Below are 230,686 nucleotides of genomic sequence, written 5' to 3' on the forward strand. Positions count from 1 at the left end.
AGGGAGCTTGACTGCGAGAGAGACATTTCGAGCAGGTAGGAAACTAGGCCTTAGTGATCCGACGGCGCTGAGTGGAAGGGCCGTCGCTCAACGGATAAAAGTTACTCTAGGGATAACAGGCTGATCTCCCCCAAGAGTCCACATCGACGGGGAGGTTTGGCACCTCGATGTCGGCTCATCGCAACCTGGGGCGGAAGTACGTCCCAAGGGTTGGGCTGTTCGCCCATTAAAGCGGTACGTGAGCTGGGTTCAGAACGTCGTGAGACAGTTCGGTCCATATCCGGTGCAGGCGCAAGAGCATTGAGAGGAGCCTTCCTTAGTACGAGAGGACCGGGAAGGACGCACCGCTGGTGTACCTGTTGTCGTGCCAACGGCAAACGCAGGGTAGCTATGTGCGGAGCGGATAACCGCTGAAAGCATCTAAGTGGGAAGCCCACCTCAAGATGAGTGCTCTGTTTGGGTTAACCAAGTAAGGTCACGGGCAGAACACCCGTTACATAGGCGTTCGGTGGAAGTCCTGCAAGGGATGAAGCCAAGGCGTACTAACAGACCGAGGGCTTGACCTCTTTCTTCTATGCAGTCTTGAGGGGATTCTCCCCCGGCTTGGTGAGTTTAGCCTAGCGGTCCCACTCCGATCCCTTCCCGAACTCGGTTGTGAAACGCTAGCGCGGCTACGATACTTTGAGGGTTGCCTCCTGGGACAATCGCTCCTTGCCAGGCCTAAATATTCTCCACAACGCTCTACTGCTTTTTCAGTGGGGCGTTTTGGTTTTGATGTGCAGATTAATATTGTTTATTGTTTTAAGTTAAGTACAGATAATTTTTTGACCATAACGCCGAAATTCATCATCTAAATGGTACAGAGAATTGCGGATATATTGCCTTAACTCTACCGCAGGTTTTAAGCAGTGTTCTTGATATTCTGTTGGGGTTAACTCAAGATGGGGATATAGGAGTTTTAGAAGCCCCGATGCTGATTTAATGATAGACTTTTCATCCCGAACATTAACCGTTTTTGAGTCAAAGTTTGTATGTTGTTTAGCATAAGCTTCAAAACGAGGATCCGAACGTAAGGCTAATAAAGCCTCTCCGAAAAAATCCATCTTTAGTCCGACTTGAGAGGCAATCATGGCTTGCTGAAATTTAGGAATCTTCCACCCCGGAATAATCCCACAAATGCGATCGAGTAAAGCTGTTTCTGAGAAGAATCGAGGTAAATTAGCCACTAAATGGTTAGGATTACGGGGTTGTAATTGTGAGGTTAACTCAATATTGGCTAACATTACTAGAGAACAATCACTGGTAATCGGTTGGTCGCTAAAGGATGATACATTGTAACTCCCATTGGCTAAATAGGTTTTGAGGGGGCCAATAAACTCATCTGGGTTATCGATGGTTAGACTTTGTACTTCATCTAGAACTAATACATCATGACGACCTAATGCACCAATTTCCTTGGTTCTCCCGTTAATAAATAATTGAGCGCGGGTTACTTTTCCCCCACTCAGAACAGCGACTTTGCTATTAATATTTTCAAACACAAAACTTTTGCCTGTGCCTTTGGGTGCTAATTCCATCACATGGTAATTTCTCTCAACTAAGGGAATTAATCGAGCTAACATCCAAGTTTTGGCTTCCGGGGTATAACTGGGATGTTCAGGATTGTATCCCATAGAACAGAACAGGAGGTCTTTCCATTCTTCAACGTTGGAAAATTGAGCGCGAAAATTGGCGTAAGCGTTGCGGTCTAAGAGGGAACATTGAAAGGGGTCAAAATCAAAGACTTCAATCTTATTATTTGACGGTATACTGAGGGTGATTTTCCCCCAAATACCTTGACGAAGCAACATTCTATTCTCGTTGATTAAGTCGGTGGAAATCATGCAAGAGTCAAACCCTAATGTAGGAATTCTGGCAAAAGGTTCAGTAATTTCTTCCCCTCCTTTGCCGAATTTAACCCGAACTTGCATCAAAGCAATTATGGTTTTTGTTTGACCCGTCTTCAGATCAAATTTAATTTCTTCCCGGTCATCCTTGCGAGGGAAGGCTTTTTGGACAAATCGATTTACTTTCTCATGTTCTTGTGGGGTTAGTTCTCCTTCGCCCGGAACAATTTTATCGAGTAGCCATTCTGCCACAAAGCTAGGCACTCCAATGGAGGTTAGTCCACTAGAAGGTAAGCGTCTTTTGTCGATGCTCAGTTCTCCAAAAATGTCGCGAATTTTTTGATTGTTGTAAGGTCTTTCAGGGCTAATATTGTTCATAGTTTTTGCTTTTTGTCAAGATTATTGTTCAAGCAACTCATCAATATCAAAGCCATCCACGAAAATTGAATGAGTTGTATGTTGGGGGGGAGGGGGAGGAACGGGTGGTTCTGTGGGTGGGGTAGGATGGGGTGGGGTAGGATGGGGTCGGGGTGCGATCATCGCATCTTGCCAATCCCAAACGCGCAACCACTCTGTCGTCCAGTCACACAGACGTTTCCCTCTCACCCAATACTTCCCCTCTGTTACAAAAAAATCCCGAATCCAATCCATTTCTGTACTAATTACAATACAGTCATCGGGAATCGGATATTGTTTGGTTGGATCTAGAAATACCGTTTTCCCATGAATCTGTGAACAGGGATAAGATAATTGAGAATCATTTCCCCTACTCGTTTCTGGAATATTAACCATTAGAATTTTCTCGCTCCAAATATTGTGCTAACTCTTCATAAAGGTTTCGACGCTGTAAGACAGGTAACTCTTGAAATAAGGTAATAATTTGATGAGATTTATTTTTGTAAAGCTGTTCCTGACACAGATTTTGAATTCTAATTAAAGATTGCTGATGTGTCTTGTTCAAATATTGATAATATTGGGATTTGTTTTGTCTAATTTCTTGCAGAATTTGTTGAGCAAATTTTAACTTATCACGCTCATCAATTGCTGGAGAAACAACCTCATCAGTGGCTCGCTTACCCAAATTTTTTAACCATTCTTTTGCGGACTCTTGCTGTTGATTATATAAGGTTATACCCATTTCCCTAATTTCACTATAAACCTGATTGAACCGTTGGTCTACTACAGGGTTTAACGGTGAAACCTTTTCCTGCCATTGTTTCAATTCAGCAATTATTTTTTTACAATCCTCTAGGGTATTTCTGGGCGAATTACCAATCCGTAATAATTCCCCTAATAAAGACAAGTCATTTTTAATTCTTTCATACTGTACCGAAAGAGCAGAATCAGCATATAATCCCCCTTGTTGTAAGAGATTCTCCTGAAGTTTTTGCCATTCTGCTACCTGACTAACAACCTGCATCTCTTGCTCAAAATGACTTAACTGCTGCTCGTACTCTTGCCATTTTTCCTGTACTCTGTTTTGGAATAATTCGAGTCTCGTCGCCAATTGTTCTGGGTGATTCAGTTGCACCTGTTGAGACTCTAGGCGCTGGATGATTCGATGTAGATTAGAAGCAGAACTATCTTGTATCAACCATTGCTCTAGTTCCTCAATTTTTTGTATATCCCCTTGATAAGACTCTAAGACAGCTTGAAACCGTTGATATTGTTCAAACTGGTCTGAATCTTTAAAAATTAAATGCAGCTTATCATATTCTGCTTTAATCTCTAGAATTTGTTCTAACGTCTTAGCTTGTAGAATTTGTTGAGACAATTCCTCTAGTGTCTCACAATACCGATTAGATTGGTTTTGTAACTCTTGGAGGATAGCGTTAACCTCCGCTTCGATGTCTTCTGGGTAGTTAATCTGTGCTAAACGTCTTTGAATAGTTTCTATACTCGATTGACACTGTAAAATCGTTTGATTTTGAGGTCTGAGTTGTCGAATTTCCTTTAAAATAGCCTGATCTTGTTGTTGTTTAGATTCAATCTCCTGTTGATTTTGATACCCTTGATAAGCATTCTCCAAGTCTTGCAGGGAATTCTCTAGAACTCCTTGGGTTTCTCTAAACTCGCTGAAGTTCCCTAAAAGCTGAATATATTGTTCAAGGCGATTTTTACCCCCTTGATAGTTTTCAATTTCCCTTTGAGTCTGTTGAGCAAATACTTGTAATTGATCCCGAATAACTTGTTGACCTTGCTCCTTTATTTGGTTGATTGCTTGAATCTTGGAGCCATACTGTTCAACTAACGATGAATCTGTCTCAATTGATAAATGACTGTCCCAGAGTTTCTGATAAATTGCCAAAGCTTCAGCGAGTCTGGAGACGGCTAAATCTTCAATCCGTTGGAGATCCTGTTGTGCGGTTAACAGTTCTGTCTCAATTGAATTTTCTATCTGGTCTTGCGCTTTAACTTTCAGCAATTCTTGCTCTAATCTGACCTCAATCTGCGTGATTTGATTCTGTTGATCTATGTCAGTAAAATAGCGTTTTTTATTGGCAATCTCCTTAATTAACTCTAGGATCTTGTTTTTCGACGTGACGGTTTGGGACTGTTCTTCCCATCTCTCAACTTGTTGACATAGTTCTTGGTAACGACGATTGAGATTGTCTAAGGTTTGTTGAACTGTGGTTTGGTGGGAATCGGGGAGGTTCTGTGCAAGGGTTTCAATTTGTTGGCGAATCTGAATATAATCACTTTGCAGGGAGTCTTCATTTAAACTCTCGTACAATTGCTGAATCTGATTAACAGTTATTTCAATATTGTGTTGCTGCTGAATTGCTGCTTTTCTGCGTTCTACAACTTTTAAAGCATAGTTGAGACGATCTATATAATGGGGGGGGAGTTCAGCAATAGCATCTACTTGTTTAATATATTGGTGGGTGTTTTGTTCGTAGAGGGTACAATCTTCTACCGTTGACAAGGTTTCTGCTTGTTCAGTGTAGGTATCCATCCATAATTCTAGGCGATCGCGCATCTTTTGTTGTGCTTCGGTCATGCGATCGCGTTGTTGCTGAGAGGGAATCATAGATAGTACATTAGACCGTAAATCCCAACTGGGGGGAGATTGGTACAACGGAGAATAAAGTGCTAATAATTCCGGTAGATTGGCAGACTCCGATAGAGTCTCCATCTCCTCCACAGATTTAAACCACATCTCGATCTGTTTTACTAACTCCTCCACCTGCGCTTTTTCTTGCTCCACTTCTGCCACTTCTCCCCCATCCAATTCGGCAGAATTAAGATAAGCTGCCAAGTTTCCAATATATTGTTTAGCTTGGTCATAACTCAGAGGAGAAGGAGGAACTTCCGGTCGTGACATTCGGTATTTGCGAATCAATTCTGCACGGGGATGAGTGACCCAGCTATTGACAAATTCTCTCGGTTTTTTCAGGATATCTGCTGTCGCCCAACTTTTCAAAGATTGCACTTGAACCGTCACAGACTTATGAGTTTTAGGAATTGTGACAGGTCCTTTCAAAGATATCTCTTGACGATGATAGACCATCCAAGCCACCCATAAAACCAGAAAGACATATTCACTGCAACCGAAAGGGGGTTTCGCTAAACATTCCCATAATTTATTCGTTGGAAATCTTTTTTCTGGGCTTCCCTTTAAGTCCATCAACTCTGAAATTTTATCCCAAGCAGCGCGCACATTGGGTTCTAAAGGTTCTTGGATTACATACCTCTCATTTGTCCTGTGAAATAATTTCCAAGACCCGACAAAAACTTGCTTAATCAGGGTTTCATAGGCTGTATTGGGAAGTAAAGTAGACACGCTACTTTGCTCTAAAAGCTGCGTTACTACATAGCGAATAATTTGTGTCCCTGTTGCATTACTGGGACGCATTTTATCCTGAGATTCAATCGGGATCACACAGGGGTAAAGACGCTTTAATAAAGCACTAATCAGAACCTGTGGATTATTTCTCCGGCTAACCTCAAGACCTTCACTTACAATGGAATGACAAGTACAGTCAACAAACATTTGTTTGAGTCGGCCATCCAATTCACTTCGCCAACGTTCCATTAATTGTTTATAAGCGAGTCCCCACAGTCTTTTTTCACTACTATCTTTCTTTTCCAGAAGATTTATTTTCTCTAGTAATATGGCTAATTCTTCTGCGGATTCGGAAGCAATGGCTATCACAATGCTATCTTGAATAGCAGATTTTTTTAAGTAAGCATCAATAGATTTTTGTAGTTTTTGTAACTCAGTCCTACTGCTGCCTATAACATAAGCAAAGATACCACGTTCCGAGGTTGGTAATGATGAATTTTTGGGATTTAATTGGCTTAATAAATGGGCTGGATCATAGACTTTTCTTTGAAATTGCCAGTCTGACTCACTTTGTTTATACTGCTTGACAAAATCTTTAGCAGCAATCACCGGATATGTGAAATACTTGTCATTACAATAATTCACTAAATAGTTCAACGAGACAGGTAGACTTTTTTTAACATCTTCCTCAATTTGATTTTGCAAATCAGAAGGGTTAAAGCCTTCATAAAATTGATATAGCTTGATATCAGATTTATAGTAAATTAAATCCCGTTTCTGGGTCAAAATGTCTAAAGCCTTTTTGACCTCGGATTGTTTTAATCCAGTTAATTCACTTAAAACCACTTCATGATCTTCTCGATCTATCTTGACAATCTTCCCATTGGAAGCGTGATATAAAAACAAAGCTTTCAAAACAATACTTTCCTGCACATTGTCCGAAGCAATGACTAAAGCTTGCGCTTTTTGGTAAGCGGTGTAAATGGAAGCGTTGGAGAAATTTTCAATAAAACTATCGACTAAATCAAGGGGATAGATATAATTTAATGCGCCATTTTCTGTTTCAGTATTTTGACTTTCAATAAATTTTGTGGTATGGCCTTTAATGAACTGAATCGCTGTCCGGTCTTGAACAAAATCTAAGTTACAGAGTAAATAAGCAGTCATTGGATGGAGGGGAAAAACTCCTTTGCCTAATGTTTGAAAAAATGTTTCTAAAGACCAACCCTTTTGTTCCTTATAGAGTTTAATCCGAGATTCATAGGCAATTCTGGCTTTCTCTAATAGAGTATTGCGCCAACGTTCATAAAAGGCTGTCCACGGCTTGCTATTTTCCTGTTGAATCAAGAGATTATGAATCACTAACTCTAAACTAGAAGCAGGATTATAGGTAGTATCTTGAGGAGCAAGACGACTGGCAACTTTTTTATAACTCTCTTCAATAATAGCACTAATCCCCAAGGCTTTTAAGGGAGAAATCTGGGTGAAACTCAGCAGCGTAATTTTCCCTTTATACCGTTCACAAATATTGGTAATATTTTGAACGGCTAATCCTCCTGCTTTGATTTGATCTGCCCCCCAAGCGGTTAAATAGGCATTGAGTTCATCAAATAAAATTAAAATCCCCGCGAACTTTTGATTCTGTCCACTACATAGATTTTTGATTAAGTCTTCTAACAGTATTTCTAGGTCAATCTCGCTTTTAAAATCGGGGGTAAATCCGGTGATATGACGGGCGAGTTCTTTCACCCTCAGAATAACTTGTAAACCAGAAGTGTTGAATGTTAGTAAAAAACTTGACAAAAAGCCCCTATTGTTTTAAAATAGGGGCTTACTTTTTTAAAAAAACTAATCCCTTGATTCTATCCAACTTTCCTCAAATTGTCAAACAATGCCTCGGTCATTTGCCTCAAGATGACTATCCCGTCTTAAATACTTTTAAATTCGTTTCCATTTGGCTTGAATTTGTTCTTGACCAGAGTCAAACCAGTATGAGAAGTCTCTTCAAGAGGCTTAATATTATGGGGGAGTCTGTTGATATTTCCACCTTTTCTAAAGCCAGTAAGTATCGCGATCCTCAAATTTTTTATCAATTGTGGGTTCATCTAACACAACAGTTTCTTAAACAGAATAAGATTCCATCCAATCAGCTACAACTTTTTCCCTTAGATTCAACCATTGTCACTCTCACCAGTAAGTTACTCTGGCATCAAGAAGTTCACCAAGTCAAGCTTTTTGCGGGTCTAAATCTCTTCACCGGAATTCCAGGCGGACTCTTCCTTCATTTTGGTCAAGGTCATGACTATAAATATGGCGATACAACCCTAGAATCAATTCCAGCTAATGGCGTTGGAATAATGGATAGAGGCTTTTTTAGCCTAATTCAAATTGCCCTGTTACAAAAGTTGAAGGATCGCTACTTCGTTCTGAGAATTAGGAACAATGTTCACTTAACTTTCCTAGATAATGGCAATTGTTTACTAGGCCAAGGTCGCGAACAAATTGAAGCTAGAGTCGTGAGTTTTAGCGACTTAGAGAAAAAGACTGAGTTTCGATTAGTAACGAACTTACCCGAGACGGGAGAAGGAGGAGTTAGCTCAGAAGAAATTGCCGAGTTTTATCGTTTGCGTTGGTCAATTGAGTTGCTTTGGAAATTTTTAAAGATGCACCTCAAATTAGATCGCCTCATCCCTAAAAATATCAACGGAATTGAAATCCAGATTTATAGTTGTCTGATTGCCTATTTACTTCTAAATATGCTCAAGATACCGACAGAGTTCGGTAAATCTTTATTGGATAAATTGCGATATTTACAGGCGTTTATGTGTCAAAAAATTAGCTATGTACACTGGTTTAGAGAGCTAGTGCCACCTGGTTAAATTTACCCCTTAACAGGGTTAGTGTGTCCATTTGTACTTAGTTCATAAGTACCGATTCAACACTTCTGCTTGTAAACAATGTTCTTCTAAGAGTTGAATTAACTGTTTAATATCTCCTTCGGGACAGTCAATTTCGGCTAAATAATCATCTCCTGTTTTGCGTTCTTCTGGGCTTAAACTGTTAAGATAGCGTAGAGGTTCACTACATAGCTGTTGGGCGATAGTTTCAGTCACGCCCTCTTGTTCGAGAACTTGTAAAAGACTCGCTAAAAACTGCTCCCGTAAGTCTCCGGGATGATCCCCACTTAAACAAATCACTAAATGTCGATACTTTTGGTTTTGTTTGTAGTTTTTGATTCGCTGTGCTACCGGATTAGATGTTCCCGCAGCAACGGCTACTTGTGTTACAATTCCCTGCACTTCTGGGGTATCAAAGCCTTTTTGAAAAAAGTTAGCTACGGTCACGGCAAAATGAGATTTTCCCTTGCCGTAGTCTTGAACAATCAGGTGAATATTCGGCAAGGTTCGGCTTTGATAAGTGCCACACAAGCGGTCTAAAATTCCAATGGTTGAGTTTTCAGGTTTATGGGAATTGTAGTTAAAAATAAAGCCCTTACAGAGTCTTAGATTCGCTTCAGAATCTTGAAGATGACCGAAATTAACAGAACTGGCAACAATGCCTTCTTGATTAATTTTAACGAGTTGATTAAGGTGCATAGGACAATCTGCTTAAGAGGAGTGAGTCAGGGGAAAATAGGTCAATCGGTCACGAATAGTGTTAGAATGAATCAATGGAGTATAGGCGATTTTTAGGCCAATCAGGGGGTTTTAAACGGGAGGGTAATAAAATCCAGAGTAAGGTTTCGAGATTGCGTAGTTGTTTTAAATAATGCCAAAATAAGGGCATTGAACTTTCAGGTTGGGTATGTAGGTAGGTGATCAAACAGTCTAATCCTTCTAGTAAAATCATGGATTTTTGACTGTTTTTACAAATACTTTTTAAGGCTTCTAGCTCTCGCTCTAAATAAAGATGTAAGGTTAAAAACCGGGTGTTTTTAGGGAGGCGTTGTTGCAAGTTCTGACGATAATTAACCCGTTCGGCGTTGTTGTAAAAAACTAAATGCTCTAACTGTGGCTCAAGGGGTCGATCCCATAGTAACAGATGAATTTGATTATCGGGTCTGGCGTTGCGTAGGAGGAGATTAGGAGTCGCTGGCATAGGCTTTTTCTAGGAGGGTGAGGGGGTCAGACCAACGGGCGATTATTTGGTAGGGGGGAACTGTCCGTCGTTGTTCAATGAGGCCATAGGCTTCTAGGGTGTTCAGTTGAGTTTGTAAGGCTTCTGGGGTAATGCCTAAAATGGGGGCTAATCCCATGTATTGGGTCAGAATCGATTCTGTGAGGACTGAACCTTCTCTAGAAAAGTCTCGCTGCCAAAGTTGGGCTAAAAAGTAACCGATTAAGTAGGGGTTAGGAAGCAGAGAATTTCCCTTAGAATATTGATGGCTTTTTTGGGTTAGGAATTGACAACTCACTAGGGCATCGGGTTCAGTATAGGCTTTTACAATAAAGTCTACTTTTTTAGAAGCGGCTGCGCCTTTTTGCTCAAAAATCTTTATATAATGATTCCTTAATTCTTCGAGGGTAAATTGAGGATATTGGGGTAAAAAACTAAAGACAAAGTAACACCATCCGCCCCAGTCTTCTGGTGTTTGGGGAGGGGGTTTGATACCCTGATCGCCAAAACTGAGATAGAAGTGCATAAACCAATCGGTTAGGGGAGATTCTAGATAGGGGTCCCGTTGGTGGATGAGGCGACCTGCTGAACTTAGGGTTTTGCCGTCTAGGAATCCTGTACGAGTTGCCCAAGCTTTGACTCGTCCGACTTTGGCGTTGCCGAGGTTGGTTTTTGCCATTAAATCTTGTGTAGAACCTTCTAAGCCGGAATCTTCTGCGGCTACGTCTAAGATTCTGCGTAATTCTTCTTTTTTCAGCGAAAATGTACCAAAAAAACCGAGTTGGTGTTCTGCCATGAATCGTGATCAGAAATAGACCGAAAAATGCTCTGACCTCAATTATATTATGGGAGAGGGTTGGGGTGCGATTCCGGGCGTAGCATCTCAAAGCGATCGCCTAAAATCCATCTGGACTACAACCGACAAGGTTTGAAGGATAAGCGATGGTAGGGAGATGGCCCATACTGTTGTAGGGCTAGCAGATGCTTTTGGGTGCCATATCCCTTATTGGCGATGAGATCATATTGGGGATATTCTGCCGCGAGTTCTATAATCTGTTGATCCCGCCAGACTTTAGCGACAATACTAGCTGAGGCAATGACGACAGATTTCTGATCCCCCTTGATGATATTTTGCTGGGGTGGGGTTAAATGGGGGATGGGGAATTTTCCATCTACAAAACAGATGGAGGGGACTGGATTCAAGGCTTCCACTGCACGACCCATCGCTAACAAAGAGGCCTGAAAGATGTTGATTTGATCAATTTCTTGGTGGGTCGCGTGACTAATTTGGACATCAAGGGCGATCGCACGAATTTGTTCCGCGAGTGTCATTCGTCGTTTAGCAGACAAGCGCTTACTATCCCGCACCCCCGCTTTCACCAATTCTGAACAGGCCTCTGGAGACAACACAACGGCCGCCGCTACCACCGCCCCAAACAATGCACCCCGCCCCACCTCATCCACCCCGGCAACGGTTTCATAGGGTGCTGCAAGTTCAGGTAAATCACGTTCTACGAAATAGAATCTCATCAATCCGTTCTCAATTTCATCCGGTGTTGCTAGTTTATAGCAATCATGTTCCCTCCAATCCTAGTTCCTTTTTTGCACGACTCAGATCGGTTGGCTATAATTGCGTTATTCTGACAAAAAACTAATATAAAAGTAAACAATATGCAAGTCACTTTTGAACAATTAGTCATTCCCCCCGGTCGGCAACTTTTAATGAAAGATATTAGTTGGCAGATGTACGAAGACTTGCTAGAAGATTTGGGAGAAAAACGCGGGTTTCGGATTAATTACAGTCAAGGAATATTGGAAATTATGGTGCCATTACCGGAACACGAAGACGATAAAGTCATTATTGGTAATCTCGTGGAAATTCTGCTAGAAGAACTTGATATTGAGTTCAGAAACTTGGCTTCAACCACCTTTAAAAGTCAAACCATGAGACAAGGACTTGAAGCCGACCAATGTTTCTATATCGAAAATGAGGCAGAGGTTCGTGGTCAAAAGCGAATTGATTTAAGTATAGACCCGCCCCCAGATTTAGCCATTGAAATTGATCTTACATCGCGGACTCAGTTTAACAATTATGAAGTCTTAGGAGTTGGGGAACTTTGGCGCTTTAACGGTACAATTTTAGAAATTAATGTGCTACAAGATGGTGTTTATATTCAATCTAATGAAAGCCCTCATTTTCCCGGATTTCCTTTAAGGAAAATTATTCCTGAATATCTGGAACGGAGTAAAGTTGAAGGCAGGAATAAAACCATGAAAGCGTTTCGGGCTTGGGTTAGGGAGCAAATTTAGAAGTCAAGGGAACAGGGGAGGGGGAGGGAGGGGGGAGAGGGGGAGCAGGGGAGCAGGGGAGAATTGATAATTATTACCTATCACCTATTCCCTATTCCCTATTACCTATTCCCGACACCCGACACCCGATTCCCGACTCCCGACTCCTGACTCCCCGTTCCCTAGCCCAGTTATTCAGCAGATCCTACATTAGCGAGCAGAAGAGCGACGACGACGGCGACGGATGACAGGACGATCCTCCTCATCCTCTGCATCAGAGTCATTAGACTTCAACCCTGTATCCTCACTCGCGGACTGCACAGACTCCATAGACTCCATAGACTCCACAGATTGAACAAACTCCTCAGACTCCTCAGAGAACACCGGACTATTTTCCTCAAATTCCTCCTCGTCCGGCTGACTAGCCAACTCACTAACCATGCTAGGAGACTCAACGGCATTATTCAGAATTGGTTTGGCGGGTTTTTCCCGTTCCTCTTCTACCTCTTCGTCAGTCCCTACAGGACGAACAGAGACAATGACGGCTTTAGGATCTTTTAACTCACGATTGGCACGAATCAGGGGAGAAATGCCCATCATGGCGTAAATATCCTGTTCAACCGGGGTCATTTCTACGGAGACTTTTTCCGGGATAATGGTTTCCCGAATCCGAGAACCGCGACTGGGACTGTATTTTTCACTGGTATCCCGTTCTCGACTTCCAGAAGAATCCCGCAGAATCCCGTAAGACTCGTTACTGCTGCTGTAATCGTTCTCTGTCTCCAGTTTTTGGCCATTGGTACCCGAAGGACGGGGTTTGCTCTTGTTCCCCAGTTCTAGCTCAGTCAAACGCCGCCGCCGTCTGCGTTTGTTGTTGCCGCCCGGTTCTTGGTAGCTGGGATGATGGAGTAAATCTAAATCCACACTGCTCTCATCTCCTCCCGCGTCAAACAGAGGTTCAATTTCCTCCTCCCGTTTTTCGGGAGTTCTCACCAAGGTTGGAGTGGTGGAAACGACCCGTTCGGGCAGTTCTTCGCCACTTTCGCCGGGGAGTTGGACTAAATGACCTAAGCCGCCACAATGGGGGCATTCTTTGCCAAAGAGTTCATAGAGGTTTTGGCCTTGGCGTTTGCGGGTCAGTTCAACCAGTCCCAGTTCCGAGAGTTGGGCAATTTGGGGGCGGGCTTTGTCGGCGCGCAGGGCTTTATTAAAGTGTTCTAATAAGGCCAATTGATCCCGCCGGGAGTCCATATCAATAAAGTCCACCACAATCACGCCGCCCATGTTGCGTAAGCGCATTTGACGGGCGATTTCGGTAGCGGCTTCGTAGTTCGTCCAGAGGACGGTTTCCCGTGCCGTGGCGGAACGAGTAAAGGAGCCGGAGTTCACATCAATGACGGTGAGGGCTTCGGTGGGTTCGATGATGATATACCCGCCGGAGGGTAAATCTACTCTGGGTTTGAGGGCTTCTCGGATGGCGGCATTCACCCGGAAGTATTCGAGAATGGGCAGGCGATCGCGGTGATGGTCAATTAACACCCCTTCCGGCGACCGTCCGCCACTCCAGTTCATTAATTGTTGTTTCACCCGCTTAACCCCAGCGGCCGAATCCACCACAATCCGGTTCACGTCCGCGCTGTAAATATCCCGTAGAATCCGTTGGATAAAGTCTTCATCCCGATTCAACAGCGCCGGAGGTTTGCTCATGTTGGCCTGTTGTTGGATAGACTCCCATTGTCGTTGGAGGTATTCTAAATCCTCCATAATGGCATCTTCGCCTTTTCCTTCGGCTTCCGTCCGCACTAATAAACCCATCCCGGCGGGTTTAATCAGAATCGCTAAGGCGCGTAAACGACTGCGTTCGGCTTCGTTTTTGATGCGACGGGACAGATTCACCCCGCGTCCGTAGGGCATTAAGACTAAATAACGTCCGGGGAGGGTAATATTTCCCGTGAGTCGAGGCCCTTTGTTCCCCGTAGGTTCTTTCATGACTTGAACCAGAACCGTTTGTTGGGGAGTTAAAAGTTCCGTAATCGCTCCGGCACTTTTGCGCAAGCGTAAAGGGCCTAGGTCTGTGACGTGCATAAAGCCATTGCGTTCGGCATCGCCAATGTTCACAAAAGCAGCATCAATGCCTTGAATCACATTTTCTACGGTGCCGAGGTAAATATCGCTAACTTGTTGATTACCAGTAGAGACAACAAGTTCTTGAATCTGATCTTCTGCAAAAACGGCTGCGATTTTATGCTGTTCAGCAATAATAATTTGCTTTGGCATCCAATTTCCTCAAAAAATAATTAGGTTAAGCATCTGTGCGTGATCAAAGTTTTTTTCAGCCAGTACCTTGAACGAGAATCAAACGGAGTCAAACTAGATTGCCGGAAAGTGGAGGAGGACTTAAGCGATCCCATCTGGTTTAAGTTTTGATTGTTCACCCCTTGGATTATCAAGCCAGTGGGATAATGTTGAGGCAGTGTCGCTTAAAACTGCGCTGCACTGGGGGTGATGTACTGTTCAAGTGTGAGTTTTTAGCTTGGGATTTTCCCTTAATCAATTGAATTTGACTTTGATCGCGTCACAAAAACGCAACTGTACAATTCAAGCCAGATGACTCACCCCCCTAAACTCTGCTCTCATTACAGAACAGGGGATAAGTTGAACGGGACAACCACCATGAACTGAGGTGATGGGTGACACCATCGGATAAGCCTGATCTGATCCACACAATCTAAATCTGTACTCTCTCATTAATACTGCCCCATAATCTGTTTCAGTTAGGGGACAGGTGGCTGTCCAACAATCCTAGGTTAATGTTCTCCTAATCTGTGCTGTCCTAAGTGCTAGGGTCTAGCTTACGAACTGTATTGAGGGATTACGCCATGAAGCCCACTTTACAGTATTCACGAATCCAGACTCACTCAGGGAAGAAAAGGAAAATTCTCAAGGGGAAATTTTGACTTCGGAGTTTTTAGGATTCGGTGTTTTCTGTTCATCTTGCGTGACATCCTCCCGACACCGACCCTACGGGTACGGTGCGGGCTTCCCCATATTACTATGAGGCTTTCCTGCTTCTACGGGAGGCTCTAGATGTCTTTTTAGGGACATCCCCGATCACCTCTTCCTCTACAGGCAGCTTGACCCCCAGTCCAAGGGCTGCAAGTTCACGTTGCTCAACAACCATCGCCGCAGCAACGTCCCTATCCGTTACCAACCCACAATGAGAACATTCATGCACTCGTTGAGACAAGTCTTTCTTACCAGTCACTACACCACAACTCGGACAAATTTGGCTAGTGAAATTAGCATCAACTTTCTCAAAATAAACATCTCGTTTCCAAGCCCCGTGCTTTAAGACCTCTAGAAACCCCCCAAAACCAGCATCAATGGTAGGTTTACACAACATCCCTCTAGACATGGCTTTGACGTTTAAATCTTCGGCAAAAATGATATTGGCTTGGTCACAAAGATGATGAGCGACTTGATAATGAAAGTTCTTGCGAGTCTTTTGCCTGCTCCTTCACTGGCTCAAGCGAGATCCGGATTCCGTCGGTTAGTGGTCGGAGATATGTCAATCATATCATATTTGGCTTTTACCCCGAATATTCACCCTGTTGGGCAGGGTGCGGGATGTCTCGCCGAGTGAGTTAAGAGAGCGACCCCCCTATTTTAGCACAAAGGGCTAACGGCGAGATGGCTTTGTTTTGGGGTTGGCTTGGCGCAGGGCTTGAACGGTGGAAATGATGGCGGGGGCGACTTGCTCGATTTCTGCGGGGGTGTTGAAACGCCCTAGGCCGAAGCGCAGGGAGGCGTAGGCGAGGGGTTCGGGGCGACCCAGGGCGGTGAGGACGTGGGAGGGGGCGATGTGGGTGGAGGAACAGGCGGAACCGGAGGAGAGGGCGACGATGGACTGGAGTCCGAGGAGGAGGGCGTTTCCATCGACTCCTTCTATACTGATGTTGAGGTTGCCGGGGAGTCGCTGGGTGGGGTGTCCGTTGAGGATTACGCCGTCTAGGGTTTGGAGTTGGCTCCAGAGGCGATCGCGCATTTCCCCCAATCTCTCCCCTTCGCTGGCCTCACTGAGTCCCAATTCAATGGCTTTGCCCAGTCCCACGATTTGGGGGGTATAAAGGGTTCCTGAACGCAAGTCTCGTTCCTGTCCGCCCCCGTGAATTTGGGCGGCTAATTTGACTCTAGGGTTACGTCGTCGAACATATAACGCGCCAATTCCTTTGGGGCCATACACTTTATGGGCGGTAATGGACATTAGATCAATCTGCATGGCTTCCACATCTAGGGGAATTTTGGCGATCGCCTGAGCCGCATCCGTATGGAACAAAACCCCCTTTTCATGGCACATTGCGCCAATTTCCGCTAAGGGTTGTAACACCCCAATTTCATTATTAGCCGCCATCACAGAGACTAAAATAGTATCGGGGCGGATGGCTTGGCTTAACACCTCTAAATCCACCAGCCCATCGGATTGAACCGGAAGTTTAGTCACTTCAAACCCCAAGGAAGCCAAATAATCATAGGGATCTAAAACCGCCCGGTGTTCGGTGGCGAGGGTAATAATATGTCGGCCTTGTTGAAAATAGGACTCAGCCACCCCTTTAATGGCTAAATTATTGGCCTCTGTAGCCCCACTGGTAAAAATCACCTCATCGGGGCTACAGTGAATCGCCTCGGCGATAATTTGGCGGCTTTTTTTGACCGCCGCTTCTGCTTCCCAACCATAGGCATGGGTAATGCTGGAGGGGTTGCCAAAATGCTCGGTAAAAAAGGGTAACATGGCCTCGACGACTCGCGGATCTACCGGAGTTGTGGCATGGCCATCCATGTAAATGGGACGTTGGGACATAAGGGAATTGGGAATCGGGGAACAGGGAACAGGGAACAGGGAACGGGGAATCGGGAGTCGGGAATCGGGAGTCGGGAGTCGGGAGTCGGTGTAGGGGCGCAATGCTTGCGCCCTAGGGAGTCGGGAGTTGATTAGTATTCCCCATTACCTATTACCTATTACCTCTCCCCTGCTCCCCCTCTCCCCCTCCCCCCTGTTCCCTGTTCCCTTGAAGTGAAGTCTAGGGATCAATCAGTAGACCATAATTCACGCCCAAAGCGGCATCCGAGGGGATTTCTTCCCCTCTAGCCCAGTGGTGATAATCGGCGATGAGATGGGAGAGTAGACGCTGTTTAATGCGGGAGAGAACCCCGCGCATTAACCCTTTCCCCGTGGTTTCCAACAGAGATAAAGGCGTGAATAACAACAACGGCGGGAGTTCTACACTCACCTCTACATTAGCCTGACCTTCTAGATAGGTCATCCCATCCCGAATGATTGGGGAGAGGATGCCACGGACTCTGAGACTAAAACGGTCATTAATATAATCAATCCCGCGAATTTCGCAGGATTCCGAGTTGAGGTAGACATTTCCCTTACCATCAGACCAAACCCGCAGGACAACCGTAGGCTGGAAATGGTAGATATCCAGTAGGTTGAGAGGGTGCATTTTCAAACGATAGCGATCGCCTCCTAAACACTCCATCAGGGAAGAATCGGCAATAGCATGAACCAAGCGTTGGGGTTGGCGCAAATAATGGTTAATCGGAATGGTTTCCGCTTCGACTGCCATGGCAACTGTTTCCGCAGCCGCTAAACAAAGTTTCATAAAAATAGAGAAAAAATGAGAAAAATAACCCGTTCGTTTAATCTTACTTTACACAATTGCCGATTAACGCCCCTCAATTGTGAATTTTCTCAACAGTTCTCAATCCTGCCCGTTCTAAATCACAAGATCATCCTCTATGCCATCCTCCCTGAGATAGAGTAACCACTGGCGTTGAGCTTGGTACGGATCAACGGCTTCCTGTATCTGTTCTAAATTCATCCCAAACTGTTGAACAAGAACCAGTGGATTATCGGAAAAATTAGCAAAATCCACCCCATTTTTAGAGATTAAGCGTAAATTTTTCTCATCTACGTTTTGATTCAGTCGATGCGCCATTTTTAGGGACTCTACTACTACAAAATGGCTTGAATCTTGCCCCGAATTCTTCACCACAACCCCCGCCCCTAATTCAGGAGAATTTTGCACTGTAATCTGACCCTCTAAAGCGTGAAAGGGGAGATTTTGAGGAAGGACTGCAACCGTTTGGGGTTGTTGGCGAGAAAGCTTAATCGGTTGTCGTGTTATGGCAAAGGAGGGAGGATTAGGGCGATGACGAGGGGGAGATTTGGCTAAATGACCCCGGTTCTCTACCACCCCAGACGGGATGCTATGCTGAACCAGCACGGGAGAAGAAGTTTCCACCCTGCGCTGAATAGGTGTTTGCTGATAGGCTGGGATAGCTAAATTTTGGGGTTTTGTCGCCACCGGACGCAACGGCAGAGGTTCAGGACGAGCAAAACGGATGGGAGAAGCTGGAGGCGGAAGGGATTGTAAACGCTCTCTTAACAGACTACGACCATCTAGGATGGGAGCAGGAAGGGGGAGTCTCGCACTTAACAAGGCTTTTTGAGTCTCAGCCTTTTGGATTGCTTTTTCCACCTCGGGCAAATCCGGGATAATGCTCCTTTGAGTTTCCGGCAATCCTTCGGGAATGGCTGCCGTAACTTGCCATTCCGCAGAGGGGAGAGACTGCGGCGGAAGGGATTGACTTTCCCCTCCTCCACTCACGATTGCCCAAGTGATCACAGTTCCTAAACCCGCCAAAGCAAATAAACCGGAACTTTGCCACCAACTGTGATTTAACCCAGACTGCAACGAATAGGAAAGGTGAATTGATTTCTTGCTCATGAGTTTCGGGGCGATTGGGTCAGAGTTACTGATGTTAAGGGCAGTATACCTACAATTAGGTGATAGGTTATAGGGAAAATGTGGTTGTGTTGCCGAAGTTATTAGGTCTGACGCAGCCTACGACGAGAATTAGTCATCAGCACCCACTAATGTAGACATCCCCCAAAAGAAATTTTAGGGGATGTCTATTGATTCTGAATCCCCCCCTGCCCCATTGAGCATTGAGGATTAATGACCAAGAATGGACTAAGGGGCGTTTTCCCATTCAGGATTTAAAGCCCGAAAATCGTACTCATTGGCGCGATAATGGCAACTCACACAAGTTCGGGAGGTGGGGGGTTGAGGAAACTCTACTTTTGGGTGTAGGGCGGCAAAAAAACGAGACTCCGTGACCCGAAAGGGAACTGTTTCCCCAGCCTGATGGGGGCGGGAAAAAGCGCTGAGATATTGCCACATTAAATAAATCTCTGGCCGGAAGATATTGGGCAGGCGCACCCCATAATGTTGATTGGGGTTTTGTAATAAATCTCGCCAAGTTTCTGTGGGGAAAACTTCCGGGGGCAGGGCTAAATGACAACTACTGCAATTGTCTAAATAGACTTCCGCCGCTAGTCGCAGTTCAGAGGGAATCGGATCAACAGACTTGGAGAAGGAGGCGGGGGAGTCTTTAGGACTCATGGCTTGAGCCATACCTGTTCCTAATAGTAAACTCCAACCGATCACTAACAAAAAGAGAATCCAAGGGGATTTCCGTTGTTTTTTGGGGGGGGTCTTGTGATCCGATTTAACTTGATTCATGTCTGGTAAAGGTTCAGTTATTCCACGGGGATGGTGCGTAATAATCGTTCTACGATAGTACGGCCTTGTTTGCCACCTGCGGGAATCAGACGATGGGCAAGGACATGAGGTGCCAAGAATTTCACATCGTCGGGGGTGGCGTAGTCTCGTTGATTGAGTAACGCATAAGCTTGGGTGGCTTTTTGTAGGGCAACACTGCCACGAGGACTCACACCAAGCACAATTTCTTCATCACTCCTGGAGGCGCGAACGAGGTTGAGAATATATTGTTGGAGTTCTGGGGCGACGCGCACTTGTTGGGCTTGTTTTTGTAGGCTTAAGACTTCTTCAAGGGAAATACAGGGTTCAAGGGAGTCTACGCTGATGTTCTCTTGCTGACGCTGTAACATCAGTAATTCCTCGCTTTCGGAAGGATAGCCCAAGGTGAGGGAGAGGGTAAAGCGATCCATTTGGGCTTCGGGGAGGGGGAAGGTGCCTTGGTATTCAATGGGATTCTGGGTGGCAATGACGAAGAAGGGCTGGGGAACTTTGCGCGCTTGTCCGTCTACGGTGACTTGGTGTTCTTCCATGACTTCGAGTAGGGCGGACTGGGTGCGGGGGGTGGCGCGGTTGATTTCGTCGGCGAGGAGGACGTTGGCAAAGGCGGGGCCGGGGAGAAATTCAAATTCTCGACTGCTGGGATTCCAGATGTTGGTTCCGGTGATGTCGGTGGGCAGGAGATCGGGGGTGCATTGAATGCGCTGGAATTTGCCGTTCACGGAACGGGCGAGGGATTTGGCGAGGAGGGTTTTTCCGACTCCGGGGACATCTTCGAGGAGGGCGTGTCCGCCACTAATGAGGGCGACGAGAACAAGGCGTATGGCGCTGTCTTTGCCTACAATGGTCCGTGCGAGGTTGTCGGTGAGTTTGGAGATGCGATCGCTCATAAAGTCTAATGACAGGGGGTTCACGAGGGAGGTAGACATACAAATCAAGGGGTAGATGCTAATTTTCCTGTAGCTACAGCCCAATCTTAGCGGTTTCCTTACATTTCGTGCAGGGATTGGGGATTTAACAAAAATGTTGCGGAATTCCCCTTCCTCGCTTGCAGGGACCGGATGGACTTGACCACTAACTCCCAAAGCGAAAACCAAGCTAAAAAGGGCTGTGTTGCAAGAGAAAATTTGGGTCTTAGGAACTAGGACTTCTGCCTGGGGAGGGAAGATAAGACTCGCTATACTTCGGTATGGAAAGCACTTCCCATTGAATCAGGAAGCTCCATCCTCGCGCCTAGGCAGGGTGGGGTAGTTCACCAGTTGTCTTGTGGTTAAACAATCTTGGGCAATTTGTTGTTTTAATTCATCGAGGGAGGCGAATTTCTGTTCCGGTCGCAGAAATTGTTCTAGGGTGATGGTCAGGGTTTGACCGTAGAGATCCCCAGACCAGTCTAGGAGATGAATTTCTAGGGTGGTTTGGGGGGTATTATCAACGGTGGGACGACAGCCTAGGTTCATTACGCCAATTTGGGGGGAGGTGGCGGGTAGGGTGTCGTTGTTGGTCCACACACGGACGCTATAGACTCCATGACGGGGGAGGAGTTTGTCGTCGCTCACTTCTAAGTTGGCGGTGGGGAAGCCAATAGTACGCCCCAGTTGTTGCCCGGTGACGACGGTTCCGGTGATGCTGTAGGAACGCCCTAGGAGGGTATTGGCGCGGGAGATGTCGCCGTTAATTAAAGCTTGACGAATTTGGGAACTACTAATGCGTTCGGTTTCCAGACGATGGAGGGGGGTGATTCGGACTTCACAACCGAATTTTTGCGCGATCGCCTTTAAATCCTCCACCGTTCCCGCCCGCTTATGACCAAAGCGGAAATCAGCCCCCACAGAAATCCGGGTGGCTTGCAGTTGATCAATCAACAAATGCTCTACAAACTCTTGGGGACTCAGGGCGGCTAAGTTCTGATCAAAGGGCAATAAGACCAGTTGCTCAACCCCTAACCGTTCCAAAATTTGGGCTTTTTCCGGTAAGGGAGTTAACAGTTGGCGTTTTTGGCCACTAAAAAATTCTTGGGGGTGGGGTTTAAATGTGACCACCGTGGGGTAAATATGGGCGCTGGATCGTTCTTGTCCCGTGAGCAGGTGGGAACGAACAATCACCCGATCTGAGTCAAAAACCGGGTCTAAAATTGGGCGCACAACCTTCTGATGCCCTCGGTGAATGCCGTCAAAGTTGCCGAGCGCGATCGCAGTTGGGGTTAAAACAGTAGTCGGAGATGATGTAATCCACACGCTTTACATTTTGACACAATTCGACCCACTCGGGGGTTCAATTTTGTGATGACCGACGGCCATTAAATCAATGGACTGTTTTTCCTTCGCCACAAAAGCCCCCGGATAGGCCGCGCTCACCTGCTCATGGACTTGATCCAAAAAGTCATCATTGTGTAGGGGATCATGATGGAAAATCGCCAATTGCTTGACCTTAGCCGCTTTAGCCACCTTAACCGCTTCTTGCCAAGTCGAATGACCCCAACTCACCTTACTGCTAGTTTTGGAGTGATATTCCTCATCCGTATAGGTGGCATCGTAAATCAACAAATCCGCGTTGTGGGCGAGGTGTAAGACATTTTCATCTAAATGATCGGGAAAATGCTCTGTATCCGTCACATAGGCCGCGCTAAACCCTTGCCAACTGACCCGATACCCCACCGCTTCGCCGGGGTGGTTCAGTTTAGCATTCTCAATGGTCACATCATCTAGCTGCAACACTTCCCCCACTTCCAAATCATAAAACTGTAAATTCGCCTGCATAATTTGCAAGGGAACAGGAAAATTAGGGTGCAGCATTTGGTCATTGTGCCGTTGCCGAATCGTCGCCCCATTGGGAGCAACAGTGCCGTAAATATGGAATTGATTCCCCGGAATAAAGGCCGGGGTAAAAAAGGGAAACCCTTGAATATGATCCCAGTGCGTATGGGTGAAGAACATATAAGCTTCAATGGGCATCTGAGATAGCAGGGACTGTCCCAACACTCTTAACCCTGTTCCCCCGTCAAAAATCAGGTTTTTGTCCCCCACTTCCATGGCGATACAAGGGGTATTTCCCCCATAGCGTACTGTTTCCGCACCGGGACAGGGAATGCTTCCCCGCACGCCCCAAAATGTAATCTTAAACTGTTGGTTTGGTTTAGACATCGGCATTTACAAAACAAGATAGGCGTTGCTCACTCATCCCCTGATGGAAAAGCAAGCGGGTGTTTTTAGCTTGCCTGAGCGCGATCGCGAAGCGTCTCGTCTTGCGATTCCCGCGAAGCGTCCCGCCTTGCGAGAATCGCGCAAACAATCACTGATTCTATTTCCCTCTTTTCTAGCAACTCAACAGGAATAAAGCGCATCGGGAAGAATTTTCAGCCGTTTAACCATCCTCAACCAACATTAGCGACTCTGGAAGGCTTGACATTTCTAGATTAACAAAGGACAGGGGGGATTTTAGCGAATGGATTCAAGACAGACGGTGACGTTAATCACATTCAATGGGGAAGAGTTCAGCTAACCGCTCTTCTAGTAAGGGTAACAAAGACTCCGGCTCTTGGTTTACTTGCTCGAAACACAGAGGAGGAGCAGGGTCAGGGGCAAAGTAAATCAGTTTGATTTGCCCGCGACCAATCCCGAGCATCAGCACCTCAGCATCGGGTTTATACCCGTCGATTAATCCCAGAATTTCTTGTAAATGGTTGCCCACTTTTTCGTTGAGGGTGACGAGGGCGCTTTTCGTAAAGGAAACAAAGTGGGGGCGAGGGCGTAAGTCAATGCCAAAAATCGTTTCGGGATCTTGATGTTCTTGCCACAGCCCCCAAGCGAGTGCAGCTAGTTCTCTTTGGTGGGTTTCAGCGAAATAGTCTAACTGTTGTCGCCATGCCTGTTCTTCTGGAGGGGTTTGAGGGGTGCCAAAGTTAAACATTTGGGGTTGAGGTAGGGTGTTCTCAATCCATTATCGGGTATCGGGGAAAACTTGGCACGGCGGGGGATCTCCTGTAGCCACGCTTCGGGTTTGAGCTTAAAATGAGAGCAAGACAAGCTACTACCCACGAGGTCAACCGTTAGCAATTATGCGTAAAATACAAGCTTTTTTAACAATTCTTTGCACCGTCTTATTAGTTTGGGGAACAACGGCCTGTGGGGGGTCTGTAGAGGCGATCGCACCCCAAGCCCCTACACCCATCCCATCCGAGTTAGGCATTGAACAAATCCTAGACAATCCAGCCCCAGCAGAAGTTACCAGTCCCGTTGAAGCCCTCAGCGAAGAAATCGCCCCCAGTGAAGAGCTAGAAGCAACCGAACAACCCACCCCAGAAGAAACCCTCGAAGAAATCGCCCCCAGTGAAGAGCTAGAAGCAACCGAACAACCCACCCCAGAAGAAACCCTCGAAGAAATCGCCCCCAGTGAAGAGCTAGAAGCAACCGAACAACCCACCCCAGAGGAACCCCTCGAAGAAATCGCCCCCAGTGAAGAGCTAGAAGCAACCGAACAACCCACCCCAGAGGAAATCCTCAGCCCCGAGGTAGAAAGTTCCGAACCTTCCACCCCAGAAGAGTGAGACAATCCCGAGCCGATCAAATCGGGTTTAAGAATTACCCCTATAACCCGATTTGATCTCAACCCGAAAACCTACGCCGTCACTAACTCAGGCGCATTGGCCGGACGCTTGCTATTGCGAATCCCCTCAATTGCTGCGGCATAGTCAGGCGCACCGAAGACCGCAGAACCCGCTACAATCGCATTAGCTCCCGCCTCAATCACCTGCCAACTATTGCTAGGTTTTAGACCCCCATCCACTTCAATCCAAGGATCTAACCCCCGTTCGTCACACATTTGACGCAGTTTTTGAATTTTGGGGACAACATTGGGAATAAAGCTTTGACCGCCAAAACCGGGGTTAACACTCATAATCAAAATGAGGTCACACACCTCTAAAACGTACTCAATCAACTCCAAAGGAGTAGAGGGATTGAGAACGACCCCCGCCTGTTTGCCCAGTTCACGGATTTGGCCGAGGGTGCGGTGGAGGTGAGGAGAAGCGTTGTGTTCAGCGTGAACCGAGATAATATCCGCCCCGGCCTTGGCAAAGTCTTCAACATACTTCTCCGGTTCCACAATCATTAAATGGACATCAAGGGGCTTGTCGGTAATGGGACGAATGGCCTTAACGATCAGAGGCCCAATGGTGATGTTGGGGACGAAGCGACCATCCATGACATCAACATGAATCCAGTCTGCTCCAGCTTGGTCAACAGCTTTGATGTCTTCTCCAAGACGGCTAAAATCGGCGGACAAAATGGAAGGGGCGATAACAATGGGTTTGTTGCTCATGGTGTGGTGGTTCTCCGTACCTATATGGGATATGCGGTTTTTGAGTAATCTTTAGTGACATCCTCCCGACACCGACCCTACGGGTACGGTGCGGGCTTCCCCATATCACTATGAGGCTTTCCTGCTTCTACGGGAGGCTCTAGACGTCTTTTTAGGGACATCCCCGATCACCTCTTCCTCTACAGGCAGCTTGACCCCCAGTCCGAGGGCTGCAAGTCCACGCTGCTCGACTATCATCGCCGCAGCAACTTCCCTATCCGTTACAAACCCACATAGTTGAGGTTTAACACGAATAGTAGCTTATTGACCTGAACCTATTCTACAATATGTAGGGCTTGCTGAATAAGTCCGAGAGTTGGGGAATCGGGAGTCGGGAATAGGCAATCGTGCCAGTTTTAGATGATTTGTTCCCTGTTAAGAGTTCCCTGTTCCCTTGTTGAGCCTAGCATAGGCGTGTTATTCAGCAGACCCTATGTAGGGATAAATCGTCACTCGCTAGTAAATGATTGTTTGTTAATTTTCGGGGCATCGAACCCCTCAATTAACCGTCTTTCATCCCGACACTGACATTTGCTACGCGAAGCGTCACGAAGTGAACGCGAACGTACAGTGCGGGGCTTCCCGACGATTAGCTAAAAACTTAACATTTTCTGTCCCCATTCTCGGGGAATTTGGGATTCTCCTCCGTTAAGTTAACACCAATGGCAAGCATTGCGCCCCTACACCGATTCCCGACTCCCGACTCCCGACTCCCGACTCCCGACTCCCGATTCCCTATTCCCTATTCCCCGTTCCCTATTCCCCGTTTGAGTTTTCGCTAAACTCACTAAAATAATCCCCGACAAAAAAGACCAACTCATACACCCCGCGCTTTAACGCTTCATCCTCTAACAAGGGGCTGTCTGTCCGTCCATCGGTGTTGGTGAGGACGGTTTTCAGGTGTTTTTTAGCTCCCTTCTCTTCCAGTCGCCATACTTCAATCTTCATGCCCTCCGCAGGTAAACCATGAGCAATGTCTAAGACGTGGGTTGTCAGTTTGCCAACCATGATCAATCCTTCCCCTCCGAATTACCGGATTTCCTTCCTCTTCCATAGCTTACAATCTTGTACGGTTTCCACCTTTGCAACAAACTGTTACATTAATTAAAACAATTCTAGATTTGATGGTCTCAAGCCCATGACTGAATCCCCTTCCTCTCCGGCTACTGCTGAACCCCAAGCGAGTTACGTTAAACTGGCCATGCGCAATATGGTTAAGAAGCGCGGCACGTCTTTAAAGCACTTTTTCCTCTCTACGGTTGGTCTTTTAGCGTTGTTGGTGGGTTTAGCCTATCTCACGCGCTAGGGGGAAATCATGGCGGAAATGGAATCTTTGCCTGTGGTGACACTGTACCTTGAAGATCATTTTTTTGGCGATTCAAACCCGAGTCCTATTGAGTCCCAACGGTGGCAAAGTTGGTTTGCGCGTTGGTTAAAAGATTTGGGGGGTAAACTCCCGGAGGCTGTGGGGTATGAGTTAAGTTTGCGTTTAACGGGCGATCGCGCTATCCAAACCTTTAACGCCCAATATCGCCAAAAAGACCAACCGACAGACGTTCTCGCCTTTGCCGCCCTCGAAAGTGAATTCCCCTACTCCTCCCCCCTAGACTCAGAACCCCTGTATCTGGGGGATCTGATCATCTCTGTAGAAACCGCCCAACGCCAAGCCCAACAACAATCCCATCCCCTGACCACTGAACTGGTCTGGTTAGCCAGTCATGGGTTTCTGCATTTGCTGGGCTGGGATCATCCTGATGAAGAGAGTCTACTGAGAATGTTATCTCAACAAAAAAAATGCTTAGAAAAGGTCGGTTTTGTCATCACTGATCTATAAAGTAAGCAAAGCAGTGTTAGAACTATGGTAACTCAACCACAGAAAACTAGCTTTCTCCACTCCAACCTACTCCCCGATCAAGTTACCATTCCCGCTTGTATCCTGCTTAAGCTTCTTCCCCGACTTTCTACTGGACTTAGTGACCATGAAAATTGACCAACATCTAACAGCCCCAAGTGACGTTTCTCCCTCTCTGCCCTCCCTCTTTGGTTCAAACTCTCCCTTACTGGTGAAGAACTCCTCAAAACCTAATCGCGGACTCGCTTGGCAAGTTGCGCCCAACCTCTGGCTGAGTTTCCGCTATGCTTGGGCTGGAGTGCGTTATGCTTACACCACCCAGCGCAATTTTCGGATTCATACCGTCATTGGTGCATTAGCCGTTAGTTTAGGCATTGGACTGCGTGTGACCAACGTAGAAATGGCTGTGGTGGGCTTAACTTGTGCCTTAGTCTTGGTCTTAGAACTCCTCAACACCGCTTTAGAATCTGTAGTTGACCTAACGGTACAGAAGTCGTACCATGAACTGGCGAAAATTGCCAAAGATTGCGCGGCGGGTGCAGTCTTGATTTCTGCTTTAACGGCGGTTTTTGTGGCCAGTTGGATTCTGTTACCCCCCTTACTGACCCTGATTCGTTCGCTCTAAGGAGTCCTTTCATTGCTGCTCGTTATTGATAACTACGATAGTTTTACCTATAATTTGGTGCAATACCTCGGGGAATTAGCCTCAGAATTTCCCGTTGCCCAAAAAATTCAAGTCTACCGCAACGACCAAATTGATTTAGACCAGATTCGGCAACTCGATCCCGATGGCATTGTTATTTCCCCGGGTCCGGGTCGTCCAGAAGATGCAGGGATTTCTCAGGCTATTATTGAGGAATTGGGGGTCAGTACCCCCATTCTCGGGGTTTGTTTAGGCCATCAGAGTATTGGTCAGGTCTTTGGCGGTCAAGTGGTTTTAGCTCCGATTTTAATGCACGGTAAAACTTCGGCAATTCAACATGATAATCTAGGGGTGTTCCAAGGGCTACCAAATCCCTTTGAAGCCACTCGCTACCATAGTTTAGTAGTGGACAAATCCAGCCTTCCCAAGGTCTTGGAAGTAACGGCATGGGTGGAAGATGGAACGATTATGGGACTCCGGCATCGGGATTATCCCCATATTCAGGGGGTGCAATTCCATCCTGAAAGTATTCTAACCACCGAGGGGAAACAACTGCTCCGTAATTTTTTAAAAGACTTGGGTTAAAAACAGGAAATCCGGTTCTTGTGGAACAATTGCTCAATAGAGTGCGACAGTATAGCCCATATTTTTCTTCGCCTCTCTTTTTCCATTGGCGCATATAAACTTAGCAGAACAAACAAGCGAAATAATGATGAAACGGCGACAGTTGATCCGTTATGCTGGGGCCAGTGTTTTAACGGCGGCCAGTATAATTGGAATGTCCTCACGGCATGGCGTACAAGCCCAAAGTAACAATCCCACCCCTAATAATCTAACGGTGCGATGGTTCGGTCACACCTGTTTTCTGTTTACGGGGGAAGGTCTGCGGATTTTAGTCAATCCCTTTCGGTCGATTGGCTGCACGGCTGGGTATCCTCCCCCGGCTGTTCCAGCGGATTTAGTGTTAATTAGTAGCCAACTGTTTGATGAGGGGGCGGCGGAAATTGTTCCCAATAATCCTTTAGTGTTTTTTGAAGCGGGATCGTTTCAGTTTCGAGGACGCAATATTCAGGGAATTGCGATCGCCCATGATCGAGAAGGTGGCCGACGTTTCGGGACAAATGTCACCTGGAGTTGGACGCAAGGAGGTATTAGAATCCTCCATTTAGGCGGGGCAGCGGCTCCCATTGAGATTGAACAACAGATTCTCATGGGTCGTCCAGATTTGCTCCTCGTCCCCGTGGGAGGCGGACCCAAAGCCTACAATGCTCAAGAAGCCTTACGCGCTATCCAGACTTTACAGCCTAAACTGGTCATTCCCACCCATTACCGCACCAGCGCGGCCGATGAAAGCACCTGTGACATTAGTCCTTTGAGTGAGTTCCTCCAAGTCGCCAGTGCCTACCCCGTGTCTCAAGTGGGAAGCAATACCCTACAATTATCTCCCAGCAATCTACCCGCCTCGGGGACAGCTATCCGGGTCATGAGTAGTTAGGGTTTGTTGAGAAGGTCTGGTGGTGGGAGTAGGGAATAGGGGGAGTTGGGAGTCGGGAATCGGGCAACCTTAACAAGTTAAGCTTGTGTGCATTTTGTCGAGTCGTAGGGTGCGTCACAAGGAATAACTTGGGTAACAACCGAATCACTAAAGTCCTGACGCACCATCTTTCACTGGGAAAACACTATTGATGGGGTATCCAATTTTTGGACACAACCGCATTTTCCCTATTACCTATTCCCTATTCCCTCTCCCCTGCCCCCCTGTTCCCTGTTCCCTATTTTAAACTTTAGGGAAAAAAACGAAAATTTGTCAACAAAAACACTAGAATGGAGTAAGTCTCAAATCCTTAACCCTTATTAGACCTTTAAACCTGATCTGAGCTAACGCATCTTAGACCGTAACACCAAAGAAATGAGTCCTCAAAATCCGAATCTGCCGCCATTTTCCTTAACAACACCCCTTTATTATGTGAATGATGTTCCCCATATTGGGAGTGCTTATACTACGATGGTGGCCGATGCAGTGGCTCGTTTTTATCGTCTGCGGGGCTATTCGGTTCTGATGATTACCGGAACGGATGAGCATGGTCAAAAGATCCAACGCACGGCAGAAGAAAAGGGCGTTCCTCCTCAAAAACATTGTGATGACATTGTTCAAAGTTTTACTGAACTTTGGCAAAAACTGAATATCCACCATGACCGCTTTAGTCGGACAACAGCCGACAAACATGAAAAAATTGTTAAGGAATTTTTTACCCGAGTTTGGGACAATGGCGATATTTATTTAGCTCAACAAAAGGGCTGGTATTGTGTCTCCTGTGAAGAATTTAAGGAAGAACGGGAACTCTTAGAGGGGGGGTATTGTGCCATCCACCCCAATAAAAAGGCAGAATGGCGGGATGAGGAGAATTATTTTTTCCGCCTCTCGAAGTATCAGGAAAAGTTAGAAACGCTGTATCAGGAGCAACCGGACTTTATTCAACCGATGAGTCGTCGGAATGAGGTTTTGAGCTTTGTGCAACAGGGTTTACAGGATTTCTCGATTTCCCGGATTAACGTAGAGTGGGGGTTTCGGGTTCCCACGGACCCCAAACATACGATTTATGTATGGTTTGATGCCTTACTGGGCTATATGACAGCCCTGCTTGATCCGGATGATGAACCCACGGTAGAGAATGCTTTAAAAAATTGGTGGCCGATTAATTTACATCTGATTGGCAAAGATATTTTGCGGTTTCATGCAGTCTATTGGCCGGCGATGTTGATGGCGGCCGGGGTGACTCCCCCGAAACAGGTATTCGGTCATGGGTTTTTGACGAAAGATGGGCGAAAAATGGGAAAAAGTTTGGGGAATACCCTTGATCCCATTGACCTCATAGACCGTTATGGTGCAGATGCTGTTCGTTATTATTTCCTTAAGGAAATTGAGTTAGGGCAGGATGGGGACTTTAATGAAACTCGCTTTGTCAATATTTTGAATGCGGATCTGGCCAATGATTTGGGGAATTTACTCAATCGAACGCTGGGGATGGTCAAGAAATATTGTCAGGGACAAGTTCCTAATCTGGATCTGGCTGGATTGCCCGCCGATTGGAGTTTGAAGCAGGTGGGAGAAGATTTAGGCGATCGCGTTGTAGTCGCTTACGAGGCCTTAAACTTTAGCCAAGTGTGTGAACTGGTGTTATCCCTCATCCGTGCTGGGAATAAATTCATTGATGAACAAGCCCCTTGGAGCTTATACAAACAAAAAAAACAGACTGAAGTTGAACAAGTTTTGTATGCTGTCCTAGAATCAGTTAGACTTTCTGCTTACTTGCTCACTCCCATTATTCCAAAATTAAGTAGCAAGGTATACAAACAACTCGGTTTTGATCTTGATTTAGATACCCAAAGCAAAACAACCCATGATCACAATTCAGAACGGTTTGCCGACCATAGTCAATGGGGTTATCTACCACCCGGTCAAATGTTAAGTCAAGCCCAGCCCATTTTTGCTAAATTGGAACTTCCGAGTGAGTGAATGTCGTCAAAATAGGCAGACTTCCCAACCCAAGTAGGGGATAAGATAGACCCAATTTGTCCCGCAGGAGTGCGATCGCCTGCTCCCTTTTTCCTGATAAGAAAAACCAATCGAACCTATTTTCAAAACTTTTTAATAAACACAAGGAATCAAAAATGATGTTAGGAGATAACTTTGGAGATGACCCGGTTTTCCCACCTGAACAGGTCTTAGAAAACCGAGGGCGAGTTGCTATTTTTATTGATGGCTCAAACTTGTTCTATGCTGCCCTACAATTGGGCCTAGAAATCGACTATACCAAACTGCTTTACCGTTTAACCGCCGGATCTCGTTTGTTGCGAGCCTTCTTTTATACCGGGGTAGATCGCACCAACGAGAAGCAACAAGGGTTTTTACTCTGGATGCGGCGCAATGGCTACCGGGTGATTGCCAAGGACTTAGTGCAATTACCCGACGGCTCGAAAAAAGCCAACTTAGATGTAGAAATAGCCGTCGATATGATGGCACTGGTTCACTCCTACGATACAGCCGTATTAGTGAGTGGGGATGGAGACTTAGCCTATGCCGTCGATGCGGTGAGTTATCGGGGAGCGCGGGTGGAAGTGGTGAGCTTACGTTCCATGACCAGTGATAGCTTAATCAATGTAGCAGACCGTTATATTGATTTAGACCAAATCAAGGAGGACATTCAAAAAAACCCAAAACATGAGAGCAACTACCGAGGCTTTTCTGGAATTCGCATTTTAAACGATGAATAAGCATCCTTCTTGGTGGACTCGTCAAGGGGTATTGTGGGGGCTACTCCTCCTCACCGCTTGTCAACCTGCCTCAAACTCAGCAGATGCCCCCCCCACGGACACCCCACCCCCGGCCGTGGTGGAGGAACGCCTAGTCTTGCGTAATGTCACCTTAGAAAATTCGAGCGATGAGGGCGAGGCAATTTGGAAAATTAACGCTCAAGAGGCAATTTATACCCAAGACCAGAAAAACGCTCAACTCAAGGATATTACGGGGAATTTCTTCCAAGATGGCGAGGTTATTATTCAAATGAGCGCCGAAGCGGGAGAAATTCGCCTAGAGGAAGATGGGGAGAAAATCTTTTTACGGGGCAAAATTGTAGCGACAGATCCTCGGAATGGGTTAATTATGCGGGCGAAAGAATTAGACTGGTTTCCCCAAGAGGATCGCTTGTTCGTCCGGGAGGAGTTAACGGGGAGTCATCCTGAACTAGAGATGTCGGGCAGGGAAGGGGTGTATTTTAGTCGAGAACAACGGATTGAGGTGACGGGGGAGGTGATTGCGACGGGAACCAATAATCCGTTTCAATTACGCACTGAGCAGGTGAAGTGGGATATTGAAAAGCAGCTACTCACCAGCGAAACTCCTTTAGAGGTGGATCGTTACGACGAGAGCAAAAAAAATGTGACCGATCGGGTGGTGGCCGAGCGGGGTAAATTTGACTTGAAACAGCAACTGGTGACACTGGAGCAGAATATTGAGTTAAATTCTGTAGATCCTCCGGTGCAGATTGCTAGTAATTCGGCGGTGTGGAATTTGATTTTGCGCACGGTGCTGAGTGATCAACCGTTGCGTTTAATTCATCATGCCGAACAGGTGACAGTTACGGCGAATCAGGGTTTTGTCAATTTGGAGGAAAATTATTCTCGTTTGGAAGGGGGGGTGAGAGCGAGGAGTGAGAAACAAAAATCGGATCTTTTTGCCGATCGGGTGCGTTGGGATGTGGTGACGCAGGAGGTACAAGGTCAAGGAAATGTCACCTATAAGCAGGAGGCCGATCCCCCCTTACATCTGACGGGATCCAGTGCTTTGGGGAAACTCAATGAGCAGAATGTGGTGATTAATAGCGATCGCTCTTCTCGCGTTGTTACCACGATTATTCCCCCCAACTAGGGGATCGGCGGGGTTTGAAACTGTAACGTAATTGTTGGACAGAGTTACCCATTGCTCCTCAAAAATGGGTAGCTTTTGTTTTGCCGTCAGATTTGGAGACATCACTTAAGTAGTCGGACATTTTGGCAGGGGGACTAATTTTCGTAAACATACTAGAAGCCCTTGTGGCACAATAATAACTGGATAGCTGTTCGGGGCGCTCGCCCTCGCCCTGATCTACGTTTTGGTTGATTAGAAATTTTTAACCAGCCGGATTGACCCGTTTAATTATACTCATATATTAGGGTCAAAGTGAAACATTTGAGAGGTCGAGTCAAATGCAGTTAGTTGAGAAGCATATAATTAACCGACAGCATAAATTTTGGCAGGAATGCGACTATTTAGCATGGCAATCCAAAAATCTTTATAACTCGGCTAATTATGTCCAGCGTCAATACTTCTTTGCAACTAGAAAGTACTATAACTCGATTGATATTTACCACCAGACGAAGAACTTAGAAGCTTATGGCTACCTACCAACGAAGGTTAGTAAACAGATTGTCCGTCGAGTGGCAGAAGCTTGGAAAGCGTGGTGGAGAGCGTTAAAAGATTGGTCTAGGCATCCTGAAAAATATTTAGGTAAGCCGAAAATCCCAGGATACAAGCATAAAGAACGTGGTAGAAATGTGGTGATTTATCCCAAGGATGCGCTCTCCTCTCCACTGCTATATCAAGGGATTGTCAAGCTATCTCAGACTAATATTGAGTTGACCACCGAGGCGAATAATATAAACCAAGTACGAATAGTTCCTAAACTTGACCACTATGTAATTGAGATTGTTTACACGGTTAGCGAGCCAGATAAATTGGATGGTAAATATCTAGCTGGTGTAGACTTGGGTTTAAACAATTTGGTGGCTATAACATCCAATCATCCCGGTATTAGACCGCTGTTGATTAATGGTAGACCCTTGAAAAGTATTAACCAATTCTTCAATAAAAGAGTAGCAAAAGCCCAATCAATCAAGGCTTATCGTCAGGTAAAAAAGCTAAACAGCAAGCGAGATAGAAGGATTGACAACTACCTTCATACTGTGAGTCGGCGTGTTATTGATTGGTGCCAATTAAATGAGATTGGTCAATTAATCATCGGGAAAAATCAACGATGGAAACAATCTCTGAATATTGGGAAAAAGAATAATCAAGAATTTACCAATATTCCTCATGCCAAACTGATTAACTTATTGACCTACAAAGCAAAATTAGCGGGGATTGAAGTCGTTTTAACTGAAGAAAGCTACACATCTAAAGCCAGTGCTTTAAATGGCGATTATTTGCCGAATATCCAGGCTAAAACAGAAGCGAAAGTTGTGTTTAATGGTAAGCGTGTTAAACGTGGTTTGTACTTGACTTCCACTGGTAGAATCATCAACGCTGATATCAATGGAAGCATGAATATAGCAAGAAAAGTAATTCCCGATGCTTTTGAGGGAATAGAGGGATTGCCGTTTATTCCTGTAGTTTTAGACCTTTGGACTAAAATTACCAACGTAGCTGTCTAACATTGTCTACCTTTGGGTAACTTTGTCCAGATTTTTACGAGCGGTTAACCATCAAGTCACTAACTCCAATCCTGTATATCTTCCCCACTCTTAGTTCTGCGGTAAATTTGCCCCTGTTGGTGAATGGCACGGGTGAGGGTGAATAATTCCTCGACTGTCAGATTCCATTGGGCGAGAATATCTTGTAAATCCCGTTGAATTTGTCGAGCGCCGGGGAAGTTCTCATAACGAATACACAGACGGGCTAGCTCCACTAGATTGTAGTCGCTGCGTCCTTCTTGGGCGATAGTTTCTAAAATGGCGCGATCGCGATTTTCTTGGGGATGTTGTTGATCAAGACCTTGAGTCATGGTTTCGGGGGGATCACATTCTGGAGTTCGTCCTGAGTAGGTAGTGCCTCATCCTCATAGGGCAGTAACAAAGGAGTCCTCACCGGGGGAGGAGTGGAGGGTGTGGGGGGAGGTTCAGGGGGTAGAGCCACCGTCCACACCTTAATTAACTTATCATAGCCCCCCGTAGCTAACTGACGGCCATCCCGACTAAAGGCAATCGTTCCCACCCAGTCCCGATGTCCCACCAAATGATTGACCAACTCCCCCGTCTCCAAATCCCAAAGCCGCACCCCATCAAGGCTAGAACTCGCGGCTAGGGTGCCTTCGGGGTGAATGGCGATCGCAGAAATTCCCCCTTGATGACCCGGCAAACTATGCAATAAATTCCCCGTCGTCACATCCCACACCCGCACCATCTGATCCTGTCCCCCCGTCACCAACTTAGATCCATCAGATGTAAACCCCAAACTCGTCACCTGTGCCGTATGAGCCGGAAAGCTTCCCATCTGTTCCCCCGTGCGTAAATTCCAGAACCGCACCTCCCCCTGTCCCCCACCACTGGCCAAAATATAACCATTGGGATGGACTTGTAGCGCATAGGCCGCCTGAAAGCGCACCAACGTATAAAGCGGGCGTTTCGTCATCAAATCCCAGACCCGAATTCCATCAAGTCCCCCACTAACTAACACCCGACTATCGGGAGTTACCGCCAAAGCAAGAACATTAGTCCTATGGTCTAACACAATCCGCTCATAGTCCCCCCGTCGTTCATCCCACTGCCAGAAATTAATCCCCGAATCATCCCCCCCACTGATTAAATACTGACCATTAGGACTAAAAACCAAACTTAAAACCCGCATTCGTTGAGCGCGCACATCATCCACTTGTCGTTCCCTCGGGAGCCACCACACCCGAATATGGGAATCATTCAAACTTCCCCCACTAATCAACATCTGACCATCCAGATTAAAAGTCAGGGAAGAAACCGGGGCATTGTGACCCCTTAAAACCCTTGTCACTTCCGCATTCTGCCAGAGCATGACCGCCGAGGACTGGTCAGCGCGAGCATTTTCCCGGACGACGGAGCGAGTTTGTGCGAGAGTTTCGGGGACATGACCACCCAGATTGACAAAAAATAGGGTGAGGGGAATCAACGCAAGGGCAAATCTCATGGGTTCTCAAGATTAGGGCAAATCGTTTGTTCAAGGTGAGGGTGAGGAGGTTGGTCTTGCCAACCTAAGAGAATCCCCTGAAGTTCTGTTTTCAGCAATTCTAGGGCGGCTATTTGCTGATTAATGCTGTCTAGTTTAGCCAACAAACGATCCTTAACGACACCACAGGGTAATTTTCCTTGATCATGAACGTCCAGAATCTCCCGAATGGAGCCTAAGCTTAACCCCAAGGACTTGGCTCGTCGAATGAAAGCGAGGCGATTAAAAATGGTGGGATAGAACAAGCGATAGCCATTTTTAGACCGTTGGACGACTGGGGTTAAAAGGCCTTGGTCTTCATAGTAGCGAATCGTTTTCACCGATAAACCACTTTTTTGGGCAACTTGACCAATTTTTAGTAAGGTTTTGGTCGATGTTCGGGAACGTTGCTGGCTTTGAAGGTTGCTCATTTTTCAGCCGGCCCCAAATAGTCCACCACCTTCTGAGCAATAGTTTCCGTGCCATTCGTGGCTAAAGGGGTTGAACTTTTCGGGGGAATTAACGGTTGGCGGAGAAAGTCCCAAGTCCGTTGGAAAAACTCATCAGAATCAATAATTTGATGAAAAGCATATTTTTGTAAACCTTCCATTAATAACTGAGACTCCGCAAATCCGGTGCGGGTAATGGTAGCGATCGGTGTTCCCACACATAAGGCCTCAGAAAAGGTACTATAACCGGGTTTGGATACCACCCGCCCACACAGGGGCATAAAATCCACCGGACGGTATTGATGATCTGTCACCTTAACAATATTGTCCCAATCCGGGGCCTTTTCATCAAAGGTGATAAATTGCCAGTCGGGAAAGTCTTGTAAGTTGGGGTAGGGAATGGCTTGTAGCCCTAGCCCACCAAAAGAGAGTAGAATAGTGCGATCGCGAGGTTGAACCAAGTGGAAAATCTCGCGAATGGTTTCGGGGGTGTAGCGGGTTTTGCCTCCCGTGAGGCCGACATCCGTGATGTGACTAAAGGCCGACATAGATTCATGGAACGGGAGACGAAAAAGGCGATCGCATTGACTGTAACAATCCCGCATCCAATCCGCAATCTGCTTAAACTCTCCCCCCCAATCCCGATAAATATAATCCCAGCCGAAATTACTCATCATCCAACAAGGCACCCCCGCCATCTTAGCAATAGGAGCCGCCAAAGGGGGAACATCTGCCAACACCAACCCCACCCGATTAGTACGGATAAAATCCACCTCCCCAGCAATAATCCGGTGTTGGGAGTCCTGAATTTCCCGCAGTTTCGCTAACGTCGCCTCCCGATCCATGGTCAAACTATCCGACTGAATCACCCCCACATCCAAACCCCGTACACGCTGGATAAAATCCCCGTGAATATAGGACGCAAGAAGCCAATGGGGAGCCGTCGTCACCAAAATCAGCAAAATATCCCGATTCAGCCGTTGAATCGCCCCTGCCACAGAAGCGGCACGCACCGCATGACCAAAACCGTGATTCGTGATTGCAATATAAAGAGTAGGTCGCGTCATTCCAATATGATTTGCTAAGACTATTTAGGCCGCTTAAAATAAAACACCTGTGAGTTTTTCTCCAACCCGGTTGAGACAGAGACTAACTCCCAACCGTGTTCTCCCAAATAGTTTAAAGTTTGTACGACAGATTTTCCCTGTAAAACTTTCACTAACTCCTGATCCTCAGCTTCCACCGTAATCCTCAGAGGAGTCAAGGGAAAGATAGTTTCTTGAATGACCAGATATTCCCATTTTTGCATTGGATTTCCGCTCAAAATTGAGTAGCGCAGTTGACCCACACCTGTCCGATCATCAATTATCAACGATTTGCCGCAACCGGATCAATGGTTTTTGCGGGGTGTCAAAAGCTGCTATAGAATGGGATGCGCAACCCTTACCCTAGCCGCCCTATGTCCCTTGCTCTGTTCTGGATTGAAGTACAGAAACTCCTGAAACGCCGTCTGTTCCTGATTTTATTGGGTTTAATCTTGGGGCTAGAGTTGCTGCTCTTTTTCGGTGGGGCGTTACTGTTTAATGTCTTAGGAGATCCCCCCCTGCAAGAGATGCTCAAAGCCAGTTTAACCTTCCCCAGTGGCTTATCCCTTGGTCTTGCCCTTTCTAGCAATTTAGGGGGCTTATTTCTCCTCATCCTAGGGGCCGACGTGGTGAATTCAGAATATCAATGGCGCACCGTACACCTCTATCTCAGTCAGGGGATTAGTCGGCTCATGCTGGTCAGCATCCGGCTTTTGGCCTTAATTGTCCCGGCGCTGTTGTTTGTCTTTGCCCCTCTCCTGTTGGCGGTTGTCTCTACGCTGATTTTAACGCCCCTTTTGGGCGGATCTTTTGATCTCGCCGCGATTCAGTGGGGGAGTTTCTGGGTGAATGTTGCCCGCACCGTCCTTTATTTGGTGCCGTTTAGTACCTTGGCTTTTATGCTAGGGGTTCTGACTCGTTCTATGGCGGTGACGATTATTCTCTGCTTGCTCTATGTGTTTATCACAGAACCTGTCCTTAAGAGTATGGGGGATTTTTTCGGTCAGAATTTAGGAGCCATTACCCCCTATTTACCCTTTCAGTTAACCAATGCGCTGTTAAGCCAAGGGGGAGAAGGTGTCACGATGGCTCCTGATGGGAGTATTATCCCAGTGATGGCACTCGATCCCAATATTGCAGGCTTTGGGGTGTTGGTCTGGATTGGGGTTTTTTGGCTGATCTCCCTTGTGGTGTTGCTGCGGCAGGATTTAACGACTTAACCAACATTCTAGGGATAATTCTAAGCTGCTTGTCATTTAAACGACATTGCTAGAAACCGTGAAAACCGCTTTCTGTTAAAGTCTTGGTCATGGAGAACATCTCTTTTAAATGCTGAACAGCTTAGGAAATATCTAATCATTCACAGCTTAATATCGTTGGTCAATGGGTATTGCTCTAACTTGAACAATATATTCAATCAGTTGTTTCGCCTTTTCCTGAAACACAACAGAATCCAGTTCACTCAGTTGCCAAAACTCTAAATAGTGTTGAGGATCTTCTTGAAGTTGTGCTAAAAAATCCTCAATTCCAAACAAGTAGGCATCTTCATCTGAGAACTGGATGGCTAGCGCACATAGATTGAGACGCAATTGCGGTGTGATGTCTCCCGCCCTTTCGATGATTACATGGGCTTTTTCCGTCAAATCGTTTGTGTCCATTCTTTCAATTTACTATTTCACTAGCTGGGGTCTGCTGAATGTTGTTCTAACCGTTTCTAACTGTGAATTCTCGGTTCTGGGTGTAGGGTGGCTAGAATTTGGCTTTCTGCCTCCGCTAACTCTTCTAAACGAGCCATCACGACGGGGCGTTCAAAGTAATGATCGGCTAAAACCCAGTAAATGCCATAATGACGGGCTTCGGAAGCCATGAGGCCGTGATAAAAACGCGCCAGTTCAGGATCGGGACAATGTTGGGCGAGGAGTCCTAAACGCTCGTGAGAACGGGCTTCAATGAGGCTAGAGAGCAGGAGAAGGTCTAAACAGCGTTGGGGTTCATTATGTCGCGCTAGGGCTTTGAGGGCGGCACCGTAGGGGGGAGCGTTAAGGGGGGCTAGGGGGATGCCTCGCCGATCTAACCATTGATTGACCAGTTCAAAGTGTTCTAGTTCTTCTTGGGCGATCGCGGTCAGTTGACGAACTAACTTAGCATAGGAGGGATAGCGGAACATTAAATTTAAGGCCGCAGAGGCCGCTTTCCGCTCACAGTGGGAATGATCGAGGAGAATGATATCTAAATTCGCGATCGCCTGTTCAATCCATGCCTCTTGGGTAGGCCGTTGCAGGATCTTTATTTTCGGCACACCTGTTTCTAACATATAGCAATTATTACTGATCAGTTCTCAGTCCTTGATTCTCAATACTCTAAACCCGACCTTGACAGGAGGACAAAGTGCTTGACGGGTCAACCCTACCCTATACCTGTTATTCTCCCAAAAATTCCGGATTCCCAGAACCCAAAAACAAGTTAGATTAGAGAAATACAGTTAAAATTAACCCAAAACACGACCGGAAAATTACGGAGCGGGTTTGTTGTTAAAACTAATCTGCATCACGAAAGTGGGCTACCGGGTGATCCGGTTTCAACTTTGCTCAGTTGACCTCCCTCATGGTTGACCTCCCTCATGGTTGACCTCCCTCATGGTTGACCTCATTGAGACGAACACCCATTAAACAAATTCGCGAAAACTCAAAGAGGGAATTAAAGGGTAGAGTGCAGATTCTCCGAGATCATCTAAGTTGCTCTCCCAGTTTACAAAGCGAATACTGTCGGGCGGACAGAAATTCAAGCCCTCGGACAGACTACCCACTGTCTATTAGGTGAAAGCCTCCTAGATAAGGTAACTGGATGAACAGGGAATCCCTCGCTTTTAGTGATGGGAGCGTCAATCGTTAATTCTACTTGTCATTGTCCACTTGCCAACGGTTTTACAGAAGATTAATTATGCCACGTCGAATTTTTATTGGGGATGTTCATGGTCATTTCGATGCGTTGATGATGTTGTTTGAGGCGATCGCACCAGGAGAGAGGGATCAAGTCTATTTTGTCGGAGACTTAGTGGATCGCGGCCCCAAAAGCGCTCAAGTGGTTGACTTTGTGATGAATAGCCCCCATCAATCCATCCTAGGCAATCATGAACTGATGTTACTCGAAGCCGTCACCAATAGTCGAGCGCCTGAACATTTTCGCCAAGCGTGGCTATACAGTGGGGGACATTCCACCATCCAAAGTTATGGCAATAATGGCATCCCTTGGACTCATTTGGAGTGGATGCAAAGCTTACCCACTCATTTAGACCTGGGCGATATTTGGTTAGTCCATGCGGGAGTGGATCCGAAACTGCCCATCGAAAAACACACCTCGGAACAATTTTGCTGGATTCGTGAAGATTTCCACGGCATGGTTGAACCCTATTTTCCCGATAAATTAATCATTAGCGGTCATACCATTACTTTTACTATTCCCGGTGTGATGCCCGGTCGTTTAGCCCAAGGAGAAGGCTGGTTAGATATTGATACCGGGGCTTATCACCGTCAAAGTGGTTGGTTAACGGCTGTGGATATGACCGAGCGTAAAGTGTATCAGGTAAATACCAGACAGAAACGCCTCCGCATTTCCACTTTAGATGAACTCATTACTAATGTAAATCCGCAAAGGATTGCATCACGGCGAATGATGATGTCTTGATTCTGAACTATTACTCATCATGTTTCCTCTGAATAAAATTCGCAATATTGGGATTTCTGCTCATATTGACTCGGGAAAAACAACCATTAGTGAGCGGATTCTCTTCTATACAGGCAAAATCCATAAAATGGGGGAGGTGAAAGGACACGGCGATACGTCGGCCACCATGGACTATATGCCCCTAGAAATTAGTAAGGGAATTACAATTAATTCCGCCGCCACCAGTTGCTTCTGGCAAGACCATCAAATTAATTTAATTGATACTCCCGGTCATGTGGATTTTACCATTGAAGTTGAACGCGCTTTGCGGGTTCTCGATGGGGGGATTATGGTACTTTGTGGGGTGGCTGGGGTGCAGTCCCAATCCATTACAGTGGATCGGCAAATGAAACGCTATAACGTCCCTCGAATTGCTTTTATTAATAAAATGGATCGGGTGGGGTCGAATGTTTTTCGGGTGGTACAAGCCCTGATTGATAAATTACATTTAAATGCTTTTTTATTACAATATCCCATCGGTTCTGAACGGGACTTTCAGGGGGTAATTGATTTAATTGAAATGCAAGCCCATTATTATGGGGGAGAGCATGGGGAGGACTGGCAAAAAGAGCCAATTCCTGAACATTTAAAAGAATTAGCTCAAGAGGCGCGGGATAATTTATTAGATCGTCTTTCGTTTTATTCGGAAACCATGACGGAGTGTTTATTAAATGAACAACCGATTCCTTGTGAGTTAATTTGGGACACTTTACGTCAGGCCACTTTAGGGCAAGAGATTGTTCCGGTTTTGTGTGGATCGGCTTATAAAAATAAGGGGGTGCAGAATTTATTAGAGGCCGTGAATCGTTATCTGCCGTCACCTTGCGATCGCGCCTCCATCACCGCCACCGACGTAGAAACCGAACAAAAGCGGGAGATTCCCCCGGATTCAGATTCCCCCCTCGTCGCCCACGTCTTCAAACTCACCGATGACGAATATGGACAACTCACCTATATCCGTCTTTACTCCGGCACCATCCACAAAGGCAAAGGCTACCTCAACAGTCGCACTCAGCGCCATGTCCGAGTGAGTCGTATTGTGCGCCTCCACGCCGACGAACGCCAAGATATTGAATCAGCCAGCGCGGGGGATATAGTGGCTTTATTGGGCGTAAATTGCGCCTCTGGGGACACTTTATGCGGGGAGGGGATTAATGTATCCCTCGAAGGAATGTATATCCCGGATCCCGTGATTACCCTGGCCATCACCCCCCACTCCCAAGACGATGCAGCGCGCTTAGAAAAAGCCCTCCAGCGCTTTAGTCATGAAGATCCCACCTTTAAAGTCAATCAAGATCCAGAATCGGGCAAAACTTTAATTTCGGGGATGGGAGAACTCCACCTTGACATTTATCTGGAACGGATGGAACAAGAATATAACGCCAAGGTCTATATCGGAAAACCAGCCGTTGCTTACCGAGAAACCATTACCCAAGGGTCTAATTTTGATTACACCCTCAAAAAACAAACCGGGGGATCGGGACAATATGCCCAGGTGATTGGTCGTTTAGAACCTTGTTCAGAAACGTTTTTATTTGAAAATCAGGTGCGGGGCGGAGAAATTCCGAAACCCTTTATCCTGGCCTGTGAAAAAGGGTTTAAAGATGCCATGAGTACGGGATTTATTCAAGGCTATCCTGTGACCGGAGTTAAGGTCATTTTACAGGGCGGATCGATTCATCCGGTAGACTCTAGTGAAAATGCCTTTCGCTTTGCCGCCCGACAGGGATTTGAGGAGGCCTTTCGGGCGGCCCATCCCCAGGTTTTAGAACCGATCATGAGGGTGGAAATTGAAACGCCAAGTCAGTTTTTAGGGCGGATTCAAGGTGACTTAATGGCGCGTCGCGGTGTATTATTAGGATCAGAGGTGATAGAAGACTATACCGTGATCTGGGCGGACGTGCCGTTAGTGGAGATGTTTGGTTACTCTACAGACCTGCGTTCTTTGTCCCAGGGCATGGCAGCGTTTGCAATGGAGCTATCTGGCTATCAACCGATCCCCCCAGTGGTCGGTGTGTAGTGTTTTATTTTTGTGTGAATGAAGCGTGGGGGTACGTCGCAAGACGTACCCTTTTTTTGGGAAACCACAAACTTTGCAGTTTCTCGCTCCCCATCGAAAGCCCTATTAACAGTGCTTAGATGGATATTCAGCAGACCCTAAATAACCGGCTTGAGCAAGTCACCTCAAAGAGCCAAGAGGGTCTTTAGGCTGGGGACTGTCAACAAACAAGATCCCATAACCAATAGGGGGAGGTGAACAGGAGTAATAGGGAAAGATACATTCCCCAGAACAACATAGCGGGGAAAGCGCGATCGCGTCGGGCAATCAAGAGGGTGGTACTCCCCCAAGTAATACCCAAGGATCCCAGAATTAAGATCCCAATGGGGAACATTGGAAACAACACACTCACAGCTAAACTCGCCATCATCGCCAAGAGTCCCAAAGTGGCCAAAATGCCCACCCATAACACAGGATAGGGGCGATAGGTGGGGAAATGGCAGATTTCCGCTAGTGCTAATCCGGCAGCTAACGCCCAAACTGGACACAAGGGGACAATCGACACGGGAACAAAAACCGCTAGCAGAATCAGTCCTAATCCATAGACTCCCGTCCAGACCCAAATTAAGCGACTCCAGCCCCAAGTGAGGTTTTTCCCACAGAGTTGATAGCCATATCCGACCATGAGTAAACCGGGCAGACTCCAAAGTAAGAGTTCTAACAGTAATGTAACCGGAAAACCAAAGCGGGAGGGGGGCAGGGGCGTTAAGAGGGGGGCTAACATTAAACCTGTTAACCAGGGCATCTCATGAACTAAACTTTGTAGAATCGACCAGAGAATCACTGGGGTAATCCCCAACAATAGCCCAAACCAAAGGGGCAAGCGACGCAATAAACGGGGGGTATCCCACTGTAAAAAGATGAACACCACCGCCCCCATTAAAAGCGCGCCCGCCCCTTGTACTAAGGCCAGCAAACCCAATCCTAGACCGATTCCCAGAGTCCATCGCCAATCTCGGCGCGATCGCAACAAACAAAACACAATCAGCAACTCTAGGCACAGTGTCACTCCATCCCCCATAGCCAAACGACTGTAGCGCGCCACGGGAAATAGGGTTAAATAACTAAACGCCGCGAAAATTGCCGCCGTGCGATTGGGCAGAATTTCCCGTCCTACCCCATAGAGTAGAGGAACTGACAAAGCCCCTGCCAGCGCCCCCGGCAAGCGAACCATCCAGATATTCACCCCACCCCACTTATAGGCTAAGGCAATTAGCCCAGCTAACAGGGGAAAATGTTCTACATAAGGACGACCTTCCAAGGTGGGAAAAAACCAATTTCTCCCCATGATCTCCCGGGCAGCTTCCGCCAGCATCGTCTCTTGACCTGCCTGTAGGGGCAATTCCGCCAGATTTACCGTAAACAGCAGCAGCGCGGCCACCAAAAAACCCAACCACCAAAACCGTTCTTGCCACACTTCTGGCTGAGGCAAGCGCTGCCGATAACCTCCCCAGGGAAATGTTTGATATTTCATCCATTCAACGGGGCTAAACCCCTATTTTGCTAGCCTAGGGTTCATTATAATCAGAATCGTTCAGCCTTGAGGGCAGGGATACCCCCCCTAATCTTGACAAGTTAAGACCCACTCATTAGAAGTCAAGAGAACGGGGAACAGGGGGGTCGGGAAAATCCGGTTGTGTCCACAATGGAAGACCCTATAAATAGTCTTGTTCAATTTGTGGAACGCTATATATGGGACTTGACACAACGCATATAAGCCTAACTTGTTAAGGTTGCCCCCCTACAATCCTAACTTGCGCCACAAAAAAGGGGGATTAGATGGCTCTAATTCCCCTCTCCTGTAAGTTTGATCCTAAATTAACTAACCGCTTCTTCTACGGGATAGACACTAATTTTTTTCTTGGACTTGGTTTTATATTCAAACTTCACCACACCATCCACCAAAGCAAACAGGGTGTCATCTCCACCGCGTCCCACATTTTGTCCAGGGTGAAATTTGGTTCCCCGTTGGCGAACGAGAATGTTTCCGGCGCGAACGACTTGGCCACCGTAACGCTTCACACCTAAGCGCTTAGAATTAGAGTCGCGGCCGTTCCTTGTACTTCCTGTTCCTTTCTTATGAGCCATTGTTGTTCCTTCCTGTTTCCTTCAGAGTGGTCTATTCTTCTTCGGTAGTCACTGTTTCAGAGGGGGGGGTATCCGCAACGGCGATCGCAGACCCATTGAGATTAATCGAATTCACCATAAAACGGGTCAATTCTTGGCGGTGTCCGCGTTTTTTGCGGGTTTTCTTCTTCGGTCGCATTTTGTACACAATCACCTTACGACCCCGGAAATTGCGAACTACCGTCCCTTCCACCGTCGCCCCTTCCACAAAAGGCTGACCGATTTGAACCTCCCCGTCATTGTTCACCAACAACACTTTATCTAAAGTGTGGGGACTGTCCCCTTCCACTGGGAGTAATTCAATATCATAAAAGCGACCGGGTTCCATGCGCAATTGCTTGCCACCCGTCTCTACAATCGCATAAGCCATAGTTATTCTTTCCTTTAAACGCCGTACAGGTAGCTAAATCACAGTTTCAGCCTTTGTCTAAACCTGATCCGAGCCAGTTAGACACGCAATCTCTTATTATACAGGTTTGGGGTCAATCTTCGCTAGGGGGAACCGTGGGAATCAAAGCGTCGGGAGTAGAGAGTTCCACCCCCACCCCCCGATCATAAATTTCCACATCCCACTGTCCATTCCGATTCACCTCAAAAGCAATAAAACGCCCATTACCGCTAATCGTAGGATGGCGCACTGTTGCTAATACATGGCGGGTAATAGCTTGGGCTTGAAAGTTTTGGCGGTCGTAAACAAAAATATCGGGTTTGCCCTGTTGTTCTGAGACGTAGACAATATAACGACCATCGGCACTAATATCCGGTTGATCCTGGAGAATGCCCGGTTGATTTAACCCGGGTAAGGGAATGAGTTGACGACGTTGCACATCGTAAAGCAAAATCCGGCGCTGGGCTTCTCGGTCTGAGGCGAAGACGAGATAACGGCCATTATAGGAGAGACGGGGGTGATATTCTGAGCGGTTGCTGTTGAGGGTTGCGCCCAAACCTTGAGGGGGGGGAGCCAGAGAAAGGGGTTGGGGTTGGCAACTACTTAGACCAAGAACCACCGTAAAGACTAAATAGACAACACCCAACCTCCTCACGTTCCTACTCCCCTGATTGCTCCTCGGTTTAAGCCATTTTGTTCACTTGACGAGCCATATCGCGGAAGCCTTTTAAACTGGGGCCGGGGCGACGTTTGGCGCGGGTGGTGGTGTACAGGAGATAGTCGGGGGCAAAAGTACCAGTTGCCGGAGGTTCTGGGGCTTTAGTGGGGGCGGGTTTTTCGGCGGCAACGGGGGCGACCGGGGCTTTAGTGGGGGCGGGTTTTTCGGCGGCAACGGGGGCGACCGGGGCTTTAGCGGGGGCGGGTTTTTCGGCGGCAACGGGGGCGGGAGCGGTGGGTGTTCCTGCGTCGTCGAGTTCTAGGTAGTAGGATTTTTTCTGGCCACCCAAGAGGCCACCGAGAAAGGAAAATAAACCGCCAAACAGTTTTTTAACGAAGTCGAACATAAAGCTGTTACTCCTTGAAAGGTTACTAAGGGGGGATGATGAAAAAAAGGCAAGATTGAGTTGCCGGAACAACTTCTGTTTGTTTCTTGTTATTTATAGGATAGGGGGAAGGGAAAAGTTAAGCAAATCTTTAGCTTCTCTGGGGGAAGTCCGGCGCTCTAAATTTAGGGTTTGCTGAACGTTCTCTCGGACCAGGGGCAATCTTGGCGTTGAGGGATGGGGTGTTAAGTCTGGGGTGGAATCTCGATTCAGGGGGGGGCGATCGCGGAAAGGCAAAAACCCCCCAACTCAAGCCAGACTTGCCCGGGTGTGCCTGCCGTATTGGATGGCCATGAAACCCGTTAGATACATCCACAAACTGTAGACAGCCGCAGGCACGGCCATATCTGGATTGTTCAATAAACCTGCTGTCACCGCGATTTTTCATCTCATCGGTAAAACCGAGAGCCTTTGCTGCGCAACGTTTCACGAACAAGCCGACATTTTAGGTAACGAGAGGTGAAAGTTTACTGTAAATTTTCCAACCGGATGCGTGGGTCAACGGTGCGGAGGAGTAAATCCGCTAATAAATTCCCTAGAATTAACATCGTCGCCCCCATCATTAATCCGCCGACGGCTAAATGGACATCTTGCCCCATGACAGCCTCTAAAATTAATGACCCTAAACCGGGCCAACTAAAGAAGAATTCGGCAATAAAAGAACCACTTAAGAGACTGGCAAATTCAAAGCCTAAAATCGTCACAAGGGGGTTGATGGCATTGCGTAGGGCGTGAACATAAATCACGCGGTTTTCTGGTAAACCTTTAGCCCGTGCGGTTTGAATATATTCTTGACGTAAGACATCTAAAAGAGAACCGCGAGTGAGGCGTTGTAGCCCGGCAAAACTGGTGATACTGAGGGCGATGGTAGGGAGAATCATGTGCCAGCCAATATCAACCAGTTTGCCTAAAGGGGGTAAGTCGGCGTGGTTAATGCTGGTCATGCCTCCGACGGGGAAGAGGGGGGAGGTGATTTGGGCGACAAAGAGTAAAATCAGACAGGTGATGAAACTAGGGAATCCTTGACCTAAATAACTAAGGACTCGTAAAACCCGGTCAGTGAGTTGATTTTGCTGGACTGCGCCGACAATACCTAGGGGAATTGCGATCGCCCAAGTAATAATAATTGAGGGAATAGACAGGAGAAGTGTCGCCGCCATCCGTTGCACAATCAGGTATTGCACCGACACACTATAGACGAAACTATAGCCGAAATTCAACTGACTGAGTACATTCGAGAACCAGCGCCAGTGCTGAATAAACCAAGGCTGATCTAGGGCAAACTGGTCAATATACTGCCGGATGACATCCTCCGAGACATTGGGATTTTCATACAGCAGTCGGTCGGCCGGATTACCGGGGTTAAACTGCATGACGAAAAAGATCATCACCGAGGCCAGAAATAGGGTCAGCATCCCTTGTAACAGTCGCTTGAGGATATAGAGAACCGTTTCATGGGTCACGATAGCCTTGAGGTAGAAGAAAGTATCCTTGAGGCGATCGCGCCATGTAAAATCCTGGGTAACAGTCATTGAGGTATGTTTGCTGGTTTATTGCTAATAACGAATCAAGGAAATAATCGGCACATCAGGCAAACAATCCCGCCCCTTGAGTGCCACCAACTCAATCACAAACGCAAAGCCAATTAACTCCGCCTTGCAAAAACCGACTAATTCGGCCGCCGCTTTAGCCGTTCCCCCTGTGGCCATTAAATCATCAACAATTAAGACCGTTTTCCCCGCTTCGATGGCATCTTGATGAATTTCGAGGCGGTCTGTGCCATATTCTAAATCGTATTCCACCGAATGGATCTCTCCTGGCAGTTTACCCGGTTTACGCACGGGGATAAATCCTGCCCCCAGTTGATAGGCGAGTAAGGGCGCAAACATAAATCCCCGCGACTCCATGCCAATAATATAATCTGGCGCGAAACCCGCCCCTTGGCACTGTTCCCGCAATAAGTCCGCCGTGGCGCGCAATCCCTCCGGTTGTCTTAACAGGGTGGTAATATCACGGAAAACAATGCCGGGTTTCGGAAAATCGGGAATATCCCGGATAAGTGTTTTAAGATCCATAAAAACATTTAGAGGATGTTGTCCCTAGGTACTAATAACATAGAAAATAGTACACTAGAAACCTGATGATGTTGGAATTCAGGTAAATTCCTGAATCCATCCGACAGCAGAGAACAAAACACAAGAGGTCACAGTCTGATCTGATGGTTTTACGCCATGGTGTTTAACCTCCCGTCCTTCTTCAGCCACCGCCTATTCCTAACCTCATGAGTCAATCTGTGAACATCCAGTCGGATTATAGCCCTCCTGCCCGTCCAACGCCTTTGATTTTGGACTCGCTGCCCAATCCTGCTCATATAGAAGGGTGTTCCCTTCGCGTTCAACAGAACCTCGATCTGATTCTGCTCGCCTTGGAAGCGTTGGAATTGGGCGGTTCGGAATATATGTTAGCCACCGCAGCCGAGTTAGAATTACAGGGTATTATTGAAAATCGTGTGGTGTTGTGGCGGTTACGTTGTACTAATCCTTGGCGTAAATCCTACACCCGGGAAAGTCTGACCTTAACTCAGGCTAAGGCTTTATCGGTCATTGCCAGTTATCGAGCGCGTCAACTAACGGTTTTGATTCGCCAGTTACTATTAGCCCAGCAACAAATTGCGGAGAAGGGCTTACCCTTAGAACAGCATTTTCGTTTGTCTGAATATTTGGAGCGGTTTCGGGCGCACTTTCGCAGTCGGATGAATCCAAAGCGGGCAAAGGTGGCCTTTTATTTAGACCATGAAGAGGAGTTAAATGAGTTAGCGTTATCTCTTTTGAGTAAGCTGCTCTTTTGTACGGGAACGGCGGGTACGCCCAGATTGTGGATGAGTCTATTTGACGGAGAGGTACGATGACCATTAAGCGACAGTATAGCCTGCCCAATTGCCGCCTCGTGTTGGAAGGCTTGAGTGATGAAGTGGATTTGACGGGGGAAAATGCCCGACCTCGGATGTCGATTTTAGTTAATGCAGAATGTCATTTTGCGGGGACAGAACAACAATTGACGGGGGGCCGAGATTTTTTAGAGGGTTTGATTAAAGGGGTGAGTGCCTATGCTCAGGAGTTTCTCAGTGGGATTGCTCACCCGGTTGACCCCAATAGTGCGCCGGAAATGGTGACGGTGACACGAGCGCATGATCCCAATTTGCACTATTTACGCTATCATCAGGTCTCGGCCGGGGAAGAAACCCAAACCTTGGAGTTGTCTTTAAATACGGTACAGTTGTTTGATTTGGTGGAGGCGATTGATCAGTTTTTGCTGGATAATCGCACGTTGCCGGATTTGGAGTTAAGTTTGCAACCTGTGAGTCGTCGTTATCGGAAGGCAGATGTTCCGGTGACGGAACGGGCGAAACCGATGGCGGTAGGTTTGGGGAGTTTGGCGATCGCAGCAGCCCTGTTTTTTGCCCTGCCGATTCCCGAGGTGGAGCGGCCAGAATCCCGTCAGGCTGGGGAAAATCAGGAACAAAGGTCGGAGACGGATCCCCGGGCGAATCTCCGACCTGTGGCCGAGATGGAGGTGGAGGAGGTGGTCGCGTTTTTAGCCCAAGCCCCGCTGCTGGAAGATCCTACGGAAATCCGCTATTTACAACGCCATCTTTTCCGGGAGTTAAATCGGGCTTGGCAGGAACGGGGGGGATTGACCCAAACCTTAACCTATCGGGTTTCTCTCACGCGGGATGGTTCCATTGTGGGGTATCAGGGCATCCAAGGCACGCCTCAAGAAGCCGCCCAACAAACCCCTCTAGCAGATTTGGCCTTTATTCCCATTGGTCGGGAAGGCCTAGAGGAAGGATTAGAGGAGGCGATCACACCGTTCCGAGTCGTGTTTACCAATCGTTCCATTTTGCAAGTCACCCCCTGGGAGGGGGAAGTGAGAAACGCCACCTTTGGCCCAGAAATTGAAGATCGTGCCATCCTGCGCCGTTTACAGGGTGATCTGCGTGAAACCTTGCGTCAGGCCTGGACGGAGGGGGACACCGAAGGGCGTTCCTTAATCTTCCGGGTAGCTGTGACAGAGGAGGGTGCGATCGCCGATTACGAAGCCCAAAATCAAGCCGCCTTCGACCTCGAACAAATCACCCCCCTCCCAGAATTAGTCAACCCAGCGGCCGCCGGAATGGGTAAAGAACAAGGAACTTGGGTTCCTCAAGAACCCCTCGGACAGTTCCGCGTGGTCTTCCGGGATCGAGATGTGTTAGAAGTGAGCGCCTTACGGGGTTTGTAGGGTAGGGGAAGTCATACCAATTTAATTGGAGTGGTATGCAGAAGGGAAATTTTCGGGAGTCCCGACTCCCGACTCCCAACCTTAACAAGTTAAGCTTAACTCGAAGAAATACCCGCCCCCCTGCAAGAACAGGTCTTTGAACAACTATTTGAGACGGCAGAAATAGCCCGATTGAGTCGAGAACAAATGCGCTCTTATGAGGATAGTTTGAAATACTACCGAGATTTAAAAAACTCGATGGATACCGCACGGGATGAAGGCAAAGAAGAAGGCATTGAGATTGGCATTGAGATTGGTCGGGAGGAGGGCATTGAGATTGGCATTGAGATGGCGGTAAAAACTGTTGCCCTTGCTCTTCTGCAAGAAGGGATTAGTGAAGAGATGATCTTAAAAACCACTGGCTTAACAGCAGACCAATTAGACCAACTGCGGCGGGAAGGCACCAGTGAGCTTGGATGAGTCTTGTTTACCCTTCTTATATATAGCGGGTCTATCTGGGTTGTGAATCTCTTTTGGAGGAAGAATGCAGGAGTTCAGAAATTCAGAAGTCAGTAGGGGACGAGCTTTGAGCCTCTAATTCAAAAATTCAGGGTTATGTAATCGCATTTCATAGTTAATGTTAATTGAGGCTTGCGATATGATTAATAGATAATCCGAAACTAATTCTTGATCCACACTTATGCACGGCTCTAAACACATTATCCCCCTAGCCCTCAGCCTCCTGCCCTGGGCTTACAGCACCCCCCTGCAAGCCCAAAGCATCACCCCCGCCCCCGATGGCGTTGGTACCCTCATCCACCACAACGGCAACACCTACCACATCCAAGGCGGCACCCAGGCCGGGGCTAACCTCTTTCACTCCTTCCAAGAATTCGGCTTAAGCCCCAACGAAATCGCCCAGTTCCTCAGTCAGCCCGACATCCAAAACGTGGTCGGGCGTGTTGTTGGTGGCAATCCCAGCCTGATTCAAGGCTTAATTCAACTCACAGGGGGCAACAGTAACCTCTACCTAATGAACCCCGCCGGATGGGTCTTTACCCAAGGCGCTAGTTTAGATGTCCCCGGTAGTTTTGGCGTAACTACTGCCAACCGCATCGGCTTTCATGACAGCTACTTCAACAGCCTAGGAAACAACGACTTCACCACCCTAACCGGAAACCCCAGCCAGTTAATTTTCGATAGTAGCCAACCCGGAACAATCCTCAACGCCGCCAATTTAAGCGTAGAAAAGGGCAGTTTATGGATGGTTGGGGGGTCAGTCATCAACACCGGAACCCTTGAAACCCCCAACGGCACCCTCACCCTAGCCGCCATCCCCGGACAAAGCCAAGTGAAACTAACCCACGACGGGATGAAACTGGGATTAATCCTAGAAGCGCTACCCAGTGATAGTATTAACCCCAATGCTCCCCTAGGATTACGACCCGAAGACCTACCCCGTTATCTAACCGGAGGGAGTGACATCGGCAGCGCCACAGGAGTAGAACTCGGAGATGATGGGCAACTGTGGTTAGTGGGTTCTCCCCTGCGCATCGAACAAGGAGAAGTGGTGATAGCTGGGAGAGTGCAAGCCCCAGACGTGCAGTTAATGGCCAGTGGGCGAGTAACCCCCCTAGACCCCCAATTAGTGCAAGGAGACAGCACAATCGTCGTCCGGTTTCCCCAAGCAGAGGGGACAAATATCCTCAACATTATAGATAGTCGGGCAGACCAGCCAGAAACCCTACTTTATGGGGGGGCAGAAGGAACGATTTCCCGTATTGTGTCACGACAGGAAGAAGGGATTCCTACTGTAACCACCTTATTAGAGCGCGTGAGAACAGAAGGGGGAAAACTGGATGGAGTCGCCATCACAGCCGAAGGACATGAGGGGAACTTCTGGTTAGGGAAGAATTGGCTAAATAGCGAAACCGTAGAACAGTATGGAGAGCAATTAGGGCAGTGGTCGAAGAGTTTAAAAGCCGGAGCGGATTTACTGATTTATAGTTGTTTCACAGCCTTGGGAGAACTGGGTCAGGGGTTTGTCCAGCGTTTAGGGGCATTGACGGGGCTGGATGTGGCGGCTTCGACCAATGCGACGGGGAGTGCGAAGTATGGGGGAGATTGGGAGTTAGAGTACAGGACAGGGGAGATAGAAGTGGGGACTCCCTTTAGGGCTGAAACCCTATTCAATTGGGAGGGTCGGTTAGCCACGTTTACGGTGGGGGATGTGGCAACTCCTACTCTAGAAGCTGCCATTACGGCGGCGAATGCTGATGCGAATGCTGATGCAGCGAATCCCCATACGATTCGATTTGCCCCCGGTATGACGGAGATTGTCCTAACGACTGCCTTAACGCCGATTATACGGGCTATGAGGATTACGGGGGACGGGACAAATGTCACGATTCGGCGGGATTCAACCGCCCCACAATTCCGTATTTTCTTAGTTAACGCATTTGCACCAACCACCTTTGAATATTTGACCATCCGAGGGGGTGCTGGGGAGAATTTTGGGACGGGAATTAACAGTTTTGGACAAGTGACCCTGAACTATTCCACCGTGACTGATAATCAAGCTAACCGGGGAGGAGGCGGGATTAACGGTGACGGCGGGGTAATCCTCAATCACTCCACAGTTTCGGGGAATTTTGCCAATGAAGACGGTGGCGGGATTCGGAGTCTGGCAGGAGTGACGCTGATTAATTCCACGGTTTCCGGCAATTCGGCGGGAACCAATGGCGGCGGGATTCGGAGCGGTGGGGTGACGCTGACCAACTCTACCATTGCCTTTAACACAGCTACTAATACTGGGGGGGGGTTAGCAGTTTTCAACAATAACACCCACACTTTCAACAACAGCATCATCGCCAACAACACCGCCCCCACCGCCCCTGATGTCGGAATTACCTCTGGCAATCATACCTTCACTATCAACCATAGTCTCATTCTCAGCACGGCTGACATGACTGGCACAGGAGTTCCTACCAACGGCGTGAACGGCAACATCGTTGGTGTTGACCCCAAACTCCTTCCCCTTGCCAACTACGGCAGCCCCACTCAGACTCATGCCCTTGCCCTAGATAGTCCTGCCCTCAATGCAGGGGATAATGACCTAGCCACAGGCTTAACCACTGACCAACGGGGCGCACCGGGGGCGCGTATTGTAGGAGGCACAGTGGATATGGGGGCTTTTGAGTGGCAGGGGTCTGTGATTACCCCAGTGGCCCCAGTTAACCAAACGGTGGGCAGTCTTCCTGTGAATTTGGATGTGAGTGTGAAGGTAACTGAGGCCGTTTTTGGTATTGCTCCGGGTGTGGGAGCCAGTGTGAATTTTACGGCTAATGGGGCAACGGGAACGTTTAGTAATGGGACGACGGTGCTAACCAATGGGGAAGGGATTGCGACTAATTTTTTGAATGGGACAGAGGCCTTGGGCAATTTCTCGGTGTTAGCTGCCGGAGCAGGTTCAACCCCTGTGACGTTTGATTTTGCTTATGCTCCTCCGGTAGTTAATCCTCCGGTAGCTCCTCCTCCGGTAGTCACTCCTCCGGTAGTTAATCCTCCGGTAGTCACTCCTCCGGTAGTCACTCCTCCTCCGGTAGCTCCTCCTCCCATTCCCCTCGATTTTGCTCGGTTGCGAGGCATTTGGTTAAACCCCGTAGAAGATAAGACTCCCTTTGAACTGAAGCAGGTTTTGCAGTCGGCCTGTGCCACGATTCCTCGGCTAGATGTTAGGGCTTCTGAGGAGTCTGTTTCGGATGGGGAGGAGTTAAGTTCAGTGAGGTTGGATGAGTCTTGTTTACGGTTCCAAGGGGATTAAGAGATTGACTGCTCAGTTAACAGTGAACAGTGATTAATGCTTCTGGATTATCCCCCCTAGCCCCCCTTTGGAAGGGGGGAATAATATGGGGAAAATCTGGAAGTCCCCCTTTAGAAGGGGGATTTAGGGGGATTCTGGGGAAAAACTAGCCGATTCTCTCTGAGTTAAGGTATCCCCCCTAGCCCCCCTTTGGAAGGGGGGAATAATATGGGGAAAATCCGGTAGTCCCCCTTTAGAAGGGGGATTTAGGGGGATTCTGGGTAAAAATTTGCCCTTTCCCTCTGAGTAAAGGTATCCCCCCTAGGCTCCCTTTGGAAGGGGGGAATAATATGGGGAAAATCTGGAAGTCCCCCTTTAGAAGGGGGATTTAGGGGGATTCTGGGGAAAAATTAGCCGATTCTCTCTGAGTTAAGGTATCCCCCCTAGGCTCCCTTTGGAAGGGGGGAATAATATGGGGAAAATCTGGAAGTCCCCCTTTAGAAGGGGGATTTAGGGGGATTCTGGGGAAAAATTAGCCGATTCTCTCTGAGTTAAGGTATCCCCCCTAGCCCCCCTTTGGAAGGGGGGAATAATACGGGGAAAATCCGGCAGTCCCCCTTTAGAAGGGGGATTTAGGGGGATTCTGGGGAAAAGCTAGCCGATTCTCTCTGAGTTAAGGTATCCCCCCTAGGCTCCCTTTGGAAGGGGGGAATAATATGGGGAAAATCTGGAAGTCCCCCTTTAGAAGGGGGATTTAGGGGGATTCTGGGGAAAAATTAGCCGATTCTCTCTGAGTTAAGGTATCCCCCCTAGGCTCCCTTTGGAAGGGGGGAATAATATGGGGAAAATCTGGAAGTCCCCCTTTAGAAGGGGGATTTAGGGGGATTCTGGGGAAAAACTAGCCGATTCTCACTGCGTTAAGGTATCCCCCCTAGACTCCCTTTCAAGGGATTGCGCAAATTTCTGAAGTGTGACGAGTGAAATAAAATGAATAAATCTACTCTAACGTTGCTTACGGGTTTAAGTATTTGGGTTGGACTGGCTTCGGAAGTCCTAGCTCAAGCCTCGACTGAGATTGAGCCTGTTTTAAGGGAAACCAGCTATTTGACTCAACCCCCATCAAATTCCCCTCGTCGAGGGGTTTGGGTTGCTGACCAACCGGGCTTAGAACGGGATGAGGATTTACCGCAACTGCTGGAGGAGGGGGAGATTTTCACCGCTCCCGAGGGTCTGGATACGACGGATTTGGATGACCCGACACCGCTCAGAATTGAACGGATTCGGGTGGAAGGAAGTACGGTCTTCACGGAGGCTGATTTTGCACCTATTCTGGAGGGGTTAACCGGGGAAACGACTTTGGGGCAACTGAATCAAGCGGTGAGGGCGATTACCCAACTCTATCTTAATCGGGGCTATATTACCTCCCGCGCTGTTCTGCCGACTCAACCTTTAGATGGGGGTGAAATCCAGATTCTGGCAGTTGAGGGGACTTTGGATGAGGTGGAAATCCGGGGGTTACAACGGATGAATCCTCATTATGTGCGTAGTCGGGTCAATTTGGGGATTCGGACTCCGTTTAATGCCAATGCTTTGGAAGATCAACTGCGTCTGTTAACCCTTGACCCCAATTTTAAATCAATTGATGTGAATTTAGAAGGTGGTGACGAGTTGGGGATGAGTCGCCTGTTGCTGGATATACAGGAGGTGAAGCCTTTCTCAGGATTGGTGTTTACGGATAACTATTCGGCGGAGTCGGTGGGGTCTGAACGGATGGGGCTAAGTCTGGGCTATCGTAATTTAACCGGGCTGGGGGATCTGCTGCGTTTGGGCTATACTCGCACCTTTACGGGGGGCTACCACGGGGGGGATTTTAGCTATAGTCTTCCGGTTAATCCGATGAATGGAACGGTCGATCTGCGGGTGGTGTTGGATCAGAATCGCATTACAACTGGGGCTTTTCGGACGTTGGGGATTCGTGGGAATTCCCAGTTGTATGATCTCAGTTTCCGTCAGCCTTTGGTGCGGTCTGCGCGGGAGGAGTTCGCGCTGTCTTTAGGGTTTCGTCGCAAAACGGGACAAACGTTCTTGTTTGATAATGTGGGAACGCCGTTTGGGGTGGGGGCTGAAGCGGATGGTCGAACTCGTACCTCGGTGATTTATTTCGCTCAGGATTACACGAAACGGGATGCTAAGGGGGCGTGGAGTTTGCGTTCTCAGTTTAATCTGGGGACGGGGTTGTTTGGCACGACGCGCAATAGTTCGCCGACACCGGATGCTCGCTTTTTGAGTTGGTTGGGTCAAGGGGCGCGGGTGCAACAGTTCGGTCGGGATCATCTCTTGATTGTGCAGGGGGATGTTCAACTGAGTCCGAATAATTTGTTGGCTTCGGAGTTGTTCAGTATGGGGGGCGGTCAAACGCTGCGGGGCTACCGTCAAGGGGCAAGGTCAGGGGATAATGGCTGGCGCTTGTCGGTGGAAAATCGGTTTACGTTATGGCGAGATGAGGAGGAGGAGAGTCTTTTGCAGTTTGCGCCTTTTGTGGATGGGGGGATGGTCTGGAATAATCCCAGTAATCCGAGTCAGATTCAGTCTAATGCGTTTTTGGCGGGGCTGGGGGCTGGCTTGATTTGGATTCCGGTTCAGAATTTGACGATTCGACTGGATGCGACGTTGCCGTTGATTAATATTCGCGATCGCCAAACCAACGCCCAAGATGATGGGTTGTATTTTGGTGTGAACTATCGTTTTTAACGAATCTGTGCCAGTTGCCCCGCGCTCTCCCTATAGGGGAGTGTCAAAGGACTAGCTTTTTTGGCGGGAACCCCCACGGCTGGAGAGTTGGCGGAACTGACCGGGCTAACCACTTGCTCGTTTCTATGACAATTGTAAGAAAAAGGTTAAAGGGAAAAAAGGTTATCCTAAATTCCAAAAGAATAACCGTTCTGTAGAATATAAACACTCTGGTTGGAAGCTATCGGAGGACCGGAAAAAGATAACTTTCACAGACAAGAAAAACATCGGGACGGTTAAACTGAAAGGAACTAGAGACCTAAACTTTTATCCTTTAGACCAAATTAAACGAGTTAGGATTATTAAACGAGCGGATGGTTACTATGTCCAATTCTGTCTAAATGTTGATATTCGGGAATACGCTAAACCGCACTGAGAGTCAACCCCTCGTCAACCGAAACCCGCTAAAACGATTTTGACTATGACTCTATCCCCTGATGCGATCGCCACCCTAGCCGGTCGTCATGGTTTAGCCCTAGACCCTGCCTTGTTACAAACCAATGAGTCAGGGCTAGATTTTCAGGTTGCGATCGCCCAAACCCCAGACAAAGCCTCCTGGCTGCTGAGAATTCCCCGGCGGCCGGATGTGCTGCCCTCGGCTCAACGGGAGTACAGCATTCTCACCTTGGTACAGCGTCACCTGCGGGTGCAAGTACCCGACTGGCAGATTCACACCGATGAGCTAATTGCTTATCCCCTACTCCTCGGCAAACCGGCTGGCACCATTGACCCCGAAATTCAGAACTACCACTGGGAAATTGACGCTCAAAATCTGCCAGAAGTTTACTTGCAATCCCTCGCAGATGCCCTAGTCGCTCTCCACAGCATAGGACATCAGGCGGTGGCTAAGGCGGGACTGGAGACTCCCTCCATTGCAGAGATTAGAACCGCTTGGTCAGATCGAATGGCGCGGGTCAAGGCGGTTTACCCAGTGAATCCCCACCTCTGGGATCGCTGGCAGCGCTGGCTAGACCGGGATATTCTCTGGCCTGCACAGACAAGCCTAATTCATGGCGACCTGCATCCGGGTCATATTTTAGTTGACCCTCAGGGGCAGGTCACGGGGCTGATTGACTGGACTGAGGCGCGGGTGGATGACCGGGCTTTAGATTTTGCCGCTCATTACCAGGTCTTTGGCCGAGTCTCGCTAGATGCCTTGATTGAGCAGTATGAGCGGCGGGGTGGCACGATTTGGGCTACTTTGGGGGATCAGGTTGTGGAGTACCACAGCGCGTTTGGCGTGCAAGTCGTTGAGTTTGCCGAGCGATCTGGCCTCGACGAGTACAAAGCGATGGCGAGGCAAATGCTCAGTTAAGCCGCGCAATACCCGTGTCAGAGGTCAATTATTCCTCAGACAAACAATCTAGTTCGGCTTTTATTAGTTCTTTAATGTTCATTATTTCTTCTATACGATTAAGATAGTCCGTCAAAAAACTATTTTTTATGAACTTATTTAATTAAGCGAATAAAACCCGCTTTTCTTTTCGGTGTTCCGTGAATGTAGGGTGAGCTATGCCCACCCTAATAACCCAATAGAACTGTAACCGGAATTGGGTAGACAATACCCAGCCAATAAGCTCAACTCACAGCAAAGTCAGTAAACTTTCGTTTGTATGGGGCTTTAAAAGCCAAAACGATATCCTGTTTAGAAACACCAGCTTCGACTAATTCATTGGCCACTCCGATTTCCGTACCATCCCGTTCGATCCAAATTTTACCCCCTTTAATTTCCACATAAATAAGACAACCAAATACTCGCGTTAACTCTTGCCAACCCATATTCATGACCTGATAGCGATCGCGCTCCTTATCAAATAACACTTTAACTTCAGTCTGGCTATTAGAACTATTCTTGGCATGACGTTCTAGAATATTTTGGACAATTTCAGGATAATTCAGTCTATCCATGTAACAACCTCCTCTTGTTCTGGATTAAAAATCAATAACTTGAGTTGATATTCGCTGATAATTCTCTTAATTCTTCAGCCTTTTCTTAGTTTCAATTTAGTTGCTCGATAAATAACTCATTTTCTCAGAAACCGGGTTTTTGGCAAGATGGAGGGGGACACAGACAGGATGAAATCAACCCGGTTTCTTATTTCACTGATGTTAGCGCCGTTTCCCTAGCCAAAACAGGAACCCCATTAAACCACTACACCCTAACCCAAGGATTAAACTCAAGACAAAGGCAAAACTATAAATCCCCCATAAATACCCCGGTGGCAGGGGTTGACCTTCTGGACGCTCTAGGGGAAAGCGCTGTACAATCAGATCCTCTGCAACATTGGCAATGGAGGACGCAGACGCAGAAGCTGCACCGATTCCGGTACTCACTATAAAGATGGTTTGGTTGAGGGTGCGATCGCGCTTCGCCTGTTCGAGTTGTATAATTCCTTCTAGCGTCTTGGTCATATTCTCCAAGAGCTTTAGACTCGCACTAGCACTATTGTAGTCCGTGGTCAGTTGGGGTAAATACTTTTCCTGTGCATAATTGAGGAACGGTTCAAAAAGGCTTAAATTGCTACTTTTATCCCTCTCCTTTAAAGTCTTGAGACGTTTTTGGTAATTTTCAATATTCACATTCAGCGCGTGTTTATACTCTTCTAAGGTACTTAAAGCAGACGCATAAACTGAGAAAATTGTCAAGGTTTCTGTTAACTGTTTTTGCAGAATTTCGAGGTTCAAATGGGTTTGTAAGACTTGCTTAGGCAGACTATTCACCTTCCCTTGAATATCACGCGCTGCTCGGTTTAAATCCTGTTTTGTTCCACGACTTTGGGTGTAAATCCAGTGGATTTTGTGGCGATAGGAAAAAAGATAAAGGAACTGTTGATAAAAACTATTGATTTTGTCAGAGGTAATGGTTGCTTGGGGTGGAAATAGAGCAATAATCAGATGAGCATAATCGGGACTGTCTAACTCAGTTGAAGGTTGCCAAATTTCCCATAAATCTGCTCCTAGAAACTGACCTTGATAGGTTTGACTCCCTTGTTTCCTTTCATCGGACAGAAAAACCTGATAACATTCTTTAAAAGTGGCTTCTTTGTCTTGCTCCTCATGGGGTAACTGTCCCCAAATCAGCCAAGTTTCCCCAATGTTTCCCTTTCTGGGGGTTCGCTTTTCCAGAATAATATCTCTCGTCTCTTTGAGGTCAACAATCGGATAAGCTTGTTTTGAACCTTGGGGATTGCCAGAAACATCCACCAGCAAAGCAAAAGTATCATTTAATTGCACCGGATAAAAATAGCCATTTACCTCCTGAAAAGGTTGATATTTACTCGGCAATAATTCAGAGAAAGATGACCCAATCGGGTCTAATTTTTGATAAGGTTCTAGACCATCTTCGGTTAACTGTGGATTCAGACGTTGCCAAAACTTTAAACGCTTTTGATTAATGTCTTCAGCAGAATCTCCTAATCCTTCACGCAAATCATAAAGAAAGAGGTCAATAGTGGGGTAAATCAGCTTGAGATTAGAAGTCATCCGTTTAGGCTCTCTGATTATTCATTCCTTAACTCATCATGCCAAATTGTTGATAAAATTCAGCCAGAGGATTTTCTGCTTGAAAAATGACCTCTGATTTTTGGATTAACTCAGGATGGGTGAGGGAGTCAATTGTGTTGAGAACTTGCTTAATCGTGGGACGTTGACGACTATCAGGGACAGTATTATCAACTTCTGTATTGGGGGCAGTCTCACCGGAAAAATTCGGGACAAAATCCAGACCGACTCCTCGTTCTGCTGCCTTTTGGTCTAAGATAGAATAGGCTTGCTTATAATAGCTTTGTAGTTCGCTATTTTGTTGGGCTACCCCATCGAGTCGCTCAATATTTAGAACTAAATTTTGGGCAATTTCCCGAAGTTGACGGGCTAAGTCGAGTGAACATTCTTTTTGTTGACTTAGGGCGACTAAAAAAGATTTTAGTAGATCAACTTGATTATCTGAAAGTGAAAAATTAGTCATGATTTTTCAGATTGTATCTAGCGGTGAATGATAGGTTATTTAGGAGGATGCCAACCTGCACTGACCCATTGTTTCCTGACTGTAACAGCAATTGGATTATTCAGATTTAAGGCTAAAACCGTTGCTCGACCGCAGGGAGTTAAACCGATAATTTCTGTGCCGTTTTTGCTCCAAGTGAAATGTTCAGACCATTGATTCTGACGAGGATTAAACAAAGGAACAGAGGCCTTGCTCACAGGATCAATCTCAGAAATTTTTACCCCCTTATAATTATTGCACAAGCTACACGCTAACCAGAGATTTTCTTCTTCATTTCTCCCAATGCTTTGGGAATAATATGCTCAATTTGCAAAATTCCTAGAACATAGTTCTGGGAACTCAGACAATACCCGCATCGGTTGCCTGTTTGTTGGCGCAATTTAGCTCGGACGGATTCAGAAATAGTCACAGTTTAGGCTTCTAATGGTGCAATTAAACCCCGTTTCACCGATTCATTGAGGGCTTGAGCTTGTTGTAATAAGCGCGTTTCATAAACCGTCATTAAGGCGTTTAATTCCTCCTGTTCTGTGGTCGAAATTGTGCCAGATTGTTGGGCATCTAACAACTGACTCAAACGCTTTTCTTGGGTGGGAGACAATCGCAATTGAGCGAGGGCATAAACTTCCCTGTCCGAAAGTGTAGAAATCGGTTGAGTTGTTGGAGTTAACAACAACGCCAGAGTTTCCAGCAAAATATCTGAAACCTCTCGTTGATGTTCTGCGGCTAAACGGGCAGCCTGTTGATACAAATTATCGGGGAGATTGAGCGTGATTGGGGTAGTCATAACCAGCCAAAATAAAGGCAGACCAGTAATAGGGATGAGAATAGGGAGGAGTGGTTGTTTCTACTGTAGCAAGTTCCGTTCGTCTGGTGTTCAAACGTCTGAGGAGAGAGGGTAGAGTGAGTTGGTGTTCGTGAGTTTCTAACCAAGTACAGAGTTCTGGAGGAGTGGCGGTTTTTAGCCAGTTTTGAGTGAGTTGGAGGGCTAAATGGGGGGGGATTATCCTGTAAGAAATGGTAAAACTGGACAATAAATAAACTGGTAGGAAATGAGTCCACAGACCAGAGGGTACTTAACACAAATGTTGCGCCAACTTGTAAAAACGCGCTGACCAGGCCGACATATTCCTCTGTCATGGCCTCATTGCCTGTAATCGCGGTTTCGCAGGCCGCTAAACTGACTAAATCGTAAGGAGTTAAATCCTGCCGCAAAATGTCTTCAATGGTGAAACAATCCTCGTCTTTCAGGAACAGACAAGACTGTTTAGGCTGTTGGGAATTGTAAGCCCCATGACCGCAGAAGTGGAGAATTTGGGCGGGTTGGGTGAGGAGTTGGTTCACTTGTTCTTGGGTGGTTGCGTTGTTGGCGAGGGTGCGTCCTTGGGGGAATTGTTGCCGCAGGAGGGCGGCCTCGATTTCCGCGTAGGGGAGGTCAAGGAGGGCTTTTTTCTGGTGATTGACGGTGGGGGTACTTTTGGGGTTTTCAATCAGGTTAAGGGAGGTGAGAGGGGCTGTATAGCGGGTTTCTCGCAGGCCGAGGGCGGCACTGGGCAGGTAAAAGGAGGGGAGGGGAAAGAAAGTGGAGAGGGGGAAGCGGTGGAGGTCACGGTGAGGGATGAGGATGAGGGTTTGGATGTCATGGTTTCTGAGGTTTTGGCTGAGGGTGGGAATCTGTAGGAGGGTTTGCAGTTGGTCCAGTTGTTGGGGTAATTCCCGTCGCCAAGGGGCGTTTTGCCGTTCCTTTGGTGGTTGTGTGTGATAGGTGGTGTAGTTGTTGTTCCACTCTTTAATCCAGTGGGTGAGGGTGTTGTAGTCTGTATCGGTGAGGTGGGAAATGAGTTGGGGGGTTCCTTGGGGCAGGATGAGGAAGGTGGCGAGGGAGACGGGGCTAAGGTGCCAGTAAATAATGGCGGTGTGGGGGGTGCAGAGGTGTTGTTGCAGGTGGGCAAAGGGGAGGGGAGTGGGGGGGGTTTGAAACCATTGGAGGCAGAAGTTTTTCCGTTTTTCGGCAATTTCGAGGGCTTCGGTGTAGTTTTGGGCGCGAATTTGTTCCTCGACTTCTAATTGAAAGAAGGGGGAGAATTCACGGGTGAGGCGTTCTTTTTCCGAGGGGGTTTTGTTTTCTAGGAGACGTTCAAGGCCGATAATACCCGTTCTTAGGTGGTTGGTGGCGGTGTCGTCTTGGCGGAGGCGAAAACAGACTGTGATGAGGTCTGAGAGGACTTTAAGGCGCTGTTCAGGGAAGGTGGCAAAGGTGAGGGTTTGGAGGGCGGTTTCATAGTGGGTTTTGGCTTGGTCGAAGTAGGGGAATCTTTGATTGTGGGCAGCAGGAGTTAAACCCTGTTTATAGTGGGCTTTGCCGAGTTGGTGGTGGAGGATGCCGAACCCTTCGGGGTGGGTGTCGGGGCGGATGAGGCCTTGTTTGAGGGGGAATTCCAGGCTGTTGATTTTGCCTGGGTAGCCTCTTTCGTTGAGTTCGGGGTGGGTGAGAGAGTAGTGTTTTTGGGCGGTGGCTTGGATTTGTTGGATAACTTCGACAGAGGGGAGACGGCGGATAAATGCTTTGAGATTGTCCAGTTGTTCAGGGGTGGGGGTGTTGAGGGTGGGGGTACTGTTGAGGAAGGCTTGGAGTTGAGGAGAAGGGGGTTGATTGAGTCGTTCGAGGATGGAGGGGGAATCCGCAAAGGTGGAACGGAGTTGTTGTTGACTGGTAGCCAGAGATTGGGGGAAATGGTCACGGAGCAAGGTTTTGCTTTGGGTGAGGGAGGTTGGGAATTGCTGGTATAGTTTTTCGGGGTGAGTTGGGTCGAGGAGGGCGGTTAAGTGTTGGGGGGATTGTTCTAGGCTGCGTTGGAAAAAAGCTGAAAAGGTTTGTTGAGGGATGGGGGTATGGCGTGAGGATTTTAATGCAGCATTCCCTCGGTTGTTCCATGCCACAGATTCATCCGGTTTAATTTGCAAAGCTTGGTCAAAGAAGGCGATCGCTTCTTCATTCCTGCCTAAGTTACCTAGCGCAACCCCTCGGTTGACCCATACCTCATAGGAATCCGGTTTAATTTGCAAAGCTTGGTCATAGGAGGCGATCGCTTCTTCATACCTGCCTAAGTTACATAGCGCAACCCCTCGGTTGTACCATGCCACAGAGTAATCCGGTTTAATTTGCAAAGCTTGGTCATAGGAAGCGATCGCTTCTTCATACCTGCCTAAGTTACATAGCGCAACCCCTCGGTTGCCCCATGCCTCAGAGTAATCCGGTTTAATTTGCAAAGCTTGGTCACAGGAGGCGATCGCTTCTTCATACCTGCCTAATCCCAATAGCGCAACCCCTCGGTTGTTCCATGCCTCAAAGTCATCCGGTTTGATTTGCACAGCCTGGTCATAGGAGGCGATCGCTTCTTCATACCTGCTTAAGTTCAATAGCGCAAGCCCTCGGTTGCTCCATGCCTCAAAGTAATCCGGTTTGATTTGCAAAGCTTGGTCATAGGAGGCGATCTCTTCTTCATACCTGCCCAAATTCCGTAGCGCAACCCCTCGGTTGTACCATGCCATATAGTCATCCGGTTTGATTTGCACAGCCTGGTCATAGGAGGCGATCGCTTCTTCATTCCTGCCTAAGTTACATAGCGCATTCCCTCGGTTGCCCCATGCCATATAGTCATCCGGTTTAATTTGCAAAGCTTGGTCATAGGAGGCGATCGCTTCTTCATACCTGCCTAAGTTACCTAGCGCAACCCCTCGGTTGACCCATACCTCATAGGAATCCGGTTTGATTTGCAAAGCTTGGTCATAGGAGGCTATCTCTTCTTCATACCTGCCTAAGTTACCTAGCGCAACCCCTCGGTTGTACCATGCCCCAGAGTCATCCGGTTTAATTTGCAAAGCTTGGTCATAGGAGGCGATCTCTTCTTCATACCTGCCTAAGTTACCTAGCGCAACCCCTCGGTTGTACCATGCCCCAGAGTCATCCGGTTTAATTTGCAAAGCTTGGTCATAGGAGGCGATCGCTTGTTCATACCTGCCCAAATTCCGTAGCGCAACCCCTCGGTTGTACCATGCCATATAGTCATCCGGTTTTGATTTGCACAGCCTGGTCATAGGAGGCGATCGCTTCTTCATTCCTGCCTAAGTTACATAGCGCAACCCCTCGGTTGCACCATGCCTCAAAGTCATCCGGTTTGATTTGCACAGCCTGGTCATAGGAGGCGATCGCTTCTTCATTCCTGCCTAAGTTAAATAGCGCATTCCCTCGGTTGCCCCATGCCTTATAGAAATCCGGTTTAATTTGCAAAGCTTGGTCATAGGAGGCGATCGCTTGTTCATACCTGCCCAAATTCCGTAGCGCAACCCCTCGGTTGCACCATGCCTCAAAGTCATCCGGTTTGATTTGCACAGCCTGGTCATAGGAGGCGATCGCTTCTTCATTCCTGCCTAAGTTAAATAGCGCATTCCCTCGGTTGCCCCATGCCTTATAGAAATCCGGTTTAATTTGCAAAGCTTGGTCATAGGAGGCGATCGCTTCTTCATTCCTGCCTAATCCCAATAGCGCAACCCCTCGACCGTTCCATGCTTTATAGAAATCCCTTTGAATCTCCAAAGCTTGGTCAAAAGATACCAATAGACCCACAAAATCCCCTGCGTCCAACTGCTCAATCCCTCGCTGAACCCAACCCTCAGCCTCACCCTCACAGGGAGAACCTTCCTCTAACCCACCTTCTTCCTCCTCACCCTTTCCCTCCTCATCCCCTCCCTCATAGGGAGAACCTTCCCGCAACAACTCCCGCACCACTTCCCCTAACTCTCCCTCAGCCTCCTGTGCCAAGCGCCGTAACCCTTCCCGCCAATCCGGTTTCACCCTCTCCTGTTGCCGCAACCAGGCCGCTAAATCCCCTTCGGTTATCTGACGAGAAAGCAACGCTGTTCTGATTTGCTGCCAGTTGGTCACTCCCTTAGCCAATAAATTCAAGGCTTGATCAAATTCAATTTCTACAGATTGAGAGGTTTGGGGTTGGCGACGACGACCGAAATTAAACCATTTCATGGGGCAATTCTGAAGTTGTTGGGCTTTATCCCTTAATTTAGCGCGCTGAAGCGCAACAACGAACGAATAGAAACCCCTTAGCTCGTTGTTGGGCTTTAGCCCCTGATTTAGCGCGCTGAAGCGCAACAACGAACGAATAGAAACCCCTTGGCTCGTTGTTGGGCTTTAGCCCCTGATTTAGCGCGCTGAAGCGCAACAACGAACAAATAGAAACCCCTTGGCTCGTTGTTGGGCTTTAGCCCCTGATTTAGCGCGCTGAAGCGCAACAACGAACAAATAGAAACCCCTTGGCTCGTTGTTGGGCTTTAGCCCCTGATTTAGCGCGCTGAAGCGCAACAACGAACAAATAGAAACCCCTTGGCTCGTTGTTGGGCTTTAGCCCCTGATTTAGCGCGCTGAAGCGCAACAACGAACGAATAGAAAACCCTTGGCTCGTTGTTGGGCTTTAGCCCCTGATTTAGCGCGCTGAAGCGCAACAACGAACGAATAGAAAACCCTTAGTCCGTTGTTGGGCTTTAGCCCCTGATTTAGCGCGCTGAAGCGCAACAACGAACGAATAGAAAACCCTTAGTCCGTTGTTGGGCTTTAGCCCCTGATTTAGCGCGCTGAAGCGCAACAACGAACGAATAACCCTCTTCTGTCACTCTAGAAGAGTTTAACGAATCTTCGCCATCACAGCCAACGAGAAAATCAGGGTTTGAACCTGATCTGACAGAAGAGGGATAATTACATTACATTAACCGGAAACTAGCCATGATTAACCTAAACATAGATGACATTGAACAAGATTTATCAGGATTTATCAAATTGATTCAAGAAGGCAATCGCTTAATCATTACTCAAGCCAATCGCCCGATTGCTGAAATTAACCCAATCTCAACAAACCTACCTCAAAAATAACCTCGTCCGATTGGTTTATGTGAGGGTGAATTTGTTGTCCCTGATGATTTTAACGATCCTCTTCCTGAAGACATTATTAACTTGTTTGAAAATCCATGAAAATCCTCTTAGATACTCATATCTTTCTCTGGTTTATTACAAATAATCGCCGACTCGATGAAAGATTTAGAATCGGTGCGTTACGGCGCTCATCCAATTGATTGGATTTCATTCAACCCTTACACCAGCGCCTAACACACCCTACGAAAACTGAATACCATTACGAGCGGATTTAACGGGTAGGATAAGGAGTCAATAATAAACGCCCTCCCTGTAATTTACCCTCCACCTCATCCCGGTCAAAACGCCAATATTGTTGATACTCATTTAAGAAATTTTGCCCAACAATGCCATCAACTTCCAACAGTTTCAACACCGGAGAAGCCAGAATAATCGCGTCTAAATTCCCTTGCTCATGCTGCGCCAATTTCACCCGACTTAAAACTGTTGCTTGAGCAGATTCTAAGCCACAAAATCCTTGAATTTGAATGGGGGAACGGTCTTCCTCTCCTAACTCCAATAACTCCGCTAATCCTTGGGAAATAAACATCCGATCCGCCCCATTATCAATTAAAAACGTAAAAGGCCCCTCCCCATTAATCTCCACCTGCACTAATAACACCCCCAAGCGCTCCTTTAAGGGCACCGCTTCCCCTAAATCTAGTTCAGGATTACTCCCCGAAGCCAGCATGGTTAACATTCGTTGGCGGGGGTCCACTTGTAAGTCATAATGACCTAATACATCCATCCCTAACACCCCATCCAGTCTCCCCGGAATGATGACATCGGTAAACTCTAAACCTTGGAGGCCTTCAATGCGCAGGGAATCCCGCGTTAAAGGGGGGAAAGGGTGTAGATTGGCGTTCATGGTTTCGCACTCATCCCCCGCGACGGCAGAGGTGAGCAATTCTTGAGGTAAGGCCTTCCCTTGCAGCCCTAAATCCTTGACGGTGGGGGTGGATAACATGGAAGTAGAGGCCCCGATATCAAATAAAAAGGTTCCGGTGCGCCCCCCGATTGCCAAATCTAAGACAAAAACCCTTGTCCCCGTTAACACCCTCAAGGGAATCGTGGCCTCTCCTGTGGTTTGAGGGGGGGGTAATTCTAAATCTTGCAGTTGCACAATGGCGCGTAATCCGTCCGTCAGGGGCAAGGGGGCGCTGGAGGGGAGAGGATGGGACATCGCGGGGGGGGCGACTTCCGGGAAGGTGGGCTGTTCCCGGTAGGTGGTGAGGAACAGGGTTAAACAAGCGGTGGCGATGTAGGAAAATTTGTGCATGATTTTGGGTGAATTGGGTTGCATCATACAATATTGTAGTCAGCCTATTGCCTGTTCCCTGTTCCCTAACTTAATTGCAATATTTCCCGCTACTGGTTGGCCGGGGTTGTTCCTCTCCGAAGCGCATCGTCCCTAATAGGGTAGAGATAATCACACAGCGCTTTACCTTGCCCCCTTGGGGACTCGAAAAGGTAATCCGTCCCGGTGGGACTCCTAAACAGTCATGATGGGTGCTGGTGGCCGGACAGCCTTTATGGTTGAAGAAAACCCGGTGAATCTCATCGGAGGAGGTGGTGAAAAAGGTTTCTGGGTCAATTTGTACCCCAGCCTCGAAATACTCCCACCGGATTTGATCCGGGTCTGTGGTAGCTGAATAAACCGACCATTGCGATCGCACCCTCCCCGAAACCTCCACCTCCCGAAACCCCGCCACCCAAGTAATCTTATCCCGCAGCGCATTACTTTTCGCCCCTTGTAGCGCCTGATAAGCCTGACTCCGTGCCGTATTGAGCCTTTGGCGCATCACAAACCCCTGCCAAGAAGCCGCCATCAGCGACCCCAAAATCCCAATGATCACAATCGCGATCAACAGTTCAAGCAACGTAAAACCAGACTGGGAGGAACGACGCACCATCAGAGATTAGGTTAACTAGGGTTTGCTGAATAACTGGGCTAGGGAACGGGAAGGGAGAGGGGGAGAGGGGGAGAGGGGGAGCAGGGGAGAATTGATAATTATTCCCTATCACCTATTCCCTATTCCCTATCACCTATTACCCATTCCCGACTCCCGACTCCCGACTCCCGACTCCCCGTTCCCTGTTCCCCGTCCTTAAATACAACCTTGGGGATTAGTCGTCGCATTAAATTGACCACTTCCCGTCCGTAACCCTCCGATTAACGTTTGTAACACCACACATTGTTTAGAACCATTCACAGGCTGATTACTCCCCGGACTTTGGGGGAAAGCCACCACCATCTGAAAACCATGCGCTGGAATTGTTGGGAAGGGATCCGGGAGATCCCCCGTATGGGTAAAGGTAATCGACGGGTAGACCTGATCGGGATCCGGGTTTGCGGTTACATTAGGAATCAACGTCGCCACGTCATCGGGATTACTTAACGTATTATCCCCCGCCAAATTAGTCAGAATTAAAACCTGATTGCGATTAATTCCTAACTCCCTACCTAAATCTCGCTCTCGCCAATAATTTTCCGATATCTCAAAATCTGTTGCCCCTTCGGGAGGACTGGGATAAATGGCAATCTGTGGCACCCCGTTAAACATTCTAAACGCAACACTATAATTCACCTTTTCCGCTTGCGCCTTATTCTGTGTCTCTTGAATCGCCCGTAAAATTGCACCATTTACCGTCCCTAAACGCTGTCGATTGACAAAACCTAACCAGCCCGGGCCAACAATCGCCGCCAGAATCCCCACCATAATCACCACCACCAGCAATTCCAGCAAGGTGAAACCTTGGGTTGAGTGGGAATTTTCAGAACGGCTCAAACCCAGTCGCAGTAACTTATGGATTTTCGGATTCATCTCACTTTTGCTCCTGAATTTGCGAATAGTACAATCTTATTGTAATCAATTCAATTTATTTAATCTATTTAACGTTGTTGTTGCACCAAGCGACCTCTAGCCGTTACCTGAGTCCGCGTCGTTGGGAAATAAGCCGAAAGAGATGGTCGATACTCAGACCGCGCAATATTCCGCGTCCTCGCTAAAGCATTACCGCGAATATGAACCCGCGCCGTATTGCTGGCGCTATTAATACAAGCAAAGAAACTGGTAGCGGGGAAACCATTCGGCACAGAGTCCGGCACCGGGCTAGTCGTCCAGCCTGTATCCGTTGGACAAGCTTCTGCGGGGGGGGCATTATTGCCAGTGCTGGGACTATGATCCACATAATCCACTAAAATCTGGACTTGTTCCCGGGGGCCGAAAGTCCCTGAGTCCCGAGTCCAACGGTTCATTTTACTGGCCAAGTCAGTTCCGGGGAGGTTTAAGTTAAAAAGCCGAAACCCGGTACTCGGGGACAATACTGAGCGGTCATCGGGCAAATAACGGGATGTCGCATTGCGGGGAGGGGCGGGGTCATATATCCCATCATGGAGTTCAAAGCGTCCAATGCGAGCAGTTGGCGACCACACTGTTGCGGTGTTGTCCGTATTGCGGATTAAGTAATACACCACTAAGGAATAGACAAAGGTATCATTACACTGTTGCGCCGCATTAGTAGCTGTTAGGCAATTAGTTCCTTGTTGACTAGGGCGGCGGTCAATGGGGATAGCATTTCTCACCGGGCGGCGCTTCCAGAAAGCCAACACAGGCACGCAATCCATGCTTGTATTATTACACCCCGGGGCGACAGAGACGGGGGGAATTTGGTCACGAATCCCTGAGTTAGTACCCTGTTCATTGTGGTTACGAGTCAAGGCCACAGCATCATAGATATAAACCGCCTGTTGTAAATCCCGGGCAATATAATCAACGGCCATTTGAATTTCTTGTTCTGTGGTCGCCCTAGCCATTTCGTCGCGGTCTGTACGGATTAAGTTCACGGCTAACCCCAGCAAGGGGGTAATGACTAAAGCAGCAATCAGCATAGAAACCAGCAACTCAATGAGGGTAAAACCGGAATTTTTTCTCTGAGTTGGAGTTGTTTTTAAAAGAGTTTTTAAAAGTAGATGAATGCTATCCATTGGCTTTAGTTCGGTAAACAGTGAGTAGTTGAGTATTGATAATTATTATCTACTATCTAATCTTGACCAGTTAAGACCTAACGTTAGAATTCAAGGGAACAGGGAGTCGGGAGTCGGTGTAGGGGCGCAATGCTTGCGCCCTAGGGAGTCGGGAGTCGGGAGTCGGGAGTCGGGAGTCGGGAGTCGGGAGTAATGTCATTGCGAGGTACGAAGCAATCTAGTCGGGAGTCGGGAGTCGGGAGTCGGGAATTATTACCTATTACCTAAATCACTGACATCCTCCTAAGCGCCGACAAATATCTGCATAACTGGTGTTGCTGGTTGTGATTTCTGTGGTGAATTCCATGATAGGAGCATTGCGATTCCCCAAGCCGCCAGTGGTCAGTTTTGCCTGTGTTTGTATCGTGTCTGTGCTACGTTGGAGGGCACCAGAACCTGTCTTAAAACCATCGGCGCGATATACCCGAATCCCTAAAAAATAACCTCGGTCTGCACGGCGTACATTATCTGTAATTGGAGGGTTGGCGGGTCGTTGGACTCCAGAGGCTTGGATAATAAAATCATTAAATTGGTCGGTGGTACATTTGCCGTCGTTATTGCCATCCACACAGAAAAAACTAGAGTGGCTGTTCGGTGCGGGGCTTGTGCAGTAACTGCTAGCGTTACAGTCTAAATTCGTTACTGTCGGGACAGGAACGTTTCTGAGGGCATCTAGGGCGGCGTTGGGGGTGGTGGCGGTAACGGTGGTGGCAATTTGCGGGGGGGGAATAGACCGACTTCTGAGGGCTTCAACGTAACTGCGGCCAGCTTGGGAGCCGAGTTCAATCCGTCGGGCTTGGAAGCGGGTGGCGGCGGAAAAACCCAACACTGGACCAATGGCCACTAGCAAAATTCCCACTACAAAGATGGCTAGGAGGGATTCAATGATGGTGAATCCTTCTTGAGGGTGGGGGGAAGCATGGATTTTAGGCGAGGGTTTTTTGAGAAACATGGCAGTTCAGGGAATGATGACAGAAGGAAGGAAGGGGGGAGTCGGGAATCGGGAGTCGGGAGTCGGGAGTCGGGAATCGGGAGTCGGGAGTCGGGAGTCGGGAGTCGGTAATAGGTGATAGGTGATAGGGAATAGGGAATAGGTGATAGGGAATAATTATCAATTCTCCCCTGCTCCCCTGCTCCCCTGCTCCCCCTCTCCCCGACCTTGACAAAATGCACAGGGGCATAAATTGTCAAGGTTGACCGGGGAGTTATTGCCGCAACTCAGCGCAACGGTTTCCCCTTGGTCGCTCTTGAAGGCTAACCGCCCGGGCGGTTGGCGTGGGAGCATTGGGAGTGGCTGGGTTATAGGTGGCACAAAGGAGGGTTTGAATCCAGTTGTCGTTCCGTCCCACTTCCCGAAAATACTCGTTCGGGGCATCGGTGGGGGGCAGGGTGAACCGTTGGGAGAACAGGTCAGGCAACTGGGATAGTACGCCTACATCAAAACCCCAAAGCCGTGCAGGAGGATAATAACTCTGGAGGCGGCCAGCGTTAAAGGAGTAGCCTTGGGCATAGCTGAACACGCTGTTATTATTGTTCGGAATGGCGAAGGCATTGGGGTTATTCTCTTTCAGAATTTGCCAGAAAGGAGCGGTGGCATAAGCACTACGTTTGAGTTGAATAAAAGAGCCTTGAATGGTTACGGGATAGGGGGCCGCTCCTGTGGCAGGTCGCCACTGTTCTAAGAAGCGGGGCAGGTTGGAGACAGCACCGTTGAACTCAACGGCTTGAGTACCCACAGCATAACGGGAAGGACTATCCCCTGTTGCCATGACCAAGTTAAAGGTTCCCTTGGGTATGTTGGCTCCGTTACTATCCACAGCCCGAGGAATCCAATGGGTGGTTTGTATTGGTGTCGCTGCATCAGTCTCGTTCAATCTCGTTTGTGTGCCGCTAGGACTATGGAGTTGCAGTACGGGTTCTAGGAGGGGTTGAGCGAGAAGGTTAGCGCGAACGCTGGTGAGGGCATCATTCCGAATATAGGGCAGACGGTCGTTAGCCGTGTAGTCTTGATTATTGTTGTTAGTTGGCGCAGCATTGGGTCTGTTAGCCTCCTTGCTGGGTTTGAACCATAGGGCGTTATCAGTGACTCTCGGTGTTGCTGCGCTACACGTCCAGACTGTGGTGAATCCACCACTACCATCAGATTCTTGTAGCTTAACTGTACCGCTATAGGTATGACAGGCAATTGTCCCAGTTCCTGTTCCCGTTATTCCTAGAGGGATCGGATAATCACTAGCTCCTAAAATGAGTCCATCAACTGGCGGTAATGTAGTGATAGGATCGTCATTCGCACCCAGTAATCGTCCCCCACCATCAATGACCTCTTGAATCTCCTCGGTCATGCGCAAGAAGGCCACACGACGGGGGAATTTTTGGAGTTCAGCACTGGAGAAACGTGCAGTTGTGCCAGCTTTATGATCTCCAGTCAGGGAGAGAACTACATTAATTTGATTAGAAGCCTTAATCAGACTACTTCCCCCATTAACAGACCAATCCTCGGCTTTACATTCTGAAACGGGTGTCTTTGTGCAAATTTCCATCAGATATTCAGGGAAATCGCCCCGCCGTTGGATAGGGGTGACAAAGTTGTTGAAATAGGAACTATACAGTCCGGGGTTCGCGTTTTCAGAGTAACTTGTATCAAGATAGCGACCGCCCCCAGATACCCCAAACGCATCGACATAACTAGATAAACCATTGGTGACAAAGGTGTTATCCCAGAACCCGTTAAACAGCCGTTTTTCTTCCACGGTGTCCTCCCAAGTATTGGTAGCCGCCGAAAGACTCAGGGCAGAACGCCGAGCCTCAGTAGGCGGAGTTACCGGGAGTCGGTTGGTTGCCGCATTAGATGACACAAAGTTAGGTAACTGGTTTTGTCCCTCTTGCCCTCGGAAGAGGTTATCGACCTGATTATTTCTCAAGTCATAGTCTCCCTCGTTGCGGAAACCAAAGCGGAAATTTTCCGACAGCAGGGTGACAGCATCAGACAAGATGGAAGCCGTGCGCCATCGGTCGCCAGTGGTACAACCGGGCAAGCGGTCGTCATTGGTGCGACAGGCAAATTGGGGATTCAGTGTGTTTTCTGTTCGGCTATAGAAGTTACTCCAAGTATCGTCTAAGGTGGTGGTGAATTCTTCGGAATCATGGAGGTTAAAGCCCCCTCGGGTGCCGTTGGCGTTTTGGGCTTTGATATACACTGGGAGGTTAGTGGCTAAGATTAACCCTTTCTCTGATTCCACAAATTGATTACTGGCATTACGCCCCAATTCTCGACCGTTAATCAACAGAATGGCACTAGCGCGGCGGGTGGGGTCTAACCAGAAGTCTGAAGGACTCACCCGATCTTGTGCCAAGTCGTAGGCGGCGAGGTTCACGACCCCATTACTCTCGTTGTAGGGAGTGTTGGGGTTATTGTTTAGGGGAATTCTGGGTTTATTGGCTACGGTGTTATCACTGCGGGCGGGTTTATCGCTGGCATCGGGCAGGGCATCATCCCGAGTGGCGTAGATAATCCCACTCGCGGGTAACATCCACTCGTCTTGAGGCCCTTCGGTCGTGCTGTTGGTGCTTTGTCGCCGCAGCAGATCCAAATTAATGGCCGTGGCGCGAATTTCCATCGGTTGACGGAATTCTACGGAGAGGTCGTACTCTGACAGTCCGCTTTGAGCGGCATTTTCCGGTTGATGGGTGTAGTTGTTGGCTTGGGTGAAGTCGGTGTTCGCTTGGTTTCTTTCGCTGCCCGCACTGCCTAGGTTAAAAACAGTGCTGCTGCTGTTCCCTTCAATCATCTTGATTTCCCGACCATCTAAAAAGGAGACTTCTTGAATGGTGCCGTGGGGCAAGGGGAATCCGGCGGTAGGGGTTTCTGTGGGGCTGATGCCACCGTTCAGAATTTGCAGGGCGCAGAGTGTGGAGTCAATGGCCGCCCGATCTGCTAGGGTGCGTTGGTTACTGGGCGTATTAAGCGCTTTAGCCAGTTGGGGGTTCACTAAGCGCCCGTTGGGATAGACTAAGCTGGCTTGATAGGCTAAAGCGGCATCTCCTGAGCCAACGGTTAAACCATTAACGGTGGGTGGGCTGTAGGTGATGCCGTTGTTGGAGTTGGCAACACTGCCGGAAATGCCTGTTCGGGTAGGAACTCCTGCTGCCCCTTGATTCCAGCCCAGATCCCCGCTATTACCGGACAGTCCGGCACGGTTGCGGGCGGTGGTGCTGTCGGTGGGGTCGTAAAAACTACTCACACAGGCCACGGGAGGGGCGGGGGTGCGGGCGTTGTTGTCGTCATCCCGGACGTAGTGATAAACGGCGGTAGCGCGCATTTTCAGGTAAGGCCGACGGGCGGCCGAGTCGTCAATGGCGATGTTGTTCGCTGTGCTGGCGTTGCCGTCGGGGTCATAGAAGATTTTGCCCTCATAGGGATGTCCGGCGGGTGTGCGGCCGGGTTGAGGATCCCGAGGTTGAGGCATCCAATCAGGCCAAACTACTGTATCTGCTCCAGTGATGTTGTCATTGGCGGGTAAGTAGACCCCGGCTCCGGTGACGATACGCAAGCCACCAATCCCGTCGAGTTCGTTTTCTGGCAGGGTGGCGGCTTGGGTTTCCCAGAAGCCGTCCCGGTCGGTTAACCCAAGGTCTACTAATTCCCGGACGCGGGTTTTCCGATAGCGTGGACCTGGAGCCCCGGTTCCTGACCCGGCACTTAACCAGTTGGTGGCGGGCTGATAAATTTGTTGGGTGTTGGCATCGGCAAAGTTTTCTGTGCTGGGGTCGTACCAGTTGGGCGGGAGGTTGTTTCCTGCTAAAATGCGATCGCCTAAATTTATTTCCCGTTCATCCAACAAATCTGGGTCACTGGCCGGAACGTTTTCTAGTCTTAAGCTAATCCGACTTTGAGCATTGGCCGAGGTGTGATTATTCAGGGCAAAAGGATAAATCCAATTGTCAGGCGGCCGTAAAAAGTCCGTTCCCTGACCCTGCAAAACGTTGGCTGTTGTAAACCCGGTCGTGGCACTTTGTCCAAAGGGAACTTCAGCAAAGGGAACGCGACGAGTCCGGTTTCTAAACCAGACTTCTAAGGCTTCCCGTCTGGCACTGTCAGAATTTCTGGGGTTGGCTTCGTTGTTGATTAAATCTCGTACCCGATTCCGCACGGGTTCCGGGTCGTTTCCGGTGACTGTTCGGTTAGGGGCGGTTCCCGGCGGTGCGTTGAAACTATTGCGGTCAATAGCAGCATTGACTAACAATTGAATGCGCTCTTCGTAGGCTTGGGTGTTGTAAGCCGTTACACTGGCATTGCTGCTAGTGGAAGAGGCTTGAGCATTGGCAAAATTAGCAGTGCTTGGGTCATTGCCCCGACCTCGGAATAGGTCAAAGTTAATAGTATTCCAGGTTTGGGTACTCCCCACTAAACCATTGGTAATATTGCCACCAATAATAATCCGGGCGTTTTCTGCCTCGTAAAAACAGGACTCATCACTACTGACTTGATAAAAGTGTAGGTTGCCATTGCGGGTAGTCCCGGCGTGGAGGTTACTATTCACCACAATCCGACCATTAATTCTTAAAGGTGTCCCAGAGAACATATCGAGGTCATCTTCATAGGCAATGGCGTTATTGCCCAAAGGAATCCGGGCGCGGTCTTGTTGATACTCCACCGCCGCAAAGCCTCGGTTGCCTTGATGGTTTTCGTAAAGGGCTAAATTCGTCCCCGTGGGGAAAAGACCTTGTTGATTAATGTCTACGATGGGAACCGTGGCGGCATAGGTAAAGAAACCTTTTTTCAAGACTCCCCCGGCTTTATACCAACCATCAGCCCCGACTAAGCTGGCACTGGTTCCCAAGGCTGCCGTACAAGCTCCGCTACTCGCCCCATCATCTTGGGGTGGGGTGCGAGCATCAAGGGGAACTCGGACCCGGTTAAACAAACCACTGTTATCTCGGCTAGGACTGCGGTAATAAATGCCGTAGAGGGTAAAACTATCAAATCTCCCGTTGTTGTCTGTATCGACGGGAAACCGCCAAGCGGTGGTAATGGTTTCGTTAAATTCTAAGCCTCGGTCGTTGGTAGCCTGAATGGTATTGTCTGGGGTGAGTTGTCCGGCTCCGTTCCGAAAATCCACGGCCAAACGGAGGCGCACTTCATCGGGGAGGGTGTAGCGTGAATTACTTAAAACGTTGGTAACGGCTAAATCGGACGGGGTGCCCTGGGGTAGGGTAGGGTCTTCAAAGGCGGCGTTGAGTTTGGCTTTCGCTCGGTCTAAGGCCGGGGATACAGCACTGAGGACGACTTGATTCACCCGGAAATTCCCGGCGTTTTTCGCTCGGTCAGTAGACCGGAAGAGAATAGAGGTCGTGAGTAGGGTGACAACCAGAATCACCATAACAACAGTAGGCAGCACAAACCCGGCCTGGGTGGAAGATTGCTGTTGAGGGTGTAACCGTTGGTGCAGTAGGCGGTTAAAGGCCTGTTTTAGGGTTCTGAGCAGCTTTCTGGGCAGCAAAAGCAGTTCTCGCCCGAGAGCCTGAAAACTGTTGATAAGCCGTTGAAGCATTGACATGGTAAATGTCCTACCAGAGGGAAAGAGCAAGGAAAGAGCAGAGATTACGCTAGGGGATGCACCCGGTTTAATATCCGGTCTGGATTTTGAGACAAGGAGGGGCAAACACAACTAGGGAAGACTTCAATTCAGGTCGGAGCAATTTCGGACGAAATGACTCGGGTCTGAATTTTTTTTCGTCAGATTTTTTTCTGTCATAACGACTGAGCTTAAGACTCGTCAACCGCAATCTCCCGGAATTTTGCTAGATGGCGGAGGGAATGGATAAGCTCAAAGGTTACTTTGAACAGGACGCTCAGGGGTTTTGGGGTGGGTGTGACTCTGGATGCCCCCCAAGAAATCAGGAGAACCCGCAACTTAAGCGGTTCTGTTCTCCTTAACCCATGAGTTGTCTTATCCCTAGGCTACCCAATTTATGAAGAAATTTTATCAGTGGGAGAAAATTGGGCTTGTGGTGGGGGGCGGGGGAGCAGGGGGGCAGGGGAGCAGGGGGGAGCGGGGGAGGGGGAACAAGGGAGCAGGGGAGTAGGGGAGCAGGGGAATAGTGGCTAGTGAATAGCCAAAACTCTTTTATTTTAGGGAACGGGGAACAGGGAACAGGGAGGAGGTAATAGGTAATAAGTCTTAATTCCTTGTCTCCCTCTCTCCCCCTCCCCCCGACCCCCTAGGGCGCAAGCATTGCGCCCCTACACCGATTCCCGACACCCAATTCCCGATTCCCGACTCCCGACTCCCGACTCCCTAGGGCGCAAGCATTGCGCCCCTACACCGACTCCCGATTCCCGACTCCCGACTCCCCACGGTGCGGGCTGAGAGGTTATACTTTTTGAAGGGGTGAAGTAACCTGAATCAGTGAGTATCCGGTTCTTCCATCAGTATCGAAATGTTTGCTTTGGTATCTTCATTTGAGTTGTTGGGTTTCGCTTTCGCTGCACCCAACCTAGAGGTTGCTGTTCGGTGTTGTTGGGTTTTGAATTGCACAACCATCAAATGTACTAACTGATTACAATCGCCATAATGCTGATTCTGTTGCTCTCCGGTTGGCGCACGGCTTTCAATCTCAATAGATTGATACTTATGTACTATGAAAAGAATTCGCTTTTGGTTCGGTTTAACACTCTGGTTTCTGGTTGGGTTGTTGATGGTGTTTTTCCTGGTGCCTCTACCTCTACAAGCCCAATTATCCCCGCCTTGGCCAATCGCCCGCACTCAGAGCCAATCTTTTGAAGACTTGGTGCAAGGCAAGCGGGAAAAAGAGGGACTGTTTCGGCTCTATTATGGTGCAGGGAAACTTTATCTGGAAATCCAACCGGAACAACTCAATCGAGATTATCTCTTAATTACGTCCTTGGCCAGTGGAATTGGGGAAGATCGGTTAGTCACAGGGTTTCCGATTCGGAGTTTTCTGTTTCGCTTCCGTCGGGTCAACAACCAGATTCAGTTTGTTTTACCGAATTTAAGCTTTCGGGTGAGTCAAGATCCGGCGGTTGAACGTTCGGTGCAACAGTCTTTTAGTGATTCAGTCTTACAAGTTTTACCCGTTGCGGCAACTCACCCCACGCGCAACAGTATTTTAGTGGATTTTACCCGGTTGTTACTTTCTCAGGATGATGTGTCCGGGTTAGCCAATTCTTTGGGGGCGAACTATAGCATTGACTCGGACAAGTCCTATCTGAACAAAGTCCGGGCATTTCCTGAAAATATAGAACTCAATGTGGTCTATGGCTTTTCTTCGGGGAGTCGAGGTCCGCTGCCCATTCCTTCGATTCCTGATCCCCGTTCGTTCAATTTAGGGGTTCACTATAGTATCTCTCAATTGCCCCAAGATAATCGCTATGTTCCCCGCTTGGCGGATGATCGGGTGGGTTATTTTATTAATACTTATCAAGATGTAGGGGATACTCGCAGTCGGGATCCGGTGGTGCGGTATATTAGGCGCTGGCGACTGGAACCGCAAGATCCTCTGGCGCTGTCGTCTCGTCCGGTAAAACCGATTGTGTTCTGGCTGGAAAATACGATCCCGATGGAGTATAGGGAGGCGGTACGGGATGGGGTTTTGGCTTGGAATAAGGCTTTTGAGAGGGCGGGGTTTCAGGAGGCTATTGTGGTGAAACAAATGCCGGATGATGCGACGTGGGATCCGGCGGATGTGCGTTATAACACGGTGCGCTGGTCGAGTACGTCGAGTTCTGGGATTTTGGGGATTGGCCCGTCTCAGATGAATCCACTTACGGGGGAGATTTTGGCGGCGGATGTTGTGATTAATGGGAATGTGTTGCGCTATCTGCAAGATCAGTTTCAAAATCTCCCTGGGCTGCATCAGGGGTTAGAGGATTCTCTGTTTACGGAGGATTGGTGTCGTCAGGGGTTAGGGTTTCAACAGTATTGGGGACAAAGTACGGAGGGATGGTCTGAACAAGGGGAACCTCAGAAGGTTTCGCCGTTGGAACATTTGATGACGGATTATGACCTCTGTTATGGGTTTGGGGCGTTGGAACAGGCGAATATGGGGATGGTGGGGATGACGTTGTTGGGGGATGTGATTCCCCGACAGGCGGCGCGTGAGCAGTATATTAATCAGTTTTTGCGTTTTTTGGTGGCGCACGAAATTGGCCATGCTTTGGGTTTGCGGCACAATTTCCACGGCAGTACGTTGTTAAGGCCCGAGGAGTTGAATAATACGGAGGTGACTCATGATAAGGGGTTGGTGAGTTCGATGATGGATTATGTGGGGGTGAATTTGGCTCCCCCTGGGACTCCGCAGGGAGATTTTTTCCCGGTGGTGGTGGGGCCTTATGATGGGTGGGCAATTGAGTATGGCTATAAGTACAGTGGGGCGTTAGTTTCGGGGGCGGAACGGCAGTTTTTAGATGAGATTGCGAGTGAGTCTAGCCGTCCGGAGTTTGCCTATGCGACGGATGAGGATTTATTCGGGTTTCAGGATCCGAATGTGAATGCGTTTGATTTGAGTGGGGATGTGTTGAGGTTTGCCCAATGGCAATTGGAGAATTCCCGTCGGATGTGGCAACAGTTGGAACGGCGCTATCCGGTGGCGGGCGATCGCTATAGTGATATGCGGGCGAGGTTTAACCAGATTTTTAGTTACTATTCCCGCCAAGTGTCTTTTATCTCGAATTTTATTGGTGGACGTTCGTTTAATCGCGATCGCCCGGGTCGTCCCAATAGTCGCTTACCCTTTCAACAGGTGTCGTTACAGCAACAACGGGAGGCGCTGAATTTGTTGCAAAAGTATCTGTTTTCGACGGAGGGGTTTAGTTTTTCCCCGGGTTTATTGAATCAGTTGGCGCCTTCGAGGTGGCCGGGTGTGGGGCAGCCTGTTCCGTTGTTGAATCTGGACTATCCCATCCATGACAATATTTTGGCACTACAAGGACGGATTTTGCGATCGCTCCTGTCCCCCCAACGGCTGAGTCGTCTACGAGATCAGGAGTTGAAAAGCCCCCAAGAGGCTTTAAGCTTGCCGGAGTTATATGATACGCTTCAGGCGGGGATCTGGTCGGAAGTCTTGGATGCTCAACGGTCTGGGGTTAATATTTCAAGTCTACGCCGTTCTCTCCAACGGGAACACCTCCAGATTTTGGGGGCTATGGTGCTAGGACGCTCGCCAGTGCCGGAAGATGCCAGAACACTGGCTTGGTATGAGTTGAGGCAGCTTCAAGGGGCAATTAACCGGGTTCTGGGGCGTTTTGGGGGGCAGTTGGATGCTTATACTCGGGCTCATCTCTCGGAAACAGGCGATCGCATTACTGGGCTATTAAGCGCTACTTTTGAGCGGGTGAGTGTTGACCTATGATCTCGTGCGCTGAAGCGCTACTACAAACGGAGCGATCGCATTACTGGGCTATTAAGCGCTACTTTTGAGCGGGTGAGTATTGACCTATGCTCTCGTGCGCTGAAGCGCTACTACAAACGGAGCGATCGCATTACTGGGCTATTAAGCGCTACTTTTGAGCGGGTGAGTGTTGACCTATGCTCTCGTGCGCTGAAGCGCTACTACAAACGGCTATGAGGAATGGAACGACTGAGTGGAGATGTCTTTAGCGAACACGGATCAATTTAAAATTACGTTTGCTCCCCTAGAACTAGCGGAAGTCTATCGTCTCGCCGATGATCCGGGCAATGGGGCTATTGTTGTGATGAGTGGGACAGTGCGCAACAACACGGAGGGTAAGGAGGTAAGGTTTCTAGAGTATCAGGCCTATGAACCGATGGCGATCGCAATTTTCCAAGATATCGCCCAAAATATCCGTCGAGAGTGGCCTGCAACCAATCAGGTGATCATTCATCATCGCACCGGACGGCTACAGATTGGGGAAATTAGCGTCCTCGTAGCTGTCGGATGTCCCCATCGTGGGGAAGCGTTTGCCGCTTGTCAGTATGCCATTGATACCTTAAAGCACAATGCACCTATCTGGAAAAAAGAACACTGGGTAGATGGTTCCAGTCAGTGGGTGAGTATTGGGTCTTGTAACTAGGGGCTGTTGATTGAACCTCCCATCGCTGAAAGCGAGGGATTCCCATATAGACTCTTATCTAGACCGAAGTCCCCGACAGAACGCCATGACTGGGCTGTTTGACCACGGGCGCACCGACCGCAGTTAATCCACGCTGTTTTACTACCGACTCCATCACAGAGTTGATAGGCTAATTTGAAATGGTAATCCTTTCTTCTGTTGGCTACGGCTTCATGTAATAGAGCGATCCGATGCTGTAGCTTCTGCCATTTATTAGACCCTTTGTTTTTATTCCTAAGCCTTCTTTGTAGTAATTTAATCTTACGCCGTGCTTTATCTAAAAACTTCGGTCTAGGAAGAATCAAACCATCGGAAGTTGCCAGCATACTTTGAATCCCAACATCAATCCCCAAAGCGTGACCGTGAGGTATTGGGGTTGGGATATTAACATCAAGCTCAATTGCTAAGTTGACATAGTAACCCGATGCTTTCTTGATTACTTGAACTTGTTTGATCTTAAAACCCTCTGGAATATCCCTTGACTTGACAAACTTAGACTTACTAACCGAAACTCAATCCAAGCCGTCTGCTATAAGGACGTTAAAGAGAAGTTCGGGCTGACGGCTAACCACGTTGTCAGAGCTTGCGGTCGGGTAGCGGCTAACCGTTTAACAGCAAAACAAAAAGGGAAGAAAGTTAAAAACTTTGCCCCTACCAGTTTTGACTGTGACGCTCGAACTTTTCGTTTTGTCGAAAGAGACTGGGCAATTACTGTTAGCACTACAGGGAAAAGATTAACCATTAACCTGAGAGCAAGTAACTACCATCGAGGAAAACTTCAAGGACAAAATCCTACATCGGCTCAAATTTGTTTACATCGTGACGGGGATTGGTATGTCCACATTCAATTAAAATCAGAACCGCCGAAACCCATTAAATCCGAGAAGGTTATCGGCGTTGATTATAGATTTAGGGCTACAGAAAGCCCCTGACTTTAGCGTAGCGTAGTCAGGGGTAGCTTACAACCAACCTCGCAACCGATACACCAATAAACCCAGATACTCCTTCAAAACTTCCGTTGTGGTGGCGACGCGCTCTGTGTCGGGGAGCCAACTGAGGAGACGAGCGCCGAAACTCACGGGGCCGGAATTCCCGGTGGGGAAGGTGGCGAGAAAATCCGTCGGGGCGGGGATGGCTTCTATACCTTGCCGTTGGAAGATTAAGTAGGAACGGGGCATATGGAGGGCGGAGGTGACTAATAAAATTCGTTCAATTCCTCGCTCGACTAAGATTTCTCGGGTAAAAAGGGCGTTTTGATAGGTGTTGAGGGAACGGGGTTCTTGGATGATGGCGTCGGGGGGAACGCCTAACATTTGTAGAAATTCGGCCATGTCTTCGGATTCTGGGGGGAATTGACCAGACCAGTCAATGCGCCCCCCAGAGGCGATAATGAGGGGGGCTTTGCCTTCTCGGTAGAGTTGGGCAGCATAGATAACGCGATCGCCTTTGTCACTCAAATCCATCATCGGCCGCGGGGGTAATTTCGGTTTGATCCCACCCCCTAACACTACAATGGCATCGGCTTGAGGCAGTTCGGCCGGGGGAATATGTTGCCACTCTAAACTGGTTACTAAACGGGCATTGACCCAACCATTGCCCGATATCATTAAAACTAAAAAGGCCAGCGCCAACGGGAGAGGAGTCCAACGGGATTGTCGCCAGCCCAAAACAAACGCGACTCCTAACAAAACACAGGTTAAGCCAATGGGGTACAGGAAAACAGGCAGTAGTTTAGAGAGGTAAAGGAACATCTTTTCCGATCAAGATTCCTGATAGTATGTAGTCTGATTCTGAACATCACATCACAGTAGCGCAAGTGGATGCAACGGCACAATTTCCCCTCTAATCCTTCCTCTGTTCGCCCAGTGTTGGGCAATGATCGTTTTGCCCCCCTGATAGCTCAAAACACCCTAGAAGAAGCCTTAGAACCCCAATACAGACGGGAAATTGCACCCCATACCATCCTCGAAACTTACGGCGGGATGATCGTCCTCTCGCTGTTGATGTTACTGTTGATGGTTTTCCTGCTGTTAAAGCGTCAAGTGCGAGAATTGCGCTTTGGCATTGTCGCCACGTTGTTAACTGGGATTGCTTTACCGATTATTTTGACGGTGCAAATTACCACGGATTTATTAGAAGGGGCTTCTCAGGTCGTTGAGGAGTCCGACGGGGTGGAGGGTGAAACGGTTCAAGAGGTGGAGTCTTCGCCCTTGGAGGAGGAGGAAGCAGCCCCTGAACCGGAAGTTGACGAGGTGTTAGAGGAGGATGAGGAGACTTTAGAGGAGGAGACAGAATCGGGGGATTCTGTGACCCAAACCCCCACCACGACGCCATCGGAGGGGGAGGTTCCTACTCCTAGGGGGGCGGAGGCGAGGGAATCGAGTCCTGATAGGGGTCAAGGGGCGACAAGGGCAGAATCTGAACCTACTGGGGCGACTAGACCCCCCACTGCTTCTTTGGGGCAAAGGGCGACTCCTACTAGAACTCCTACCCCAAGGGGGGATTCTGCACCCCCTCCGCCCCCTAGAACGTCCCGATCTGTGGGGGGAACTGCTCCGAGTCCTGCGATGGGGGATGAACTGAGACGACAGGGGATTTTATTGAGACGAGGCGATCGCACTTCTCAAGTGGAACTGATTCAACGAGCGTTAAAGATTCTGGGGTTTTATCACGACGAAATCGACGGTTATTATGGTCTGCGGACGGAAATTGCTGTCAAACAATTCCAAATTCGCAATAATTTATTACCCGATGGCATTGTGGGATTTAGTACCTGCAAAATTCTACAAGCCCAAGTCCCGGATCTCACAATTCAATGTGTCGAAAATTAGGGAACGGGGAACGGGGAACGGGGAACAGGGAATAGGGAATAGGGAATAGGGAATAAGTCTTAATTCCTCGTCTCCCTCTCTCCCCCTGCTCCCCTATTCTTAACCTTGGATTAAGATATGTACCCGAGTCGGTATTCCCCCTCTAAATCCGACTTAGGATGAAACTATCGGCAGGAAATCGCTCAAGGTTAGGTGCTTTCTTGGAAGCCCTCCAGAGGACTTATTCAACCTAATTTTGCCGTTAGAGAGGTGACTATTGTCTGAACTGTTTTCATTTTCATTGCGTGATATGTCCACCTTGGGGCTTGCTCTGCGCCAGTGCGGGGGGGGAGTGGATAGCATGGAGGAAGTCAGCCAAGCCTTAGTAGATTGTCTGGCGTTGAATTTGGGGGTGTCTCAAGGTCAGTCTTCTGTGTGTGAATGGGTGCAGTTTTGGAAAACCCATCTCTATGGGGATTTAACCTCGGATTTACAAACCTCCTTAGAAACTGAAGAATTGGGGGCAGAGGGGGGCGGGGTTTCCACCTTAACTCTCCGCAGCAATACCCCTTGTTTGATCCTACTCTCTAGTACCCAAACTCCGGGCAATGAGGGAAAACGAGCGATCGCCCTTCATCCCGATTCTCCCTCGGCTCCCCCTTGGTTCACACTGTTAGAGGAGGCGCATTTACCCCGTCATCTCTTTTTAACCTCAGAAATCCCCGAATCTCAAGCCCTCTCCCCCCAACACAATCCCGTCTTTCAACTGGGGCAAGAGAGCTTAAAAGCGATTGTAGCGGCCGGATGTTCTGGGGAAACTCTAGTCGGTGTTCAGGCGATTGTAGGATTGTGGGGGGTTTTACCGTCGGGGAGTTGTTTTGTTACCCTCTTAGGACTGCGGAACGCCCTAGCCCCGGAAATGCTGGAATTATTCCGCCCCTTGGCTTTAAATATCAAAGTGGCGATTTTACCCTTTGATCGGGGTACCGTTTTCCAAACGACAGAATCTGAGGACTTGTTTGATTTCAAAAGCTTGGCCACTGGCGGCCGCCGACAATTAATTACCCGCTTGCGCTCTCAGGTTAACACCCTGACGGAACTTCTGAACATTTCCGAACAAGCGACTCTCGAACAAAGCGATCGCCTAGAACAAACCATTCAAATTCTGAAAAATACCCTCAATCAACTCCAAGCCACCCAAGCCCAACTGATTCACACGGAAAAAATGTCCTCTTTAGGGCAATTAGTCTCCGGCATTGCCCACGAAATTAACAACTCCGTCGGCTTTATTTACAGTAACTTGCCCTACGTTAACCAGTATTTACAAGACCTCTTGCAATTGGTCAACGACTACCACACCGCTTTCCCCACCGCCACCCCAGATATTCAGGACTACATTCACGAAATTGACCTAGACTATCTCAGGGAGGATTGTCCCCAAGTCCTTGCATCTATGCGACAGGGAACAGAACGCATCCATCGCATCGTGCAGAGTTTGCGCAACTTCTCCCGACTGGATGAAGCGGAACAGAAGGCGGTAGATATTCACCAAGGGTTAGAAAGTACCCTCGTGATTTTACACAACCGTCTCGAACAGCACAGGATTGAGATTGTCCGTCACTATGGGGAGTTGCCTTGGGTGGAATGTCATCCCGGACAACTGAATCAGGTGTTCATGAATTTGCTCAATAACGCCATTGATGCGATCGCCCAAGCTAAACCTAGCCATCCCACCCTTGAAATCACCACCCAATGCACCCCCCATCAAAAGGTTTTAATTTCCATCAAAGACAACGGTTTTGGCATCTCCCCGGCTGTACAAAATCACATTTTTGACCCCTTCTTTACCACCAAACCCATTGGACAAGGAACCGGGATGGGATTATTCATCAGCTATCAGATTATTGTGGAAAAACACCGAGGACAACTAACGTTTAACTCTCAACCCAGTCAAGGAACCACTTTCTCGATTCTCCTTCCCATGCCTAGTAAAAGAGTGAGTAATAGGGAATAGGGAGTCGGGAGTCGGGAGTCGGGAGTCGGGAGTCGGGAGTCGGGAGTCGGGAGTCGGGAGTCGGGAATCGGGAATCGGGAGTCGGGAATCGGGAGTCGGGAATCGGGAGTCGGTAATAGGTGATAGGGAATAATTATCAATTCTCCCCCTCTCCCCCTCTCCCTATTCCCCGTTCCCTATAATGGCCAGATGTAGAATCCCATCCCCTTGATTCACTAACGGGTTTTGGGTGAAACCAATCACCACCCCTCCCACCGTTGCCCGGACTCGCACGCTTTTATCTCCAAAGGCATCGGAAATCGTCCCTAAAACCTGTTTTTTTTCCACAACCTCCCCCAACTTCACCGCCAAGCGCAAAATCCCACTACGGGCGGCTCGTACCCATTTAGATTGACGGCATTCTAAAGGCTGAGGAGGGGGAGTCAACGCAATAGGACTACACATTTCCAACACCGTCATCACTCGTATAACGCCTTCTACCCCAATACGAATGGATTCAAGATCAAACCGCATTGCTTCCCCCGCTTCATAGAGCAAAATGGGAATCCCCCGCTTTCCGGCCGCTTCACGCAGAGAGCCATCCCGCGTCGTGGAATGTAGCATCACGGGAGCGCCAAACGCTCGGGCGCAGAGGTAGGTTTCGGGATCTTCTAGATTGGCTCGAATTTGGGGTAAATTCACCCGATGATCTGAGGCTGTATGTAAATCAATGCCGTGGGTGCTACGAGTGACAATTTCGCGCATAAAAAGATGAGCTAAACGGGAGGTGAGAGAGCCATTAGGGGAGCCGGGAAAACATCGGTTTAAATCCCGTCGGTCCGGCAGATAGCGGTTTTGTTCAATAAAGCCAAATACATTGACCACGGGAACGGCGATTAAAGTTCCCCGTAGCTGTTGAGGTTGGATGCGTTGGACCACTTGACGAATAATTTCCACCCCGTTGATCTCATCCCCATGTATAGCAGCACTTAACCACAAAATCGCGCCCGGTTCCCGCCCATGAATGATGGTGACAGGGAGGGAGATGGGGGTTTGTGTGGGGAGGTGCGCCACAGGAATATCTACCCGATAGCGTTTTTTCGGGTGGAATTGAAAGGCCTGGGGGTAGGGGAGGGGGGGCTTGGTCAAGTGTTATTAGAAATCAGAGTTGTGGAAGAAAAGCAAAACCCAACAAACACCCCGTCGTAGGTTGGGTCAATCATAGGTTCGGCAGAGGAAGCGCAACCCAACAAACACCCCAAAAAACAGAATCCCCAGAAACCCGGTTTCGGGTTTTTCTTCCCACAAAATGGGAAGAGTGAGCGAGAAACCGGGTTTCTTTGGGTGAATGATCAACGAGGGGTTAGAATGCCCTAAGTTGCACTATTTTGGGCGAGGACATTTTCTGCCAATCGGTCGGGAACCTCTTGCAGGTGGTCATACTCCCAATGGAAGAAACCAACGCCGAGAGTGAGCGATCGCAACTCAATAATAAAGTTCTGCATTTCCGCTTGAGGCAAGTGGGCTGTCACCTGATCCCAATTCTGCCAACCCTCTAAGCTTTCATAACCCAGAATTTGGCCCCGTCGTCCCGTGACTAACTGTAACCCTTTAGAGGTGAACTCATTGGGAACCAAGACTTTCACCAACAGGATGGGTTCCAACAACACCGGGTTACACTTGGGCATTCCTTCCGTCATGGCTACCCGTGCCGCTTGTTTAAAAGCCTGTTCTGAACTGTCTACGGTGTGATAAGACCCATCACTTAAGTTCACCAACACATCCACCACCGGGAAACCCAGAGGTCCTTGCACCAAATACTCCCGCACCCCGGTTTCCACACCCGGAATGTATTGTTTGGGCACCACACCGCCCACGATGGTATCGGTAAACTTGAACCCTTCCCCACGACTGAGGGGGCTAATTTCTAAATGCACATCCCCAAAGGCACCATGACCACCGCTTTGGTGTTTATAGCGTCCGTGAGACTTAAAGCTGCCCCGGATGGTTTCTTTATAGGGAATGCGGGGTAAATGGGTTGTCATGGGCAAGTTATACTTGCGACGCAGACGGTCAAGAGACACTTTAATATGAATCTCCCCTTGGCCCCAGAGGATGATTTCCCGGGTGTCGCCGTGTTGTTCCCAATGGAGGGCGGGATCTTCTTCTAACAATTTACCCAAGGCAGAACTGAGTTTCACTTCATCTTTGCGATGTTCTGGGGTAATGGCCAAAGCATACACGGGTTCGAGTTTATCGGCTTTGGGCAGGGGTTTTAGTTTGTTAAGATCCCCACTGGTTAGGGTATCTCCGGTTAAGACGCCTTCCATCCGACTCAAGGCGACAATTTGCCCTGTGTAAGCTTGGGTGACGGATTCTTGTTGTTGTCCCATCAGGCGATAAATCCCGCCGACGCGCACGCCATTTAAGGACATTCCATCATTCAGTTCTCCTTGCCATACCCGCACGAGGGAGAGTTTGCCGCCTTGGGGGGTGTAGTAGGTTTTTAACACTTGGGCAATTACATCACCGGGGGCTTCAGGCTTCAGGCCGCGACGTTCTGCGGTGACACCGGGATGGGGGGCTTCTTCTACTAAGGCATCGAGGAGGGGGCGCACGCCATAATCTTGTTCTGCAATGCCCAAGAAAACGGGAACCACCAAATCCGCGCTTAAATCTTGTTTGAGGTCTTTGAGAATTTCTTCTTTGGGTGGATTAATTTCTTCTAGGAGTTCTTCGAGTAAATGATCATCAAAGTCGGCTAAGACTTCTAACATTTCGTCCCGGGCGGCTTTTTCGTCGTCTTTGAGATGGTCGGGGAAGGGAATGGGATCTGCGGGACTGCCTGCATGGTACTGATAGGCCTGTTCGGTGACTAAATCAATATAGCCCACTAATTCGGTGTCTTGGCGAATGGGATATTGTTGGGGAACGAGGGGACGACTGGAAACGGCTTTGAGGGCGTGGAGAATCTCCATAAAGCTGTCTTTGCAACGATCTAGTTTGTTGACAAAGACAAGATGGGGAATTTCCCAATCATCTAACATTTTGAATAGGGGGGCGAGGGTGAGGACTTTGGCTATATCGGCCTCACAGACTACAATGGCGGCCCCGGCACCGACGAGGGCGTTGTAGGTTTCTTGGGCGAATTCTACGGAGCCCGGACAATCCAGAAAAGTAAAGGAGATGTCTTGATAGGTACTACTGGCAACGGACACTTCTACAGTCATGGCGCGATCGCGGGCTTCTGGACTGCCATCCCCAACGGTGTTCCCGTCTTTGATGGTGCCTTTGCGCGTGATCGCGCCGGATACTGACAGCAGGCTTTCGAGTAGGGTAGTTTTACCGCTAGAGTAAGGCCCCACAAGGGCGACATTACGGCTGCGGTCTAGGATGTTTTGATTCATATAATTACCCCCAAGCTTATGTTTTGGATTCAGGAGTCCATCAGAGCAGGAGGGCGGTTAATTGGCGGCTCGTTGTCTGATGACTCACAACAAACTCGTGTTTTTCTATACTCCCTGAGCCTATCGCGATTTCTGATGACTTGGCGAAAAACTGCAATTTCTTTTAAGGTCAACTACCCCAAAATTTAAGTAAAATTGAATAATTTAAATTAGTTATAATTTTTATGAAAAAACGTAACAAGTTAAGGTGTAATGATTGCCGAAAGCAACGAAGTTTATACAAAATGCAACACTTGTTCTTGAGTATTTTGACTCTAGCTACTGTGGGGCTTGTGTCGGGGGAGAGTCTCGCCCAGAGTTTACCGATTATGACTCCCACAACACCGAGGGCGCGGGAGTATTTCGAGCGGGGGGTGGGGTATATTCAACAGGGACGATTAGAGGAGGCGATCGCACAATTCCAACAGGCCACCCAATTAGATCCCCAAATGGCCGCCGCCCAGTACAATCTGGGGTTAGCCCTGCGGCAACAGGGGCAGCTAGAAGTGGCGATTCAAGCCTTTTCTCGCACCATTCAAGCGGATCCCAATTTTGCCCTAGCTTACAGTAATTTAGGGGCGGCATTGTACGAGGCGAATCGTTTAGGCGCGGCGGAGGGCTATCTGCGCCAAGCGTTAGGCTTAGATCCTCGTCTGGGGCCGGCTCATTACAATCTGGGGTTAGTGTTATTACAGGCGGGAAATCTTCGGGATGCGATCGCCCATTTCCAACAAGCCACCACCCTCAGCCCCAATGCCCCGGAACCTCACTATTATCTGGGGGAAATTTATCTCCAACAAGGTCAACTCGAACGCGCCCAAGCCGCCTTTCAACAAGCCATCCGCCTCAGCCCCCGTTATCCCGAAGCCCACTATAATCTAGGGATTCTCCTCTACCAACAGGGCAACCTCAACGCCGCCCTAGATGCCTTTCGTCAGTCCTCCCAAGCCAATCCTAACTACGCGAATGCCTACTACGGGGCTGGCCTTGTTTTCCTCCGTCAAGGCCGCCTCAACGAGGCCAGAGGGGTCTTAGAACACGCTCTGAGCCTATACTCCCAACAGGGGAATTGGGAGTGGGTGGAAAGAACCCGCCATTTATTGAGGTGATCTCGTGGACTCAGAAGAGTTCCGGCTAATGTGAGACAATTTCATGAAGAAGGTTGTTTTTTCCACTGGTTTTCACTTTATACATTAACTGATCAACATAGTCTAAGACCTCATCACAAGACGAAGGAAAATTTTCAAAGGTTGCTGCTCCGATACTGACTGTAATATTGTGATGATCTGGGGTGGTAATCTCGGTTAAGTAATCTTGAATTCGTTTTAAAAAACTGGGGGCTTGTTGAGCGTTTAAATGGGGTAAGAGCAAGACAAATTCATCGCCCCCTAAACGACCGATAATATCTTGAGAGCGAATATGATACTGAATAGTATGAGCAAATTTTTGTAAAATCCTGTCTCCAATTTGATGACCAAACCGATCATTAATTTGTTTAAAATTATCCAAGTCAATATAGGCAATGGTAAAGGAAACGCAATTTTGGGGATTGACAGTGAGTTGAGCCTGCAAGAGTTCCAAAAAGTAGTAACGATTAACTGTTTTGGTTAAAGTGTCAAAACGGGCTAGGGTTTTTTCTAGACTATAAGCCCGCTTAAAAGCCGTGAGTAAATAAACAATAATAGCAAACTGAATAGAACGGACAGTCATATTCCAAAGATGAATACTGAGGTGTTTTCCTAAGTCAAGTTTGAGATCAGATGCCAACCAAACAGTCGCACTAATCACTCCAAAGAGGATTCCCCATTCACCCCGCATAAACCAAGTTACAATAGCAACTGGAACTAGATAAAAGAGAAAAAAAGACATATCGACTGGCAAACAGTAATGAAACCAGCCCAGTCCAATGAGCCAAAGGGAACATAGCAGAAGTAAGGAATGGTCAGAGCATTGTTCGAGGTAGCGATAAGCTTTTTTAACAATGTAGTGAAATATCAAGGGAGGTTCAGGAGTCATGGATTTTAGTGCTTTGTCAAAAGAACAAAAAGCACAAGACTTAAGCCTGTTTTGTTCTACAGTTATGGATTTTTAACAGCAAATATCCCGGTCAAATTTTGACCGGGACAAGCCAAGTATAGTTAGGGTTGGCTAAAAAGGAAGAAAGCTAGGCAGACGGCGCATTCCTGCCCAAGCCTGTCAGCTATGGGTAGACCATTCCCGCGCCATATTTTGGGAAAAAAAGAGTGAGATGAATTGCCCCAACTTGCTTGGCTGAAGTTGGGGCTTCCAACAACAACTAACTCAAGGGGGGTCAGGCATTCATCCCTAACCGACAGAGGATAAGGGAATTCTGCCCGACATTAGATTCACTAACTATTCAGCCGGGGATTCGGTAGGAGCGGGTTCACCTTCGGGAGCGGGTGCTTCTTCTTCACCACCACCACCACAAGCGGTGAGGGCTAAAGAGGAGGCGATTAAAAGGGTACTGAAGAGTAATAAAAACCGTTTCATGGGGATTTTCTCCTGAATGTAAAAAGAAATCAATGCGAGTGCTGGAGTTTTAATCAAGGAAATTCATCCTGATTCTAGCACGGGTTTTTAAGAGCAGTATGAACCTGACCGAGACTTAAACAGAGGCAACGGGGGCGGCAATCACTCCCCGCCGTTCAAGGGTGGCGGCGACTCGTAAAATGAGGGATTCGTTATAGGGGGCGGCGATGAGTTGAACGCCGAGGGGGAGTTGATTAGGGCGTTGGATGGGGATAGAGAGGGCGGGTAAACCGACGAAGGAGAAGGGTTGAGTAAAGCGACCGAGATTGGGGCGCACGAGGGTTTCTTTTCCTGCGATGGTGACGGTTTTTTGGCCAATGGGTGGGGCTATACAGGGGGTGGTGGGGGCAAGGATAATATCGAGGTGGCGGAAGGTTTCGCGCATTTGATCCCGATACCAACGACGGAAGCGTTGGGATTGGATATACCAAGGGGAGGGGAGGAGAGCTCCGGCGAAAAACCGATCTCGGGTGGCGGGATCAAAGTCTTGGGGGCGCGATCGCAAATGGGGTAAATGACGGTTGGCACTTTCGGCGGCTGTGATCAGAAAAGCGGCGGCTTGGGCGCGGTGAGATTCAGGTAGACTAATCTGTTGGGTCACGTCTAGGGCTTGGGCGACTTCTTGCACTACGGCGAGGGCTTCGGGATCTGCTCCGGTTTGAAAATAATCTCGGGCGATCGCCATTCTTAAGCCCCGACAGCCTAAATTAATCTGAGACATTAGGGGTTCGGGGGGATGACGGGTACAGACGGGATCCAGTTCATCTTCCCCCTGTAAAAAGTCAAAACTGCTGGCAATATCCCGCACGGAACGCGCAAAAATTCCCACGTGATCCAAACTACTCGATAGTAACTGCACCCCCGCTCTGGAGAGTCTCCCATAGGTCGGTTTAAAGCCATAAATTCCACAGAAGGCGGCGGGAATCCTCACGGAACCATTGGTATCTGAACCCAAGGCGAGGGGGAGTAAACCCGCCGCTACAGCCGCCGCCGCCCCACCGGAAGATCCCCCGGCAATGCGGGTTAAGTCGTGGGGGTTGCGGGTGGTGCCGTAGTGGTGGTTTTCTGTGACAAAACCGTAGGCGTATTCATCCATATTGAGGGATCCCACTAACACCGCCCCGGCTTGTTTTAAGCGGGTGATGGCGGTGGCATCAGTGGTGGCTGGGGGGTGGATAGCGTTAATTTTTGATCCGGCGAGGGTGGTTTCTCCGGCAATATCAAAGAGACTTTTCACGCCAAAGGGAACCCCAGTAAGAAAGCCAATATTTTTAATTTGATGGGCGATCGCCCGATCAATCTCCTGAGCATCGGCAATAGCTTGTTTTGTCAGAACTTGGGTAAAACAATTCAGTCGTTCATTGTGGCACTCAATGCGTTTCAGGGTTTGGCGCACCACCGTTTCCGCCGTCACGGTTTCCGTGCGGATAGCGTGAGCAATGGCGATCGCATCAGCCGTTTCTACAGTCCAACTCATGGTTCAAAAACAGGCACAGACTCGATTTCTTCAGGTAAGGGAAACTCCATCACCAGAGGCGCAATTTCCCCCATTTGTTCCAAATTCTGGATAATCCCGACCCAATATTCTGGCGCAATGGTTAAATTCATCAAGCCAGAAACCTGCTGGACGTATTCTCTGAGATTGCTCTGAGATTCCTTTTCTGTCATAACCCAACTCCCTGAGATTTAACAAATTTGCTGGGAATTCCCCATCCCCTTGCGGGTGGCGTCGTTTACTCCCACTTTAACCGTCTTACCGCCAAGTTACACTGTAGCGCGAGATTCTTGTTTGATCGAATGCTGCTTTCTAGCAACAGTCTTTCTACATGGAGACTGAACCTTAAATAGCGAGAAGTCGGCAATAGGTAGGGTCTGCTGTTCGCGAAGCGTTGCGTAGCAATATATCCCTCCAAGCACTTTTACTAGGGCTTTCAGCCGTTTATACCAAATTAAATAGACTTGAGGGCAAAAACCTGAATTTCCCCCGTTCCCTGTTCCCTTGACTTCTAACAGCGAGAAACTGCAAGGTTTTAGGGATCAATAATCAAAAGAGTGCAACTCAAGAACTCTTAGAAATTCCTGGATTGCTAGAGCGAGTTAGGCAAAATCAAGCAACCCCTAAGAACCAATACAAGAGTTGGCGTGTTTCTGCTCACTCCTCTATAGACTCAGACTCTCCAGACTCTTCCATTGGGGGAGAGGGAAGCATTTCCGGCGTATCCCGGAACAGTTGAGGCCATAACGTCAAGACCCCAAACGTCGCCGCACCGATTAACAGCACCACGCCAATAATCCAGAGAAACCCCGCATTTCCCCCACGGGGAGGGGTAACTACTTCTTCTAACTCCTCCTCCCGATTTTGGGCTAAATTCGCCTGCATTTCCTCAAAAAAGGACGGTAACTCATAATCCGGTCGTAAGGGTGGCTCTGTTTCCTCCTCCTCTTCCCTTGTCTTCTCCTTCACAGCCGGGGGACTTTGACCATTCGCCTCCACCGTAGGGGCTGAAATTGGGGCGGGAGTGGGTTCAGGGGGTTTTACCTCCACTTGCGGCACCGGAGGCGCTTCCGAGGGCGTACCCGTCAATTCTGCCAGATTCATTAACACGGGATACTGAGCCGAAACCCCACAGGCAGCAGCCACAATGGACGTATTATCATGGCCGTTTTTCTGATTCGCCAGTTGGATTAAAAAATCAACCGCCGCCTCAATGGTTAATTTCCCGCCCAAGACTTGAGGGGTAAACTCCGGCCAGGCTTGTTCGAGTAGACCATTGTCGCTCAAGCCATCGGAACATAACAACAAAATGCCGTCTTCTTCGAGAATAAAACGCTGAATTGTGGGGCGGAGGCGTTCGGCTTCCCTTGTTCCCAAGGCCTGAGTTAAAGCCCCCGCATCGGGACGCTGGGCGGCAAGGTGGGATAAACTGCGGCCTAAGCGCACTTCCCGCGCAATTACATCATCATCTAAGGTGAGGGGTAAACAGTAGCGTTCTGTGAGCCAATAAGCCCGACTATCCCCCACGTGGGCGATATACCATTCATGACCATTCCCTACCACATCCCCCCCCAGATTGACCTGTTGGGGCAGTTGAACGGCCATCACCAAGGTAGTGGCCATCCGTCGGCGGGCTTCCCGTTTCTGCTCGTTATTGCGGGAACAGATTAAATTGTTGGCAATGCGAATCATGGCCGATAATTGGTCGGCCACGACATCGGGACTCATTACCTCGGGGTTTTCCTGTAATTCGGTTAGCAGGGCTTGGACTTGTAACTTGAGGGACTGGACGGCCAACTGACTGGCCACTTCTCCCCCTTCATGGCCGCCAATGCCATCACAGACGATTAAACAGTGATTGTTTAGACTCAAGGGGCCGGGGCTACCATTGCGAACTAATTCTAGGGCTGTGGGATAGTGGCTGTCTTCATTGTGGGCTTGTTGGGGGCCGCTATCGGTGGCACTGGCGACGGTAATCCGTAGGGGCTGGTGGGCGGCCTGTTCTAATAGCAGTTGATTGAGGTTTTGCCGCAGCACGGAGAGGGAGACTTTATCCTGTTGGAGTTGGGTGAGGAGGGTTTGCAGTGGGGGGACAATGGCGGATTTTGCCCGTTGGACTAAGGGGGTCAAGACTTCGGCTAATCGTTGTAAGGTGGCGACGGAAGGGGTGGTGGCGGTGGCAATGCCTCCAGCGCGAGGATGACGACTGAGTGGGGGGGTGTGGAAGAGTTCCCGCAAGCGGACACACCAGCCCTGAACGCGCAGGTTTTCGAGGTCTAGGAGGGAAGCCGCCATGCCTTGTTCAGTGAGAGGAGTCCAGAGGTCGAGGATTTGCCACAACCAATAGACTTGACGAATCACGGAGGCTTCTTGCCAAGCTTGTTCGAGGGAGGGGTATAGTTTGCCCTGGGCATCAACGGGGATCTGTTTTAGGAGTAGGACGGTTTCACCTTCTACAGAACAAGTCCCATAAATTTCCGGGAGGTGGAGACGCTGGGGATAAAGGCGTAGGTAGGGCTGCCAACTGTCGGGTAAGAGATCGGGGATATAAGGCGATCGCTCTCCATAAATATCTTGCCACACTTGGAGATGTAGCACCTTATAGCGACCTTCTATCACATTGGGGGGCAAAATGCGCGCCGCTACTGAACCGACGGCCCAAAGATAGGTAGGAGTTGGAGTGGCGGGAAGAGAACGATTCATAAGTAGCCGGGTGGGGACTTGCCCCACTCAGTATAATCGATCAACGCGGCTGTCTTAACCCTAAATATCAAGTAATGTCAACCCACCTCTGATTATCGTTCTGGGAGTGAGAAACTAGGATCAGAGTTAAAGAGGTTTTATACCTTATGTCAGAATTCCTGGATTTTTTAAGACATAAATTTGCTTATGTTGCTATTGGTGAGTTTCAGCCCGGTACTTTTGACCAAGCCGAAAGGCTCTTTGTTCAAGCCGTTTCGACCTACACTCAAGGCTTTCAAGGGGCTTATCTCTTACAAGAACCGGGTACCGATAAAGGGATTGCGATCATCTTCTGGGATAACATAGATGATATGGATGCAAACCGCAACGCCGCCTGTGAAGCTATCCTCAAGGAAATGGCTCATTTGTTTATTGCTCCCCCCGTCACCAAGTTTTATGAAGTCTGTAGCGAAATTGAGGCAAGTCAAAGGTCAGCCAGTCCCAGTTTAGTGGGTTAACTCTCCATTGGGACAAACTTGGTAGAATGCCTTTAACAGAGCTTTCAACGTCCATTCCTAAACTGTCATACGATGGTCACAGGATCTTCAAGGGAATGTCAAAACCCGTGATTATAGTAAATCTATAAGCTCAAGACCACACCACTCCTGAAAGTTGAAATCTTGCGACTTGGGCTGTTGTTGACTAGACATCAGTGGGCGGGAGGGATCACTCACTCTCCCTCCACCCTTTTTTCTCTTGAATCACCCTAGAGACAAAAATCTGTCCGGTCTAAAGATTATTCTTCCTGCTGTAGCACTGGTAATGGATTATGACGAAAGCTCCTTATAAACCTGTCCCTATTGAAAAAGATATCATGGGAGTTAAACCAGATCGTTCCTCTACGCCTTCTTCTGGTGCTTGGCATTCCTTCACCCAGTTTGGCCGTCAGGTGTCTCTGGTGTTGTTGGGTGTTGGCTTAACCGTCGGAGCCTATGCCTTGTATGAAACCGATTCTTCTGTCTTGCCTCCTGCTCTACGACGTTCGGACACTGAGACAGATTCTAATAATATTATTACGCCAGAACCTACGACACGGTTTTCTAATACTCCTTCTGAACCCATTGCCCGGCGACCTTCTGGGGTGAGTCCTGTGACTCATGTTGTGCAACAGGTGGGTCAGGGGGTGGTACGCATTGATGCGTCTCGCACAGTGACTACGGGGATTCCTGACCCTCTAAGGCAGTTTTTTGGGTCAAATGTACCTAATCAACGGGTGGAACGGGGTTCGGGTTCGGGTTTTATTGTCTCATCCAATGGGGAAATTTTTACCAATGCCCATGTGGTGGAAGGGGCCGAACAGGTGACGGTGACGCTGAAAGATGGTCGCACCTATGACGGTCAAGTTATTGGCAGTGATCCGGTGACGGATTTGGCGGTGGTGAAGATTGAGGCAACGGACTTACCGACGATTGCTTTGGGGGATTCGGATCAGTTACAACCGGGAGAATTAGCGATCGCCATTGGTAATCCCCTAGGCCTCGATAATACCGTTACCACAGGCATTATCAGCGCCACCGGACGCAGCAGCGCCCAAATCGGAGTCCCAGATAAACGGGTAAATTTCATTCAAACTGATGCCGCGATTAATCCCGGTAATTCTGGCGGTCCCCTACTCAATGAACAGGGCGAAGTGGTGGGTATTAACACCGCTATTTTACAAAATGCCCAAGGTCTAGGCTTTGCTATTCCGATTAATCAGGCCAAGGAAATCGCAGAACAGTTAATTACTAAAGGCCGCATGGATCACCCCTATCTGGGGGTGCAAATGGTCGCCCTTAGCCCGGAAATCCGCCAACGTTTTCAACAGCAAACGGGACAATCTCTCCCTACAGAGCAAGGTGTTTTAATTGTGCAAGTCATACCCAATGCCCCAGCAGCCCAAGGGGGAGTCCGTCAGGGTGATATTATCCAAGCTATTGACGGTCAAACGATTTCTACGGCTGAGGATGTGCAGAGGATAGTCAGTCGGACTGCTGTAGGGTCTAGTTTAGAATTGACTGTACAACGAGGCGATCGCCGTTTAGATTTAACCATTACCGTGGGAGTTCTCCCCAGTTCCTCTTCCTAATCTCCCACGAGTTTAAAAGTTTGTTCCCCTGAGTTCATTCCCTGTCCTAAATTTGGATAGGGAATTTTTCTGGCTTCACTCCCTGTAATAATAGATAGGGCTTGCTGAATAACACGCCTATGCTAGGCTCAACAAGGGAACAGGGAACTCTTAACAGGGAACAGATCATCTAAAACTGGCACGATTGCCTATTCCCGACTCCCGACTCCCGACTCCCGACTCCCGATTCCCCAACTCTCGGACTTATTCAGCTGTATTAAGTCCAGAGATGGCCGATATTTTAGAAGAATCTGAGAGTCAGCCCAAATTCCTTAAATTACTGACTAAAAGTAATTCTTTGCTGTCAGTTCTACAAATTCAGGTTGAACATGATTTAGGGAATGGTGATGCTCCCACTCAAAATAATATTGCCAAAAGTGCTGTTGTTGCCACTTCTAATGGAGTGGTGGCATTAGGACTTAAAGATAATAGCTATCACAGTTGCTTTATCCCCTCATTTTTGCGCATTTCTAATGAAGAACTGGCGAAACAATATGATAAAGCCCGTTTTGAAGAAAAAGAGGGAGATGTGATCAAAGCTTTTCAGTTGCTTGATCCCAATATTGAAAAGGTCGAAACGTTTTCTCTGGTTGAACCGACGTTATATTTAACCCGAAAACAGGAAAAACGCTTACCTATTTCTTTGTTTGGAGATGCCATCAATCGGATTGCTGCCATTACCTTGACCATGATTAACAGCAATCACGGCATTTTATTAATTGATGAAGTGGAAAATGGCTTACACTATACCAGCCAAGTTGACTTTTGGAAAACCTTATTTCGCTTATCCCAAAAACTCAATACTCAAGTCTTTGCCACAACTCACAGTTTAGAGATGATTCGGGCATTTGCTGAACTGGGGAATGATGGGGACTATCAAGACCAAGGAACTTATTTTGAATTAACTCGTGATCCTCGAAATAATCAGATTGTATCCATTCAACGAGATTTTGAATTATTACAATATGATTTAAAACATAATCAGCCTATTCGTGGAGAAATTTAAGTTGTTGTTGAGTTAATTTTAAAATGACAAACTTGCTGATTGTTGAAAGTAAAAGTGATGAAAATTATTTAAGATATGATACCTGTAACTATGAGGAACGCAGTCAAGCAGGGAAAAAATGCAGCTATGGAAATTTGGAATATATCATGAAAAACAAAATCCATATCTGGAATTTGGAGCATCCAGATTTAGAGCCTTTAAAATTCTTTCTCGCGCTATTTGAACCCTGAAACATAGGTTTTTGTTTCAGGGCAAAAAGACACTTTCCACCGCCACCCTAAACCCATGTCACCTATTCTACACCGAGCTTTGAATCTGAATTTTGGTCGCTTTTGGCCGCTCACTGAGGAGGGCTACCTGATTAACGATTGCCAAGGGTCTTTGATTCAGGATCCCTGGCTGCCTTTGGTGGAAGAATGGATAGAAGGCTGTGTGGTGGGTTTGGGCGATCGCCTCCATAGTCTCTATCTTCGGGGTTCTATCCCCCGAGGTCGCGCTGTGCAAGGGTTATCGGATTTGGATGGAATCGTGCTAACGGATCAGCCTCTGGATGACGTGACGACTCAAAAACTCTTCGCCCTAGGTCAAAAACTCAGCCGACGCTATTTATTCTGCCCCAAGGTGGAAATTCTGCCCTTAACTCTAGATGACCTTCAAGGAGACTGGGCGACGTTGTTGGGGACTCAAGGCCTCAATCTCTGGGGGGAAGATGTAATCCCTCACTTACCCCGGGTCAAGGTGGGTCGCGCTTTGTGGCATTATCTCCCCACTCTAGAAGAAGATTTAAAACGGGCAACCAGTGACTTACGTCAATCTCCGACTTGTACCTTGTCTCGATGCCGTTGGATTTGCCGTCGTTTGGTGCGGGCGGGGTTTGAAGGGGTGATGGAGGCGGAGGGGCAGTTTACGCGGGATTTAGGGCTATGTGCAGCGCGGTTTGGGGTGTATTACCCCCAACAAGCCCGAGGGATGAATTTAGCCCTACAATTGGCTTTAAACCCGACGGGAGATCGGGCGGGTTTGTTGGTGTTTCTCCAACAGTTTGGGGGGTGGTTAGTGGGAGAATTGGCTGTTAATGGATAAAACCCCTTCCTGCACTAAGCGGGCAATGATCTTGAGGGCATCGTCTAAGCTTAGGGTGGGGGCTGTTTCGGCTAACTCTGAGAGGGTGAACCCTTGGGGGTTGAATAGGCAAGCGAGGGCGGCCGGGGATAGACCTTGCAGGGTAATATGACGGTTGGCGAAATCAATTTCCCAGCCTTCTGCTTCGCTGCCGAGGATCTGGGGACGGTGTAGGGGGGAGGGTTGAAAGTGGGTGTCGAGGGACCATTCTGAGGGGTCTAGGGTGGGATGGAGTTGTTGGGGAAGTTGGAGGGGGAGGGGGGGCTGTTGGTGTTGCAGGTGCTGTCGATAGGCTTGCAGGGTTTGGTCTGAGGTGATCCATTGAGTGAGGGCGGTGCCTAGGTGATGTAAGGATTGCTCTAGGGATTGGGAATCGAGGTGGAGGAGGGGGAGGTTTTGCCGCCATTGGGGTTGTTTTTGCAGTTGGGCGATCGCCCATTCTAACCAGTCTAAACCTGTGGGACTGGATACTCCGACGGTTAAGTGTAAGGAATATTGTTCTAGGGCGATCGCATAGTGCCAATGCCCCCGAGGAATATACAGCACATCCCCCGGTTTTAAAACCCCCTGCCAGTAAGGGGGCGTTTCTGGGGGTAAGTCGCTATCTTGGCGTGTCTCTGAGGTGGGATAGGCAACGGTTGGATCGTAAATCAACCACTCTTTCTCCCCGTCAAGTTGCAAAATAAACACCTCATGGGTGTCGTAGTGACAGTTAAATCCTTGTTGATGGGGAGGGGAAAGATAAAGATTCACTTGGACGGGATGCCCCAGATCCCTCTGGAGGGCAGCAGTCCATTGGGCTAGGGGGGGATGCCGTTGGTGGACTTGGTTGAGGATCAGGGTGGCTCCCTGTTTCAGGCGATGGCGAAGCGTCTCGGTACGAGAATCGCGCCCTTGTTTCACGGGTACATCAGGCCAACTCTGCCCCCCCTGATGAAAGCGCAAGTCTGGATTATTTAACGGATGAAAGTTCAATAAATGGTTTAAGTCCTCCCAAGCGAAAAGTTCCTGAAACCGTTGGGGGTGCAAGGCCGGAAGATAAACCGCTTTTTGAGTCCAGATTTCCCCAACAAAGGTTTCCACTGTCAGAGGCGTGATTAAGTTCGCTAAAATTTCTGTCATGTCTATCGTTCACAGCAACCGGGGGAATCATCCCCCGTTTCTATGCGTTCCCATGAATTAACGGCGTCTTCTTCTGAAACCTCCATCATAATCTTGGTTCGTATCGAAATCCCGGTTAGAATCATAATCTTGGTCGCCCCTGCGTTGTCTTTGGGCTTGGAATTGCCTTTGGGCCTGGAATTCTGAGGGTGAATCGACTTCAACTCTCGTCACTTCAATGGTTACCTTAGACTCGCCCCCATTGATCTGAGTCTCTTGAGGCAGAATCGCCCCCACCTGAACCGGAGTTAGCATTAAAGCCCCCACTTTCGTGGAAAGCAGGGCGATGAGTAAAGGAGATACTTGCAATTTCATCGTGAAAACTACAGATTACGACATTGTGCAGAATTGCACTCATGACAGTATAACAAATGAATAAAGTAGATTGGGTGAAAAGGGGTTTCGCGGCTTGACTTTTGACTTTTTAGATGATATCCTAGATAATGGGAATGTGTGGGTTTTTAAAATTAGTGCAACCACTCCCATTATGAAAAAACTTTTATAAAAAAATCATCCCAGAACCCCCGGATCTTGTCCAGAAAAATTTACATTTCTTAATTTAAAATTTCTTAACAAATCAAGCAAGGTAGAATAGAACTGTAATTTCTACACCAGACGAACCCTAGACGCCCTCAATAGAAACCTTCAATGAACCTACCTCGCATTCATAAAGACACCATTGATGCTGTTACAGAACGAGTCGATATTGTGGAAATTGTAGCAGAACAGGTCGTCTTGCGGAAACGGGGAAAAGACTTCGTAGGCTTGTGTCCTTTTCATGAGGAAAAAACCCCTAGCTTTACGGTTAGTCCCAGTAAACAAATGTTTTATTGTTTTGGCTGTGGCATGGGGGGAAGTGGGGTTAAGTTTTTGATGGAGTTGGGGAAACAATCCTTTGCCGAGGTAGTATTAGAACTTGCCCAACGGTATCAGATTCCGGTTAAGATGAACTCCCCGGAAGAAAGTCAAGCCTTACAGCGAGAAATTTCGGTACGGGAACAACTCTATGAAATCGCGGCTATTGCTAACAGTTTTTTTCAACACGCTTTACGACAATCCCAAGGAGAAACCGCTTGGGATTATTTACGGAAAAAACGTCAACTGAGTGAGGCTACAATTCAAAAATTTGGGTTAGGATATGCTCCCACAGGCTGGGAAACCCTCTATCGGTACTTAGTCGATGCAAAACGCTTTTCTTCTAGCTTAGTAGAACAAGTGGGATTGATTAAACCGCGAAAAAATGGGGATAGTTATTATGATTATTTTCGCGATCGCCTGATGATTCCCATTTGTGATGCTCAAGGGCGTGTCATTGCCTTTGGTAGTCGGACATTAGGCAATGATGAACCCAAATATTTAAACTCCCCGGAAACCCCCTTATTTAGTAAAGGAAAAACCCTCTTTGCGTTAGATCAAGCTAAGGCTGAAATTAGCAAACAGGATCGGGTGGTGGTGGTAGAGGGCTATTTTGATGCGATCGCCCTCCACGCGGCCGGAATTACCCCCGTTGTCGCGTCCTTGGGAACCGCTTTCACCCCCGATCAACTGAAACGGATTTTGCGCTATACCGAATCCAAACAGGTGATTTTAAACTTTGATGCCGATGCAGCAGGAACAAAAGCGACACGGCGGGCTATTGAAGAAATTGCCCCCTTAGTTTATTCCGGGCAAGTACAGTTAAGAGTCTTTAATTTACCGGGAGGTAAAGATGCGGATGAGTTTCTAAAATCCAGTGCTGACGCGGCTAATATTTATCTGCAAAAACTAGAAACAGCCCCCTTATGGATTGATTGGCAAATTGAACAGTTATTGGTGAATAAAGACCTCAATCAAGCGAATCAGTTTGAACAAGTTTCTAAAGAAATGGTCAAACTGTTAAACCATTTAGAGGATGTCAATAAACGCACCTACTATGTGAATTATTGCGCCCAACTGTTGAGTCAGGGGAATAGTTCCTTAGTCAGCAGTTATAGTCAGAACTTGCAAGCCCAATTGCGACGACCTAAGCGTAAATTTAATCAGCCCGATCAAGGAATTCCTAGACTTGACAGCGAGAAAAATTTACTGAATCGGGCAGAATTTATCCTGCTGTTGATTTATCTCCACTGCCCCCACCATCGGGAGGAAATTGTCGAACAATTAGAAGAGAATGATCTAATTTTTAGCCTTGCGCCCCATCGTTTTTTATGGCGCAAAATCCTAGAAGCAGAAACCGTCCATCCTCAAGAGTTACTCAAACATTTACGCCAGTTAAGCGCCACCCATTCTACAGAAATGAATGCCGTTTTGCCCTTGTTGTATTTAGACGAAAACCAGCCCCACGAGATTCTCCGCGCCCCTTTGTTGATTCGGGCGGCGATCGCCTCTCTTCAGCGTGTAACCTACGAAAAGACGCGCCGCCACTGTTTAGAGCAGTTAAAAAAACTCGATCCGGTGCAAGATGCTGACCAGTTCCAATACTACTCCCAAGAATTACAAAACCTCTGTAAACTAATCCAAGAATTGGATCAGATGCGTTATGCTTCGCTGTTAGATGTACTAGATTCTTGACCCTTTAAAAAACGGTTGAGAAAATCAATCGTTTTTTCCCAAGCATCGGCGGCCGCTTTAGCATTATAACGAGTGCCGGATGGATTGGCAAAGGCATGATCTGCCCCTTTATAGATATGGATTTCTGCGGTTTTCCCTAACGCTTGTAAGGTGGCTTCAAATTCTCGCACCGTTTCCACTGAGGGGTTTTGATCCAGTTCGCCAAAAATCCCTAAAATGGGCATTTCTAGAGTTTTTAATCGTTCGGGATCTGTCTCCATACCGCCCCCATAATAGATGACCACGGCATCTAATTGATCTGGTAATAGCAGGCCGGTATTTAAAGACCAACGCCCCCCAAAACACCAGCCTAAACTGGCAACTTTTGGGGCATTGTGTTCTGTTTTCAAGTAGTGATAAGCGAGGGCGAGATTATCTAACAATTGTTCAGGATTATTGTTAGCATTTGTGACCAATTGTAGGGCGGCCTCGGGATTATCTGCCGTTTCTCCTCCGTAGAGATCCACCGCTAACACGCGATACCCTTCTCCGGCCAGGCGATCGCTCATCATCTTAATATTGTCGTTTAAGCCCCACCACTCGTGAATCACAATAATTGCGGGTAAGTCCTCACTGTAGTCTGTGGGGGCGGCCAGATAGCCCATTAACGGTTTTTCCTCCACTGTCCCATAAGTCACCATTTCCGACTGGATGGGCATTCTAGGCGCTTGGGCGACTAGGGGAGTGGGAATGGGGCGATCGCCTTGGTGTAACTGTGCCATTTGTTCGCCTAGACTGGGTGAAAGGGTGGCCTGAGATTGGGCGATTCCCCACGTGCTGAGAAACAGGCATACGGCCAACGCTAGACCGAAGTATTTTTTGAGCATAATCTATTCAGAACATTAAGGTCGCATTCTATTCTAATCAGATTTGTTCGATTTGCTCAGAGTCTGCTGTAATTTTTGGGGGAAAGATAGTGATTGAATTAAGTTTTGTGGTAGAATAAAAGGTTACACCAAATAAATCTAATTTATCTATAATTATGAAAATTAAAAAACTTTGCTATGGAGATGAGGAATATCAATGGAAACTCAATTCTATTGAATTTTTGCCCAATCTTAATTTATTAGTGGGTGTCTCAGGGGCGGGTAAAACACAGATTTTAAGAGCGATTAATCGCCTGAAAGCGGTTGCTAATGGGGAGTCTCTGAATGGAGTTTATTGGGATGTAGAATTTTTAACCGAGAATCATTCTTTATATCGTTGGCGTGGCAAATTTGAAACTAAGCCAAATCACCTCATTGTGAGATCCGATTCTGACGAAGAAGAATGTAGGATTCTTTATGAGTATGTGGAAAGAGATCACCAGAACATTGTAGAAAGAACTCAAGAGAAGGGTATATTTTTTAAAAATCAGTCCACCCCCAAGCTGTCGCCTTTTAAAAGTATCATTGAACTTTTAAGCGAAGAGGAAGACCTGAATCCGGTGCAAAAGGAATTTGATAAGATTATAGAATCAGAATCGAGTCAATCTATACATCCGACCAGTATATTAAGGCTACCGCGTCAGATTTTACAGAAATATGTAAATTGTGATGTGCAACAGATTAAAAATGCAGAATTACCGTTGCTGATTAAATTAGCGTTAGTGTATCGATATCTGCCAGAAATTTTTCAGCAAATAAAGTCTGTGTTTATCGAGATTTTTGATCAAGTTGAGGACATTAAAATTGAGCCATTTCAAGAGGATGAACTTCCTTTAGAAATTGCAGATTTTTTACGAGAATCTATTTTAATCAAAATCAAAGAGAAACAGATCGAGAATTGGATTAGACAAGATAATATATCATCCGGGATGTTCAAAACATTAATGTATATTAGTCAGTTATACTTATCCCCGGATGATTGTGTGATTTTGATTGACGAATTTGAAAATAGTTTGGGGGTGAACTGTATTGATAGTGTGATAGAGTTATTATTGCATAATCCTCAAACACAATTTATCATCACCAGCCATCATCCTTACATTATTAATAATGTGAGTCCTGTCTATTGGAAAATTGTGACTCGCCAGGGTAGTTTAGTAACGGTTAAAGATGCGGCAGATTTTCATATTTCTGCCTCACGACAGAAGGCTTTTATTGATTTAATTAATTTGCTTAAAGATGATGATCAGGATGAGGAAGAGTGATGAATCTTTACTTTTTAGTTGAGGGCAATAGTACGGAGAGGAAAATTTACCCTAGATGGCTAAAATATTTGTTGCCTAATTTAGTCCGCGTCAAATATCATGATCAAGTAGAACACAATAATTATTATTTAATCAGTGGGGAAGGTTATCCCACACTATTATATGATGGCTTGGATAATGCTATTGATAAGATTCAAGAAACAAATCGTTATGATTATTTAGTGTTATGTGTAGATTGTGATGAAGAAACGGTCAGCGAAAGGGTCAATTACATTAGGAATTTTATCCAAAAAAAAGACCTCAATTTAGGTAAGACGAAGCTAGAAATTATTGTACAAAATCGTTGTATTGAGACATGGTTGCTGGGGAATAGAAGGATCTTTGATTCAAGACAACCCTTAGCCTCTCCTTTATCTGAGTATGTTGACTATTATGATGTTTCTGTGGCTGATCCTGAAGCAATGGGATGTTATACTATGAGAAATCATGCCGATTTTCACGGCGAATATTTAAAAGAAATTTTCCGGGCAAAACAGATATTTTATACAAAAAAATCGCCAGGAGAGGCGCGAGAAAGACATTATTTAGAACAACTACAAAACCGGACTCTAACAAATCCAACACATTTACAAACGTTTCAAAGTTTTTTGGGTTTTTGTCAAAGGATTCAAAGTAAAATGAATAACTAGGGTCTTATAGCTACAGATGGCTAGCATCGGGTACTTTAATTTAATTCAAATTAAACTGCTCTAACCATTGTTCTACTGCCCCCACACTTAGGGGTTTTGCGAACCAATAGCCTTGGCCATACTGACAGCCTAACGCTTGCAGAGATTCCAGTTGATCGGCTGTTTCAATGCCTTCTGCAACTAAATTCAAGCCTAATCCTAAGCCTAAGTTAATAATACCTTTAACGATTTCTTCCTCCTGTTGTGAGGTCATATTCCAAATAAACGAACGGTCGATTTTTAATGTATCTAAGGGAAAAGCTTGTAAACGACTTAAGGAAGAATAACCCGTGCCGAAATCATCAATTCCTACCCCAACACCTAACGCTTTTAGTTGCTGGAGGCGCTCAATGGCCTGTTCATTGGACATGATCACCCCTTCGGTGATTTCTAAGCGCAAACGAGAGGGGGCTAATCCGGTTTGGTGCAAAATTTCGCGGATGCGGGGGACTAAATCGGGAACAAAAAACTGTTGTCCGGCCAGATTAACGCTGAGATTGGTATGTTCTGGAATCACCCCTTGTTTAGACCAATTTTGTACTTGTTGACAAGCTTGATAGAGTACCCAGTCGCCTAAAGGGATGATTAATCCGGTTTCTTCTGCGAGGGGGATAAAGTCTTGGGGGGGGATGATGCCTTGTTGGGGATGTTGCCAACGGACGAGGACTTCAAAACCGTAGAGTTCCGGTTTTTGAATCGAAATAATCGGTTGAAAATAGATGACAAATTCTTGATTGTCGAGGGCTTTTCGTAGGGCAATTTCTAATTTGAGTTCGTCGGGGAGGAGGGGGTGCAGGGTGCTGTCAAAGAGTTTGGCGGTATAGCCTCCCTGACGTTTGGCTTGTTCAATAGCCCGGTAAGCGTTGCGCAGGAGTTGTTCTGGACTGTCGTAGAGTTCTCCGGTGGATTCTCGGTGCGATCGCACAATCCCAATGCTCCCCGTGACAAAAATCTCATGACCTTGAATCCAGAAGGGATCCGCAAACCCTTCCTCTAAATTATCTACCAGTTCGCCCACTTCCTCATAGTCGTTCACTTGGTCTAATAAAACGGCAAATTCATCCCCTCCTAAACGCGCCACCCTGCCATAACTTCCCACATACATTTCTAAACGATAGGCCAATTCAATCAACAGTTGATCCCCGATTAAATGACCTAAACTCTGATTAATCACCTGAAAGCGTTTCAAATCAATTAATAACACGACAAAAAACTCATTTTGAGCCGATTTCACCTGTTCTAAGGCGTTGGTCAGTTGAGAGACAAACGCGCTGAGATTCATTAATCCGGTGAGGGGGTCATGGCTGGCATAATATTCTAGTTGGGATTGAATTTGTCGCCGTTCTGTAATATTAACTACGGTGCTGTCGTAATACAGCAGTTGTCCCTGTTCATCCCGCACCCCATGAACATTTTCCGACAACCATAGACGGGTTCCATTGCGGTGATAGATGCAGTATTCAAAATCACTGAGAAAGTCCTCCTGTTGTAGTTGGCGGCGATAGTCTAGATATCGTTGGGGATTCACATACAAACATTGAGGATACCGAACTTGGCGGAGAAATTCCTCGGGGGAATTGTAGCCAATCAAATTGACAAAAGCCGGGTTAACTTTTAAATAATGACCGGCGGGGGATGTTTGGAAATTGCCCTCGGGGATGGGATGAAATAGAGAAGGTTGGGAGTCTGAAACTGGGGAACTGTCCAGCGGTTGGTGCTGTTGGTGCAGTTGGCAGGCGATCGCACTCATGGCAATTCCCAACAGTTCAATTTCCCCCTCCTGCCAAGGTGTAGCCCCCTGATGACGTTCTAACCCCACCATACCCAGTAAACGCCCCTGATACCACAACGGAAGCGCTAGGAAACTTTGGATATGATAACCGTCCCAGAGGGCTTGTTCGGCGGGGGTTAAATCCTCACGGTGTTTCACCACCACCTGGCCCCTTTCCAATGGCCCAAACCAAGCCCCCAGACACCGCCAGGCCTCACTGTGGGGAAACAACGGGTGAGACACCTTCGACTCCCGCCACCACACCGCCTGAACTGCCATCCCGGAAGCCCCATCACAGCCGCGTTCTAACCAATAAGCCCCATCCGCGCCACTTCCTTGGCCTAATTTAGCTAAAACCTGCCCATAAACCTGTTTCACCCCTTGAGCGAACAGCAAGTGGTGCTGTACCTCAACCAGCGTAGCGAGATAATTTTCCCAGGTTTCAGGGGTTAATCCTTGCCGTGCCGAACATAAAAGATCCCCAATGGTTCGCTCTTGTCCCATCAAGCTTAGTCACACTCCTTGCAATGGGTTCACCCTCGACTCTAACAAATTTATCCGAGTTCTCGGGGTAGCCGTTTTGCTGAAATTTCGCTGCCTTGTTCCTTCTTATTCAGCTTAGGACAGTTTTAAGTGTGTGGGGTGTGGGGTGTGGGGGAATGGAGTATTGATAATTGATAATTAGGGCTTCTTGCCTCTTGCCCATTCCCTAAGACGGTTCAACAGAAACAACAAAGGGCAATTCCTCAAAAGTAGTAACGGAGTGGGTGGGCAAGAAATTGATTAAAACGGCTACCCAAACAAAAACGATGGAGAGCATCAAACAAGCAATTAATTTTAACTGTCGTCTGATGGGTGCTAATGCTGCTAGTAAGTGGGTTTCCATACACAACATTTCCTAGAGAACATTCTCAAAACTTAATCCTGGAATAGAATCTCTGTAGTATCTAATTTTTAGAGAATCAAGCCCAAGAGAACCGAGTTAACAAGCTGAACCGAAAAAGCTAGGTTTTGATTATACCCTAATATTTACGAATGACACTTAGTATGCTTTAGGCTTAGGTGTGATTCTGTAACTTGTTGTACCATTCTGAGAATTAATACTTAGGCGTGAGGAGACAAACGGTTGCGGCGCTGACGGAGTGCGATCGCCAAAAAATGCGCTTCTCGTTCAGCCTCCAACAAATCCAAGGGACGAGAGGTTAGCCGTAAAGCCCCTTGGGGGGTGGGGTAAACATAGGGCACCGTCACCACTTCGTACTGACAAATGGGATTAGGCTGTTGGGGGTCATTCTGCCCTTGGCGGGTGGTGTAGTTGGTTTGGTTGATTTGGGTGGCCAACTCTTTAAAGTCTAGCAAAGCCCTCGCTAATTGTTCCGCTAAGGTATTAATCCGTTGGCCTTGCATTTCTAAACGCTTCAACCTCACCTCAAACTCTTCTGCTGGGGTGAGGGTCGTTTTTAACAGAGTTTTGGGAACAGCTGCATTGGAAACCGATTGAGAATCTGGGATAGAGGGAGGATTTCCCCCAGCTAAACAAACCAGATGACGGTAATTTGAGGATTGAGGGGGTCGAGATGAGGATTTCATGCTACACTGAAGGCGTAAGGTTACTTTGTACTTTAATACAAAAGTATTAAAAAAGCAACCCAAGACCTTAAAAACCCGGTTTCTAGGGGTCAGATGGCACTTCTTCGCGCCCTGGGACAAGAAACCGGATTTCAGGCAGGAATGATTCAATTTGGGGCAATTTAGCGCTGGCGAATAAAGCCCGTAGAAACGAATTGTCCGGGGGCAATTTGCGCCCAATTGGGGTTAGGGACACTGGCCACCATAATGGGGGTGCCGTCAGGGAGCGATCGCACAACCGGATAATTCATCCCCGGTCCACTGCGCACATTTAAACGATTGCCATTCGTCACCACAATATAATTGCCCTCAGTCCCCATCCCCGCCTTATCCACCGCAGAAGAACCCCCTTGTCCCCCCCGTAAAGCCGCTATCGTTTGCGGCCCCACAATGCCATCAACCATTAAACCCATGCGGGACTGGAACTGACGAACTGCCTGTAAAGTCGCATCTGTAAACACCCCGCGCATTTCCCCATTGACCCCATAGGGAATGTCATACCCCCAATTTCTTAACAACGTTTGCACCTCAGCCACCCGATCCCCTCTTGACCCCAAAACCAATAAACCCGAATCAGAAGACGTTGCCCCTTGGGGAGTGCTGCCTCCGGTGCCACTGCGCAGCGCCGTTAGGGTATTGGGGCCAACAATGCCATCCACAGGCAACCCAACACTGCCTTGAAACTGTCGTACCGCCTGTTCAGTTTGGGGGCCAAATTGTCCCCGTCCTGCCCCATTGACCCCATACAAGATGGAATAGCCTCGATTTCTCAATAACGTTTGCACCTCAGCCACCGCTTCCCCTGCCATCCCCCGCTTCAAGATTTGCGCATAAACCGGAGAGGTGGCACTGAGTAAACCCCCCAAGAGAACGACCCCCATGGCACTCAACCAAGCGACCGATGAGAGAGTTTTCAGTGTTCGCCACTCTTGGAAACTTGAAAAATCATAGTCGAGATCCGTCATGGCCTCATGGAGAGCATAGCTATGATTGTAGGCTAACGTTTCCATGTTCCTTTCTCCTCTTAACAGTGCATCCGGGTGACTATCTCACGATAGATCACCGCACTTTATTATACTTGGGCATTTTATTCATTCCGCCCATTCGTGAAGGGGTTGTAAAATACGGGGCATCGGGTTGATTGAGGGAGACTCCCTTGGACAGTGAAGCACTAGCACAATACCTAGAAACCACCAACAGCCAGTTTAAGCCCTGGTTGTTAGTGCAATTGCGTTTAAGGAAATTGCAGGAGATACAGGATCAAATTTCTGCCGAGGAGTACGGGATCCGTTTGGCCGATATTCACCAAGATTTAATGAATTTAGGGGAATGGTGGGTCGGTCAAGAAGAGGATGTGTTTGGGGAGAGTGAACGGTGATTATTAATTCCCTAGCCTGATCCCTTAGAATAGAAAACAGCCTTTCCATTGCCGAGCATTCATGTCCACAGAATTGTTAACTGAATTAGAACAAGCGGTCAATATTCGCCGTAATTTCGCCATTATTTCCCACCCCGACGCCGGGAAAACTACCCTGACCGAGAAACTTCTGTTATACGGTGGAGCCATTCATGAAGCTGGAGCAGTGAAATCCCGACGAGATCAACGAAAAGTGACCTCGGACTGGATGGCAATGGAACAACAACGGGGAATCTCCATTACTTCGACGGTGCTTCAGTTTGAGTATGACGGGTATCAGATTAATTTGCTCGATACTCCCGGACACCAAGATTTTAGTGAGGATACTTACCGCACCTTGGCGGCGGCCGATAATGCGGTGATGCTGATTGATGCGGCTAAGGGGTTGGAACCGCAAACGCGCAAACTGTTTGAAGTGTGTAAAATGCGATCGCTCCCCATTTTCACCTTTATCAATAAATTAGACCGTCCGGGACGAGAACCCTTAGAATTATTGGACGAAATTGAACAAGAACTGGGCTTAAAAACCTATGCCATGAATTATCCCATTGGCATGGGCGATCGCTTTCAAGGAGTCTATGACCGTGCCACCCAAAGCATACACCTGTTTGAGCGGCGTTCTCATGGCAGCAAAGCCGCCCTTGATACCACCATTAAACTTGGAGATCCTCGCCTTGAGGACTTATTAGACCAAGACCTCTACTATCAACTTAAAGAAGAATTAGAAATCCTCGACGAAATCGCCCATGATTTCGACCTAGCCCAAGTTCACGCCGGGAAAATGACCCCCATCTATTTCGGCAGCGCCATGACTAATTTCGGCGTGGAACTCTTCTTACAATCCTTCCTCCAGCACGCCTTAAAGCCCGAATCCCGCCATTCCTCCCTCGGTGACATCCCCCCCACCTATCCCGACTTCACCGGGTTTGTGTTCAAATTACAAGCCAATATGGACCCCAAACACCGCGACCGGGTGGCCTTTGTTCGGGTTTGTACCGGGAAATTTGAAAAAGATATGACCGTGAGTCATGCCCGCACCGGAAAAAACGTCCGTCTCTCCCGACCGCAAAAACTCTTTGCCCAAGGTCGTGAGTCCCTCGAAGAAGCCTATCCCGGCGATGTGATTGGTTTAAATAACCCCGGAGTCTTTGCCATTGGGGACACCATTTATAACGGTAAAGCCCTAGAGTATGAAGGGATTCCTTGTTTTTCCCCCGAAATGTTCGCTTACCTAAAAAACCCCAACCCCTCCAAATTTAAACAGTTTCATAAAGGGATTACCCAGTTACGGGAAGAGGGGGCCGTTCAAATTATGTACTCCACCGACGATTTCCGACGGGATCCCATCCTCGCAGCCGTGGGACAATTACAGTTTGAAGTCGTCCAGTTTCGGATGTTGAACGAGTACGGGGTAGAAACCCACTTAGAACCCTTGTCCTATAATGTCGCCCGTTGGGTTGAGGGGGGGTGGGAAGCCCTCGACAAAGTGGGACGGTTATTTAATACCATTACCGTTAAAGACAGTTGGAATCGCCCGGTTCTCCTGTTCCGCAATGAATGGAATCTCCATCAGGTTTTAGCGGATCATCCCAAATTAATCTTAAATTCTATTGCTCCAGTCGGATCAGGATTACAACCTCTTGATGGTTAATCAACAGATAAGTTTTGTAAAAGCAAGGTCGGAGTTTTTCCAGAACAGTCATTCCCTTCCAGTACAATAAGATATGGTAGATTCAAATGATGGCGTAATGTCTCAGCGAGAAGATATAATCGGCTTTTTTCAAAAAGTCTGTGACGACCCCACTCTGCAAGACCAATTAAAACCCCCTTGTCCAGCGAATCGCGATGGTGTAGCCAACATCGCCCAAGCTTGGGGCTTTAATCTAACGGGCGCAGATATTGATGACTATGTAAGGTTTGCGGCCTTCTACCCCCAGTTTCAGGAGGCGATCGCACAGCATCAGTCCGGTGAAGAACATTTAGCGGATTGGTTGAACAAGTGGCGAAAACACCTCAAGAAATTTGAGGAAACCCCCTTAGATGATCGGTACGATACGATCAAGCGTTATCTCTAAGGAGGAAATTAGGGCGCACTAAAACAGTCGAGGAAACGGGACTACCTTTGGATCAGAAATTGTACGCCTTCCCCTATCCTCCCGTACCCGTTCTGAGCTAATCTGTCTTCTGTATCAATTCATTGATCAGCCAACAGCAGGAGGTTAGCTTGGAACGGACATTTTTGATGATTAAACCGGACGGTGTACAACGAGGATTAATCGGGGAGATTATCAAACGCTTTGAAGCCAAAGGCTTTACCCTCGTGGGGCTGAAGTTTATGGCAGTTTCTAAAGAACTAGCAGAACAACACTACGATGTTCATAAAGAACGCCCCTTTTTCCAAGGTTTAGTTGAGTTTATTACATCTAGTCCTGTAGTGGCGATGGTTTGGGAAGGAGAGGGCGTAGTGGCTTCGGCGCGGAAAATTATCGGGGCAACCAACCCCCTCAACGCCGAACCGGGTACTCTACGGGGAGATTATGGAATGGATGTGGGTCGTAACTTAATCCACGGTTCTGATGCCATTGAAACCGCCCAACGTGAAATTAGTCTCTGGTTTACCGATAGTGAGTTAGTCAATTGGACTCCCACCCAAAAACCCTGGTTATATGAGTGAAGTCCCTAGGGCTTGCTGAATAAGTTTGAGAGTCGGGAATCGGGAGTTGGGAATAGGCCCTTGTGCCAGTTTTAGATGATCTATTCCCCGTTCCCTGTTCCCTTTTAAAAAGATTGCCGGGAACTCCCCATCCCCTCGTGGGTGGGGATGAAAGGCCAGTCAATCAAGCGGTTCAATGCCGCGCAGATTGACAATAATCTATCGGTCTTGCCATTAATCCTTTTTGTGTTAAACTTGGAGAATGAGAAGTGTTGTTAAGGTCAGAATCTATCCAACCACTGAGCAGCAAGTAGCCTTGTCAAAGGCGTTTGGCTGTGCTAGGTGGTGGTGGAACTACGCTCTAAACCTGAACAATGAAACCTACAAAGCAACCGGGAAGGGACTGTCAAGACAGGGGTATAACGACCGCTTACCAGCACTCAAAAAGGAGTTTCCTTGGTTGGCCCAATGTTATTCCCAAGTTCTCCAGTCTGTATCCCTGAATCTTTCTCAGGGCGTTTATCAGCTTCTTTGAGGGAAGAGCTCAATATCCCAACTTCAAGAGCAAGCATGGTAAGCAATCAATCCAGTATCCGCAGCACGTCAAGTTGTTGGATAAAGCGATTAAATTGCCTAAAATCGGTGATGTCAAAGCAAAATTTCATCGTGTTTTCGATGGTAAGCTGAAGACCGTTACCGTCAGCATGAGTAGGACGGGCAAATACTCCGCCTCTTTGCTTTTTGACGATGGACTACCTAAACCTGAAATAAGCAGCCAAGGTAAAGCGGTTGGGATTGACCTAGGGTTAGCCCATTTTGCCATTACGTCTGATGGTTCTAAATTTGATAATCCCAAACCGCTCAAGAAGAGAGAGAAAAACCTGAAACGCAAGCAGCAAAAGTTATCTCGTAAACAGAAGGGTTCAAAGCGTCGGGCTAAAGCAAGACGTATTGTAGCGCGAGTGCATGAGCGGATTGCTAACACTCGCAAAGACTTCCAGCACAAACTCTCCCGCAAATTGGTGAACGAAAATCAAGTCATCGTTGTGGAAGACCTGTCAGTCAAAAACATGGTGAAAAACCACAATCTAGCCAAAGCGATTTCAGATTGTGGATGGTCAGAATTCACCAGACAGTTAAAGTACAAGGCTGAAAAAGACGGGAAAACCTATCTAGAAATTGGTCGGTTTTTCCCGTCCAGTAAGACTTGTCATGTATGCCTCAATCAGATTGATAGTCTGCCTCTTGATGTTCGTAGTTGGGAATGCCCCAATTGCAAAACCCAACATGACAGAGACGTAAATGCAGCTATCAATATTCGAGATGAAGGCTTACGAATATTATCGTTGGGAACCAGCGATACTGCCCAAGGAGGCAATGTAAGACCAAAGCGGGGGCGTAAGTCATCCGTAGAGGCGGTTGCTGTTGAGTTGGGAAGCCCCGTCCCCTTGTGGGCGGGGTAGTTCACTGTCAATTAAACCTAGGTAATATTTTTCTTTGTTTTGTGATAGGGTGTCCCCCCCTCGGTAAACTTAACTTCACGGATCTATTCATGTAGAAATACCGTATTTCTGGGTGCTTCTTTACCCTTCCTGCACGTCAAGCTATACATTACTTTACAAATAATCCCGTAGCATATTGCGATTTTGTAACAAAACAAGTCAAGGGTTATCCAGACTTTGTAGATTATGAGATCCTAGAAGACGGATTGATAGTATTCGTGAGCTATGGAGAGGAAATAGACTATGATTGCCAACGAAAAACCAACAGTTGTTATTACAGGAACTTCTTCCGGTGTGGGATTATATGCCTCGAAAGCCTTTGTCCAACGGGGATGGTTCGTTGTTATGGCTTGTCGAGATTTGATGAAGACGAAAAAAGCGGCTCAATCTGTGGGTATTCCCGAAGATAGCTACACTGTACTCCACATTGATCTGGGTTCTTTAGATAGTGTACGTCGTTTTGTCCAAGATTTCCGAAAAACAGGCAGATCCTTAGATGCTTTAGTCTGTAACGCGGCAATTTATATGCCCTTGTTAAAAGAACCCCTTTGGTCTTTGGATGGTTATGAGTTAACCATGACAACCAATCATTTAGGCCATTTTCTCTTATGTAATTTGCTCTTAGATGATATGAAAAAATCCCCCCGTGAGGATAAGAGAATGGTCATTTTAGGGACTGTTACCCATAATCCTGATGAATTAGGGGGTAAAATTCCACCGCGTCCTGATTTAGGGAATTTAGAAGGCTTTGCTCAAGGATTTAAAGCCCCGGTGACTATGGCAGATGGGAAAAAGTTTGAACCCGTAAAAGCTTATAAAGATAGCAAAGTTTGTAATGTGTTAACGATGCGGGAATTACATCGCCGTTACCATGAATCGACGGGGATCACGTTTACTTCTCTCTATCCGGGATGTGTAGCGGATACGCCTTTATTCCGCAATCATTACCCCTTATTCCAAAAACTATTCCCTTGGTTCCAAAAAAATATTACTGGGGGTTATGTTTCTCAGGAGTTAGCTGGGGAACGGGTGGCTGCGGTTGTTATTGATCCGGAGTTCTGTCAATCTGGTGCTTATTGGAGTTGGGGAAACCGTCAGAAAAAAGACGGTAAGTTTTTTGTTCAACGAGTTTCTCGCCAAGCTCGGGATGATGAAAAGGGTGAGAAAATGTGGGATTTAAGCAATCGTTTAGTAGGGTTAGCTGAAGTCAAGTGCTGATTTAATTGAGCCGCCTTTTCTAAACCCCAGTTTCAGGGATTAACTGAGACTGGGGTTTTTAATGGGGATTTATTGATTACCCAATCTTGACAAGTTAAGCCCTTGGTTTTCTCGTCAAGGTCAGGTAATAGGGAAAATGCGGTTGTGTCCAAATGCGCATAAGCCTAACTTGTTAAGGTTGCCGATTACCCATTAGCCACGACGAGCAATCCAGTATTTACTCACTAAATGGTTTTCAATGCGAATATCTGTAAACCCGGCTTGTTCTAAGCGTAGTTGTAAATCATCATGAATATAATGCCGATAGTAGGGTTCATGGTAGAGGGTGGGGAAGTTCTCCATCATGGGGGTAAACTCAGGACGATCTACGGCTTGCATGGAATCACAAATAATAAATACCCCATTGGGTTTTAACACCCGGAAGGCTTCCTCAATGACTTGTTGACGGATTTTGCCGGGTAATTCATGGAACAAGAAAACGGAAGTGACGGCGTGAAAATATTGGTCTAAATAAGGCAATTCTTCCCCTTTTCCTTGGACTAATTGGGGCAATTCTCCGGGGAATTGGGAGAGGAGTTGATTGGCGCGACGGAGATAAGCGGGGGATAAATCTAACCCAAATAAAGAGGCTTTGGGTAGGGTAGCCCGTAAAGCGCGCAGGGTGTACCCGGTGCCACAGGCAACATCTAAGACTCGAATCTGTTGGGGGAGTAGGTGGGCAAAATTAGCGGTTAACTCGCTCTTGAGGGGGGCTAAAATTCTGCGTCGCATGGCGTTGGCGCAACCATTAAAGAGTAGTTCTACCTGAAGGTCGTATAATTCGGCAGAGCGATCGCTTAAATAGCCATTGGGTTGATGGTGAAAGTTCTGGAGGTAGTATTTCGGATAACCTTGGGTTTCAATCTCTGCGTCAAAATGTTGATAATTTTTCTTCGGCAACCGTTGCCACACTTTCCCTAATTCCAGCCAAACTTGTGGGTAGTAGCGCAGGAAATCATCCCACTGACTCTCAAATAACAGACTTTGGGGATAAACTCCCTCCTGTGCGTCTTCCCAGTCTCGCTCCATGAGGTTGTCATTCATTTGTTTTAACTGGGACAATAGTTCCGGGGAGAGTTCCTGTAGGGGTTGATGCCAAGATTCCGGTAAAACCCACTCGGTTAAACGACTGGCGGCCATTTTGTGGGCTAAACTCAGGGCGTTTTTGGTCTGTTGGAAGGTTTGATAAGCCAGTTTGCCGAAAATGTCGGGAAGGGGGAGTTGGGGGACAAAGTTGGAGGTTGATGCCATAACCAAAAGCGATTAAATGAGAGATTGTATGAAGTTTTGCGAAGTTATTATAACGGATTTTCCCTAGCTCAAATGGGCAGGGTCAAGCTGGACGGTGATCTCCAAGGGGGAGACGTTTTGGGCATCGGTGAGGTTGTATTGTAAGGGCGTGATGGAAATGTAGCGATCGCGGATGGCCTGAACATCGGTCAGAATATGAGCGGGTACATGGGCATGATCGGGCTGTTCAATCTCCTCTACAGCCTCCCCCGCTAACCAATAGTAGCTTTTCCCCCTAGGGTCTAAACGCTGCTCAAACTGCTCAATATAGCGCCGTAAACCTTGCCGGGTAATCTTCACCCCGGCCACCCCTTCAGGAGGCAGTGCTGGAACATTGACGTTTAACAACGTCGCCTCCGCTAGGGGATGATGGACTAACTTGGCTAACAACTCTTGGATAAACTGGGCCGCTGTAGGGAATTCTTGGGATTGGAAACTGGTTAAACTCACCGCAATGCTGGGAATGCCATCAATTAGCCCCTCCATTGCCGCCGAAACGGTGCCAGAGTATAAAATATCGGTGCCAAGATTTGCGCCCTGATTGATGCCCGAAAGGACGAAATCCGGGCGTTCTGAGAGGATGGCTTGCAGTCCCAATTTCACACAGTCGGCGGGAGTCCCGGAACAAGACCAAGCCTTCACGCTGGGGGTATATAACCCTTCTACCACATTCGCCCGGATAGGCTGATGAATGGTCAGACCGTGACCTGTAGCAGACCGTTCCCGGTCAGGACAAACTACTGTGACTTGATGCCCCACTTGGGCGAGGGTATTGGCAAGGGTACGGACTCCGGGGGCAAAAATCCCGTCGTCGTTACTAATTAGGAGTTTAAGGGGTTGAGTCATGGTTTGTTATAAGATAATTTGACCACTCATAGTCATAACCGATGCTGACCATTACTGGAACGACTCGCTTGTTGGGGGTGATTGGCCATCCGGTGCAACATTCTCTCTCCCCCACGATGCACAACGCCGCGATCGCCCACTTAAACCTGAATTATGTCTATTTACCCCTCCCCGTCCCTCCAGCCGCTTTAGAGACGGCCTTAGCGGGCTTTCAGGCCATCGGTGTAGTGGGCTTCAGCGTCACTATTCCCCACAAACAGGCGATTATTCCCCTATTAAGTCAAGTATCCCCCGTCGCCCAGGCCATTGGCGCGGTGAACACCGTCTGGCACAGTCCCACAGGATGGCAGGGCACCAATACCGATGTCACCGGATTTATTGCCCCTTTAAAATCTTTAGAGCGGGATTGGTCGCACTTGTACCCTGTGGTTTTAGGCAATGGGGGGGCGGCTCGGGCTGTGGTGGCGGGTTGTGTAGAATTAGGGTGTAGACGGGTGGCTGTGGTTGGGCGCGATCGCACTAAACTTGAACAATTCCAACAGAGTTGGCAAAATACCCCCTTCGCCCCCGTCCTCACCCTCCACACTTACCACGACTTACCCGCCCTCCTCCCCCGGACCGAACTCCTAATCAATAGTACCCCCGTGGGAATGCACCCCCACCCTGCCCACAGTCCCCTCCCCCCAGACCTTTGGCCCCACCTCCCCCCCAGCGCCATCGTCTACGACCTCATCTATACCCCCCGTCCTACCCGTTTCCTCCAACAAGCCCAACAGCGCGACCTCCTGACCCTTGACGGCACAGAAATGCTCGTTCAACAAGGCGCTGCGGCCTTAGAATTGTGGTTACAGCAGCCCGTCCCCATCGAGGTCATGCGCCAAGCCCTCTTAAACGCCCTAAATTCCCCCCACTCTTCCTGATTCTCACTGTCATGGAACAACTCTCTTTATTTCCCGAAAACACCCCCAAGAAACCTAAAAAAGCTAAGTTAGGGCGTTATGAAAGAATTCAGCGTGAACTTGCAACCCATAAACGGGATGCCCACCAAATTTTTATAGATATCAATAGCCCGACAACACCCGAAAAAAACTACAATTTCGTGGATTTATTTTGTGGGGCAGGAGGCATGACCCAAGGTTTTCTGCAAGCAGGATTTAATCCCATTGCCAGTGTAGAAATTAACCCCATTGCTTCAGCAACCCACCAAAAAAACTTTCCACAATGCCACCATTTTACAGGAGATATCCATAATTTTTTACCTCAAGAGTGGTTAGGTCAAATAAACTCACCCCCCGTCCATCTTGTTGTCGGTGGCCCCCCTTGCCAAGGCTTTTCCGTCGCAGGGAAACGAGATCCTAACGACCCCAGAAATCGTTTATTTGAAGAATTTGTGCGCGTTGTTGCAGAAATCAAACCTTGGTACTTCGTCATGGAGAATGTACCCGGTATTTTAACGATGAAAAAAGGAAACGTGAAACAAGCTATTTTTGAGGCATTTGCTGCCATTGGCTACACAAATGTTTCAGTAGCTATCTTAGAATCGGCTGCCTATGGTGTTCCACAAATTAGACCCAGAGCTATTTTTATAGCTAATCGTTTAGGTCTACAAAATCCTTACCCTAAACCCCAATTACGTCCCGATCAATATCAATCTATTGAATCCGCTATTGCTGACTTACCTGCTTATGAAACCATCCCCAGTATTAATCATGAATGGACTCGTCACTCTCCCGAATATATGGAACGAATTGCCCAAGTTCCTCCCGGTGGTTCATTATATAAAACTTACTTAGATGCCTTTAAACGACAATATCCGGGAAAACCGAGTATGACTGTGAAAGAAAACCACGGAGGAACTCATATTCATCCCTATTTAAACCGAGTTATTTCCGCAAGAGAGATGGCAAGATTACAAACCTTTCCCGATTCTTTTATCTTTGAAGGAACAATGAAAAAAGCAATGTGGCAAATTGGCAATGCTGTTCCTCCACGTTTAGCAGAATGTATTGGTTTTGCTTTAATCCCGTACTTAAATCGAATAGTGAAAGGGGAGGCAAATCCCATCAATCCTGTACAAGTTGATACTAATATTCAGCTAGCCTTTTATTGAGTTCATTTCGCCATTGTTCAAAATTATACCAACCACAGCCTACACAGCCTTGTTCTGCTTCTGCACCCAAGGCAGGAATATCCTCAGACCAATCCTCTCCCCCAGAATACCAGAATCGAATACCGAGCGGTGTTCCTCGCTTGCCCGTTTTAACGCATTGCTCACAACTTCTTGATTTTAATAAATTGTGATTACCAGAACTATCTTTTTTCAAAAGTTGAAATTTGGCTATAATCTCGCTGTCACTGATATTTAAATCATGGCTTGGCTCACTTTGACCCCAACGCTGCATCGGAAAACGATGATCAATAATCAGTTCATGAGCTTCTCTCATTCTGTTCTCAATTACATCTTTATATTGATAAAATTTCAATATTTTCTCGCTTAATAGTGCTGGAATATTTGCCGCCGCATTAGCTGTTCTCGTTGCTCCCGTCCATCGATCCCAAGTCGTAGTTTTACCGCAAATTTCACAATAGTTCCGTTGAGTTTCGATGACTAATCCGGGGCGACCACTTCGATTTCCCCTTTCTAATCCTTGAATACCACCACCCCCGGCATATTGACCAGAAGCCACTTTTTTTCCCTCACAACTGCGACAGTGCCATTGCTGGTCAGATAATAAAGCAAACACTTTATACTGAGAAGAGCCGGATTTAAATTTAGCTTTCAGATGCTCAATTAAATCAGAATTCATGGGATTTTTGTAATTTCTTCTTCTAAACTTTCCAGAAGACCAGAAACTGTAGTATTTAAGCCCCGAGCTAGACTCACTAAAGCCACTAAAGACGGATTCCTCTTTCCACGTTCTAAACCCGATATGTAGGTTCTATTGAGATGACAACATAGCCCAAGTTCTTCCTGTGAAATACCCATCGCTTTTCTCTGGTTCTTAATCAGTAAACCCAAGGCTTTTAGGGTTTGTTCTTTCGAGGATTCCATCCCCTTATGATCTCCTTGGCGTAGACAATTCGTCTACGGACTATCAGTCACATTCGGAGCAGTATTCTGTAGATGTAATGGGGGAAGAGTCCATGATGCGCCCTCATCTAGATTCTGGTTCGAACTAACTCGGTCTAGATTCCCCCCACTCTTCCTGATTCTCACTGTCATGGAACAACTCTCTTTATCGAAAATTTTGGGTTTAAAACCCCGTCGTTTTACAAAAAATCAGAGCGCCACACCTGCATAGCTCTTTTGGCTAAGTCTCTCTGTCTGGTTGTTAGGGCATGGGGAGTCCATTCTTCCGCCTGTATCGTTTGGGTTAGTTTATACACACTCTGCTGATAAACTTCCCGCTTAGTGGGATAAATCTCATTGCCCACTTGCCGATTCAAATGAGGCTCTAAAAGGGTCAAGTTTCCAAGGCGATAAACCATTTCTTCCATTTGGCTATCTGTGAAGTTTTCCCGCCAGTTATTACTAGGGGATTCAGGCAAAATATGTTCAAGGGAAAAACTATCTTCGTTCACTTGAATCTGGGATAAGTCCTGCTCAAGTTTGCCTAAAATATAACGCACTAATTTCTTTTTCTGTCCTTTAGTCGAAATGGAGAGTAAAGAAAAGTCCTGTCTAAACTTTTCATCAGAAACATAGAGTGAACTAACCTGATCAAAAACCTGTTTAGAAGTTTTTATTTCACCTTGATTAATCCCAATGGCTACTTTATTGTAAAGGCGTTCTAGTTCATTAGGGTTTAGGCGGCTAACCACAGTATAACGAAAAGATAGTACACAGACAAGCTTTAATAGGCGAGTAAAATCAGACGGTGAGAACTGTTTGTATGCCACAAATAAGCTGGGATAAGCTTGTTTTACTCTAAATAGTTCAAGTTCGCGAATATAGGGCTGGTTTTGCGGTGTATCTCGCCAGAATTCATCCTGAGAATTACTCAGCGCAAGGAAAAGGGTGCTGTAGTCTTCAAGTTCATCGAGTAAGTCAAAGGCTTTTTGCCGATTGTTGACGGATTCACGCACTATTTTAAATAGTCTTTCTCGTCTCACTCTAGATTGTGTAATACTCAAATAATAACGGAGGAATTCAGGAAATTTCTCCATCTGCACAGTATTAATAATTCTCCTCCATTGTCTCTGGGCTTCCTGTAAGTCATCTGGTCCTTCAAACAGAGAAAACAAGTAATTTTTCAGTAAATCGGTTGAGCTGAGTTCTGTTCCTCTAGAATTTAAGGTTTCAAAGACTGTATAAGCATTAAATTCATCTTCAACGTTAATCTGAATAAAAAGCAGCCTTTTGGCAATCGTATCGGTTAGGAATTCAGCTAGTTTTTCTCCACTCTGCACAATGGATTCTAGTTCTTCTAAATGATCACAGAAATAGTCGAAGGCATTCCAGAGTAGTTGGTTGGATTTAGAGAGAGCGCGAGGGTTTAAGGGCTTCCTGAGATTAATTAAGTTACTTTGATAAAATTCATTGTTGTTTTCATTTAATATAATTTTGCTGGAATAGCGCAGAGAGCGCGGATCTTTATCACTTAAATAATTTCGTCTTAAAATTTCTTGCCGCTCTTGATTCTCGTCCTTTTGCTGTTCTCGATTTACTAAGTTTTGGATTTTCTCAAGGACAGCAATGGCTATAATACTGAGAGTAGCTAACCTCTGTTGTCCATCAATGATGGTAAACTGTTTGTCTGAGGTTCTGGAGTTTTGTAATACCACGGCTCCCATATAATGGCTAGCATCAGGGTTACTATGAAGCCCTAGAATATCCTGCCAAAGGTCTTCCCAATTTTCCTGATTCCAAGAATAATCACGCTGAAAGGACGGCACTTGGTAAATTTTGCCGTTCCCAAGTAATTCACCGAAAGTCGTTGTGCGTGTATCTAGGAGGTTAATCCGAGCCATAAATTAAGTAGGACTTTCTGAGAAAGTCTGGTATCTGGGGAGGGAATAAGGAATAGGTCTATGTTAGGTTATTTAGTTGGGGTAGCCTCAGTTTTAAAAAAAATTTTACGAAGAAATGTAAATTTTTTTTGACAGGAAGGCACGGGTTTGAGATACTAATTTTAGTTAAGTATTCTTCATAATGGGAGTGGTTGAAGTTATCGATAAGCGCAACCACTCCCATTGTATAAAATATCATTTTAAAGGTCAAAAGTCAAGCCCAAAATCTGCGAAAAATGTGCGATTTTTCACAGCCAATCTGAGATAAAACCGACCAATTTAGCTAGGGTCTGCTGTTCGCGAAGCGTTGCGTAGCAATATATCCCTCTAAGCACTGTTACTAGGACTTTTAGCCGTTTATACCAAATTAAATAGACTTGAGGGCAAAAACCTGAATTTCCCCTGTTCCTTCCCGTTCCCTGTTCCCTTGACTTCTAACAGCGAGAAACTGCAAGGTTTTAGGGATAAATCATCAAAAAGGCTTGCCTTTTTTCGACTCCCCCTGTTCCCTGTTTCCCACCCGGAGCAGAGTTATTCAGCAAGCCCTAGCTAGTGATTTAGTAAACCCTAGTTAAACTGGGCTGTAATCCGTTGCATCGCCTCTTCAACATTAGCGCGACTATTAAAGGCAGAAATGCGGAAATACCCCTCTCCTGCCGATCCAAAACCGGAGCCTGGTGTTCCCACGACATGGCAGGTTTGTAGCAACTTATCGAAGAAATCCCAACTCGAAAGATTATCTGGGGTTTTGACCCACACATAGGGCGCATTCACTCCGCCATAGACTGTAATTCCTGCCTCTGTCAGTTGTTCGCGGATAATGCGGGCATTTTCCAGATAAAAACGAACTAAGGCTTTAATTTGCTCTTGTCCGACATCGGAATAAACAGCCTCGGCTCCCCGTTGGACAATGTAGGAGACGCCATTAAATTTGGTGGACTGGCGACGATTCCAGAGTTTCCACAATTCCACTTTAGACCCGTCTGAGGCTTGGGCGGTGAGGGTTTTAGGTACAACGGTGAAGGCGCAACGAGTTCCAGTAAAGCCTGCATTTTTGGAGAAGGAACGAAACTCAATGGCGCAGTCCCGAGCGCCTTCGATTTCATAGATGGAGTGGGGGAGGCTAGAATCGGTAATAAAGGCTTCGTAGGCGGCATCAAAGAAGATGATGGCGTTGTGGCGTTTGGCGTAGTTGACCCAAGCTTGTAGGTGTTCTTTGGTGGCGGTGGCTCCGGTGGGGTTGTTGGGGAAACAGAGGTAAATTAAATCAACGGCTTCTGAGGGAATTTGGGCTGAAAAGTTATTGTCTGCGCTGATGGGGAGATAGACTAAACCGCCATATTTTCCTTGGTCATTGGCTTCTCCGGTGTGTCCGGCCATGACGTTGGTATCCACATAAACGGGATATACGGGGTCGGTGACGGCAATTTTATTGTTTTTGCCGAAAATGTCTAGAATGTTGCCTGTATCGCACTTAGAACCGTCGGAGATGAAGATTTCACTAGGATCTATATTACAGCCTCTGGCTTGAAAGTCATGGTGGGCGATTTTCTCCCGTAACCAGCCATAGCCTTGTTCTGGGCCGTAGCCTTTGAAGGTGTTGCGATCGCCCATTTCCTCAACCGCTTGGATCATAGCACGGCGACAGGCTTCTGGTAAGGGTTCTGTGACATCCCCAATCCCCAATTTAATGATGGGTGCGTTGGGATTCGCTTCCGCAAACGCATTGACACGACGCGCAATTTCCGGAAACAGATATCCGGCTTTTAGTTTAAGGTAATTTTCGTTAACCGTTGCCATAGCTGCTATTACTACTAAAATGGATGCTCACAGTGTCTCTCTGCTGTGGCCTTTTAACAGCTTACCCTGTCGAGGGGGACAAATTATAGTATCCCTACTTGAGAGCATGATGTTCTTGCCTGTTCCCTCCCCCGCCAGTCCTATTCCCTATTACCTAATCTTGACAAGTTAAGGCTCAACGTTAGAAGTCAAGGGAACGGGAAGGAACAGGGGAAATTCAGGTTTTTGCCCTCAAGTCTATTTAATTTGGTATAAACGGCTAAAAGTCCTAGTAACAGTGATTAGATGGATATATTGCTACGCAACGCTTCGCGAACAGCAGACCCTACCTATGACCCAACTCGGAGAGTACGGGGCGACTTGGGCGACTCAGTGGCCTAGTTGCGCTTTCGCTTGTTGCCACATTTGGTCTAATTCTTCTACAGAGTAGTCTGTGAGAGAACCACTGACCGACTCTTCCATTTTTTCTAAACGCTGGATAAAACGATGATTGGTGCCTTGGATGGCTTGGGATGGGTCAAGATCGTACCACCGGGCTAAATTGACTAAGGTAAACAGTAAATCCCCTAATTCCGCTTCTTGATGGGCTTTATTGTCTGTGGTGAGGGCGGCTTGAAATTCCTCTAATTCTTCGTGGAATTTAGCCCAAACATCCTCAATACAGTCCCACTCTAGCCCGGCGGCGGCGGCTTTTTGGGAGAGTTTGAGGGTGGCGAGAAGGGGGGGGAGTTTGCGGGGGTATGTGGCGAGTTTTTCGCTCAGGGGAGGGGGATTGTCGGGAGATTGTCCTTTTTCGGCGGCTTTGATAGCTTCCCAGTTGCGGTGAATTTGTTCTAAATCTTCAACGGGTAGGTCGCCAAAAACGTGGGGATGGCGACGGATGAGTTTTTCGCTAATGCCCTGGGCGACTTCGGCTAGGGTAAATTGGGCTTCATCTTGGGCAATTTGGGCTTGTAGAACAACTTGTAGGAGTAAGTCGCCCAGTTCTTCGATTATGGCTTTTTGATCCCCGCTTTGGATAGCGGCGACGACTTCGTAGGCTTCTTCGATGACGTAGGGAATGAGGCTTTCGGGGGTTTGTTGGCGGTCCCAAGGACAACCCCCTTCGGGCGATCGCAATTGTGCCACCACTTTTACTAAATCTTCGAGGGCGGTGAGGATGGCTTGAGTCAGTTTAGAATCCGGGGAAACAGACATAGGATGAACAGATTAGTGCAGAACCATCTCTAGTTTATTGGCGTTTGGCGAGGGTTTTACGGCGAGTTTTGCGCTTTTTGGCTTGGGGGAGGAGAGTTTTCCAGCCTTTGCGTTGAATGCGTTTGTGGGTCGAACCTGTCCAGTCGGCGAGACTGTGACTCATCGCGCCTAATTCTAAACCAACAAAAAGGGCGATCGCTTCGGCCTGATAGCGGGGGAAGTTTTGCCAACTGTTAATCACCACGCGCTGCCAGTTCCAAGCAAAACCCCAGATCAGTTGCGCGATCGCAATTCCCAACAAACTCACCCCCCACAGAATCACCCCCAAATACAACACCCGTAGAATCGTGCCGATTAAAAACCCATGAGACAACTTAGAACGATGACTCAAGGCTTTTTGATAGGGAATCCACAGCCAGCGCAACTTTCCCCAGCGTTTGAACTGAACTGAATAAATATCTAAATCCGGGCCAAACATCAACCCACTAAATAAAAACCCCCCCGTTATAATCAACGTCAACTCCCCACTCCCCGTCACCGCAAACGTCCCCCCCGCAATCCAGGGAAGACTCCATAACGTCACTCGATCATGAATTCGACCAGAAGGCATTGCAATTTCAAAAAAGTGTGCTAATATACATAATGTTCAACAAAGGGGCGGTTAGCTCAGTTGGTAGAGCGCCTGCCTTACAAGCAGGATGTCACTGGTTCGAGTCCAGTACCGCCCATTCCCTTAATGAATTCGTCAGTTATTCTGCAGTCAGTTATTCTCCAGTCAGTTATTCTGCAGTCAGTTATTCTCCAGTCAGTTATTCTGCAGTCAGTTATTCTCCAGTCAGTTATTCTGCAGTCAGTTATTCTCCATTTGCGGGATGGAAAAGATATCTGATATCCTCCCGACGCTGACCCTATGGGGGGAGCGCGGGCTACGGTAAACAATACCACAAATCGTTTATGTTGCCATGGTAATCATGGCAACTCTATCAAGGGTCTGCTGAATGTCCCTCAAAGCCCTGTTAATAGGGCTTTGAGCCGTAGAGGGGATTACCCGTTGGGAAACTTCCTCCCCTTGTGAGTGCAATAGTTCACACTCAGGAGGCTGAAGGCGAGTAGTCCCCAAAGATTATGAGGTTCGGGGATGGTACTGGGAGGGGGTGAGGTTTCCGTGTTAGATAGGGGGGTTAGGAGATAGATTTGTCCGGGAGTTCCGGTTGCGAAGGGGTTATTTGTCCCGTAGGAGGCGATCGCCAATATTTGACCACGATCATTGATAGCGGTTGCCGCGACTAGAGTTCCCTGCCCTCCCACGACGAGATCATTTAGATCATAAAACTGCTCATCTTCCCAGAGAAAAGCCCTGTCACCCCAATTACCACCTACCACTTGACCGGATAAATTAGCATCGTAGGCGCAAGGGTGATTTTCGCTTAAGGCACAGGCGGGGATTTCTGCCCCGGAAAAAGCCCAAGAGCTATATTTTTGATACCAATGGCTCAGAGGATCAAAATCATTCTGACTTAGATCAGAGGTAGCTGGGGAAATGCTCATGAGGGAGGATAGGTCTAAGATGGTCTGCTGATTCCCTTGAACAACGGTGACTTGTTGGGCTTGGTTAATCGCGGTGAAATAGGAAGGATTGTTTAGGCTCCCTGTGGGAATGGCAAAGTTTTCACGGGTGTTTAGATTGTGCGCAAAGCTCCCTCCTAGGTCATTATTGAAAGTTGCCCAACCACTTTCGCTAATTCCGGTGACTTGTCCTTGTCCTAGGAGATAGGAGCCTTGCTCGGGTTCCCACAAGTAGGATATTTCCGTGAGAAACAAATATTCTGGGGTCAGTAATCCAGGAATGCTGGGATTGCCGATGAGATAGTTATAGGCGGCGAGGCGTTGAGTTTCGTTGAGTTGGTCAAGTTGTCCTAGGAGGAAGTTGGTATAGGGTTCGGGCTGGAAGAATGCCGCCCAAGTTTCAGCGTTGATGGGCATGACCTGACCATAACGCAGTAAATCACTCCCTAGGTTTTGATTCCATAGATAAGACCAAGTTTCAAATCGGTCATTACGCTGAAAACCATAGGGGGTAAGAATTTGATAACTCGCTTGTCCGGCATTATTGAGGGCGAATCCATTCATCAAGTAAGAGCCGTTGGATCGTTGAACCCAAGCTAGATTGGGAATGACTCCTGGGAGGGGGGTAGCACTGTATAAGTGTGCGGCTTGAGCGAGGGAGGGGATAGTAAGGGCGAGGGATGTTGCAGCGAGAACAACCCAAGTTTTTTGGGGGAACATGGTAAGAATCCCTAAGCACTGAAATGAGTATATAAACTTATTATACCCAGTGTTTTAGCGAGGGTCTGCTGAATCAGTGGGCTAGGGAACGGGGAACAGGGAACAGGCAATCTTGACAAGTTAAGACCCAAGGTTAGAAGTCAGGGAGTCGGAAGGTCAAGGTTGAGTAAGCTCTATTGGGTCACCCAAGTCGCGATCGCCTGATAATACTCCGCCCGTTCAGATTCTGAGGCAAACTGCACACACTCCGCATGGACGCGCTTTAGTGTCTCGATTTGTTCGGGATGTTGGGCAAACTCCGGTTTAGAGCGAGCAGAGCCAATAAAAATCAATTGAGTTTGTAGCGGTAATTTGCGGAATGAGTCTAAATGGTCAGTCAAAGTAGACATAAGACCCTTGGTAGATAAAAGTGAATGGTTCAGATTATTTCTTCCTTCTTCCAGTATAGGCAGGCTTCCGGAGAAAAAAGCTGGGTGCATCTGAATGATAGGAATTATTCCCTAGTCCCCGTTTTTAGTTCCTTTGTCCGAGTGATGAGAATGACCGTAAACCCCCGTTTCTGGGGAAAAGGGCGCGATTTCCTCCCGTATTCTTAATCCTAAATGTTCCAGCAAATGCTGTAACACAGGATCAGGGGCTAGACGGAGATAAGTGAGGGTTAGTTCTAAGGGAACGTGACGATTGCCGAGATGATAGGCGGCCTTCAGTAAAGCAAGGGGGGTGTCCGCTTCAACTGTGAACACGGGTTCGGGTTTGGCAATAATGAGAACATATTCCCCTGTCTCGGCTTGTAATATATCCCCATGTTGTAAAGTTGTCCCTCGGGGCAGATCAAGCACCATGTCCTGACCGCTAGGACTGGGGAAGCGATAGCGACTCCTTTGGCGTTCCTCGGCCGTTAAGGGGAGTTCGTGGTGAGGAGTAAGATTAAATTTTGAGGGATTTAGGCGTTGGGTTAGCGTTAACATCGCAAGCAACAAGAATTAAGCAGAATCTTATTGTAAATTGCGAATCGCTTGTTGAATGCGTTGCTCCAAACTGTTGTCTGATTGCCGTTGAGAGGTAATCTCATTAAAACGCTGAATGGTCAGACCATGACGCTCCACAATGACCGTGGATTGATTGCAGTAACTTTCCGCAATTTGTCGGGCATTGCCGGGTAAACCGCTAAAGGCAGCCCGTTGATTACAGGCGATATTCGGCACGGGATTCACTAAGCGTTTAATCTCGCTGTAAGTGTTTTGGCGCAATCGTTCTACGGCGATCGCCGCCCGAGCATAATTGGTGACTTCTTCCGAGGAAACGGACTGAGCATAGACTGTGGTATCAAACCAACGGGCTAACGGCTGAGTGACGTTGGGGGCAACTCCCATCACAACTCCAGCCCCTGCGATTGCACTGGTCAGGGCAACCCGTAATAGTGCTTTTTGTAATCGAATTGAAGAAACGTTTAACGTCAACATAAGCAGTAGGTGGCTCAACAAAAGACTAGGTATATCCCCTGTATTGATTGGTTTTAGACCTGAGAAGTTCCTTAAAAACGTGGGGTCTTCTGAGGTTAACCGGATGACTTGGTTTCTTGAAACAGCTAGAACCGTCCTTGGGCTGTTTCTTCCATTTACCCTGAATCTAATGTTTTTTCTTCCGGCTTCAGTTAATTCCAGTGTAACCTGAAATTCCAGATCACGGGGCGATTCTACCTGTTCTTGTCCTAGAAATCGTCTCCTCAAACCACCCGCCACAATTTGACGGTTTGATCCTGTGAAGCTGTGGCAATGAGGAGTTCAGTGGGGGAAATGGCCAGATCCCGAATCGCACCCTTGTGATCGAATAGCATCACGAAAGGGGTAGTTTTGCCGGGATGCCAGAGGGTGAGGGTGCCTTGTTCACTGGCGGTGATCAGGAGATTTCCGGCCCGATTGAGAACTAAACGGGTGATGGCATTGCCGGAATCGGTAACGGAACCAATGAGTTGACCTGTGCGACCATCCCACATTTTCCAAGTTTGATCCGTGCTGCCACTGTAGAGCATTTGACTACTGAGACTAAAGGCTAATGTGGTGACTTTATCGGTGTGTTGGGTTAAATGGTGCAGGAGCTCCCCGGTGTGTAGGTTCCAGATTTTGATGGTGCGATCGCCGCTTCCACTGGCCAATTTCTGCCCATCGGGACTCACGGCCACGGCATAAATAGCGCTTTCATGTTGGAGGGTGCGGATGAGTTCCCCCGTGGGGAGGTTCCAGAGTTTGATCGTGCGATCGCTACTGCCACTCACTAACACCGTCCCATCGGGACTCACCGCTAAGGTATGAATCCAGCCTGTATGGGCTTCTAGGCGTTTCACCTCCTGTTGATCTTGCCAAAAGCGGATCGTATAGTCCCAACTCCCACTGATTAACTCCCCCGTTTGGGGATGAACGACCAGCGCGTCAATAATACTACGATGCCCCGAACAACGGAGCGGTTGAGGGTGTTCTTGTTCTAGATTCCAGCGCAAAATTTCCCGATCTGCCCCCGCACTGGCTAACTGTTTCCCTCCCCGCAAAAACGCGAGACTATGCACCGAACTATGATGACCTTCCAAGGTTTGCACACATTGCCATCGGGGGGTGATTCGATTCAATACATCTGGAACAGAAATGGGGGTCGTTTCTACCTGAACAACGAGAGTTTTTCCCGGATTCAGGTCTTGATAAACCGCTTGAGCCGAAGCATAACGAACATTGAGGGATTCCGCTAACAGTTTGTTTAAAATGTCCCGCAAATCATCACTCACCGGATCCGCAAGGTAACTTTCCCAAACCCAAATCCCCTCCATAGTGCTAAATAAATCAAAGGGGTGAAATCCCGTCAATAGTTGAATACAAATCACCCCCAAACTGTATAAATCGCTGGCGTAGGTTGTTTTCCCCCGCAACTGTTCCGGGGCGCTATAGGCCGCCGATCCAATTAAGGTTCCCGTTTGCGCTAAGGCTGTTTTACGGGTGATTTTAGCCGCGCTGAAGTCCACAAGGACTAAATGACCATTAGCCTGTCGGATCAGGTTTTGTGGGTTCAAATCCCGGTGAATAATGTGATGATCGTGGATGAATTGCAGAAGGGGCAAAACCTCATTCAGTAGTTGGCGAATTTCGGCCTCAGTGAACAGTTCTGACTCAATACTTTGTCCTGCAATATATTCTTGCACCAAGCTGGGGAGAAAATTCTGGATGGTGGGTTCTTGTTCAATATAGGCGAAGAGTTGGGGAATTTGGGGATGTTGCCCCAAAACCTGCAATTTGGCCGCTTCTTGGCGGAAATACTCTAACGCCCCTTCTGTTGTCACAGAACCCAGATTCTGGTGGGCAATTTGTTTAATAATACAGGGTCTAGGGGGCGAAACTCCCTCATCAACCCCATAAAAGGTGCGAGATCCTTCTCCTAAGGGTTCTAGGGCGCTATAGCGGTCACTGAGGCGCAATTTTGACCCACAATTACTACAGAATAAGTGACTCCGTGGGTTTTCGGGGCGAGGGCATTTGGGGTTAAGACAATAAATCATGATTTCTCTGAGAGGGAATGGGGAGGGGGAGCAGGGGGAGCAGGGGAGAGGGGGGGAGGGGGGGAATTAAGACTTATTACCTATTACCTATTCCCTATTACTTATTACCTATTACCTATTCCCTATTACTTATTACCTATTCCCTATTCCCTATTCCCTATTACTTATTCCCCGTTCCCTGTTCCCTGTTCCGTGCTACCGAATCAATAACCAAGCCCTCAACACCTCAGCCACCGTCCAAGCTTGGGCCAAGGCCCCCCGAGGGGTAAAGGGGGGATTGCCGTCGAAAATTTCGCTGAGACTGCCCACACAAGCCCCTTGTAGATGATGGGCAAAGGGTTGTAGAAACGTAGCGGCTTGCTCAGGATCATGATAAACCTGAAGATGGGCTTGGACAAAATGACCGATCAACCAACCCCAGACCGTACCCTGATGATAGGCCCCATCTCGTTGGAGGCGATCGCCTTTATACTCCCCAATATACTCCCATTCCTGTTCCCCCAAGGAGCGTAAGCCATAGGAAGTGAGTAAAGCCCGCGCCACAATATCCACAACGGCCTTTTGTTCCCTCGGCAACAGTAAGGGCAAACCTCCCAATGGCCCCAATTTGGCAGGCAGGGACACGGCGAAAATCTGATTGGGGCGTAATTGTGCCGCGTGACCCCTAGGCGTGTCTAACACATCATAACAGTAGCCCCTGCTGTAATTCCAAAAGCGACTAAACCCCACTAGCGTCTGATGGGCTAAATCCTCATAACGTTCGTAGGGTTTGCCCAACGCTTTGGCAAAATAGCCCATAATGACTAAAGCATTGTACCAAAGGGCATTCACTTCAATCGGTTTACCTGTGCGCGGTGTGACGACCCAATCCCCCACTTTTGCATCCATCCAAGTGAGTTGGGATTCTTCAGACCCCGCATAGAGTAACCCATCTTTGGGATCCAGCTTAATATTGTATCTTGTTCCCCGTTCGTGCCAGTGAATGACCTCCTCTAATGCCGGGAAAATCTCCCCAATGAAGTCTAGGTCATGACTGACTTGAAAATAAGCGTAGAGGGCTTCAAAGTACCAGAGAATCGCGTCTACGGTGTTGTAGGAGGGGGAGTTGTGATCATCGGGGAACATATTGGGTAGCATTCCCTGATCAAGATAGTGGGTAAAGGTGGCTAGGATTTTCCGGGCAATCTCCGGGCGACCTGTGGCTAAGGTTAGACCGGGTAAACTAATCATAGTATCCCGTCCCCAGTCCCCAAACCAAGGATACCCCGCTAAGATGGTTTTTCCTTCGGGGTCATGGGGTAGGGCGCGGTCTACAATAAACTGGTCGGCACCTAAAACGAGATGTTCTACCCAATCGGGGATAATGTAAGGGTTTTGTTCGCGCAGCGTTCCGTAGGAATGGCGGAAGGTGGGCAAGGTCAGGGTGTTATACCAACCATCTAAGAGTTTAAGTTCCTTTTGTTTGTGTTGATCTAAGGACGCTTGACTGTTAACGCTGGGGTATTTTTCCGTACTAGCTACTAGGGTGAAGGATTCCCCCACTTGTAGGGTAATCTCTACTCGGGCGACATGGTAATGATCCTCGCGATCGCACAATCCCCGCTCTCGTTCCACGGCTAAATCATAATTCTCATACCACCCCCGGTCAATCGTCCATTGCGCCCCCCGGACGACTTGGGGACTCCGATTAACCCGATCTTGAGGGTGGCGCTGCACTTCGGTTAATAAATACAGGGGGACAGCTTCGGGGAATGCCACCACTTTTAATCCCTTATCGACTACATCAACATCCATCGGCCAATCATTGCGTCGGGTGTCTTGATGGGAGTCCCGATAATTAACTAAAACCCCACATTGTAAGCTTAGGGGGGCGCTGGCTCGTTTGACGGTATAACGGATATAGGTGGTATTTTGCCCCTGTTCCATCCAGACGCGCTTTTCTAATAAACTATCCCCACAGGCAAAAGTCCAGACGGGAATCGTGCCATCGAGATGAAACCGTTCGATGTGTTGATACCCGCGAGGAAATACGGTTTTTCGGGCATCATGCCAGCGATTTGTGGCCAGTAAATAGGTTTTTTGGTGATAAATGACCGACTCTTCCAACTTCGTGAGGAGTAAAGTTCGACCGAGGGGAGGTTTTAGGGCGGCCATTAGTAGCCCATGATAACGACGGGTGAGGAGTCCCGCCACGGTTCCGGCCGCATAACCGCCAATCCCATTGGTCACTAGCCATTCTCTTGTTTCGGCTGGGGGGAGATGCCCACAGATTTCACGTCCAAATTCAAGGCTCATGGGGTTATCATCCTGATTGTAGTCTGAATGTGTCAAAAGACTTGCGCCATAGGGAGCGTAAGGTTAATTCGTTGGCTTTGGGGGGTTCACCCTAAAAAATATAAGATTTGGCAGGGTTGGGAACAGTTGGTGATTAATTAAGTCGAAAATAATCTGCAAAACAAATAATCCGAAAAGTATATTGAGGAGGATGTAGCGGGATACAGCAAAGTCATTTCAATCATACTATGGATTGACGGTTCGATTTCCCCCTTGGATTGCTCGATTTAGCCTTATTTTCCCCATTTTTTGATTATGATGCAAACGGCACATCAAACCCGCTTAAACTCAACGCCTCCGGCCTTAGTCGCTTATAATCCTCAAGCTTTATCGAGTTTGAATCGTGCGATCGCCTTTTCTGTGGGAGAACCGGGTTTTCTCCTCGCCCACTGCGAGAATCTCCATCTCCGTCGGGATATTATTCAAGAAGTCTTAGCTAATCCTGCCCTACAAGTGGAGGTTTTAACCCTCCATCCTTCGGTGACTCAGTTATTTAGTACCCTAGAAGGGGCATTAAGCCAACCTCATCCCGATGTTGTGATGATTTTAGGTCTAGAATCGGTGGTGGATTTAGAGGCCTTCTGGAGTGCCGCCAATTTGATGCGGGAGCAATTTAAGTCCGCTTTCCCCTTCCCCCTTGTCTTCTGGGTGAATGATCGAGTCTTACGCCAACTCCGCCGCGTTGCCCCAGATTTTGCCAATCAAGCCCCTCCAGCTTTACGGATGGAGGGAATTGTTGATCTCAGGGTCGGTGTCGGGAGGATGTCACGAGTTTCTTTAAGTCTGTAGGGCTTTCTGTACTGTTGTCCAAAGCCCTTGTAGGGTATTTTTAATCTGGCGGTTGCGCTCCCAACGTTCAAAGGCTCGTTGATAAGCTACCCCTTTAGGTTGAAAGACTTGCCACGCATTAAATGCTACCCCGGCGCTGGTGAATAAAAGAATATAGCGCGACCAGGAGAACCCCCCACCACTAATCAGGTCTAAACCGATGAAAAAGGCGGTAATCAGCAGATATTTAATCGTTTTTTGCTGAAATTGCTCTTGGCGGTATGCGTCGAATTCCTGATGGAGTTGGTCACTTTCTTTTTTTTCTAACCAAGTCTTTTCGGCTAGATAGAGACATTCGGGGGAGATTTCCATGTCGGCGGCAATCTCTAGCAATTGCTGGCGGGTGAGTTCCCCATCATAGTCTTGCTGGGCGATCGCAATTTGCAAGATTTGCTGGATTTCTTCGGGTTGGTAGGTGGGGGGATGATTAAGATCAGAACCAGTCATGAGTCTCTCCCTGTAGATCAAAAACCCTGCGTTTTCGGACAGGGGCAAAAAAAGCGGAATGGTATTCCCATTATGCCGAATAATTTCGGCACTCGTGAAGATATTCCTTTGGCCTGTTCCCCTGAAGTTTGTATTTTTGTATACTGGCAAGTAAAGATTTTTAGCAAAAACTTCCAGATCAAGAGGCATTAGAACTTTCGTGAGTCAACAGCGCATAGTTTCTCTAGAGGGGGAATTTGTCCCCGGACAGTCCCTCCGGTATGATCCCAAGGCGATCGCCAAATATTACAGCGCCCGCCCTTGGTTAGCGATTGGACGAACTCTTGTAGTCTTGTGGATGCTCGGCGGATTCGTCATCCAGTTTCTCCTTGACCGATGGCGCAAACCAACCAAGAACAATCACAACAAACGCGCCCAACACCTCCGGCAAATTCTCACCCAATTAGGCCCCACGGCGATTAAAGTAGGTCAAGCGCTCTCTACTCGTCCAGATTTAGTCCGCCGGGATTTTTTGGATGAATTAACCAAATTACAAGATCAACTCCCCCCCTACGATAACGAAATTGCTTTTGAGATTATTCGTCAACAATTAGGTCAAGCTCCCCAAGATATATTTAAGGAAATTTCCACCCATCCCGTCGCGGCCGCCAGTTTAGGGCAAGTCTACCGCGCTGTTTTGCACACGGGGGAAGATGTGGCGGTGAAGGTGCAACGACCGAATTTGTTGCCGAAGATTACCCTAGATTTATTCTTAATGCGCTGGGCAGCTGGGTGGATTTCTCCCTTGCTGCCCTTAAATTTAGGGCATGATTTAACCCTGATTGTTGATGAATTTGGGATTAAATTATTTGAGGAAATTGATTATATTAACGAAGCTCGCAATGCGGAAAAGTTTGCCGCTAATTTTGCCGATGATCCCACGGTTAAAGTACCCGTAATTTACTGGCGTTATACTAGCCATAATGTCTTAACTTTAGAGTGGATTCATGGCTTTAAATTGACCGATACGGAGAAGGTCAGAGCCGCAGGTTTAGATACCAATGAGTTAATCACGATTGGGGTTAATTCGGGTTTACGGCAACTGTTAGAGTTTGGCTTTTTTCACGCCGATCCTCACCCAGGAAACTTGTTTGCTATGCCCGATGGTCGCATGGCTTTTATTGATTTCGGCATGATGGATCAACTGAGTGAAACTACCAAGGAAACCATTGCTGCATCGGTGGTTCACTTAATTAATCGGGATTATTTAGCCCTTGCTGATGATTTTCGTCTGTTAGGGTTTCTGAGTAAAGATACGCGCATTGAGCCGATTATTCCGGCCTTAGAAAAGGTGTTAGGAAATGCGATGGGGGAAAGTGTGGGAGACTTCAATTTTAAAACCATCACCGATGAGTTTTCAGAATTGATGTATGATTACCCGTTCCGGGTTCCCGCTCAATTTTCTTTGATTATTCGCTCTTTGGTCACGCAAGAGGGATTAGCGCTGAGTTTAAGCCCACGATTTAAGATTGTTGAGGTAGCCTATCCTTATGTGGCGCGTCGTTTGTTAAAGGGGGAATCTCCGGCCATGCGACGGCGTTTATTAGAGGTGTTAATTAAGGATGGTAAGTTCCAATGGGAACGCTTAGAAAATATGCTGACGATTGCCCAAACTGATGGCAATTTTGACCTCATCCCGACGGCACAGTTAGGATTACAATATTTAATGTCGGAGGAGGGTCATTATTTACGTCAGCAAATCCTGTTAGCTTTGACGGAAAATGACCGTTTACACACCGAAGAAGTCCAACGTCTTTGGGATTTAGTGAAACACGAAATCACGCCAAGTCGCTTGTTTGACGTGGCGTGGAATGCGCTGCGGGATATGTCGAGCGAACGGATGGCGGCTTTAGTTCCTCCTGCGATCGCACAGCGTTAGCGAAGATGTGTTAATTATCAATTATCAATTCCCGCACTGGTATATGAGAACCTGGCGAGAACATGGGGAAAGAATGCGAGAACAACAACGACAAAATCCTCCCCCTGTCCCAGAAAAATTAAGGAAATTACGCGCTCAACGACAAGCTCAAGACGCATGGCATTAATCTTTCCTTCCTTTTTCCCAAGATTGGTTTTCACAATTGAGGAGATGATCAATAAAAGCGATCGCCTCCTCATGGGGAGAAACCCGGATCTGTTGTTCCTTGGCGACGTTGAAGATTTCCATTTGTAACCGTTCCAGAAACGCATTATCCACCTGAGAAACACGCCGGGTAAAAGGCAAACGGTTCAAATTCTGACGGTAGGAACGTTGTATATCAAAACCAAAACGATCCGCGATCGTCAAAATCACATACTCTTGCTCGGGCCGTGCCAAATCTACAAACGCCTCTAAAGGTTGAGACAGCCATAACGAACGTTCTGGGGGAGTGACTTGTTCCTGTAACCACACCTCCAAGGTCGAAACCGGGAGATCCATGGTTTTCAGATCCACTTTAGCAAAAGCATGAGCTTCCTGATAGGAAATCCGACCATCTCGATCATAATCTGCTGATGCCACAGCTTCCCCGAGGCGATTTTTTCCACTTAATCCCGCGAAGAAACTGGAACTATAATCCACATAGTCCGCCTCATTCACCTCTGGACTACACCCCACGGAGGGACGAGTGCGCACCGTAGCGAAAAACCCACAACGGTTATGGGGTGCGATCGCCGCCGTAGAATCTCCCCCCTCATAAATCAAATCGGCAAAAGATCCGGCGAAACATTGCGCCATCATCGTCACTACAGGCATTTCTGGCGGCAATTGATCCAACTGTTGCGCCAAATCTTGCACCGAAACCCTTGTATCGTCCCAGAAAATCAACTCATTGGGTAAACCGTGACCCGTAAAGTAAAAAAAGAGTGGCTGATTGAATGGCCGTCGTCCCGCGTCCTGTAACCACCGTTTCAGATTCTCTGGAGTCGAAGCACCCCGCACCCCAGGAATTTCCGGCGGTTTAAACAAACTCTGTCCTCGTCCATTCACAAAACGCACCGTTGCTTCCCGACTATTCCCACTGGCAAAAAACACATCGGCTTTTTGGGGATTAAAGCCAAAATGGGCAAGGAGACGCTGAAAATACAAGACATTCTTTTCTAAGGCAATCTCCGTATTATCTCTTGTCCCTCCCCCAGCCATCACTAAAAAATGAGTCGGTTGCGCTGACGAAGATTGACAAAACGAATCCAGTTTAGTCCAGAGGGGATCACTCTCCAGCAGAGGACTCCCTCCCAACAGTAACCCCAAGACACTCCCCACTACGGACTGAAGTACTGAAACCATACACCACTTAAAAATAAACATTACAGAAAGGCTACACCCTATAAGCTATCATGCTTTTGAATGAGGGGAGGAGGAAGAAAACCCTAAATATTCAATAGAACCCTGTTGAACGTGAGCAAATTTCTGGCAAAACATCATGAATTACTGGCTTGTTAAATCTGAACCCCTAACCTACAGTATTGACCAGTTTAAACAAGATAAAACCACCCTCTGGGATGGTGTGCGAAACTATCAAGCGCGCAACTTTTTACAAGCTATGACCTTGGGGGATCTGGCTTTTTTTTACCATTCTAATACTAAAATTCCCGGTATTGTTGGCCTAGGAAAAGTGACGCAAACCCAAGTCATTGACCCCACTCAATTTAATCCCCAAAGTCCCTATTTTGACCCTAAATCAAGTCCCGACTCTCCTCGGTGGTTTACGGTTGAGTTGATCTATCTTAAAACTTTTGTTCAGGTCATTTCTTTAGCTCACTTAAAAGCACAATTTGAGGGGGAAGATTTTGCCTTAGTGAAAAAAGGAAATCGTTTATCCGTGATGCCTGTACCGGAAAAGATTGCTGAGAAAATTCTACAGTGGGGAGAAAAGTAAACAGTAAGAGATGGGGAATAAGGGGGGAATTGACAATGATTGTTACCTCTTCCCTCTTCCCGATTCCCTGAACGGGTGCTTAACTTGTCACCCGTGCTTAATACCGAATGGGAATTTCAATCATAAAGGTTGTTCCCTGACCCATTTTGGATTCACAGGTTATTGTTCCATTATGATTTTGGGTAATGATTTCTTGACTCATGGATAAGCCTAAACCTGTTCCTTGATCTGAGGCTTTGGTGGTAAAAAAAGGCTGAAAGATTTGGGGTAAAATATCCTCGGGAATGCCATCTCCGGTATCACTAAAGGTAATTTTAATCTGGTTGGACTCGGTTTTTTCGGTGGTGATGGTGATGGTAGGTTTCCGACCACTTTGACCTAAGCGGACGGTGGTTAAGGCATCAATGGAGTTACTAAAGAGGTTCATAAAAACCTGATTTAGTTTTCCGGGGTAGCCTTGAGTGATGGGAATATCGCCGTAGTTTTTAACAATTTGAATTTCAAGTTCTGCTCCTTTAGCTTTGAGTTGATTATGGAGAATCACTTCCAAACTGTCTACGATTTCGTGGATATTCACGTCTTTTATGTCGGATTCATCGGCCCGGGCAAAGTTGGTTAAGGATAAGAGCATAGACTGCATTCGACTTGCTCCGGTTTGCATGGAGTTCAGAACTTTGGGCAGGTCTTCTAACAAAAATTCAAGGTCGTATTCTTCAATTAAATCTTCAACATCGGCGGCAGGTTCAGGGTAGTTATCTTGATAAGCGTTAACAATTTCTACCAGTTGTTCTAGGTATTCTTTGGCATAAACTAGATTACCGGAAATGAAGTTTACGGAGTTGTTAATCTCATGGGTGACTCCTCCGACTAAATGCCCTAACATGGACATTTTTTCACTCTGCATGAGTTGGTTTTGAGTGCGTTGTAAAAGGTCTGGGTCTGAGTGGGAGGGGGTGCTAGAGGATGGGCTACGGGTGAGGGCGATCGCACTTTGTTGGGTAATCAGTCTCAAAAGTTCGCTCTCTGTGCCTTCTATCCCCTCGCTGTTGGCGAGTTCTACATATAAAACCCCTAGGGGGGTGTTTTGGCGGTTCAAGGGCGCACAATAGATACTAGCCCCCTCTGAGGGGATGCTGGCTTGTTGACTGGTCCAGACTTGTTCAATCAAGGGAGTGGGAAGATCGGGACAGTCGGTTAGGGGCAGGGGGGCGGCATCATAACAGGTAATTGGTGGGGTGGTGGCGGCCTGGGCAATAGCCATCACCTGCAAACTCCCTCCTACTTCCCAGACTAATCCGGCTTTTTGACTCCCCACCTCGTCTAACAAAACCCCCATTACAGCCCGCAGAATGTCCCCCAGTTGGCTGGGATGAAAGAGGGTTTCAGTAATTTTTACGGTCTGGTCTAATTTCAACATAAGAAGTTACTTGACAATTTCGCCAAAATCTGCTAGCACACGGGCATGGTTGCGCAGGAGTCCCAATAAGTTTAAACGATTGGCTTGCACTTCGGGGTTTTTGGCCATCACTAAGACGCTATCTTCCCCGTCAAAAAAGCGGCTGACGGTGGGGGTAAATTCCGCTAAACTGTCCACAAGGCGCTGATAATTGCGTTGGGCTTGGGCGGCTTGAGTTTGGGGGACTAATTGCATTAATCCCTCATAAAAGGCTTGTTCTGAGGACTGTTCAAACAAGTCTGGACGCACTACGGCGGCGGGATCAAGTTCTTGGGTGTTTAGGCTACCTTTGGCGGCTAAACGGGCTGAACGGTTGATGGTTTCGTAGATTTTAGCCAGTTCTTGAGTTTGGCGGATCTGTTGTAGGAATAAGGCGCGATCGCGCAAGTCCAAAATATCCCCTAATGCCCGTTCTGTATATTCCCCATCGTTATTCCCCAGTACCGCATTCACCAAATCATAATCTACTTGGTACTCTTCCTGTAACAACGTCCGTAGACGTTGAATAAAGAAATCTTGTAACAAGTTAAGGGGAGATTCTCGTTCAGGATTCCCACTGACAAAAGCCTCAGAAAACTGTTCAAGTAAGTTCCCTAAATTCAGGCTTAAATTCCCCGCCCAGGCAATATTTAAAATACCATTAGCCGCCCGTCGTAGGGCGAAAGGATCGGATGATCCCGTGGGAATCATGCCCAAACCAAAAATTGACACGAGACTATCTAAACGATCGGCAATTCCCACCACTTGCCCGGTTAAAGATTGAGGCAAACTATCCCCCGCCCCTCGGGGTAAGTAATGCTCAAAAATTGCCTCAGCCACTTCGGGATCTTCCCCAGACTTCAGCGCATATTTTTGTCCCATGATGCCCTGTAATTCTGGGAATTCATAAACCATCTGAGAGACTAAATCCACTTTACACAACAGCGCCGCTCGTTCGACTTTTTCCCACTGTTCTGGGCTTAACTGTAACTGTTGAGAGAGTTCCTCGGCTACCTCAATAATTCGATCCACTTTATCCCGAATTGAGCCTAAATCTTCTTGAAATGTCACCGTTTCTAAACCCGGAAGATAAGCCTCTAAGGGTTCATCAGAGTCTGAATCATAGAAAAACTTAGCATCGGCTAAACGAGCGCGAATCACTCGCCCATTGCCTGTCGCGATAATTTCCGCCTTGGTTGGATCACCATTAGAAATTGTGATAAAATAGGGCAATAGGGGACTTTTATCTTCGGCTTCTGCTTTAACGGGAAAATAGCGCTGGTGTGTCACCATGACCATTTTAATCACTTCTGTTGGTAGTTCTAAAAACTCGGAATCGAATTTTCCAACAACGGCATGGGGAAATTCTACTAAGTTAGTAACCTCGCTTAAAAGTTCATCGGGAATTTCGGCATAGCCTTGAACAGAAGCGGCGGCTTTTTGAACTTGTTCTTTGATGTGGTTTTGACGAGTTTGGGGGTTAACTTCTATACCTGCTTGCTGTAAACAGGATACATATTGAGCCGCTTCAGGAATAGCAATAGAATCCGGATGTAATACCCGATGACCTCTAGAGAAGCGATTACTTTTTAGCTGTTCTGAACCGTTGATGATTTCGAGGGGGAGAATGTCTTGATCCCATAGAGTTACTAACCAGCGAATGGGACGGGGAAAGCGTAAATCTCCATCACCCCAACGCATAAAACGACGGCCTTCTAAACGATTAATCCACTGGGGAACTAATGCAGTCAAAATCTCTGTTGTGGGTTGTCCGGGGATGTTTTTTTGCAGAAAGACAAATTCTCCTTTATCGGTTGCGCGTAATTCAAGAGAATCTACCTCTACCCCTTGTTTTTTAGCAAAACCGACGGCCGCTGGGGTGGGTTTTCCCTCTTTAAAGGCAATTTGTGCAGGGGGGCCTTTTATTTCTTCTTCACGGTTGGGTTGTTGGGGGGGGAGTCCAGTGATGAGAACCGCTAAACGACGGGGTGTTGCGTAAACTTCAACCGTTTGGGGGGTCAAATACTGTTCTGTCAAGCTTTCGGGGATGAAACTCTGCCACTGGGCGATCGCACCATCCATAAAATCGGCGGGCAGTTCTTCTGTACCAACTTCCAATAAAAAATGTGGCATAACACAGGACTAAAATAACCATTCACTGGATTAGTGTATCTCATTTGTGGACGGGGAAACCGAACAAAATCTATGTTTTCTCTCCCTGTCCCTTGATTAACTTGAATTGTAGGCTCTAATTGAGATGAAAATAAAATTCTTTGATGCTGGGTTAAAAAAAATAACGCTTCCGGTTGTTTTTGTCCTTCCCTTTGTGTTGCAAATTTTGGCAACGGTGAGTTTAGTGGGTTATCTCTCTTTTCGCAATGGACGAAACGCTGTGGAGTCCTTAGTTGAGGCGTTAATGGGGGAAATTGGCGATCGCATTGAAAAGGAAGTTCACAGTTATTTAGATGTTCCGGTCAAAATCGTCCGCAATCATCAGGCTTTAATCAACTCCGGTGTTCTCGATTTAGAAAACATAGATCAATGGTTGCCCTATTTATTGGATCAGTATCAAAAAAATCGCCTTGATGCTGTAACAGGAATTCAATTAGTGAATGTCAATAATGGAGAATATCGGGCAGCCGGACAAGCCTATGCGAAAGGAGTTCCCGAAGAAGGGGTAGCCATTTATGGAGTGAGGACAAACTTTCGTTATCAAGGGTTTTTAACCCTAGAAGATGCCTACAATTTAACCAATGCTAAAGTCGATTTACCCAACTTTGTCCTTACAGAAAGGGCTTGGTATCAAAAAGCCATGACTCATCAAGAGGAGGTTTGGATAGATGTCTATCAGCGTTTTATTAATCCTGATCGTTTTTCTATTGCTTTATCTAGACCTTTATTTGTGCCGGGAGTTGATGCACCCCAAGGAATCAGTGTTGTTCAATTAGAGATTAGAAATCTACAAAACTTTCTAGAATCTTTAAATATTGGTCAAACAGGACAGGCTTTCATTCTAGATCAATCCGGTCAGATTGTGGCGAGTTCTATTGAAGAAAATCCTGTTTTCGTTGAAAATCAACAAATTTTCCGCCTTCAGGGAGTCAATAGTCAAAATGCCATTACTCGTCAGGTGTCTCAGTATGTGTCCAACCCTGATGGAGCTACTGTTTTAAGAGATCAAGGGATTAAATTAATTCAATTAAACCAGAAAAAGTATTACATTAAGTCTTTTAACTTAACCCAGCAGTACGAGTTAAGCTGGCAATTGTTTGTGATCATTCCTCAAGATGATTTTATGGCAGAAATTAAAGCCAGTACCCGCCAAACGATATGGATTTCATTGATTGCCCTAGGAGGAGCTATTGTCATCGGTACTATGACAGGCCACTGGGTCACTCAGCCCATTTTGCGGTTGAATAAAGCGGCTCAAGAGTTAGCAAAAGGTAACTGGGAAAAACCTATTCCTACAACAAGAAAAGATGAACTTGGACAACTTACACTGTCTTATAATTTGATGGCAGAACAGTTAAAACAGATGTTTTTAGAACTGCACACTGTTAATATTCAACTAGAAAAAAAGGTACAAAAAAGAACAGTCGATTTAGCCGAAGCAAAGGAGAAAGCTGAGGTTGCAAACCAAGCTAAAAGCGCATTTTTAGCCAATATGAGCCATGAGTTAAGATCGCCCCTAAATGCCATTTTAGGGTTCTCTCAATTGATGCTGAATAACAGTTCCTTAGAGGAGGAGACACAAGAAAATATAGAAATAATTTATAAAAGTGGTCAATATTTACTCACTTTAATTAATCAGGTGTTAGATTTATCTAAAATCGAATCAGGGAAAATGCTGTTAGAGATTCAGTCCTTCAATTTATATAATCTACTCGAAGAAGTCGAAACTTTATTTGACCTGACAGCACAAAAAAAAGGATTGTACTTCCACATTGAACTATCCAGTAACCTGCCCCAGTATATTAACTCTGACTCAGTTAAACTCCGTCAGGTGCTAATTAATCTCTTAAGTAATGCGTTTAAGTTTACCCATGTCGGTGGTGTTTCTCTTTATGCTCACTACCAAAAACAATGGCAAGAGGAGATAGAACAAGATATCATTTTTGTTCGAGTGACAGACACTGGCCCCGGAATTGCTTCAGATGAAATACAAGATTTATTTATTCCTTTTACCCAAACTCTAACCGGAAGAGAATCCCAAGAAGGAACAGGTTTAGGACTAGCGTTATGTCAAAAAATTGTGCAGTTAATGGGGGGAACAATTGAAGTTCATAGTCAAGTGGGTTCAGGAACAACATTTTGTTTTAATTTTCCTATTCATCTCTCAGCCGTTATTCCCAATTCTCCAGAACGTCTTGCTCGTCGGGTGATAGGACTCGAACCTAATCAACCCACCTATCGCCTGTTAATTGTCGATGATAAACCCACCAATTGTCAATTATTGGTCAAACTGCTGAAACCCTTGGGATTTTCCCTCAAAACAGCCCATAATGGAGAAGAGGCGATCGCAATCTGGGAAGAATGGGATCCCCATTTAGTCTGGATGGACATGAGGATGCCTGTTTTAGATGGTTATGCCGCGACGCAAAGGATTAAAAGTAGTCCCAAGGGAAAGGATACCGTAATTGTTGCTCTGACCGCTAGTGTTTTGGATGAACAACGCAAGATGATTGAGGCCATTGGTTGCGATGGTTTTCTGCGCAAACCCTTTGACGAAATTCAGATATTAGAACTCTTAGAAGAACATTTAGGGGTTCGTTTTATTGACGAGATTAAGGAGGAAAATATTACTCCAGTAAAACCCATTAAAGAGTTAACCTCTCTTGATTTTATGAAAATGCCTAAAGATTGGATTGCCCGCCTATATCAAGCGTCGGTTGACTTAGAAGAGGAAGAACTTGTAGAATTAATTGAGCAAATTCCGGCGAATCAGGAGGCACTATCTCAGGGGTTAAGTGATTTAGTTTCACAATATCGCTTTGATAAAATCAGGTTATTAGTTGAACCTCTTATTGTAATCTAATTGTAATCTAATTGTAATCTAAATCATCAGGACTTAACTTGTGTAGGAAAACGACTATGACGGGAAATCAGGAAAATATCCTCATCGTAGATGATTTAAAGGAAAATTTACAAGTTTTAAGTAAAATCTTGTCAAAATATGACTACAAAGTGCGCAAAACTCTCGATGGAGAAACCGCTTTGTTGGCTTGTGAATCCAGTCAGCCGGATTTAGTAATATTGGATGTTAGAATGCCCGGGATGGATGGTTATACTGTCTGTAAGCAACTCAAAAGCAATCCATTAACCTCTGATATTCCCGTTATATTTATTAGTGCCTTAAATGATGTTTTAGATAAAGTTAAAGCCTTTCATGTGGGAGGAGCGGACTATTTAACTAAGCCGTTTCAGCAGGAAGAAGTTTTAGCACGGGTTAAGCATCAACTCTTATTACAACGACAACGAAAAACCTTAGAATCTGAAATTAAAAAGCGTCAAGAAAAAGAGGAGGAGTTACGAACAGAACTTCTGAAGCATCAACAAACGACTGAGATTTTGTATCAATCTCGGGCTTTTATTAGTAGTATTTTAAATCACTCCTTAGATGGCATTACGGCCTTAGAAGCGATTCGAGATCCTAAAACCGGAAAAATAGAAGATTTTCGTTGTTTACTGGTGAATCCCGTGATTGCTAAAATTTTAGACCGACCGACGGATCAGTTAATTGGTAAGGTTTTATTTCGGCGGATTATGAGTAAAATTAATCCTTATTTTATGACTAAAATTGTTGAAGTTGTGCAAACTGGAAATTCCTTAAAAGAAGATTTTTATTACAAAACGGAAAACTATGAAGCTTGGTATCATGTCATTGCCGTTAAGTTAGGAGACGGCGTTTCTTTAACTCTTCGAGATGTGACAGAGCGTAAGTTTTTAGAATTACGTCTAAGTCATGCCAATCAAGAACTAAAAAACTTGGCCATTGTCGATGGTTTAACTCAACTGAAGAATCGTCTTTATTTTGACCAACGGTTTGAGCAAGAGTGGCGGCATTGTATGAGAGAATCCCAACATCTTGGGCTGATTATGTGCGATGTGGATTATTTTAAACTCTACAATGACACCTATGGTCATCCTAGGGGAGATTCCTGTTTAAAACAAGTGGCTGAGGTGATTCAAGGTATTATCAAGCGTCCTTCGGATTTGGCCGCTCGTTATGGGGGGGAGGAGTTTATTCTATTGTTACCCAATACCCCTTTAGAGGGAGCTTTAAGGGTGGCGGAGTCGGTACAGCAAGGGGTGGAGCAATTACAGATTCCCCATAAGCGATCGCCTATTTCCCCCTATATTACCCTAAGTTGTGGTGTAGCCAGCATGATCCCCACCTTAGACACTTTACCGGGTACGTTGTTAGATATGGCCGATCAGGCTCTCTATGAAGCCAAAAATCGCGGCCGGAATCAAGTCGTTTAAGGTTTTCCCAAGATTTGCGGGTGAGGAGAAGATGCTAGGATCAACCCAGATTTAACAAAAATGTTGCGGAATTCCCCTTCCTCGCTTGCAGGGACCGGATGGATAGCAACCCAGCAATATACTGAGGGCTTGCTGAATAAGTCCGAGAGTTGGGGAATCGGGAGTCGGGAGTCGGGAGTCGGGAATAGGCAATCGTGCCAGTTTTAGATGATCTGTTCCCTGTTAAGAGTTCCCTGTTCCCTTGTTGAGCCTAGCATCTGGTGTTATTCAGCAAGCCATACTGAGCGACAGCGAATCCATGCTAAGATAAATAGATCCTGACCACTAACTCCCAAAGCGAAAACCAAGCTAAAAAGGGCTGTGTTGCAAGAGAAAATTTGGGTCTTAGGAACTAGGACTTCTGCTTGGGGAGGGAAGATAAGACTCGCTATATTTCGGTATAGAAAGCACTTCCCATTGAATCAGGAAGCTCCATCCTCGCGCCTAGGCAGGGTGGGGTAGTTCACTCTAGGAGGGAAACCCTAATGAGCAAACTACGCAATGTATTAATTGGTGCAGGTGTTGCGGCTGTGGGAGCCATCGGCACGAAAAAAGCGGTAGATTATTTCCGCAATAAGAATAAAGAGGAAGTGGTACAAGATAGTCAACCCGATGCAGAACCGACCTCTGCCGCAGAAGTCGCTTATGCTGTGGTTCAAGATGATTCAGTTCAAAAGTTTTTAGATGCTAGTTTTGGCGAGGCTGGGCGCTATGTTCCCACTCGTTCCCCTAAAGTGTTTGATTATCTCGGCAAGCAATATATGGTTATTTGGGCGCGAGATAATAAACAGAATAAAAACCAATTGTTGGCTTTTGTTTATACCGATCAAGGGCGTAAAATGATCGCCAGTGTGGGCTATACTAGCGCAAAAACTGACTATAACTTGAGTTTGGGTGATACTCCCTTTGCCGTGGATGTGAATGGGACGTTGCTCAAAACGGGACAAAGCGAAACTTCTGGCACCAGTGATGTTGATTTTGTGCTGAGTGAGGGGTGATTTACAGTTTTGTTGGGTTACGCTGTCGCTTCACCCAACCTACTAAAAACTGCCCATTTAAAACCCGTCATGCTACGGAAATTAAAGTAGCCATGACGGGTATTGATCGAACGACTGCAATGGAAATTAAGAAAATGAATTAGACGGATAAACTTCTCACTAACTAAGGTTTACAATGGATCAAACACCTTCCTCTATTTTTCGGTCTATTTTTCGGTCTATTTTTCGTGTGATCTTCTGGAAGGATTGCACTCTTTCACCGTTTCAGGTTTGATGATTGTGATTAATTCCTTGACCGTACTATAATCAACCAGACGACCTGAATGATATACCTTCACTTTTCAGATACAACATCATTAGGGTTAAAAAACCCAGTGTATAAATCCAAGGTCGGGGTTAAAAGCAACTGGCAGGTTAATCACCTTAAGGATTGATTGAGATGCAATCTCTATTAACGGACATCGTAGCAGTCCACTGGGGGACTCTGAAAACGAGGCTATGAAGACTCTCCCTCTTGGAGGTTTCCTCTCACGTTCTTCGTTTTCTTTTTCCTCCTTCTACTGTTCTACTTCTCTGTTCTAAATCTACCGCACTTCAGCTATTGGTTTTATGAAAACCCTATTTCCAGCAAACCCCACCCTAGGATTATGAGCCATAGGATTGTGAGCCATTTGCTAGAAATCTAGCTGATCAATAAACAAACACAGACAAATAAACAAGACAAACAAAACAAGTCACGAGGAAACCAAAAATGTGAGGGAGAGGATTATTCAGTTGTATTCAACCTAATCGGAACTCCTAACGAGTAGAACCTCATTCCGGGAACAACTGACCAAGTAACAACTTTGGGATCAATGTTAACTTAAGTTAAAGTCCTGAGTGGAAACAAGTATTGAACATTAAGCTTTCAAACTTGAACCCCTAACTTCAACTCTTAATAAGTTGACTTGAGCAATTTTATAAATTGAACAGGTTCTAATAAAACAGATGGAGTGGAGTTCTGTACTTTACTCGAACAAGTCGTTAAACAAGTCATCTAAACAAGCTGTTAGCTAAACAAGCTGTTAGCCAAACAAATCGTTAGAAGAAGATGTTTAGAAGAAGATGTTTGGATGTTTACCAGATTTTGAGCGGGGGACACAAGCTCAATCCAATCTGATGGTTTTCCGGTTTCGAGGGTTCTGTCCTCGTTGTGTCCACTATTAAACTATCATTTTCGATGCAAAAAGATCAATCTCTGGAGCAAAAACGTTACACTTGTTCATAAACGAGCGAGAAGAGAGGTTAGATAGAACACCCTGCCCTCTCTTCTCGCCTGCACGAATCACCTTATAACCCAACTTTTACCGGGCTGCGGTTGGGACGAACTTCAAACCCAACGGGTTGAAACAAGGAACGTCCGGTCATCTCGGGGGGTTGGGGGAGTTGCAAAATTTCCAAGATGGTGGGGGCGATGTCGCACAAGCGGCCATCATCTCGTAACTGGACTTCGGTGCCGTGACCGGGGATTTTCAGTTTTTCCCCTTCGACTAAAATTAAGGGGACGGGGTTGGTGGTGTGGGCAGTCCAAGGTTTATGATCCTCGGTCCACATATACTCGGCATTGCCATGATCGGCGGTAATTAGCACGGTGCCGCCCATTTTGCTGATGGAGGCTAATAACTGCCCTAAACACCGATCGACCGTTTCAATGGCTTGGATGGCGGCCTCTATGTTCCCGGTATGGCCGACCATATCGGGGTTAGCATAGTTCATGATCACCAGATGATAAATCCCCTTCTCAATGGCCCCACAGGCTAAGTCGGTGACTTTTTGGGCGGACATGGCGGGTTCTTGATCATAGGTGGGAACCCGAGGACTGGGGATTAATTCCCGATCTTCGCCCGGAAAAGGTTGCTCTAAACCGCCATTAAAAAAGTAGGTGACATGGGGGTACTTTTCGGTTTCGGCGGTGCGGAGTTGTCGCATTCCCTGGGCGGCAATGACTTCCCCGAGGATGTTTTTCAGGTTTTGGGGTTCAAAGGCGACGGGGACGGGGAGGGTGGCATCGTATTGAGTGAAGGTGGCAAAGAAGAGGGGATCAAGGCGATCGCGATCAAAGCCATCAAAATCCTCAGAAACAAAAGCCGTCGTTAATTGTCGGGAGCGGTCGGGGCGGAAATTAAAGAAAATCACCCCATCCCCGGCTTCCACAGCCCCGGAAGTAATGCGAGTGGGGGGGATAAACTCATCGGTGATCTCCTGATCATAGTAGCTTTGGATCACCTCTACGGCCGTCCGCCCATCCCCTGTCCCATCTTGGGTTAGGGTGTCGTAGGCCTTTTCGGTACGGTCCCAACGGCGATCGCGATCCATGGCATAATAACGCCCGATCATCGTAGCAATGCGACCGACCCCTATTTTGTTAATATGCGCTTGGACCTGACGTAGCGAGTTAATCCCCTCAGTGGTTTTCGTGTCTCGACCATCCATAAAGGCATGAACACAGACCTCTTTTAACCCTTGGGACTTCGCCAAGTCCAGTAAACCCAATAAATGGGACAGGTGGGAGTGAACCCCCCCTTCTGAACAGAGTCCAAATAGATGTAACTTTCCCCCAGTAGAACGGACTTGTTGGCAAATTTCCACAAGCACTGGATTTTGGAGCAGGGTTCCATCCTCTACTGCATCAGAAATCCGCACTAACTCTTGCGGCACGACTCGTCCTGCGCCTAAATTCAGATGACCCACTTCAGAGTTCCCCATTTGACCTTCGGGTAAACCTACATCCTTGCCTGAAGTGCGAATGAGAGTTCTGGGATACGCTTCCCATAAACTATCCATAACAGGGGTTTTTGCTTCACGGATTGCATTCCCATCCTGACTTTCTCGATAACCCCAGCCATCTAAGATGACTAGCACCGCAGGAGATACTGGTGCTTGTGTCATAGTTGTTACCTTAATATTCATCTCTTACCGACATGATAATACCATGACCTCGGAAAGCGGTTGAAGTTTAAGTAAAGATTTAAGCTACCCCCCACAGAGCAGAGAGGAAAGGGACAAGTGAACAGCCGAAAAAGCTTAATCCGTTGAGTGGTAAAACTTCATTTCTTGCCCTATTTCCTCCCTCATCCTCTGTCGTAAAGACCAAGGGAGTAAGACCTCACAAAAGGGGCGCCAAGCGCGTAAACGCTGGATAACATTGATATCTCCTGCACGATACCAAGCGCAATAGTAGGCATCTTGGGGAGAACGTTGGTCTAGAATTAACCTTAAAGCGACCTGTTGTTCTGGGTTTAATTCTTGCTGGATCAGTATTTTTACTTGCTCCCATTCCACGGGTTTAAACGTGGGGTGACGATGGGTTTGTTGGACATAACGATCATGAAAATCTCGTTCAAAACGCAACAGTAACCGGGTTTTTTGGGCATAAAAATCAAATCCCCAAGCTTCATCAAGGGCTTGAGTAATAATATCCGGTGTGGGGAGAGTTTGACCTTGCCAAGCTTGGGCAAGACTAGGGGGAATCCGTTCATCCTGCCAAGTTACCGCTTGGATTTCTAGCACCCGATCTAAGCGGTAATTATAGAAGGAGTCCTGCAAGTCTGGAGACTGGCCATAGGTGCAAAGATAAACAGCACGACGGACATAATACAGACTAAGGGGGTAAACAATGGGCTGTACTATCTCATTTTGTCGCGCACTTTTGTAGGTGAGAATCAGGGGCGGAATGGGGTCTTTTAACCAGATTTCTCTCAGGGTATAGTGCCAGTCTTCCACCCGGTCTAATTGCTGTTTAGGTACGATATAGTCTACATCGAGAACGAAACGGGGATAGTGATTGAGAGGTGTTTTGAAGGTATCGGCGATCGCACCTAAATCAATATTCAACAAAGGTAAACGGCTAGAATCTTCCTCAGATAAGGGATACAGGGGAAACTCCGTCACCCGATGATAGGCAAAATTATAGTATTCTACCCATCCCAACTCCCTGAGAATCTGTAAGTCTCCCTGTAAGGAACGACGAGTTAAGGCAAATAAGCGCCGTTGTAATAGTTTATCCAATTCTGGGGTTGGGATAGGCGTATGCTGTTGTAAAGACTCTCGCCAAATTTGTTCGGAGTAGTGAGACTCAGAAAATAACCATTGTGCAGTGGTTTTTAGGCAAGCACAACAGTCATCATGAGCGGTGGGAACGATATCCCCAGTGGGATGAGTTGGCGAAAAAAAAGCCTTTCGCCAATCGGCTAAGGTAAAAGCCGAGGGTAATTCTAGTTTAACATTTTCTTCGCCATATAAGGTCTTGAGCCACACCCATAAACGAATGGCACGCAGCAAATTTTGCTTTAAAGACCCTCGGGCTAACCATTGTAGCAGTTCAATTTTAGGATCTAAGTTGAAGTTCGATAGAGAAGTCATCACGGCTGAGACTATTGAGGTTCTCTGTTTATTGTACTGGGAAGGGGATCAAACCTTGGAAATGACTCTAGAACTCTAGTTTTGAAAATTTACATTTTTTATTACACACGATTCAATACACTAACCGTTGTGTAAAGAAAAAACAAGGCGTTGAAGACTCAGATAAACTTTTATGAAAAATTTTGTTAATGGACAATCAAAACAGAAATAATAGGATAAGGCAATAAAACTAGAAGATTGACAGAAACAATGAAAATTAAACAGATTCTACCCATGAGTTTAAGCATCATAGGAATCTTAGTTCTAGCCAGTAGCTTATTAACTCAGAAAGTGAATTCAATGCTAGATGAAACCAATTTCTGGGTTGAGCATACTTATCAAGTGAAAGCGGAGTTAAAGCAACTTGAAAAGATATTAGTGGATGCTGAAACAGGACAGCGCGGCTATATCTATTCTGGAGATCCTACTTTTTTAAGACCTTATAACAACACGGTTAGCGTAATAGACGATCAGATTAAATTGTTATTCAACAAAGTCGCCGATACTCCAACTCAAATTGATAATTTACGAAATCTCAAGGTGTTATCTGACCAAAAAATGGAAGACTTGAAAGCCACAATTGAGTTAAAAAAATCTGGTCAAGAGGAAATATTGAAGCAATGGGTAACATCTGGTCGAGGAATGCAAATCATGGATCAAGTTCGCGAACAAATTGATATCATGTTTGTTGAACAAAACAATCTTTTAGAACAAAGAAAAGATTCTGTTGAGCGAGTAAAAAATATTCATTTATGGATCAATTGGGGTGGCTTTGCTATAATTATTTTACTCAGCTTAACAACTTATGTTATTGTACATAATATTGTTTTGATTCCAGTCCAGTCTATTGTTAAAGCCATTAACAAATCCACTCAAGAAATTATGGTTACAGTGCAGAATCATGAAACCCAAATTTCTGCACAAGCTGGGGCTGTAAATCAAACTACAGCAACAATGGATGAACTGGGAACATCTTTTCAAAATGCCTTTGCTCAAGTCGCGAATAGTTCTCAGTCTGCTACCCAAGCTTTAGCCACTTCAGAGAATGGCAATCAAACGGTTCAGGAAACCCTAGCGGGAATGCACAATTTAAGTGGTCGCATGAATGGTATTTCTGAACAGATTAATTTATTAGCAAATCAAGCGGGTCAAATCGGTACAATTGCGGGTTTAGTGGGAACTTTAGCCAATCAAACCAATATGTTAGCGTTAAACTCTGCGGTGGAAGCGGTGAGAGCAGGCGAACATGGTAAAGGCTTTACTGTTGTGTCGGCAGAAATTCGCAAACTGGCAGAACAAAGTAAACAATCCGCCGATAAAATTAATACATTAGTGGGAGATATTAACCAAGCCATTCATCAAACGGTGTTTAGTAGTGAAAATGGTAAAATGGCTGTGGCTGAAAGTGTAGTTATTGTGGGCAAAACAGCTTCCGCGTTTGAGGGAATTAATGATGCTATTGCTAATGTAGTTGACAATAGCCAACAGGTGACAGTGAATATTCAACAGCAGAATGTGGCAATTCAGCAAGTTGTGGAAGCGATGAACTCAATTAAAGAGACTTCTTATTCCATTGTGGCTGGAATTACCCAAACGAAATCTGAGGTAGATCGTCTGAAAGAAATTGCGGTTCAATTACAACAAATGATCTAGGATTTTTCTTGAAGTTAAAAATAGGTCTAGGGTGCATCAAATTAGAGTCATATTAACTCTATGTATGAATATTTTTTACAAAACCTTGACGTAGTTAGTCAAATAATATTAGTTTTTTGACAATATTTTAGTGGGTACTGAAAAAGTCATGATTGTTACTTGTGTTTATGTCTGGGTTAAGCCGGAAAATGTAGAGGATTTTATTCAAGCCACGAAGATCAATCACGAAAACTCGATTCAAGAACCCGAGAATAGACGTTTTGATATTTTGCAAGATCCCCAAGATCCAACGGCGTTTATATTGTATGAAGCCTATGCCAGTGAAGCGGGTGCGGTGGCTCATAAACAAACGGAACATTATTTAACGTGGCGGAAAACAGTAGAACCTTGGATGGCGAAGGCGCGTCAAGGGATTCCCTATACAGTGATTGCACCTTAAACCGATGATGAATCCTTTTAATTTTGCTAAAGTTCCTCCCCTCTATTTGGGACAGGGGAAACTGCAATTGTTGCCCCAGTTGATGCAGTCTTATGGCAGGGGGGAATCCTTGCGGGTGTTGTGGGTGACAGGGAAAAGTTCTCTGCAAAAATCGGGTCAGGAGGCAAGAGTTGAAAGCTTGTTGGGGCAAGGAGGGGAGGTGGTGGGGCGGGTGTTTTGTGAACAAGAACCCACCACCGAATGGATTGATCACTGCTGCGAAACCTACCGCCCCCAACAGATTAATCTTGTCGTCGGCATTGGGGGAGGGAGTGTGATTGATGCGGGAAAAGCCATTTCTGCTATGTTGCCCCATGAGAATTCAATTTTTGATCATCTTGAAGGGGTGGGCAAGGGCATCCCCCACAGTGGGATAAAAGTCCCCTATCTCGCCATTCCCACCACCTCCGGCACAGGGAGCGAGGCGACGAAAAACGCCGTGATTAGTCAGGTTGGCCCCCAAGGGTATAAGAAATCCTTGCGTCACGATCATTTGATTCCCGATGGGGTGATTATTGATGGGGATTTGTTGACCTCCTGCCCACCTGAAATTACGGCCTCTTGTGGGATGGATGCCTTTACCCAACTCTTGGAACCCTATCTTTCCCCTACCGCTTCCCCCCTCAGTGATGTTTTGGCCTGGAGTGGTCTTAAAATCATCTCCCGTAACCTCCTCAAGGCTTGTGGAGAGGGCGCCCAAGATCCCCAAGTGCGGGAAAGCATGGCCTATGCTTCCTTTCTCTCTGGTGTCGCCTTGGCGAATGCTGGATTGGGGATTGTTCACGCCCTCGCCTCTCCCCTCGGTGGGTATTTCCCCATTCCCCACGGTGTCATCTGTGGCACTTTGATGGCGGCGGCGGTACGGGTGAACTGGCAAGCTCTGCAAAACCGGGATCCCCATCATCCGGCGGTGGGGAAAATGGTCCAATTGGGGCAGTGGATGAGTCAGGAGGAGGGCAAATCTCCGGGCTATTACGGTGATTTTTTAGTGCAAGAATTAGAAAACTGGACAGAACAGTTAAAAATCCCCCGTTTAGGTGAATATGGTGTCACAGAAGGGGATTTAGGGCGAATTTTAGCCCAAACCACTAACCGCAATAATCCCATTGCCCTAAATTTTGGAGAAATTCAGGAATTGTTACAAGCGCGCTTGTAGATCCAAGAGGTTTGGGGAGACTTCACCCCCTGTAAGTTCCCCAAACCCTTTTGCCGTCTAGCATTAAGGTAATTCGGGAAACAATGTTAGAAAAAAGTTATTAAAAAATGTTGCCGATACTTGATTTACTTGCTAAAGTGTGCATAGAACAAAATTCTGGTTAACCTTTCCGACAGAAGGCTGCGCCAACACATTAAGGAGGTATGTTCAAAATGTTCCTTTCCTTCGTTATCACTTACGGGTTTCTCTTCTGAGTTCGACTGTTCTGAACCTAGAGCAGTTTTGAACCCAACCCCGTATTTACTCAGGATGTCCGAACAAGACCTGAATATACGGCCGAGTGGCACTGCTGCCGTGAGGGATTACTCGGTTCGCTAAACACTATCCTTTACCCAACACGAGAACCGGATTCCCTTTCAACGCAGCCATCACATAGGTTCTGATAACCTCTTGACCTAGTTTTTTCAACTGGGGAGTAATGGTGTGCCATTACGCCAACCAGAGGCATACAGAACGCATTAATTGGAGGTTTTCCACCATGAAACATTTGCAGAATAAAGTCGCTCTCATCACGGGGGCATCTCGGGGTATTGGGCGCGCTATTGCCCTTGAACTGGCACGTTGCGGGGTAAAACGTATCTTGTTAGTTGCCCGTAGTCGTCAAAAATTAACCGAAGTCGCCCAAGAAATCGAGGCTTTGGGCGTGGAGGCCATGACCTTGGCTTTGGATCTCACGGAAACTCAGGCCGTGGACATTGCCATTGCGCGGGCTTGGCGCAACTATGGACCGATTCATATCTTGATTAACTGTGCTGGTGTGGCCTATCAACAGTCCTTTTTGCGATCGCAACCCTCCCAAGTCCAGGCCGAATTTTCCCTCAACGTTTTGGGAACCTATTCCCTCACCCGTCTAATTGCCCGACGGATGGCCGCCTACCGTGAGGGAACTATCGTCAACGTATCCAGCTTGATGGGGAAAGTGGCCGCCCCCACCATGTCCACCTATTCCGCCAGTAAATTCGCCCTGCTGGGTTTAACCCAGGCCCTACGCCAAGAACTCGCCCCCTATAATATTCGGGTGATGGCGCTCTTGCCCTCCCTGACTGACACCGATATGGTGCGAGGAATGAAGTTATTCCGGGGACTCTCGCCCATGACACCGGAACAAGTGGCTAAAGGCTTAGTGAAAGGATTGCGCCAAAACCGCGCCGAGATTGTAGTGGGGTGGCAAAGTCATCTGGCCCTTCTCTGTCAACGCTTTGCCCCTTGGGTTTTGGAGGGGGTGTTAAAAGTCAGCGCCCCTCCCCTGTTCCCCCAACGGCCTCCTGTGGCAGAATTGCCCTCTAGTTCCGTGTAATCTCCATGAATTAACCCCATTCCCCCCCAAAACTCGCTAGGATAGAAGATCGGAAACTCGTCTGTTCCGACTCAATTTTTTCTGGGTATTCTTGTGATGTCTCTTCCTATTGTTGCTGTGATTGGCCGCCCGAATGTAGGGAAATCTACCTTAGTCAATCGCTTGGCTATTAGTCGTAACGCCATTGTCCATGATGAACCGGGGATTACCCGCGATCGCACTTATCAGCCCGCCTTCTGGCAAGATCGGGATTTTCTGGTTGTGGATACCGGGGGGTTAGTCTTTGATGATGATACGGAATTTTTGCCCCTGATTCGGGAACAGGCGATCGCTGCACTCCAAGAAGCCCAAGCCGCCATCTTCGTTGTAGATGGTCAAACCGGCCCCTCCCCAGCCGATGAAGAAATTGCCCAATGGTTACGGCAACAGTCCGTCCCCGTCGTCCTCGCCGTCAACAAATGCGAATCTCCCGAACAGGGACTAATCCAAGGCGCGCAATTTTGGGAACTTAACCTCGGTGAACCCTATCCCCTCTCTGCCATCCACGGCAACGGCACAGGAGAACTCTTAGATCAACTGATTACCCACCTGCCCCCTCCCGAAGATATCCCGGAAGCCCCCCCAGAAACCAAAGTCGCCATAGTCGGCCGTCCCAACGTTGGCAAATCCACCCTCCTCAACGCCCTGACTGGGGAATCCCGCGCCATCGTTAGCCCTATTTCCGGCACCACCCGGGACACCATTGATATGGTTGTAGAACGCAACGGCACAACCTATCGTCTCATCGACACCGCAGGCATCCGCAAAAAGAAAAATGTGGAATACGGGGCGGAGTTTTTCAGCATTAACCGCGCTTTCAAGGCCATCCGACGGAGTGATGTGGTGTTATTGGTTATTGATGCTGTAGATGGTGTGACGGAGCAAGATCAAAAACTGGCTAACCGCATCATGGAAGAAGGACGGGCGGCCGTGATTATTGTCAATAAATGGGATGCTATTGAAAAGGACTCCTACACCATTTATGATTACGAGCAGCAAGTTCGAGATCGTCTGTACTTTTGTGATTGGGCTGAAACCCTGTTTATTAGTGCCATGACGGGGCAGCGGGTGGAACGAATTCTAGAATTAGTAGATCGGGCGGCTGAATCTCATCAGCGCCGTGTGACAACGGCGGTGATTAATGAAGTTCTCGAAGAGGCATTAAAGCGCCACAGTCCGCCGACGACTCGCCAAGGGAAACAGGGGAAAATTTACTATGGAACTCAAGTGAGTACCCGACCTCCGGCTATTGCTTTATTTGTCAATGATCCCAAGCGCTTCAATGAGAACTATCGCCGTTATATTGAGAAGCAATTCCGCCAACAGTTGGCTTTTCCGGGGACTCCTATCCGTTTCTTTTGGCGTGGGAAAAAGGTGCGCGATGTGGAACGGAGTGCCAATCGAGCAACCAAAGTTTGAACGCTTTGACTGCCCAAATTTTTTTCCGACTGATCCCCTATCGCATCGAGGGATTACGATAGGGGGGTTCTCGGCAGTTATGCTAAAAACTGAAAATTGGAGAAAATAAACTCTTGTTGAGAAACTTGGCCTTCCGTTTCTGTCACAATTAGACGACGATTGAGAATAAAATAATCCCCGACCTTTTCATACTCATCCTCAAACTTGCTATAACCGCCCTTTTGCTCCCCGGTTTTGGGGTCATGATAAATGGAGTCATAGGTGTGGGAGAGATATCCTTCCCCAGTGTCATGGGTGCTAAAGGTATGAATGGTGACTACAACACCGTGAATCTGGCGGTGGACAAGGGAAACCTCGTTATTTTTCACTTCATAGCGATCGCCTGCATTTTTCCCCCCGACAAAAATCTCTACAGAACTATCGGGTTTCGTTTCCCCATAACTAAAGGTATTCTGGCCATGAGTTTGTTCAAAGGTGCGACGAATGCGGTGAATGGCAATCTCCCACAATTGACCATGAATGGCCTTTTGTGCGGCTTCATCGGCCACCCCAGAGACTTCCGCTTTGAGATCTGCCGTCACGCGTACCTGACCCTGAAAAACTTGGTCATCCTGTTTATAGGTAATATCTGCGGTATAGCCCGGAAAATTAGCATCCCAAGTGTAGCGATTCTCGTAGGCCGAACGAAATAAATCTTGCGCTGTAGTTTGAGTAACGGTCATCAATCAACCTCCTGATACTTGCTTAGATTGCCCGTTCCCTATTCTACCGCGAATTGCAGGCTGAGGTCTGAGCAAGCCATTGCCGGATTTTCCGCCCAACTCCTGAACTTTTTTTCCCTGTACTCTGATCAAGATTGTCGGGACAACCCCATCCCTTCTAGGAGGGGTAAAGTAATAGTGTTCACTGATTACTGTATAACCCAATGGCCTTAATTATTGCAGGGGAACGGTCGGGGGTGGGAAAAACCACTGTCACACTGGCGATGCTGGCTTTTTTGGCGCAACAAGAAGCGAAGGTGCAATCTTTCAAGGTGGGGCCCGATTATATTGACCCCATGTTTCATAGTTTGATTACAGGTCGCCCCTGTCGCAACCTCGACCCGGTGTTAACGTCTGAAGACTATGTAAAAGCCTGTTTTGCTCGCCATAGTCAAGGGGTGAAGTATAACCTCATTGAGGGGGTGATGGGGTTATTTGATGGGGTTCCCCTGACGTTGCCTGACTATGGGAGTACCGCCCACATTGCGCGACTGTTAAGGATTCCCGTCCTGTTGGTCTTAGATTGTAGTCGCCTGTCGGGTTCCATTGCGGCGATCGCACAAGGTTACTGTAACTTTGATCCCCAGGTCAAGATTGCCGGACTCATTCTCAATCGAGTGGCTAGCCCCCGCCATCAAGCCCTGCTGGAAAATGCCCTAGAACCCCTCTCCATTCCCATTTTGGGCATTTTAAACCGTCAGGACGCTTTAACCATCCCAGATCGTCATCTGGGGCTAGTCCCAACGGATGAATTAACCGACCTGCACCGCCTATTTGACCAATTGGCCACCCTCGCTCAAACCGCTTTCCGGTGGTCTACCCTCTTACCCCTGCTGGCGGATACCCAGCCCTCGGGATCTCCCCCAGCGACACCCCCCGCGCCCCCGACTCCCCCGGTTCGGATTGCCATTGCTCGCGATCGCGCTTTTAATTTCTATTACCCTGATAATCTCGACATACTGAGAGAACAGGGGGCGGAATTGGTCTTTTGGAGTCCCTTAGAAGAAGCCCACCTGCCCCCCGACATTCAAGGCCTTTACCTCGGGGGGGGATTTCCCGAAGTCTTCGCCCCAGCCCTGGCCGCCAATCAAACTCTCCGGCAAGGCCTCCTGAAAACCCTCCGCCAAGGTTTGCCCACCTATGCCGAATGTGGGGGCTTAATGTACCTGTGCCGGAGTATTACTAACTTTGCGGGGGAAACTTGGCCGATGGTGGGTTTATTGCCCAGTGAGGCTCAAATGGGGCAGCGTTTAACCTTGGGCTATCGTCAGATTACCGCCCTTCAATCTACCCCCCTCCTTACTTGTGGTCAAAGCCTTTGGGGGCATGAGTTCCACCGTTCTCAACTCACGGTTTCCCCTCACTCTCCCCTCTTGGCAAGCCAAAGTTATCACCCCAACAGTCCCATCCTGACGGAAGGCTGGAAAATGCACCAAGTCCACGCTTCCTATATTCATCTGCACTGGGGCGGTCATCCTGAATTGCCCCAACGGTTTTTAAGGGCTTGTCGGCAGTATAAAATGAATTTCCCCTCGGCTTAAGAGGGCTAGATTGCCTTTACAATAGGAAGAAGAAGCCTCAAAAGAGAAAGGGAGGCCCGATGAAACTGTTAGAAGATCGAAAACAAGCTGGGTTTTTGTTGGCGCAAAAACTGAAACAACACCATCCAGAACTCTTTGTACCGGAGACAAATCAAGGGGTTTGGGTGTTAGCCCTGCCGAGGGGAGGGGTTCCCGTTGCCCACGAAATCGCCCAAGCGTTACAGGTCCCGTTAGAGGTCTGTTTAGTGCGAAAATTGGGGACTCCGGGGAATCGGGAATTGGCGATGGGGGCGATTGGTTTGGGGGGGGCGCAAGTCTTGAATACCAGTGTCATTGAGTCTCATGGGATTTCATCTGATGCGATCGCCCAAATCACAGCCACCGAGGAGCAAGAATTACATCGGCGCGATCGCCTTTATCGTGGCAATCACCCCTGGCCTTGTTTCCAAAATCAGACCCTAATCCTAGTGGATGATGGTGTCGCCACCGGATCCACCCTTTACGCGGCCTTAACGCTCTTAAAGCCCCAACAGCCTAAACAGATTATCATTGCTGTCCCCGTCTTACCCTTTGTCGTCTATCGGGAATTGCAACGGGAAGTTGATGATGTAGTCTATTTAGACACCCCAGAACCTTTTTACTGTATCAGTCCGTGGTACGAGGATTTTCACCAACTCAGTGATCAAGAAGTTTGTGACTTATTGCACCGGGATCTCGTCGTGCCTTGAAATTTCCAGTCCGACTGGGACCCCTCCAACCAAAAAACTTAATGTTCTCTCAAAGCCCCACCCCCTCAAGGATATCCTCTCCCCTCGGGAAAAATACTCTGGCGCAATTCTCCTAAACTCGCTAAATTTGGAGTGTTGATTCATATTTTCCTCAGTCTTACGCTATCACTAGCGTCTCCCCTACCCTATGAGCGCCTTACCGATTCCTCAATTTGAACTACAAAGCCCTTTAGAATTGGCTCAATTCCTACAGTCGGCCAAAACATGGCGGGAAGTTGAGGCGCTCACCACGAGTTACCCTCATCTGAAAGTGGCCGCTTGGGAAGTACTCACAGACGAGGAAAAGGAGCGTCTCAAGACCTTAAAACAGTGGCAGGATTTCGCCATTGCCCAGAAGTTCCCCATTGGTTGCACAGTACAACGGATTGACGATACAGAACATCTAACGGGGGAAGTGATTCAATATTGGCGCGCTTATGGGGTGGAGTATGTGACGTTTAAGGTCGGGTCAGATTATGACTGGTGTCGGGGGAGTTTGTTGGAGAAGGTGTCTAGTTAGGGAACGGGGAATCGGGTGTCGGGAGTTGATTAGTCTTCCCTATTCCCTATTCCCCGTTCCCTGTTCCCCGTTCCCTGTTCCCCCACACTCTAACGAGCATAACGCTGTTCTAACCAGACTCTGACATCCTGTTCAGAGGTGAATTGGTCTTTTTCTTGACTCAGGGGGTCATAAACATGATAAAAAACGTCACCTTGAGCATTTTTCTTAACAATGATTCTCGGCTCATTACTTTGAATCATAAACTGAACAAAATCTGTGAAAAATTGATGAAGGATCGAACCAAAATTAATTCTATTCGGGGTTTTTGCGTCTTTTTTAACTAAAGAATAGTCAAGATTTGTAGAGTTTTGTGTTGTGGCTACAGGCATCATATTCATCTGCTCCCCTTGCGGTTTAGGAATCTATAAACACTCTAACCAGTGAAGAATTAAATATACAACAGATGACATCGATAGGTTCTATCGATAAAATTAATAGATAAAAAGAAATTCCCCTCCCACAATAACAGTAGGCTTGGGTCGCTTAGGAGAAGTATGCAGAAAATCAATCCCTATAACCTAAAAATCTCGCAACTCCGGGCTTTTGTCACTGTGGCAGAGGAAGGGAACTTTAGCGCGGCGGCGTTACGGCTAGAATTGTCGCAATCTACCATTAGTCACGCGATCGCCAACTTAGAAGAAGAACTGGGCGTACAACTGCTGAAACGGGGGCGGCACGGGGCGCAACTCACCCCCATTGGCTACAATATTCTGCAACAAGCGCGGCAAGTTCTCGACCTGTTGGATAGTATTGCCAATGAAGCCAATCACGCCAAAGGACTAGAAGGGGGAGAGGTGAAAATCGCAGCCTTTCGTAGTGTTGCGACGAATATTTTACCCAGTGCGATCGCCCGCCTCCACCGCCACTATCCTCAAATTACCCTCACCATCTATGAATTCGATGCTCAACAAGACATTGAAAAACTGCTCAGACGGCAAGAAGTAGATATCGCCATCGGAGACGTAATTGTAGGCGACGACATCGAAAGCTGGGAACTCCTCGAAGACGACTATATAATTCTCCTCCCCCCCCATGCCACCCCCCAAGACAACCAAATCAACTGGCAAGAACTCGCCAGTTATCCCCTCATCGTCTCCGCCTCCGGCTCCTGCTGTCTGCGCACTGGGCAATGTATCGAACAATCCCCCATCCCCCTCACCATCGCCTACCGCATCCGGGAAGACTCCACCATGATCAGCATGGTACAGCAAGGCCTCGGCGCTGCCATCCTGCCCCGTCTCGCCGCCGCCCCCATTCCAAGCGGCTTACAAGTCTGTCGTCTCCCCTACTACCTCTCCCGCACCTTGGGGCCTTCCATCTTAAAAAATGCCCTCCACTCCCCCGCCGTTTTCGCCTTCCTCGATGCTCTCCGTAATACTGGACAATTCCGGCAAGCCCTAGCGGGGTGAATGGCGCCCAAGCGCAACTACGAGCCTGGGGAATTGGCGCTCAAGCGCAACTACGAACTAATGTTGCGGTGAAAAACTGACTCAAACTTGCCCAAACAAGCTAGGATGAATAATCGATGATTTAACCAAAACCTTATTTAAAAACCATGCCACGCACCCAACGCAACGATAACTTTATAGATAAAAGCTTTACCGTCATGGCAGACTTAATCCTGAAAATGCTGCCGACCAATCAACAAGCGAAAGAAGCTTTTGCCTACTACCGAGATGGGATGTCCGCCCAAGCTGACGGAGAATATGCCGAAGCGCTGGAAAACTATCAAGAAGCCCTGAAACTAGAAAACGACGCGAACGACCGCAGTTATATTTTGTACAACATGGGCTTGATTTATGCCAGTAACGGCGAACACGAGAAAGCCCTAGGATTTTATCATGAAGCCATTGACCTCAACCCCAAAATGCCCCAAGCCTTGAATAATATCGCCGTAATTTATCATTACCAAGGGGAACGGGCGAAGGAAGCAGGCAACGAAGACGAAGGAGAAGCCCTTTTTGACCGGGCGGCCGAGTATTGGAAACAGGCCATCCGCATTGCTCCCAACAATTACATTGAAGCCCAAAACTGGCTTAAAACCAGTGGACGCTCAGAAATGGATGTATTTTTCTAATGATCCATCCTTAACTATCAATTATCAATTGTATTCATCACCCCACGATTACCATGTTAGACCGCGAACAAGTCCATAAAGTGGCTCATCTTGCCCGTTTAGACTTAACACCGGAGGAAGAAACGGCTTTTACCCAACAATTGAGCAGCATTTTGGACTATTTCGAGCAACTCGAAGAATTAGACACGGACAACGTTCCTCCCACGACTCGCGCTATTGAGATTAGCAACGTCACTCGGCCGGATACTTTAAGGACGATGGAAGACCGGGAGAAGATGCTACAAGAAGCACCGGAACAAGAGGGGGATTTTTTCCGAGTCCCTCAAATCCTCAGTACAGAGGATTAGGGACTGATCTTTTCACCCTACCCTATCCCACGATGAGGGGATTTCCCCCAATTTGCGCGACGGGGTAGGTGTTTTTTTTTGGCTTTGGACAGATTCGGCTGAAAGGCTTGGGGGGATTGGGTTTGATGGGGGTGGTCAAGTTGAGGGTGTCGCGCACCTTACAGGGCAAGGGTTTCAGCCGTTTCTTGCTTTTGCTGGGAGGCTGTGTTATAGTTTTGGGGTGGGTGTCGCGCAAGTCAAGCGGGAAAACCAGATAGAGTAACGCTTTCAGGCTGCCGCAGTTGAAATGCTGTATAATGCCTATGAGGTATTGAAACGGGTAAGTTGCTGTCATTGAGTAAGGGGTCAGTTTTGGTTGAAATGCTGTATAATGCCTATGAGGTATTGAAACGTAATTCTGACGTAGTTTTCCAGTCCCCCGGCTCTGTTGAAATGCTGTATAATGCCTATGAGGTATTGAAACTGACGAAACCACACCAGGACTTAGTAGCCAAGAGTTGAAATGCTGTATAATGCCTATGAGGTATTGAAACCTACCGAATCAATGAGGACAGGGTGTCCAAGATGAGTTGAAATGCTGTATAATGCCTATGAGGTATTGAAACGCGTTGAGGGCAGTCTCCTGTATGGCTGCGTTGGGTTGAAATGCTGTATAATGCCTATGAGGTATTGAAACGCACCTTTGGGTTCGTGCCAGATTCTTTTGTCGTTGTGTTGAAATGCTGTATAATGCCTATGAGGTATTGAAACTGTGTTTAGGATGATTAGTGTTGATGGCTATGTTGTTGAAATGCTGTATAATGCCTATGAGGTATTGAAACCGAAACTACCAAAGGAGAAGTACGGGCGTTCTATGGTTGAAATGCTGTATAATGCCTATGAGGTATTGAAACAGGCTTTTAGAGGAAGCCAACGCCGATGAAGCCGTTGAAATGCTGTATAATGCCTATGAGGTATTGAAACACAATGAACCCATGCTTAGTTACCCATCTCTACCTATGAAAGTTGAAATGCTGTATAATGCCTATGAGGTATTGAAACCTGTCCAGCCGCCCTGAAATCCCGCGACGGAGTTGAAATGCTGTATAATGCCTATGAGGTATTGAAACGGTAGTGGGGAAGGCGAAGGGCGATCGCCTCTCGGTTGAAATGCTGTATAATGCCTATGAGGTATTGAAACTCTGTATTTAAGGTTAGAACTCCCGCCCCGTATAGTGTTGAAATGCTGTATAATGCCTATGAGGTATTGAAACAGATTACCTACTAGGCAGTTCGCGCTACGATACGTTGAAATGCTGTATAATGCCTATGAGGTATTGAAACTCCTTTAGATAACTATCTTCTCTCAAAAAAAATGGTTGAAATGCTGTATAATGCCTATGAGGTATTGAAACAAACAAGGCTAGGAGCAACCATTGTGATGGCTGCGTTGAAATGCTGTATAATGCCTATGAGGTATTGAAACCTTCCAGCCAGAAGGGCGGAAAGAGACGGAGGAAGCGGTTAAGTTGAAATGCTGTATAATGCCTATGAGGTATTGAAACTGGAAACTGCTATCCGAGAGATAGCACTCTTGTAAATTTGTTGAAATGCTGTATAATGCCTATGAGGTATTGAAACGAGGAGAAGTCAGGGAGAATTTATAACACGCCGATTAAGGTTGAAATGCTGTATAATGCCTATGAGGTATTGAAACAAAACAGATGCGGCAAACTTAGGATCTGACAAAAGTTGAAATGCTGTATAATGCCTATGAGGTATTGAAACTGACTTTCGATGGGTGACAGACCTTCTTAAGGATTACGGGTGTTGAAATGCTGTATAATGCCTATGAGGTATTGAAACTTTTATTATTAGTCCCATGTGACAATAACATCGAGTTGAAATGCTGTATAATGCCTATGAGGTATTGAAACGGGTTCAGGCCCGGGGGCAAAACTGCCTAAGAGGCCGCGTTGAAATGCTGTATAATGCCTATGAGGTATTGAAACAGCCTCACCAGCAGACCCCGGACTGGGATAACCGTTGAAATGCTGTATAATGCCTATGAGGTATTGAAACTAATCTGTCTTATGTCGCTCGGATCAACGTAATGTTGATCACGACGTTGAAATGCTGTATAATGCCTATGAGGTATTGAAACGCTGATGGGTTGAATGAAAACACGCTTGTGCTAAAGTTGAAATGCTGTATAATGCCTATGAGGTATTGAAACAGACCAACCCAACACCAATAAACCTTAGACCCAGTTGAAATGCTGTATAATGCCTATGAGGTATTGAAACCAGGACTCCGTTCTGGTACAGAATCATCCCCCGTGTTGAAATGCTGTATAATGCCTATGAGGTATTGAAACGAAACAAGGGGAGAACCACATCCGATGGATAGGTTGAAATGCTGTATAATGCCTATGAGGTATTGAAACAAGCAACACCTACAGGAGGAGAAATCATGCCAGTTGAAATGCTGTATAATGCCTATGAGGTATTGAAACAATACCCAACGAAATGTAAAGAGCATAATCGGTAGTTGAAATGCTGTATAATGCCTATGAGGTATTGAAACTCAGCTACAAATATTGACCAGTATGCGGCCAGTTGAAATGCTGTATAATGCCTATGAGGTATTGAAACCCCATCATTGCACCTTGAAGGTCTTTCCCCGTGTGTCCTGTTGAAATGCTGTATAATGCCTATGAGGTATTGAAACTGAGAAACAGGCGGCAGCAGCGTTTCAAGCCGGGGTTGAAATGCTGTATAATGCCTATGAGGTATTGAAACATTGAAAAGAAGACAGCATGAGGAAAAAACACCCGGTTGAAATGCTGTATAATGCCTATGAGGTATTGAAACGCCCAAGCGGTGCAACGCGCCGCCCAAGCCAAAGTTGAAATGCTGTATAATGCCTATGAGGTATTGAAACCCAAGCCAGTGATTCCGCATCTTGCCCCGTTGTGGAGAGTTGAAATGCTGTATAATGCCTATGAGGTATTGAAACGATTTTTCCCTCGGGGATGGGTGCATCAGGTGCGAGTTGAAATGCTGTATAATGCCTATGAGGTATTGAAACCGTTTTCCGCTCGGAGTGCGCTTGCTCCAGAGTCGGTAAGTTGAAATGCTGTATAATGCCTATGAGGTATTGAAACGTAGTAAGCACGCTCCGATATTTTGGCGACTCGGGGGGTTGAAATGCTGTATAATGCCTATGAGGTATTGAAACCTTGGCAAGTTTTCCCTCTGCTGATGCCAGCTTAGTTGAAATGCTGTATAATGCCTATGAGGTATTGAAACCCACCCGAAGGCAATCCACGCCACAAACTGAGCGACTCTGTAGTTGAAATGCTGTATAATGCCTATGAGGTATTGAAACTTGTACTGCCTTGGGTGGGCTGCGCAAGGATTACCGTTGAAATGCTGTATAATGCCTATGAGGTATTGAAACAATATGTGCAAGGATGGGGGGGGAGACAATCCCCGTTGAAATGCTGTATAATGCCTATGAGGTATTGAAACGAAAAGAAAAACTCAGTTGTATTTATCCGGTTGCTAGTTGAAATGCTGTATAATGCCTATGAGGTATTGAAACTTGAATGCCTTCAAGTAGAGATTGACTACTTGAGTTGAAATGCTGTATAATGCCTATGAGGTATTGAAACTGATGATCTGTCCTGCAAGCTCTTTAAGAAGAAAGTTGAAATGCTGTATAATGCCTATGAGGTATTGAAACATCATCGTCTCCAGTCAACGTGCAACTTGTTGATGTTGAAATGCTGTATAATGCCTATGAGGTATTGAAACAAGGAAGCTTAAACCCTTACTGGGAGAGGGTTTGTTGAAATGCTGTATAATGCCTATGAGGTATTGAAACCAATCACATCAATCTCTTTAACCGACTTCACGATTGAAAGTTGAAATGCTGTATAATGCCTATGAGGTATTGAAACTCTATAATTAGTAGGCATTATTTTTTAACTCAGTAAATTGTTGAAATGCTGTATAATGCCTATGAGGTATTGAAACTCGTACGGAGACGTCTTGCCGGGCCGGCAAGTACTTGTTGAAATGCTGTATAATGCCTATGAGGTATTGAAACTTGGGCAAAGCGATCGCTAGGATTCAAACCTAGTGTTGAAATGCTGTATAATGCCTATGAGGTATTGAAACTTACAGTATGGGTTCAAGCCATGAGTAGTTACCCATGTTGAAATGCTGTATAATGCCTATGAGGTATTGAAACAAAATATGCTGAATTAAAAATACATGGCATCCCTGTTGAAATGCTGTATAATGCCTATGAGGTATTGAAACCAAGCGAAACTTAGCCAAACTGTAAGGCCTATACTTAGGTTGAAATGCTGTATAATGCCTATGAGGTATTGAAACTGCTCATCAAGCCCGCTCCCTTCTGCGAGTTCGTTGAAATGCTGTATAATGCCTATGAGGTATTGAAACTATTAAACGAGTCCCCATTGAAATCCCCCGCATTAGTTGAAATGCTGTATAATGCCTATGAGGTATTGAAACGGTACACTTCGTCGTCAAAGAACCTGAACAGCAAGTTGAAATGCTGTATAATGCCTATGAGGTATTGAAACCTTCGGCCGGGTGGGTGGCACGGATTAGTACAGCCGTTGAAATGCTGTATAATGCCTATGAGGTATTGAAACCCGGATGTCGCTCATGATGGGGCGCTTGTTGTTCGTTGAAATGCTGTATAATGCCTATGAGGTATTGAAACAAAGCGAGAAAGCAGGCAAAAATTATAAAGGGAAAGTTGAAATGCTGTATAATGCCTATGAGGTATTGAAACGTAAAAGAAGACCGAAAATTATCGGGATTACATCCAGCGTTGAAATGCTGTATAATGCCTATGAGGTATTGAAACAATTCAGGGGAATGACACAGCAAGCCTGGCTGAGTTGAAATGCTGTATAATGCCTATGAGGTATTGAAACAGAGTGTACGGAAACGTTCCCATACGCCCCTCGTTGAAATGCTGTATAATGCCTATGAGGTATTGAAACATTGCGATAATTACGGGGATAAATGAACTCTTCTGGTTGAAATGCTGTATAATGCCTATGAGGTATTGAAACTTTGCCCAAACACATAAACGCTCTAATGATGTAATGTTGAAATGCTGTATAATGCCTATGAGGTATTGAAACAAAATCGGGATCAATCACTTGTCGAATCCAGTCGCGTTGCGAGTTGAAATGCTGTATAATGCCTATGAGGTATTGAAACCCCCTATTTGTTCTCTGACGGTGGTCGCGATTATGTTGAAATGCTGTATAATGCCTATGAGGTATTGAAACAGCCGGGACAGTTCCGCCCCCGGCGAGGGCAGGAGCGTTGAAATGCTGTATAATGCCTATGAGGTATTGAAACGAGAGTCCCCGGAAGCCCGCACAACATTAAACCGGAGTTGAAATGCTGTATAATGCCTATGAGGTATTGAAACATAACTCAAATCTCTCTCTCCTTAAAGCGTGATGTTGAAATACTGTATAATGCCTATGAGGTGTTGAAACGTAGATAAAAGAAAATCGCGGAAGAAAGCAAAATGATTAAGTGGCAGACTTATCGCGGATATATGTCTCTTGACACCAGCGATCCAAACCAAATAACGAAAATTTTGTTAGAAGGCGAGGGAAAGGAATTTTTAGAGCAAAGATTAGCAGAAGGGTGGTATGGACGGTATGGCCACCTATATCACGATCATGCAAGAGCTATTGATCTACTCGCGGCCATTACTCTTTCTCCGGGAGATTTTGCCTTTCCGAAAATTGTAGAAGGTCAGGAAATACTGGAGAAGTACGACTCACGGAAGAAGTACGACTCAGCACCAAGATCAAGCCAAGAAGAATATCGGACATATTGAGATAGAGACATGAATCTCTCGGAAAATCCAACGACAGAGCGGTTAATACTGGCAAAATTAATCAACGGTGTAGCATTACTATCCTCAGCTAAATCATCGGTGTCGTAGTGCCGAACAATATGATGTTCCCCTAACGGTTTTTGAAAATATACTAATTAGGGCTTCCTGAATAACTCTGCTGGTGGGGCTAGGGAACAGGGGAGAGGGGGAGCAGGGGAATAGCCAAAACTCTTGACTATTGCCTTTTCCCGACTCCCGACTCCCCAACTCTCGGACTTATTCCGCAAGTCCTACCTGTTCAGAATTGGCAGATTATGCCAGAGCAAACTTGAGGATAAACAACACCGCCAAGATCCACATCCCAATCTTCGTTTCATGGAACTTGCCCTGAAACGACTTAATCACCGGATAAGCAATTAACCCCACCGCCAAACCTTCGGCAATGGAATAACTCAAGGGCATAATCACAATAGTCAGAAAAGCCGGAATCGACTCCGCCGGATCTTGCCAACGGATATGGGTGACACTCCCCGCCATTAATACCCCCACAATCAATAAAGCAGGAGCCGTAGCAAAACCCGGAATCGCTTGCAACAGGGGAATAAAAAACAGCGCCAAAACAAATAAAATCCCTGTCACTACCGCCGTGAAACCACTGCGCCCCCCTTCCGATACCCCGGCCGCCGATTCAATGTAACTGGTGACAGTGGAGGTGCCGAGAATCGCCCCGGCTGTGGTCCCCACAGCATCAGCCATGAACGCTCGATCCACTCGGGGAAATTCGCCATTTTCCTCAATGTAACCCGCTTTAACCCCTAATCCGGTTAAAGTGCCTACGGTGTCGAACAAGTCTACAAACAGAAAGACAAAAATCACTGTAAACAGTTCAAACCCATTACTGCGGGTCATTTCCCCAATCCCCACAAACGCCTGCCCCACCAGATCAACTGGGAGTTGAGGTAAACCGACGAGGCCTTGAGGTGGGGGGGCAATGCCCAAAATCCAGCCTAGGATGGCGGTGGCTAAAATACCCCACAGCAGCGCCCCTTTAATCCGACGGGCGAGAAAAGCTGAGGTCAGGAAAATCCCCACAACGGCCATTAGGGTTTTGGGGTTGCTTAAATCCCCTAATCCGGTGAGGGTGGCAGGATTGGCAACGATTAGCCCCGCCCCTCCGGTTTCTGGGTTGCCGGAGAGGGCAATATAGGCAATAAATAAGCCAATCCCGGCGGCGGTGGCGTGTCGGATACAGTCGGGAATCATGGCCACAATTAGGGTGCGGACGTTAAATAGACTGAGGATGATAAAAATAATCCCCTCAATCAAAACGGCACCTAATGCTACCCGCCAACTAATGCCTAAGCCAATGACCACGGAATAGGCAAAGTAGGCGTTTAATCCCATACCGGGGGCGAGGGCAAAGGGGAATTTACCATAGAGTCCCATGATAAAAGTTGCGATCGCCGCCGAAAGAGCCGTAGCAATCACCAACTCCCCAAACAAGTCCCCCGACTCTTCCAAATAAATCGCGGCCGAGAGAATCCCCGGATTAACAGCCAAAATATAGGCCATCGTGACAAAGGTAGTCACCCCCGCTAAAATTTCCGTGCGAAAGTTGGTCTGTAAACCCGTAAAGTCAAAATAATCAGCGATTTTGACCGCCACACCCCCAGACGCTGGAGAGGGATCTGGCTTTTGTTCCGGTTCTTCTGTCATAGGATGATGTCTTGCTCAATGAACATTGACCAGTGAACAGCAAAAAATACACAGTAAACAGTGAACAGTGAACAATAACTTATCCGAGACTAGGGACAAGGAATGACATTCATCCAACCACCCCGACCGCCGGAAATCCAACCGGATTGGGGAGAGGAGATTTGTAACCAAATACGCCCTTCACTATCGGTAAACGTTTCCCCCGTAAGGGTCACACGCTGACCTTGTTGAACCCCACTAATAGCCCCCAATGTCCCATCAGGACGAGAACGCACGGATAACCCTAACAGCGCCTGACGACAACTTCCAGCCGTGGCCGGGAGAGGAGAACCCGGACGACTAAGCGTTACGGGAGCAGTCGGTTGAGTCGTGGTGGGGGGAGTAGCAGGCGTTTGGGGGCGAGGTTGGGGTTGGGGTTGGGATTGAGGGGGCGTCACCACTGTTGCCGAACAGGTGGTTAAATAACGGGCAATCACAAAACCCCGTCTCGGCGCTTCCACCGCGACCCAACCCCTTTCTCCGGTGTTGACAATGCGTAACTTGGTGCCAGGATTCAAAGTAGCGAGGGTTTCACTATCTTGATCAACAGAAGGACGGGAAAAGATATCTAGCATTCGGTTAGCTTGTCGGCAGGTTTCCTCCGCCGTTTGTTGAGCCACTTCTAGGGATTCTGCTTGGACAAGGGCAGGATACCCCCCAAACAGTGTTAGGAGTAATAGGAAAAAAATGCGCGTTTTCATGGCTTGATCGGCTTAGGCTTAAACATCAATAATTTAACAAAAATGTTGCGGAATTCCCCTTCCTCGCTTGCAGGGACCGGATGGACTTGACCACTAACTCCCAAAGCGAAAACCAAGCTAAAAAGGGCTGTGTTGCAAGAGAAAATTTGGGTCTTAGGAACTAGGACTTCTGCCTGGGGAGGGAAGATAAGACTCGCTATATTTCGGTATAGAAAGCACTTCCCATTGAATCAGGAAGCTCCATCCTCGCGCCTAGGCAGGGTGGGGTAGTTCACGGCCATTGTAGACTAACGAATGCTTTTCGTTGGGCAGGAGGCCCCATCTTCGGCGTTATCTTGATCGTCGGAAGAAGACCGTCGATTTTATCGACGGTTTGATTCTTCCTAGACCGAAGTTTTTAGATAAAGCAGGGCGTAAGATTAAATTACTACAAAGAAGGCTTAGGAATAAAAACAAAGGTTCTAATACATGGCAGAAACTACAGCATCGGATCGCTCTATTACATGAAGCCGTAGCCAACAGAAGAAAGGATTACCATTTCAAGTTAGCCCATCAACTCTGTGATGGAGTCGGTAGTAAAACAGCGTGGATTAACTGCGGTCGGTGCGCCCGTGGTCAAACAGCCCAGTCATGGCGTTCTGTCCGGGACTTTGGTCTAGATAAGAGTCTATATGGGAATCCCTCGCTTTCAGCGAGGGGAGGTTCAATCCTTGGGTTTAAGCCGTTTCATGCTTAATTCTTCCCCTCTTGCCTCTTGCCTATTCCCTAAAGTGCGCACTTGAGCAAAAATCAAGCCACAGCGACTAAATCATTAACGATTCTATCCTCTGAACAAGGCAAACCACTGTGACCCTCTAGAGCATCCGCATTTTGAGCCGAAGCAATGGTTAAAACCACCGTTAAGGTTTCGAGGAAGTTAATCAACCATTGACACTTTTCTACAGGTTCTCCTTGATACCGTTGGATTAAAGCGGAGATGTAGGTGATCATGTCTTGATAACTATTGGGGCAAATCAAGAGGATTTTTAACACTAAAACCGTCAGGGTGAGATAATGATTCCGACGGGTGAGAACATTGCAAGGGTGATTCGCTTCGGGATCATCGGGAGGATTCAATAAGTAGGCGAGAACCCGCTTACAAGTTCTCAAAAGTAAGCCAGCATCCCAAGGCACATCATCATAATGGGTGTAAAGGGGTTCAATTTGTTTGGCGAGTTTGGCTTTAATTAACCAACCAGAAACTTGCTCATCTCCTAGAGCTACTCCCAAATATTTAAGTAAACTATTTTTAAAGTCTTTGAACGGTAAACCCTGAGTCTGCTTGAGAAAAATATTAGCTAAACTTTGGTAGTTAAAGCTTTTTTGTTTCACCAAAACCTTTTGAATCAGTTGTAAGCTGTTGCGGTTGAGTTTAGTCGGGTTATAGGAAGAACGCCCAGCATTGGGAACATCTAAATGAGCCAGATAAATAGCCAGTTTAAACTTATATTTTTTATGAATTCGTCGCGCTAAAATCCGGGCGCAGTCCCGTTCTAGTTCGGAACTGCCTGAGTTAAGAGACTGATCCAAAAAGATATAATAGGCATACCGTCGGCTCCAAGTGTCTTCATATCTTCGGGTATACCAGTTTGCTAAAAACACTAACTTTTGATAATCTGGACTGGCTAAAAAGCATTTGCGCCATTCAGTTAGTCTACGCTTGACCATGGAAAGGGAGCGATTTTGTAGGCGGCTTTCGGCTAAACTCTCAACGAGAATCGGAATATTTTGATATTCGTTACGCAGTAAAAATTCTTTAATTAAGGTATAATAACATTGCAGCAAAACTTGGCGAAATTGTTCCTGCAAGTTAATCACAATCAAATCGTAAAAAGCTTGTTCTAGATTTTTATTAAACGGGATATCTTCAATGAATAAGTTTACAAATTCTTCGATAATCTTTTCCGAGGGGGAAGATTTAGCTTGTTGCTGAAAGTAGTCTAGGATAATCGCTTGAGAACGTTGGGCGACTTGCTCAATATTAGCCTCACAGGATTCTACATCCATTTGGTTAGTAAAAGGCTCTTTTGCTATAGAACCTTTTGCCGCAGAATAACCAGTAGATTGGCTAGACTTAAACGGATTAGAATTAGCCTTATTATAATGGGCTTTAGTATAATTGGAGTGAGAAAAGGGTGGGATGTAGTCTGAAGTTTGTGTGAGTTTCATGAGCAGAACACCTGAATCTAACGCCTTAAATAAATCAAGCTAATATCATCTTTTCCCGTTTAAGGGCTGATCGTGATACCTTATCCTATGGGTAGAGACTTCTGGAGTGCAAGCGGTTTGGCTAGATTTATTGAAAACAATAAAATATCAGCAATTCGTTTAAAGAATTGATGAAGTTGTCCAGCATTTGTATCTAGTTTGCATCAATTTCTGTGGTTTTTTCGGAGGTAGTAACCGTCTCTACAAGACCAGATTGCTACAATCCGTAAAATTCCATAAGTATTTCCCACAGGTCAACGAGGTCACTCACCAGTCAGAAAAAAGCGTGATAGCTTAGGACAAAGAGTAATTTTCCACTAGACAACACCTTGAAACAACTATGACTGAATCTGTAAGCTTTGATTTCAGTAAGTTGTGGGATTTTGCCCCCGCGACTCCCTATCCCCACCAAGATACGGATTTACTGCAACAGTTTTTTTTCTTGCCCGGTTTACGGGAAATCCTCATGTTGCGTCAAGTTCACGCTTTAGAACATGGGACGGTTTGGGTACTGAGTGAGACGGAAGGGACTCAGGGGAAACAGTCCCAAGATAATCAGGCTCTGGGGGGACTCTCCACAGACCAAGGGTTTTATCTCTACGGAGAGGTGAATCCGGTTGATTTGCGTCGTGCGGTACAAATGGCTTTAAAACGGATGCAGGGGGGAGAATGGGATTTAGCGGTACATCCTCGTTGTGGTACTAATGTTTCTGTGATGATGATGGTGGGGGCCGGGATGATGTTGGGGACTTATTTCCTGCTGCCGCGTAATCCGATTGAACAGGTTTTGGGGTTGGGATTAGCTTCTCTGACGGCGGTTCATATTTCCCCGGATTTGGGTCGCTTGGCGCAAAAATACCTAACGACGGCGATTCCGTTTAATCTAACGCTGCAAGAGATTTTCCCGACGATGGATATGTGGGGACGAGAGGCGCATTTTGTCCGTTTAGGCTGGCAGGAGTGGGTCTGAGGTTCATAAAACTTAAAACAAAAGGAGAGCAGAGAACCACCTTGGGATAGTACCCTTAAATCTAGATCATTAAGGGAGAATAATATCAATGGTTAAACGCGGTGATAAGGTAAGAATCTTAAGAAAGGAGTCTTACTGGTATCAAGATGTCGGCACGGTTGCTAGTGTTGATAAAAGTGGCATTATCTATCCGGTCATCGTGCGTTTTGATAAAGTCAACTACACTGGATTCAGTGGCAGTCCTTCCGGGCTGAACACCAATAACTATGCTGAACATGAGCTAGAAGTGGTGGAAGCGGCCCCGGAGAAGAAAGCAAAGGCTTAAGCTGAAAAATCCAGAGTGCCTGAATTACCAGAAGTTGAAACAGTTCGTCAGGGTCTAAATCAATTGACTCTGCACCAAAGGATTGAGGGTGGGGAGGTGTTGCATCAGCCAACGCTTGCCTACCCTTTTTCTGTGGCGGATTTTCTGGGAGGGGTTGGGGGATGTGCGATCGCCTCTTGGGAAAGACGAGGGAAGTATTTACTGGCGCAATTGACCACCCCCCAAGGGAAAGCGGGGGGTTGGTTAGGGGTACATTTGCGCATGACGGGTCAGTTATTTTGGGTCAAACGGGATGAACCTTTGGGGAAACATACAAGGTTGCGTCTGTTTTTTGCTGGGGGTCAGGAGTTGCGTTTTATTGATATCCGAACTTTCGGCCGGATTTGGTGGGTTTCGCCCCTTCAGGAGCCTGCTGAGGTGATTACAGGCCTCACTCGTTTGGGGGTAGAGCCTTTGAGTGAACAGTTTACGGTGGAGGGGTTGGGGGAACAGTTGGCGAAACGACGGGGGCCGATTAAGGGGGTGTTGTTGGATCAGAAGGTGGTGGCGGGTCTGGGGAATATCTACGCCGATGAGGTGTTATTTCAGAGTCGGATTCGACCGGATGCGATCGCCTCTACCCTCACCCCCCAACAAGTCAACGCCCTCCACCAAGCCATTATAGCCGTCTTAAACCGAGCCATTGAACGGGGCGGCACGACGTTTAGTGACTTCCTCAACTTGTTAGGAGTCCGGGGCAATTACGGCGATTCCGCTTGGGTCTACGGTCGCACAGAACAACCCTGTTTAGTCTGTCAGACTCCCATTCAACGGATGAAAATATCCGGGCGTTCCTCTCATTTTTGTCCGACTTGTCAGACCCGGAGTTTAGACTAGGGCTTGCTAATACCCATTTAATTTGTCTTCAGCAAGCCCTCGCTCAGAACAACAAGCGAGTTCAGCCCCTACTGTAAACATCACACACAAATACAGGACTAAACTCGCTGATGCTAATAATCACGAACAAGAATTAACAATCGTTAACACTAAATAACCAGTCTAGCCAAGATCCAAATGTGAGAGGACATCTTCTGCCCATTCTTGGCTTAAAACTTCTTCATTTTTATCAACGGAATTGTTGTGAAGAATGTAGTATTGCCGTTTGTGCGCCAAGCTGTCCAAACTGCCAACATGGATAAAACTCTTAGGTAAACGGTCATTTTCAAAAGCATACTGACCAACGTGGAACTGATTCACATGATCCTTATCAACCCACAACCCCCATCCTTTTTCTGCATCGTTCAATTCTGCGAGGAAGTTTAAAGTATTCATGGCTCTCCTAATCGTTTTTTATAACTTCTGACTCTTTTATTATGGGATCAAAGTCTTGGTTTCGTCTCATCGTATTTACGGAATGTAATGCAAGGATACGGAAGTTAATATAGCCAACCTATTACCCAATCCTGACAAGTTAAGACTCAACGTTGGAAGTCAAGGGAACAGGAAACGGTGAACAGGAAACAGGGGAGTCGGGAGTCGGGGGGAGAGGGAGAGAAAGGGAGACGAGGAATTAAGACTTATTCCCCATTCCCTATTCCCTATTCCTCGTTCCCTAGGCCCTCAATGTAGCGCGCCAAAATATCAATACAGCCTGCAATTGCCCCAAGGTGCGCGATTTCGTAGCCGTGGGTGTTTTCTGTGGGAAATCCTAAACAGGCAGCGCGGGCAACGTGACCAAATTTCATCGCAATGGAGGCATCACTGCCAAAACCGCTAATGGCGGCGAATTGATAGGAAATATTGGCCAATTGGGCAGCCCGGGCAAGTTCTTGATTTAATCCTTCGTCATAGATGCCATAACCATCTTGGGAGAGAATCACGGGAATAGCACCGTCGAGGATGGGATATTCTGGGGCGAGGGGACAAATTTCTAGGGCAATCAGGGCATCTAGGCGATGATTTTGGCTGAAGTAGAGCGCACCTAACGCGCCGACTTCTTCTTTGGCGGAAGCGACGAGGTAAACGGTGGGTTTGGGGTGGCTAATTCGTTGGGCTAGAGCGAGTAAGATAGCGAGGGAGGCTTTGTTATCGAGGGTGTAACTGGCGATGTAGTTGTGGAGGCGAAAGGGCTGTTTTCGGTGTTTGCCCACCACAACACGGGTTCCCGGACGCACTCCGGCTTTTTGGAGTTCGCCGGGGGTGCGTTTGGTTTCCACCCAGACATCTTGCCAACGGAGGGGATTTTTGTCTTGTTGGGCTTTTTGGGGGGACTCGTGGGAGACGTGACGGGAGCCAAAGGAGAGGATTCCGGACAGGGTAGTGCGATCGCCTAAAATATCCACAACGCCCTCGCCATACACCCAAGGAAAAGATCCCCCTAGGTTACGAATTCTTAACCGTCCTTTGTTATCTATCCCCTTGACAATTGCCCCGATTTCGTCCTTATGGGCGGTAATGGCGATCGCTCTTTCTGCCTCACGACCGGGAATTTTGAGGATAATATTCCCCGCTTGATCTTGCCCATACTCCACCCCTAACCCCTGTAAACGTTGCACGAGAAACTGATCAATTTCCCCTTCTACGCCACTCGGAGAGTGTTGTTCCACTAACTCAGCAATTTGATTAAAGAGAGCATCGTAATCCGCCATAAATTTTTTCTGACTTTTCCGGATATCCTTCCCTCTTTACAGGAAAAGGGAATGGTAGATGCACCCTGATAGCTCTCCCATGTCATTTTCCCTGAAGTGGCATGGGATTTTTTTTTCCGCTCAACGGTGTTTTAACCGTTTTGCTTCCAGGAAGGATTTAGGACAAGCCGTTGACTCCTCTATCAGGGTTTGTTCATAGTGTCTCATTTCTGGGCTATTTTCGCCATAGACTCCTAAAATTTGTTGGCGACAGCACTCTGTGGCAAATTGATTAAATTCCGAGGGAATCACCCCATACATTTCTGTAAATTTTTCTGGAGTCACTCGGCAAAAGGAAGGACGTTGATCATAAATCCGGCATTGACGCGATGTTTTATCATAGTGAATGCACCAGCCATCCTCTCCCACTAAACTCATATAGAGTTCGAGTTCCTCTGGAGTGAGATAATCGGGGAGGTCAGGGCGATCAGTCGGATCCAAATGACAACAAGCCCCACAGTGTTCAATACAATGCCAAGTTGCCATAGAACAAGTCCGGGAAAAATAAAGCTTTCCATAATATCATAACAAGGACGAATTTTGGCACACCCTCCCTAAGACTTATCTGTATTGTATAGTTTTGTATCGTTCCTGAAAAAATGTCCCCTGCCCGTGTAGTATGTAGAGTGAATTTTTTTGTATATTCATTTGGGTCGGGTAATAAGAGTAAAACAATGGACTTTATCACAAGTGCAGTTGGTAGCGTTAACTGGGAATTAATCTTTCAGCTAACTTTCGTAGCCTTGATCATGATTGCTGGTCCGGTCGTGATTTTCTTGTTGGCCTTCAATGGCGGGGATCTTTAACAAAAATGTTGCGGAATTCCCCTTCCTCGCTTGCAGGGAGGGGATGGATAGCAACCCAGCAATATACTGAGCGACAGCAAATCCATGCTAAGATAAATATATCTTGACCACTAACCCCCAAAGCGAAAACTAAGCTAAAAAGGGCTGTGTTGCAAGAGAAAATTTGGGTCTTAGGAACTAGGACTTCTGCCTGGGTCTGAAAGATAAGACTCGCTATATTTCGGTATGGAAAGCACTTCCCATTGAATCAGGAAGCTCCATCCTCGCGCCTAGGCAGGGTGGGGTAGTTCACGCTGGAGAGTTTGACCACTCGACAGTTTTAGCGGGTCACTCAATTAGCCAGTCACTCAATAGAACACCCTCCTGTAGAGGAGGGTGTTTGAGTTTTGGGGGGAACGGGATTGATTATGGCTCATCATCCATTAGGGGAATGGCGATCGCACCCAAAGCGAAAACCAGCACCAAAGGCATGGGACAATGGGAAACGAAGGTCGAAACAATTCCACCAATCGAGCCCAGAAACAACACCCACAACAAGACTCTTTCTTCTAAACAGAGTCCTTTTTGCTCTTTAATCAATCTTAAGACTTTAAGGGGAACCGGTTCAGGCATCACTGCACCGGGGGGGAACGCCCAATAGTTGCCAGACCGTTCACAGAACAAGTCTGTCCAACCATTTTCCATACACCATTCCTGAATCCATTCGTCTCTGTAATGTTTCATCGCAAGCTCTCGGTCAATCTACTGGAAGTAATCGCAAAAAGGTAAGAAGGTTAGTAAGTTTGCGTTGTTTGTGTGTTCTTTATGTCTCGTGGTTCAGTGTAGTTTTACATTCAGTATGATCCCGGTGGTCACTCACTCAATATGACCCAGACCGTTATTAGGAATATTAGCAAGGTGTCCTGAAAGATGCGTCAAAACAACATCAAAGTTTACTTTTCAAGCAGAAACAATCAGTATATATACTTATTCATTAAACGGATCTAAAGAACCGATGCCAAGAGTTGACAGTTGAGAGTTGCCAGTTAATAGTTGATACAGGTAAAAATACCAACCCATCGATAGGCTAAGGAGAAATGAATGGGAGACTGGCAAATCATTGAGGGCAATGTAACAGCACCGAGAGGCTTTAAGGCGGCGGGGATTACGGCGGGGCTGAAACCATCCGGCGCGCCAGATTTAGCCCTGATTTACTCGGAAACCGAGGCGATCGCCGCCGGAGTGTTTACAACCTCTATTGTGCGGGCGGCCTGTGTAGATTACTGTCGTCAACGTTTGCAAAAAAAAGCATCTGCTCGCGCCATTCTCTGTAATGCGGGACAGGCCAATGCAGCCACAGGAGAGCAAGGATGGGAAGATGCCCTAGAAACCGCCCAATTAGTCGCCCAACACCTCAACATTAGCCCCGATGCTGTCCTCCTCGCCTCAACGGGAGTGATCGGACAACGGATGAAAATGGAGGCCTTCCGGGGGGGGATTCCCCAACTGGTGGAGAGTTTATCCGAAACTGGGGGAGATGCCGCCTCCCGAGCCATTATCACCACGGATTTAGTCCCCAAGGCGATCGCCCTAGAAACCACCCTAGAAGGCCGTCCCGTGCGCATTGGCGGCATTGCCAAAGGCTCCGGCATGATTCACCCCAACATGGCCACCATGCTCTCCTTTGTCACCTGTGATGCGGCCGTCTCCACCCACCTCTGGCAAGAAATGCTCACCCGTGCCGCCAATAAAAGCTTTAATCAAATCACCGTAGATGGGGATACCAGCACCAATGACTCCCTAATTGCCCTCGCCAATGGTCAATCCCGGACGGCGGCGATTACGGAGATGAACGCTGACGGCGAGAAACTAGAGGCCATGTTAACCGAAGTGTGTCAGTATTTGGCCAAGGCGATCGCTCGGGATGGGGAAGGAGCCACCTGTTTAATTGAAGTGCAAGTGACCGGAGCCCCCAATGATGCCGCCGCCCGTCAGGTCGCCAAAACCATTGTCGGCTCCTCCCTCGTCAAATCCGCCATTTTCGGACGAGATCCCAACTGGGGGCGCATTGCCGGAGCCGCTGGACGGGCTGGGGTACCCTTTGAGCAGGATCATCTACGGATTAAACTGGGGGACTTCCTGATGATGGATGGAGGTCAGCCCATGCCCTATGATCGTCAAGCGGCCAGTGATTACATGAGGCAAATTGCCCAAGATTCCTCCCGACCCGAAGGAGGTCAACGGCGAGATAATCCCCTGATTATTGCCGTCGATTTAGGCAATGGTTCCGGGAAAGGTCTGGCTTGGGGCTGTGACCTCAGTTACGATTATGTGAAAATTAACGCCGAATATACGACTTGACATCCTCCCGACGCTGACCGCAAGCGGTACAGCGCGGGCTTCCCCCTATCACTACGAGGCCTTTCCTCCTGACGCTCCCTCAAGGCCTAAGCGTCTGGTATTATTCAGCAGACCCGAGCTAACGTAAAACATAGCCCACCCCGCGAACAGTATGTAGTAAGCGTTTAGTGTTGTTCATTTCCATTTTGATGCGTAAAGCGCGGACATAGACCTCAATAATATTAGACTCTCCCATAAAGTCATAACCCCAGACATTTTCTAGGATTTGGTCGCGAGTCAAGACTTGCCGGGGGTGACGGAGTAAGAGGTCTAGGAGTTCAAATTCTTTGACCGTTAATTCAATGAGTTGAGAACCGCGATAGACTTCACGGGTGAGGCGGTTTAGGCTGAGGTCTTCAAATTGTAGGATATCTTGGGTTTCAACCTTGGTACGACGTAATCGGGCTTGAATCCGTGCGAGGAGTTCTTCCATACTAAAAGGCTTGGTTACATAATCATCGGCTCCAGCATTTAATCCTGTTACTCGGTCGGGAATGTCATCTTTGGCTGTGAGCAAAATAATGGGGGTGTTGATGCCTGTTTTGCGTAAACGGAGACAGAGATCTAAGCCCGAGATTCCCGGTAACATCCAGTCTAAAATCAATAAGTCGGGTTCTTGGTCACGAGCGAGATTGAGGCCATCAATGCCATTGGTGGCGAGGGTGATTTGATATCCTTCTAGGGTAAGTTCGGCGCGGATAAATTGGGCGAGTTTGGGGTCATCTTCGACCAAGAGAATATGATGAGTCATGGGGGGCTTGCCAGAGGGGTAGGGAGAGGGTGAACGTGCTGCCTTCTTGGGGTTTGGAACGTAGGGTAATGCGGCCGTTCATGCCTTCGATGAGACTTTTGGCGATCGCTAATCCTAATCCCGTACCATCTCGGGAGCGAGTCATAGACTCATCCACCCGATAAAACCGTTCAAAAATACGCTGTTGATGGGCAAGGGGAATGCCAATCCCGCGATCGCACACATGAATCTGAGCGCAGTCCTGAGTCTGTTCTAACACCAAATCCACAGGCTGATCCGGGGCCGAATATTTAAGCCCATTGTCCACTAAATTAATTAACACCTGTTGTAATCGGTCTTGATCCGCACAAACCACCACATCCTGTTCCGTCATCAGTAACTGAATCGTCCGATTGCTCACCTTTTGGCTCATGGCTGTCACTTCAGCCATTAAGGTGTTTAAAACCATAGGCTGAGAGCGAAAATGTAAATGACCTGTATCAGCCCGGGCTAAATCTAGCAAATCCTGTAACATTCGGATCGTGCGTTCTGTCTCTGCGGTAGCGGTTTCTAAAGCCTGTTGTTGATAGTCGCTTAAATTGGTGCTGCGTCGGCTTAGACTTTGTAAATAGCCCACCACCACCGTTAAAGGAGTCCGCAATTCATGGGACACATTCCCCACAAACTGACGTTGTTGTTCCCAGGCTCCCGAAAGACGGAATAACATCTCATTAAAGGCCGTAGCGAGTCCTAAAATTTCCTCCGGCGCTTGATTGAGTTCCAATTTTGCCCCCGTTAAATCATCAGCAGAAACCGCACCCGCCACTTGACTCATTTCTTGGAGGGGGTGCATCGCGTGACGAATCCGTTGGGAAATCGCCACTATTAAAAAAGCAATGGTGAATAAACTCATCCATAATAAGCGCCACAATCCGGCCTGTAATTTTTGTTGATCTCCGGTAATATCTTGGGAGAGATATAAACGACCAACCACCTGATTATTCACCATTAAAGGAGTACCACAGAGGACAATATCCCGATTACCGAGACGAATCACTTGAGGTTTATCGGGGATATTAGGGAGGGAGTCTAGAGCGCGGATTTCTAAGACATCTCGATTGAGATTAGAAGAACGGGCTAATAGTTCCCCCTCCGGATTTTGAACCCATACTAATAATTCCGGTGTAGAAACTCGACTAATGGTTTGTTCGAGTCCTCTTTCTAGGGAAACCGCTTGGGTATAAAGTTCTAATTGTTCAGGAAAACGTCGAGCGACATATTCTAAAGTCTGTTTGTGCGCCGCTACCAGACTTTGTTCCATCTGCCAAGCTGACCACATCGCAATGCTTCCCAAACCTAACACAGAAAGCGTCACTAACTCCAACGTTAAGCGGAATTGTAGAGAGGAAGTTGAAAATCGTTTGGGTGAACAAACCTGAATCAGAGAAGTCAAATAACGACGGAGTAGCATGACGGCAAAACCTCAAGAGAATGTTGTATGAAATATCCGTAGGTTGAAGAAAACCCCACAACTCATTAAAAATTCCGCGCTGTGCCTGCAAGGGGATCAAATTGAAAACGCTGGGGATAATTGGTTTCGCCGTATAAATTGAAACTGAGAGTCGGTTCTGGGGAAGTGGCTTCAATGTGGTGAATCGCTTCTGGCATCAGGCAAAGAACGTCACCGGGGCTAAAAATGCGATCGCCTATCTTTTCAATCGCATCCGGTGCATCCCCCCTCCCAGAACGTCGCCAAAACGTATTTTTTTCCTCCCCACTCAACAGCGCTACCAATCCCCAACAAGCATGATTATGCACCGGAGAAACCACACCAGGCGCCCAAGCTACTAACTGCACCGTTAAGGGAAAAAACGGTTCATCATAAAGCATTAACACCTCCCATCCTGTCTCAGGATTCGGTTCTACCATCGGAATCTGTAACCAAGAGGAACTCCTTAAAAGTTGGCGCACCAAGGGACAAATTGCCTGTAGTCTCAAAGCATCATCAGAAATTTGTTCTAGGATATCTTCGAGATCCGTCAAAAAGCGATACAACCGATAAGGACGAAAGGAATCAACCTCTGGAATTCCCCAGTCTACCGCTTGACAAACTCCCTCATTATTAATCAACCAGTCTTGACTTGTCATACTTCCTCTCATTCCTTAGTTTTTTATTATAAACCTAGGGTTTAAAAACAACCTGATCAATCCCTGACCTCTAGATGAGTTTTTGCTGAAATGAGCTTTTAGCGAATCTCTATCTGTTTTTCAGTAAATCTTCATCTACGCCCCGTTTAATACAAGAGAACAGTTCAAAATAAGAACGACAAATCTTCAACAGTTGACCCAAAAATGAGTCAACCTCCCCCCCTGAACTGTGCCATTGATTACTCCATCATCAACATTAGATATGCGTAAATCTGTAATTTTGTCAAGTTTTTGGGTGGGCTTATCCCTAGCCAGTCTCAACCCTGCCGTTGAGGCTGCACCCCATCCAGTAACTCTGAATCGGATTGAACTTCATGCCTCTGCTGTGGGCAACGTAGGAGGACGTTTAGCCCCACAATTGCAAGGTAAACCGGTAGTAGTCGATATTTACGCGAGTTGGTGTCCAGCTTGTCGTAATATTGCCCCAACCCTCTCCCAACTTAAGGAACAATATGGGGAACAGGTGCATTTTATTGTGTTTGATGTCAGTGATCAAACCAAAGCCAAAGCATCAGAAGCTAAGGCAAAAGAATTAGGCTTAGGTTCATTTTTTGCTGCCCATAAATCTCAAACCGGGATGGTTGCTATTATTGATCCAGCCACTGGAGATATTTTGGCAAAACATCGCAATAATACCAGTTTGTCCGCTTATACTTCGGTGCTAAATGCAGCGATTTCTGCACAATAAAGTGAGATTCAAGCTAAAAAAATAGCCCGTTGACTCAGTTGATTGGGTTTTATTTCCTAGCTCTCTTGCTCTGCAACTGATATCTGAATTCTGTACACAATTTTGATTAGACATCTCCTAAAATCCTTGGAAAAGAAAGGTGCAATAAGTATTCAAACTTAAAGACAGGGAGATGTCTATTGATTCCTTTGATTAACTGGAGGCAAACCTCATGAATATCCGTTATTTATCGACTCTGACCATTGTTTCTCTGCTGACTTTAGGCACTGTTGCCGCTTGTGCTAATCCCTGTGCCGCTAAACCCCCCTCCTCCAATGCTGGAACCGAACTCCCGGGGGATCCCTGTGCCGGGAAAAATCCCTGTGCCGCTAAAGCTGATCCCTGTGCTGGGAAAAATCCCTGTGCCGCTAAAGCCCGATCCCTCGGCGCACCGTTAGTCCCAGAATTGCAAGGGAAACCCGTCGTAGTGGATATTTACGCTAGTTGGTGTTCAGCTTGTGAAAATATTGCCCCCACCTTATCCCAACTGAAAAATGACTATGCGGGGAAAGTTCATTTTGTGGTGTTGGATATGAGCGATCGCACCACCACCGCCGAAGCCGAAGCCAAAGCCCAACAATTGGGACTCGGAGACTTCTTAGCTGCCCATAAATCTCAAACCGGAACCTTAACCATCGTCAATCCCGACACCGGAGAAATCCTCGCCCAACATCGCAACAATCCCACCCTCTCAGACTACACCACCGTATTAGATAACGCCCTTGCCCAATAGAGCATCACATTGTCTCAGTCTAGAGACAACGCTCAAATCAATCATCATCACTCATTGATAGATTCGGAAAAACCCTCATGGCTCCCACAAACCCATCCGCCCCATCGGGCAAAACCAGCAAACACCCCAAAGCCCTCAAAAAGTGGCTCATTTACGGTGGACTCGGACTTCTTGCCCTGATGGTTGTCATCACCTTGGGTCCCGTCATTAGCCACCCTCTGGAACGAGCGATTTCCTTAGTCGAAAATCGTTATCAACAATGGTTTGAGCAACAAAACACGACTAATCCGGTTATCTTAATCTCCCTCGCCTTTATGGGCGGTTTGTTAGCCAGTGTATCGCCCTGTATCCTAGCGTTACTCCCCGTTAACCTCAGTTATATCGGCACCTTAAAAATTAAATCCCGTGTTCAAGCGTTCACAAAGGCCGGACTCTTCGTCCTTGGAGCCGTCACCATTTTGAGCTTATTTGGCCTAGTGTCCTCCTTTGCCGGAGCCGTGATGGTGGACTATCGGGGCTATATTAATCTAGCCGTCGGGTTAATTATGGCCGTCATGGGACTCTGGTTAATGGGAGTGATTCAGCTACCCTTGCCTCAGATGAACCTAGATGTCCCTGTAGCCGGTCCCTATGGGGTGGGGTTAACCTTTGCCCTAGTCAGTTCTCCCTGTGCCAGTCCAGTCTTATTTGCCGTGTTAGCGGCCGCGGCAGCCACAGGTTCTCAACTGTTGGCAACGTTAACCATGGTTAGTTATGCCCTCGGTTACACCATGCTGATTTTCCTCGCCAGTTTGTTCACCGGATTAGCCAAACAGAGTAATCAGTTGTTGAAACATTCCGAGGGGATTATTCGCTTCGGTGCGGTGGCCTTGATTATGACAGGTACTTACTACTTGTTTACCGGAACTCAATGGTTTATGGGAGGTTAAGTGCCATGACAGTTGAGAATTTGGTAATTATTGGTTCAGGCCCGGCGGGTTATACTGCCGCTATCTATGCCGGACGCGCCCAACTGAATCCCTTGGTTTTTGAAGGATTTGCGGCGGGTGGGGTTCCCGGAGGTCAATTAATGACCACCACCGAAGTTGAGAATTTCCCCGGTTTTCCCGCAGGCATCCAAGGCCCGGAGTTAATGCAGCAAATGCGTCAACAAGCCCTACGCTGGGGGGCGCGCTTAATTCAAGATGATGTAGTGAGGGTGGATTTTCAACAACGTCCCTTTCGGGTGGCTTCCGAGGAATTGGAGGTTTACACCCAAGGGGTGATCATCTGTACTGGAGCAACAGCCAAACGCTTACATCTGCCGGGGGAAGAGCAGTTTTGGAATAATGGCATTTCTGCCTGTGCCATTTGTGATGGGGCGAATCCCTTGTTTCAAGGGGCAGAGGTTGCCGTAGTGGGGGGTGGTGATTCGGCAGCAGAAGAGGCCTTGTATTTAACAAAATATGCCAGTCGGGTGCATTTGTTGGTCCGGCGAGACTGTCTACGAGCCTCCAAAACCATGCAGGATCGGTTATTCCATCACCCTCAAATTGAGATTCATTGGCATTCTATCCCAGTTACAGCCTATGGGGATGAAGTGTTGCGAGGGGTAAAAGTGCAGAATGTGCAAACTCAAGAAGTGTCTTCGTTCCCCGTGAGTGGTTTATTTTATGCCATTGGTCACACCCCCAACACGCAAATTTTTCAAGGTCAACTGGCGTTAGATCCTGGCGGGTATATTCCAACCTTGGGCAAGAGTACCGCTACCGATATTCCGGGCATTTGGGCGGCTGGGGATGTACAGGATCGGGAGTACCGACAAGCTATTACGGCGGCAGGAACGGGCTGTATGGCGGCCTTGGAAGCAGAACGTTGGCTCTCTGAGGAGCGATCGCCTGTTTTGTCTGTTTTCGCCTGATTTCCTCAACGACGAGAGATCAGACGTGAGCTTAAAACCCGGGATGTCCCCCGTCGCTCAATTTCGGCAAGGGGGAGGGATTCCTCCTCCCACCCAAACGGCTAAATTAAGGAGATTTTTACTATGTCAGAAACGGGACGCAATGCCCTTGAACAACTGCAAAAGACTTCTGAACACCCTATTCTAGTTAAGTTTGTTGCCCCTCACTGTCCTTCTTGTAACACCTTAGCCCCAGTGTTGGAGCAATTAGTGAGCGATCACCGAGATCAACTTCATCTCGTCACCATTGACCTGACCGAAGAGCCTGATCTAGCTATCACATTAGGGGTGCGTAGCGCGCCTACGGTCGTTCTCTTCCAAGGGACAGACGTGATAGAACGCATCGTGGGGTTAAAGCCCAAAAAACTCTACAGCGAGGCCATTCAAAAAGCCCTATAACGGGCTTCAACTTTCCCGAGAGGAATTCTAAATAGGTTGTGGTAGGGGGAATTCATGAATTCTCCCTAGGCCATTGAAACTTAAATAGGATGCCCATATCTACCCTATCACCCCCAAAAGGTATTATGACTCTAACCGAAGACTTAACGAAGTTATCCGCCCAAATGCAGGCTAAATTACCTGAAGAAGTCATGGCCTTGTTTGAACAAGCAGGCCGAGAATTATTAACATCAGGCATGGCAAAACAAGCCATTAAAACAGGGGATTTAATGCCTACCTTTACCTTACCCAATGGTCATCAGCAACTGATTTCTAGTCAAAATCTGCTCAAGGCGGGTCCCCTTGTGATTTCCTTCTACCGAGGGGGATGGTGTCCCTATTGCAGTCTAGAATTGCAAGCCCTGCGCAAGGCTTTACGAGAGATGCAAGACTCGGGCGCTCAACTGGTGGCCATTTCCCCGGAAACACCCGATCATTCTCTCTCCACGCAACAAATCAATGACCTAGGCTTTGAAGTCCTCAGTGATGCTCAAAACCAACTAGCGCGTCAATTTGGCTTAGTTTTTAACCTTCCTGACTATCTACGCCCTGTTTATGAACAACTGGGGATTGATCTTCAAACTTCTAATGGTAACAGCGATTTTGAACTCCCCATTCCTGCGACTTATGTAGTCAATACAGAGGGAATTATTATTCATAGTTTCGTCAATCCTGACTATACTCAACGCCAAAACCCTCAAGACCTATTACCTATTCTCCAAAATCTCAAAACCGCTTCTGTTCCTATCACCCAAAGTTAATTTTTGCGCCAAGTTGACACTCCCCGCTCTTGCTTTTTGCCTATTCTAGGGTTGCAACCGTAGGAGTGGGTTCTCCGTTGAGAATAGCCTCTCGTCGTTGGGCTAAATCCCGAGAGGTGCGGAATTTGCTCTGCATCGCCTCCTCAGATAACACAGACATAGAATCCCCCGCTTCTAATCCTTCCCCTTGAGCGCGCATTTCAAAACTAGCGGTCGGGGTACTAAATTCCAGTTTCACCGGGAAGGCCAAGGGATTGGAAGCATCAACGCTGGGGTTAATGTCACTAATAGCAAAGGCTTTTACTCCCCGACCGTTAATTAATAAATCCCCCAAAATGTCTGCATAGTCGGCAAAATCTACCCGGTCATCGGGGCCAAATTCCCCAAGAACAATATCACCGACAGATACGGTGAAACGGTCGTCTTGATCAATATTTTCCGGTAGACCAGCAATGGCGGTAAAGAGCGAATTGTCCGAGATTTCCGTTCCCGTGACTCCGGGGAAAACCCGACTGGTTAACCCAACAGGTTGAGCGGAGGGGATCATGGTGTAATCAAAACGGCTGGCCATGGGGGGGTCATACCAGCGACCACTGGGGACATTATTGAAGGTGAAGGCTCCCCGCGAAATGGTGCTAGGGAGGGCGGGGGTGGCTTGAGTCCGACTATTAATCCCGGTAAAGGTGGTGCCGAAGGTGTTAAAGGTGCTGATGGTGGTGGTGGTCGTTGTCGTAACCGTGGTAATGGTAGACAGGACGGTTTCTATGCCGGGTCTGGGTCGGATACTAATGGGAACAGAGGCGGTTGGGCTAAATCCCGGGGGATTGGGGACGAGGACGGAACCTCCGGTGAGGGTGGTGTTAAAGTCGGCGTTGTAACTCCGACCTAGGATGCTTTGGAAGGTGTAGGCTGAGGCCGGAGCGAAGGCGGTATTAACGGGAGGATTGGGGAAGGGTTGATATTGCACCAAGACTACGGGGGTATCTCGCTGTACGGTACCCGTTCCGCCAACGCTGGAGGCGGTTCCGACTTCCGTTAGGATGAGGGGGGCGCTGTTGTATTCGATGTAAGGTCGGCCAAAACTGTTGAAATTGATTTGATTAATGGTGAATTGGAGTTCGGTGGGTAGATTGCGGAAGAAGGTGGGACGACCAAAGGCGGAAAAGCCGCGAAAGGAGAGGGTGCCAAGGACGCTTCCTTGAGTCCCGACACGAGGAATAGATCCGGCGGGGACGTTGAGGTTGGGGATGACACTGGTTCTGAACAGGGCGTTTAGGGGAATATCGCCTTGATTGGTGCGGATATAGGTGCTGGTGGGTGTGGATCCCTCCCAAACACTGCCCCCGTTAAATTGCTCACGGATGAAAATCTCTGCGTCGCGGAAGTTGGCAAATCCTCCAGTTACTCTTAGGGTTTGGGCGATCGCAGGATCGGAAAAGGCGATCGCACTACAACTGACCAATAAGGGGATAAGGGATGATTTCAGCATGGTTTTCAAGACTCCAGAATAGGAAACAATCATCAGGTTAGAAACTAAAGGTAGTCCGTAGAACACCAATGGTGATGGTGTCGCTGCCGCTACTTTGGGCGGGATTCAAGACAAAAATCACCCCCGGTGTGAGGGCAATGTTATCCGTCATCTGCCAACGATAAAAGGCTTCGAGGTGGGTCGTGGTACTCCGTGAACCTCCGGGAGTTCCCAATCCTCCCGCTAACAGATTAGGGAGATTAAACCCTGTGGGGAGGTTACTACGGGTAATTTTGGGAGGTTGTCCAACGTAAATTCCCCCTAAATTCCCTTGGCCGCCTAAGTCGGGGAAGTTGAGGAAGGTCATCCAGTTGAGGGTGTTGACGCTACCGGACTCACTGGGAATACTAGAGGCGGTATAACCAAACCAGCCCCCCCAATTGAGCCAAGAGGTGGCATCCCAAGAGAGATTAACCCCAAAGGCATGGGTATTTAAGGGGATTCCTTCGGGAACTAATTGATCTTCGCCGATGCCTGTTCGCAGACTGCCCAGAGGGGAGTAATTGTAGAGATAGTTGAGGGTTAAGTCTAAATTATGGCTGGGTGCGATCGCCACTTGGACACCCGAGGTAATATCCCCAAAATTCCCCCCCAACAGACCGCCAAACTCACCGTTATCCGGCAGACTACTACTATAAAATCCTTGGACATTTAGGCGATCGCTCACTTGCCAATCTAACCCCAGTCCTCCTTGACCAGCACCGATCGAAATAATCGGGTTTCGTTGAGCAAAAGCAGAAACCGGACCAAACCCCGCACTTTCTACCCGATTCGCCCCCCGAAACACACTCACCCCATTTACTCCTCGCGGCCCGACAATTAACGCGAGGCGATTTCCGAATAAATGACGATAAGTGAGATCACTCAATTGGAACTGATTCTGATTATTAAAATCCCCCTCATAGGACAACGCCGTATCATTGGTTAACCGAAAGCGCCCATTACTCGCCTGTAACCCCGTTAACAAGAGACTCCGAGGGGAGAATTGAGTAAATAAACTCAACTGCACATTACTGATAACCGTCGGTTGAGTAAACGGATCCCGTAAATCTGCAACCCCATCCACCGGAAAGAAATCCAATTGATTGTTATTCCGTCCCTGTAGGCCGATAATCGCCTGACCGAACAATTTCGTCGTCGTCGAAAACTGTTGCTCCTCCAGTTGAGAAACTCGCGCTTCTAAACCATCAATCCTCGTCCCCAACAGAGCCAATTCCGAGGAAAATTCTTGTTCCAAACGTCGCAAGACTTCTAAATCCCCTTGGGTGGGTCGGTCATCGTCCCCTAACAAGCGTTCAATACTCTGTAAACAGGCATTTAAGCCCGCCGCAAACTCATAACGACTGAGGGAACGTTGACCGCGAAACGTGCCGTCAGGATAACCCACAAGGCAGTTATAACGGGTCATCAATTCATTTAACGCCTGATAAGCCCAATCTCCCGGCAACACATCCTGCAACTGGGACACTGAATTCATCTGTGCCATGGGATGGTTCTCTGCATCCATCGCCCGATTCACCAGATGGGGAGAACTCAATAAATTCTCGGAGACTAGAGTCGATGAGAGAGGAGTCCCTAGGACTTGAATCGGCAGAAACGCACCCGTTAAAACACTGGACAAAACCACGGTTCTAGACCGCAGCGCGAAAAACGGTAGTATCTTCACGGTAGTACCCTGATAGCTATTGAGAAAAATATCCGTACAATCAAGTAAAAATCCTACTCATTTCTACCAAGTCTGTCAAATTTTTGCAACGTTCAACTTGAATTAACTTGGATAATAATGGCAAAAAGAATGAGTAAACACAGATTATTTGATTCTTCTTAAATAGCTTTTAATTGATTAATTGTCTGGTAATTAGGGTTTGCTGAATAACTGGGCTAGGAAACAGGGAACAGGGGAGAGGGAGAGACGAGGAATTCAGAGTAATATGGGGAAGCCCGCACCGTACCCCTAGGGTCGGTGTCGGGAGGATGTCACAAGTCAAGGTTGGGCGGGTACCATTTCATCAGAAGTGACCACCCATTCATTCCCTTGCAACTCTTCGACAACGACTTGCTTCTGCTCATCAGTGCCGTAAATTTCCGTGATGCGACGGATTAACACCAGATTCTTTTCCCGAAACTCGTAGGTTTCTAAGACAAAAGTATTCGCGCTGACCCGTTGGAACGATTCTAAAGTGCCTTGATCGCCATGAACCGTTATACTCGTGATAACTTCTAACTCTTCGTTGCGTTCAAATTTCCCCGTTTCCGGGTTATACAGCCAATAAAAATAGGGAATATTCGGGGACGACGGCAAAAACTGAGGAATGCGTAAATCTTGATACCCGTCAAAATTCAAATCTTCTACCACAAAACCCCCCGTTGTGAGATCAGGAAAAGCCGTTTTAAATCCCGTTAAAGTTTGTTGGGGCTTGTTGGGATTGTCGGGAGTATAGATGGCAATAGTATCAATTTCCGCTCGTTCCTCCACAATATCCCCAGTCAAAACAAAGGTTAAGGGGGGTAAGTCTGGGTGAATTTGTTCCTCAATTCTCCATTGTTCTCGTGGAGTAGTATTGCCTGACTGACAAGCCATGACAGTAACAGTCGCTATCATTAAACTCCAACAGTACAATAGTCGTTGTGATGCCCTGAACGTTGGCGTAGCCTGACCGAGGAAAGGAAGAGAAAAGAATAATACCATTTGACTGTTGTTGTTTTCTGTCTATTGTAGCCCTTCTGATATGACCATCCCATCCCGTTGTTCATACCCCCTCCCCCAATCTTGATAAGTTAAGGGAACAGGGAACAGGGAACGGGGAACAGGTGATAGGGAATAGGGAATCTTGACAAGTTAAGGCTCAACGTTAGAAGTCAAGGGAACAGGGAATAGGGTACGGGGGGGAGTCGGGAAAATGCAATTGTGTCCAAAATTGAAGTCAAGGGAACAGGGAATAGGGGGGTCGGGAGTCGCGAATCGGGAGAGCTTCATCCCCGCCAACGAACTTGTTTAGCAAAGTGTTTAGAGCGCTGCAAAACCCACTCTACAGCCAAAACAACCCCCAACGAAACCAACAATAACCAAAGTAAAATAAACGGCGACCATCGGGGGAAATAAATCAAATCTTGCCAGTAGTAGTAACAGAAAAACGAGTGAATTAACCAAAGAGGAAACGCATACTTTCCTAAAAAAGCACAAGGTTTAGCGAGATTCATCGCTTCAATCCATCGAATGCTGATATAAATAAACAACGGGATCAGCCAAAAATTGTATCGATTGCTGATGAAATATTGAGCCGTCAAACAGCCCGGGAGAAAAGCACCCATAGACCAGCCCGGAAGCTGATCTAGTTTTTGGCTAAACTTTGTTGAGAAAAATTGTAGTTTTGCACAAACAATTCCTGCCGCAAAAAAGATTTGCCAAAACATAAAATTAAATAGATCGTGGGAGTCAAAAAAGGAATTAAACCGAATCAGTAGGCGCAAAAATAGACTGATTAAGACCAGCCCCAAAATTTTATTTTTTTGGGCAAGTTTTCCATAAAGGGGGAATAACACAATCAGTAAAATCAGGAAAACTCGCACAAACCACCACTCATTATTGTAGCGGTCATCCCATCCGACCCAGTTGAGCAGGAAAACCCCTAAATCTGCCGAATAACGGCTCTGATTAGAGTCCGATAGTGTCACATGGGGAAAGAATAATAAACCGATGGGAATAAAGAGTGAGAAATAGAGCCAATAGGTGACATAAAAATCTTTAAGTTTCAGCCAAGAGTAGCGCAAAATGGAGCGTTCTGGGTGGCGACTGTAACTGATAAACATTCCATACCCGGACAAAAATATAAAAATTGGGACACAAATTTTTCCAATACTGGCTAGATAATACTCTAGGTCAATCCAAGGGATAAGCGGGATATAGTTATTGTTGTTAATTAGGCGTTCTTTGAAGCCGTAAAGATGAAGGCTAAACATTAAAAGAATAGCAACCCCTTTGGCTATATTAGTTTTTTCTTTGGTGAAATCCATAATTTCTAGGTTTTATATTGCCTTTTTGTGGCTCATGAGGTAGACCTTTGTTAGACGCTCTGTTCCCTGTTCCCTCAAACTAGAGACTCTGTACCTCGCCAGTAGGGAAATTGCTATATAGTGAGAATTCTAAGACTTTAGGGGGGCAAAATGGGGCAAGAGATACGCTTAAAACTAACGATTCGGGGATTGGTGCAAGGGGTGGGATTTCGACCGTTTATCTACCGCCTAGCGACGGAGTTGGGGGTGAGGGGATGGGTGAATAATTCGGCGGCTGGGGTGTTTGTGGAGGTGGAGGGGAGGGAGGTACAATTAAAGGCGTTTCTGCGGCGCTTGGAGGAGGAAAAACCCGGGCGATCGCGCATTGACGAACTAGAAACCGTAACCTTAGACCCCATCGGCTATCCCGACTTTACCATTCGCGCCAGTGTCACGGGAGAAAAAACCGCCCTCGTTTTACCCGACTTAGCTACTTGTCCCGACTGTTTAGCGGAAATATTTGACCCCCACAATCGCCGCTTTCACTATCCCTTCACCAACTGCACCCACTGCGGCCCCCGCTATACCATTATTCGGGCTTTACCCTACGACCGCCCCCATACCACCATGGCGGGATTCCCCATGTGTCCCGACTGTGAGGCAGAATACCACAACGAGCGCGATCGCCGTTTCCACGCCCAACCCAATGCTTGCCCCCGTTGTGGCCCCCAATTAGCCTTTTGGACGAAGGAGGGAAATGTTACCACACAAGGAGAGGAAGCCCTACAACAGGCCATCCACGCCCTCCAAACCGGGCAAATCCTCGCCGTGAAAGGACTAGGGGGATTCCACCTCATGGCCGATGCTCAAAATGCCCGCGCTATCACCCAGTTAAGGGAACGGAAACGACGACCAGATAAGCCTTTCGCCGTTATGTATCCCTCCCTAGCCACCGTCAAAGCCGACTGCTGGGTATCTCCCCTAGAAGCCGAGTTATTGCAATCCCCTGAAGCCCCCATCGTACTCTTGCGGAAACGCCCCCAGCCGCCCCTTGTGGAGGCGGTAGCCCCCTTGAACCCCAATTTAGGGGTCATGCTCCCTTACACCCCCCTCCATCACCTACTGTTGCAAGGGGTGAATCGCCCTCTGGTGGCAACCAGTGGCAATCTCGCCAATGAACCCATCTGCACCGATGAAGGGGAAGCGGTGCAACGTTTGGGGGGGATTGCCGATGTCTTTTTAGTCCATAATCGCCCTATTGTGCGGGCGGTAGATGATTCCGTGGTGCGGGAAATGGCGGGAAAAGGGGTCATTTTGCGTCGGGCGAGGGGCTATGCCCCTTTACCTATCCCCACCCGCTTTCCCGTGCCTTCTGAGGCGAAAATCCTAGGGGTGGGAGCGCATTTAAAGAACACTGTAGCCGTCTGTGTGCGGGATCAGGTGTTTTTGAGTCAACATATCGGGGATTTAGAGACTCCCCAAGCCTATGGGGCCTTTCGGGAGGTGATTGAGAGTTTTCAGCGCCTCTATGAGTTCACCCCAGAACAAGTAATCTGTGATTTACACCCGGATTATTTATCGAGTCAATATGCCCGGGATCAGGGTTTACCTTGGCAGGGGATACAACACCATTGCGCCCATATTTGGGCAGTGTTGGCGGAACATAATCTCTGGGATCAATCGGTGTTGGGGGTGGCTTGGGATGGCACAGGATACGGTTTAGATGGCACCATTTGGGGGGGGGAATTTCTGCGTTTTGATCCCCCCCATCACCTGACTCGGATTGCCCATTTACGACCTTTTCCCTTACCGGGAGGCGATCGCGCTATTCGAGAACCTCGCCGGAGTGCCTTGGGGTTATTGTACGCCATCGGGGGGGCGGATTTATGGCAAAATCCCGCCTATCGTTCCTTTTTAGAGCCTTTTTCCCCTTCAGAACAGTCTATCCTCGCCACAAGTTTAGCACAGGGCTTAAATTGTCCCCTAACCTCCAGTATCGGCCGTTTATTTGATGGGGTGGCCTCGTTGACTAAACTTTGTCAAAAAGCCAGTTTTGAGGGACAAGGGGCGATGCAGTTCGAGTTTAGCCTACCGGAACACCCTAGGGCGGAATCCTATCCCTTGCCCTGGCGGGATATCTCCCCATTACAGTTAGACTGGCATCCTCTGATTTTGGCACTGTTGGAGGATTTAAAGCTTAATATTCCCTTAAGTGAGGTCAGCGCCAAGTTTCACAATAGTTTAATAGACAGCATTGGGGCGATCGCGCAACAAATAGGAGTGAACCGTATAGTTTTAAGTGGGGGGTGTTTTCAGAATAAATATTTACTAGAAACGGGAGTTACTCGTTTACGGGAGCAAGGTTTTCAAGTGTATTTTCCCGTAGTTTGTCCTCCCAATGATGGGGGAATTGCCTTTGGTCAAATTGTAGCCGCCCGTTTTCTTGAATGAACCCTATTTAATGGGTGTGTAGAATTATCCCCCCTAGCCCCCCTTTGGAAGGGGGGGAATTGTTTCTTCTCAACAGTTGTGGGGTTGAATTGGACTAACTTTAGTCCTACCTAGCCCTACTTTGGAAGGGGGGGAATTGTTTCTTCTCAACAGTTGTGGGGTTGAATTGGACTAACTTTAGTCCTACCTAGTCCTACTTTGGAAGGGGGGGAATTGTTTCTTCTCAACAGTTGTGGGGTTGAATTGGACTAACTTTAGTCCTACCTAGTCCTACTTTGGAAGGGGGGGAATTGTTTCTTCTCAACAGTTGTGGGGTTGAATTGGACTAACTTTAGTCCTACCTAGCCCTACTTTGGAAGGGGGGAATTGTTTCTTCTCAACAGTTGTGGGGTTGAATTGGACTAACTTTAGTCCTACCTAGTCCTACTTTGGAAGGGGGGAATTGTTTCTTCTCAACAGTTGTGGGGTTGAATTGGACTAACTTTAGTCCTACCTAGTCCTACTTTGGAAGGGGGGGAATTGTTTCTTCTCAACAGTTGTGGGGTTGAATTGGACTAACTTTAGTCCTACCTAGCCCCCCTTTGGAAGGGGGGGAATTGTTTCTTCTCAACAGTTGTGGGGTTGAATTGGACTAACTTTAGTCCTACCTAGCCCTACTTTGGAAGGGGGGGAATTGTTTCTTCTCAACAGTTGTGGGGTTGAATTGGACTAACTTTAGTCCTACCTAGTCCTACTTTGGAAGGGGGGGAATTGTTTCTTCTCAACAGTTGTGGGGTTGAATTGGACTAACTTTAGTCCTGCCTAGTCCTACTTTGGAAGGGGGGGAATTGTTTCTTCTCAACAGTTGTGGGGTTGAATTGGACTAACTTTAGTCCTGCCTAGTCCTACTTTGGAAGGGGGGGAATTGTTTCTTCTCAACAGTTGTGGGGTTGAATTGGACTAACTTTAGTCCTACCTAGTCCTACTTTGGAAGGGGGGGAATTGTTTCTTCTCAACAGTTGTGGGGTGGGTGAATTACCCCGATAATATTCGGTTAAAGTTTCAACAAGGTTAAAACTCAAATAAGGAGGTTATTTTATGTGTCTCGCTATTCCCGGAAAAGTGGTCAGTATTCAGGGCGATGATCCCCTAATGCGTGCAGGAAAAGTTAGCTTTGGTGGGGTGATTAAAGAAGTTAGTTTAGCCTATGTTCCTGATGTTGAAATCGGGCAGTATGTCGTCGTTCATGTGGGTTTTGCCCTCAGTATTGTGGATGAAGAAGAAGCCGAAGAAACTTTAGCTTACTTAGAGCAACTAGAAACAACTGTTTGAAGCTCCCCACCCACAATTAGAGAGATATTCAGTAGACCCGAATTATTCTTAGAAGCCCTAACTTCAGCGAAGCCAGTTGAGGGAGTTCAAGCAATACTCCCTCGTTTGCGGGTTTCTTTGTAGGATATCCCGACATTCTGTAAGCCAGTGCGAATCATTTGTTGTTCCAAGAGGGCAAAAAAACGAGCGCGATCGCCTCCTCGGACCACAGCTTGATTATGGGACTCCGCGAGCGCTACCGGATAACCATAGCCTTTATACACCTGCGCCAGTAAAATCCCTAAAGATTGGTGGAATAAGTCCTCATCTTCTGCCAGCCACTGGGGAACCTCCACCCGAGCAATTTCCGTCCCCACATGAACATAACAAAAACTCACCCGCAAATGTTCCGGGTATAAGTTCAAGATAGGGGCAGAACTCCGCCATAAAGCCCCCCGTTGCCCCGGTTGCAAGATATAAGCCCATAAAGTGGCATCTCGCAGAGGATCAACCACCTGACAAGGGAAGCGATGCTGCCAGCGCCCTCCCTCTGCTTCCCCATTCATCTCCTCTCCCCGACAATAGCGGAAACAATCGGGATTGGGATGAGGACAAGCGGGGAAACGTAAAAAATTAATCGCCTCACTGTTGCGGGGGGCGCTGAGATAACCCATGAGGGGGATTCTTTCTTGATACAGTTGATCCCAAGCCGCTAGAATAGGAGGCAGGAGAAGATCCCGGGCTTCACTGGCAATTCCTTCCAAAAACCAATAGGTTAAGGAGCCATCGACAAGGGCTAAATTCGGATCCCTGTGAGCGCCGGGGGGTTGAACCCAACGCACAGCCATTTCTGCCAGCATTTGGGCTTCTGAGACGGTGCGGCGGTGTCCCATCCACTCTTCCGGTCGAATGCCCCACTGTCGGGCAATATACAAGTCTTCGGCTTTATAAAACAGTTCCGGTAAACTATCTAGCAGAGGGTGTAAATTTTGGCCATAGTGTAGCATCACCCGCCCGACATTAATCAGGTAACAGTAGGCGATTTCGTGGTGAGAGGGGGCAATTTGAGAGCCATCGGTGGCGAAAACACTATGTTGGGCGGGGGGAGTGGGAATCGTCAGGCAGGTGTCGATGGGTTCGAGGGGGAGGGCAGCGTTAAAAATGAGGCGATCGCGCCAGTCTTCATATTGTGCGGTAAACTCTTCCTGTCTGCCTTGGATTTCATTCAGTAAAATCTGAGCGCGTTCTAAGCGTTGTTGAGCCGCTTTCGCCTCCCGTTGGAGATGTTGACTAATTTCTGGCAATTGTCCCGCCAATTTGGTTAAATCTAGCATAACCCGCTCACGTTCAACGCTACCCTCGCACTATAGCAAGCTAATTTCAACATGACATCATCTTCCCTGAAAGTCGCCGTTCTCGGAACCGGATTCGGTCAAAAAATCCACATCCCCGCCCTACAGCACCATCACCGAACCGAAGTCATCGCCCTATGGAACAATGATCTCGCCAAAGCCCAAGAAATCGCCGCCGCCCACCAGATCCCCCAGGCCTTTTCGAGTTTACAAGACCTCCTCGCCCTGCCAGAATTAGATGCCGTTACTGTCGCCACACCGCCTTTTTTACATACAGAGATGGCCAGCCAAGTCCTAGAGGCCCGGAAACACTTGTTGTTAGAAAAGCCCATGAATCTAAACGCCCAAGATACCCAGTATCTGTATGATTTGGCACAACAGAAAGGATTAGTGGCGATCGCAGACTTTGAATTTCGCTTTGTTCCCTCTTGGCAACGTCTCGCGGAACTCCTCCAAGAGGGCATCGTGGGCAAAATTCGCTTTATTAAAATTGATTGGCTCGTAGTCAGTCGTGCGGATCCTAGTCGCCCCTGGAATTGGTACGCCCGCCAAGACCAAGGAGGCGGCGCATTAGGGGCGATTGGTTCCCATGCCTTTGATTACATTGCTTGGCTCTTTGGCCCGATTCAACGCCTCTGTGGTCATCTGAGTTGTGCCATTCCCCAACGCCCAGATCCCACCCAGGGAGGTCAACTCAAGCCCGTTGATGCCGATGATACTTGTATGGTCATGATGGAATTAAAGGACGGGACTCCAGTGCAAATGTCCCTCAGTTCCGTCACCTACCAAGGCCGAGGCCACTGGGTAGAAGTGTATGGAGAGAAAGGAACCCTAGTTTTAGGCAGTGACAATCAAAAAGACTACGTTCACGGTTTCCGGTTATGGTACGCCCCAGCCGGAGAGAGTTTAAGGGAGCAGGAAATTCCCCAGCGCTTGGCCTTTCCCCAAGTCTTCCCCGATGGTCGTTTAGCCCCTGTCCTGCGGGTGATTGATCATTGGGTACAGTGTATTGACCAAGGAAAAGTCACAGCCCCTTCCTTAAAAGAGGGGGTTTATTCCCAGTTGTTAATGGATTTAACCCATGAATCCCATGCTCGCCAAGCATGGATCGAAGTCCCCGATTGACGCTCCCATTGCTAAAAGCGAGGGATTCCCTGTTCATCCAGTGACCTTATCTAGGAAGCTTTCACCTAATAGACAGTGGGTAGTCTGTCCGTTCGTGAAACGTTGCGTCGCAAGGGCTTGAATTTCTGTCCGCCCGACAGTATTCGCTTTGTAACGGGAGTCGGGAAAGGGAATTCTTCGCTCATCTTCCGAGAAGCCCGCGCTGTAAGGCTTACGGTCAGTATTGGAGGAAAGCCACCTAAAAAGGGCAATATAATAGTAACAGAAGGTAGTTCACTTCATTCGCCACAGGTGATAATCCTGCGGAGGAACTATGAAAAAACTGAATTTAATCGGCCGAATTCTTCTGTTTACCGCTCTCCCAGTAGGGGTGATTGTGGGGACATTGTTGGGTTCTCAATCACCGACATCGCCCCAAAATTGTCGCTCTTATGCGGGTCAAGCTGTGACAGGGCAAAGTGTGTTTGTGGATTTGTGTTCGGTGACTCCGGTGAGCGCTCGTAGTGTTAATTTTACTTACTTTTTGGGGCAACAACGCATCTATGGTCAAGCCCACTGTGGGGAGGGGACTTGGACGACATTTCATGATGGTATTACCCACAGTCCTAGTTCTCAGGCCACGGCCAATATGTTGGATATGGTGTGCCGAGATGGAGCCGGGGGGGAAGCTTGGGTGGCACTGGTGGTAGATCCCCCGTCTAATGTGCGCAGTAGTCCCAATGGACCGATTATGTGTGTGGTGCGATCGCGCCAAACCATTAACATCTACGGCAACGCTAGCAACGCCGGAGACTGGTACTATACCGATGCTTGTGGTTCAATGGGACTGATTCACCATAGCCAGATTCGCTTTTAAGAGGCAACAAAAGGGGAAGAGTTTACGTCTAGAGGTCAAAATAGCGCACGATTAGGATACTTTCACTATGTTGGGCAAAACATGGCAGGCTAGAACATCCACTCTCATGGTTCTCTGTTGCACAATGGGTGCATTTGCCCCACTTTTAACCCCACTCTCGGCAACGGCACAACTCTTTCCCTCGTCCGGACAAATTCCCAGCGAGATTCCTCGCTTTACGGTGCGCGCTGGCCAGAAAATTCCGGTACGCTACACGGAGGCGGAGAAAATTCTCCTGACTCCTGATGAAACAGTACCCCTAACCTTAACGGTGGCGGCGAATTTGCGCGACTCCCAGCGTCGGATGATTATTCCCGCAGGCAGTCAAATTGTCGGGCAAATTGAACCCGTGCCAGAGGAAAAGGGAATGCGCTTTGTGGCGGAAGAATTGATTATTGAAAATGGTCAGGGTACCCAACGGATTCCTCTGGATGGGAGTTCTGAGGTGGTGACACGGACTGAGGAAATTGAGCGGGGAACCAATACCGGGAGTATTTTACAAGGGGCGGCCATTGGTGCGGCAGCCGCGACGGTGATTTCTACAGTAACGGGAAGTCGTCGCCTGAATGTTGGTACAATATTAGGCGGTGCAGGGGCTGGGGCTTTAGGGGGCTATCTCTTAGGTGGTCGGAATAAGGCGGAATTAATTAGTATTTATCCCGAGGAAGATTTAGGGGTGATTTTACGTTCAAGTTTGTCTTTATATTAGGCACATAGGGGATGCGCTACTGGCAGGTTTTAAAGTTGTTTTGGAGTACGGCGATCGCCGCAGAGCTAGAATATCGGCTCAATTTTGCGATCGCCGCTCTCACCAGTTCCATTAATCTTTCTGGTAGCCTGTTTGGGCTATTTTTGTTTTATCGTACAGGTTACGAGTTCTCCGGTTGGACGTGGGAAGAAGCCTTGATTGTGTTGGGGATATTTACCTTTCTTCAAGGTTGTGCCGCTACCTTTTTAAGCCCCAATCTCAACCGCATTGTGGAACAAGTTCAAGAAGGAACCCTCGATTTTGTCCTACTTAAACCCATTAGTAGTCAGTTTTGGCTCTCGACGCGCAAGGTTTCCCCTTGGGGATTCCCCGATCTCTGCTTTGGTCTAATCTTAATTCTCTACGCTGGCACTCGCCTGAATCTAGACCCGCTCAATTATCTCATCGCCCTCTTTCCCCTAACCTTAGGCCTGATCATTCTCTATAGTCTCTGGTTTATCTTAGGGGCTACTAGCATCTGGTTTGTCAAGATTTATAACGTTACCGAAGTCTTGCGCGGCCTATTGGAAGCGGGGCGTTTTCCTTTAGTCGCCTATCCCAGTTTGTTTCGGGTTTTCTTCACTTTTATTGTCCCCGTGGCTTTTCTCACCACAGTTCCAGCCCAAACACTTTTAGGGCGAAGTTCGGGAGTGTGGCTGTTGGGATCGGCTATTTTGGCGATCGCACTCTTTTACTGCTCCCAAATCTTTTGGCAGTTCGCCCTACGATTCTATACCAGCGCATCGAGTTAAACACTTAACACCGGAGCAGGCAAATTATCCAGCCAGTCCAGAATCTCTTCGAGTTGCGCCAAACTAATTAAACCGTACTGCCACAGCAGCATGGGAAAAGAACTGAGGGTGACAGACTGACACCGCAAGACTAACTGAATCGACTCCCGAGGAATTGCTAATTCTTCCTCAAGGTAAGTGAGAAAGGGAGGAGGTAAAGAGGATGCCATGAGCCTGATCGGAAATAAACGATAGAACATAGAGACAGCAGTCCTATGGAGTCGGGGAAGAGGAATGAAACCGGAGTTGTTCAAGAACTCAAGCTTTCAGCGAATTAGCCCCTTACTCACCAACCCTTGAGGATTGCTTCATAACCCAAGCGTTTTCTCTTCATCCGGGAGAACCCGCTCAAGCGAATGCGGCCATTCTAACCGACAATTGTGTTGAATTTGTGAGGTTTGTATCAATTTTTATCATTTTTCCCTTGATCCCCAAGGAAATCGAGAGTCAGGATCGGGGGGAAGATGATCTACAAGACCTTACCTAGGCTTGCTAATGGGTTCAGCCGAATGGTTAGACGGTTTAGGTAATGCTCGCAAGAGATAGGTAATTGTAAGGCGTGTCGATGAACTGAGAATCCCTCGCTTTTAGCGATGGGAGCGTCAATTCACCCGTTCTTGCAAGATGGTCAAAATCCCCTGCTATACTGCCTAGACAGGGGATTTTTCGATCGGGAGGAGATCCTAGTCGCCATGACTCGTTCTTTATTACTTCGCACCTTACGCCAAGTCTACCAAGTAGCCCGTCAGTCTCAAAACACGGGGATGACAACGGCGGAAGTGATCGGCCAAGCCCAGGAAAGGGGGCAACGTCAAGGGGGCAGACTCTCGCGCCGTCGCCTTTTACAAGGGGGGTTAGCCTTGGGGAGTGCGCTGTTAGCGACCCAGTGCCGTCGTCTGCCCCTGATTGCTCGTCCGGGTTCAGCTTCGGTGTTAGTGGTAGGGGCTGGCATGGCGGGACTAACGGCCGCCTATCGCCTCAAACAGGCGGGGGTTCGAGTGGATATGATTGAGGCACGGGGGAGAGTGGGGGGGAGAATCCAAACCCTCCATAATGCCCTAGGGAGTGGGATTCCGGTGGAGTTAGGGGCGGAGTTTATTGATTCGGATCATCTGGCCTTGCTGACTTGGGCGGAGGAATTGGGCTTGGAGGTCGTCGATATCTACGGCGATGGGGGGGATTTAAGCCCGGTTTATTCCGTGGGGGGGCAATCTGTCCCCGTGGAACAACTCGTGGAAGAGTTTGCCCCAGCGATGGGGAGGATTGCGAAGGATCTCAAAGCCATTGCCGATTTTGAAGATTATCAGAACTACAACCCCGCCACAGCCCGATTAGATAATACTTCTATCGCCCAATATTTGCAGAATTTGCCCATCTCAGAATCGGTGCGGCGGCTGCTTGAAAATGCCTACACAGCCGAATATGGTTTAGATGTTCAAGACGTCTCAGCCTTGGGTCTTTTGTTTGAGATCGGGTCTGAAGCAGAAGATTTTGATCCCTTTGTCTACAGTGAGGAACGGTACTATATTCCGGGGGGTATGGAGCAGCTTCCCCAACGATTAGCCCGTTTGTTGGAGGATGAGTTAGAAACCCGAGTCGCCCTAGAAGCTATTCGCACTTTGCCCGATGGTCGGTATCAGGTGACAGTGCGGACTCATCCTAATGTTTTGAGCGATCGCACCTATGAACGGGTGATTCTCGCGGTTCCCCTGCCTGTACTGGCTCAGGTGGATTTTCGCTTGGATTTACCCCCCCTCAAAAAACAGGCGATCGCACAACTCGGCTATGGCACCAACGCCAAACTCATCACCCGTTATAGTCAGAATATCTGGCAAGATCGCTATGGTGCTAATGGTTCATCCGTCAGTGACAGTGGGCATCAAGTCACATGGGAAAGCACCCAAAGTTTCCTAACCCCCGAGGCGGCTGTATTGACCAACTTTGTAGGCGGTTCCCGAGGATTAGCCCTCGCTCAAATCAGCACCGCCGAAGCGACAAATCAGTTATTACAGGAACTTGAGGTAATTTTCCCCGGCATTACAGATGTCCAGTTATTAGGTCAGGCCACAAAAATCCACTGGTCTAGTGTTCCCTATAGTTACGGCTCTTATTCCTGTTTTAAAGTGGGACAATACACCCAATTCTACGGCGCCCTTGGTCAATCGGTGGGCAATCTCCACTTTGCCGGAGAACATACCTCTCTAGAGTATTCTGGCTATATGGAGGGAGCCTGTGATTCTGGGGAACGAGTCGCCCTTGAAGTGTTAGAAGCGATGGGATTACGTCCTGAAGCCAATGCACAAAAAGCCCGTTTCCAACAGCTTGGGGCGGCTCGTCGGTGGGTGAGGGAAAGGGTTTAAGTGGGTCTAACTCCCGACTCTTGATGCCTCAGACCCCTAGGTAGAAGTGAAACCGTATCATGGGAAAATCCCGGCAGTGCCAGAATAGACTATTGCTAAATTATGACCCCAAATTTCCCCATCGGAACCCGTGTCCGTCTCATCAGTCGTCCTCCCTATTTCAAAACGGCCGACCCCATGCCCATGTTACGCCCCCCCGATTTAATTAAAATTGGGGAGGAGGGGATTGTCATGGATCGTCGTCCGGGGGATTATTGGGTCATTCGTTTTAACCGGGGTGCGGTGTTATTAGAAGCCCAATATTTGGAACTTGCTCCCCCGGTTTTCCCGGAGTCCGAGGGGTAAAGAGCAGACTAGCTCTGCCTTACCTATAGATAGCCCGGAGGCGGGGGAATTTGGCAAAATAGAGCCATGCTATGCCATCGCTTATGAATATTTTTCCCCCGATTTCTGCTGAAAGTTTTGCTAATGGGTGTCCGGGAGTGACTCAACAAATCTTAGAGGTTTTGCCTTTGGGAGTGGCCTTACATGGAATCAACGGACAACTGGATTATTTAAACCCCGTGGCTCAGTCTTGGTTTAATCTCCAATTGGAACATCCCGTACCTTTAGCCGAGGTGAGTCAGGTTCTCCGATTATATTCGGCCTCGGGCGAGGAGTTAGATCCTAGGGAACAACGGGCTATTGAGCAGGCTTTAACCGGGCAAAGTGCAACGGTTTGGGATCTCAAAACCCAGCACGGGGGAGAGGTCAAACACCTCGGATTAGTCATTCTGAGGGCAGTAGTTAATACGAGCCTGACGCACTTTAACTGATTAGTGGGGGTATGGGGGATTGAGAATCAAGAATTGCTTATCGCTTCCTGATGACTGAGGACTGATTACACATTGGGGTATGGGGGAACTGGACTCGGTGGTACAATGAGATCAGGTTTTCCAAGTGCAATGAAACCCTCTGTGAGTCATTAAAGCCAAAGAACTACAACGCTAAATACTAGCTGTCTAGATAGCCATCCTCTCGCCCAGAGAGGAATCAGTATTCTTCTCCAACAACGCTCACAGAATCAATAAGTCTGTGGTGCAGCCCTTTGAGAATACCCGATAAAAACCCCAAATTAGCGATAAAACCGAGAGAACCACACTAGACTGTCTGGCTAGTGTGGGAATGTTTTCAATGGGGGGGATTCTCGAAACTACCGCCATGCTGGAATCTAGATCCCGGAAAATGCCCCGGGTGTTTGAGAAGCAACACTGATTTTATAACGCTTATGGTTTTATTCAATACCCCCGACACCACTCACAGCCAAGAGCTATTACAACATATTCCGGGCGCAATTTACGAACTTTGGCAACACCCTGACGGTCATTTCTCGTTGCCCTACGCCAGCGAACAACTGAGGGGGATCTACGGGGTTTCCAGTCTTGGTCTGGAAACAGATGCCACCCCATTCTTTAGCTCCATCAACGCCGAAGACCACCCAAGGGTGTTGGAATCCCTTCAGGAATCCGCCCAAGGCCTATCCCTCTGGCACAGCACCCACCGAGTTGATTCGGCTGAGGGGAACAGCCTTTGGGTTGTCACCTATGCTACACCAGAGCGACAGCCTGATGGTAGTACAAAATGGTCTGGTTATCTACAAAACATTACGGATCTCAAAACAACCCAAACATCGACAGAGAAGCGATTACACCGCATCGTTGAGAGCCTGAACGATATGGTGTTTATGATTGCCCCCGATGGGACGCTGACTTTCCTCAGTCCCCTCGTGGAAAACATTCTGGGTTATCCTTTGGAGGAAATTCTATATACGCCCTTTACATCTCTCCTCCACCCCGAAGATCAGCCCAGCAGCTTGGCGGTTTTCCAAGGGATCTTAGCGGGGGAATGGGTGCAGCACCATGAATACCGCATTCGTCATGCTGATGGGCGTTATTATTGGCATTCGGCTAATTTATCGCCCTTTGAAGATGAGACGGGGGAAACCTCTTGCTTGGGTGTGTCCAGTTTCATTCATCCCCGCAAACAAGCGGAACTCGCTCGACAAGAAAGTGAATTGCGGTTACATCTGGCTCTAGAAGCGTCAAATACTGGACTCTGGGACTGGAATCTCCAGACCAATGAGGTGAAATTTAACGCTAACTGGCGAGGGATGTTGGGTTATGAAGAGCATGAGATTGCTAATGATCTCAAGGAATGGAAAAACCGAATTCATCCCCAAGATTTACAGGGGGTTTATGAGGCCATCAATCGACATTTAACGGGGGAGGTTGACTTTTATCAAAATGAACAACGTTTGCTCTGTAAAAATGGCTCGTATAAATGGATTTTAGACCAAGGGCGAGTAGTGGAATGGGACGAGGCCAGGAAGCCCTTGCGCTTTATTGGCACCCATACGGATATTAGCCAACGGAAACAAGACGAAATTCAGCTTAAACAACTGACGCACCAACTGAAAAAAGCCCAAGAAGTGGGGAACTGGGGTCACTGGATTTATGATGTGGTGAGCCAAAAAATCACTTGGTCAGAACAAGTTTTTCGGATGTTTAATCACCCCTTAGAGCAGGGAGAACCGAGCTTTGAGGAGCATATTGAGCAAATTCATCCCGATGATCGTATTTTGTTTTTAGAGCGGATTACAGCCGCGACTCAAGGAGTCCCTCAAGCGTTTGAGTATCGCGTTGAGCGACCGGATGGTACAGTGGGCTACCTCGACAGTCGCATTGAATTAGAATTTCAGGATGAACTGGTTGTCCGAATGTTCGCTGTGGTCATGGATATCACCGAACGGGTAGAGATGGAGCGGGCTAATCGAGAGAATGAGGAGAAATTGCGATCGCTCTTTGAACTCTCCCCCGTCGGCATTGTCTTGAATAATATGCAGGGTCAATTCATTGAAGCCAACCCCGCCATCACTGAAATTACAGGTTATACCTTAGAGGAACTCAACCAGTTAAGTTATTTGGATTTAACCCCAGCTGAGTATCAGTCGGAAGAAGCCCGACATCTGAAGTCCCTCAAAATCCTTGGACAATATGGCCCCTATGAAAAAGAATATATCCACAAACAAGGGCATCGCGTTCCCGTTGAACTGAATGGGATGCTAATTACCCGCCAAGATGGACAGCAATATATTTGGTCGATGATTGCTGATATTAGTCAACGCAAAGAAGCAGAAGCCCGCAAAATCCAACAGGTCAACCAAGAATTAAAACTGTTGGAAAATATTCTTGAAGTCGTTTTGGCGGGATATTGGGATTGGGATATCCCCAACAATCAAGAATATTTAAGTCCGCGCTTTAAATGGATGTTGGGCTATGAGGATCACGAATTAGCCAATTCTCCCGAAAGCTGGCAACAGTTGATCTGGAGCGAAGACTTGCCGAAGGTTTTCCAAAACTTTGAAGCTCATGTTCAGAGTCAGGGAAAAGTCCCGTTTTACAACGAAGTGAGATATCACCATAAAAATGGTTCAATAATCTGGGTGCTGTGTTCTGGCCAAGTCATTGAATGGGATGAGGAGAATAACCCCCTACGGATGATTGGTTGTCATATTGATATTACCCAACAAAAACAAACTGAACTAGCCTTGATTGAACTGAGCAACCAATTGAAAAAAGCCCAGGAGGTCGCCCATTTGGGGTACTGGTCTTTTGATCTCGCCAGCCAAAAAATCACTTGGTCAGAACAGGTTTTTCGGATGTTTAGCCAGCCTTTAGAGCAAGGAGAACCCAGCTTTGAAGAATATATCGAGAAAGTTCATCCGCAGGATCGCGCTTTTGTTTTAGAACGAGTCAGCGCTGCCAATCAAGGCATCCCCCAAAGCTTTGACCATCGGATTCTGAATCCTGATGGCACTGTCCGCCACGTCGAGGCTCGTATTGAACTAGAATTTCAGGATGAACAGGTTGTGCGGATGTTCGGTGTCCTGATGGATATTACCGAACGGGTAGAGATGGAGCGGGCTAATCGAGAGAATGAGGCGAAATTGCGATCGCTTTTTGAACTCTCCCCCGTCGGCATTGTCTTGAATAATATGCAGGGTCAATTCATTGAAGCCAACCCCGCCATCACTGAAATTACAGGTTATACCCTAGAAGAACTCAACCAGTTAAGTTATTGGGATTTAACCCCGGCTGAGTATGGAGAAGATGAAGCCCGAAAACTGGAGTTACTCAAAACTACCGGACGATATGGCCCCTATGAAAAGGAATATATCCACAAACAAGGGCATCGCGTCCCCGTTGAACTGACTGGGATGCTGATCACCGGGAGGGATGGGCAACAATATATTTGGTCGATGATTGCTGATATTAGTCAACGCAAACAAGCCGAAACCGCCATCAAAGACAGTCAACTCCGACTACAACTCGCCCTAGAATCCTCCAATATTGGGCTGTGGGATTGGAATCTCCAGACCAATGAGGTGCTGTTTGATAACCAGTGGAAACGGTTACTCGGTTATACAGAGCATGAATTTGAGACTCATGTCAGTGAGTGGGCAAGTCGCGTCCATCCTGAAGATTTAGAAGCTGTAAATGCCGACATGAGGCAACACTTACAGAAACAAACCCCCATTTATGACAATCAACATCGCATCCGTTGCCAAGATAACTCCTATAAGTGGATTGGTGCAAAAGGGCGTGTAGTGGAATGGGACGGGGCAGGCAATCCGGTTCGCTTTATTGGGACCTTTAGTGATATTAGCGATCGCAAACAAGCTGAACTCAGACTGATTGAACTCAGTCAGCAACTGCAAAAAGCCCAGGAAGTTGCCCATCTCGGTTATTGGTCTTTTGATCTGGCGACCCAAAAAATTACCTGGTCAGAAGAAGTCTTTAAGATATTTAGTCATCCCTTAGAGCAAGGAGAACCTAGCTTTGAGGAACATCTCCAACAAGTTTACCCCGAAGATCGCGCCTACTTCCTAGAGCGAGTGGCTGCCGCTAATCAAGGCATTCCCCAAACCTTTGATTTTCGGACACTGAGACCTGATGGGACGCTTCGCTATATCAACAGTCGGATTGAATTGGAATTTCAGGATGAACAGGTCGTGCGGATGTTCGGTGTGGTCATGGACATCACCGAGCGCCGGGTGGCGGAACTGGAACTCGAACGCTTCTTTACCATTGCCCTTGACCTCCTGTGCATCGCCGATCTGGAGGGGCATTTCCTCCGCCTTAATCAAGCTTGGGAAAATATTCTGGGTTATCCCGTAGGGGAGTTAGAAGGTCGAGTCTTCCTAGAGTTTGTTCATCCTGACGATTTAGCCCCCACCCTCGCGGCTATTTCCAACCTAGAGGAGGGGGAAACTATTATTAGATTCACCAATCGTTATCGCACGAAATCAGGCAGCTATCGTCATATTGAATGGCTCTCTGTTCCCCAAGGGGATTTGATTTATGCCGCCGCACGGGATATTACTGAACGGGTGGAAGCCCAAGCTCAAATTGAATCCCTGCTCAGTCGGACTCAACTCCTGAACGCTCTAAGCCATGAAATTCGACAATATTTAGACTTAGATCAGATTATTCAGAGGGCGGTTGAGGTGATTTTTGAGGAGGTTGGGGTCGATATTTGCGCCTTTACTGACTACAGAGAAAAGGACGGTCATCCCTATGTGGAAATCGTGGCAGAAAAACGCCATCCTGAAATGCTGAGTTGGTTAGGGGTTTATGATGCAATGGAATATCCTGACTATTATGAGGCTTTACGGAACAATCGAATCTTTACCTTTAACCGAAAAAATCTAGGGGAAGATTATGATCAGGGGATTCATGAGTTCTGTGAGTCAATGGGGGTGAATCTGTACCTGATGGTGCCGATTCGGACGTTGGAGAATATTTCCTGCTTAGAAATGGGCAGAATTGATGCCAGTCGGGAGTGGCGACCCGATGAACTGGAGTTGCTGGAAAGTCTGGCGACACAAATTGCGATCGCCCTGCAACAAGCCGACCTCTATCAAACCGCCCAGCAGCGCACCGCAGAACTACAATCTGCCTATCAGGAGTTGCAAGAGACTCAAGTGCAACTAATTCAAGCGGAAAAAATGTCCAGTTTGGGTCAATTAGTGGCAGGGATTGCCCATGAAATCAACAACCCCATTAGTTTCATTTATGGCAATGTGAAACCCCTAGAAGACTATGCCGAGAGCTTATTAGATATTCTCGAACGTTACCAAGACATCTATCCTCAGCCGCCAGAAGAACTGAGCGAGTTGCTTGAAGAGTTGGATCTACCTTTCATCCGGGAAGATTTACCCAAAATGCTCCAGTCTATGAAAACCGGAGCCGCTCGGATTCGAGATATTGTTAAGTCTCTCCGCACCTTTTCCCGGTTAGATGAAGCCGATTTAAAAGACGTGGATCTTCATGAAAATATAGATAGCACGGTGATGATTTTGCAGAATCAGTTCAAAGGAAAAGCTGGAAAATCAGACATTGAAATTATTCGGAACTATGGCAATTTACCTCTAGTTCAATGTTATATCGGCTTGCTTAATCAAGTGTTTATGAATTTGCTGGTTAATGCCGTTCAAGCTATAGAAGAACGACGAACCCTTGAGGGGAATCCCACCTATCTGGGGGTGATTACGATTACCACAACCCTGGAAGAATCTGGGGCGGTTTGTATCTCATTTGAAGATAATGGTTGGGGTATGAGTGATAAAGTGAAGGCGAAAATTTTTGAACCCTTTTTCACGACAAAACCCGTCGGTTCTGGTACCGGGATGGGCTTACCCACCAGTCATCAAATTGTGACTAAATATCATAAAGGTGAGTTAATTTGCCATTCTACATTAGGAGAGGGGACAAGGTTTATAGTCCGCTTCTAAGCGGGCATCCAAGACGATGGGCAAGGGGGGAAAGCTCCATAAGGGGTTCTGCTCTAACACCTATCGAAAATGCCAGAACATCAACAACCAGATTAGCCACATTGTATCTAAGCGGATTGTGCAGATAGCGACTAAGTTTAACAAAAATGTTGCGGAATTCCCCTTCCTCGCTTGCAGGGACCGGATGGACTTGACCACTAACTCCCAAAGCGAAAACCAAGCTAAAAAGGGCTGTGTTGCAAGAGAAAATTTGGGTCTTAGGAACTAGGACTTCTGCCTGGGGAGGGAAGATAAGACTCGCTATATTTCGGTATAGAAAGCACTTCCCATTGAATCAGGAAGCTCCATCCTCGCGCCTAGGCAGGGTGGGGTAGTTCACTGCTGCTGCTATTGTCTTTGAGAACCTGAAGGGTTGGAGGGCGAAAGGGGGGCGGCGACGCTCCAACTTGCGCCAACGCTTTCATGGGTGACTCAAAGCCAAGATCCGGGACTACACGGTGGGAGAGCTTCATGAAAACGCATTTTATCAGCAACGAAATTATAATGGGAAAATTTGGCCAGTCCCCTAATGGAGTATCGCTAAATCATGGCCCCAAATTTCCCCATCGGAACCCGTGTCCGTCTCATCAGTCGTCCTCCCTATTTCAAAACGGCCGACCCCATGCCCATGTTACGCCCCCCCGATTTAATTAAAATTGGGGAGGAGGGGATTGTCATGGATCGTCGTCCGGGGGATTATTGGGTCATTCGTTTTAACCGGGGTGCGGTGTTATTAGAAGCCCAATATTTGGAACTTGCTCCCCCGGTTTTCCCGGAGTCCGAGGGGTAAAGAGCAGACTAGCTCTGCCTTACCTATAGATAGCCCGGAGGCGGGGGAATTTGGCAAAATAGAGCCATGCTATGCCATCGCTTATGAATATTTTTCCCCCGATTTCTGCTGAAAGTTTTGCTAATGGGTGTCCGGGAGTGACCCAACAAATCCTAGAGGTTTTGCCTTTGGGAGTGGCCTTACATGGAATCAACGGACAACTGGATTATTTAAACCCCGTGGCTCAGTCTTGGTTTAATCTCCAATTGGAACATCCCGTACCTTTAGCCGAGGTGAGTCAGGTTCTCCGATTATATTCGGCCTCGGGCGAGGAGTTAGATCCTAGGGAACAACGGGCTATTGAGCAGGCTTTAACCGGGCAAAGTGCAACGGTTTGGGATCTCAAAACCCAGCACGGGGGAAAGAGCAAACACCTAAAATTAGAAGTCCATCCCCTGTGGGGAGAGGATAAACAGATCATTGGAGCGATCGCCTTTTTCCATGAGCTACCCTCCCCCCCAGAGCAGGAGGAGAACATTTTAGAGGGCCTCACGACTAATGTTCCTGCCGTCATCTATCGCTATCAAATCAACGCCACAGGTCAAGATGCCATCACCTATATTAGTTCCCGTTGTCGAGACTTGTATGAACTGCACCCGGAAGAGATTTATCAAGATTCCAGTGTGTTATGGCATCTCATCCACCCGGAGGATATTCCCGCACTGGTAGAGTCGGTGGAAGAATCCCAACGCAGGCTAACCCCTTGGTTTACAGAACATCGGATTCAAACCGCCTCGGGGAAATTAAAATGGATTCAGGCTTTTTCTACCCCCCACCGCCAACCCAACGGGGACACGGTTTGGGATGGGATTATGATGGACATAACAGAACGGAAACAAGCGGAAAAAGCCCTCCAAGAGAGTGAACAACGCTATGCCACCTTAGCGGATATTGCCCCGGTGGGCATTTTTCGCAATGATTTAGCAGGCAACTGTATTTATAGCAATGAGTACAGTTTAAAGATCATTGGTCTGAGTGAGTCAGAAGCGTTAGGAAAAGGTTGGATTCGTGCCATGCACCCCGAAGATCGCGATCGCGTCCTCCAAGGGTGGCTTAACTTTATTCAGCAGGGAGAACCCTTTGCCTGTGAATACCGTTTTCTCCACCCCAATGGCACAATTATCTGGGTCTATGGTCAAGCGGTGCCGGAACGGGACAGCGAGGGTTATATTACAGGTTATGTGGGGGTCTTAATGGATATTACCGCTCAAAAACAAACCACCCTCGCCCTAGAAGAAAAACAACATTTTATTGAACAAATCGCCAGCACTTCCCCCAACCTGATCTATATCTACGATCTCCAACTCCAGCGCAATATCTACGCCAATCGAGAAATCAGCCAATTGTTAGGCTACTCTCCCGAACAAGTGAGAGCAATGGGCAATAATCTATTTGCCGAGATTGTCCATCCAGAAGATCTCCCCCGAGTCGTTGCCCACCTTCAGGACTTTAGCGCAGCGTCAGAGGAGGAAGTGCGGGAGATTCAGTACCGCATTCGTCATGGTAATGGGGCTTGGCGCTGGTTATGGAGTCGGGAGACTGTGTTTAAACGAGACGAAACCGGACGAGTTCAGCAAATTATCGGGGCTACTCAGGATATTACCCGCCACAAAGCCATTGAAGCCGCCCTGATGGCTTCTGAAAGCCGTAGTCAGGCTATTTTATCGGCGATCCCCGATTTAATGTTACGGGTGCGCGTAGATGGTCAATGTTTAGATTATTTACCCCCTGAAGACTCCTCTGCTCAGTGTTTTCTGCCCATTGACAGCCATCTACGGGAAATTTTACCCCCTCCCTTATTCCAGCGTCAGATTGAGGCGATTCAACAGGCCATTACCACCGGGGAACTCCAAGTGTATGAACATGAACTCATCAAGGAAGGACGACCTTGTTATGAAGAGGTGCGCATTGCGGCCGTGAGTCTCAATGAAGCTTTAATTATTGTCCGGGATATTAGCGATCGCAAACAAGCCGAACTCCTCCTGCGCCAAAGTGAAGCCCGCTTTCGTCGCTTAACCGAAAATGTCCCCGGTGTCGTTTATCGCTATTACCGAGAAGACAACGGCCGGGATCGATTTACCTACGTTAGCCCCCGTTGTTTAGACCTGTTTGAAGTCCCCCCCTCCCCTATCCTAGAAAATGCTCAAATCCTCTGGCAGATGATTCACCCCGATGATGCTAGAGTCATGCAGGAACGAGCGCCCCTAGCTGCACAAAACCTCACCCCTTGGCAGATTGATTATCGGATCATCACCCCCTCCGGTCAACAGAAATGGCTACAAAACTTTGCCTCCCCCGATGTCGCCCCCGATGGCACCGTATTCTGGGATGGGTTAGTCATTGATATTACCCAACGCAAAGCCGCCGAACAGTTAATTGCCGATTATAACCGCACCCTAGAGCAGAAAGTCCAAGAACGCACCCTAGCCCTAGAACAAGAAATCCTAGAACGAGAACGCATGGCACAGGCTCTCCAACAAAGTGAAACCCGCTTTCGAGCCATTTTTAATCAAGCCTTCCAGTTTGTGGGACTCTTACAACCGGATGGGGTTTTACTCGAAGCCAATCAAACCGCCTTGGATTTTGCAGGCATCACCCTACAAGATGTAGTGAATCAGTATTTTTGGGATTGTTGGTGGTGGCAAGTGTCCCCAAAAGTTCAAGAGCAATTAAAACAGGCGATCGCCCAAGCCGCCCAAGGGGAGTTTATCCGTTATGAGGTGCAGGTTTGGGACAAAAACAAACAGGTGATCACCATTGACTTTTCCCTCCGTCCGATCTGCAATCCACAGGGAGAGGTGATGTTATTAATTCCAGAAGGACGAGATATTACCAACTTAGTCGAAATTGAAGCCCAATTACGTCAGGCCAAGGAAGCCGCCGAAATGGCCAATCAAGCCAAGAATATTTTTATGGCGAATATGAGTCATGAGTTACGAACGCCCCTCAATGCCATTCTGGGGTTTTCCCGCTTAATGAGCCAAGATAGCAATTTATCCCCCAGTCAACAGGAAACCCTGCGCATTATTCACCAAAGCGGGGATCATCTGCTGACTCTGATTAATCAAATTCTCGACCTCTCCAAAATTGAAGCCGGACAACTGACACGCCAAGATACCCCCTGTCATCTGCTCGATATATTAGGGCAATTAGAATCCTTATTCCGCCTCAAAGCCCAAGAACAAAACATCGCCCTCCAGTTCCAGATTGCCGATGATATCCCCCCTTATGTCTCTGTTGATGGGGGCAAGTTACGACAAGTGTTAACCAACTTGCTCCACAATGCCCTGAAATTTACCACCTGTGGGGGGGTGATATTGCGAGTTAAAACTCTTAAATCCCAAAATCCAGTTCTTTTAGGCTTTGAAGTCCAAGATAGCGGGATTGGCATTGATGCCCGAGAAGTCGCCCGTTTATTCCAACCTTTTGAACAATCCTATCATCAACCCCAAAACAACGAGGGAACAGGATTAGGGTTAACCATTTGTGAACAGTGTGTGCGCTTATTAGGGGGTCAAATGACGGTATTGAGTCAAGGTTATGCCTTTACCCCGCCCCATCAGTTGGAATCCTCTCCAGAAGCTCCCCCAATGGGAACCCTTTTCCGGTTTACGCTGCCCGTTTTGATCCCAACGGCCGCCGAAATCCGCTCCCTGACTGACCCTCAACTCCCCGACTCGGGCGCTCCCTACTCTATGTTAATTGTCGTGAGCGATTGCACCTGTTCTGAGGCGTTACAATCTTGGCTCAAACCCTTGGGTTGTCCACTGTACAGTACCAAAAACCCCGAAGAGGCGAACGCCCTCTCTCACCGCCATCATCCCGCTCTAATCTGGTTAGAACTTGACCCCTCATCCCTCCATGATTATGACCTCATCAAAACCCTTCTCTCCACCACGGACTCCCCACCGACTCTCATTGTCCTGAGTCCTCTGTTATCCCTTGAACATCAAGACACCCTCCTCCGATTAGGTTGTTCCGATTTCCTCCGTCTTCCCCTGCAACGGCAAGATGTTCTGGCTATCCTAACTAAACATTTAGACTTGTCTCAACTGCCCCTTGACACCCTACCCAGTTCTCTGCTAGAGGTACAACCTTCTGAACATTTATCTTCCTTAAAAACCTCTGACTTAGCTCCCTTATCCCACCACTGGCGACAAGAGTTTGAAAAGGCTTTAATCGAAGGAGATCTAGAAAAAATGATCGGATTTATCGCAGAGATTCCCCCGGAAAATTATCAGCTTGCTCAATCTCTCTCCTCCTTAATCTCCGATTACCGCTTTGAGGAACTCTTAGGCCTGATGACCCATCTCAAGGATTGATCTTCTTGACCTCTTCCGGGCTTAACGTGACATCCTCCCGACACCAAATCCATCCGGTATAGGTCTGTGTAGATTAATGACCACAGAGCCTAGCTTAGGGAGTCTCAATTGATATCCAGTTACAGGGTTTTCCCTGAATTGAGGAAAGTTAATCGACCGAAACTGAACATATTTCTTAAACCGGGGAAAACCAAATTATATACCCCTCGACAGATTTCTAGCCAGTCAAGTAATTCTTTTTCTTGACTGGCATCTGGATAAATTCTGTAGCAATAGTTGAGGTTTAACACGAATAATAGCTGATTGACCTGAACCTATTATACAATATCTAGGGATAAATCGTCACTCCCTAGTAATTGTTTGTTAATTTTCGGGGCATCGAACCCCTCAATTAACCGTCTTTCTTCCCGACACTGACATTCTTACAGTGCGGGGCTTCCCGACGATGAGCTAACGCTCTAATGGGAGTCGCTCAGAAAATCCCTCAATATTTCTGACTCTTCAACGCCTCAAGATAACAGGAAGCCATCTCCGTAAAATTAGGGATTGCTAACGCTTGAATTATTCGTGATCATGTAACAGGTTTAGAAAAAATGTAGCATTCTGGGTTCACTTGGGTTAGAATAGGAGTGGCTGGCTTCTGATTTTGTTTTTAAGAACCGTTTCTATTTTAGATTTTGCTAACTTTCATTGTATTAACAGCGATTGTATTAACATCTATTCCCTTCGCTTATTTGCTAACACTATTCATCTGTATAGTAGCTAGCCCAACAAGCTTTTTAGTCGCTTGATAGTTGCTCTCATCATTCTCTGTTTAAGGGGTTATTATGAATCTACTATGTAGACTATTGAACCTCAGCTTTTTGATAGGTTTTACCCCGTGGTTTAACTTTAAAAAAATGGCTGGAGATTCCCTGTCTCGCCACTGTAGTAGGGTGTTTCACATGAGTATGACATCCTTAAGAGGTAGCCTCTTAGGCACTCTTCCGTTCCATCGGAAATCACCCGCCTTATTGTTGTAGTGATCCCTAGGGTTCATCCATGGTTTTCAGCCCAATGCTGATGGACTACCCCGTACCTTGCGAATCGTGATAGCACCTAAAGATAACACTTGCCGCGGGGCTATCCCTGAAGTCAATGAGTAACAATCCAAAAGACCTTACGTTAAGATGACAGGAGATCCTAGCCTGTAATCATTGAACCTCAAGTGTTTCTGTTCACGTTCTGCTAAAACAAGATGAAATCTGATGTTGCGGATCAACGACTTATGACCCGAACAAAGCCGTTAATTGCCCAATGCCCAAAACCTGATTTTCTGCCCCATCATCATAGTATTTTGGTGGTGGATGATACGGCGGCAAATCTAAATTTGTTGACGCGGATTTTGGGGAACGAAGGCTATAAAGTGCGAGTCGCCCCCAATGGGAAAATGGCGATTCGTTCAGCCTTGAGTCATCCCCCAGATTTAATCTTGCTGGATATCAAAATTCCCGATTTAGACGGCTATAGTATATGTCAACGACTCAAAGCAGAACCCCAGACTTCTGATGTGCCGATTTTGTTTATCAGTGCCTTAGATGCTGTAATCGACAAAATCATGGCCTTTAGTGTGGGGGGAGTGGATTATATTACCAAGCCGTTTGAGCCAATGGAAGTGTTAGCACGCATTGAACATCAACTGCGTCTGCGCTATTTCCAATTGCAATTAGAACATCAGAATCAACAGCTACAGTTATTGTTTGATGCCAGTCAGGCGATCGCACAGGCTCAAGATGTATCGACGGCCTTTGAAGCCATTTTAGCCCGCATCTGTGAAACCCTGCACTGGGATTATGGAGAAGCTTGGATTCTCAACCGGGATCAATCCCATTGGATTTATGGTCAAGCCCATTATGCTCCCAATCCAGTGGCGGAAGATTGGTTCATCTTACGGCAAAATCTAGCTTTTGCCACAGGTCAGGGATTAATTGGCCAGGCTGCCGCTAGTCGGGAGATGATTTGGTTTGATGCTGTCTCCCATGAGTCTTGTCCGGATTATCCAATCTGTTCCCAGTTACTCGAATTAGAGAATTTCCAGAATGGACTCACCTTGCCCATTTGTTTGGGGGACGATGTGTTAGCGGTATTAATGTTTTTTTATCAGATCCCCGCGATCAATAGCCCAAGTCCCAGAAGTGAGCAACAAATCCGTCAATTACTCAAGGTGGTTGCGACCCAGTTAGGCGAAATGTTACAACGGAAAAAGGCAGAAACCGCTTTACAAGAAGCCAATCGAGAGTTAGAACGCTTGGCGACTTATGATGGTTTAACCCAAATTGCCAATCGTCGCTATTTTGATCAGTACCTACAAGAGATTTGGCAAGTGTCCCAAGAGAAGGGAGAATACTTGTCTTTGATTTTGTGGGATTTAGAACACTTTAAGCAATATAACGACTGTTATGGTCATCCGGCAGGCGATCGCTGTTTATACGAAGTCAGTCAGGCCGCGAGTCGAGTGGTTCACCGCAAAACAGACCTCCTCGCTCGCTACGGGGGGGAAGAGTTCGCGGTGATTTTACCCAATACCCCCATTCAGGGTGCGATCGCCGTTGCCCAAGGGATTCAACAAGCCATCTACCAACTGCAAATTCCCCATAAAACCTCCTCAGTCCGTCCCTACATTACCTTGAGTTTAGGCATTGCCAGCTTAATCCCCCAAGGCAATTACAGCCCCCAAGAGTTAATTCAACTGGCCGATTTAGCCTTGTATCAAGCCAAAAAATCCGGGCGAGATCGTTGGTGTTATGAAGCTCTCCCCACCAGACTACATCGTAATTAAGGGTGTCCCCTGTCCCTCTTAGACTCTTTTGAGTCTAGAGATCCTCAAGTCGCCGAGAATATCAAGAATGACTTGCCACTCCTTGGGGAAACCATGTTATAATGAATGGCGAGACTAGGTTATCGGCAGTTAAGTAATGCGATCGCAGGACAGGAGTTTTACATCAGTTTCGTGTTTTACATCGGTTTCGTGAACGTTCTTGTAGACTTGCCTCCGAGTTCCCATCTCTACACACATTTAATTGGTTTTGATCTCAAGAGAGAGGTAAGGAATGACAGTTTATATTGGTAACTTATCCTTTGACGTGACAGAGGATGACCTCAACAATGTTTTTGCAGACTACGGTTCCGTGAAACGGGTGCAAATGCCCGTAGATCGTGATTCCGGTCGCAAGCGTGGTTTTGCTTTTGTCGATATGGACACAGAGGCCGAAGAAACCTCAGCCATTGACAGTCTCGATGAGGCCGAATGGATGGGGCGGACTTTGCGGGTGAATAAAGCAAAACCCCGTCGTGGTCGCTAGATTAAGTCACAATTTAGGCCTTCAAAATTTAGGCCTTCAAAATTTAGGCCTTCAAAATTTAAGCATAAGTCCCTACTGTATCAGGTGTACTAATCGATACAACCAACCCGAATCATCTAAGGGTTGACCTTAAGAACTAGCGTTAAGGACTGGCTTAAAAACAGCTTGCTTGTGATTCTGAATTTTTATTCTAGAGGGGCGTTTTCCAACGCCCCTGTTTTGTTGAGGCTCTCGTTGCAGAGTCATCAGCCGAAAAGTCTTACCGGGATTTTCACAAACTTGCCCTAACTTTTACGGTAATCAATGTTACTGTGTATCAAAAGAGACTTGATATTTCATAAAAGTTAACGTTCTAATAGAACTACGACTGAAGTATTAAGTTTTTGTAAAAAAATATGATTAGTTCTCTTATTCGTGCATTTCCTTCTCAGGTGACTTCCTCAATCTCGACATCCCAGCGCGATATTTTAATTGTTGATGACACGCCAGAGAACCTCCGTCTGCTCTCTCAGATGCTCATGCAGCATGGGTATAACGTGCGCAAGGCGAGGAACGGCAAAATGGCACTCATGGCCGTTCAGACGATGCTTCCGGACATCATCCTCTTAGATATCATGATGCCCAATATGGATGGTTACGAAGTCTGTCAACAGCTAAAATCCGATCCGAAAACCGCTCAGATTCCCGTAGTTTTCCTCAGCGCCCTAGATGAAGTGATGGATAAAGTCAATGCCTTTAAAGTGGGAGGGGCAGACTATATCACGAAACCATTCCAGATTGAAGAAGTCTTAACCCGAGTTGAGCATCAATTGTCATTAAAGCAGGCCGAAGCAGAAATTCGGGAACTCAACAGTAGGTTAGAAGAACGAGTCAAGGAACGCACCCAACAACTACAGGCAGTTGTCCATGAACTAGAACTAGAAATTCAACAACGGAAACAGGCTGAACACCAGTTACTAGAGATGGCACTCCATGACGCGCTCACGGGTTTACCCAATCGGGTGTTATTAGCCCAGCGTCTGCAAAATACCATCACCCGGGCTTCTTTAGATCCAGATTATCATTTCGCGGTGTTGTTTCTGGATTGCGATCGCTTCAAAGTAATCAACGACTCCCTTGGTCATCGCGTCGGGGATCAATTATTAGTCGCCCTAGCCAGTCGCATTCAAGCCCATTTACAATCAGAAGATACCCTAGCTCGTTTAGGAGGGGATGAATTTGCCATTATCCTAGGCAACAGTCCCGACCTAAACCACGCGACCCAAGTCGCCCAAAACATCTTAGAATCCCTTGAGCATCCCTTCCAACTCGAAGAATGCGAAGTCTTCACCAACGTTAGTATTGGAATTGTCTTTGGGGACTCTTACCGCACCCTCCACGAACGCAACGCCGACCAACCCGAACACTTACTCCGGGATGCTGATAACGCCATGTATCGGGCCAAAGAAGGGGGACGGGGGACTTATCACGTCTTTGACCCCACCATGCACCAGATCGCCTTAGAACGCCTCAACCTAGAAACCGAACTCCGTTATGCCCTGAACCGGAATGAGTTTCTCCTCCACTATCAACCCATTGTTCACCTGAAAAGTGGCAAAATTCAGGGGTTCGAGGCCTTGATTCGGTGGCATAGTCCCACCCGGGGGTTAGTTTCCCCCTCCCAATTCATCCCTATTACCGAAGAAACTGGGTTAATTGTTCCTTTGGGACAGTGGGTGCTAAAAGAAGCTTGTTCCCAACTGCGACAATGGCAAAAACTGGGGCTAGTTAATGACAGTATGAGTATTAGTGTGAACTTGACAGCGCACCAATTCACACAAGTTGACTTTTGTCAACAACTGGATCAAATTTTAGCCGAAACCGGACTCTCCCCCCATCACCTCAAACTAGAAATCACCGAAAGCACAATTATGGATAATCAGCGTTCGGCGCAAAGTATCTTACAGCAACTCAAATCGAGACATATTTCCTTGAGTATTGATGACTTTGGGACAGGATACTCCTCTCTGAGTTATCTCCACGCCTTCCCGGTGGATATTCTCAAAGTAGATCGCTCCTTTGTTCAGTCCCTTGATGGGAGTCGCGAGAAACTGGGTTTAATCCCCGCCATTTTCAGTATTACCCAAGCAATGGGAATGTCTGCGATCGCCGAAGGCATCGAAACCGCCATTCAACTGGATCAACTGCGCCATTTAAACTATGAATTTGGACAAGGCTATTTTTTCTCCAAACCCTTACCCAGTGAGGCTGTCGTAGAACTGTTAAAACAAGATCCCCAATGGTAGAATCTGAATTTGTCCTGATAGCGAGACTTTCCTTTAGAATAGGGGAGCGGTTCTCAGGGAGGACAGAATCACCGTCCCTAATCCTGCTAGAATGCAAATTGAACAAGCACCTGACCCCTTAAAACACGATGGTTGATCAAAACGGAGACATCGAAAGACTACTAGAAACAAAAAAATGCCAAGGCGGGGATCTCAGTCACGCAAATTTAAGTAACTTAGATCTCAGTGGGGCGGATCTCAGTGGGGCGACGCTCTTCTGCACCAACCTGAGTGGGGCTAATCTCAGTGGGGCTAATCTCAGTGGGGCTGACCTCAGTTATGCTAACTGTGTTAATACAGACCTCACCCGGGCAAACATCAGAGGGGCTGATGCTAAAGGAATTAACCTGTTTGATGCTAACCTCAACGGAACTAATTTAAGCGGGACAGATTTAACCTTTGCGAACCTCGTCAATGCCAGTTTAAGTGAGGCGAACTTACGGGCGGTTAAGTTAGTGGGAGCCAACTTAATCGGGGCCAAACTCAACAGCGCCAATCTCAGTAGTGCCGACCTCGGAGGAGCCAATCTCAGCACAGCAAATCTTGTGGCCGCTAAACTGTTAAGTACAGATTTAAGTGAGGCAAAATTAGTCCGGTCTGATTTAAGTGATGCGGACTTGGTGGGGGCTAATTTAACCGATGCGAACCTCTCTAATGCCAATCTTCTCAATACCAATATGGCCAGCGCTCTATTAATTGGGTCTTACTTAGTGGGGGCGAATTTAATTGGCACTCATTTAGAAAATGCCAAGTTAGATGGTGCCATTGGCATTACAACAGAAGGGCAATTAGTCGTTCGTTAGCTCATCGTCGGGAAGCCCCGCACTGTACGTTCGCGTTCACGTTCGCGAAGCGTTGCGTAGCAAAGCGTCACGAAGTGAACGCAAAGCGTTGCGTAGCAAATGTCAGTGTCGGGAGGATGTCACATTGTAGTCGGGGTAATAGGCAATCTTGACCAGTTAAGACTCAACGTTAGAAGTCAAGGTGTCGGGAGTCGGGAGATTGCCTCTCCCCTGCTGCCCCTCTCTCCTGATCACCACTCAACAATCACGGGAGTATGATCACTGGGTTTTTCTAACTTTCTCGGTTCAATGTCGATGGTACAAGCTAGGGCTTTTTCGTACAGTTTCGGGGTTAAGTAATGGTGATCAATTCGCCATCCCCGATTACGACTAAATCCCCCTTGACGATAATCCCACCAACTAAAATATCCGGCTTCTGAATTAAATTTGCGGAAGGCATCTTTTAAGCCTAATGCTAAGACATTTTCTAGGGCTTCTCGTTCAAGGGGGGAGGACATAATATGTTTTTCTTTGCCTTTGGGGTTATAAATATCCCGGTCTTCTAAGGCAATATTAAAGTCCCCACAGACACAAATTTCTGTGTTTTCACCCTTGACAAAATGGGTCAAATAGTCTTTTAAGGTAGCAAGCCAGCGCAGTTTATAGTCATATTTATCACTATCCAAAGCGGCACCATTGGGAACATATAGATTAACAATTCTCACCTCTCCCAGTTGACCGCTAATGACTCGTTTTTGTGCGTCTAATTCTGTAGCAACGTCGCTGTTCAGGATACTAGAAAAGCCTATTTTGAGATCGGTTAAAGGGGTTTGACTGGCAATGGCGACACCGTTATAGGATTTTTGTCCAGAAATGGCGAGAGAGTAGCCGATTTCTTGAAAGGGTTCTTGGGGAAAGTCGGAGTCAATCACTTTGGTTTCTTGTAAGCATAAAACCTCAACAGGATTCTGTTTTAACCAGTCGATCACAATACTGAGACGGCTACGAATTGAGTTAACGTTCCAGGTGGCTATTTTCATTTTAAACTTTTCCAGTGAAGGCAAAGCCGAGGAGAATTAAGAGAATAAGGACTAACGCCAAGGTGACAAAGTTGTTGTCTTTGCGGTTAATTAAACTGGGATCAATAGGTTCGGGTTCAACTTTTTTGACTTTTATCCGGGGTTTTTCTTGCAGGGGAACATAGCGATTATCGGGTTTACTGTCTTCGATGTTACGGAGATCGGGAATTTGGGTCATCCATTCTGGAGGACGTTTTAAGGCGGGTGCTTTGATGATGTAGAGGAGGCGTTTGGCTTGTTTACTGGTTTCTGGGAAGGGGTGACGGAGGAGTTTTTCACAGAGTGCGATCGCCTTTTCCTGTTCATTGGCCGCTTGATAAGCCGTGACGAGCCAAATCTGCGCCTCTCCCCCCAGCCGAGAAGTCCCCCGCACTAGGCTACAGGCGGCCTCTAACGCCTCAATACTGGCACGATAAAGGCCGCGTTCAAAGGCAACTTTTCCCGCTTGATAGTGTTTTTGAAAGGCTTCTTGTTCTTCTAAATTCACGTTTTCAGATGAAATTCCTGATTTTAGCGCTCAGTTGTTGGGTTGCGCTGTTGCCACCCAACTCACAGATAACATTCTTGCTTTTATTTCATGGAGTCCCAAGGGACATTGTACAATGCACAGGAAAAAACCAAGACTAAACCGACACTTCAGGTACAGTCTGGGAATCCTGAATTTTAGTGCTAGGAAATTCTAGTCTATCCCACGCTGTACCTTAAGTTGGCGTGGATTTTGTTCTGTCTTCAGCCCAAAGATCCGGGAAAATGGGTTTAAAACTGGGAATGTTAAGAGAGGAGGATCTAGAGTTAAAGAAAAGCAAAGAACGCCCGTAGTTGCTCAACCCCCAAGTTTTACAATGAATGAATATCACCCTCGTCATGATGCCGATCAGGCTTTTAAGCAATCCCTAGAGCAGTTAAAAGAGATTCTGGAGCCCAAAAAATCGGTTAAACCCCCCCCTCCCCCTACTCCCAAAGAGCCTCTTTCTCTGGCCGATGAGGCTTTATGGGAGGAAGCGGGGGAAGATTTAGAGGCCTATTTCAAGGAAGAGGACGAATAAGCGCCATGTTTATCGTTTGGCTGTTTATCGTTTGGTCGTTTGTCGTTTGGCCTCATAGAGGAGTAAAGCGGCGGCGATCGCAACATTTAATGATTCCACTCCCACCGCCAAGGGAATAGTGACCTGTAAATCACTTTGCGCCAGTAAGTCCTCAGAGAGTCCGGCCGCTTCATTGCCGAATAATAACAGGGTGTGTTTTTGAAAATCGATGTCCCAATAGGAC

198 protein-coding genes, 1 tRNA gene, 2 rRNA genes, 9 pseudogenes and 1 CRISPR repeat array (1 of these 211 cut by a window edge) are annotated in these 230,686 nt (G+C 47.3%); of the genes and pseudogenes, 103 read left to right on the plus strand and 107 right to left on the minus strand.

The features are described 5' to 3' along the window. Nucleotides 1-566 (plus strand): 23S ribosomal RNA (locus tag SPI9445_RS0100465); the annotation flags it as partial. Nucleotides 567-602: 36 nt separating this feature from the next. Further along, nucleotides 603-720, plus strand: a 5S ribosomal RNA gene (rrf, locus tag SPI9445_RS0100470). Between the two features lie 86 nt (nt 721-806). On the opposite strand, the gene brxL is transcribed toward rrf, so the two are convergent. From brxL to SPI9445_RS0100485, 3 genes are read right to left on the minus strand one after another with little or no spacing between them, the layout of a single operon-like run. Then, nucleotides 807-2,264 (minus strand): BREX system Lon protease-like protein BrxL, encoded by a 1,458-nt coding sequence (brxL, locus tag SPI9445_RS0100475; protein ID WP_017302744.1) that lies wholly within the window; start codon nt 2,262-2,264, stop codon nt 807-809. A gap of 21 nt (nt 2,265-2,285) precedes the next feature. Then, nucleotides 2,286-2,678: a hypothetical protein gene (locus SPI9445_RS0100480; RefSeq protein ID WP_017302745.1), complete on the minus strand. Its 393-nt coding sequence runs from the start codon at nt 2,676-2,678 to the stop codon at nt 2,286-2,288. Continuing rightward, complete coding sequence (locus SPI9445_RS0100485; RefSeq protein ID WP_017302746.1) at nt 2,671-7,422, minus strand: hypothetical protein; 4,752 nt, start codon at nt 7,420-7,422, stop codon at nt 2,671-2,673. Before SPI9445_RS0100485 ends, SPI9445_RS0100480 begins: the two co-directional genes overlap by 8 nt. 110 nt (nt 7,423-7,532) lie before the next feature. Between SPI9445_RS0100485 and SPI9445_RS0100490 the strand changes: the two genes are divergently transcribed. Continuing rightward, nucleotides 7,533-8,552: an IS4 family transposase gene (locus SPI9445_RS0100490; protein ID WP_026079427.1), complete on the plus strand. Its 1,020-nt coding sequence runs from the start codon at nt 7,533-7,535 to the stop codon at nt 8,550-8,552. A gap of 42 nt (nt 8,553-8,594) precedes the next feature. Here the strand turns inward: SPI9445_RS0100490 and SPI9445_RS0100495 are convergent, their stop codons facing one another. The 4 genes from SPI9445_RS0100495 to SPI9445_RS0100510 all read right to left on the minus strand — a co-directional run bounded on the left by SPI9445_RS0100495 (nt 8,595) and on the right by SPI9445_RS0100510 (nt 11,319). Continuing rightward, nucleotides 8,595-9,269 (minus strand): hypothetical protein, encoded by a 675-nt coding sequence (locus tag SPI9445_RS0100495; RefSeq protein ID WP_017302748.1) that lies wholly within the window; start codon nt 9,267-9,269, stop codon nt 8,595-8,597. A gap of 61 nt (nt 9,270-9,330) precedes the next feature. Then, nucleotides 9,331-9,771, minus strand: a complete 441-nt coding sequence (locus SPI9445_RS0100500; protein WP_017302749.1) for a hypothetical protein — start codon at nt 9,769-9,771, stop codon at nt 9,331-9,333. After that, on the minus strand, nt 9,755-10,585 hold the full coding sequence (locus SPI9445_RS0100505; RefSeq protein ID WP_017302750.1) for a hypothetical protein: 831 nt from the start codon (nt 10,583-10,585) through the stop codon (nt 9,755-9,757). The genes SPI9445_RS0100500 and SPI9445_RS0100505 overlap by 17 nt, the downstream gene beginning before the upstream one ends. A gap of 116 nt (nt 10,586-10,701) precedes the next feature. After that, on the minus strand, nt 10,702-11,319 hold the full coding sequence (locus tag SPI9445_RS0100510) for a ribonuclease HII (RefSeq protein WP_017302751.1): 618 nt from the start codon (nt 11,317-11,319) through the stop codon (nt 10,702-10,704). 141 nt (nt 11,320-11,460) lie between these two features. Here SPI9445_RS0100510 and SPI9445_RS0100515 point away from each other — a divergent pair, with 141 nt between their 5' ends. Beyond that, the gene (locus SPI9445_RS0100515) at nt 11,461-12,099 is read left to right on the plus strand and encodes a Uma2 family endonuclease (RefSeq protein WP_017302752.1); all 639 of its coding nucleotides are present in this window, start codon (nt 11,461-11,463) and stop codon (nt 12,097-12,099) included. 189 nt (nt 12,100-12,288) lie between these two features. On the opposite strand, the gene rne is transcribed toward SPI9445_RS0100515, so the two are convergent. From rne to SPI9445_RS0100530, 3 genes and pseudogenes are all read right to left on the minus strand, one after another. Beyond that, nucleotides 12,289-14,355, minus strand: coding sequence for a ribonuclease E (gene rne / locus SPI9445_RS0100520; protein WP_017302753.1), 2,067 nt, complete (start codon nt 14,353-14,355; stop codon nt 12,289-12,291). Nucleotides 14,356-15,130: 775 nt separating this feature from the next. Then, nucleotides 15,131-15,580: pseudogene (locus tag SPI9445_RS0100525) on the minus strand (RNA-guided endonuclease InsQ/TnpB family protein); the annotation flags it as partial. 177 nt (nt 15,581-15,757) lie between these two features. Continuing rightward, nucleotides 15,758-16,936, minus strand: a complete 1,179-nt coding sequence (locus SPI9445_RS0100530; protein WP_026079428.1) for a cysteine desulfurase family protein — start codon at nt 16,934-16,936, stop codon at nt 15,758-15,760. Here SPI9445_RS0100530 and SPI9445_RS30210 point away from each other — a divergent pair. Beyond that, the gene (locus SPI9445_RS30210; RefSeq protein ID WP_164674438.1) at nt 16,904-17,071 is read left to right on the plus strand and encodes a hypothetical protein; all 168 of its coding nucleotides are present in this window, start codon (nt 16,904-16,906) and stop codon (nt 17,069-17,071) included. The two genes, SPI9445_RS0100530 and SPI9445_RS30210, sit on opposite strands and share 33 nt — an antisense overlap. A gap of 85 nt (nt 17,072-17,156) precedes the next feature. Here SPI9445_RS30210 and SPI9445_RS0100535 read toward each other — a convergent pair whose 3' ends face one another. The 6 genes from SPI9445_RS0100535 to SPI9445_RS0100560 form a co-directional block, all read right to left on the minus strand. Further along, on the minus strand, nt 17,157-17,744 hold the full coding sequence (locus SPI9445_RS0100535) for a DUF1997 domain-containing protein (protein WP_017302756.1): 588 nt from the start codon (nt 17,742-17,744) through the stop codon (nt 17,157-17,159). A 114-nt stretch (nt 17,745-17,858) separates the two neighbouring features. Continuing rightward, complete coding sequence (locus SPI9445_RS0100540) at nt 17,859-18,872, minus strand: hypothetical protein (RefSeq protein ID WP_026079429.1); 1,014 nt, start codon at nt 18,870-18,872, stop codon at nt 17,859-17,861. A gap of 246 nt (nt 18,873-19,118) precedes the next feature. Next, nucleotides 19,119-19,670 carry a hypothetical protein gene (locus SPI9445_RS0100545; RefSeq protein ID WP_017302758.1) on the minus strand — a complete coding sequence of 184 codons (552 nt, stop codon included), beginning with the start codon at nt 19,668-19,670 and terminating at the stop codon, nt 19,119-19,121. Between the two features lie 17 nt (nt 19,671-19,687). Beyond that, nucleotides 19,688-20,596 (minus strand): AAA family ATPase, encoded by a 909-nt coding sequence (locus tag SPI9445_RS0100550; protein ID WP_026079430.1) that lies wholly within the window; start codon nt 20,594-20,596, stop codon nt 19,688-19,690. 321 nt (nt 20,597-20,917) lie between these two features. Continuing rightward, nucleotides 20,918-21,940 (minus strand): bifunctional riboflavin kinase/FAD synthetase, encoded by a 1,023-nt coding sequence (locus tag SPI9445_RS23745; RefSeq protein ID WP_052646613.1) that lies wholly within the window; start codon nt 21,938-21,940, stop codon nt 20,918-20,920. Between the two features lie 3 nt (nt 21,941-21,943). Continuing rightward, nucleotides 21,944-22,846: an MBL fold metallo-hydrolase gene (locus SPI9445_RS0100560; protein ID WP_017302761.1), complete on the minus strand. Its 903-nt coding sequence runs from the start codon at nt 22,844-22,846 to the stop codon at nt 21,944-21,946. 43 nt (nt 22,847-22,889) lie between these two features. Between SPI9445_RS0100560 and SPI9445_RS30215 the strand changes: the two genes are divergently transcribed. Then, on the plus strand, nt 22,890-23,039 hold the full coding sequence (locus SPI9445_RS30215; RefSeq protein WP_017302762.1) for a hypothetical protein: 150 nt from the start codon (nt 22,890-22,892) through the stop codon (nt 23,037-23,039). Between the two features lie 132 nt (nt 23,040-23,171). Here the strand turns inward: SPI9445_RS30215 and ccmS are convergent, their stop codons facing one another. Further along, complete coding sequence (gene ccmS / locus SPI9445_RS0100570; RefSeq protein ID WP_017302763.1) at nt 23,172-23,612, minus strand: beta-carboxysome assembly chaperone CcmS; 441 nt, start codon at nt 23,610-23,612, stop codon at nt 23,172-23,174. Between the two features lie 148 nt (nt 23,613-23,760). Here ccmS and SPI9445_RS0100575 point away from each other — a divergent pair, with 148 nt between their 5' ends. After that, nucleotides 23,761-24,249: a hypothetical protein gene (locus SPI9445_RS0100575; RefSeq protein WP_017302764.1), complete on the plus strand. Its 489-nt coding sequence runs from the start codon at nt 23,761-23,763 to the stop codon at nt 24,247-24,249. A gap of 71 nt (nt 24,250-24,320) precedes the next feature. Here the strand turns inward: SPI9445_RS0100575 and rpe are convergent, their stop codons facing one another. From rpe to SPI9445_RS23750, 3 genes and pseudogenes are all read right to left on the minus strand, one after another. Then, nucleotides 24,321-25,022 carry a ribulose-phosphate 3-epimerase gene (gene rpe, locus SPI9445_RS0100580; protein WP_017302765.1) on the minus strand — a complete coding sequence of 234 codons (702 nt, stop codon included), beginning with the start codon at nt 25,020-25,022 and terminating at the stop codon, nt 24,321-24,323. A gap of 108 nt (nt 25,023-25,130) precedes the next feature. After that, a pseudogene (locus tag SPI9445_RS31810) lies at nt 25,131-25,295 on the minus strand (transposase); the annotation flags it as partial. 522 nt (nt 25,296-25,817) lie between these two features. Continuing rightward, nucleotides 25,818-26,069, minus strand: a complete 252-nt coding sequence (locus SPI9445_RS23750) for a hydroxyisourate hydrolase (protein ID WP_017302766.1) — start codon at nt 26,067-26,069, stop codon at nt 25,818-25,820. A 130-nt stretch (nt 26,070-26,199) separates the two neighbouring features. On the opposite strand from SPI9445_RS23750, the gene SPI9445_RS27995 reads away from it, so the two are divergent. From SPI9445_RS27995 to SPI9445_RS0100635, 9 genes are all read left to right on the plus strand, one after another. After that, nucleotides 26,200-26,367, plus strand: a complete 168-nt coding sequence (locus tag SPI9445_RS27995) for a DUF3285 domain-containing protein (RefSeq protein ID WP_017302767.1) — start codon at nt 26,200-26,202, stop codon at nt 26,365-26,367. Nucleotides 26,368-26,376: 9 nt separating this feature from the next. Next, nucleotides 26,377-26,895 (plus strand): rRNA maturation RNase YbeY, encoded by a 519-nt coding sequence (ybeY, locus tag SPI9445_RS0100600; RefSeq protein WP_017302768.1) that lies wholly within the window; start codon nt 26,377-26,379, stop codon nt 26,893-26,895. 145 nt (nt 26,896-27,040) lie between these two features. Continuing rightward, nucleotides 27,041-27,538 carry a diacylglycerol kinase family protein gene (locus tag SPI9445_RS0100605; RefSeq protein ID WP_017302769.1) on the plus strand — a complete coding sequence of 166 codons (498 nt, stop codon included), beginning with the start codon at nt 27,041-27,043 and terminating at the stop codon, nt 27,536-27,538. A 12-nt stretch (nt 27,539-27,550) separates the two neighbouring features. Beyond that, nucleotides 27,551-28,141, plus strand: coding sequence for an anthranilate synthase component II (locus tag SPI9445_RS0100610; protein WP_017302770.1), 591 nt, complete (start codon nt 27,551-27,553; stop codon nt 28,139-28,141). Nucleotides 28,142-28,268: 127 nt separating this feature from the next. After that, nucleotides 28,269-29,051 (plus strand): MBL fold metallo-hydrolase, encoded by a 783-nt coding sequence (locus SPI9445_RS0100615; protein WP_026079431.1) that lies wholly within the window; start codon nt 28,269-28,271, stop codon nt 29,049-29,051. A 414-nt stretch (nt 29,052-29,465) separates the two neighbouring features. Continuing rightward, complete coding sequence (metG, locus tag SPI9445_RS0100620) at nt 29,466-31,073, plus strand: methionine--tRNA ligase (RefSeq protein WP_017302772.1); 1,608 nt, start codon at nt 29,466-29,468, stop codon at nt 31,071-31,073. A gap of 158 nt (nt 31,074-31,231) precedes the next feature. Continuing rightward, nucleotides 31,232-31,831, plus strand: coding sequence for a LabA-like NYN domain-containing protein (locus SPI9445_RS0100625; RefSeq protein ID WP_017302773.1), 600 nt, complete (start codon nt 31,232-31,234; stop codon nt 31,829-31,831). Further along, the gene (lptC, locus tag SPI9445_RS0100630; protein WP_017302774.1) at nt 31,824-32,984 is read left to right on the plus strand and encodes an LPS export ABC transporter periplasmic protein LptC; all 1,161 of its coding nucleotides are present in this window, start codon (nt 31,824-31,826) and stop codon (nt 32,982-32,984) included. Before SPI9445_RS0100625 ends, lptC begins: the two co-directional genes overlap by 8 nt. A 317-nt stretch (nt 32,985-33,301) precedes the next feature. Next, nucleotides 33,302-34,525, plus strand: coding sequence for an RNA-guided endonuclease InsQ/TnpB family protein (locus tag SPI9445_RS0100635; RefSeq protein WP_017302775.1), 1,224 nt, complete (start codon nt 33,302-33,304; stop codon nt 34,523-34,525). Between the two features lie 59 nt (nt 34,526-34,584). Here the strand turns inward: SPI9445_RS0100635 and SPI9445_RS0100640 are convergent, their stop codons facing one another. Genes SPI9445_RS0100640 through SPI9445_RS23760 form a run of 5 tightly spaced genes read right to left on the minus strand, consistent with a single transcriptional unit; the run spans nt 34,585 to nt 37,805 of the window. After that, a complete protein-coding gene (locus tag SPI9445_RS0100640; RefSeq protein WP_017302776.1) occupies nt 34,585-34,875 on the minus strand; it encodes a DUF3288 family protein in 291 nt (96 codons plus the stop codon). Then, nucleotides 34,872-36,029: a WD40 repeat domain-containing protein gene (locus tag SPI9445_RS23755; protein ID WP_017302777.1), complete on the minus strand. Its 1,158-nt coding sequence runs from the start codon at nt 36,027-36,029 to the stop codon at nt 34,872-34,874. Before SPI9445_RS23755 ends, SPI9445_RS0100640 begins: the two co-directional genes overlap by 4 nt. After that, the gene (locus SPI9445_RS0100650; protein WP_017302778.1) at nt 36,026-36,478 is read right to left on the minus strand and encodes a heavy metal-responsive transcriptional regulator; all 453 of its coding nucleotides are present in this window, start codon (nt 36,476-36,478) and stop codon (nt 36,026-36,028) included. The genes SPI9445_RS23755 and SPI9445_RS0100650 overlap by 4 nt, the downstream gene beginning before the upstream one ends. Next, a complete protein-coding gene (locus tag SPI9445_RS0100655) occupies nt 36,475-37,563 on the minus strand; it encodes a hypothetical protein (RefSeq protein WP_017302779.1) in 1,089 nt (362 codons plus the stop codon). Before SPI9445_RS0100655 ends, SPI9445_RS0100650 begins: the two co-directional genes overlap by 4 nt. A gap of 20 nt (nt 37,564-37,583) precedes the next feature. Continuing rightward, nucleotides 37,584-37,805, minus strand: a complete 222-nt coding sequence (locus SPI9445_RS23760; RefSeq protein WP_017302780.1) for a hypothetical protein — start codon at nt 37,803-37,805, stop codon at nt 37,584-37,586. Between the two features lie 150 nt (nt 37,806-37,955). Here SPI9445_RS23760 and SPI9445_RS0100665 point away from each other — a divergent pair, with 150 nt between their 5' ends. Next, nucleotides 37,956-38,801, plus strand: a complete 846-nt coding sequence (locus SPI9445_RS0100665) for an ABC transporter permease subunit (RefSeq protein WP_017302781.1) — start codon at nt 37,956-37,958, stop codon at nt 38,799-38,801. Between the two features lie 147 nt (nt 38,802-38,948). Here SPI9445_RS0100665 and SPI9445_RS0100670 read toward each other — a convergent pair whose 3' ends face one another. After that, complete coding sequence (locus SPI9445_RS0100670) at nt 38,949-39,239, minus strand: hypothetical protein (RefSeq protein WP_017302782.1); 291 nt, start codon at nt 39,237-39,239, stop codon at nt 38,949-38,951. Between the two features lie 56 nt (nt 39,240-39,295). Next, nucleotides 39,296-39,895, minus strand: a complete 600-nt coding sequence (locus tag SPI9445_RS0100675) for a MiaE family protein (protein WP_017302783.1) — start codon at nt 39,893-39,895, stop codon at nt 39,296-39,298. A gap of 626 nt (nt 39,896-40,521) precedes the next feature. Between SPI9445_RS0100675 and SPI9445_RS0100680 the strand changes: the two genes are divergently transcribed. Continuing rightward, nucleotides 40,522-41,265: a metallophosphoesterase family protein gene (locus SPI9445_RS0100680; RefSeq protein ID WP_017302784.1), complete on the plus strand. Its 744-nt coding sequence runs from the start codon at nt 40,522-40,524 to the stop codon at nt 41,263-41,265. A 19-nt stretch (nt 41,266-41,284) separates the two neighbouring features. Beyond that, on the plus strand, nt 41,285-43,324 hold the full coding sequence (fusA, locus tag SPI9445_RS0100685) for an elongation factor G (RefSeq protein ID WP_017302785.1): 2,040 nt from the start codon (nt 41,285-41,287) through the stop codon (nt 43,322-43,324). Between the two features lie 199 nt (nt 43,325-43,523). Here the strand turns inward: fusA and SPI9445_RS0100690 are convergent, their stop codons facing one another. The 8 genes and pseudogenes from SPI9445_RS0100690 to SPI9445_RS0100720 form a co-directional block, all read right to left on the minus strand. Then, nucleotides 43,524-44,837, minus strand: a complete 1,314-nt coding sequence (locus tag SPI9445_RS0100690; RefSeq protein ID WP_017302786.1) for an ArnT family glycosyltransferase — start codon at nt 44,835-44,837, stop codon at nt 43,524-43,526. 344 nt (nt 44,838-45,181) lie between these two features. Next, nucleotides 45,182-45,451, minus strand: coding sequence for a 50S ribosomal protein L27 (gene rpmA, locus SPI9445_RS0100695; RefSeq protein WP_017302787.1), 270 nt, complete (start codon nt 45,449-45,451; stop codon nt 45,182-45,184). Between the two features lie 31 nt (nt 45,452-45,482). Continuing rightward, a complete protein-coding gene (gene rplU, locus SPI9445_RS0100700) occupies nt 45,483-45,860 on the minus strand; it encodes a 50S ribosomal protein L21 (protein WP_017302788.1) in 378 nt (125 codons plus the stop codon). 112 nt (nt 45,861-45,972) lie between these two features. Further along, nucleotides 45,973-46,524: a TolB family protein gene (locus tag SPI9445_RS0100705; protein WP_017302789.1), complete on the minus strand. Its 552-nt coding sequence runs from the start codon at nt 46,522-46,524 to the stop codon at nt 45,973-45,975. A 37-nt stretch (nt 46,525-46,561) separates the two neighbouring features. Continuing rightward, on the minus strand, nt 46,562-46,942 hold the full coding sequence (locus SPI9445_RS0100710) for a hypothetical protein (protein WP_017302790.1): 381 nt from the start codon (nt 46,940-46,942) through the stop codon (nt 46,562-46,564). A gap of 288 nt (nt 46,943-47,230) precedes the next feature. After that, a pseudogene (locus SPI9445_RS31815) lies at nt 47,231-47,362 on the minus strand (bile acid:sodium symporter family protein); the annotation flags it as partial. An 86-nt stretch (nt 47,363-47,448) separates the two neighbouring features. Continuing rightward, complete coding sequence (locus tag SPI9445_RS0100715; protein ID WP_017302791.1) at nt 47,449-48,513, minus strand: ABC transporter permease; 1,065 nt, start codon at nt 48,511-48,513, stop codon at nt 47,449-47,451. Nucleotides 48,514-48,537: 24 nt separating this feature from the next. Further along, entirely contained in the window at nt 48,538-49,056 is a 519-nt protein-coding gene (locus SPI9445_RS0100720; protein WP_017302792.1) for an adenine phosphoribosyltransferase, read from the minus strand. Between the two features lie 206 nt (nt 49,057-49,262). On the opposite strand from SPI9445_RS0100720, the gene SPI9445_RS0100725 reads away from it, so the two are divergent. The 7 genes and pseudogenes from SPI9445_RS0100725 (at nt 49,263) to SPI9445_RS0100755 (ending at nt 59,148) form a co-directional block, all read left to right on the plus strand. Continuing rightward, nucleotides 49,263-49,889, plus strand: a complete 627-nt coding sequence (locus SPI9445_RS0100725; protein WP_017302793.1) for a DUF3038 domain-containing protein — start codon at nt 49,263-49,265, stop codon at nt 49,887-49,889. After that, nucleotides 49,886-51,262, plus strand: coding sequence for a DUF4335 domain-containing protein (locus SPI9445_RS0100730; protein WP_017302794.1), 1,377 nt, complete (start codon nt 49,886-49,888; stop codon nt 51,260-51,262). Before SPI9445_RS0100725 ends, SPI9445_RS0100730 begins: the two co-directional genes overlap by 4 nt. A gap of 108 nt (nt 51,263-51,370) precedes the next feature. Further along, nucleotides 51,371-51,721 carry a PD-(D/E)XK nuclease family transposase gene (locus SPI9445_RS23765; RefSeq protein ID WP_272943248.1) on the plus strand — a complete coding sequence of 117 codons (351 nt, stop codon included), beginning with the start codon at nt 51,371-51,373 and terminating at the stop codon, nt 51,719-51,721. 220 nt (nt 51,722-51,941) lie between these two features. Continuing rightward, nucleotides 51,942-55,064: a DUF4347 domain-containing protein gene (locus tag SPI9445_RS23770; protein WP_017302796.1), complete on the plus strand. Its 3,123-nt coding sequence runs from the start codon at nt 51,942-51,944 to the stop codon at nt 55,062-55,064. Between the two features lie 966 nt (nt 55,065-56,030). Next, nucleotides 56,031-57,794 (plus strand): ShlB/FhaC/HecB family hemolysin secretion/activation protein, encoded by a 1,764-nt coding sequence (locus SPI9445_RS0100750; RefSeq protein ID WP_017302798.1) that lies wholly within the window; start codon nt 56,031-56,033, stop codon nt 57,792-57,794. A gap of 112 nt (nt 57,795-57,906) precedes the next feature. After that, nucleotides 57,907-58,203 (plus strand): annotated as a pseudogene (locus tag SPI9445_RS31820) (RNA-guided endonuclease TnpB family protein); the annotation flags it as partial. A 51-nt stretch (nt 58,204-58,254) separates the two neighbouring features. Further along, nucleotides 58,255-59,148, plus strand: a complete 894-nt coding sequence (locus SPI9445_RS0100755) for a macrolide 2'-phosphotransferase (protein ID WP_017302799.1) — start codon at nt 58,255-58,257, stop codon at nt 59,146-59,148. A gap of 263 nt (nt 59,149-59,411) precedes the next feature. Here the strand turns inward: SPI9445_RS0100755 and SPI9445_RS0100760 are convergent, their stop codons facing one another. The 8 genes from SPI9445_RS0100760 to SPI9445_RS29480 all read right to left on the minus strand — a co-directional run bounded on the left by SPI9445_RS0100760 (nt 59,412) and on the right by SPI9445_RS29480 (nt 66,874). Beyond that, nucleotides 59,412-59,741: a XisI protein gene (locus SPI9445_RS0100760; RefSeq protein ID WP_017302800.1), complete on the minus strand. Its 330-nt coding sequence runs from the start codon at nt 59,739-59,741 to the stop codon at nt 59,412-59,414. A gap of 201 nt (nt 59,742-59,942) precedes the next feature. After that, nucleotides 59,943-61,316 (minus strand): hypothetical protein, encoded by a 1,374-nt coding sequence (locus SPI9445_RS0100765; protein ID WP_017302801.1) that lies wholly within the window; start codon nt 61,314-61,316, stop codon nt 59,943-59,945. 28 nt (nt 61,317-61,344) lie between these two features. Further along, on the minus strand, nt 61,345-61,797 hold the full coding sequence (locus tag SPI9445_RS0100770) for a hypothetical protein (protein WP_017302802.1): 453 nt from the start codon (nt 61,795-61,797) through the stop codon (nt 61,345-61,347). Nucleotides 61,798-61,832: 35 nt separating this feature from the next. After that, nucleotides 61,833-62,033, minus strand: a complete 201-nt coding sequence (locus SPI9445_RS30965; RefSeq protein WP_202803614.1) for a hypothetical protein — start codon at nt 62,031-62,033, stop codon at nt 61,833-61,835. 53 nt (nt 62,034-62,086) lie between these two features. Next, the gene (locus SPI9445_RS30970; protein ID WP_202803615.1) at nt 62,087-62,245 is read right to left on the minus strand and encodes an HNH endonuclease; all 159 of its coding nucleotides are present in this window, start codon (nt 62,243-62,245) and stop codon (nt 62,087-62,089) included. 3 nt (nt 62,246-62,248) lie between these two features. Further along, nucleotides 62,249-62,620 carry a hypothetical protein gene (locus SPI9445_RS0100780; protein WP_017302804.1) on the minus strand — a complete coding sequence of 124 codons (372 nt, stop codon included), beginning with the start codon at nt 62,618-62,620 and terminating at the stop codon, nt 62,249-62,251. Beyond that, nucleotides 62,617-65,931 carry a tetratricopeptide repeat protein gene (locus tag SPI9445_RS29475; RefSeq protein ID WP_071525244.1) on the minus strand — a complete coding sequence of 1,105 codons (3,315 nt, stop codon included), beginning with the start codon at nt 65,929-65,931 and terminating at the stop codon, nt 62,617-62,619. The genes SPI9445_RS0100780 and SPI9445_RS29475 overlap by 4 nt, the downstream gene beginning before the upstream one ends. Beyond that, the gene (locus SPI9445_RS29480; protein WP_033373925.1) at nt 65,900-66,874 is read right to left on the minus strand and encodes a tetratricopeptide repeat protein; all 975 of its coding nucleotides are present in this window, start codon (nt 66,872-66,874) and stop codon (nt 65,900-65,902) included. The genes SPI9445_RS29475 and SPI9445_RS29480 overlap by 32 nt, the downstream gene beginning before the upstream one ends. A gap of 753 nt (nt 66,875-67,627) precedes the next feature. On the opposite strand from SPI9445_RS29480, the gene SPI9445_RS30975 reads away from it, so the two are divergent. Next, nucleotides 67,628-67,774 carry a type II toxin-antitoxin system Phd/YefM family antitoxin gene (locus SPI9445_RS30975; RefSeq protein ID WP_017302805.1) on the plus strand — a complete coding sequence of 49 codons (147 nt, stop codon included), beginning with the start codon at nt 67,628-67,630 and terminating at the stop codon, nt 67,772-67,774. 95 nt (nt 67,775-67,869) lie between these two features. Next, nucleotides 67,870-67,974 carry a type II toxin-antitoxin system VapC family toxin gene (locus SPI9445_RS31555; protein WP_164674439.1) on the plus strand — a complete coding sequence of 35 codons (105 nt, stop codon included), beginning with the start codon at nt 67,870-67,872 and terminating at the stop codon, nt 67,972-67,974. Between the two features lie 71 nt (nt 67,975-68,045). On the opposite strand, the gene SPI9445_RS0100795 is transcribed toward SPI9445_RS31555, so the two are convergent. From SPI9445_RS0100795 to hpsC, 4 genes are all read right to left on the minus strand, one after another. Beyond that, nucleotides 68,046-69,092: an aspartyl protease family protein gene (locus SPI9445_RS0100795; RefSeq protein WP_164674440.1), complete on the minus strand. Its 1,047-nt coding sequence runs from the start codon at nt 69,090-69,092 to the stop codon at nt 68,046-68,048. A 70-nt stretch (nt 69,093-69,162) separates the two neighbouring features. Continuing rightward, entirely contained in the window at nt 69,163-69,726 is a 564-nt protein-coding gene (locus SPI9445_RS0100800; RefSeq protein WP_017302807.1) for a pilus assembly FimT family protein, read from the minus strand. Between the two features lie 195 nt (nt 69,727-69,921). Further along, complete coding sequence (locus tag SPI9445_RS23795) at nt 69,922-70,638, minus strand: pilus assembly FimT family protein (RefSeq protein ID WP_017302808.1); 717 nt, start codon at nt 70,636-70,638, stop codon at nt 69,922-69,924. Nucleotides 70,639-70,706: 68 nt separating this feature from the next. Next, nucleotides 70,707-71,801, minus strand: coding sequence for a hormogonium polysaccharide secretion pseudopilin HpsC (hpsC, locus tag SPI9445_RS0100810; RefSeq protein WP_017302809.1), 1,095 nt, complete (start codon nt 71,799-71,801; stop codon nt 70,707-70,709). A 28-nt stretch (nt 71,802-71,829) separates the two neighbouring features. Here hpsC and SPI9445_RS31270 point away from each other — a divergent pair, with 28 nt between their 5' ends. Then, on the plus strand, nt 71,830-71,994 hold the full coding sequence (locus SPI9445_RS31270; protein WP_164674430.1) for a hypothetical protein: 165 nt from the start codon (nt 71,830-71,832) through the stop codon (nt 71,992-71,994). Nucleotides 71,995-72,069: 75 nt separating this feature from the next. Here the strand turns inward: SPI9445_RS31270 and hpsB are convergent, their stop codons facing one another. Together hpsB and hpsA are read right to left on the minus strand one after the other, a co-directional pair. Beyond that, on the minus strand, nt 72,070-72,792 hold the full coding sequence (hpsB, locus tag SPI9445_RS0100815; protein WP_017302810.1) for a hormogonium polysaccharide secretion pseudopilin HpsB: 723 nt from the start codon (nt 72,790-72,792) through the stop codon (nt 72,070-72,072). A 253-nt stretch (nt 72,793-73,045) separates the two neighbouring features. Next, nucleotides 73,046-78,397 carry a hormogonium polysaccharide biosynthesis protein HpsA gene (gene hpsA / locus SPI9445_RS27175; protein ID WP_017302812.1) on the minus strand — a complete coding sequence of 1,784 codons (5,352 nt, stop codon included), beginning with the start codon at nt 78,395-78,397 and terminating at the stop codon, nt 73,046-73,048. A gap of 1,084 nt (nt 78,398-79,481) precedes the next feature. Between hpsA and SPI9445_RS0100840 the strand changes: the two genes are divergently transcribed. Together SPI9445_RS0100840 and SPI9445_RS0100845 are read left to right on the plus strand one after the other, a co-directional pair. Beyond that, nucleotides 79,482-82,211: a zinc-dependent metalloprotease gene (locus SPI9445_RS0100840; protein WP_017302815.1), complete on the plus strand. Its 2,730-nt coding sequence runs from the start codon at nt 79,482-79,484 to the stop codon at nt 82,209-82,211. A 238-nt stretch (nt 82,212-82,449) separates the two neighbouring features. Continuing rightward, a complete protein-coding gene (locus tag SPI9445_RS0100845) occupies nt 82,450-82,893 on the plus strand; it encodes a molybdenum cofactor biosynthesis protein MoaE (RefSeq protein ID WP_017302816.1) in 444 nt (147 codons plus the stop codon). Here the strand turns inward: SPI9445_RS0100845 and SPI9445_RS31275 are convergent. Further along, nucleotides 82,890-83,258 carry a transposase gene (locus SPI9445_RS31275; RefSeq protein ID WP_017302817.1) on the minus strand — a complete coding sequence of 123 codons (369 nt, stop codon included), beginning with the start codon at nt 83,256-83,258 and terminating at the stop codon, nt 82,890-82,892. The genes SPI9445_RS0100845 and SPI9445_RS31275 overlap by 4 nt on opposite strands. A 168-nt stretch (nt 83,259-83,426) precedes the next feature. On the opposite strand from SPI9445_RS31275, the pseudogene SPI9445_RS31825 reads away from it, so the two are divergent. Next, a pseudogene (locus tag SPI9445_RS31825) lies at nt 83,427-83,837 on the plus strand (RNA-guided endonuclease InsQ/TnpB family protein); the annotation flags it as partial. 54 nt (nt 83,838-83,891) lie between these two features. On the opposite strand, the gene SPI9445_RS0100855 reads toward SPI9445_RS31825, so the two are convergent. Further along, nucleotides 83,892-84,683: a YdcF family protein gene (locus tag SPI9445_RS0100855; protein ID WP_017302818.1), complete on the minus strand. Its 792-nt coding sequence runs from the start codon at nt 84,681-84,683 to the stop codon at nt 83,892-83,894. Nucleotides 84,684-84,752: 69 nt separating this feature from the next. On the opposite strand from SPI9445_RS0100855, the gene SPI9445_RS0100860 reads away from it, so the two are divergent. Both SPI9445_RS0100860 and SPI9445_RS30985 read left to right on the plus strand, forming a co-directional pair. Then, nucleotides 84,753-85,763, plus strand: coding sequence for a peptidoglycan-binding domain-containing protein (locus SPI9445_RS0100860; protein WP_026079433.1), 1,011 nt, complete (start codon nt 84,753-84,755; stop codon nt 85,761-85,763). A gap of 289 nt (nt 85,764-86,052) precedes the next feature. Beyond that, the gene (locus SPI9445_RS30985; RefSeq protein ID WP_017302819.1) at nt 86,053-87,756 is read left to right on the plus strand and encodes a sensor histidine kinase; all 1,704 of its coding nucleotides are present in this window, start codon (nt 86,053-86,055) and stop codon (nt 87,754-87,756) included. 162 nt (nt 87,757-87,918) lie between these two features. On the opposite strand, the gene SPI9445_RS0100870 is transcribed toward SPI9445_RS30985, so the two are convergent. After that, a complete protein-coding gene (locus tag SPI9445_RS0100870; protein WP_017302820.1) occupies nt 87,919-88,884 on the minus strand; it encodes a succinylglutamate desuccinylase/aspartoacylase family protein in 966 nt (321 codons plus the stop codon). A 224-nt stretch (nt 88,885-89,108) separates the two neighbouring features. Then, a complete protein-coding gene (locus tag SPI9445_RS0100880) occupies nt 89,109-91,142 on the minus strand; it encodes an elongation factor G (RefSeq protein ID WP_017302822.1) in 2,034 nt (677 codons plus the stop codon). A gap of 308 nt (nt 91,143-91,450) precedes the next feature. Between SPI9445_RS0100880 and SPI9445_RS0100885 the strand changes: the two genes are divergently transcribed. Further along, nucleotides 91,451-92,290, plus strand: a complete 840-nt coding sequence (locus tag SPI9445_RS0100885; RefSeq protein ID WP_237747909.1) for a tetratricopeptide repeat protein — start codon at nt 91,451-91,453, stop codon at nt 92,288-92,290. A gap of 25 nt (nt 92,291-92,315) precedes the next feature. Here SPI9445_RS0100885 and SPI9445_RS0100890 read toward each other — a convergent pair whose 3' ends face one another. The 5 genes from SPI9445_RS0100890 to SPI9445_RS23810 form a co-directional block, all read right to left on the minus strand. Further along, complete coding sequence (locus SPI9445_RS0100890) at nt 92,316-93,197, minus strand: GGDEF domain-containing protein (protein ID WP_083883468.1); 882 nt, start codon at nt 93,195-93,197, stop codon at nt 92,316-92,318. Nucleotides 93,198-93,554: 357 nt separating this feature from the next. Beyond that, the gene (locus SPI9445_RS0100895) at nt 93,555-93,692 is read right to left on the minus strand and encodes a hypothetical protein (protein ID WP_164674441.1); all 138 of its coding nucleotides are present in this window, start codon (nt 93,690-93,692) and stop codon (nt 93,555-93,557) included. Nucleotides 93,693-93,807: 115 nt separating this feature from the next. Continuing rightward, nucleotides 93,808-95,208, minus strand: coding sequence for an AtzE family amidohydrolase (locus tag SPI9445_RS0100900; RefSeq protein WP_017302826.1), 1,401 nt, complete (start codon nt 95,206-95,208; stop codon nt 93,808-93,810). Beyond that, nucleotides 95,205-95,399 carry a DUF4089 domain-containing protein gene (locus tag SPI9445_RS0100905; RefSeq protein WP_017302827.1) on the minus strand — a complete coding sequence of 65 codons (195 nt, stop codon included), beginning with the start codon at nt 95,397-95,399 and terminating at the stop codon, nt 95,205-95,207. The genes SPI9445_RS0100900 and SPI9445_RS0100905 overlap by 4 nt, the downstream gene beginning before the upstream one ends. A 484-nt stretch (nt 95,400-95,883) precedes the next feature. After that, on the minus strand, nt 95,884-97,929 hold the full coding sequence (locus SPI9445_RS23810) for a PP2C family protein-serine/threonine phosphatase (RefSeq protein ID WP_017302828.1): 2,046 nt from the start codon (nt 97,927-97,929) through the stop codon (nt 95,884-95,886). 146 nt (nt 97,930-98,075) lie between these two features. On the opposite strand from SPI9445_RS23810, the gene SPI9445_RS0100915 reads away from it, so the two are divergent. From SPI9445_RS0100915 to SPI9445_RS23825, 5 genes are all read left to right on the plus strand, one after another. Beyond that, nucleotides 98,076-98,426 carry a hypothetical protein gene (locus SPI9445_RS0100915; protein ID WP_017302829.1) on the plus strand — a complete coding sequence of 117 codons (351 nt, stop codon included), beginning with the start codon at nt 98,076-98,078 and terminating at the stop codon, nt 98,424-98,426. A 311-nt stretch (nt 98,427-98,737) separates the two neighbouring features. Continuing rightward, the gene (locus SPI9445_RS23815; RefSeq protein ID WP_017302830.1) at nt 98,738-100,036 is read left to right on the plus strand and encodes an HhoA/HhoB/HtrA family serine endopeptidase; all 1,299 of its coding nucleotides are present in this window, start codon (nt 98,738-98,740) and stop codon (nt 100,034-100,036) included. A 184-nt stretch (nt 100,037-100,220) separates the two neighbouring features. Further along, a complete protein-coding gene (locus tag SPI9445_RS23820; RefSeq protein ID WP_164674442.1) occupies nt 100,221-101,081 on the plus strand; it encodes an AAA family ATPase in 861 nt (286 codons plus the stop codon). Between the two features lie 23 nt (nt 101,082-101,104). Next, nucleotides 101,105-101,311: a hypothetical protein gene (locus SPI9445_RS0100930; protein ID WP_017302832.1), complete on the plus strand. Its 207-nt coding sequence runs from the start codon at nt 101,105-101,107 to the stop codon at nt 101,309-101,311. A 55-nt stretch (nt 101,312-101,366) separates the two neighbouring features. Continuing rightward, nucleotides 101,367-102,164: a hypothetical protein gene (locus SPI9445_RS23825; protein WP_017302833.1), complete on the plus strand. Its 798-nt coding sequence runs from the start codon at nt 101,367-101,369 to the stop codon at nt 102,162-102,164. Here the strand turns inward: SPI9445_RS23825 and SPI9445_RS0100940 are convergent. Further along, the gene (locus SPI9445_RS0100940) at nt 102,135-103,325 is read right to left on the minus strand and encodes a cupin domain-containing protein (RefSeq protein WP_017302834.1); all 1,191 of its coding nucleotides are present in this window, start codon (nt 103,323-103,325) and stop codon (nt 102,135-102,137) included. The genes SPI9445_RS23825 and SPI9445_RS0100940 overlap by 30 nt on opposite strands. 57 nt (nt 103,326-103,382) lie before the next feature. Next, nucleotides 103,383-103,679 carry a hypothetical protein gene (locus SPI9445_RS0100945; RefSeq protein ID WP_017302835.1) on the minus strand — a complete coding sequence of 99 codons (297 nt, stop codon included), beginning with the start codon at nt 103,677-103,679 and terminating at the stop codon, nt 103,383-103,385. Between the two features lie 333 nt (nt 103,680-104,012). Here SPI9445_RS0100945 and dnaG point away from each other — a divergent pair, with 333 nt between their 5' ends. Beyond that, nucleotides 104,013-105,914 (plus strand): DNA primase, encoded by a 1,902-nt coding sequence (gene dnaG, locus SPI9445_RS0100955; protein ID WP_017302837.1) that lies wholly within the window; start codon nt 104,013-104,015, stop codon nt 105,912-105,914. Here the strand turns inward: dnaG and SPI9445_RS0100960 are convergent. Continuing rightward, complete coding sequence (locus tag SPI9445_RS0100960; RefSeq protein WP_017302838.1) at nt 105,881-106,780, minus strand: dienelactone hydrolase family protein; 900 nt, start codon at nt 106,778-106,780, stop codon at nt 105,881-105,883. The two genes, dnaG and SPI9445_RS0100960, sit on opposite strands and share 34 nt — an antisense overlap. Before the next feature lie 155 nt (nt 106,781-106,935). On the opposite strand from SPI9445_RS0100960, the gene SPI9445_RS0100965 reads away from it, so the two are divergent. After that, complete coding sequence (locus tag SPI9445_RS0100965; protein ID WP_017302839.1) at nt 106,936-108,084, plus strand: AAA family ATPase; 1,149 nt, start codon at nt 106,936-106,938, stop codon at nt 108,082-108,084. Continuing rightward, nucleotides 108,084-108,773 carry a hypothetical protein gene (locus SPI9445_RS0100970; RefSeq protein ID WP_017302840.1) on the plus strand — a complete coding sequence of 230 codons (690 nt, stop codon included), beginning with the start codon at nt 108,084-108,086 and terminating at the stop codon, nt 108,771-108,773. The genes SPI9445_RS0100965 and SPI9445_RS0100970 overlap by 1 nt, the downstream gene beginning before the upstream one ends. A gap of 40 nt (nt 108,774-108,813) precedes the next feature. Here SPI9445_RS0100970 and SPI9445_RS23830 read toward each other — a convergent pair whose 3' ends face one another. The 4 genes from SPI9445_RS23830 to SPI9445_RS27190 form a co-directional block, all read right to left on the minus strand. After that, nucleotides 108,814-111,087, minus strand: coding sequence for a putative bifunctional diguanylate cyclase/phosphodiesterase (locus SPI9445_RS23830; protein WP_017302841.1), 2,274 nt, complete (start codon nt 111,085-111,087; stop codon nt 108,814-108,816). A 205-nt stretch (nt 111,088-111,292) separates the two neighbouring features. Then, on the minus strand, nt 111,293-111,469 hold the full coding sequence (locus SPI9445_RS30230; protein ID WP_017302842.1) for a hypothetical protein: 177 nt from the start codon (nt 111,467-111,469) through the stop codon (nt 111,293-111,295). A 218-nt stretch (nt 111,470-111,687) separates the two neighbouring features. Next, nucleotides 111,688-112,173 (minus strand): hypothetical protein, encoded by a 486-nt coding sequence (locus tag SPI9445_RS27185; protein WP_017302843.1) that lies wholly within the window; start codon nt 112,171-112,173, stop codon nt 111,688-111,690. 161 nt (nt 112,174-112,334) lie between these two features. Then, nucleotides 112,335-113,222, minus strand: a complete 888-nt coding sequence (locus tag SPI9445_RS27190; protein ID WP_017302844.1) for a peptidoglycan-binding protein — start codon at nt 113,220-113,222, stop codon at nt 112,335-112,337. A 146-nt stretch (nt 113,223-113,368) separates the two neighbouring features. Between SPI9445_RS27190 and SPI9445_RS0100995 the strand changes: the two genes are divergently transcribed. The 6 genes and pseudogenes from SPI9445_RS0100995 (at nt 113,369) to SPI9445_RS0101020 (ending at nt 119,002) form a co-directional block, all read left to right on the plus strand. Beyond that, nucleotides 113,369-113,590, plus strand: a complete 222-nt coding sequence (locus SPI9445_RS0100995; protein ID WP_017302845.1) for a hypothetical protein — start codon at nt 113,369-113,371, stop codon at nt 113,588-113,590. A 61-nt stretch (nt 113,591-113,651) separates the two neighbouring features. After that, complete coding sequence (prfC, locus tag SPI9445_RS0101000) at nt 113,652-115,280, plus strand: peptide chain release factor 3 (RefSeq protein ID WP_017302846.1); 1,629 nt, start codon at nt 113,652-113,654, stop codon at nt 115,278-115,280. Nucleotides 115,281-115,353: 73 nt separating this feature from the next. After that, nucleotides 115,354-115,704, plus strand: a complete 351-nt coding sequence (locus SPI9445_RS0101005) for a Nif11 family protein (RefSeq protein ID WP_100227060.1) — start codon at nt 115,354-115,356, stop codon at nt 115,702-115,704. Nucleotides 115,705-115,853: 149 nt separating this feature from the next. Continuing rightward, nucleotides 115,854-116,303 carry a nucleoside-diphosphate kinase gene (gene ndk, locus SPI9445_RS0101010; protein WP_026079437.1) on the plus strand — a complete coding sequence of 150 codons (450 nt, stop codon included), beginning with the start codon at nt 115,854-115,856 and terminating at the stop codon, nt 116,301-116,303. A gap of 241 nt (nt 116,304-116,544) precedes the next feature. Continuing rightward, nucleotides 116,545-117,745 (plus strand): annotated as a pseudogene (locus SPI9445_RS26855) (RNA-guided endonuclease InsQ/TnpB family protein). A gap of 282 nt (nt 117,746-118,027) precedes the next feature. Further along, nucleotides 118,028-119,002, plus strand: a complete 975-nt coding sequence (locus SPI9445_RS0101020) for a protochlorophyllide reductase (protein ID WP_017302851.1) — start codon at nt 118,028-118,030, stop codon at nt 119,000-119,002. Nucleotides 119,003-119,194: 192 nt separating this feature from the next. Here SPI9445_RS0101020 and SPI9445_RS0101025 read toward each other — a convergent pair whose 3' ends face one another. After that, entirely contained in the window at nt 119,195-120,292 is a 1,098-nt protein-coding gene (locus SPI9445_RS0101025; protein WP_017302852.1) for a class I SAM-dependent methyltransferase, read from the minus strand. A gap of 63 nt (nt 120,293-120,355) precedes the next feature. Continuing rightward, nucleotides 120,356-121,177, minus strand: coding sequence for a 5'/3'-nucleotidase SurE (gene surE / locus SPI9445_RS0101030; protein ID WP_017302853.1), 822 nt, complete (start codon nt 121,175-121,177; stop codon nt 120,356-120,358). A gap of 41 nt (nt 121,178-121,218) precedes the next feature. Here surE and SPI9445_RS0101035 point away from each other — a divergent pair, with 41 nt between their 5' ends. Beyond that, complete coding sequence (locus SPI9445_RS0101035; RefSeq protein WP_017302854.1) at nt 121,219-122,097, plus strand: shikimate dehydrogenase; 879 nt, start codon at nt 121,219-121,221, stop codon at nt 122,095-122,097. 11 nt (nt 122,098-122,108) lie between these two features. Continuing rightward, the gene (locus tag SPI9445_RS23850) at nt 122,109-123,287 is read left to right on the plus strand and encodes a DNA cytosine methyltransferase (protein WP_017302855.1); all 1,179 of its coding nucleotides are present in this window, start codon (nt 122,109-122,111) and stop codon (nt 123,285-123,287) included. Here SPI9445_RS23850 and SPI9445_RS0101045 read toward each other — a convergent pair. From SPI9445_RS0101045 to SPI9445_RS0101070, 6 genes are all read right to left on the minus strand, one after another. After that, on the minus strand, nt 123,262-123,984 hold the full coding sequence (locus tag SPI9445_RS0101045; protein ID WP_017302856.1) for a restriction endonuclease: 723 nt from the start codon (nt 123,982-123,984) through the stop codon (nt 123,262-123,264). The genes SPI9445_RS23850 and SPI9445_RS0101045 overlap by 26 nt on opposite strands. Beyond that, entirely contained in the window at nt 123,981-124,229 is a 249-nt protein-coding gene (locus SPI9445_RS0101050; protein ID WP_017302857.1) for a helix-turn-helix domain-containing protein, read from the minus strand. Before SPI9445_RS0101050 ends, SPI9445_RS0101045 begins: the two co-directional genes overlap by 4 nt. A gap of 218 nt (nt 124,230-124,447) precedes the next feature. After that, nucleotides 124,448-126,148 (minus strand): DUF262 domain-containing protein, encoded by a 1,701-nt coding sequence (locus SPI9445_RS0101055; protein ID WP_017302858.1) that lies wholly within the window; start codon nt 126,146-126,148, stop codon nt 124,448-124,450. 606 nt (nt 126,149-126,754) lie between these two features. Beyond that, the gene (locus SPI9445_RS0101060) at nt 126,755-127,987 is read right to left on the minus strand and encodes an LL-diaminopimelate aminotransferase (RefSeq protein ID WP_017302859.1); all 1,233 of its coding nucleotides are present in this window, start codon (nt 127,985-127,987) and stop codon (nt 126,755-126,757) included. A 369-nt stretch (nt 127,988-128,356) separates the two neighbouring features. Further along, the gene (gene mazG, locus SPI9445_RS0101065; RefSeq protein ID WP_017302860.1) at nt 128,357-129,184 is read right to left on the minus strand and encodes a nucleoside triphosphate pyrophosphohydrolase; all 828 of its coding nucleotides are present in this window, start codon (nt 129,182-129,184) and stop codon (nt 128,357-128,359) included. Between the two features lie 34 nt (nt 129,185-129,218). After that, on the minus strand, nt 129,219-129,794 hold the full coding sequence (locus SPI9445_RS0101070) for a metal-binding protein (protein ID WP_017302861.1): 576 nt from the start codon (nt 129,792-129,794) through the stop codon (nt 129,219-129,221). A 45-nt stretch (nt 129,795-129,839) separates the two neighbouring features. Between SPI9445_RS0101070 and SPI9445_RS0101075 the strand changes: the two genes are divergently transcribed. Continuing rightward, nucleotides 129,840-129,912 (plus strand) — tRNA-Val (locus SPI9445_RS0101075). Between the two features lie 316 nt (nt 129,913-130,228). Here the strand turns inward: SPI9445_RS0101075 and SPI9445_RS0101080 are convergent. The 6 genes from SPI9445_RS0101080 to SPI9445_RS0101105 form a co-directional block, all read right to left on the minus strand. Further along, nucleotides 130,229-131,470, minus strand: a complete 1,242-nt coding sequence (locus SPI9445_RS0101080; protein WP_017302862.1) for a hypothetical protein — start codon at nt 131,468-131,470, stop codon at nt 130,229-130,231. 173 nt (nt 131,471-131,643) lie between these two features. Next, nucleotides 131,644-131,859: a hypothetical protein gene (locus SPI9445_RS0101085; protein ID WP_017302863.1), complete on the minus strand. Its 216-nt coding sequence runs from the start codon at nt 131,857-131,859 to the stop codon at nt 131,644-131,646. 111 nt (nt 131,860-131,970) lie between these two features. After that, the gene (gene ureE, locus SPI9445_RS0101090; protein WP_017302864.1) at nt 131,971-132,438 is read right to left on the minus strand and encodes an urease accessory protein UreE; all 468 of its coding nucleotides are present in this window, start codon (nt 132,436-132,438) and stop codon (nt 131,971-131,973) included. Between the two features lie 27 nt (nt 132,439-132,465). Then, nucleotides 132,466-132,933 (minus strand): DUF4168 domain-containing protein, encoded by a 468-nt coding sequence (locus SPI9445_RS0101095; RefSeq protein WP_017302865.1) that lies wholly within the window; start codon nt 132,931-132,933, stop codon nt 132,466-132,468. Nucleotides 132,934-133,196: 263 nt separating this feature from the next. Next, a complete protein-coding gene (locus SPI9445_RS0101100; protein ID WP_017302866.1) occupies nt 133,197-135,011 on the minus strand; it encodes a serine/threonine-protein kinase in 1,815 nt (604 codons plus the stop codon). A gap of 195 nt (nt 135,012-135,206) precedes the next feature. After that, complete coding sequence (locus SPI9445_RS0101105; RefSeq protein WP_017302867.1) at nt 135,207-137,306, minus strand: amylo-alpha-1,6-glucosidase; 2,100 nt, start codon at nt 137,304-137,306, stop codon at nt 135,207-135,209. A gap of 294 nt (nt 137,307-137,600) precedes the next feature. Here SPI9445_RS0101105 and SPI9445_RS23855 point away from each other — a divergent pair, with 294 nt between their 5' ends. Then, nucleotides 137,601-138,134 carry a hypothetical protein gene (locus SPI9445_RS23855; RefSeq protein WP_164674443.1) on the plus strand — a complete coding sequence of 178 codons (534 nt, stop codon included), beginning with the start codon at nt 137,601-137,603 and terminating at the stop codon, nt 138,132-138,134. Here SPI9445_RS23855 and SPI9445_RS0101115 read toward each other — a convergent pair. Further along, nucleotides 138,123-138,620, minus strand: a complete 498-nt coding sequence (locus tag SPI9445_RS0101115; protein WP_017302869.1) for a 2TM domain-containing protein — start codon at nt 138,618-138,620, stop codon at nt 138,123-138,125. The genes SPI9445_RS23855 and SPI9445_RS0101115 overlap by 12 nt on opposite strands. Nucleotides 138,621-138,819: 199 nt before the next feature. Between SPI9445_RS0101115 and SPI9445_RS0101120 the strand changes: the two genes are divergently transcribed. Beyond that, nucleotides 138,820-140,538 carry an ABC1 kinase family protein gene (locus SPI9445_RS0101120; RefSeq protein ID WP_017302870.1) on the plus strand — a complete coding sequence of 573 codons (1,719 nt, stop codon included), beginning with the start codon at nt 138,820-138,822 and terminating at the stop codon, nt 140,536-140,538. Between the two features lie 43 nt (nt 140,539-140,581). Continuing rightward, a complete protein-coding gene (locus SPI9445_RS31560; protein ID WP_272943219.1) occupies nt 140,582-140,704 on the plus strand; it encodes a hypothetical protein in 123 nt (40 codons plus the stop codon). Here the strand turns inward: SPI9445_RS31560 and SPI9445_RS0101130 are convergent. Further along, nucleotides 140,701-141,924 carry a Caspase domain-containing protein gene (locus SPI9445_RS0101130; RefSeq protein WP_202803617.1) on the minus strand — a complete coding sequence of 408 codons (1,224 nt, stop codon included), beginning with the start codon at nt 141,922-141,924 and terminating at the stop codon, nt 140,701-140,703. The genes SPI9445_RS31560 and SPI9445_RS0101130 overlap by 4 nt on opposite strands. A gap of 136 nt (nt 141,925-142,060) precedes the next feature. On the opposite strand from SPI9445_RS0101130, the gene SPI9445_RS0101135 reads away from it, so the two are divergent. Next, nucleotides 142,061-142,516, plus strand: coding sequence for an EVE domain-containing protein (locus tag SPI9445_RS0101135; protein ID WP_017302873.1), 456 nt, complete (start codon nt 142,061-142,063; stop codon nt 142,514-142,516). A gap of 97 nt (nt 142,517-142,613) precedes the next feature. Here SPI9445_RS0101135 and SPI9445_RS27195 read toward each other — a convergent pair whose 3' ends face one another. Together SPI9445_RS27195 and glyS are read right to left on the minus strand one after the other, a co-directional pair. Continuing rightward, complete coding sequence (locus SPI9445_RS27195) at nt 142,614-143,933, minus strand: sensor histidine kinase (RefSeq protein WP_017302874.1); 1,320 nt, start codon at nt 143,931-143,933, stop codon at nt 142,614-142,616. Between the two features lie 6 nt (nt 143,934-143,939). Beyond that, a complete protein-coding gene (glyS, locus tag SPI9445_RS0101145; protein WP_017302875.1) occupies nt 143,940-146,084 on the minus strand; it encodes a glycine--tRNA ligase subunit beta in 2,145 nt (714 codons plus the stop codon). Between the two features lie 124 nt (nt 146,085-146,208). Here glyS and SPI9445_RS0101150 point away from each other — a divergent pair, with 124 nt between their 5' ends. From SPI9445_RS0101150 to SPI9445_RS0101160, 3 genes are all read left to right on the plus strand, one after another. After that, nucleotides 146,209-148,986 carry an ATP-binding protein gene (locus tag SPI9445_RS0101150; protein ID WP_017302876.1) on the plus strand — a complete coding sequence of 926 codons (2,778 nt, stop codon included), beginning with the start codon at nt 146,209-146,211 and terminating at the stop codon, nt 148,984-148,986. Nucleotides 148,987-149,042: 56 nt separating this feature from the next. After that, nucleotides 149,043-150,434: a diguanylate cyclase domain-containing protein gene (locus SPI9445_RS0101155; protein ID WP_017302877.1), complete on the plus strand. Its 1,392-nt coding sequence runs from the start codon at nt 149,043-149,045 to the stop codon at nt 150,432-150,434. A gap of 524 nt (nt 150,435-150,958) precedes the next feature. Continuing rightward, nucleotides 150,959-151,471, plus strand: a complete 513-nt coding sequence (locus SPI9445_RS0101160; RefSeq protein ID WP_017302878.1) for a hypothetical protein — start codon at nt 150,959-150,961, stop codon at nt 151,469-151,471. A 1,329-nt stretch (nt 151,472-152,800) separates the two neighbouring features. Here the strand turns inward: SPI9445_RS0101160 and gpmI are convergent. Both gpmI and SPI9445_RS0101170 read right to left on the minus strand, forming a co-directional pair. After that, nucleotides 152,801-154,399, minus strand: coding sequence for a 2,3-bisphosphoglycerate-independent phosphoglycerate mutase (gpmI, locus tag SPI9445_RS0101165; RefSeq protein ID WP_017302879.1), 1,599 nt, complete (start codon nt 154,397-154,399; stop codon nt 152,801-152,803). A gap of 135 nt (nt 154,400-154,534) precedes the next feature. Beyond that, nucleotides 154,535-155,872 carry a TIGR03985 family CRISPR-associated protein gene (locus SPI9445_RS0101170; RefSeq protein WP_017302880.1) on the minus strand — a complete coding sequence of 446 codons (1,338 nt, stop codon included), beginning with the start codon at nt 155,870-155,872 and terminating at the stop codon, nt 154,535-154,537. Nucleotides 155,873-156,121: 249 nt separating this feature from the next. Here SPI9445_RS0101170 and SPI9445_RS27200 point away from each other — a divergent pair, with 249 nt between their 5' ends. The 5 genes from SPI9445_RS27200 (at nt 156,122) to der (ending at nt 162,013) form a co-directional block, all read left to right on the plus strand. Further along, nucleotides 156,122-157,564 (plus strand): CHASE3 domain-containing protein, encoded by a 1,443-nt coding sequence (locus tag SPI9445_RS27200; RefSeq protein ID WP_017302881.1) that lies wholly within the window; start codon nt 156,122-156,124, stop codon nt 157,562-157,564. A 148-nt stretch (nt 157,565-157,712) separates the two neighbouring features. Further along, nucleotides 157,713-158,003, plus strand: coding sequence for an antibiotic biosynthesis monooxygenase (locus tag SPI9445_RS0101180; RefSeq protein WP_017302882.1), 291 nt, complete (start codon nt 157,713-157,715; stop codon nt 158,001-158,003). A 4-nt stretch (nt 158,004-158,007) separates the two neighbouring features. Beyond that, nucleotides 158,008-159,198 (plus strand): iron-containing alcohol dehydrogenase, encoded by a 1,191-nt coding sequence (locus SPI9445_RS0101185; protein ID WP_017302883.1) that lies wholly within the window; start codon nt 158,008-158,010, stop codon nt 159,196-159,198. Between the two features lie 538 nt (nt 159,199-159,736). Beyond that, the gene (locus tag SPI9445_RS0101190) at nt 159,737-160,555 is read left to right on the plus strand and encodes an SDR family NAD(P)-dependent oxidoreductase (RefSeq protein ID WP_017302884.1); all 819 of its coding nucleotides are present in this window, start codon (nt 159,737-159,739) and stop codon (nt 160,553-160,555) included. Nucleotides 160,556-160,651: 96 nt separating this feature from the next. Next, entirely contained in the window at nt 160,652-162,013 is a 1,362-nt protein-coding gene (der, locus tag SPI9445_RS0101195; protein ID WP_017302885.1) for a ribosome biogenesis GTPase Der, read from the plus strand. Nucleotides 162,014-162,090: 77 nt separating this feature from the next. On the opposite strand, the gene SPI9445_RS0101200 is transcribed toward der, so the two are convergent. Then, the gene (locus SPI9445_RS0101200) at nt 162,091-162,735 is read right to left on the minus strand and encodes a DUF3386 domain-containing protein (RefSeq protein WP_017302886.1); all 645 of its coding nucleotides are present in this window, start codon (nt 162,733-162,735) and stop codon (nt 162,091-162,093) included. 203 nt (nt 162,736-162,938) lie between these two features. Here SPI9445_RS0101200 and SPI9445_RS0101205 point away from each other — a divergent pair, with 203 nt between their 5' ends. The 3 genes from SPI9445_RS0101205 (at nt 162,939) to SPI9445_RS0101215 (ending at nt 165,602) form a co-directional block, all read left to right on the plus strand. Next, a complete protein-coding gene (locus tag SPI9445_RS0101205) occupies nt 162,939-164,315 on the plus strand; it encodes a cobyrinic acid a,c-diamide synthase CobB (RefSeq protein ID WP_017302887.1) in 1,377 nt (458 codons plus the stop codon). Between the two features lie 59 nt (nt 164,316-164,374). Beyond that, nucleotides 164,375-165,043 (plus strand): phosphoribosyltransferase, encoded by a 669-nt coding sequence (locus tag SPI9445_RS0101210; RefSeq protein ID WP_017302888.1) that lies wholly within the window; start codon nt 164,375-164,377, stop codon nt 165,041-165,043. 187 nt (nt 165,044-165,230) lie between these two features. Further along, complete coding sequence (locus SPI9445_RS0101215) at nt 165,231-165,602, plus strand: hypothetical protein (RefSeq protein ID WP_017302889.1); 372 nt, start codon at nt 165,231-165,233, stop codon at nt 165,600-165,602. 89 nt (nt 165,603-165,691) lie between these two features. On the opposite strand, the gene SPI9445_RS23870 is transcribed toward SPI9445_RS0101215, so the two are convergent. Beyond that, a complete protein-coding gene (locus SPI9445_RS23870) occupies nt 165,692-165,976 on the minus strand; it encodes a hypothetical protein (RefSeq protein ID WP_164674444.1) in 285 nt (94 codons plus the stop codon). A 162-nt stretch (nt 165,977-166,138) separates the two neighbouring features. On the opposite strand from SPI9445_RS23870, the gene SPI9445_RS0101225 reads away from it, so the two are divergent. The 4 genes from SPI9445_RS0101225 to SPI9445_RS0101245 all read left to right on the plus strand — a co-directional run bounded on the left by SPI9445_RS0101225 (nt 166,139) and on the right by SPI9445_RS0101245 (nt 173,951). Beyond that, a complete protein-coding gene (locus SPI9445_RS0101225) occupies nt 166,139-167,053 on the plus strand; it encodes a LysR family transcriptional regulator (protein ID WP_017302891.1) in 915 nt (304 codons plus the stop codon). Nucleotides 167,054-167,199: 146 nt separating this feature from the next. Beyond that, a complete protein-coding gene (locus tag SPI9445_RS0101230) occupies nt 167,200-167,721 on the plus strand; it encodes a photosystem I assembly protein Ycf3 (protein WP_017302892.1) in 522 nt (173 codons plus the stop codon). 53 nt (nt 167,722-167,774) lie between these two features. Then, nucleotides 167,775-168,068: an Asp-tRNA(Asn)/Glu-tRNA(Gln) amidotransferase subunit GatC gene (gene gatC, locus SPI9445_RS0101235; protein ID WP_017302893.1), complete on the plus strand. Its 294-nt coding sequence runs from the start codon at nt 167,775-167,777 to the stop codon at nt 168,066-168,068. 280 nt (nt 168,069-168,348) lie between these two features. Next, a CRISPR array of direct repeats spans nt 168,349-173,601; the repeat unit is 37 nt; unit sequence GTTGAAATGCTGTATAATGCCTATGAGGTATTGAAAC. A gap of 32 nt (nt 173,602-173,633) precedes the next feature. Next, nucleotides 173,634-173,951 carry a hypothetical protein gene (locus tag SPI9445_RS0101245; RefSeq protein WP_017302895.1) on the plus strand — a complete coding sequence of 106 codons (318 nt, stop codon included), beginning with the start codon at nt 173,634-173,636 and terminating at the stop codon, nt 173,949-173,951. Between the two features lie 312 nt (nt 173,952-174,263). Here the strand turns inward: SPI9445_RS0101245 and SPI9445_RS0101250 are convergent, their stop codons facing one another. Together SPI9445_RS0101250 and SPI9445_RS0101255 are read right to left on the minus strand one after the other, a co-directional pair. Next, complete coding sequence (locus SPI9445_RS0101250; RefSeq protein ID WP_017302896.1) at nt 174,264-175,667, minus strand: NCS2 family permease; 1,404 nt, start codon at nt 175,665-175,667, stop codon at nt 174,264-174,266. A gap of 89 nt (nt 175,668-175,756) precedes the next feature. Then, the gene (locus SPI9445_RS0101255; protein WP_017302897.1) at nt 175,757-176,407 is read right to left on the minus strand and encodes an SH3 domain-containing protein; all 651 of its coding nucleotides are present in this window, start codon (nt 176,405-176,407) and stop codon (nt 175,757-175,759) included. A 373-nt stretch (nt 176,408-176,780) separates the two neighbouring features. On the opposite strand from SPI9445_RS0101255, the gene SPI9445_RS29710 reads away from it, so the two are divergent. Further along, nucleotides 176,781-177,143, plus strand: a complete 363-nt coding sequence (locus tag SPI9445_RS29710; protein WP_071525248.1) for a transposase — start codon at nt 176,781-176,783, stop codon at nt 177,141-177,143. A gap of 53 nt (nt 177,144-177,196) precedes the next feature. Here the strand turns inward: SPI9445_RS29710 and SPI9445_RS0101260 are convergent, their stop codons facing one another. Next, nucleotides 177,197-178,615: a hypothetical protein gene (locus SPI9445_RS0101260; RefSeq protein ID WP_017302898.1), complete on the minus strand. Its 1,419-nt coding sequence runs from the start codon at nt 178,613-178,615 to the stop codon at nt 177,197-177,199. 379 nt (nt 178,616-178,994) lie between these two features. On the opposite strand from SPI9445_RS0101260, the gene SPI9445_RS0101265 reads away from it, so the two are divergent. From SPI9445_RS0101265 to SPI9445_RS0101275, 3 genes are all read left to right on the plus strand, one after another. Continuing rightward, nucleotides 178,995-179,624, plus strand: coding sequence for a DUF6391 domain-containing protein (locus SPI9445_RS0101265; RefSeq protein WP_017302899.1), 630 nt, complete (start codon nt 178,995-178,997; stop codon nt 179,622-179,624). Nucleotides 179,625-179,712: 88 nt separating this feature from the next. Beyond that, a complete protein-coding gene (locus SPI9445_RS0101270; protein ID WP_017302900.1) occupies nt 179,713-179,949 on the plus strand; it encodes a photosystem I reaction center subunit IV in 237 nt (78 codons plus the stop codon). A gap of 15 nt (nt 179,950-179,964) precedes the next feature. After that, entirely contained in the window at nt 179,965-180,825 is an 861-nt protein-coding gene (locus tag SPI9445_RS0101275) for a DNA-formamidopyrimidine glycosylase (protein WP_017302901.1), read from the plus strand. A 162-nt stretch (nt 180,826-180,987) separates the two neighbouring features. On the opposite strand, the gene SPI9445_RS0101280 is transcribed toward SPI9445_RS0101275, so the two are convergent. The 3 genes from SPI9445_RS0101280 to SPI9445_RS0101290 all read right to left on the minus strand — a co-directional run bounded on the left by SPI9445_RS0101280 (nt 180,988) and on the right by SPI9445_RS0101290 (nt 183,101). Then, nucleotides 180,988-181,260, minus strand: coding sequence for a hypothetical protein (locus SPI9445_RS0101280; protein WP_017302902.1), 273 nt, complete (start codon nt 181,258-181,260; stop codon nt 180,988-180,990). 266 nt (nt 181,261-181,526) lie between these two features. Continuing rightward, entirely contained in the window at nt 181,527-182,576 is a 1,050-nt protein-coding gene (locus tag SPI9445_RS0101285) for a M42 family metallopeptidase (RefSeq protein ID WP_017302903.1), read from the minus strand. A 120-nt stretch (nt 182,577-182,696) separates the two neighbouring features. Further along, nucleotides 182,697-183,101: a YkgJ family cysteine cluster protein gene (locus SPI9445_RS0101290; RefSeq protein ID WP_017302904.1), complete on the minus strand. Its 405-nt coding sequence runs from the start codon at nt 183,099-183,101 to the stop codon at nt 182,697-182,699. Between the two features lie 188 nt (nt 183,102-183,289). Between SPI9445_RS0101290 and psb30 the strand changes: the two genes are divergently transcribed. Then, nucleotides 183,290-183,421, plus strand: coding sequence for a photosystem II reaction center protein Ycf12/Psb30 (psb30, locus tag SPI9445_RS0101295; protein ID WP_026079440.1), 132 nt, complete (start codon nt 183,290-183,292; stop codon nt 183,419-183,421). Nucleotides 183,422-183,826: 405 nt separating this feature from the next. Here psb30 and SPI9445_RS0101300 read toward each other — a convergent pair whose 3' ends face one another. Continuing rightward, nucleotides 183,827-184,144: a slr1957 family protein gene (locus tag SPI9445_RS0101300; protein WP_026079441.1), complete on the minus strand. Its 318-nt coding sequence runs from the start codon at nt 184,142-184,144 to the stop codon at nt 183,827-183,829. A gap of 357 nt (nt 184,145-184,501) precedes the next feature. Between SPI9445_RS0101300 and argJ the strand changes: the two genes are divergently transcribed. After that, the gene (gene argJ / locus SPI9445_RS0101305; protein ID WP_017302907.1) at nt 184,502-185,761 is read left to right on the plus strand and encodes a bifunctional ornithine acetyltransferase/N-acetylglutamate synthase; all 1,260 of its coding nucleotides are present in this window, start codon (nt 184,502-184,504) and stop codon (nt 185,759-185,761) included. Between the two features lie 118 nt (nt 185,762-185,879). Here argJ and SPI9445_RS0101310 read toward each other — a convergent pair whose 3' ends face one another. The 3 genes from SPI9445_RS0101310 to SPI9445_RS0101320 form a co-directional block, all read right to left on the minus strand. Then, nucleotides 185,880-186,551, minus strand: coding sequence for a response regulator transcription factor (locus SPI9445_RS0101310; protein ID WP_017302908.1), 672 nt, complete (start codon nt 186,549-186,551; stop codon nt 185,880-185,882). Beyond that, a complete protein-coding gene (locus tag SPI9445_RS0101315; RefSeq protein ID WP_017302909.1) occupies nt 186,520-188,001 on the minus strand; it encodes a sensor histidine kinase in 1,482 nt (493 codons plus the stop codon). The genes SPI9445_RS0101310 and SPI9445_RS0101315 overlap by 32 nt, the downstream gene beginning before the upstream one ends. A gap of 65 nt (nt 188,002-188,066) precedes the next feature. Then, nucleotides 188,067-188,678: a cysteine dioxygenase family protein gene (locus tag SPI9445_RS0101320; protein ID WP_017302910.1), complete on the minus strand. Its 612-nt coding sequence runs from the start codon at nt 188,676-188,678 to the stop codon at nt 188,067-188,069. Nucleotides 188,679-188,940: 262 nt separating this feature from the next. On the opposite strand from SPI9445_RS0101320, the gene SPI9445_RS0101325 reads away from it, so the two are divergent. From SPI9445_RS0101325 to SPI9445_RS0101350, 6 genes are all read left to right on the plus strand, one after another. Beyond that, on the plus strand, nt 188,941-189,426 hold the full coding sequence (locus SPI9445_RS0101325) for a thioredoxin domain-containing protein (protein ID WP_017302911.1): 486 nt from the start codon (nt 188,941-188,943) through the stop codon (nt 189,424-189,426). A gap of 211 nt (nt 189,427-189,637) precedes the next feature. Then, nucleotides 189,638-190,198 (plus strand): TlpA family protein disulfide reductase, encoded by a 561-nt coding sequence (locus tag SPI9445_RS0101330; protein ID WP_017302912.1) that lies wholly within the window; start codon nt 189,638-189,640, stop codon nt 190,196-190,198. Nucleotides 190,199-190,275: 77 nt separating this feature from the next. Further along, nucleotides 190,276-191,127 carry a cytochrome c biogenesis protein CcdA gene (locus SPI9445_RS0101335; RefSeq protein WP_017302913.1) on the plus strand — a complete coding sequence of 284 codons (852 nt, stop codon included), beginning with the start codon at nt 190,276-190,278 and terminating at the stop codon, nt 191,125-191,127. A gap of 5 nt (nt 191,128-191,132) precedes the next feature. Further along, complete coding sequence (gene trxB / locus SPI9445_RS0101340; protein ID WP_017302914.1) at nt 191,133-192,098, plus strand: thioredoxin-disulfide reductase; 966 nt, start codon at nt 191,133-191,135, stop codon at nt 192,096-192,098. A 123-nt stretch (nt 192,099-192,221) separates the two neighbouring features. Beyond that, nucleotides 192,222-192,536, plus strand: a complete 315-nt coding sequence (locus SPI9445_RS0101345; RefSeq protein WP_017302915.1) for a thioredoxin family protein — start codon at nt 192,222-192,224, stop codon at nt 192,534-192,536. Nucleotides 192,537-192,661: 125 nt separating this feature from the next. Then, nucleotides 192,662-193,336, plus strand: a complete 675-nt coding sequence (locus SPI9445_RS0101350; protein WP_017302916.1) for a peroxiredoxin-like family protein — start codon at nt 192,662-192,664, stop codon at nt 193,334-193,336. A gap of 40 nt (nt 193,337-193,376) precedes the next feature. Here the strand turns inward: SPI9445_RS0101350 and SPI9445_RS0101355 are convergent, their stop codons facing one another. The 4 genes from SPI9445_RS0101355 to SPI9445_RS0101370 form a co-directional block, all read right to left on the minus strand. Continuing rightward, nucleotides 193,377-194,825 carry a hypothetical protein gene (locus SPI9445_RS0101355; protein ID WP_017302917.1) on the minus strand — a complete coding sequence of 483 codons (1,449 nt, stop codon included), beginning with the start codon at nt 194,823-194,825 and terminating at the stop codon, nt 193,377-193,379. Between the two features lie 37 nt (nt 194,826-194,862). Further along, nucleotides 194,863-196,530: an iron uptake porin gene (locus SPI9445_RS0101360; RefSeq protein ID WP_237747910.1), complete on the minus strand. Its 1,668-nt coding sequence runs from the start codon at nt 196,528-196,530 to the stop codon at nt 194,863-194,865. A gap of 318 nt (nt 196,531-196,848) precedes the next feature. Further along, the gene (locus tag SPI9445_RS0101365) at nt 196,849-197,445 is read right to left on the minus strand and encodes an XAC2610-related protein (protein ID WP_017302919.1); all 597 of its coding nucleotides are present in this window, start codon (nt 197,443-197,445) and stop codon (nt 196,849-196,851) included. Nucleotides 197,446-197,837: 392 nt separating this feature from the next. Next, nucleotides 197,838-198,878: an acyltransferase family protein gene (locus SPI9445_RS0101370; protein ID WP_017302920.1), complete on the minus strand. Its 1,041-nt coding sequence runs from the start codon at nt 198,876-198,878 to the stop codon at nt 197,838-197,840. Between the two features lie 150 nt (nt 198,879-199,028). On the opposite strand from SPI9445_RS0101370, the gene hypF reads away from it, so the two are divergent. Beyond that, nucleotides 199,029-201,308, plus strand: a complete 2,280-nt coding sequence (hypF, locus tag SPI9445_RS0101375) for a carbamoyltransferase HypF (protein WP_017302921.1) — start codon at nt 199,029-199,031, stop codon at nt 201,306-201,308. Nucleotides 201,309-202,385: 1,077 nt separating this feature from the next. Then, complete coding sequence (locus SPI9445_RS0101380; RefSeq protein WP_017302922.1) at nt 202,386-202,619, plus strand: HypC/HybG/HupF family hydrogenase formation chaperone; 234 nt, start codon at nt 202,386-202,388, stop codon at nt 202,617-202,619. Between the two features lie 86 nt (nt 202,620-202,705). On the opposite strand, the gene SPI9445_RS0101385 is transcribed toward SPI9445_RS0101380, so the two are convergent. Then, nucleotides 202,706-203,932 (minus strand): DNA double-strand break repair nuclease NurA, encoded by a 1,227-nt coding sequence (locus SPI9445_RS0101385; RefSeq protein ID WP_017302923.1) that lies wholly within the window; start codon nt 203,930-203,932, stop codon nt 202,706-202,708. 51 nt (nt 203,933-203,983) lie between these two features. Between SPI9445_RS0101385 and SPI9445_RS0101390 the strand changes: the two genes are divergently transcribed. From SPI9445_RS0101390 to SPI9445_RS0101405, 4 genes are all read left to right on the plus strand, one after another. Continuing rightward, entirely contained in the window at nt 203,984-205,075 is a 1,092-nt protein-coding gene (locus SPI9445_RS0101390; protein ID WP_017302924.1) for a Gfo/Idh/MocA family protein, read from the plus strand. A 313-nt stretch (nt 205,076-205,388) separates the two neighbouring features. Further along, nucleotides 205,389-205,931: a hypothetical protein gene (locus tag SPI9445_RS0101395; RefSeq protein ID WP_017302925.1), complete on the plus strand. Its 543-nt coding sequence runs from the start codon at nt 205,389-205,391 to the stop codon at nt 205,929-205,931. Nucleotides 205,932-206,055: 124 nt separating this feature from the next. Next, complete coding sequence (locus tag SPI9445_RS0101400) at nt 206,056-206,679, plus strand: hypothetical protein (protein WP_017302926.1); 624 nt, start codon at nt 206,056-206,058, stop codon at nt 206,677-206,679. 11 nt (nt 206,680-206,690) lie between these two features. After that, the gene (locus tag SPI9445_RS0101405; RefSeq protein ID WP_017302927.1) at nt 206,691-207,470 is read left to right on the plus strand and encodes an ABC transporter permease; all 780 of its coding nucleotides are present in this window, start codon (nt 206,691-206,693) and stop codon (nt 207,468-207,470) included. On the opposite strand, the gene SPI9445_RS0101410 is transcribed toward SPI9445_RS0101405, so the two are convergent. Beyond that, nucleotides 207,467-207,679 carry a DUF2949 domain-containing protein gene (locus tag SPI9445_RS0101410; RefSeq protein ID WP_017302928.1) on the minus strand — a complete coding sequence of 71 codons (213 nt, stop codon included), beginning with the start codon at nt 207,677-207,679 and terminating at the stop codon, nt 207,467-207,469. The two genes, SPI9445_RS0101405 and SPI9445_RS0101410, sit on opposite strands and share 4 nt — an antisense overlap. Before the next feature lie 522 nt (nt 207,680-208,201). On the opposite strand from SPI9445_RS0101410, the gene SPI9445_RS23875 reads away from it, so the two are divergent. The 8 genes and pseudogenes from SPI9445_RS23875 (at nt 208,202) to SPI9445_RS0101445 (ending at nt 221,891) form a co-directional block, all read left to right on the plus strand. After that, nucleotides 208,202-209,869 carry a flavin monoamine oxidase family protein gene (locus SPI9445_RS23875; protein ID WP_164674445.1) on the plus strand — a complete coding sequence of 556 codons (1,668 nt, stop codon included), beginning with the start codon at nt 208,202-208,204 and terminating at the stop codon, nt 209,867-209,869. Nucleotides 209,870-209,971: 102 nt separating this feature from the next. Next, the gene (sipA, locus tag SPI9445_RS0101420) at nt 209,972-210,214 is read left to right on the plus strand and encodes a regulatory protein SipA (protein ID WP_017302930.1); all 243 of its coding nucleotides are present in this window, start codon (nt 209,972-209,974) and stop codon (nt 210,212-210,214) included. 83 nt (nt 210,215-210,297) lie between these two features. Further along, on the plus strand, nt 210,298-210,684 hold the full coding sequence (locus SPI9445_RS0101425; RefSeq protein WP_017302931.1) for a hypothetical protein: 387 nt from the start codon (nt 210,298-210,300) through the stop codon (nt 210,682-210,684). A gap of 452 nt (nt 210,685-211,136) precedes the next feature. Next, on the plus strand, nt 211,137-216,701 hold the full coding sequence (locus SPI9445_RS29030) for a PAS domain-containing protein (RefSeq protein ID WP_017302932.1): 5,565 nt from the start codon (nt 211,137-211,139) through the stop codon (nt 216,699-216,701). After that, nucleotides 216,691-216,861, plus strand: a pseudogene (locus tag SPI9445_RS31830) (IS200/IS605 family accessory protein TnpB-related protein); the annotation flags it as partial. The gene SPI9445_RS29030 and the pseudogene SPI9445_RS31830, both read left to right, overlap by 11 nt. Before the next feature lie 217 nt (nt 216,862-217,078). Then, nucleotides 217,079-217,168 (plus strand): annotated as a pseudogene (locus SPI9445_RS31835) (IS200/IS605 family accessory protein TnpB-related protein); the annotation flags it as partial. Nucleotides 217,169-217,287: 119 nt separating this feature from the next. Beyond that, nucleotides 217,288-217,530 (plus strand): regulatory protein SipA, encoded by a 243-nt coding sequence (gene sipA, locus SPI9445_RS0101440; RefSeq protein WP_017302933.1) that lies wholly within the window; start codon nt 217,288-217,290, stop codon nt 217,528-217,530. A gap of 83 nt (nt 217,531-217,613) precedes the next feature. After that, nucleotides 217,614-221,891: a PAS domain S-box protein gene (locus SPI9445_RS0101445; protein ID WP_017302934.1), complete on the plus strand. Its 4,278-nt coding sequence runs from the start codon at nt 217,614-217,616 to the stop codon at nt 221,889-221,891. Between the two features lie 39 nt (nt 221,892-221,930). Here the strand turns inward: SPI9445_RS0101445 and SPI9445_RS29035 are convergent. Next, a pseudogene (locus SPI9445_RS29035) lies at nt 221,931-222,181 on the minus strand (helix-turn-helix domain-containing protein); the annotation flags it as partial. A gap of 947 nt (nt 222,182-223,128) precedes the next feature. On the opposite strand from SPI9445_RS29035, the gene SPI9445_RS23890 reads away from it, so the two are divergent. The 5 genes from SPI9445_RS23890 to SPI9445_RS0101465 all read left to right on the plus strand — a co-directional run bounded on the left by SPI9445_RS23890 (nt 223,129) and on the right by SPI9445_RS0101465 (nt 228,359). Then, nucleotides 223,129-224,709, plus strand: a complete 1,581-nt coding sequence (locus SPI9445_RS23890; RefSeq protein WP_017302935.1) for a diguanylate cyclase domain-containing protein — start codon at nt 223,129-223,131, stop codon at nt 224,707-224,709. Nucleotides 224,710-224,814: 105 nt separating this feature from the next. Next, a complete protein-coding gene (locus tag SPI9445_RS30235) occupies nt 224,815-225,000 on the plus strand; it encodes a hypothetical protein (protein WP_164674446.1) in 186 nt (61 codons plus the stop codon). Then, nucleotides 224,981-225,232: an RNA recognition motif domain-containing protein gene (locus SPI9445_RS0101455; RefSeq protein WP_017302936.1), complete on the plus strand. Its 252-nt coding sequence runs from the start codon at nt 224,981-224,983 to the stop codon at nt 225,230-225,232. Before SPI9445_RS30235 ends, SPI9445_RS0101455 begins: the two co-directional genes overlap by 20 nt. A gap of 395 nt (nt 225,233-225,627) precedes the next feature. Next, complete coding sequence (locus SPI9445_RS0101460) at nt 225,628-227,517, plus strand: two-component system response regulator (protein ID WP_052646615.1); 1,890 nt, start codon at nt 225,628-225,630, stop codon at nt 227,515-227,517. Nucleotides 227,518-227,645: 128 nt separating this feature from the next. Then, nucleotides 227,646-228,359 (plus strand): pentapeptide repeat-containing protein, encoded by a 714-nt coding sequence (locus tag SPI9445_RS0101465; protein WP_017302938.1) that lies wholly within the window; start codon nt 227,646-227,648, stop codon nt 228,357-228,359. Between the two features lie 230 nt (nt 228,360-228,589). Here SPI9445_RS0101465 and xth read toward each other — a convergent pair whose 3' ends face one another. Further along, nucleotides 228,590-229,378, minus strand: a complete 789-nt coding sequence (gene xth, locus SPI9445_RS0101470; protein WP_017302939.1) for an exodeoxyribonuclease III — start codon at nt 229,376-229,378, stop codon at nt 228,590-228,592. A 1-nt stretch (nt 229,379) separates the two neighbouring features. Then, on the minus strand, nt 229,380-229,904 hold the full coding sequence (locus SPI9445_RS0101475) for a hypothetical protein (RefSeq protein WP_017302940.1): 525 nt from the start codon (nt 229,902-229,904) through the stop codon (nt 229,380-229,382). A 355-nt stretch (nt 229,905-230,259) separates the two neighbouring features. Between SPI9445_RS0101475 and SPI9445_RS0101480 the strand changes: the two genes are divergently transcribed. Beyond that, the gene (locus SPI9445_RS0101480; protein WP_017302941.1) at nt 230,260-230,463 is read left to right on the plus strand and encodes a hypothetical protein; all 204 of its coding nucleotides are present in this window, start codon (nt 230,260-230,262) and stop codon (nt 230,461-230,463) included. Nucleotides 230,464-230,487: 24 nt separating this feature from the next. On the opposite strand, the gene SPI9445_RS0101485 is transcribed toward SPI9445_RS0101480, so the two are convergent. Then, nucleotides 230,488-230,686: the final stretch of a TrmH family RNA methyltransferase gene (locus SPI9445_RS0101485; RefSeq protein ID WP_017302942.1), read on the minus strand. 590 nt of this gene lie beyond the right edge of the window; the window shows 199 of its 789 coding nt (coding positions 591-789); its start codon lies off the right edge, out of view; it ends in the stop codon at nt 230,488-230,490.

The sequence above is a fragment of the Spirulina subsalsa PCC 9445 genome (genome assembly GCF_000314005.1).
Lineage (GTDB): Bacteria > Cyanobacteriota > Cyanobacteriia > Cyanobacteriales > Spirulinaceae > Spirulina_A > Spirulina_A subsalsa.

What these genes read in the sequence shown, in the direction of transcription:
- brxL (WP_017302744.1), bottom strand. Translation starts at nt 2,264, where the DNA reads ATGAACAATATTAGCCCTGAAAGACCTTACAACAATCAAAAAATTCGC.
- SPI9445_RS0100480 (WP_017302745.1), bottom strand. Translation starts at nt 2,678, where the DNA reads ATGGTTAATATTCCAGAAACGAGTAGGGGAAATGATTCTCAATTATCT.
- SPI9445_RS0100495 (WP_017302748.1), bottom strand. Translation starts at nt 9,269, where the DNA reads ATGCACCTTAATCAACTCGTTAAAATTAATCAAGAAGGCATTGTTGCC.
- SPI9445_RS0100500 (WP_017302749.1), bottom strand. Translation starts at nt 9,771, where the DNA reads ATGCCAGCGACTCCTAATCTCCTCCTACGCAACGCCAGACCCGATAAT.
- SPI9445_RS0100505 (WP_017302750.1), bottom strand. Translation starts at nt 10,585, where the DNA reads ATGGCAGAACACCAACTCGGTTTTTTTGGTACATTTTCGCTGAAAAAA.
- SPI9445_RS0100510 (WP_017302751.1), bottom strand. Translation starts at nt 11,319, where the DNA reads ATGAGATTCTATTTCGTAGAACGTGATTTACCTGAACTTGCAGCACCC.
- SPI9445_RS0100515 (WP_017302752.1), top strand. Translation starts at nt 11,461, where the DNA reads ATGCAAGTCACTTTTGAACAATTAGTCATTCCCCCCGGTCGGCAACTT.
- rne (WP_017302753.1), bottom strand. Translation starts at nt 14,355, where the DNA reads ATGCCAAAGCAAATTATTATTGCTGAACAGCATAAAATCGCAGCCGTT.
- SPI9445_RS30210 (WP_164674438.1), top strand. Translation starts at nt 16,904, where the DNA reads ATGGCCATCCATGTAAATGGGACGTTGGGACATAAGGGAATTGGGAAT.
- SPI9445_RS0100530 (WP_026079428.1), bottom strand. Translation starts at nt 16,936, where the DNA reads ATGTCCCAACGTCCCATTTACATGGATGGCCATGCCACAACTCCGGTA.
- SPI9445_RS0100535 (WP_017302756.1), bottom strand. Translation starts at nt 17,744, where the DNA reads ATGAAACTTTGTTTAGCGGCTGCGGAAACAGTTGCCATGGCAGTCGAA.
- SPI9445_RS0100540 (WP_026079429.1), bottom strand. Translation starts at nt 18,872, where the DNA reads ATGAGCAAGAAATCAATTCACCTTTCCTATTCGTTGCAGTCTGGGTTA.
- SPI9445_RS0100545 (WP_017302758.1), bottom strand. Translation starts at nt 19,670, where the DNA reads ATGAATCAAGTTAAATCGGATCACAAGACCCCCCCCAAAAAACAACGG.
- SPI9445_RS0100550 (WP_026079430.1), bottom strand. Translation starts at nt 20,596, where the DNA reads ATGAGCGATCGCATCTCCAAACTCACCGACAACCTCGCACGGACCATT.
- SPI9445_RS0100560 (WP_017302761.1), bottom strand. Translation starts at nt 22,846, where the DNA reads ATGTCTAAACCAAACCAACAGTTTAAGATTACATTTTGGGGCGTGCGG.
- SPI9445_RS30215 (WP_017302762.1), top strand. Translation starts at nt 22,890, where the DNA reads ATGGAAAAGCAAGCGGGTGTTTTTAGCTTGCCTGAGCGCGATCGCGAA.
- ccmS (WP_017302763.1), bottom strand. Translation starts at nt 23,612, where the DNA reads ATGTTTAACTTTGGCACCCCTCAAACCCCTCCAGAAGAACAGGCATGG.
- SPI9445_RS0100575 (WP_017302764.1), top strand. Translation starts at nt 23,761, where the DNA reads ATGCGTAAAATACAAGCTTTTTTAACAATTCTTTGCACCGTCTTATTA.
- rpe (WP_017302765.1), bottom strand. Translation starts at nt 25,022, where the DNA reads ATGAGCAACAAACCCATTGTTATCGCCCCTTCCATTTTGTCCGCCGAT.
- SPI9445_RS23750 (WP_017302766.1), bottom strand. Translation starts at nt 26,069, where the DNA reads ATGGTTGGCAAACTGACAACCCACGTCTTAGACATTGCTCATGGTTTA.
- SPI9445_RS27995 (WP_017302767.1), top strand. Translation starts at nt 26,200, where the DNA reads ATGACTGAATCCCCTTCCTCTCCGGCTACTGCTGAACCCCAAGCGAGT.
- ybeY (WP_017302768.1), top strand. Translation starts at nt 26,377, where the DNA reads ATGGCGGAAATGGAATCTTTGCCTGTGGTGACACTGTACCTTGAAGAT.
- SPI9445_RS0100605 (WP_017302769.1), top strand. Translation starts at nt 27,041, where the DNA reads ATGAAAATTGACCAACATCTAACAGCCCCAAGTGACGTTTCTCCCTCT.
- SPI9445_RS0100615 (WP_026079431.1), top strand. Translation starts at nt 28,269, where the DNA reads ATGAAACGGCGACAGTTGATCCGTTATGCTGGGGCCAGTGTTTTAACG.
- metG (WP_017302772.1), top strand. Translation starts at nt 29,466, where the DNA reads ATGAGTCCTCAAAATCCGAATCTGCCGCCATTTTCCTTAACAACACCC.
- SPI9445_RS0100625 (WP_017302773.1), top strand. Translation starts at nt 31,232, where the DNA reads ATGTTAGGAGATAACTTTGGAGATGACCCGGTTTTCCCACCTGAACAG.
- lptC (WP_017302774.1), top strand. Translation starts at nt 31,824, where the DNA reads ATGAATAAGCATCCTTCTTGGTGGACTCGTCAAGGGGTATTGTGGGGG.
- SPI9445_RS0100635 (WP_017302775.1), top strand. Translation starts at nt 33,302, where the DNA reads ATGCAGTTAGTTGAGAAGCATATAATTAACCGACAGCATAAATTTTGG.
- SPI9445_RS0100640 (WP_017302776.1), bottom strand. Translation starts at nt 34,875, where the DNA reads ATGACTCAAGGTCTTGATCAACAACATCCCCAAGAAAATCGCGATCGC.
- SPI9445_RS23755 (WP_017302777.1), bottom strand. Translation starts at nt 36,029, where the DNA reads ATGAGATTTGCCCTTGCGTTGATTCCCCTCACCCTATTTTTTGTCAAT.
- SPI9445_RS0100650 (WP_017302778.1), bottom strand. Translation starts at nt 36,478, where the DNA reads ATGAGCAACCTTCAAAGCCAGCAACGTTCCCGAACATCGACCAAAACC.
- SPI9445_RS0100655 (WP_017302779.1), bottom strand. Translation starts at nt 37,563, where the DNA reads ATGACGCGACCTACTCTTTATATTGCAATCACGAATCACGGTTTTGGT.
- SPI9445_RS23760 (WP_017302780.1), bottom strand. Translation starts at nt 37,805, where the DNA reads ATGCAAAAATGGGAATATCTGGTCATTCAAGAAACTATCTTTCCCTTG.
- SPI9445_RS0100665 (WP_017302781.1), top strand. Translation starts at nt 37,956, where the DNA reads ATGTCCCTTGCTCTGTTCTGGATTGAAGTACAGAAACTCCTGAAACGC.
- SPI9445_RS0100670 (WP_017302782.1), bottom strand. Translation starts at nt 39,239, where the DNA reads ATGGACACAAACGATTTGACGGAAAAAGCCCATGTAATCATCGAAAGG.
- SPI9445_RS0100675 (WP_017302783.1), bottom strand. Translation starts at nt 39,895, where the DNA reads ATGTTAGAAACAGGTGTGCCGAAAATAAAGATCCTGCAACGGCCTACC.
- SPI9445_RS0100680 (WP_017302784.1), top strand. Translation starts at nt 40,522, where the DNA reads ATGCCACGTCGAATTTTTATTGGGGATGTTCATGGTCATTTCGATGCG.
- fusA (WP_017302785.1), top strand. Translation starts at nt 41,285, where the DNA reads ATGTTTCCTCTGAATAAAATTCGCAATATTGGGATTTCTGCTCATATT.
- SPI9445_RS0100690 (WP_017302786.1), bottom strand. Translation starts at nt 44,837, where the DNA reads ATGAAATATCAAACATTTCCCTGGGGAGGTTATCGGCAGCGCTTGCCT.
- rpmA (WP_017302787.1), bottom strand. Translation starts at nt 45,451, where the DNA reads ATGGCTCATAAGAAAGGAACAGGAAGTACAAGGAACGGCCGCGACTCT.
- rplU (WP_017302788.1), bottom strand. Translation starts at nt 45,860, where the DNA reads ATGGCTTATGCGATTGTAGAGACGGGTGGCAAGCAATTGCGCATGGAA.
- SPI9445_RS0100710 (WP_017302790.1), bottom strand. Translation starts at nt 46,942, where the DNA reads ATGTTCGACTTCGTTAAAAAACTGTTTGGCGGTTTATTTTCCTTTCTC.
- SPI9445_RS0100715 (WP_017302791.1), bottom strand. Translation starts at nt 48,513, where the DNA reads ATGACTGTTACCCAGGATTTTACATGGCGCGATCGCCTCAAGGATACT.
- SPI9445_RS0100720 (WP_017302792.1), bottom strand. Translation starts at nt 49,056, where the DNA reads ATGGATCTTAAAACACTTATCCGGGATATTCCCGATTTTCCGAAACCC.
- SPI9445_RS0100725 (WP_017302793.1), top strand. Translation starts at nt 49,263, where the DNA reads ATGAGTCAATCTGTGAACATCCAGTCGGATTATAGCCCTCCTGCCCGT.
- SPI9445_RS0100730 (WP_017302794.1), top strand. Translation starts at nt 49,886, where the DNA reads ATGACCATTAAGCGACAGTATAGCCTGCCCAATTGCCGCCTCGTGTTG.
- SPI9445_RS23770 (WP_017302796.1), top strand. Translation starts at nt 51,942, where the DNA reads ATGCACGGCTCTAAACACATTATCCCCCTAGCCCTCAGCCTCCTGCCC.
- SPI9445_RS0100750 (WP_017302798.1), top strand. Translation starts at nt 56,031, where the DNA reads ATGAATAAATCTACTCTAACGTTGCTTACGGGTTTAAGTATTTGGGTT.
- SPI9445_RS0100755 (WP_017302799.1), top strand. Translation starts at nt 58,255, where the DNA reads ATGACTCTATCCCCTGATGCGATCGCCACCCTAGCCGGTCGTCATGGT.
- SPI9445_RS0100760 (WP_017302800.1), bottom strand. Translation starts at nt 59,741, where the DNA reads ATGGATAGACTGAATTATCCTGAAATTGTCCAAAATATTCTAGAACGT.
- SPI9445_RS0100765 (WP_017302801.1), bottom strand. Translation starts at nt 61,316, where the DNA reads ATGACTTCTAATCTCAAGCTGATTTACCCCACTATTGACCTCTTTCTT.
- SPI9445_RS0100770 (WP_017302802.1), bottom strand. Translation starts at nt 61,797, where the DNA reads ATGACTAATTTTTCACTTTCAGATAATCAAGTTGATCTACTAAAATCT.
- SPI9445_RS0100780 (WP_017302804.1), bottom strand. Translation starts at nt 62,620, where the DNA reads ATGACTACCCCAATCACGCTCAATCTCCCCGATAATTTGTATCAACAG.
- SPI9445_RS29475 (WP_071525244.1), bottom strand. Translation starts at nt 65,931, where the DNA reads ATGACCAGGCTGTGCAAATCAAAACCGGATGACTATATGGCATGGTAC.
- SPI9445_RS29480 (WP_033373925.1), bottom strand. Translation starts at nt 66,874, where the DNA reads ATGAAATGGTTTAATTTCGGTCGTCGTCGCCAACCCCAAACCTCTCAA.
- SPI9445_RS30975 (WP_017302805.1), top strand. Translation starts at nt 67,628, where the DNA reads ATGATTAACCTAAACATAGATGACATTGAACAAGATTTATCAGGATTT.
- SPI9445_RS31555 (WP_164674439.1), top strand. Translation starts at nt 67,870, where the DNA reads ATGAAAATCCTCTTAGATACTCATATCTTTCTCTGGTTTATTACAAAT.
- SPI9445_RS0100795 (WP_164674440.1), bottom strand. Translation starts at nt 69,092, where the DNA reads ATGCACAAATTTTCCTACATCGCCACCGCTTGTTTAACCCTGTTCCTC.
- SPI9445_RS0100800 (WP_017302807.1), bottom strand. Translation starts at nt 69,726, where the DNA reads ATGGTGCGTCGTTCCTCCCAGTCTGGTTTTACGTTGCTTGAACTGTTG.
- SPI9445_RS23795 (WP_017302808.1), bottom strand. Translation starts at nt 70,638, where the DNA reads ATGAATCCGAAAATCCATAAGTTACTGCGACTGGGTTTGAGCCGTTCT.
- hpsC (WP_017302809.1), bottom strand. Translation starts at nt 71,801, where the DNA reads ATGGATAGCATTCATCTACTTTTAAAAACTCTTTTAAAAACAACTCCA.
- hpsB (WP_017302810.1), bottom strand. Translation starts at nt 72,792, where the DNA reads ATGTTTCTCAAAAAACCCTCGCCTAAAATCCATGCTTCCCCCCACCCT.
- hpsA (WP_017302812.1), bottom strand. Translation starts at nt 78,397, where the DNA reads ATGTCAATGCTTCAACGGCTTATCAACAGTTTTCAGGCTCTCGGGCGA.
- SPI9445_RS0100840 (WP_017302815.1), top strand. Translation starts at nt 79,482, where the DNA reads ATGAAAAGAATTCGCTTTTGGTTCGGTTTAACACTCTGGTTTCTGGTT.
- SPI9445_RS0100845 (WP_017302816.1), top strand. Translation starts at nt 82,450, where the DNA reads ATGTCTTTAGCGAACACGGATCAATTTAAAATTACGTTTGCTCCCCTA.
- SPI9445_RS31275 (WP_017302817.1), bottom strand. Translation starts at nt 83,258, where the DNA reads ATGCTGGCAACTTCCGATGGTTTGATTCTTCCTAGACCGAAGTTTTTA.
- SPI9445_RS0100855 (WP_017302818.1), bottom strand. Translation starts at nt 84,683, where the DNA reads ATGTTCCTTTACCTCTCTAAACTACTGCCTGTTTTCCTGTACCCCATT.
- SPI9445_RS0100860 (WP_026079433.1), top strand. Translation starts at nt 84,753, where the DNA reads ATGCAACGGCACAATTTCCCCTCTAATCCTTCCTCTGTTCGCCCAGTG.
- SPI9445_RS30985 (WP_017302819.1), top strand. Translation starts at nt 86,053, where the DNA reads ATGTCCACCTTGGGGCTTGCTCTGCGCCAGTGCGGGGGGGGAGTGGAT.
- SPI9445_RS0100880 (WP_017302822.1), bottom strand. Translation starts at nt 91,142, where the DNA reads ATGAATCAAAACATCCTAGACCGCAGCCGTAATGTCGCCCTTGTGGGG.
- SPI9445_RS0100890 (WP_083883468.1), bottom strand. Translation starts at nt 93,197, where the DNA reads ATGACTCCTGAACCTCCCTTGATATTTCACTACATTGTTAAAAAAGCT.
- SPI9445_RS0100895 (WP_164674441.1), bottom strand. Translation starts at nt 93,692, where the DNA reads ATGAAACGGTTTTTATTACTCTTCAGTACCCTTTTAATCGCCTCCTCT.
- SPI9445_RS0100900 (WP_017302826.1), bottom strand. Translation starts at nt 95,208, where the DNA reads ATGAGTTGGACTGTAGAAACGGCTGATGCGATCGCCATTGCTCACGCT.
- SPI9445_RS0100905 (WP_017302827.1), bottom strand. Translation starts at nt 95,399, where the DNA reads ATGACAGAAAAGGAATCTCAGAGCAATCTCAGAGAATACGTCCAGCAG.
- SPI9445_RS23810 (WP_017302828.1), bottom strand. Translation starts at nt 97,929, where the DNA reads ATGAATCGTTCTCTTCCCGCCACTCCAACTCCTACCTATCTTTGGGCC.
- SPI9445_RS0100915 (WP_017302829.1), top strand. Translation starts at nt 98,076, where the DNA reads ATGTCAGAATTCCTGGATTTTTTAAGACATAAATTTGCTTATGTTGCT.
- SPI9445_RS23815 (WP_017302830.1), top strand. Translation starts at nt 98,738, where the DNA reads ATGACGAAAGCTCCTTATAAACCTGTCCCTATTGAAAAAGATATCATG.
- SPI9445_RS0100930 (WP_017302832.1), top strand. Translation starts at nt 101,105, where the DNA reads ATGACAAACTTGCTGATTGTTGAAAGTAAAAGTGATGAAAATTATTTA.
- SPI9445_RS23825 (WP_017302833.1), top strand. Translation starts at nt 101,367, where the DNA reads ATGTCACCTATTCTACACCGAGCTTTGAATCTGAATTTTGGTCGCTTT.
- SPI9445_RS0100940 (WP_017302834.1), bottom strand. Translation starts at nt 103,325, where the DNA reads ATGACAGAAATTTTAGCGAACTTAATCACGCCTCTGACAGTGGAAACC.
- SPI9445_RS0100945 (WP_017302835.1), bottom strand. Translation starts at nt 103,679, where the DNA reads ATGAAATTGCAAGTATCTCCTTTACTCATCGCCCTGCTTTCCACGAAA.
- dnaG (WP_017302837.1), top strand. Translation starts at nt 104,013, where the DNA reads ATGAACCTACCTCGCATTCATAAAGACACCATTGATGCTGTTACAGAA.
- SPI9445_RS0100960 (WP_017302838.1), bottom strand. Translation starts at nt 106,780, where the DNA reads ATGCTCAAAAAATACTTCGGTCTAGCGTTGGCCGTATGCCTGTTTCTC.
- SPI9445_RS0100965 (WP_017302839.1), top strand. Translation starts at nt 106,936, where the DNA reads ATGAAAATTAAAAAACTTTGCTATGGAGATGAGGAATATCAATGGAAA.
- SPI9445_RS0100970 (WP_017302840.1), top strand. Translation starts at nt 108,084, where the DNA reads ATGAATCTTTACTTTTTAGTTGAGGGCAATAGTACGGAGAGGAAAATT.
- SPI9445_RS23830 (WP_017302841.1), bottom strand. Translation starts at nt 111,087, where the DNA reads ATGGGACAAGAGCGAACCATTGGGGATCTTTTATGTTCGGCACGGCAA.
- SPI9445_RS30230 (WP_017302842.1), bottom strand. Translation starts at nt 111,469, where the DNA reads ATGGAAACCCACTTACTAGCAGCATTAGCACCCATCAGACGACAGTTA.
- SPI9445_RS27185 (WP_017302843.1), bottom strand. Translation starts at nt 112,173, where the DNA reads ATGAAATCCTCATCTCGACCCCCTCAATCCTCAAATTACCGTCATCTG.
- SPI9445_RS27190 (WP_017302844.1), bottom strand. Translation starts at nt 113,222, where the DNA reads ATGGAAACGTTAGCCTACAATCATAGCTATGCTCTCCATGAGGCCATG.
- prfC (WP_017302846.1), top strand. Translation starts at nt 113,652, where the DNA reads ATGTCCACAGAATTGTTAACTGAATTAGAACAAGCGGTCAATATTCGC.
- SPI9445_RS0101005 (WP_100227060.1), top strand. Translation starts at nt 115,354, where the DNA reads ATGGTAGATTCAAATGATGGCGTAATGTCTCAGCGAGAAGATATAATC.
- SPI9445_RS0101020 (WP_017302851.1), top strand. Translation starts at nt 118,028, where the DNA reads ATGATTGCCAACGAAAAACCAACAGTTGTTATTACAGGAACTTCTTCC.
- SPI9445_RS0101025 (WP_017302852.1), bottom strand. Translation starts at nt 120,292, where the DNA reads ATGGCATCAACCTCCAACTTTGTCCCCCAACTCCCCCTTCCCGACATT.
- surE (WP_017302853.1), bottom strand. Translation starts at nt 121,177, where the DNA reads ATGACTCAACCCCTTAAACTCCTAATTAGTAACGACGACGGGATTTTT.
- SPI9445_RS0101035 (WP_017302854.1), top strand. Translation starts at nt 121,219, where the DNA reads ATGCTGACCATTACTGGAACGACTCGCTTGTTGGGGGTGATTGGCCAT.
- SPI9445_RS23850 (WP_017302855.1), top strand. Translation starts at nt 122,109, where the DNA reads ATGGAACAACTCTCTTTATTTCCCGAAAACACCCCCAAGAAACCTAAA.
- SPI9445_RS0101045 (WP_017302856.1), bottom strand. Translation starts at nt 123,984, where the DNA reads ATGAATTCTGATTTAATTGAGCATCTGAAAGCTAAATTTAAATCCGGC.
- SPI9445_RS0101050 (WP_017302857.1), bottom strand. Translation starts at nt 124,229, where the DNA reads ATGGAATCCTCGAAAGAACAAACCCTAAAAGCCTTGGGTTTACTGATT.
- SPI9445_RS0101055 (WP_017302858.1), bottom strand. Translation starts at nt 126,148, where the DNA reads ATGGCTCGGATTAACCTCCTAGATACACGCACAACGACTTTCGGTGAA.
- SPI9445_RS0101060 (WP_017302859.1), bottom strand. Translation starts at nt 127,987, where the DNA reads ATGGCAACGGTTAACGAAAATTACCTTAAACTAAAAGCCGGATATCTG.
- mazG (WP_017302860.1), bottom strand. Translation starts at nt 129,184, where the DNA reads ATGTCTGTTTCCCCGGATTCTAAACTGACTCAAGCCATCCTCACCGCC.
- SPI9445_RS0101070 (WP_017302861.1), bottom strand. Translation starts at nt 129,794, where the DNA reads ATGCCTTCTGGTCGAATTCATGATCGAGTGACGTTATGGAGTCTTCCC.
- SPI9445_RS0101080 (WP_017302862.1), bottom strand. Translation starts at nt 131,470, where the DNA reads ATGTTCCCCCAAAAAACTTGGGTTGTTCTCGCTGCAACATCCCTCGCC.
- SPI9445_RS0101085 (WP_017302863.1), bottom strand. Translation starts at nt 131,859, where the DNA reads ATGTCTACTTTGACTGACCATTTAGACTCATTCCGCAAATTACCGCTA.
- ureE (WP_017302864.1), bottom strand. Translation starts at nt 132,438, where the DNA reads ATGTTAACGCTAACCCAACGCCTAAATCCCTCAAAATTTAATCTTACT.
- SPI9445_RS0101095 (WP_017302865.1), bottom strand. Translation starts at nt 132,933, where the DNA reads ATGTTGACGTTAAACGTTTCTTCAATTCGATTACAAAAAGCACTATTA.
- SPI9445_RS0101100 (WP_017302866.1), bottom strand. Translation starts at nt 135,011, where the DNA reads ATGATTTATTGTCTTAACCCCAAATGCCCTCGCCCCGAAAACCCACGG.
- SPI9445_RS0101105 (WP_017302867.1), bottom strand. Translation starts at nt 137,306, where the DNA reads ATGAGCCTTGAATTTGGACGTGAAATCTGTGGGCATCTCCCCCCAGCC.
- SPI9445_RS23855 (WP_164674443.1), top strand. Translation starts at nt 137,601, where the DNA reads ATGATGCAAACGGCACATCAAACCCGCTTAAACTCAACGCCTCCGGCC.
- SPI9445_RS0101115 (WP_017302869.1), bottom strand. Translation starts at nt 138,620, where the DNA reads ATGACTGGTTCTGATCTTAATCATCCCCCCACCTACCAACCCGAAGAA.
- SPI9445_RS31560 (WP_272943219.1), top strand. Translation starts at nt 140,582, where the DNA reads ATGAGAACCTGGCGAGAACATGGGGAAAGAATGCGAGAACAACAACGA.
- SPI9445_RS0101130 (WP_202803617.1), bottom strand. Translation starts at nt 141,924, where the DNA reads ATGGTTTCAGTACTTCAGTCCGTAGTGGGGAGTGTCTTGGGGTTACTG.
- SPI9445_RS0101135 (WP_017302873.1), top strand. Translation starts at nt 142,061, where the DNA reads ATGAATTACTGGCTTGTTAAATCTGAACCCCTAACCTACAGTATTGAC.
- SPI9445_RS27195 (WP_017302874.1), bottom strand. Translation starts at nt 143,933, where the DNA reads ATGTTGAAATTAGACCAGACCGTAAAAATTACTGAAACCCTCTTTCAT.
- glyS (WP_017302875.1), bottom strand. Translation starts at nt 146,084, where the DNA reads ATGCCACATTTTTTATTGGAAGTTGGTACAGAAGAACTGCCCGCCGAT.
- SPI9445_RS0101150 (WP_017302876.1), top strand. Translation starts at nt 146,209, where the DNA reads ATGAAAATAAAATTCTTTGATGCTGGGTTAAAAAAAATAACGCTTCCG.
- SPI9445_RS0101155 (WP_017302877.1), top strand. Translation starts at nt 149,043, where the DNA reads ATGACGGGAAATCAGGAAAATATCCTCATCGTAGATGATTTAAAGGAA.
- SPI9445_RS0101160 (WP_017302878.1), top strand. Translation starts at nt 150,959, where the DNA reads ATGAGCAAACTACGCAATGTATTAATTGGTGCAGGTGTTGCGGCTGTG.
- gpmI (WP_017302879.1), bottom strand. Translation starts at nt 154,399, where the DNA reads ATGACACAAGCACCAGTATCTCCTGCGGTGCTAGTCATCTTAGATGGC.
- SPI9445_RS0101170 (WP_017302880.1), bottom strand. Translation starts at nt 155,872, where the DNA reads ATGACTTCTCTATCGAACTTCAACTTAGATCCTAAAATTGAACTGCTA.
- SPI9445_RS27200 (WP_017302881.1), top strand. Translation starts at nt 156,122, where the DNA reads ATGAAAATTAAACAGATTCTACCCATGAGTTTAAGCATCATAGGAATC.
- SPI9445_RS0101180 (WP_017302882.1), top strand. Translation starts at nt 157,713, where the DNA reads ATGATTGTTACTTGTGTTTATGTCTGGGTTAAGCCGGAAAATGTAGAG.
- SPI9445_RS0101185 (WP_017302883.1), top strand. Translation starts at nt 158,008, where the DNA reads ATGATGAATCCTTTTAATTTTGCTAAAGTTCCTCCCCTCTATTTGGGA.
- SPI9445_RS0101190 (WP_017302884.1), top strand. Translation starts at nt 159,737, where the DNA reads ATGAAACATTTGCAGAATAAAGTCGCTCTCATCACGGGGGCATCTCGG.
- der (WP_017302885.1), top strand. Translation starts at nt 160,652, where the DNA reads ATGTCTCTTCCTATTGTTGCTGTGATTGGCCGCCCGAATGTAGGGAAA.
- SPI9445_RS0101200 (WP_017302886.1), bottom strand. Translation starts at nt 162,735, where the DNA reads ATGACCGTTACTCAAACTACAGCGCAAGATTTATTTCGTTCGGCCTAC.
- SPI9445_RS0101205 (WP_017302887.1), top strand. Translation starts at nt 162,939, where the DNA reads ATGGCCTTAATTATTGCAGGGGAACGGTCGGGGGTGGGAAAAACCACT.
- SPI9445_RS0101210 (WP_017302888.1), top strand. Translation starts at nt 164,375, where the DNA reads ATGAAACTGTTAGAAGATCGAAAACAAGCTGGGTTTTTGTTGGCGCAA.
- SPI9445_RS0101215 (WP_017302889.1), top strand. Translation starts at nt 165,231, where the DNA reads ATGAGCGCCTTACCGATTCCTCAATTTGAACTACAAAGCCCTTTAGAA.
- SPI9445_RS23870 (WP_164674444.1), bottom strand. Translation starts at nt 165,976, where the DNA reads ATGATGCCTGTAGCCACAACACAAAACTCTACAAATCTTGACTATTCT.
- SPI9445_RS0101225 (WP_017302891.1), top strand. Translation starts at nt 166,139, where the DNA reads ATGCAGAAAATCAATCCCTATAACCTAAAAATCTCGCAACTCCGGGCT.
- SPI9445_RS0101230 (WP_017302892.1), top strand. Translation starts at nt 167,200, where the DNA reads ATGCCACGCACCCAACGCAACGATAACTTTATAGATAAAAGCTTTACC.
- gatC (WP_017302893.1), top strand. Translation starts at nt 167,775, where the DNA reads ATGTTAGACCGCGAACAAGTCCATAAAGTGGCTCATCTTGCCCGTTTA.
- SPI9445_RS0101245 (WP_017302895.1), top strand. Translation starts at nt 173,634, where the DNA reads ATGATTAAGTGGCAGACTTATCGCGGATATATGTCTCTTGACACCAGC.
- SPI9445_RS0101250 (WP_017302896.1), bottom strand. Translation starts at nt 175,667, where the DNA reads ATGACAGAAGAACCGGAACAAAAGCCAGATCCCTCTCCAGCGTCTGGG.
- SPI9445_RS0101255 (WP_017302897.1), bottom strand. Translation starts at nt 176,407, where the DNA reads ATGAAAACGCGCATTTTTTTCCTATTACTCCTAACACTGTTTGGGGGG.
- SPI9445_RS0101260 (WP_017302898.1), bottom strand. Translation starts at nt 178,615, where the DNA reads ATGAAACTCACACAAACTTCAGACTACATCCCACCCTTTTCTCACTCC.
- SPI9445_RS0101265 (WP_017302899.1), top strand. Translation starts at nt 178,995, where the DNA reads ATGACTGAATCTGTAAGCTTTGATTTCAGTAAGTTGTGGGATTTTGCC.
- SPI9445_RS0101270 (WP_017302900.1), top strand. Translation starts at nt 179,713, where the DNA reads ATGGTTAAACGCGGTGATAAGGTAAGAATCTTAAGAAAGGAGTCTTAC.
- SPI9445_RS0101280 (WP_017302902.1), bottom strand. Translation starts at nt 181,260, where the DNA reads ATGAATACTTTAAACTTCCTCGCAGAATTGAACGATGCAGAAAAAGGA.
- SPI9445_RS0101285 (WP_017302903.1), bottom strand. Translation starts at nt 182,576, where the DNA reads ATGGCGGATTACGATGCTCTCTTTAATCAAATTGCTGAGTTAGTGGAA.
- SPI9445_RS0101290 (WP_017302904.1), bottom strand. Translation starts at nt 183,101, where the DNA reads ATGGCAACTTGGCATTGTATTGAACACTGTGGGGCTTGTTGTCATTTG.
- psb30 (WP_026079440.1), top strand. Translation starts at nt 183,290, where the DNA reads ATGGACTTTATCACAAGTGCAGTTGGTAGCGTTAACTGGGAATTAATC.
- SPI9445_RS0101300 (WP_026079441.1), bottom strand. Translation starts at nt 184,144, where the DNA reads ATGAAACATTACAGAGACGAATGGATTCAGGAATGGTGTATGGAAAAT.
- argJ (WP_017302907.1), top strand. Translation starts at nt 184,502, where the DNA reads ATGGGAGACTGGCAAATCATTGAGGGCAATGTAACAGCACCGAGAGGC.
- SPI9445_RS0101310 (WP_017302908.1), bottom strand. Translation starts at nt 186,551, where the DNA reads ATGACTCATCATATTCTCTTGGTCGAAGATGACCCCAAACTCGCCCAA.
- SPI9445_RS0101315 (WP_017302909.1), bottom strand. Translation starts at nt 188,001, where the DNA reads ATGCTACTCCGTCGTTATTTGACTTCTCTGATTCAGGTTTGTTCACCC.
- SPI9445_RS0101320 (WP_017302910.1), bottom strand. Translation starts at nt 188,678, where the DNA reads ATGACAAGTCAAGACTGGTTGATTAATAATGAGGGAGTTTGTCAAGCG.
- SPI9445_RS0101325 (WP_017302911.1), top strand. Translation starts at nt 188,941, where the DNA reads ATGCGTAAATCTGTAATTTTGTCAAGTTTTTGGGTGGGCTTATCCCTA.
- SPI9445_RS0101330 (WP_017302912.1), top strand. Translation starts at nt 189,638, where the DNA reads ATGAATATCCGTTATTTATCGACTCTGACCATTGTTTCTCTGCTGACT.
- SPI9445_RS0101335 (WP_017302913.1), top strand. Translation starts at nt 190,276, where the DNA reads ATGGCTCCCACAAACCCATCCGCCCCATCGGGCAAAACCAGCAAACAC.
- trxB (WP_017302914.1), top strand. Translation starts at nt 191,133, where the DNA reads ATGACAGTTGAGAATTTGGTAATTATTGGTTCAGGCCCGGCGGGTTAT.
- SPI9445_RS0101345 (WP_017302915.1), top strand. Translation starts at nt 192,222, where the DNA reads ATGTCAGAAACGGGACGCAATGCCCTTGAACAACTGCAAAAGACTTCT.
- SPI9445_RS0101350 (WP_017302916.1), top strand. Translation starts at nt 192,662, where the DNA reads ATGACTCTAACCGAAGACTTAACGAAGTTATCCGCCCAAATGCAGGCT.
- SPI9445_RS0101355 (WP_017302917.1), bottom strand. Translation starts at nt 194,825, where the DNA reads ATGCTGAAATCATCCCTTATCCCCTTATTGGTCAGTTGTAGTGCGATC.
- SPI9445_RS0101365 (WP_017302919.1), bottom strand. Translation starts at nt 197,445, where the DNA reads ATGGCTTGTCAGTCAGGCAATACTACTCCACGAGAACAATGGAGAATT.
- SPI9445_RS0101370 (WP_017302920.1), bottom strand. Translation starts at nt 198,878, where the DNA reads ATGGATTTCACCAAAGAAAAAACTAATATAGCCAAAGGGGTTGCTATT.
- hypF (WP_017302921.1), top strand. Translation starts at nt 199,029, where the DNA reads ATGGGGCAAGAGATACGCTTAAAACTAACGATTCGGGGATTGGTGCAA.
- SPI9445_RS0101380 (WP_017302922.1), top strand. Translation starts at nt 202,386, where the DNA reads ATGTGTCTCGCTATTCCCGGAAAAGTGGTCAGTATTCAGGGCGATGAT.
- SPI9445_RS0101385 (WP_017302923.1), bottom strand. Translation starts at nt 203,932, where the DNA reads ATGCTAGATTTAACCAAATTGGCGGGACAATTGCCAGAAATTAGTCAA.
- SPI9445_RS0101390 (WP_017302924.1), top strand. Translation starts at nt 203,984, where the DNA reads ATGACATCATCTTCCCTGAAAGTCGCCGTTCTCGGAACCGGATTCGGT.
- SPI9445_RS0101395 (WP_017302925.1), top strand. Translation starts at nt 205,389, where the DNA reads ATGAAAAAACTGAATTTAATCGGCCGAATTCTTCTGTTTACCGCTCTC.
- SPI9445_RS0101400 (WP_017302926.1), top strand. Translation starts at nt 206,056, where the DNA reads ATGGGTGCATTTGCCCCACTTTTAACCCCACTCTCGGCAACGGCACAA.
- SPI9445_RS0101405 (WP_017302927.1), top strand. Translation starts at nt 206,691, where the DNA reads ATGCGCTACTGGCAGGTTTTAAAGTTGTTTTGGAGTACGGCGATCGCC.
- SPI9445_RS0101410 (WP_017302928.1), bottom strand. Translation starts at nt 207,679, where the DNA reads ATGGCATCCTCTTTACCTCCTCCCTTTCTCACTTACCTTGAGGAAGAA.
- SPI9445_RS23875 (WP_164674445.1), top strand. Translation starts at nt 208,202, where the DNA reads ATGACTCGTTCTTTATTACTTCGCACCTTACGCCAAGTCTACCAAGTA.
- sipA (WP_017302930.1), top strand. Translation starts at nt 209,972, where the DNA reads ATGACCCCAAATTTCCCCATCGGAACCCGTGTCCGTCTCATCAGTCGT.
- SPI9445_RS0101425 (WP_017302931.1), top strand. Translation starts at nt 210,298, where the DNA reads ATGAATATTTTTCCCCCGATTTCTGCTGAAAGTTTTGCTAATGGGTGT.
- SPI9445_RS29030 (WP_017302932.1), top strand. Translation starts at nt 211,137, where the DNA reads ATGGTTTTATTCAATACCCCCGACACCACTCACAGCCAAGAGCTATTA.
- sipA (WP_017302933.1), top strand. Translation starts at nt 217,288, where the DNA reads ATGGCCCCAAATTTCCCCATCGGAACCCGTGTCCGTCTCATCAGTCGT.
- SPI9445_RS0101445 (WP_017302934.1), top strand. Translation starts at nt 217,614, where the DNA reads ATGAATATTTTTCCCCCGATTTCTGCTGAAAGTTTTGCTAATGGGTGT.
- SPI9445_RS23890 (WP_017302935.1), top strand. Translation starts at nt 223,129, where the DNA reads ATGAAATCTGATGTTGCGGATCAACGACTTATGACCCGAACAAAGCCG.
- SPI9445_RS30235 (WP_164674446.1), top strand. Translation starts at nt 224,815, where the DNA reads ATGGCGAGACTAGGTTATCGGCAGTTAAGTAATGCGATCGCAGGACAG.
- SPI9445_RS0101455 (WP_017302936.1), top strand. Translation starts at nt 224,981, where the DNA reads ATGACAGTTTATATTGGTAACTTATCCTTTGACGTGACAGAGGATGAC.
- SPI9445_RS0101460 (WP_052646615.1), top strand. Translation starts at nt 225,628, where the DNA reads ATGATTAGTTCTCTTATTCGTGCATTTCCTTCTCAGGTGACTTCCTCA.
- SPI9445_RS0101465 (WP_017302938.1), top strand. Translation starts at nt 227,646, where the DNA reads ATGGTTGATCAAAACGGAGACATCGAAAGACTACTAGAAACAAAAAAA.
- xth (WP_017302939.1), bottom strand. Translation starts at nt 229,378, where the DNA reads ATGAAAATAGCCACCTGGAACGTTAACTCAATTCGTAGCCGTCTCAGT.
- SPI9445_RS0101480 (WP_017302941.1), top strand. Translation starts at nt 230,260, where the DNA reads ATGAATGAATATCACCCTCGTCATGATGCCGATCAGGCTTTTAAGCAA.